Source organism: Fibrella aquatilis, assembly GCF_017353255.1.
In the GTDB taxonomy this organism is placed as follows: Bacteria; Bacteroidota; Bacteroidia; order Cytophagales; family Spirosomataceae; genus Fibrella; species Fibrella aquatilis.
The window spans coordinates 1-194,713 of record NZ_JAFMYU010000011.1 but is presented as its reverse complement, the minus strand read 5'-3'; the positions used below and the strand labels follow the sequence as shown (position 1 = coordinate 194,713).

Genomic DNA, 194,713 nt, shown 5'->3' with positions numbered 1-194,713 from the left:
GGCCCGTTGTCGTTGATTGGGAGTGCAAAAGTAGGCCTTTCCAATGCCCGTGTCAAGAGCCGGTTAAAAGAAAGCGGTTAACAAACCGACTGCCGATTCGTTAACCTCTTGACATCAGCTATTTAGCTTTTCAAATTCTTTCAAACTTTTTTCAGCAGGTGATTTTTCTTGCCTTTAGACACTAGCAAAAAGCGGTCTTGCAGCCACTCTACATCAACAGATGCAGCTGGATCGCTGACTTTAGCTTTGTTCAAACTGACCGCATTTTGGCTGATTGCCCGCCGCGCTTCCCCCTTTGACGGATAAATTTCTCCTTTTGAACCAACTGACAACAGATCGGTGATGTCTTTGCAAGCAGCTAACTCGTCGGCGCTGATGGTCGTCTGTGGTACGCCATCGAAAATCACATCAAATTCGTCAAGGGCTATTGAGCGAAGCGTTTCGATTGTAGCTTTTCCGAAAAGGACTTCTGAGGCCTTTACTGCCAAATCATAGCCAGCCCGACCGTGTACTCTGATGGTCACGTCCTCGGCAATGGCTTTTTGCAAAGCGCGCAAGTGAGGCACTTCGGCGTGCTTTGCCTCTAAACGCTCGATCGTCGCTCTGTCGAGTAACGTAAAAACGCGGATTAGCCGGGCGCAGTCGTTGTCGGCGGCATTGAGCCAGAACTGATAAAACTGGTAAGGTGACGTTAGCGCGGGGTCGAGCCAAACGTTGCCCGATTCGGATTTACCAAATTTGGTGCCGTCGGCTTTCGTAACGAGTGGCGTAGTGAGCGCGAAGGCACGGTCGTTTTCGGCCTCGGCTCCCTTCTCTTCCTTGCGGCGAATGAGTTCAGTGCCGGTGGTGATGTTGCCCCATTGGTCGGAGCCGCCCATCTGTAGCCGGACGCCACGCTGCTTGTAGAGGTGGTAAAAGTCGTACCCCTGCAAAAGCTGGTACGAAAACTCGGTGAAAGAGATGCCCGTTTCGAGGCGGTTTTTGACCGAGTCCTTCGCCATCATATAATTGACGGTTAGGTGCTTTCCGGCCTCGCGGAGAAATCCCAGGAACGAGATTTCCTTAAACCAGTCGTAGTTGTTCACCATCTCGGCTGAGTTCGGGCTTTCATCGAAAACCAGAAATTTTGCCAGTTGCGCCCGTATACCTTCCTGATTGTGCCGTAGCGTTTCTTCCGACAGAAAATCACGTTCAGCAGCCTTGCCCGATGGGTCACCGATCATGCCGGTGGCGCCACCCACGAGGGCGAACGGTTTATGGCCCGCCCGCTGAAAGTGAACCAGCAACATGATGGTAGCCAGGTTGCCAATATGCAGGGATGCCGCCGTAGGGTCGAAACCGATATACCCGGCGGTCATTTCTTTGGTTAGCTGCTCTTCGGTGCCGGGGGTCATGTCGTTGAGCATGCCCCGCCAGAGGAGTTCTTCAATAAAATTCATAGAGTGAAAGAGCGAAAGAGTGAAAGAGTGAGTAGGCTGACGCCAGCGTATACCTGCCGCACTAGACAACCTGTTCACTCAATCACTTAATCACTCATTAATTATGGTAGTAACAAAGACGAGTCGCCGTAGCTGAGGAAACGGTAGCCTCGCGCCAGGGCTTCTGTATATATAGTACGCCAGACGGGGCCAACCAGGGCCGAAATAAGTACGATGAGCGTAGAACCAGGTTGGTGGAAATTAGTGATGATACCCCGACACAGCTTCATTTGGTAGCCCGGAGTGATGTAAATGGCCGTGTGCGCTGTAAGCGTAGTTAGCTTGTTGGTATGCATATATAGCAGTACAGCTTTTACGGCTTCGGAAACGGGGGGGTGTTCGGCAATAAGAACAGCGTAAGCGTATTCCTGGCTTAGCCAAAACGGGTCGGCCTCCTGCCGCAACAGCCGGACGCCAAACCAATAGAGACTCTCCAAGGACCGCATGGACGTGGTGCCGACGGGCAAAATATGGTCGAGGTGGGCCAGGATGTTCTCCAGATTTTGTTGGGTGTAGATGACCTGTTCGGCGTGCATGGTGTGCGCCCGCACATCGTCGGTTTTGATGGGCTGGAACGTGCCCGCCCCTACATGGAGTGTGAGCGCGTCGTGGCCGATGTTGCGGCTGGCCAGTTCGGCGAATACCTCTTTTGCGAAATGCAGGCCGGCGGTAGGGGCGGCCACGGCTCCCTCCTGTTTGGCATAAACGGTCTGGTAGGTCTGGCGGTCGGCGGGGGTGGCGTCGCGTTTGAGGTAGGGCGGCAGGGGCATCTGGCCGGCCTGCTGCACGATTTCGGCAAAGCTATAGTCGGCGGGTTGCCAGTTGAAGCGCACTTCGTTTTGGTCAGGGTTGGCCCATTCGGCAATGAGAATGGCATCGTTGAGGGCTAAAACGAGGGTTTCGCCTTCCTTCCAGCGTTTGCGGTTGCCAATCATGCACTGCCAAACCGCGCTGTCTCTGTCCTCCATGGCCTCGGCAATAAGGCGTGGCTTTCCGTCGGCATCGGCGGGGTTCAGTAGAAACAGTTCGATGACGGCACCCGTGGCTCGGGTAAAAATCAACCGGGCCGGAATGACTTTGGTCTGGTTGAAAATCAGGAAGCTGTCGGCCGGAATCAGCGCAGGCAGTTCGTGAAAGGTGTGGTGGCTTATTTGCCCCTGTTTGTAGACCAGCAGTTTCGAGCCGTCGCGCTGAGGCAACGGAAACCGGGCAATCTGCTCGTCGGGCAGGTTATACTGAAACTGGTCGTTGGTCAGGGCGGGTAACTCAGGGGACATACTCGACCGGGGGTTTCATTAGTAATCGAATAGGCAACGACACCACAACGGCTGCCAGAATAAACGTGCTCATGGGCAGCAGCCAGGCATAATCTGCCGGGCCGACATTAGTGCGGTCGCTGCGATTCAGGAACGAAAGTACCATCAGGCCCAGGCCTAGGATCGTGTTGAACGCCGCCGCCAGGGCCAGAAACCAGTTTATATAAACAGCCACCAGTTCCTGACGGTAGCCCTGCCATTTCACGGGGTTCGGGTTGGGGATCCGTTCGGCGGGTAGCTTTGGAAAGAGCTTGATAACGGCGTTGGTGATAACGTAGACCAACAGGAAGATGCCAATGCTGAGGTAGAAGATAGTTTCCCGGCCTACGTATTGTACTGCCTGACCGATGCCATTGAACCGCACGGCTACGTCGACGGGAAACGATATATAATTACTGTACAGCGACCCGACGAAGCCCAAAATGGACAGAATTCGCCAGGTGCGGACAAAAAATGAACCAGCGCGCATAGCTACGGTTTACAAGTTGAATAAGAGGACAAAGGTAGCCCCATCACCATGAAAATATATACCCGTACCGGCGATGCCGGTCAAACGTCGCTCATTGGCGGCCGCCGCGTGAGCAAAGCCGACTTACGCATCGACACCTATGGCACCGTTGACGAACTGAACTCGTGGGTGGGTATGCTGCGCGACCAGCCCGTGAATGCCAACCGGCGCATACTGCTGAAAGAAATCCAGGACCGCCTCTTTACGGCTGGTGCCGAACTGGCCACCGACCCCGACAAAGCCCCCCGGCAGGCCATGCCCGCCATTATCGAGAACGATATTATTCGGCTGGAAAACGCGATGGATGAGATGGACGAAGCCCTACCCGAACTCCGCAAATTTGTGCTGCCCGGTGGTCATCAGTCGGTGTCGTTTGCGCATTTGGCCCGCACCGTTTGCCGCCGCGCCGAACGCCTGGCCATCAACCTCCACGACCATTCGCCCGTTGACCTACTGGTTATCAAGTACTTAAACCGCCTTTCTGACTACCTCTTCGTCCTCAGCCGCAAAATGGCGCAGGAGTTGGATGCTGAAGAAGTAAGCTGGGAACCGCGATTGTAGGGATTTACGATGTACGAATTACGAGCGGTCCGCCGCCGCGGTTACGATTTGTTGCTGACGCCTGGGTTTGCTCTGGCGTTAGCAACAATCGTACATCGTAAGTCGTAAATCACTATTCTCTCCCCAGCATGGTGCGGTCTACGGAGTAGAGATTGGCTTGTTGGGTCCAGACGAGGATAAAGAGAACAGTAGAGTAGATCAGTTGGGTAGACACTACATCCCATTTCTGCTGAAATGAACTGCCAATCATGAGCGAAATCATTAGCAATGAGGCGGCAACGAGCGCGTAGCGGGTGAAGAGGCCAATGGTCAGTAGCAGACCGATCAGGAGTTCTACATAACTCAGGGCAGTGCCATAGATATAAACCAGGGGGGCGGGCAGTGGCGTTTTGGCAAAATCGGCCACCATTTTATCGCGGAAACTACCGGTGCCAGCAAAAAACCGGGCAATGGCGTGGAAGCTGAAGTTGACGCCCACGGTAAGCCGCAAGAGCAGGTAGGCCAGGAATTGATCAGTCGTTTTCATTCGTGCAAGTATTTCCTGCTATGCCTGGAGGGCTGTTTGCTGATATACAATAGTCCGTCAGAGATGCTGGAAATGGATAAAGTCTGCTGTGCAGTAACCCTGCATCGGGTGTAGGGTAAAACGACAGGAGGCCCTTTTTAGCCACTCGGGCATAGAAATTGTTTAGTTTATGGCTAACGACCTGTTACAGAGCCACCTTTTTTTTACATTTGTTGTCAAAGCAACTAAATCTAGTGATGAGTGATGAACGCTAAGTGATAAGTGGCCTTGGGTGTTCTCCTGTTGCTGGTTAGCGAAGCCACTTATCTCTTAGCGTTCATCACTCATCACTACTCTACCTCCCATGACTACTGACTTGCTCCAGATCGAGATGCAGAAGGTTCCGCAGAGCCGCATCAAGGAAGTTGATTTCAATAACCTGCCGTTCGGTAAGCATTTTGCCGATCACATGTTTGTGGCCGACTACGTAGACGGTCAGTGGACAGACCTGCGCGTGGTGCCCTATGGTGATTTTGCGTTTAACCCCGCCCTGTCGTCGCTACACTACGGGCAGTCGATTTTTGAAGGGATGAAAGCCTACAAAAACGACGAAGGTGAGGTGCTCACGTTCCGCCCGCTCGACAACTGGGCGCGGATGAACGAGTCGGCCAAGCGGATGTGCATGGCCACGATTCCCGAAGAGGTGTTTATGGGTGGTCTGGAAGCACTGCTCCGCACCGACGCCGATTGGGTGCCGAATCAGCCCGGCAGTTCGCTTTACATCCGTCCGTATATGTTTGCCACCGACGTGTTTCTGGGAGTGGCTCCGTCGAAGACGTACCGGTTCTGCATTTTCACCTGTCCGGTGGGCGTTTATTACAGCAAGCCACTGAAAGTGAAGGTAGAAATGGAGTACATCCGGTCAGCACCGGGCGGAGTAGGTTATGCCAAATGTGCGGGTAACTACGCCGGATCAATGTACCCCACACTGCTGGCGCAACAGGCTGGCTATGACCAGCTTATCTGGACCGATGCCACTGAACATCAGTACATTGAAGAGTCGGGCACGATGAACGTGATGTTCGTGATCGATGGCAAGCTGGTTACGCCCGCCACGTCTGATTCGATCCTGCGCGGTGTTACCCGCGATAGCGTGGTGCAGGTAGCGCGTAGCTGGGGAATGTCCGTGGAAGAGCGGAACGTCTCGATCACCGAAGTCATTGACGGCATCCAAAACGGCCGACTGACCGAGGCGTTTGGTGCGGGTACGGCCGTGGTGGTGTCGCCGTTTCAGGTGATTGGCTATAATGGCAAAGACTACATGCTGCCCGAACGCTCGGCTACTGACTCGTTTGCGGTGCGCGTGAAAGACTACATGACCGACCTCCGCACTGGCAAAATCGCCGACGAATTCGGCTGGACTTATAAAGTCTAGTTTACTGTCTTCAGTTTGCTGACACGCCAGCATCTCTCGCGCAAGCCAACCGCAGCGGCGGACCGTTGAAAACAGTAAACTGAAAACTCCAAACTATAAATAGCCTCCATCTGGGGGCTATTTTTGTTTCATGCATATGCGATCAATTTATTTGGTAATCAGCCTGCTGGGGCTGTTGGCGTTTCGGGCTGACAAACCGGCGTACTTGTTTTATACGGAGACGGGTAAGACTACATCCTACGACAAGCTCTTGAAACAAGCCGCCGGGGCCGATGTGGTGTTGTTTGGTGAACTGCACAACAACCCCCTCTGCCACTGGCTGGAATTGCAACTGGCCAAAGACCTGGCACAACAACGGGGTAATACGCTGGTGTTCGGTGCCGAAATGTTTGAAGCCGACAACCAAAAAGCCCTTTCTGAGTACGTGATGGGCCAAATCACGGACAAAGAGTTTGCCAAGCAGGCACGTCTCTGGCCTAATTACGACACTGACTACAAGCCGGTAGTAGACCTGGCCCGCGATAAAAAACTGGCTTTTGTGGCCACCAATGTGCCCCGTAAATATGCCAGCCTGGTGGCCCGGCAGGGCTTGACAGCGCTGGACACGGTGTCGGCGACGGGCAAAACGCAAATGGCCAGACTACCCCTGACGGTGGATCTAACCCTGCCCGGCTACAAGGAAATGCTGGGCATGATGGACAGCCACGGCGGCAACACGGCGCATGGCGGAGCAAGCGACATGGCAGCCAATTTTGCGCGTGCACAGGCGTTGAAGGATGCCACCATGGCCCGGTTCATTCTCGACAACTGGAAACCCGGCCGGACCTTTCTGCACCTCAACGGCGATTTCCATTCTAAAAATTTCGATGGTATTGTGGGCTATCTTCGGCAGCAAAATCCAGGCCTTAAAATCGTCACGATTTCATCGGTCGAGGCCGAAGACATTACCAAAGCTTCCCAAGACTGGCGGGGCCTGGCTAACTACGTGCTGGCTATTCCCGGCGACATGACAAAGACGTACTAATCTTCCTTTCCCCATGACCCTTCAATTTATGGGTGCCGCCCGGACCGTAACGGGCAGTAAGCACCTGATCACCACCAACAGCGGTTTCCAGGTATTACTTGACTGCGGCCTGTTTCAGGGCATTAACACTGATGAGCTAAACCAGACGTTTCACTTCAACCCCGCCGACGTTGACGTGCTGGTAGTGTCACACGCGCACATTGATCACACGGGGCTTATTCCCAGGCTGGTACGACAAGGCTTCACGGGACCGATCTATTGCACCCCCGCCACGCTGGATCTGTGCCGGATCATGCTTATGGACAGCGCCCGGATTCAGGTAAAGGATCTGGAACGGGTGAACAAGCGCCGCCGCAACCGGAGCGAAGCGGAACTGGAAATTCTCTACGACGAGGCCGACGTACAAAAAGCACTGGACCAGATGCAGGCCGTAGACTACGGGAAAACCGCGTTTCTGAACAAGGAAGTCTCTTTCCTATATACCGACACGGGCCATTTGCTGGGCAGCGCAGCCATTAGCCTCACCATCAACGAAGCCGATACCAACGGCAAAGCCACGACCAAGCGCCTCACCTTCAGCGGGGATATTGGTCGCCCCGACGACAAGATTCTGCGCACGTTCGAGACCTTTCCACAGGCCGATTACATCCTCTGCGAATCGACTTACGGGGCTACGGTGCACGAGAATGAACCCGATATGAAAGCGCATTTGCTGCGTATTGTGGAAGAAACCTGTGTGCAACAAAAGGGCAAACTGCTCATTCCGGCCTTCGCCGTTGACCGTACGCAGGAACTGATCTACGCCCTCGATCAACTCTCAAGCGAAGGCAAGCTGCCTGTTATTCCGGTCTATATCGACTCACCAATGTCGGTGAGTGCCACCACGGTGATGCGCCACCACGAGGAAGATTTCAACCCCGATATTCTGGCCTACATTAAAAAAGACGGCGACGCGTTTGACTTCCCCAACCTGCACTACATCTCGGACGTGGAACAGTCGAAAGCAATTAATACCAAGGAAGGGCCTTGTATCATCATTGCGCCGTCGGGCATGGCAGAGGCGGGGCGGATTAAGCACCACATCAAAAACAACATCGAGAACCCCAGTACCACCATTCTGTTTGTGGGTTACGCCTCGCCCAACAGCCTGGGGGGCATCTTGAAACGGGGCGACAAGAAGGTGAACATTTTCGGTGAGCAGTTTGACGTAAATGCCCGCGTGGAGATCATGGACTCGTTTTCGGCCCACGGCGATTCGGTAGAGATGCTGCAATTTCTGAGCTGCCAAAACCCCGCCGCCGTAAAAGCCATGTACCTGGTACACGGTGACTACGACAAGCAGCAAATCTGGCGCGAAAAACTCATGGCCGCTGGTTTCCAGAACGTTGCCATCCCAGACATGTATGAGACGGTGACGCTGTAGCACATTTTCCAAAAAACACTTGCAAAACGGCTGCTGGCTCCCTTATCTTTGCAGTCCCAACACAGGGAAGTGTAGCTGCCGAAGTGGTGAAATTGGTAGACACGCACGTTTCAGGGGCGTGTGTCTTCACGGACATGCGAGTTCGAGTCTCGCCTTCGGCACTAGCCTGCAAATCGATGATTTGCAGGCTTTTTTTATACCCGTTCAGCCCAATAGTTTCATTCGGTATAGTTAGATTGGGTACACATATCGGTTGCTATCATCAGTATTACCTCATCCAGATCAGTTACCGATACTTACCAAATTGCCCCGATGAACAGACGGAATTTTATTAAGAATAGCTCGGCTATTAGCCTGACGGCCTCTGCACTTACGGTGGCGGCCTGCACTACTACCGACAATAAAACGCAGTCAGCAGCCAACACGACGACCTTTGCCGATGATTTTGCACTGAACGAAGTGAGCATTGGCGAGTTGCAGCAGCAGATGCAGTCGGGGAAGTACTCGTCGGCGGATATTACGAAGCTGTATCTGGATCGGATTCAGGCGGTTGACAAAAACGGGCCGGGGCTAAACTCGGTGATTGAGGTCAACCCCGACGCGATGGCAATGGCCGAGGCGATGGACAACGAGCGCAAAGCTGGTAAGATTCGTGGGCCACTACACGGCATTCCGATATTGATAAAAGACAACATCGACACCGCCGACAAGATGATGACCACCGCCGGTTCGCTGGCGCTGGAGGGACACAAGGCGGCCAATGACGCTTTCGTTATCAGGCAGTTACGCAACGCCGGGGCCGTGCTTCTGGGCAAAACAAACCTCAGCGAATGGGCCAATTTCCGGTCTACCCGGTCTAGCAGCGGGTGGAGTAGCCGGGGCGGGCAAACGCGGAATCCGTATGTGCTGGATCGCAGCCCGTGCGGGTCAAGCTCAGGGTCGGGGGCGGCGGTGGCGGCCAATTTGTGTGCCGTGGCGGTGGGCACCGAAACAGACGGGTCGGTGATTGCGCCGTCGTCGTTTTGTGGCATTGTGGGCATCAAACCCACGGTGGGCCTGGTGAGTCGCAGCGGCATTATTCCGATCTCGACAACGCAGGACACCGCCGGACCCATGGCCCGCACCGTGACCGACGCCGCCATTTTGCTGGGAGCCATGACCGGCGTTGACCCTGCCGATGCCGTTACCGCCGAAAGCAAAGGCAAAGCTGCCCCTGACTACACCAAGTTTCTAACCGACAAGGGCTTAACGGGTAAGCGTATCGGCGTAGAAAAGTCTTTTCTGAAAGGTCACGAAGGTGTGGTAGGGCTGTACAAACAGGCCATTGACGTGCTGAAAAAACAGGGTGCTACCGTTGTGGAGGTAGACTTGCTGAAAACACTGAACGACATAGGCGGGGCCGAGTTTACGGTGCTGCAATACGAGTTTAAAGACGGCCTGAACAAGTACCTCGCCACGGCCAAAGCGGGCGTGTCGTCGCTGGCCGATGTAATTACGTTTAACAAAAAGAACGCCGATAAAGCCATGCCGTTTTTCCAGCAGGAAACCCTGGAAAGCAGCCAGGCCAAAGGCGATTTGGCCAGTAAGGAATACACCGAAGCCGTAGCCAAAACGCGCAGCACCCGTCAGCGCATCGACCAGTTGATGGCGGCCAACAAGCTCGACGCTATTTGTGGTACCAGCATTGGTTTCGCGGGCAACATCGACCTCATCAACGGCGACTACGACACGGGTTTTTACTTCTGCCCACCCGCCGCCATGGCTGGTTATCCGCACATTACGGTCCCCATGGGCACAGTACATAGCCTGCCCGTGGGCTTCTCGTTTATGGCCGGTGCCTACCAGGAGGGGCCTCTGCTGACCATCGCGTACGGCTACGAACAGGCCTCGAAAAAACGGACAAAACCCACGTTCATCAAGTCACTGATTCCGGGGGTGATGTAAAGGTTATCCCGCCATTTGTACAAATCAATCAATTATGAGCCATTCACTACGCCGCACCCCCATTTTTGGCTTTACCACTGGCACAACCGAGAAATTAGATAAGCGGTGGGCAAACCGGCGGGTACGTCGTCGGAATCGGATACGTGTTCAGGCAGGCTACGAACCAATTCTGCTACGGGAGGTGAGCAACGTGTGGGCCTTCAAAAAAGACGGTAAGGTCTATCACCGTGACCCACCACATACAACCTGGATGCGAAAGTAGCAGACAGCCTATTTATCAGATGCAGCGCGTCACCCAAACGTTACCGTCTTTAAATATTCAGCCACCAGCAAGCCGCAATACGTACCGATGGCATTACCGAGTGCCCCGGCCAGGATACCCGGCAGGTGAAGGTCGGGGCGGTTGAAGCTTTTGCTTAGGGCCAGGCATGATGCCGACCCGCCAATGTTGGCCTGCGACGCAATGCTCAGCACGTCCCAATCTTGCTTCAGCAACCCGCCAATGCCGAACTGAAACAGCGCATGGATGGGCACCGAAATGCTCACGAACGTAAGCATGGTCAGGGCCAGCTGACCGTCTTTGGCCAGTACGCCCAGATCGCAAAAAGCCCCGATAACGGCCAAAAACAGATAGATGCAGAAAATACCGACCACCCGCACGCCCCGCAGTCGCTGTACCAGCGGCAGTTGCGCTAGGATCAGGGCCAGGGTAGTCAGCACCAGAATTTTGGGGATGGCAGGGAAATAACCAGCCACCAGTTGCGCCACATACAGGGCTACCACGCCCAGCCCAATCAGCACGGCCAGATCCTGCGGGTTCACGGTTTCGACGTCGCTGATCTGGTCATTGGCTTCCTGCTCATAGCGGCGCGTTTCGTCGGTGCTGATGGCGGTGGTGGGCCGCCGGGGAAAATACTTGTTTAGCAGCGGGGGCAACACCAGGGTCACGCCCATCCAGAGGGCCGTCACGATATTGTCGGTGGCGATGGTGGCGGCGTAGACGTTGCCCGCCTTGTTGACGCCGTAGTGCAGGGCAATGGCGTTGAGGTTGCTGCTGCCGCCTGTATGCGTCCCCGCAAACATGCCACCCACGGCATAGTACAGCGGCCCCAGCCCCCTGGGACCACCCACCACGTGCATGGCCACCACCACCCCGACCAGCGTACCCGCCGCCCCGATGAGGAAGTTAATAACCATGGGGGCGCCCGCCCGTTTCAGCCCCTTCAGGTTGACGGTGAGCAGCAGATAGAAAATGGAGATGGGGGCCAGGTAGGTAAAGATGCCGTCGTAGATAGGCGGGGCGTTGGTCGAGGCCGGTATCAGCCCCAGATTAGCCGTAATGGCCGTAACGATAATCACAATCAGCGACGTACCCATGGCCCGGAAATAAGGGAGTTTGGCCAGTTGCTCAGCGATGACAATGTTGAGCATCAAAACGGCCAAAATGGCCAGCGGGTCCTGTAGAAAGGGCATAGAGTGGGTGGGTCAGCAAGCAATATAGCCACTAATGTTGCTGTCGGTTCAGGAATTATGAAGGAGGCTACCTACCGAGAATTTGCTTAAATACCTCTAACCGGATAACATTGATCTTTGGATATTCGCAGGATTTTAGCACGTTGAAATCGCCATCATTATTGACCAAATAATCGGCACCGGCGGCAAAAGCAACGTCGGCAAATTTGTTGTCGTCAGGATCATTTTTTATCAGAAGCCATTTAAAACTGGCTTCAACATGAATAACATTTGGGGCAGCTGCTAGCAATTTCAGTACATTTTGAGCCAGCGATGGGCTGTAGAAGTCGCTTAATTTCTCCTCATATTCTGTCAAGATTTCTTGACTGACTACCCACTCAAAATCGCGATTTATAAATGCCGAATAAAGCCAGTAATGTACCCCTAAACGAGGAATGGCGGCAATTAGGCAGTTGGTATCAATGACTACCCGCATGGTTACTGCCGGGTCCGTTGTGACTAATTCAACACCTTGTCAAGGTCAGCTTGGGTATAGCCTTTTTCTGCCATGATTTCATCAGCTTCATTGCAATGAGTTCGCTGTAATACGCCATCAGAAGCTGATGTACTTTGTCTAATTCAGCTGGTTGCATGGGGCGATCGAAAAGCCGCATGAGCGATACCTATACGGAATTAGACACGTTGGCTTGTGGTGTCATGAGGCAGGTTCATAGTTTGTACGTAATGCCAATATCGGTCATTTATCGTAGTAACGATTACGGATAGGCGTCCGTTTATCAGTGTTGGGCAAGTTGACGGCCCCGTCACGCCGGGCGAAGGTATCCCCGTAACGTAGCGACCTGACGGAAACCAAGCCGTTCCCAGACGGGAAGCCCCTCTTCACTAGCCTGCAATGTTGCGGTTTTTAACCCTTCGCCACGAGCCTTCGCCAGTAGAGAAAGCACCAACTGGCTGGCTAAACCACGTCGGCGGTAATCCGCTTCAGTAGCTACGTAATGGATGCTCAAGTCGTCACCAACCGTCAATGTGAGTGCCACACAGACAAATGAACCATTGTCCTTCAGCCCATACGCCCGGATGCGTTCATCCTGCAAGGCGCTTACCAACGGCGTAAATCCTCCTGTTTCGCCATACGCTCGCTCGTTCAGGTCGCCCAGCAACCTAAGCGATGGGGTATCCACGGTCTGTGCGCCGTTGCCAAGTGCCAGCAGGGCAGGGTCGTCGAGCATCACGCCCATGCACGGCGTTGCAATGCTGGGTTCTTCCAGTCGGCCCGGCACTGCATCGGCCAGGGTCCAAAGGCAACCGGGCAACAGGATGTCATCAGCGGGGGGCAATTCGCCAACGGGTACGACGGCGGCATCGAACCAAGGATTATCAGCGGCCACGCCAATTCGGGCACCAAGTGCATTGGGCCATCGCACTTCGGCCTCCGGGCCTGTATACCCCCGTCCGAGAGCGGCAACCACCTCGCCAAAGCCAATAACAGACCGGCGGGCCAGTTCTGCGTCATCTATAGGGCCATCACCGGCCTGTTTCATGGTCGACTGCATTGCGTTAAATGACGTGTGTTAGTTTAATTCGGCACTGCCGAAGAGGACCGAAAAGGCTTTGCACCAGATCAGGACGGATCGCTGTTTGGCGGGGTCTACATTGGCGGGTAAATCGACCGAAAAGTTACCGGATTTGTCTAGTTTGGTCACCTCGACGAAGTTGCGCAGGGCGGTATTTTCGGCTACGTAAATGCGCAGGTCGGGGCCACCGTCGGTGCGGAAATCGGTAAAGACCAGCGTCCGTACGCCCGCCTTTTCGTATACGCTTACTGTGCCACTAACGCTGTGGATGCCATTCATGAACGCACCCCGCGACAGCCGCCGGTAGCCCGTGGTGTCGAAGGAGGTGGTGGTGCTGCCCGATGTGACGGTGCTGCTAATGGGCGTGCCAGCAACGGGTGCGCTGGGCAAAACGGTTGTTTCGGCCGACCGGCAACCGGCCAGGAAGCCACCCAAAACAAGCAGGGCAGCGAACGTGAACTGTTTCATGGTAGTAGCGAAAAACGGCCTATAGAGCCTTAGAAAGCTTGTTTTAACTGATGAAGGGCGGTGCGCAGCCGTGTTTTGACGGTACCAATTGGTATGGTCAGCTGGTCGGCGGCTTCGCGTTGCGTGTAGCCGTTGAAGTAAATCAGTTCGAGCAGTTCGACGTGAACCGGATGCAGCCGGTTTACCTGCTGGCGAAGGTCGATATGGTCAGGGTTGCGGGGCAATACCCAACGTAGCTGGTCAACCACATGGGTGGTGTCGTCATTGAGTGTAACGTGCTGGTAGTTACCCATCTGCTTTTGGGTGCTGCTGGTCCGCAGGGCGTCGATGGCCGTGCGCTGGGCCACGTTGAGCATCCAGGTGTAGAGCCGCCCCTTGCCCGCATCGTAGCGGTCAATATGCTGCCAGATTTTAACGAACACATCCTGCAACACGTCGCGGGCCTGCTCGTGGTGGGTTATTCGTTTAGAAACAGCCCGTAATAGTGCCGCCGCGTAATGCTGATACAGCCACCGGAAAGCGTACTCGTCGCGCTGCCGCAGGCGACTCACCAACTGCACTTCACCGTCAATGGGAGCAGATCGAAAATTCATAAATTATTGATTAATAACCTATTGCAGATTTACCATTTAATAAAAACACCCGCATTGTAGGACCGTGCAAAAGGCACGTTTTCGCCCGCCAACGCCCCAATCACGCTGGCCGTCAGTCCAACTTTATCAGGCACGATGTCGTAAGCTGCTTTGATACCCGCCCCCAGAAAACGCTGGTTGTTGAGGTAGGCTGCCGTGAACTGGTAGGCCTCGGTATTGAAAAACGGACCGTTCTTGGCGGGTAACCGGAAGTCGAGCGTACCAGCTACCCACAGGCGGGGGTGCAGTTTATAGCCGAACTCACCGTTCAGTTTCAGGTAGTTGCTGTAGTTCTGTGTCATGAAGCCATAGCCTACTTCGGCAAAATAATAGGTACGGCTCCCGCCTGCCCCCACCGAGACGTAAGGTAGTACGGTCCAGCCTTCGTAGCCCGTGCGTAGCCCCAGCCGGTCGTTGTTGGTAAACGTATTGGCCAGCACGTCGACGCCCACGCTCACGGCCCCAGCCAGCACAGCCCGTTTCAGCCCCAGCCCGATATTGCCCACCCCCGACAGCGTACCGGCGGGTGTCGGGTTGGCCAACGTGTTGGTACTGCTGCCGGTTTGCAGCAGTTTGTAGGGCAACACGCCCCGAATTTCCCAGCCTTTACCCAGGCCGTATTCGCCGTAGAGTTGCAGCGTTACGTCGCTGGTAGATCTAAAAACGGGCGTTTCCAGGCCGGTAGGGCCATAAACGCCGTCATAGTAAAGGCCAGAGTAGCCGATTTGGAGAAACCCCTTGCGAAACCCCCGAATCCAGGGACCACCCGCGAAGGTAAGCGAAGGCAACAGAACGAATAGTAGCAGAAAAGGCAGTGAATGGCGCATGGGCGAGGTGGGTTAAATGGGTTGGTTACTGGGTGTCTTTGTCTTTAATGGCAGGCCAGTTGGCATCGGCTTTCCGGATACGGTCGGCGCGGTCTTTGTTCCACATCGTGCGGACTTTCGTATTGTAGTTCAGGTACAGCTTGCCGTTGTCGATGGTGAAAGCGTCGGCTTCGGTGGGAGCTTTGTGGCCTTCAGACGTACCATAGGCGCAGTAGCCGCCATACTGCGGGGCGTACCGGGCGGGGTCGGCGATGAAGGTGTCGCGGTTTTTGGCGGAAGCAAACTGCCAGGTCGCGCCGTCGTAGGTGGCCGTCAGGGTCGGGTCGCCCTGTACGGGCTTACCGTCGGTGAAGTAGGCCACGGGGTCGTAGCCCTGAATGGCCTTCCCGCCCGTGGTAAATACGGGCGATTGCTGAGCGAATGCCGAGGGGATTGCCAGCAGGAAAAAGAAGCAGATACGCAGGATCATCGTTTTCATAAGCAATTGACTTTTAATTGTTTGTTTGATAGTTACTGGCTTGGTGATAACCATGTCAGGATGGCATCGTGGATTAGATCGGGCCGACGCCAGGGAATGAAATGGTTCATCTTCGGAATCATCTGCACGGTTACGGGCGCGTTAGTCAGCATCTGTTTGGCAAACGCAGCATTGCCCGGTGGCACCAGCGGATCATCTTCGCCCTGAATGATGATTACCGGCACCCTAATGCCGGGCCATAGTGGCCTCATCTGTTCCAGTTCGCCTTTAAGCGTGAGAATTTCCCGGTTGCTGACGGCCAGTTCGGTGGGTAGCCAGTAGCGGATAGGAAACGCATTGCCAACAGGGCGGTACCACTCCTGTTTTTCCAGGGCCGGATCAATAGAAGGAGCCACCAGAATCAGCCCACCCACCAGATTGGGGTAGTCCATTGCCAGTCGGGCCGCCACGGGACCACCCAGCGAATGCCCCACCAGAATAGGCTTCAGGCGGGCTTTGGCACGCTGTAGTACCGGAGCAATGCGAGCCGCCTGTACTTGTAGTGACGGCTCCGCTTTGCCCAACTCCGACTTGCCAAAACCCGGTCTGTCAACGGCCACCAACTGCGCCCGGCTGTAGAGCGTGGAGTCGGCGAAGAAGTCGATAAACGCATCCCATGACCCCGGCGACCCGTGAATGAACAGCACCATCGGCAATGTGTCGGCCCCAATCCGGGCAACGTGAAGGCTATGTTCACCCTGTTTGATGGTCTCGAAAACCGGCTTCACACGCTTGTTGGCAAAGTAGTCCGTAACCTTCCGGTCAGACATGCGTATAGACACACATTGCGGCAACAACGCCACCAGGGGCAGGAGCAGTAGCCAGATTCTTCGCCAGCGGAAGTGCATTAACTACTTAATTTATAGATTCTTACGAAGAAAAAACAACCAGCCGAAGCAGTTGCCAGACGGCCATGCCAATAAAGCACCAGCCCGTTGCACGGTTGATCCACCGGCTGTTGAGGTATCTGACAATGCGGTGCCGCTGCACGTCGGCGAGCCAGGCGTAGGCCAGTAGCAGCACAAATGCCCCCGCCGCCGTACCCACCGCAAACACCACCTGACTCAGGTGCGGGCTGTGGGCTAACAGCAGCCGGTTGCCCGCCGTGGCCCCGCTCAGATACAGCCACACCGCCGACCAGAAGGGCAGCAGCTGCGGGTTGGTACCGGCCAGGGCTACCCCCCGCCAGAACGGTAGAGCATGGCCCGTGGGCGCAACCTGCACCGCCACCCCGGCTTGCTGCCGAAGTGAGGCAATACCCACCAGCAGCAACACCGGAATAGGTACGTAGGCCAGCCACGACACCCAGTTGGCCTGCGTGGGCAGGAGCATCAGCCCGCCCGCCGCCAGACTGCTGTAGGCGATTTCGGGCAGGCTACCCCCCAGGGCCAGCCACAGCCCCGCCCGCCTGTTTTGGCTTAGTGTGGCCTGCACCACCGCCAGATTGACGGAGCCGGGATGAATAGACCCGACAAAACTGATGAGGCTAACGGTAGCGAAAAGCTGGAACATAAAAAGAAGCAAGAAGTGAGAGGCAAGAAGTGAGAAGCAAGAGGCAAGCGAGGAGAGTCAGGTGGGAAACAGTCGTGAGCCGACTTGGCTCTTGCTTCTTGCCTCTTGCTTCTCACCTCTTGCCTCTCACTTCTTGCTTCTCATTGCGTCTGGTGAGCTACCGTGGAATAGGCCACGCCGAAATGAGGGGGCAATTCTACCGCTGGGAAATCGCTAGTTACCGCCACCTGAATCAGGGCCATGTGGTGAATGGCGTGTTCGATGTTATACAGTAGCTCACGGGCAACCGACGAAGGCAACACAATGGTTTGTCCACCCCCCGCCGACAGGTCTGTTTCCAGGTCGAGCGGTTGCTCCAGGTTGAGTTTGTGCGTAGCCCGGTCGAGGCTCCCGATACGGCGCAGGGCCTCGTCGGTGTCTACTTCAAGGCGCAGGTCGCGCTGCCGCCGGTCGTAGTTGAGAATCCCGGTTTGGGCACCGCTCATAAGCAGGGCATAAAACTCCAGAATATGCCGCACGTGCTTGCCGATGGTGTTACCCGACAGCACGGGCAGGGGTTGTGCGTAGGCCTCGTTGGTAAGTTGACCAACCACTTCGGCAAGCTGCATAAGAATGTCGGTACTGGCAGATTTAAGCGTCATAATAAACTGATGTTCGGTTAATTGAAAGGTTGTGGGCAGGTTTACGCAGGAGCTACATCACCCGGCGGGCAGGTAGCTCGTTGGCAGGTTTGTTGCCCGACAGGCGCTGTAACAGGTGGTAGACGATTGCTCCCCATTCGTAGCGCGTCAGGCGGATGATGACCAGGCAACTTGCGGCCACCGCCACGGCCAGCCCGAACAGATACCCACCATCGCCCAGGATGTCGATACCCAGAATGGTGAGGTGCGACAGGATAGCCCCACCCATAACGCCCAGGCCAACAAACGCCCCAATCCAACTGGTACGGGGAATCAGAATGAGCGTAGAGGCAATTAATTCAACCACGCCCGACCCAATGCGCCCCCAGGGTTCAACGCCCAGTTTGGTGAAGATGTAGATCGACTCCGGCTGACCCAGAAACTTGAAATACAGGGTCTGAAGCATGATGATGGCGGCTACCAGACGAGCAGCCCAAAGCAGGTAAATGAATGACTTTTTCATGATTGATATCTGTGTTTTGAAAAGGGGTGAACAGATTAGGATTGGGTGAATTTGGCCCAGCTGGCGTCAGCTTTTTTGTGCAGGTTTGGTTCGTCTTTATTCCACTTCGTCAGGGTATTGTTGATGAAGCTGTGGTAGAACAAAAACAGCTTGCCATCACTGATTTTGAACGTTTCGGGGTCTACTTCCACCTTCTCGCCGTTGGCACCCATGGCGTAGGCGCACCAGCCGCCATACTGCGGTTCGTAGGTGTCGGGGTTTGCTTTGAAGGTTGCCAGATTAGCCGCCGAAGCAAACCGGTACGTGACGTTCTTGTATACGTACACATTAGCCGTCGAGCCTTTGACGGCTTTGTTCTGGGTGAAATAAGCTACGGCGTCGTAGCCCTGAAGGGCCAGTCCGTTATCGAGGTTAAACTGTTGTTTACGAACCGCCGGGGCTTGTTGGGCAGTTGCCGTGGCGACAGACAGGCCCAGCAGGGAAAAGAGAATGAGGGTTTTCATTGGTTTGGTTGGTTGTTGGTTCATTGTGCAGCAGGATAGCCTGCCGGTATGCCAACACCATTGCCAAATACCATTCCAGCCAATGGTAATTGCCCGGAAAAGCCGTTTCTGGGCTTGTAAAGCCAATAATCTGGTCAGAATACGCTGGGCCAGATGGTGTGCCAGCCGGATAAATTCCCGACATTTCGTAATAATTCCGAAATGACCGATACGGAATCCGAACGGATACGCGGCTGACAGCTAGGTGGTTGGGTTTAAAAGGCTCTTGTGGCCACCCAGCACCCGTTTTTGGGTTTCGGGCAATATCGGGACTCTAATTTGCACAGCGTCTGGTAGAGCCACCACGCGCCCGCTACCCCTGCTACTATGACCGCCATTCCTGAACGCGTACTCCGATTGTCGCATTTTACCGTCGAAAATGCGCTCGAACCCATCCTGCTCTTCCACCAGTCGGGGCAGTTGAACCGGGCCAACGCGGCGGCCTGTCAACAACTGGGCTACGAACCAACACAGCTGAACGGCCTGACATTCAGCACCATACATCCAGACTATACCCCCGACCGCTACGGCCAGTTGTGGCGTAACCTTCAGCAGTTCACCACCTTAACGGTCGACGTGAAGCAGCGGCGGCGGGATGGCTCCGTGCGGCAGGCCGAAGTGGGCATGAACTTCGTACGGCTCGACGAACAGGATTTTCTTTGCTGCTTCGTACGCGACGTAACCGAGCGGTCGCAGCTCGACGATACGCTGCGCCGGATCTCGGAAGGCACGGCCTCCGACGTGGGCATCGACTTTTTTCAGTCGCTGGTACAACAGCTAACGGCGGCGCTGCATGTGGAATACGCGATAGTGACCGAATGCACCAACGTCGAAAAAACGCGGGTGCGAACTCTGGCCTTTGGGCAACACGAAACCCTGCGGGAAAACATCGAGTATGATCTCACCGACACCCCCTGCAACCTTGTCATGCACGACCGGGAGTTCTACTGCCCTACCGACCTGGAACAGAATTTTAGCCGCGAGAAAGGCCTCGAATCGTACCTGGGCGTACCCATCCACGACAAGGCTGGTGAACTGATTGGGCACCTCGCCATCCTCGATTCGCGCCCCATGACCGACCACCACAAGTACATCGGCATTCTGCGAGTGCTGGCGGCGCGGTCGGGTGCCGAAATTGGGCGGAAGGTGGCCGAAGAGCGGCTGTTACAGATCCAGAATCAGCTGGAAGCCACTGTGGTGGCCCGCACCCGCGAGCTAGCCACCGCCACCGCCGAAGCCGAAGCCGCCAACCGCGCCAAAAGCGATTTTCTGGCCACCATGAGCCACGAACTGCGCACCCCCCTCAACGGCATTCTGGGCTATACCCAATTGTTCAAACGCGACGCACAACTCACTACTAGTCAGCAGAAAGGCGTAACCATCATGCACGATTGCGCCGAGAGCCTGCTCTCGCTGATCAACGACGTGCTGGACCTCTCGAAGATCGAAGCACGGAAGATGGAGGTGCTCGCCGAGGTCTATTCGCTGGCCGACCTGCTGCACCATGTTAGCCAGCAGACCCACGTCCGGGCGGAGCAAAAAGGCCTGCAATTCGACGTGCAACTGGCCGACAACCTGCCCGTTTGGGTCACCGGCGACGAGCGCAAACTGCGGCAGGTGCTGCTCAACCTGCTGGGAAACGCCGTGAAGTTCACACCATCGGGCACGATCACGTTCCAGGTCGAGCGGGCGCCCAATCAGTCGGCGGTTTCTGGCCAAAAAACCGCCGACCATACCATCCGGTTTCTGATCGAGGATACGGGCGTAGGTATTGAGCATGACCAACTGGCCAACATCTTTCTGCCCTTTCAGCAAATCCGCGAATCGTCTGATTTTGTGGAAGGTACGGGCCTGGGTCTATCCATCACCGACCAACTGGTGCGGCTCATGAACGGCGATCTCTACGTGGCCAGTCAGTCGGGGCGGGGCACACAGTTCAGGCTGTCGCTGGGCCTGCCCGAAGCCGTTATTCACCCCACCACCTACCCGGTAGCCCGGTCGGGGCAGTTTGTAATTGGGTACGAAGGCCCTCGAAAAACAGTGCTCGTGGCCGACGATGGCTGGGAAAACTGTTCGGTAGTAGTTAACCTGCTCACGCCGCTGGGCTTCCGGGTGATCGAGGCTAAAAATGGCCGGGAGGCCGTTGAGCAGGCCATGCTGCATACCCCCGACCTGATTTTGCTCGACCTGGTCATGCCCTATCTCAACGGTTTTGAGGCACTCCGCCAACTACGGGCCAGTGTCGCCCTGGCCACTACGCCCGTGTTTGCGTTTTCGGCCCGCGTGTTTGAGCAGGACCGGCAGCAAAGCCAACAGGCCGGTTTCGACGATTTTGTGCCCAAACCCGTAGACCTCGATCTGCTGCTGGCCAAAATAGGCAACAGCCTCCAGCTCACCTGGCAAACACAGTCGGGAAGCGATGCTCTGCTGCCACCCCCACTGGTCTCTGACGATGCCGACGGGGCCACCGGCCAACTACCCGACCGTGCCCAGCTGGAAGGCCTCTATGACCTGGCCCGAATGGGTGATATTCAGGGCATTATGGGTCAGGTAGATGAACTGGAACGTGGCCAGTTATATTACGGCCAATTTGCCAGAACCATCCGTCAGTCGGCGGGCGAGTTCGACACACGCGCCATTAAAAAATACCTCCAAGCCTGCCTCCGAACCGTATGACCACCCTCTCTGACGACGCGCCTGACCGGCCCGCTCGCACCATTCTGATCGTTGACGACATGCCCAACAACATCAGCGTGTTGTACGAAACGCTCATCCGGTTCAATTACAAAGTGCTGGTGGCCCGCGACGGGAAAAGCGCCATCGAGCAGGCTCAGTTTGCCCAACCCGACCTGATTTTGCTCGACGTGATGATGCCCGGCATGGATGGCTTTGAAACCTGCCGCCGCCTCAAACAACTCGACACCACGCGGGCCATTCCGGTGTTGTTTATGACCGCCCTTTCCGACACCATCGACAAAATCAATGGCTTCAACATGGGGGCCGTAGACTACATCACCAAGCCGTTTCAGTTGCCCGAAGTGCTGGCCCGGATAGACACACACCTGACCCTGCGCGGGCTGCAACGAGAACTTGAAACCCTCAACGCCGACCTGGAACAGCGCGTGGCCGAGCGGACCGAAGCCCTCACCAAAGCGCTGGCGGAGGTAGAAAAACTAAAAAACCAGCTACAGGCCGAGAATACGTACCTGCGCGAAGAAATTCAGCAGCTGGGTAGTTTCGACGACATCGTGAGCCAGAGCAAGGCCTTCGGGCGGGTGCTGCGGCAGGTAGAGCAGGTAGCGCCCACCAACACGTCGGTGTTGATTTTAGGTGAATCGGGCACGGGCAAGGAACTGCTGGCGCGGGCGGTGCATAACCGCAGTGGCCGCAAGACCCGTTCGCTGGTGAAAGTGAACTGCGCGGCCCTGCCCGCCACGCTCATCGAGAGTGAGCTGTTCGGGCACGAAAAGGGGGCGTTTACCGGTGCTACAAACCAAAAAACAGGTCGCTTCGAATTGGCCGATGGCGGCACGATTTTCCTGGACGAAATTGGCGAAATGCCCATCGACCTGCAACCAAAGCTACTGCGGGTGTTGCAGGAAGGGGAATTTGAGCGGGTGGGCGGCACCAAAACCCTGAAGGTGAACGTGCGGGTGATTGCCGCCACCAACCGCGATCTCGAAGCCGAGATTGAGCAGGGCCGTTTCCGCGAAGATTTGTATTACCGGCTCAACGTATTCCCCATCGCCAGCCTGCCCCTGCGCGAACGAAAAGAAGATATTCCCCTGTTGGTCAGGCACTTCTGCCAGAAACACGGCCCCGGCATGGGGCGGCAGATCGACGTGATCCCGGCCGACGTGCTGGCTACCATGGCGGCCTACGATTGGCCGGGCAACATCCGAGAACTGGAAAACGTTGTCGAGCGGTCGCTGATCATGTCGCCGGGCCGGAAGCTGGAACTGGGTGGCTGGATTGGGCGGAAAACCACCGGGCCAAAAAAGGGAGCCTCGCTCGGCCTCATCACCATGGAGGAATGCGAACGGGCGCACATCATCGCCGTGCTAGAACACACCCGCTGGAAAGTGAGCGGCGAAAACGGCGCGGCCAAAATCCTGAACATGATCCCCACCACGCTGGATTCGCGCATGAAAAAGCTGGGCATCCAGAAACCGTAAGCGGGAAGACAAGCTTTGAAAAGCGGTTCAGCCGTTAAGAGAGGTAGATCTGGGGTAGTATACTGCCTTTTTATTGCTAACAAAAGGCAGGTTATTTATCACTGATTAAACAACGAAAAAGGCTTGGCGTTTGTTGGGGAATTAGCACTCCATCAGCCCATAACTGAAGCCCAATGATTGCAATATTGCTGATGTTTTATTCATAAGCCAAATTTATAACGTCCAGCCCGAACTGAAGCTAAATCAAGAACAAATGTTGAGGCGATATTCGTCAAGCCCCAATAACGCCAAACCTAATGTTAGCTGCCGTTTTTATTCTAATGTTTTCAATTTTTTGGTAATTTCCATTTTTCAATTATAAATCTTATGCCGTCTGGTATTGCTTTAACTAATTGAGAATTGTGTGTTTCATTTTTGTAAGAGGTGTATTTATGCTTTAATCCCGATTGCTTGTTCTTTTGTAGCAAAGAATCAAACTTTTGTACGACTTTAAAATTTGGATCTTCTGTTCCATCACTTATAAAAATATTTTTGTTTGTATAATTTTTGATTTTAAATAGAGCCTCTGCTTCTTGTATTATATAGTCATTTTCCAACCATAAAGATGGGCTAACTGCTATGTAATCATTAAATAATTCAGGGTACGTTAATAAACAATAGACAGACATTAAACCTCCAAGCGAGTGTCCAAATAGTATTTTTTCATTTGTTGTTTTATACTCTTTATTCATAAAAGGTATTACTTCATCTTTTATGAATTTTAAAAAAAGCTTACCACCACCTGATTTTGTTGCACCTAAAGAATTGTTTGTAGCAAGGAGAATAGGTGTTAAGTCGTTGGTTCTTTCATCTTTATAATTTGCAATGCCTACAATAATCATTGGTGGGAAGTCGCCTTTACTAATTGAAGAGTCAACTATACTAGCAACCATTCCAATATTTTCACCATCCATCATATATAATACTGGAAGTGATGCCTCAGAAAAAATGTCTAACTGAGGTTTATATATAAAAAGTTTTCGCTTTTGGTTTAAAACTTTTGAATGGATAGTTTCTATCTTTCCACTCTTTAATATTTTACTATCAATTCTTTGTGCTCTTAAAGAATTTGGCGAAAAAGAAAGATTAGTGATTAGAAAAAGTATAAAAAGTTGATTTTTCATAGTAGTACACTTGTTTTAGACATTATGAAATGGATTTAAATATTTTATGGCAAAGCTGATCATTTTTGATTTTTAAAAAGGTCTCAAATAATACTTTTGAAGTGTCAAATTATGATTTGAGGCTTCTTTTTTATATTCTGGGTCAATTTGGGTGGTCGTCAAAAATGGCAGCTAACTCCTGAATATACGAAAGTTTTGTCGTGCTTCTTATACTTAATTATACTATTGTAAGTTTAATCAGTACCTTATCGTGATTGATCGTTGTTAGCCTCTTGCTGCTCTCTAACTATAACTGGCTACACTCAATTGGGTGAATCGCTCCCTGACGTACATGTGCGGCAACCGCTTGCCGTTTGAGCGGATTTGGCAACGATGGCACTTGTTCATTTAAGTTGGGGCACCTTGACAAAGCATAGTCGGGCGAAATGGTCATGTCATGGGGCAACGAGACCGGCAACCTTTGTGTCGTCAATGTAACAAAAAACAGACAACCAATCGGTAGGGTACAGTTCACAATCCCGACCTGCGACTAGGTGCCGCTCTTGGGTATTCAGAAGCCGTAATAGCATCAGCGTTGCAGATGCTGCACTCCTTTGGTACCGAATTGACGTAATGGCTGATAGAACTGTGTTGCTGACGCTGTTACGATTTATAGTGAGCCTTACGATATATCGTAAATTGACTGGCAGGTACTGGTCGTACGAGTTAGGGCTACACTGTTCACTTTCAGTGAGTTGAAGGGATAATACTGTTTGGTACGGGTCTTGACTATGCCCTGATACCCAAACGACTACAGCATGTGTACCGCTACCTACATACCCCTTAGCCCGGACCGCTTTATCCTGACCCACAGCCGCGACGAGCAGTCGGTTCGGCCCGCGGCGCTCCCCCCACGTACCCAGTATATCGGTGGTCGTGCCGTAACGTACCCGGTTGACCCTCAGGGTGGTGGCACCTGGATAGCCTCTACCAACAACACGGTAGTTTGCCTGCTCAACGGGGCCTTCACTGCCCACCAAAAGCAGCCTTTCTACAAACACAGCCGGGGGTTGGTGATCCCGCATTTTCTAGGCTATTCGTCGGCAGCGGCGTTTGTGCTTTCCTATCCCTTTGCCGGTATCGAGCCGTTTACGCTGCTGGTGGTCGAGGCAGGAAAACTGCTGGTCATCCGCTGGACTGGTGTGCAGCGGTTCGTGGAGAAACCCGATGCCAACCAGCCCCATATCTGGTCGTCGGTGACGCTCTATGACCCCCTCATGCAGCAAAAGCGGGAACGCTGGTTTGCTAACTGGTGCGCTACCCAAGCTACCCCCACTGTGGCCGACGTGCGCCGGTTTCACCAGACAGCCGGCGACGGCGACCCTGCTACCAGCCTGCTCATGAGCCGGGCGGGCACCCTACAAACCATCAGCCTCACGAGTATCGACTACAACGCCAACCGGGCCGTGCCGGGCCAGATGATCTACCAGGATTTTACGAAACACCTTAGCCAGCACCCAAACCCGTTGCTCACCCATGCAAACGCTTAGCCCCCCCGCAACGGCTCCTATGGCCCGTTTTGGCCTTAACTGGAACCTGTCACAAGTATATCAGCGGCTAAAGACCCGTCCGTTTTTCATCCGCCTCCGGCACTGGGAATACTGGCCGTTTGCGGTGGTGTATGCGCCCGTAGCCCTCTACTACCTGTGGCTATCGCTGAAGGCACGGTCATTCTTCTTTTTTTCGGCATCCAACCCCTCTATCGAAACGGGTGGTATGCTGGGCGAATCGAAACGGGCTATCCTGGATCTGATCAGTGATGAATGGAAACCAAAAACGCTGTTTGTGGCCGCGTCGACAGATACCAATACTATACGTAAGCAGCTGGCGATGAACAATATGACCTACCCACTTATTGCCAAACCTGACGCTGGTGAACGCGGCTGGCGCGTACAGCGGATTGACCGGTGGGAAGAACTGATTCAGTATGCCCACAGTGCGCCCATTGATTTTCTGCTTCAGGAATACGTCGATGAGCCGTTGGAACTGGGTGTGTTTTATTATCGGCTGCCTGGGCCGCGGTCGGTTGGGCAGGCGCAGGGCGTGGTGTCGTCGGTGGTGCAGAAAGAATTTCTCACGATCCGGGGCAATGGCCGCAATTGCGTGGAAGAACTGATTGGGCAAAACGAGCGGGCCATTCTGCAACTGCCCGTGCTGAAGCAGCAATATGGCCACCTGTTTCATCAGGTACTGGCACCGGGCGAAACCATGACCCTGGTAGGCATTGGCAACCACTGCAAAGGCACCAAATTTCTGAACGCCAACCACCTCATCACGCCCGAACTCACCCGCATCTTTGATCAGATCAGCGACACCATAGATGGCTTTTATTTTGGCCGCTATGACCTGCGCTGCCGGAGCGTGACCGATTTGTATGCCGGGCGGCACATACGCATCATGGAGCTAAACGGAGCCGGGGCCGAGCCAGCTCACATTTATCAGCCCGGTTTTTCGCTCCGCGAAGCCTACCGGGTGCTGTTTCACCACTGGGGGGTACTCTACGACATCAGCCGCGACAATCACCGGCGCGGCGTACCATACATGACCCTACAGGAGGCCAGACAGGTATGGAAACGAAATCAATCAACCAAAAAAGCGGCGGCCTAACCGGCGGCTGTTGCGCAACAATGCTGGCTATGAATTCCCTTTTTAGGCCCATCAATACCGATCTGACCCACCTGCGGGTGCTGCTCACGGCTGGCCCCACCCAAGAGGCTATTGATCCCGTCCGGTACATCAGCAACCATTCTACGGGCAAAATGGGCTATGCCCTGGCTGAGGTGCTGGCCGAACGCGGTGCCCACGTCACGCTCGTCAGCGGCCCTACGCAACTAACCGTTGGGCACCCTGGCATTGAGGTGGTGCAGGTGAAAACCGCCGCTCAGATGTACACGGCCTGCCTGCATTATTTTCCTACGGCCACCTTAACCATACTGGCCGCTGCCGTCGCCGATTATACGCCTGGCACGGTAGCCAATAAGAAGATCAAGAAGCAGGGCGACACCCTCACACTTGAACTCGTCCGAACGGTTGACATTGCCGCCCGCCTGGGACAGCAAAAACGCGATGATCAATACATGGTCGGCTTTGCGCTGGAAACCGACAATGAATTGGCCAATGCACAGGCCAAACTGATTGGTAAAAACCTGGACCTGATTGTACTGAATTCGCTGAATGACATAGGAGCGGCCTTTGGGCATGACACCAACCAGGTTACACTCATACACCGGCACGGGGCTATCCACCGCTTTGGGCTGAAAGACAAACGGGCCGTAGCTCACGACATCGTAGACCAGGTAAGTGCCCAACTCATACACCTACAACCGCATAGCTAACAACACAGTACTATGAACAGTACAGCAAAATATTGGTATCTCCACGACCATCATCTGTTCGATGAACTCGCGCGCGAGGCCATCGACGAACTGGCTTACCTAAGCCATTTTCAAACCAGTCGGAAAGGGGCACTTATTCACCTACCTGCCGACGAAAGCCGTATTTACACCATCAAAGTGGGTATTTTTAAGTTGGTCGAAACAGACCAGGAAGGGCAGGAGCAGCTGATCGAGATTCTCCGCCCCGGCGACCTGTTCGGGCAGTTTACCCTCAACCAGCATACCAGCAACCAGTACACCGTGGCCCTGTCTGATTACGTCACGTTCTGTAGTTTCGCCACTGCCGACATGGAGCAGGTGATGCAACAACACCCAACCCTGGGTATCCGGTACACCAAGCTGATTGGCCTGCGGTTTCGACGGTTGGAAAATCTGTATAAGAACCTAATGTTCAAGGATGTACGTACCCGGCTTCGGTTGTTTTTGAAAGAATGGGTGGCCAAAGAGGCGAAACCCGACCGCCCAGCAGTGGTGCCCAACTACCTGTCACATAAAGACATTTCGCGGCTGATTTGCAGTAACCGGCAGGCCGTCACCGAACTCTTCAATGAGTTTAGGGGTACAGGACAACTGGCCTACGACCGCAATGAGATCACGATTATCGACCCCATGCTGCTCAATGTGTAACCTTGCTAACACCCTGAATCGGGCCGACCAAACCCTCCACAGCCTGGCCCAACTCATTGCGCTGGCTGGCAAAACAACTCCTGCCACGGGGCATAACCACCATTCAACCACTCAATTATCACTTGGCGCACCCCCCAGTTGCCCTACATACGCCCTACGAGCGCCCCAAAGGCCTGACCGAATGGGCCCACTGGCGCACCATTGCCAACACGACACTAACCACGCTGAACGCCCAAACCGGCAGGACCAGCGATGTTAGAATTTGGCCACACCATTTCGATACAGGGGTGTATTACGCCGTTACAGATGCCGATGGGGCTGAGACATCAGCTATCTGGGCGGGCTACTCCATTGCCGACACTGTCTGCAACGAACCCTATTTCTACCTCTCTGGCTACCGGCGTGACGAACCAATCAACTTCGCGGTTGCTCCGGCCCTAACGGTTGGGGAATGGCGCAATGCGACCAACTGGCAGGGGGCTATGCTACCGGTGTCGCATGTGAGCGACACCAACGTTAACGTTATCGACACCTTTTACCTTGAAAGCAACAGGTGGCTCAGACAGGTGGGTGCGTAGTTTGTGTTCACCTAACTAACAAGTTGTGTAAACGGTCACGTAATTACCGATGAGTGTCGTGTTGACGACAAAAGGGCAGTAAGCAAAGCTGTTTGTTTGGCCATGTGAATTCACCGCCTTTTCCGGTGAGTTCACATGGCCAAACAAACAACGCTAACTATTCCCAACTGATGCAGCACGAGTCGTACGATGTCATACTAATTGGAACAGGTTCTGGCGGTGGAACCATCGCGCAAAAACTGGCTCCTTCCGGCGAAAAAATCCTGTTGATTGAGCGGGGCGACTTCATTCCCAAAGAAAAAGAAAACTGGGACGTTGACGAGGTTGTGGTGAAAGGCCGCTACCGTAGCCAGGAAACCTGGTACGATAAAGACGGACACCCATTTCTACCTTTCACGCACTATGTGGTAGGAGGCAACAGCAAGGTCTATGGGGCAGCTAGTTTTCGGCTCCGGGAGGCCGACTTTCTTGAAACCAGCCACCCTACCGGCACCTCCCCCGCCTGGCCAATTAGCTACGCCCAACTGGCCCCCTATTATACACAGGCCGAGCGGCTCTTCAGCGTCCACGGCATCAGGGGAAGTGATCTTTTTGAACCACCGGCAGCTGAGCCGTATCCGTTCGGTGCCATTCCGGTAGAACCGTTTGCCCAGGAGTTGTATGACCTTGTTGGCAAGACGGGCCTGGCCCCCTTCCCGATTCCAATGGCTGTGCGCCTGGCTCAGGACAACACCTACTGGCCCGATGCGCCCACCATTCTGGGTAATTTCGATGGCTTCCCCGACCCGACCGAAGCCAAAGCCGATGCCCACGTAACAGGTATCCGGGCTGCGTTGCAGTACCCCAACGTGCAGTTGCTAACCAATGCCTTCGTCAGCCGACTCATCACCAATGAGGCCGGCGACCGGGTGACCGGGGTGCGGGTAGAACAAAACGGGACGACTAAAACCTACCAGACGGGGGTGGTGATTGTGGCGGCGGGGGCCGTAAACTCGGCAGCCCTGCTGTTGCGGTCGGCTACCGAAAAGCACCCCAACGGGCTGGCTAACGGCAGCGGGCAGGTGGGCCGGAACTACATGTCGCACCTCAACGGCTGCCTCATCGCCTTCACCCCCGACAAGCTCAACACGGCTTCGTTCCAGAAGTATTTCTGCATCGGCGATTACTACCTGCCCTCGGCAAACAACCCCCACGCCCTGGGCGAAATTCAGTTGATGGGCAAAAATGACCCAGCCACGGTGCTGAGCCTGGGCACCCCGTTTTTCCCCGACAAAGATGCCGCCTGGCTCTCGGCCCACAGCATTGACTTCTGGCTTACGGCGGAAGATTTCCCCGACCCCGACAACCGGGTCACGCTCACGCCCGACGGCCATATTCGGCTCACCTACCACCGCGAACGCAACAACGTGTTTGCCTATGGGCAGTTGAAGCAAAAACTGAAAGACCTGTTCAAAAAACTGGGCACGCTCGATCCTGCTTTCGGAACGGTGTACTGGGGCGGCTATGACCTGGGTATCAGTGGGGTATCGCACCAATGCGGTACCCTGCGGTTTGGACTGGATCCGGCCACGTCGGTGCTGGACGTCAACTGCAAAGCTCACGAACTGGCCAACCTCTATGTAGTCGATGGCAGCTTTTTTCCGTCGTCGGGGGCTTACAACCCCTCATTGACTATTGCAGCCAACGCGTTGCGCGTGGGTGAACACCTGCTGAACCACGTACTCTAAACGGCAACCCCAATGTGGCGATACATACTCCTCTGGCTGGGCCTCCTGGGTAGCCCGGTGGGGCAGGCACAGGTGGTTTGCCGGGTGTTGCACCCCACCATTACGGTTTCGGACCTGAATCAGGCGCTGCCGTTCTACACCCAAACGCTACCCTTCGTGCTGGTGGGCACCCGCATGGTGGCGGCGGCACCCCTGGCCCGCCTGTTTGGTGGCCTCGATGCTGGTACTACCGCCCGAGTGGCTACGCTACGGCTGGGCACTGAAACGATAGAATTGCTTGATTTTTTGCCAGTTACACCCAAAACCCCCGAGACCGGACAGCTCATACCCGCCGATTCGCGCAGCAACGATGGCTGGTTTCAGCACATGGCCGTCGTGGTGAGCGATCTGGACAGTGCGTATCGGCAACTGCGGCGGGCAAAGGTGGCGCATGTGTCGTCGTCGCCGCAAACACTACCTGCCTACATCACGGCGGCGGCAGGGGTACGGGCATTTTATTTCCGAGACCCCGACGGGCACGTACTCGAACTGATCTGGTTTCCACCGGGTAAGGGGCATCTGCGCTGGCAACCTGCACCGGGCAACCCACCCAGCCGGCCCTTGTTTCTGGGCATCGACCATACCGCCATTGGCAACGCCGACACCGACCGGTCGCTGGGTTTTTACCGCGACCTGCTGGGGCTGACGCTGGGGGGCAGCAGCGAAAACTACGGCCCCGAACAGGAGCACTTAAATCAGGTGTTTGGTGCCCACCTGCTCATTTCGGGCCTCACCGCTGGCGCGGGTATGGGCATCGAACTGTTGCAGTACCTGGCCCCACCCGGTGGTCGGCCTTACCCGCCCAACTCACGGGCGAACGACCTCTGGCACTGGCACACTACCCTGCTGGTGAGCAACCTGCCCGCCCTGCATCAGCGGCTGATGTCCGGCCACTACCCACTACTGACACCAGGCATCGTGCCCCTCGACGGCCTGGGTCTACCTGCCCAGCGCGGGCTGCTTCTGCGCGACCCCGACGGTCATGTACTCCTGCTATGTGAATGAAAAATTAATAACTACCTGTAAACTAATTGACTATGAAAATTAAACTGATTGCTCTGCTGGCTATGTGTAGCCTGCTGACCGGTACCGCAATGGCCCAGGTGCCTCAACGGAGTGCCGACAAAAAATACCTGCTCAACCTCGATAAAAACGGCTGCGCCCTGCAAGGCTACGATTGCGTAGCGATGTTCACCCAGCCTGATTCAACGCTGAAAGGAAAGCCCGATTTTTCGTCTATGTTCGAGGGAGCCACCTACTGGTTTTCGTCTGCCGCCAACAAAACCCTGTTCGATGCCAGCCCGGCCAACTATGCACCGCTCTACGGTGGTTTCTGCGCCATCGCCGTGGCCGAAGGCAACCTGCGGCCCATTCAGGTGTGGACGCACCAGATCATCGACGGACATCTGACGGTAAATCACAACGCCAAAGCCTTGAAACTGTGGCTGAAAAAGCCGGAAAAGAACCTGCAAACCGCCCAGAAAATGTGGCCCACCGTGAGCCAGAAAGAGGCGAAATACGACATCCTCAAGAGCGGCGAAACCCAGGAATCGCTGGCGGCTACCTCATTTGAAGGTCCCAAGAAATGACGACCATGAACGCAATTAAACTATTGACAATCAGCACGTTGTTGATTACTCAGGCCGCCTGGGCGCAGGTGAAGCCAACGTATTTGCTGACCCAGGAAAGTTGCCGGAAAATTGCGGCCAGTGCCCGGGCTTTCGCCACTACCAACGCGGCTCCTGGTGGCAGCATCGCCATTGTGGATGCGGGTGGGCACCTGCTCTACCTCGAACGGATGGACAACACCTTTGCGCAGGCGGCAGAGGTTTCCTGGCAGAAGGCCCGCACGGCAGCACTATTCCGAAAGACCACCAAAACCTTTGAAGACAACATCAATACGGGGCGCGTGGCCCTTACCACGGTGGGGCCGGTAATGCTCCAGGGAGGCGTTCCTATCGTATATAGGGGTGAGGTGATTGGGGCCATCGGGGTCAGCGGGACGAAAAGTGCCGATCAGGACACCGACGTGGCCAATGCCGGGGCGGCAACTCAACTTGACTGATATGAAATACCAACTGGCCACACTTTTTTTAGCCCTTTCCTGTCCGTTGCTGGCGCAGGAAATTCGGGAGCTGGCGTGGGGCAATCCCGTGGCGGTGGTCGATCTGCGCACGGCGGCAGGCTGCGGGCTGGTGGGGGCGCAGTGGACCACCTGCAACGCCCAAATCACCCCGGCCCCTCTGCGTGCGCCCGGCCCGTCGCCCACTGACCCGTTGCCGATCTACCCAACCGGGAGGCTTATCGGCACATTTGCGCTCGAACCGCGCTACGGTACGCCTGCTTTTGAGCGGGCTTCCTGGCAGGCGGTGGCGGCTGCCGACCTCGAGACCCGGCGCGGCGCGGGTCTGCTGAGTCACGTTTGGTACCGGCTGCGGGTAACGCTGCCAACCACCCTCGGCACGGTTGGTATGGCCGGAGCACGGGTACTATTTGAAGTGGTGGCCGACGATTACAGCGAGGTGTGGGTGAATGGACAACTCCGTAAATCGTTTGGGGCGCGGGCCAACGGGGTCATTGGCGGCTATAACGCCCGGCAGCGCGTCTGGCTGACCGACTACGCCAAACCCGGCGACACGTTTGATCTGGCCATACTGGTCACAAATGGTCCACTGGCTGACCTACCCGACAACTACGTCTGGATTCGTAGTGCCACGCTGGACGTCTATGCCAAACCGCCCGTACCCGACGCCTGGGCCAATCTGGGGCAGGTAATACAGGTGCAGAACGAGTTGACATCGGTAGTTGAACCGACGGCCAGACTGCAAAAAGTGGCTGATGGATTTCAGTTTATTGAAGGCCCCGTCTGGCACCCCGACGGCTATCTGCTCTTCAGCGACCCGAACGCCAACGTCATCTACAGGTACGACCCCACGATGGGTAACGTCAGCGTGTACATGACCAAAACCGGCTACACCGGAATCGACATCGGCACTTATCATCAGCCCGGTTCCAATGGATTGGCCATCGACCTGTCGGGGCATCTGCTGGTATGTCAGCACGGTAATCGTCGGATCATTCGCGACGAAATCAAAGGCCCCATGACGGTGCTGTCGAACAATTATGCCGGGAAGAAGCTGAACAGCCCCAACGATTTGGTGGTGAAATCGAACGGGGCTATTTATTTCACCGACCCACCCTATGGCCTGCCAAACGCCTACGCCGACCCGCGCAAAGAGACCCCCTACGCGGGAGTGTACCGCATCTATAACGACCATACTGATCTGCTCACCACCGACCCCGGCGGTCCTAACGGCATTGCCTTTTCGCCCGACGAAAACTACCTCTACGTCTCCAATTGGGACATTCGTGATATCCACAACACCAAAACGCTGTGGCGCTACGCGGTGAAACCCGACGGTACGCTTACCGACGGCAAGGTCTTTTTCGACATGAACCAAACCGACGATGACGAAGCCCTCGATGGCATCAAAGTCGACGTGAAGGGATACCTGTTCGTGTCGGGGCCGGGCGGGGTCTGGGTTATTTCGCCGGAGGGCATGTACCTGGGCAAGATCATTGGCCCCGAACGCCCCGCCAACATGGCCTGGGGCGACGACGGGAAAACACTGTACCTCACCGCCCATACCGGGCTATACAAGATCAGGACCATAAACGGGGGCAAACTGGCTCAGCCCGCCCGCAACTGATTCCCCACGTAGCCATTTTCACCACGCTAAGACAAACTAAACGACCACCTGGTATATGCACCAAAAACCAAACAATCGACTCGCGGGGCAAACGGCCATCGTGACCGGCTCCAGTTCGGGTATTGGCCGGGCCTGCGCCCTGGCTCTGGCCAGCGAAGGGGCCAACGTAGTCATCAATTACATCGGCAACCCCACCGGTGCCGAGGAAGTTGCCAGCCTGATCGCCGCCGAAAATGGCCAAACCCTGCTCGTGAAAGCCGATATCAGTCAAGAAGAGCAGGTAGACCGACTCTTTGCCGATAGCATCAGCCGGTTTGGCACGGTCGATATTCTGATCAATAACGCTGGGCTGCAAAAAGACGCGCTCTTCATTGACATGACCCTCGACCAGTGGCGGTACGTACTCGACGTGAACCTGACGGGGCAATTTCTGTGCGCCCGCGCCGCCGCCCGCGAGTTTCTGCGCCGGGGGCCGCGCCCGGAGGTATCGCCTGCGCTGGGTAAGATCATCTGCATGAGTTCGGTGCATGAGTTTATCCCGTGGGCGGGCCACGCCAACTACGCCGCCTCGAAGGGGGGCGTTATGCTCTTGATGAAATCGATTGCCCAGGAGTTGGGCGAACACAAAATACGAGTCAACAGCGTCGCGCCTGGGGCCATCCGCACGCCCATCAACCGGGGGGCCTGGGAAACACCGAAGGCCCTGAGCAACCTCATGCGGCTGATTCCCTACAAACGCATCGGCGAAGCGTCCGACATCGGTGCTTCGGTGGCCTGGCTTGCTTCTGACGAGGCCGATTACATTCATGGTCACACGCTGGTGGTCGATGGCGGCATGGCCCTTTATCCAGGCTTTGAAGACAACGGGTAACGTACCTGAACCGGGTTAGTTGCCCCCTGACTCACGTACCTATCGTATATGTAGGTAACGCCCACTACGTCCCCCAACCAACGTACCTGACTGAGCCATCGCATGACAACAGAACAACAACGCATCGACGCGGGCGGCAACTGGCTGACCTGGGGTCCCTACCTGTCGGAACGGCAGTGGGGCACGGTGCGGGAAGACTACAGCCCCCACGGCACGGCCTGGGACTCGTTTCCGCACGACCACGCCCGCAGCCGGGTGTACCGCTGGGGCGAAGATGGCCTGGCGGGCATTTCCGACAACCGGCAGCGGCTCTGCTTCGCGCTGGCCCTCTGGAATGGCCGCGACCCTATTCTGAAAGAACGCCTGTTTGGGCTGGCCGGGCCGGAAGGTAACCACGGCGAGGATGTGAAGGAGCTGTACTATTACCTCGACAGCACGCCTACGCATTCCTACATGAAGCAGCTGTATAAATACCCGCAGGCCGAATTTCCGTACGCCGACCTACTGCGCACCAACCAGACACGCACCCGGCAAGAGCCTGAATATGAACTACTTGATACGGGCATTCTTAGCGAGAATAACTACTTCGACGTGGTAACGGAATACGCCAAAGCGGGCGAAGAAGATATCCTGATTCGGATAACGGTGCACAACCGGGCCAGCCAGTCCGCCAACCTGACGGTGCTGCCCACGCTCTGGTTCCGCAACCTGTGGTCGTTCGGGCTGCTGGACGAAATGCCTTCGCTGACGCTGATGAACCCCGGCCCGGCCAGCTACGTGGCGGTTCGCCACCCCGAACTGCCTGCCTACAACTTCTATTTTCAGCCCGCCCAACAGACGCTGTTTACCGATAACGAGACCAACACCGAGCGGCTCTACAACGTACCCAACGCCTCCCCTTTCGTGAAAGACGCCTTCCACCGGGCGGTTATCGACGCTGGTGTTGACGAGCTGGCCGGGCGCACAACGGGCACCAAATGCGCCCCACTGTATGCGCTCACGGTGGCGGGCGGGGGCCACGAAACCATCTGCCTGCGCCTGGCGAAAGGCCCGGTTGTCAGGAAACCATTTGGCGAGTTCGACACCGTGTTTGCCCAGCGGCAGCGCGAGGCCGACGATTTTTACCGCCCCCTGGTAGTGGCCAACCCGCAGTTGGCGGCCATTCAGCGGCAGGCATTTGCCGGGATGCTCTGGAGCAAGCAGTATTACAACATCGACATTCCGCGCTGGCTGGCGGGCGATCCGGGGCAGGCACCGCCCCCAGCCAGCCGCAAAACGGGCCGCAACCACCAGTGGGAGTCGCTCAACAACGAGGACATCATTTCCATGCCCGACAAATGGGAATACCCCTGGTATGCGGCCTGGGATCTGGCGTTTCATTGCATCCCGCTGGCCATGATCGATTCGGCCTTTGCCAAAGCGCAATTGCTGCTCTTTTTGCGCGAATGGTATATGCACCCCAACGGGCAGATACCCGCCTACGAATGGGCTTTCGGCGACGTGAACCCGCCTGTGCATGCCTGGGCCTGCTGGCAGGTCTATCAGCTCGAAAAAGGCCAAAAGGGCGCTGGTGACGTGGTTTTTCTCAAAAAAGCGTTCCACAAACTCAGCCTTAATTTCACCTGGTGGGTAAACCGCAAAGATGCCCACGGCAAGAACGTGTTCGAGGGCGGTTTTCTTGGTCTGGACAACATCGGCGTCTTTGACCGGAGCGCCCCCATGCCGGGTGGCGGGCGGCTGGAACAGGCCGACGGCACCGCCTGGATGGGCATGTACTGCCTGAACATGCTCGAAATTGCGCTGGAAATTACCCGCCATGACCCGGCTTTTGAGGATATGGCGACCAAATTTTTCGAGCATTTTGTCTACATCGCCGAGTCGCTCAACCGCATGAGCCACGATATGGCAGGGTCGTGGGATGAGGCCGAAGGATTTTTCTACGATGTGCTGACCCTGCCCGACGGTCGCCAGGTGCCGCTTAAGGTACGGTCGCTGGTGGGGCTGTCGACGCTGTTTGCCGTGCTGCCGCTCACCAAGAGCCAACTCGATGCCGCGCCCGATTTTGCGTACCGGCTCAACTGGTTTGCCCAGTACCGCGCCGGGCTGGCCAACTACCAGGTGGTGGAGGCTACCGACCCGGAGCACCTGCTCCTGTCGCTGATTCCACCGCGCCGCCTGCAACGGCTGTTGCAGGCCATGCTCGATGAGGCCGAGTTTCTGGCACCGGGCGGCATTCGCAGTATCTCGAAACGGCACCAGCATGGCTATCAGGTTGACATCAACGGCGACCAGTTTGGTCTCCGTTATGACCCCGCCGAATCGTCGACGGGAGCTTTTGGCGGTAATTCCAACTGGCGCGGTCCCATCTGGATGCCCATGAACTACCTGCTCATCCAAGCCCTGGGCCGCTATGACGCCTACTACGGCGACACGCTCCAGGTGGAATACCCCACGGGCAGCGGGCAGTGTATGCAGCTTGGTGCGGTGGCAGCGGCCCTCACCGACCGGCTGGTGAGCCTGTTTGTGCCCGACATCACCGGAAGCCGACCCCTGCACGGCGATGATGACCGCTACCGGACCGACCCCCATTTCCGCGACCTGGTGCTGTTCTACGAATACTTCCACGGCGACACAGGCCGGGGCGTGGGCGCCTCGCACCAAACCGGCTGGACTGGCGTGGTGGCCCATCTCATTGCTCAAACGTACCCGAAACCAGCCACCCCTCAGTCGTAACGCGTTATGTACTACTTCATCAACAGCAACTTTACCTACCTGGCCGAGCGGGAGTGGCTGGTCACCAACGGCCTGGGGGGCTACGCCGGCAGCACACTGGCGGGGTCCAATTCGCGGCGATATCACGGCTTGCTGGTGGCCGCCCACAACCCACCCACCGACCGGCAGGTGCTGGTGTCAAAACTGGAGGAGACGCTGTTTACCGGGCAGGCCTCGTTTGAATTGGGCAGTAATCAGTATGGCGACGTAGTGCATCCGCAGGGGTGGCAGTACATCGTGTCGTTCGAGCGGTTACCACTGCCGCACTGGGTTTACCAGGCGGGGGGCAACACGCTGACCAAAACCGTGTTTATGGTGCAAACGGCCAACACCACCATTGTGGCCTACAAAAACACGGGATATCAGGCCGTTACGCTCCGGCTGAACCCGCTCTTTGTCTGCCGCGATTACCACAGCCTATTCCACCAGAACGACTTTTTTACGTATAAAACCGAGCGTGGCGACCAGTGCCTGAAGCTCTGTGCCCATGCCGGGGCCGTGCCGGTCTACTGGGCGTTTACGGCGGGGGTGTTTATCGAAAATCGGGCGTGGTACCACCGGTTCAGCTACCGCGAAGAACAGCAGCGCGGTCTCGATTTCGTGGAAGATGCCTTCTCGGTGGGATTTGTGGAGGCGCGGCTGGAACCCGGCGAGGAGTGTTTTCTGACGTTTTCGACCGACGAACGATTTCGACAGCAGTCCCCTTCCGACAGCCGAGACTGGGAGATCAAACGCATTCAGGACCTGCGCGGTACACAACTGCCCGGCCCCAACGGCGACTCGTTTTTGCAGGACCTGGTGGTATCGGCCAACCAGTTTGTGGTGAAGCGGCAGTCCACGCAGAGCGAGACAATCCTGGCGGGCTACCACTGGTTTACCGACTGGGGCCGCGATACGATGATTGCCCTGCGTGGCCTCTGTATTTCGCTGGGGCAGCAGCAAACCGCCCAACGAATTCTGAGTACATTTTTCCGCTACCTCGACGACGGGATGCTGCCCAACCGTTTCCCCGACAACAGCCACGACCCCGTGGAATACAACACCATCGATGCCACGCTATGGCTGTTTGTGGCCCTCTACGAATATTACCTTCGGTTCGATGATATCGGGTTCATCGGTCAGCATTTTGAGCAACTGCTAATCATTCTGGATGCCCACAAAAACGGCACGCGCTATGGTATTCACGTCACCGACGAGGGGCTACTCTACGGCGGAAAAGGTACCGCCCAGCTTACCTGGATGGATGCCCGCGTAGGCGACTACGTGGTGACGCCCCGGCACGGTTGTCCGGTGGAAATCAATGCGTTGTGGTACAATGCCTTACAGATTACGATCTTTTTCGCCAAGCAACTGCACAAGAAACCAGACTTCTACGCCCTGTTGCTGCGGCGGTTTGAAGAAAGTTTTACGACCCATTTCTGGAACGAACAAGGCTACCTCAACGACGTGGTGATACCCGGCGGCGTACCCGATGCCAGTATCCGGCCCAACCAGATATATGCCCTCAGCCTGCCTTTTCCGCTGCTCAACCCCGACGCGCAGCGGCAGGTGCTGGACACTGTCGAGAGACACCTCTACACCCCCTACGGCCTCCGTACGCTGTCGCCCCATGATCCGGCTTTTGCCGCGGTGTATGGCGGCGATCAGTGGCTGCGCGATACGGCCTACCACCAGGGCACAGTATGGCCGTTTTTGTTGGGCGAATACTGGTCTGCCTACATCCGGCTGCACGGTCAGTCGGAAACGGCCAAGACCCGGATGTACGCTGAACTGGCTACGCTGAAGCAACATTTCTACGAACATAACTGCGTGTTTGGCATCTCGGAAATCTTCGACGGCCTGCACCCCAAGCAGGGACGCGGCACGGCGAATCAGGCGTGGTCGGTGGGGGCACTGATCAAATTACTGGCTGATTTTCCCGTTCGCTAACGCCTGCATGGAACCGATAAAGCGCAGCCACTGGCAAACGTACCTGATCGAAGCCTGGGCGTTGGGTACGTTTATGGTGGTGGCCTCGGCGGTGGTGATCGTGGTGCAGCACCCGGCCCTGCCCGTCCGTGCAGCCCTGCCCAGTACCTGGCTTCGGCGCGGGCTGATTGGGGTGGTGATGGGCCTGACAGCCGTTGGGTTGATCTATTCGCGGTGGGGAAAGCAGTCGGGAGCGCACCTAAACCCGGCGGTGACGCTGGCGCAGTGGCAGCTCAACCGCATCAGCACCCCCAACGCCCTGGCCTATGTGGCCGCACAATTTGTGGGCGGCTGGCTCGGCGTAGCCCTGATGCACGGGCTATTTCCGGCCTACATGACCCACCCCGACGTAAATTATGCCGTCACCATACCGGGGCCAACGGGGGTTTGGGTGGCGTTGGTTCTTGAATTCATGATGGCCTTCGTGCTGCTCACGATGGTGCTGACTCTGAGCAACTCCCGCCAATTGGCTCCCTACACCGGCTACTTCGTGGGGTTGGTCGTAGCCCTGTATATCACCGTCGAAGCCCCTTACTCGGGCATGAGCATCAACCCCGCCCGCACGGTTAGCTCAGCGGTTTGGGCCAATGACTGGTCGGGCTGGTGGCTTTATTTTCTGGGACCTACAGCCGGTATGTGGCTGGCTGGCTGGTTATTCCGTCGCCGCTATCGCCGCCTGCATGGCGAATGCCGGTCAATGACCATGCACCTGTCGGGCAGGCCCAACGGTTGCGCCACGTACCAAGTACTTTGGTGGAGCGAAGAAACGCCTGAAAATCAATAAATTGACCACTGAATTGCCAATCGACTTTATGAACACTGTTCTCGTCACCGGCGCATCGGGTAACCTCGGCCAAACGTTGGTAGAGCACCTTCACCAGGCAGGCTACGACATCCTGGCCACGTTTCAGACGGAGCGCGCCGCGCGGCTGTTCGATCACCTGCCCAACGTGCAAACGCGGCTCGTTGACCTGCTGCACGAAGAGGCGGTCGATACCTTCATGGCCAGTGAGCCACCGGCCAGGCTGAGGGCAGCGGTGCTCCTGGTGGGCGGTTTTACCACAGGTACCCTCGCCGACACGAACCTGGACCAGATTCAGAAGCTGATTCAACTCAACTTCGTGTCGGCCTTTACGGTGGTGAAAGCACTCCTGCCCATTTTTAAACAACAAGGCAGCGGGCAGTTTGTGCTGGTGGGTGCCCGCCCGTCGCTCAACGCCGACGAGGGTAAGAACGCGGTGGCCTATGCCCTGAGCAAAGCCCTGATTTTTCAACTGGCCGACCTCATAAACGCCGACGGTGCTGGTGACATCACGGCTTCGGTGGTCGTGCCAGGCATCCTGGATACCCCTGCCAACCGCACGGCCATGCCCGATGCCGACCCCACCCAGTGGGTCCCCACCGCCAACCTCGCCGAGCTGATCACGTTTTTGCTGAGCGACACGGGCCGCATGACCCGCCAAACTATTGTGAAACTCTACAACCAATCGTAGCCCGCGTATGGCATTGCACTACAGCCTCATTTCGTGGAACCGCCAAAAACGCCGTTATGACCGGGTAATGGTAGGCTTAATGATTACCTACTTACTCCTATTCAGTACATTACAACTCATTCTTTTCCCCGACGTGACCGCCGAAACGGTGCTGATTCGGGCCACGAGTACGCTGGCTTTTTTGATGCTGCACGTTGTGTTGGCCATTGGCCCGCTCTGTCGGCTCGACACCCGGTTTTTGCCACTGCTCTATAATCGGCGGCATTTGGGGGTGGCTACGTTTATGGTGGCAGCCGTGCATGGCGTGTTTAGCCTGGTGCAATTTCATTCGCGGGGCAACGTCAACCCGCTGGTTTCACTGTTTAGTTCTGAGCGGCAGTACGGCAGTTTCGCGCAGCTTCCGTTTCAACCGCTGGGCTTTTTTGCCCTGCTGATCCTGCTGCTGATGGCCACTACCAGTCACGATATCTGGCTCAAAACCCTCGGCCCCCGCGCCTGGAAAACCCTGCATAGATGCGTCTACCTGGCCTACGTCCTGCTGGTGATGCACGTGGTGCTGGGCATTCTGCAACAGGAAACCGCCCCCGCCTACGCCCTGCTGCTGGGGGTGGGCGTTCTGACCGTAACAGGCCTGCACCTAACCGCCGCGTTCAGTAATCGACGCGGCCGCTGGCTACGGCCCCACTCCGCCGAAGCCGACGGCTTTGTGCCGGTCTGTAAGGTGGCTGACCTGGCCGAGAATCGCGGTAAAACGGTGCTGGTCAACGGCGAAAGCATAGCCCTGTTCCGCTACGAAGGCAAATTGGCGGCGGTGAGCAACCGCTGTCGCCACCAGAACGGGCCACTGGGCGAAGGCAAACTCATTGACGGCTGCATCACCTGCCCCTGGCACGGCTACCAATATTTGCCCGAAAACGGGCAGTCGCCGCCGCCGTTTACGGAGACAATCGAGACCTACGCCGTGCGCTGCGTAGGGACCACGGTCTGGGTGAATCCACGACCCAACCCGCCTGGTACGCCACAGCCACCCGCTCTTATTCTGCCCGACAACCTATGAAAAACGACCCTGATTTTTACATCGGCTGGCAGGACACCGCCCCCCCTGCTTCGGCCCGCGTGGTGCGGTGGGTGGTAGTGGGGCTGTGTATGTTGGTGCCCTTGCTGGCGGGGGTGTTGGTGGGACAGCAGCGCGGCTTTTCGACGGCCGTTTTCGAGTACGGACAACCCACTACGCTGACAGGACAGTTGATTCGGTATCCCGTTCCATTTCTGCGAATTTCGGTAAAAAACAGCCCCGCCAGTGCCCCCCGCTTCGAGCGGGTGCTACTCATTGGCTACGGCAAACACGGGGCCGACTCAACGCTGGATTCCCTGGAACGTAAGTACGGATCATTGTCCGGTAAACAGCTGACTATCAGGGGTACGTCAATTCATTATGACAACCATGCCGCTCTCGAACTAACCGACGGAGTCGGGGCATTGCTCCGTGTTTTGACTCCAAAAAACCTGCCCGCTGCCCCGCCCGTCCAACTATTGGGGCCAGTAACGGCGCAAGGCGAAATCGTTGATCCTAAGTGCTTTTTGGGTGTGATGAAACCCGGTGACGGTCGCCCGCACCGATCGTGCGCCGTGCGCTGTATTGCGGGAGGTATTCCGCCGCTTTTCTGGGTACGTAACCCCATCGGACGGGAGACCGCCTACCTGCTCACCGGCCCAAGCGGCGAACCCATCAACGGGCAGGTGCTAAACAACGTAGGCCAACTCATCCGGCTGACCGGCCAGGTTGAACAAGCCGATAATTGGCTGATCATGAAACTAGAAACTGGGCAACTGGCAATAATCAGGCTGGACGTGAGATCACAGATTGCCCTGTGTCGCTGACCATCGTCAGAACAAGAGGAAGCGCAGGTTACCCACTAAAAAGGCCAAGCTTATGCCTGTTACGGTGAAAAACGCCTGGTCTACGCTAGTGTCCGCGATGTCGTGAGCGACATCATAAGTCAGCTTAGTGTGGGGTTATTGGCCACCAGCCCGGCTTAATCCACACTGACGCGGGCCAATTGAGTACTATTTTTATCCCATCCATTAGCGCTGTTGCTGCGGTGGCCCCTAGGCGGCTTCGTCCGTTTGTGCCTGTCATTTACCCCTTCCCTATGGCCCTGCTCGTTACCATCCTTGGCATTTTAACGCTGGTGCTGCTGATCTCGTACGTGCGGGTGCATGCGTTTCTGGCGTTTTTGTTGGTGTCGCTGGGGGTTGGGCTGGGGTTGGGTATGGCACCGCTGGCCCTTGTCGAGTCCATTCAAAAGGGCATTGGCAGTACGCTGGGGCCTATTTTGGGCATCATCGCGCTGGGGGCTATGCTGGGCAAACTCGTGGCGCAAAGTGGTGCGGCACAGCGCATTGCGGGTAGCCTGATCGGGCTGTCGGGTGCGGGGCGCATTCGCTGGGCGTTTATGGTCACGGGCTTTGTGGTGGGGCTACCTCTGTTCTATTCGGTGGGGTTTCTGCTGCTGGCTCCGCTGGTGATCACCGTGGCGCAACGCTACAAACTGTCGGCGGTGTATGTGGGCATTCCCATGCTGGCGTCGCTGTCGGTCACGCAGGGATACCTGCCGCCGCACCCCGCGCCGCTGGCCATTCTGAAACAGTTCAACGCCGACATGGGCCTGACCCTATTCTACGGCGTCCTGGTAGCTATTCCGGCCATTCTGGTGTCAGGCATTCTATTTGGCTCCACGCTGAAACGGTACACCACACCGCCGAATCAGGCCTTGATCGCGCCCACGCTTACCGACCACCAAATGCCCGGCACAGGCGTGAGCTTCTTCACGGTGCTACTGCCCATTCTGCTCATCAGCGCCAGCACGTTGCTCCAGCCCTTGCTGCCCACAGGCTCCGTGGCCCGTCAGGTCGTGTTGTTTCTGGGCGAACCGCTGGTAAGTATGCTGATAGCCGTGCTGGTAGCCATGTATACGCTCGGCATTCGGCGAGGAAAATCGTTCGTCGCCGTAACCGAACTCCTGGGCGAGTCAGTGAAGGAGGTGGCCCTGCTCTTCCTCATTTTCGGTGGGGCCGGTGCCCTGAAACAGGTGCTGACAGATGCGGGCGTGAGCCAGTCCATCGCCAACCTTATGCAGGGGTCATTGTTGCATCCCTACGTTGTGGGCTGGGGCATTGCGGCCATCATCCGGGTCTGCGTAGGGTCGTCAACGGTGTCTGGGATTACTACGGCGGGCATCATGTTGCCGCTGTTGCGGTCGTCGGGGGTAGAGCCGAACCTGATGGTGCTGGCCATTGGGGCGGGCAGCATGATGTTTTCGCACGTCAACGACACCGGTTTCTGGCTCTTCCGCGAGTATTTTCAGTTGTCCATGACCGATACCCTCAAGACCTGGTCGGTGATGGAAACGCTGGTATCGGTATGCGGACTAGCCGGGGTAATGGCGCTGAGTTTGCTGGTGGGGTAACTGGTGGGGAGTTTGCTGTCTTCTGTTGCTACGCGAGCTAGGTTGCTGTCGCGTGGCAACAGAAGACAGCAACCTAGCTCGCGTAGCAACAGTAAACTCTCACAATCCACTATAAATCAATATTACCCCTCCCCCAATTGGGCGCGGATGGCAGCGGCGGTGGCGGCTAGCTCTTCCTGCGTGGGGCTGATTTTGTGGTTGAAATTCATGTCGGCCAGAGTGTTGAGCGGAATCAGGTGGACGTGCGCGTGGGGCACTTCCAGGCCAATCACCGCCACCCCCACCCGCCGACAGGGCACCGCCTTTTCAATAGCCGGGGCAATGCGTTTGGCAAAGGCCATTAGCCCCAGGTACAGCGCATCGTCGAGGGCGAAGAGGTAGTCGATTTCCTGCTTGGGAATCACCAGTGTATGGCCCGTGGTGGTAGGCTGCACGTCGAGGAAAGCCAGAAACTGGTCTGTTTCGGCAATTTTATGCGCCGGAATTTCACCAGCCACAATTCGGGAGAAGATAGTCATTGGTTAAGGGTCATTTCTTAAAGGCCGCTTTACCTGCGTCCATGAAGGCGGTGAATTGGTCGATGTCCAGGTTGTAGTTGGTGGGGGTTATCAGCAGGTTACCCGAACCGTCTACCAGGCAGTAGTGGGGCTGGGCGTTATTGTTGTATTTGGTGATCTGAAGGTCGGCGTTTTGGGCGCCAATGGTTTTTTTCACCTTCTGGTCATAGCTCGACGTGTACCAGTCGGCTTCGGGCAGTTCGGTTTTGTCATCAACGTAGAGGGCCACCAGTACGTAGTCGTTTTGCAATCGCGACAGCACCCTGGGGTCGCTCCAGACGCGCTGCTCCATTTCGCGGCAGTTCACGCAACCGTGGCCGGTGAAGTCGATGAAGACAGGTTTATTCACCGTTTTGGCATAGGCGAGGGCCTCTTTGTAATCGAAGAAACCCTGCAAGCCCAGGGGCAGTTTGAACAGATCGGCGTGCTTTTTGCCCGACATCTGGCTGCCTACAATGCCCGCCTGCTGGGTACCGCCGCCAGCCTGTAAGCTAAAATCCTGCGACGTCAGCGGTGGCAGATACCCCGCCAGCGCGTTGAGTGGTGCGCCCCACATACCCGGCACCATATACACCACAAACGTGAACGTGATAATGGCCAGCAGCAGGCGCGGAATGCTCACCTTGGTGTCGCTGCCGCCGGTTAGTTGCACAGTACCGCTGGTGGGTGTGCCGGTAAGGGTAAGCTGCCCCGCCGCTTCAACCTCACCAGAAGCCATAACCGGCTGATTCATAACGCCCCTGATAGCAAACTCTTTCAGGTTTAGCTTCCCCGTCGACACCGGTGCGTTGTCGTGCGGGAGGCGTAGTTTACCCAGCAGGTAGAAGCCCAGCAGCGCGAAAATGACAATCCAGAACGCCAGGTACACCTCGCGGTCGAGCAGGTGCCAGTGATAAACCTGATCGGCAATGCTCAGGAATTTAAGGGCTAGTGCCAGTTCAATAAAGCCCAGCACCACCTTTACCGCGTTGAGCCACCCGCCCGACTTGGGCAGTTTTTGCAGCCACTGCGGAAACAGGGCAAACAAGGTAAACGGAATAGCGAAGGCCGACGAAAACGCCGCCATGCCAATGATGGGTTTGACCACCGCGCCCCCCGCCGACGCCACCAGCAAACTGCCTACAATGGGTCCTGTGCAGGAAAAAGACACCAGCACCAGCGTAAAGGCCATAAAAAAGATGCCCGCCAACCCACCCCGCTCCGAGGCCGAATCGGCTTTGTTCACCAGCGAGCTAGGCAGCGTGATCTCGAACAACCCCAAAAACGACAGACCAAAGATGAAGAAGACAGCAAAAAACAGCAGGTTAGGCAGCCAGTGGGTACTGACGAAATTGGCAAACCCCGGTCCGTTTATACGCGACACCACCGTGCCGATGAGTACGTAAATGCCGATGATAGATGCCCCGTAGACCAACGCTTTCCACTTGCCTCCTTTCTGGTTCGTGAAGAAGCTCACCGTCATGGGGATAATGGGAAACACGCAGGGGGTGAGCAGCGCTGCCAGCCCCGCCAGAAACGCCGCCAGCACAAACCGCCAGAGTGATTCGGGCGCGGCAGGTACCCCCACAACTGGCGCAGTCGCAGCAGTTTGTGTAGCAGCCGTTGCCGAGCCAACAACGGCCTCTGTAGCTGCCGTAAGGGCTGTTTCGGTACCAGTGGTTGTAGTAGTAGCCACATCCGTTTGCCTCGCGGCAGAGGCCGAGGCAACGGCTGTTGGCTTAGCCGTGGTAGTTGTTTTGGCTACAGGAGCCGTTGCGGTGGCGGCAGTGAGTACCGTTAATTTGGCAGACAGGTCGAAGTCGTCATTGAATAGAACGCAGTTTTCTTTACAAACCTGCCCTTCAATAGTGCCTTTTAGCACGGGCTTGGCCGACAACAGTTTTACCTTCTGTACGAATACCGCCGGGTTGGGCATTATATATTCATCGCCTTCCCAGATGTCGCTGTATTTTGTTTCATAATTGACAGAGACCAAGCTCCCAACAGCCTCAATCGTCTTGTTTTTTGCTAGTGTCAACACCGTTGGCTGGGGGCCACCGTCTATTTTGGGATTCGTTTTAGCGGCATACGCATGGAAGCCCTCTGGTGCACGAACCGTGATACGCAGTTCTACCACATCACCTACTTTGGCTTTGGTAGGTGAAACAGCATAAGAGAATGTCGTTTTTCGAATGCCGCCCCCCTGCCCAAACTGGGCGTTGGTAGTGGTGGGTAACAGAAAAAGCCCCAGCAGGGCTAACAGAAGCAGTCTATGTATCATGGAGCAACCTATTCGCTAAGGGAATAACGGTATTTACGCAAAAATAATCGTTGAGGGGTTGTAAGTGTGCAACACCCTGTATGGCTACGTCGTGCGCAACGTTGCACACGACGCTTGCTTTTGACAGTTTTGTATGAATTTTTGACTAAATTTCTGGCTGAATACGCCTGTAACGGTTAAAATGGGTTACTACGTTGAAAGCTCTTTATGAAAAAGTTACCATCGACGAGCAGCACTCGTTGCTGGTGAAACACATTCGCCTCACGGCCTTCGGCGCACTCTGGCATTACCATCCGGAGTATGAGCTTACCTATATCATACAGAGCAACGGCAAGCGGTTTGTCGGCGACCACATCACCAACTTCGACGCGGGCGACCTGGTGCTGATTGGCCCCAACTTACCCCATTTCTGGCGCAACGACGACGACCGCCTCAACGAACCACCCGCCGAGGCCATCGTAGTGCAGTTTCCGGCTTCGCTCGACGAAAACACACTGGGGTCGTTTCCCGAATCGGAACCGGTGCGGCACCTCTTGCAGCGGTCGCGCTACGGCCTTTGCTTTAGCCAAAAAATGGTCAACAGCATTGCTGACCGGCTTATTCGACTGCCCAAACAGGAGGGCATGAACCAGGTGCTCGAACTACTGAGCATCCTCAACGAACTGGCCACCGACCGCGATGCTATGCTACTGGCTTCCGACAGCTATCAGCTTACGGCTTCCGAAGCCGAAACCGAGCGTATGAAACGGGTGCTGGAATACGTATTGGCGCATTTCCGCGAAGAGATCCGCATCGATCAGATTGCCTCGGTGGCGGGTATGGCGGCGGCGGCATTTTGCCGGTACTTCCGCAAGCGTACCAACAAATCGTTTGTGGAATACCTCAACGAACTGCGCATCAACCACGCCCGTAAGCTGCTCTCCCACGCCGACCTGAGCGTGAGTCAGGTGGGTATGGAATGCGGCTTCAATAACATTTCGCACTTCCACCGGCAGTTTAAACAACAAACCGGCACCACGCCCCTCCGCTACCAGACCACCTACCGCGACAAACAGGCCCCCCTGCTAACGGCAATGGCAGAGTTGAGTCAATAAGAGACAAGAGGTGAGAGGCAAGAAGCAAGAAGGTTGATGCCAGAGATGCTGCTGCGCCGGGCATCTTGCCTCTTGTCTCTCACCTCTTATCTCTTTCTTCCCTTGACTTTGCCGCTGAAAGTCAGTAATTTTGCGACCTGATTTATGAAACGGCTACCGGCATGAGCTGGCAGATCGTTTTCACTGTCTCAGCATTACATAACTTTCTGTATAACAAGCTAATGGCTCGCGATTTATTATTGACGAGAAACATCGGTATCGCTGCCCACATCGACGCAGGCAAAACGACTACTACCGAACGTATTCTCTATTACGCCGGGGTAAGTCACAAGATCGGTGAGGTGCACGATGGCGCTGCCACCATGGACTGGATGGAGCAGGAGCAGGAGCGTGGTATCACGATCACCTCGGCTGCTACTACCGTCGACTGGACCTACCGTGACAAGAAATACCATATCAACATCATCGACACCCCTGGCCACGTTGACTTCACGGTTGAAGTGAACCGGTCACTGCGCGTGCTCGATGGTCTGGTGTTTCTGTTTAGTGCCGTTGACGGCGTTGAGCCACAGTCGGAAACCAACTGGCGTTTGGCCAACAATTACAACGTAGCCCGCCTTGGTTTCGTCAACAAGATGGACCGTTCGGGTGCCAACTTCCTCGAAGTCTGCAAGCAGGTAAAGGAAATGTTGGGTAGCTACGCGGTGCCCCTGCAATTGCCCATCGGCGAAGAAGAAAACTTCAAAGGGGTGGTTGACCTCGTTAACTTCCGCGGTGTTCAGTGGAACGAAGACGACAAAGGTATGACCTTCCAGGAGGTGCCCATTCCGGCCGACATGCTGGAAGAAGCCACCGAATGGCGCGAAAAACTACTTGAAGCTGTTGCCGAATTCGACGACTCGCTGATGGAGAAGTACTTCGATGATCCAGCCTCTATTTCGGAAGACGAAATCCTGGCCGCGCTTCGCAAGGCTACTATCGCCATGAAGATCGTGCCGATGCTGTGCGGTTCTTCGTTCAAAAACAAGGGTGTGCAAACCATGCTCGACTATGTGATGGCCCTGCTGCCGTCGCCGATGGACAAAGAGAGCATTAAAGGCACTAACCCCGACACGGGCGTTGAGATTTCGCGCAAGCCTTCTACGACCGAGCCATTCTCGGCGCTGGCGTTTAAGATTGCTACCGATCCCTACGTTGGTCGTCTGTGCTTTATCCGGTCGTACTCTGGGGTGCTGGAGTCTGGTTCGTATGTATTGAACAACCGGTCGGGCAACAAGGAACGTATCTCGCGGATTTTCCAGATGCACGCCAACAAGCAAAACCAGATCGACCGGCTTGAGGCGGGTGATATCGGGGCCGTAGTTGGTTTCAAAGACATCAAAACCGGCGATACGCTGTCGGACGAAAAGAATCCCATCGTGCTTGAGTCGATGGTGTTCCCGGAGCCGGTTATCGGCTACGCCATCGAGCCTAAGAAGACAGCCGACCAGGACAACTTCTCGAAAGCCATTGGTAAACTGCTGGAAGAAGACCCAACCCTGAAGGTCGAGTCGAACACCGAAACCGGCCAGACCATTATTCGTGGTATGGGTGAGCTTCACCTGGAGATTATCATTGACCGGATGCGTCGCGAATTCAAAGTAGAAGTGAACCAGGGTGCTCCCCAGGTGGCCTACAAAGAAACGCTGACCAAGAAGGTAGAACACCGCGAGGTATATAAGAAGCAAACGGGTGGTCGCGGTAAATTTGCCGACATCGTGTTTGAACTCATGCCCCGCGATGCCGAAGAAGACGGTTCAGTAAAAGCCGGCCTCCAGTTCGACAATGCCATTGTGGGTGGTGTGATTCCCCGCGAATTCATTCCTGCCATTGAAAAAGGCTTCCGCGAAGCCATGTCGATGGGTCCCCTGGCTGGCTACCCCATCGACTCGATGAAGGTGCGGTTGTTCCACGGCTCTTTCCACGACGTTGACTCAGACTCACTGTCGTTCGAATTAGCCGCTCGTTTAGGCTTCCGTGAGGCAGGTCGTCAGGCAGGTCCAAAACTGCTGGAACCAATCATGGCCGTTGAAGTGCTGACGCCAGAAGAATATACCGGTCCGATCACGGGTGACCTCAACCGTCGTCGGGGTATTATGAAAGGTATGGATTCACGTGCTGGTTCGCAGGTGTTGAAAGCAGACGTTCCGCTGTCGGAACTGTTCGGCTATATCACCGAGCTTCGCACCATGTCGTCGGGTCGTGCCACGGCCAACCTGACGTTCTCACATTACGAAGTCGTTCCGCAAAACATTGCCGACGGCGTAGTGAAGAAAGAGAAAGGAGTGTAAGAATTTACGACTTACGGTGTACGATTTACGATTTGTTGCTGTCGCATGGGTTTGCTCTACAGCAAAGGAGTGCGACAGCAACAAATCGTAAATCGTACATCGTAAGTCGTAAATAAAAGTCTTTCCTTCCCGGAGTAAATGGCTCTTTCGGTGGGGGCATAATGTAACAAAACGAGCCGCATTTTTATGAATCAGAAGATTCGCATCAAACTGAAGTCGTTCGACCACATGCTGGTTGATAAGTCGGCTGAAAAAATTGTCAAAGCCGTTAAGTCAACCGGCGCGGTAGTGAGTGGTCCTATTCCCCTCCCCACCGACAAAGAGATTTATACGGTGCTGCGGTCGCCGCACGTGAACAAAAAGGCGCGTGAGCAATTCCAGCTCTGCACCTACAAGCGTCTGGTAGATATCTACTCCACCAGCGCTAAGACAGTAGACGCTCTGATGAAACTAGAACTCCCCAGCGGAGTTGACGTTGAAATCAAAGTATAATGAAACAGAAAACCCGGCTCATGGCCGGGTTTTCTGTTTCATTATACTTTGATTTCAACGTCCAACGTCTAAGGTTGCTTCGCATATGGTCGTACTAAGCGCGATGCAACCTTAGACGTTGGACGTTAAACAGTGAACTCATTATAAGCTTGCCATCCGAATCAGGTCATCGATGTTGTTGATGACCGTTCCATTTTCGGGCATTTGAATATCCTGGCCAACGATCTGATAACCAGTTAGTAGCAGGTGCGATTCGGGAAACTGCTTGGCCAGTTTGTTGACGTACAACTGCGTTTCGTGATTCGACGGTACCGACGTGATCGCCGAGAAGATATAGTCTGGCTTGTGCACATTGTAGGCAAACACCAGTTCGTTGAACGGCATGCTTTGCCCTAGATAAATTACCTTGTTATAACGCGCCCGGATAATGTAGTTGGCAAAGAGCAGGCTGATTTCGTGCAGTTCACCTTCGGGCAAATACAGCATGTATTTCTTGCCGTTGGGCCGCTGCTTGTTCACCTGCCCGTCGATGGCTACGATAAGCTTCTGCCGAATCAGGTTGGTAATGAAATGTTCCTGCGCCGGGCCAATAGAACCCGTTACCCACAGCGTACCAATGCGGCTAAGGAACGGATAAATGATGTGGATCATCGAACTCTCGAACCCAAACTGCAAAATATTGGTGCTGATTATCTTCTCGAACCGCTCCTCATCCAGGTCAATCATCGAGATCGTGAGGGCATGGATCTGGTCGGGATAGCTCAGCTGTCGGTCTGAAATCTTGATAACCTCCTGATACATCTCTTCAACAGAGAGCCGGGATATTTCCGAGATCTTATAGCCGTGGTCTTTCAGTAACGAGATGTTCAGCACCAGTTTCAGGTCCTGATCGTCGTAAGTACGGATGTTGGTATCCGTCCGTTTTGGCGAGATAATGTTGTACCGATGTTCCCAGATACGCAACGTGTGGGCTTTGATGCCTGACAGCTGCTCTAAATCTTTAATCGAATAGTTGCTCATGGGACAGTTCAGATTACAAAATGGTGTAGGCGGATACGTATACTTAAGTAATGCAGTCGAGTTTCGTTTAACTTTTCTTCTACAAAAGCAACATCTAAGCTAAGCACCTCAAAATCGGATTGCAAGTTTTTAGTTGCACAACTGAAAATTTAGCATAGACACAATCTATATAACTGAAAATAAGGCCCACTGTTCACCTAACCAGCTAAATAAAAGATCACCAGATTACTAATGAAGAAAAGGGCTTGTAAGCTGATAATCAGGGTTACTACGCGATTTTCTTTCCGGAAAGGCAACCCATACCATACGCTTAATAAAACGAGCGCTACCAACCACCAGCCCAGGTAGTTCTGAAGGGGAACCGGCTGACCAAACCAGGTCCAGAAATCAAGCCGGATGGCAACAGGCTCAATGGCAAAGTCGAGCAGCACCATACCAGAGGCGGCCAGGATGGCTTTCATATACACGGGCAGGGGCAGTCTGTCGGCCAGTGAACCAAAGCAATAGGTCAATAGCAGCCAGTTGACACCAATGACGGGAGGCACACCCCACAGCCTGACGCCCAGACCCGCGCCGTAGGCGTAGGGGCCACCGAAGATAGACCCGGTATGTACGCCAACTACCTCGACGAAGAAGCCCGTGAGTATGGCAAGTAGGATATAGAAGTAAAATGACGGCCGCCAGTCGGTATGAAAGTAGAGCAGGGCAGCTAACGTAGCCAGCAGGTTGAGCGCTGTCAGCGATTTGAAGTAACCAGCCACCGCAGGCACCTGAAGGCCAATTAGCCCCGCTATATAGGCCAATACCAACACCGTGCAGATGGGCCTGGCGTAGCGGAACGAAGGAGCTTCAGACATGGATCAGACGTTGATAGGAAGTGATACTAAACCAGCCACCAAAAAAAAGCCCCCCGCACGTTGCGGGGGGCTTTGGGGTGCACGATGGGGCTCGAACCCACGACCCTCGGTACCACAAACCGATGCTCTAACCGACTGAGCTACGCGCACCATCTATTTTTGAGAGTGCAAAAGTAGGGAGGAATGTACAATGTACAATGAATAATGAACAATGATTTCGCTAAAAAAGCGGCTTCAAAATCAGACCCGCCACTACCATTGTACATTGTTCATTGTACATTATTCATTACCAGATACTTAGGCAGCCTTAGCCTGCTGGTACCGTTTTTCGGCGGCATTCCAGTCTACCACGTTCCAGAAAGCGCCGATATAATCGGGGCGGCGGTTTTGGTATTTGAGGTAATAGGCGTGCTCCCAAACGTCGAGACCAATAACGGGTGTACCTTTTTGGTCGGCCACGTCCATGAGTGGGTTATCCTGATTGGGTGTAGAGGTGATGGCCAATTCACCGTCAGCGTTAACGATCAGCCACGCCCAACCCGAACCGAAGCGGGTAGTGGCCGCTTTCGCAAATTCTTCTTTGAAGGCATCGTACGACCCGAACTTCTGGTTGATGGCCTCGGCTAGTTGCCCGGTTGGTTGCCCGCCACCAGTAGCTGACAGTATATTCCAAAACAACGTGTGGTTGAAGTGCCCGCCACCGTTGTTACGCACCGCCACGGGGTACTTGCTCACATTGGCCACTAGTTCGTCGATAGACAAGTTCTCCATCTCGGTACCAGCCACGGCGTTGTTAAGATTTGTCACGTAGGCGTTGTGGTGCTTACCGTGGTGAATCTCCATGGTCTGCTTGTCAATATTTGGCTCGAGTGCATCACTCGGATAGGGCAGCGGGTCTAGAACGAAGGCCATAATAAAAGATTAATGATGTTGACTTTTCACCGGGTTTAACAGTAGGTTGTGATTTTATGTTCTTAGGCGTCCGAAAAAGTTAGCCAGCAATTGGCGGCTTTCGTTGGCAAGAATACCCGTTTCCAGGCGGGTTTTCGGGTGCAGTGGCGAGGGCTGTAGCCGCGAATAGCCCCGTTTAGGATCGTCGGCACCAATGACCAGTCGGCCCAGTTGCGCCCAAAATATGGCCCCCGCGCACATGACGCAGGGTTCCAGCGTGACGTAGAGGGTACAGTCGGTGAGGTACTTGCCGCCGAGTTGTTGGGTAGCGGCGGTAATGGCCATCAGTTCGGCATGAGCCGTCACGTCGGTGAGTTGCTCGGTCTGGTTGCGACCCTTGCCAATAATCCGGTTTCGACAAACCACCACCGCCCCCACCGGAATTTCGCCCGCTGCATCAGCCTCTTCAGCCAGACTAAGGGCTATTTCCATGAAGTATTCGTCGGAAAACATAACGGATTTTAGATTGGGGATTTTGGATTGCGGATTGGCTGACGCAAACATAGCTTCGCATTACACTTAATCAGTATAAACCTACGCCAGAGCAAGCTCGTGCGTCAGCCAATCCAAAATCCGAAATCCCCAATCCCCAATCCAAAATCCCTTTACTGTTTCATCACTTTCCGCACCACGCGCTTGTCGCCGACGGCTACGTTGAGCAGGTACAGACCGGCGGGCTGCTGGCTGAGGTCGAGTTGCGTACGGTTGTCGGTTACGCGGCGGGTAAGTGCAGGGCGGCCAATCAGATCTGTCAGGGTAATCGTAGCAGGATTTTCGGCCGTCAGCCGGGCGTTGATGTCAACTGTTAGCATGGCCTGCGTGGGCGTAGGGTATATGCTCACTGCGTCGTTGAGGGGCTCTTCCACGGCCAGCAGGGGCAACACCGTCACTACCGCCGTACCCGACACCGGACCGGTACCACAGTTGTTGGTTACCGTTCCCAGGGTGTAGGTGGCGGTTTTAGCAGGTTGTACGCTCAGCAGGTGAGTGCTTGCAGCAGTATTGAATGAAATCGGGCTACCCCCATCCTGACTGTACGTAATGGCCCAGGGTGCATCGCCAGTAAGGACCACGGTTAGGGTGGCCGGGTAGGTTTCGTAGATATTCTGCGTACCCAGCAGGGTGGCGGTGGGTAATGCCTTCACCATCAACACCGTGGGGCTGTTGGCACCAGCCACTTCGGCACCGGGGTTGCTGGCGGTGACGCGCACAAAGTACGGTCCGCCTTTTAGGTTGGCCGGTAAGGCAGCCGTCAGCGGATTAGCCTGCGACGCCAGCGACACGTCGACGTAGTTTTTCGAGGTGGTGTCGGCAATCTGGACCCTAAATGTGTTGCCCGTGTTGAACGTACCGGCGGTGGTGTAGGCCACGCTGAAATTGTTACCCACGCAAAGGCCGCCCGTAACCGCCAGCGGGGCCGTGGTGATGGTCGGAATGTTGACCGTGACCGTAGCCGTGGCGGGGTTGCCTGGCAGGCCGCTACCACAGTTGTTGGTCACGTTGGCCACCTGATAGGTGGTGGTGCGCAGGGGTTTCACGCTCACCGTAACCAGCGAATCAACGGCCGTGCCCGACGTACCGTCCGACAGTGTGTAGGCATAGGGCGGTGTGCTGGTAAACTTTAGTTGCAGGCTGGTACTTAGTCCGTAGTTGATAGTCGATGATCCCAGCAGCGATAGCGTAGGGCTGGTATTGACCACGAGCTTCACCTTAGCCCGGGCACTGTAGCAGCCGTTGGCGGTGCCTCTGGCATAGACCTGATACGTGGCTCCGCTGACGGCATTGATGGTGGGTGGCGTGGGCGTGGTAGTGGTCAATACGTTATTGGGGTCTATCCAAGTCAGGTTCTCACCGGTGGCCTCAAACGGCTTGGCTACGTCGTTGCGGCAATAGGCCACCACGCTGCTCGACAGCACGGGCGTGGGCGTGGTCAGTACACTGGCCCGTAGGGTAGCACGGTCGCTCTGGCAGTTGTTGACCGTCTGGCTCACCTGAAAATCGAACACCGACGTAGACGAGGTAACGGGCGTGGGTGCCGCTGGGAACTCGGCTCCATCTACGAAAAACCACCGCAGGTTCTGGTTGTTGCCCGACACCTGCGCCGACAGGGGCTGTACGTTCTGTTTGGGCTGATCCTGCGTGTCGAGGCAGTACTGAACAGATTGGGTAATAGGCGCGCCCGGTTTTGGGTATACGATGACCACGTAATCTGTTTTGGGGCTTTCGCAGCCATCTAATGACTGCGTTACCTTGTAGCTCAGCGTCTGGGGCTGATCAACGGGGAGCGTGGGGGCACCAGCCAGCTTTGAACTGTTTCCATCGTAGTAATTCACCTGCTGCCCATTCACCTGGAGCGCCCGGGTAGGACCAAACTGACAAAGCTGAAACGGCGTGATGCCCGGTGCAGCAGGGGTGGGTTTCACCCGCACCGTAAAGGCGGCCTGGTCACTGGAACAGCCATTCAGGGTCTGGTAAACGGCATAGGAGTAGGTCTGTACTGAGTTGGTAGGAATGGCAGGTGGCGTTGGTGAGGTTGTTCCGCCCGCTACCCACGATAGTGAAGCACCCGTTTCTGCCGTAGCCGTTGGCACAGGAGCCGCATAATTTTGGCAGAACTCCAGGTTACTCACGGCCGTGGGCTGACCGGGTTTGCGTTTCACCGTAACGGGAACAACCTGCCTGTCACTTTCGCAGGAGGCCACCGTTTGGGTTACGTAATAGTTTGTCACCCCGGCTGTGGCAGTAGTTGGCACGGTTGCCTGCCCACTTCCTACTCCGCCTGTATCATTTATACCATACCAGAGCAGGTTGCTACCTGTAGCTGAAAGCGCCACCGCAGTTTCTCCGGCGCAGTACTCACGCGGTGTAATTGGCGTTGGCTTAACCGGAACGGCATTGACTGTAACGGCCAGTGTGGCTTTGCTGCTAACGCAGGAGTTACTGTTGGTCTGCGTAACGAAATAGTTGGTGGTTCCCGTGGCAGAAATGGCGGGCGAAGGAGCACCCGGCAGCACGTTACTGGCGGCGTCGTACCAGGTTAGATTAGTACCGGTGGCCGTCAATACCTGCGTGCTGCGGTTTTGGCAAAACGTGACATTGGATACCCCAGGTACGGCAGGGACTGCGTTGACCGTGACCGTAACGGCCTGTTGTGGACCCAGACAGCCATTGGCGCTTACCTGTTGCACCTGATAGATGCCCGACGTAGTTGGGGCGGCAATAGATAAGCTGTTGGTTACCACACCAGTTGGCGACGTCCACCGAATGGATGCACCGGTACCGTTTATGGCTGCAGCCAGGTTAGCGGGCAGGGCGTTGGCGCAATACGTAGGGTTGGTTGTTGCAATAGTTGGCGTTGTTGTTGGCGCGGCATTGACCGTCACGGTCAATACTACCTGCGGACCTTCGCAACCTGCGCCGCTTACCTGGCTGACGCTGTAAGAATACGTGCCGGCCGTTGTGGGGGCCGGAATGGTAGGCTGTACCAATGTACCCCCACCCGCGTTGGTGGGAGAATACCATTTCAGGCTATTACCGCCGCCAACCGTATTGGCCGATAAGGCTGCCGGAGCCGCGTTGTTGCAGTAGGTTTGCGTTGCCGCAGTCAGCGTTGGGGCTACTGGAACAGGATTGACCGTCACCGTCACCGCCTGCTGTGGGCCAGGACATCCGTTGGCACTGATCTGTTGCACCTGATACACACCCGATGCAGTGGGGGCTGAAATTGTCGACGCATTGGTAACAGCACCTCCGGGGGCCGTCCACCGGATAGAGGCACCTGTGCCATTGATGCCAGCACTTAAGCTAGTCGGGGCGTTGTTAGCGCAATAAGTCGGGCTGGTGTTAGCGATGGTCGGAACCGTGGTGGGCGCGGCGTTAACCGTTACGGTCAATACTACCTGTGGTCCTTCACAGCCCGCGCCGCTTACCTGACTTACGCTGAAGGAGTAAGTACCCGCCGTTGTGGGGGCCGGAATGGTAGACTGTACCAATGTACCCCCACCCGCGTTGGCGGGAGAATACCATTTCAGGCTATTACCGCTGCCAACCGTATTGGCCGACAGGTTGGCAGGTACGTTGCTGGTGCAGTAGGTAAGCGGGTTAGTGGTTAGCGTTGGGGCTACCGGAACAGGGTTGACGGTCACGGTGACGGGTTGCTGTGGGCCAGGGCAGCCGTTGGCGCTCAACTGTTGTACCTGATATACGCCCGAAGCTGTGGGCGTAGTAATGGTAAAGCTATTCGTAACGGCATTGCTGGGATCAGTCCAACGAATGGTTGACCCCGCACCATTGATAGAAGCCGACAGATTAGCGGGTGCATTGTTGGCGCAGTATGTCGGGCTGGTGTTGGCAATAGTCGGAACCGTAGTGGGGGCGGTGTAGACCGTCACGTTGACAAACTGCTTGGGGCTTTCGCAACCCTGGGCGCTTAGCTGGCTCACGGTGTAGGCGTAGGTACCCGTGGTTTGGGGAGCGGCCAGCGTAGTGCCACCTGTAGTTGCGCTGCTGGGCGGCGAATACCACCGAATGCTGGCTCCCGTTCCGTTGGTCGAAGCTGACAGTGGCGTGGGTGATGCCGTTGGGCAGTAGGCTGGACTGGTGTTACCTACCGTAGGCTGGGCGCTGGGCGGCGCATTGACGGTTACGTTGATAGCTGCTTTGGCACTTTTACAGCCGCCTACAGTTTGCGTAGCATAATAAGTAATCGTACCGGCATTGGTGGTGGGTACAGAGTATGTATTACCCGAAAACACCACTGGCGCGGCGGCATTAAAACCCGTGTACCACTCAACCGTTGATCCGGTTGCAGAAATGTTTTGATTACCAGTGCTTTGACAAAATGAAGCCGTCGCAGCCAGACCAGGCAGGGGTGTACCAATGGTAATGGCAGCCCCAGACTGACTGCCCGTAATTACAGGCGCACTTGACCGTACGCGGAATCGATAAGCCGTTCCGTAGTTGAGCGAAGCGGGCAGGGTAGCTGTGAAAATGATGGCCGTGGCACTTGCAGGAGAGGCCGTAACCGTCGTCACGGCAAGGGGAGCGGTAAACGTACCAAACTCGTCGGAGAGTTGCAGCGTGAATACGTTGCCAGCTGAAAAGGAGCCGGTAGTGGCTACCGTAGCCGAAATAGGTGAGCCTGGGCAAGGGTTAGCTGGCGAAACAGTGGGTGCTCCAATGGTCTGCGCAAAGCTACTGGCCAGCGTGGCTACGCTGAGGCAAGCCATGACCACCAGGGTCCGGTAGGTAATGATCAAATTCATACGATGGTACACTATGGGTTGTCAAAAAAACAGATGGCCTAAAATTAATACAATTCGCCGAAGGCCCCGGCTCACCGTCATCAGCTTTACCCAAACAGGCATTTAGTTGGCTGCTACGCAGTGTTTTATGGGTACCACAAAAAGCAAGCCGGAAAAGAAGAAAGGGGGAGGAAAGGGAGGAAAGGGAGGAAAGGGAGGAAAGGGAGGAAAGGGAGCTTCGCACTGTAGTTATAAGCTAGTGTGCGAAGCTCCCTTTCCTCCTTTCCTCCCCTCCTCCTTTCCTCCCTTTCCTCACCTCACATACCTCGTCAGTTCAGACAATGTCCTGATGCCGCGTTGGCGGGCGTCGGATTGGCGCATCATGAGGCAGTAGGCGTTGTTGAAGCCAAGAGGGGCGCCCCAGCTCAGGGCGTAGCGGCGGGCAAATTCAGCCTGGACATAGGCGTAGATGGCGGCGGGCTGCTGGGGACCGGGCAGCCGTTTCAGCGAGTCGAGGGTGGGTTGGGTGGGTTGCAGGATCACCAGCAGCCCCGTGCCGGTGTATTCGGGGTAGAAGTCGATGGCACCGGTGCGGAGGGCGTCGAAACAGAGTTGAGTGCCGCCAAAGCCTGTTTTCGACACCACCCGCAACGTGGTGAAACCCTCGATCAGCTGCCGGTAGATTTCGGCCAAAATATATTGTTCGGTAAACACCTTCGACCCCATCACCACCTGCCCCGTACGTTTTGCCGTGGCCGGTTTCAGCAGCCCCGCCTTCGCCAGAAACCCCCGCGCCACCCGCTCCGGCGACTCGTGCAGATAGTCGGCGCGGTAGTTCAGTTCGGTCATAATTGAGTCGGTGAGGCGGCCACTGAGTTTGTCCAGCACGGGTTGGAGTTCGGGGTAGCTGGCCAGCGTGGCTTCGCGCACCACGGGCGCGGCGGCATAGGGCGGAAAAGCATGTTTGTCGTCGTCGAGCACGGTCAGGCCAAAGGCTTTAATGCGCCCGTCGGTGGAATAGCCGCTGATGACGTCCACTTTATCCGTGTGAATAGCTTCGTACATCAGGCTCTGGTCGAGCAGGCGGTTCTCGATGGTTAGGCCATAGGTCTTTTGCAGGCCCGGATAACCATCGGCGCGGCCGCCAAATTCGTGCGCAAAGCCCGCCAGCAGCCGGCGGGGGTTGTTTTTGGGCCAGGCCACCGCCGCGACCACGGCCATCATTACCAGCAACCCCGCCCCCACGGCTACCCGTTTGGTCGTTACGCCAGCACCCACGCCCACGCCCGACCAGCGCACCCGTTGCAGCCGCGCCAGTCCCCAGTCGAACCCCACGGCCAGCAGAGCGGCGGGAATGGCCCCGGCCAGCATCATGTTGGTATTGTTGAGGGCAATTCCTCCGAAAATAAACTCACCCAGGCCACCCGCCGCCACGTAGGCCGCCAACGTAGCCACCCCCACGTTGATAACCGTGGCCGTGCGGATGCCCGCAAAAATAACCGGCATGGCCAGGGGCAATTCCACGCGCCAGAGTATCTGTCCGTTGGTCATGCCCATGCCCCGCGCGGCGTTAGTGAGGGTGGGGTTCACTTCCGAAATGCCCACGTAGGTGTTGCGAATAATGGGCAGCAGGGCGTACAGAAACAGGGCCGTCAGGGCCGGGCCAGCGCCAATGCCCAGCAGCGGAATCAGGAAGCCCAGCAGGGCAATACTCGGCACGGTTTGCAGCACCCCCGCCACGCCCAGCACCGCCGAAGCCACCCGCCGCCTACGGGCAATGTAGATGCCCAGGGGCAGACCAAGCAGCAACGCCAGCAGCAACGACCCAAACGTGAGGCCCAGGTGTGTGAGGGTTTGGTCGAGCAGTTTGGCCGCATTGTCGTGAAGAAACGTGAGCATAGCGTGGGGAATAGACCTCGTTGGAAACGACAAAGGTAGAAATAGGGAGGCGGCTGGTTTTCAGCCTTGAGCAACCTGATAAGTGCCGTACCCCGTTCCTATACCCACCGATGTTGCAACCCGATTTAACCATTACCCCGGCCCATTTGGCCACCAAACTTCAGCGATTCTGGGCGGTTTCGGCCCAAAAGATAACGCTTCTCGACCAGGCTTATGACCCCGCTAGTGGGTCGCCAGTGTTTACGGTGCAGGGGAAATACACCACCCGCGGCTGGACCGAATGGACGCAGGGGTTTCAGTTTGGATCGGCCATTCTCCAGTTCGATGCCACGGGCGAGACCGATTTTCTGGAACTGGGCAGACGCAAAACACTGAAACTGATGGCCCCGCACGTGAGCCACGTGGGTGTGCATGACCACGGGTTCAACAACGTGAGTACCTACGGCAACCTACTTCGCCTCATGCGCGAAGGCCGCATACCGCGTAACGACTGGGAAGCCAGTTTTTACGAAATGGCCCTCAAGGTGTCGGGCGCGGTGCAGGCCAACCGCTGGACGACCATCAACACCAGCACTGCCGCAGGAACACCTGCCGGATTTATTTATTCGTTCAATGGGCCACACTCGCTTTTTGTTGATACCATCCGGTCGTGCAGATCATTGATTGTCAGCCACTTGTTGGGCCACACGTTTCAGGGCGAGGGCGACAAACGAATTGACTTGCTGGGGCGAGCGCTGGGGCACATGCAGGCCACGGCTCAATTTTCGGTCTATTACGGCGAGGGGCGCGACACGTACGATGTCTGGGGACGAACGGCCCACGAAAGTATTTTCAACGTCAACGACGGGCAATACCGCTGCCCCAATTCGCAGCAGGGCTATACCGGGTTCAGCACCTGGACGCGCGGCCTGGCCTGGGCCATGTGCGGCTTCGCCGAAGAACTCGAAGCCCTCACCATCCTACCCGACGAGCAACTGACACCCTTTGGCGGGCGCGGCACGCTGGAAGCCATGCTGCTGAAAGCCGCTCGTGCCACCTGTGATTTCTACCTCGACAACACCCCCACCGACGGTATTCCGTATTGGGATACCGGCGCGCCAAATCTCTATAAACTAGGCGATTACCTGGGCCGACCCGCCAACCCGTTCAATGACCACGAACCCGTCGACAGCTCGGCGGCGGCCATTGCCGCGCAGGGATTGTTGCGGCTGGGGCATTATTTGATGAACGGGAAAATTTCGAGTGAAGGCATTGATAATGAAACATATAACAGAGGAAAAACGTACTGGCAGGCGGGTTTGACGGTGCTGAGCACATTGCTGGATGAACCGTATCTGAGCATGAATCCGCAGCATCAGGGACTGCTACTCCATTCCATTTACCACCGTCCCAACGGCTGGGACTACGTACCCGCAGGTAGCAACATCCCCTACGGCGAGTCGAGCATGTGGGGTGATTATCACCTCCGCGAAGCGGCTCTGTATGTGCAGCGCATCATCGATGGCGGGCCGTATTACACGTTTTTTGGGCGGGGTTACAAGGATTTGATTATCCTCGGCTGATGGTGAAGGATTGATAGGATTTAAGGGATTTATGGACTCGGTGTAAAGAAGGATGGGTAGGATTTCTTAGCCGCCTACGGCGACTGTTGGAGACCGCTTCAGCGGGCCAAAAATCCCTTCAAATCATTCTTTACGCCGAGGCTCTCAATCCTTTAAATCCTATCAATCCGCGTACCATCAGCCGAGGCCAATTAAATCCTATCCTGTCCAAAAACCTTACCCAAAACCCAAACCACATGAGCGGGAAATACAAACCGAAATACCCCCGGATGGCGCAGTTAAAAACGGCCCCGGATGTAATCAACTACCTGAAAACCAACCATATCGACTTACCTTTTGATGATGTCCTATTGCCACCGGATGCCAGCCCGTTTGCCAAAAAAATCACGCTGAAATCGGGGCGGACCATTGGCAACAGCCTGTGCATTTTGCCCATGGAAGGCTGGGACGGTACCCCCGACGGCAAGCCCTCGGCGTTTACGCGGAACCGCTGGGTGAAATTTGCCGAAAGTGGGGCCAAACTGCTCTTTGGCTGTGAGGCCGTGGCGGTCTGTCACGCGGGCAAAGCCAATCCAAATCAGCTGGTTATCAACGATGAAAACCTCGACGAGTTCGTCAGCCTCCGGCAGCTACTTCTCGACAAGCACACCGCCGTAGTTGGTCGTACCGACGATCTGCTCATTGGCCTGCAACTGACCCATTCGGGGCGGTTTTGTAAGCCCGACAGCCACAAAAAATTCGAGTCGCAGATACTCTACAGTCACCCCTACCTGAACGCACGATTCGGGATGGCCACCAATTATCCCGTCCTCACCGACGAGGCCATCGACGGTATCATTGCCCAGTATGTAGACGCAGCGGTGCTGGCGCAACGGGCGGGCTATGACTTCGTCGACATCAAACATTGCCACGGTTATCTGGGTCACGAGTTTCTGAGCGCCGTGAACCGGGAAGGGCGCTACGGCGGCAGCTTCGAGAACCGGACCCGGTTTTTGCGCAATATCGTTGCGGGCATCCGGCAGGCCGCGCCGGGGCTGGAGATGGGCATCCGGCTCAGCGCGTTCGACCTGTTACCTTTCAAAAAAGGCCCCGATGACGTGGGCGAACCCGAACAAACCGGCACGTATCCCTTCGCGTTTGGCGGTGCCGAGACGGGGCTTTCGCTGGATCTGGGTGAACCAAAAGCGTTTCTGGCATTAGCTCAATCGCTTGGTATTCAGCTCATTTGCATCACGGGTGGTAGCCCCTACTACAACCCCCACCTGATGCGCCCGGCCCTGTTTCCGCCGTCGGACGGATACCTCCCGCCCGAAGATCCGCTGCTGGGGGTGAAGCGTCAGATCGACGTGACGGCGGAACTGAAACGGGCATTTCCGGAGCTGATCATCATTGGGTCGGGGTATTCGTATTTGCAGGAATGGCTGCCCAACGTGGCCCAACACGTACTACGCACGGGCATGGCCGACAGCATCGGTTTTGGGCGGATGGTGCTCTCCTACCCCACCATGCCCGCCGACATGATTGCTGGCCGATCTCTGACGCGCAACCTCATCTGCCGCACTTTCTCCGACTGCACCACCGCCCCCCGAAACGGCCTGATATCGGGCTGTTACCCACTCGATCCGCTGTATAAAAAATCGCCCGAAGCCGAGGTGCTGAAAGCCATCAAAGAAACGCTATGAAGCCCATTGCGCTGATCACAGGCGGCAGCCGGGGCATTGGCCTGGGTATTGCCGAACATCTGGCCCGCGCCGGGTTCGACCTGGCCATCAACGGCCTGCGCCCCGAAACGGCCGTTGCCGACGTGCTAAATACGTTGCGTGCCTTAGGTACCGACGTACTTTATTGTCCCGGCAGCATTGCTGATGCGGCGGCAAGGACGGCTATATTGGACAAGGTTAAGGCCCATTTTGGTCGGTTAAACGTGCTGGTAAACAACGCTGGTATTGCCCCACCCGTCCGCGCCGACATCCTGGAAGCCACCGAAGAAAGCTTCGATCAGGTGCTGAATACCAACCTGAAAGGCACCTATTTTCTGACGCAGGCCGCAGCCAACTGGCTGCTTCAGCAGAAAACAGAAGACGCTGACTTTCAGGGCACTATCATCACCATTTCGTCGGTGTCGGCCACGGTGGCGTCGGTGAATCGGGGTGAATACTGTGTGGCTAAAGCGGGGCTGAGCATGGCTACACAGCTGTTTGCCGTGCGGCTGGGGGCGGCGGGTATTCCGGTGTATGAGGTTCGTCCGGGTATTATCAAAACCGACATGACCGCCGCCGTAACTGCCAAATACGACGCCCTCATTGCCGACGGCCTAACCCTACAACCCCGCTGGGGCCTCCCCGACGATGTAGGCCGCGCCGTAGCCGCCATCGCCTCAGGTAGTTTCCCCTATTCCACCGGACAGGTATTTATGATTGACGGCGGCCTTACGCTGGCAAAACTATAATGATTTCGGATTGGGGATTGCGGATTTCGGATTGGGCTGACGCCAGCGCAAACCCGCGCGTCAGCCCAATCCGAAATCCGCAATCCCCAATCCGAAATCTAAAATCCTCCTAACTCCCTCTATACCAATGGAAAACAATCCTTACTCCCGGCGGAAATTCATTCAGGCCGCCGCCGCTGGCACGGCCGTTTTGGGCCTGCCCACCATCATTCCGGCCCATGCATTTGGGGCCAACGACCGGCTGCGCGTGGCGGTTATCGGCATCAACGGACGCGGTAAAGACCATATCGCGGGTTTTTCGAAACTTGACAATGTAGAGGTGGCTACCCTCTGCGACGTAGATGATGTAGTACTGCAAAAAACGGCATCGGAATTCGAGGCGAAGTACAACCGCAGGGTGAAGCGTGAGCAGGACCTACGGAAGGTGTATGACGACAAAGACATCGACGCCGTCAGCATTGCCACGCCCAACCACTGGCACGCCCTGGCGGCGATCTGGGCCTGTCAGGCAGGAAAGGATGTGTATGTGGAAAAGCCCGCCTGCCACAACATCTACGAAGGACAAAAGCTGGTGGAGGCCGCCAAAAAGTACAATCGCATTGTGCAGCATGGCGTGCAGTTGCGGAGTTCGGTGGCCAATCAGGAGGCCATTCAGCACCTCCGCGACGGACTTATTGGCAAGGTCTACATGGCCCGCGGCACGGTCTATAAGTGGCGCGCCGACATTGGCAATCAGGGCAACTCGGCAGTGCCGCAGGGGCTGAACTGGGACCTGTGGCAAGGCCCGGCGCAGGCGCGTGAGTTCAGCAAAAACTACGTTCACTACAACTGGCACTGGTTTTGGGACTACGGCAACGGCGACATTGGCAATCAGGGTATCCACGAAACCGACCTCTGTATGTGGGGGCTCGACGTGGGTCTGCCCGAAAAAATCACCTCGGCGGGGGGCAAATTTTTGTGGAACGACTGCAAAGAAACCCCCGAAGTGCTTACCTCGACCTACCACTACCCCAAGCAGGGTAAGATCATCGAGTTTGAGGTCCGTCCCTGGATGACCAACAAGGAAGACGGCGTGGAAGTAGGCAACATTTTTTACGGCGACAAAGGCTACATGGTCATCAACGGCTACACCGACTACAAGACCTACCTGGGTCGCAACCGCGAACCCGGCCCCGCCCGCAACGCCGGTGGCGACCACTATAAAAACTTCGTAGACGCGGCGCGGGCCAAAGACAAGAAGCTGCTGAACGGCCCCGTCGAAACGGCCTATAAAGCCGCCGCCCTGGCCCACCTCGGCAACATCGCCTACCGCCTGGGTCGTACCCTCGACTTCGACCCGCAGAAGGAAGTTTTCGTTGGCGACAAAGAGGCCAATGCCATGCTAACCCGCAAATACAGAGCACCTTATCTTATTCCAGCAACAGTGTAAGGATTTACGAATTACGATGTACGAATTACGATTTAGGCTGACGCTCCTTTTTGCTCTACAGCAACCCCATGCGACAGCAACAAATCGTAATTCGTAAATCGTACATCGTAAATCCAACCTTCCCTTCATGCCCACCCAATCTCCTCTCCGTCAACTCCTTCAGCTGCCCGTTCTGGTGGCGGCGCTGGGGTATTTTGTCGATATGTATGACCTGTTTCTGTTTAGCGTGGTGCGGGTGCCGAGCCTGAAAGCACTGGGCGTCACCGGCGACAGGCTCCTGCCCGAAGGCGTTTTCCTGCTCAACCTGCAACTGGTGGGCCTGCTGCTGGGCGGCATCCTGTGGGGTATCCTGGGCGACAAACGGGGGCGGCTGTCGGTGCTGTTTGGGTCGATACTGCTCTATTCACTGGCCAACATCGCCAATGGCATGGTGACCAATACCACTCAATATGCCGTGTTGCGGTTTGTGGCAGGCATCGGGCTGGCGGGTGAACTAGGCGCGGGCATCACGCTCGTGGCCGAGATTCTGCCTCAGCAACTGCGCGGTTATGGCTCGGTTTTGGTAGCCACCATGGGTGTGCTGGGGGGCATTCTGGCCTATTTCGTGGCCGATCTGTTTGCCTGGCGCATGTCGTATTACGTGGGTGGCGGACTGGGATTACTGCTGCTGGTGTTGCGCGTGAACGTTTTTGAATCAGGTCTTTACGAGCACCTGAAAGCACGAAATATCGAGCGGGGCAACTTCGTAAGCCTCCTCACCCACCCCGACCGCCTCCGCAAATACGCCCTGGCTATTGTGGTGGGCATTCCGCTCTGGTTTGTGGTGGGCATCCTGATCACGTTCTCCCCCGAATTCGGCATCCACGCCGGTTTATCTACTCCTATCATAGCGGGCAAAGCCGTGATGCTGGCCTTCGCGGGGCAATCCCTCGGCGACGTGGTGAGTGGCCTACTGAGCCAGCGACTTCAAAGCCGCAAAAAGGCCATCCGGGTGTTTATGGGGCTGTCGTTTACCACCATGGCGATCTACCTGCTCATGCCCATCCACCAGACAACAACCTTCTATTTCCTCTGCGCCTGCCTGGGCTTCTGCAATGGCTACTGGACGCTCTTCATCGTGATGGCCGCCGAACTTTTCGGTACTAACCTCCGCGCCACGGTGGCCACGTCAGTGCCCAATTTTGTGCGGGGAGCCACGGTGCCGCTCACAGCACTGTTTGTGGTGCTCAAACCCGTCATGGGCCTCACCCACGGTGCCCTACTCATCGGCACCGTCATCGTGGCCTGCTCCCTGCTGGCCCTGCATTTCCAGGAGGAAACCTTCAACAAAGACATGGATTATGTGGAGGTCTGATAATTTTACCCCATGAACTTGTACAACGACGACGAACGGTTTATCTCTAGTCTCTCTGATTATGGCTGGTTCACCAATCCGGTTCAAAGCGACTTTTGTAGATGATAACGACACACAGTTTCACCATATACATTATTAGTCTGTTCTATTTTTGAGCATGGGCAAAAAGGGGAAGAAAAAAACCGACGATGAGCCGAAACAGGTCAATCAGTACGACAAAATCATCAAAGAAAACATTGAGGATGTCATTCCTAACCTCATGCGAGACGTATTGAAAATTACGGCCGTTGAATCCGAAGAAATACCCGACGACGTTCAGCATACCAAAGAGCGTAAGCCCGATGTACTCAAGAAGGTGACAGACGAGACAGGAGACACATTCATCTTGCAGATCGAATTCCAGGTAGCCAATGAAGAAGAAATGATCTATCGTATGGCTGAGTATTACGTCATGTTAGCCCGTAAATACAAGCTACCTGTTCGGCAATTTGTCATTTATCTAGGTCGCGGTTTTCCTACGATGACCACTTTTCTCAACAGCCCGCCATTTCAGTTTAGCTTCAAGCTAATCCCGTTCAAACAGCTTGATTACAAGGCTTTTTTAACGTCTGACAAGCCCCAGGAGATTGTTTTGAGCGTACTGGCCGATTTCAAAGGCACCAAGAAGGAAGCTGTACTTCAGCAGATCTGGCTCGCCTAGAAGAAACCTCTGACACGGCACTCACGTTACAACGTTACGTTCAGCAGTTGCGCGTATTAGTGCAGTTGCGTAACTTGGAGAACAAACTAGAAAAGGTCATGGATAGCATTGCTCCCTACATCAGCGAAGAACGTGATGCCCTCTATATGCGTGGAGTAAGCAAAACCAAAGAAAGGGTTGTGACCAATCTGCTTAGCAAAAATGGTGTGTCGCTCACGATAGAACAAGTAGCCGAAATTGCAGAAGTATCTATCAGTTTCGTTAGGAAAGTGCAACAGAAAATTGCATCGGCTAGCTAACAACTGACTCTGCTTTTATACTATTTGCTGAAGATAAGGGTAACCTGTAGCTCACTAAACTTATCAGGGCTTTCTCTGACAGGACGTATATGAGCATATGAAATTAAAATTGAGGTGATAAAGCACAATCATTACTGTAAAAGCCAAAAGTTACAATGTTCTTTCCCGGCAACATGAACATCAAGACAAACGAGTTGACAACATGCTAGTTGCTCGTGGTTTGACAGATAGTGATATTTACTACAGTCCAATTGCCATTTGGCCTGTATTGCTCGTTATGTTTTTGGTACAGTCGGGTGGCATTATATGGCTATTTTGTTTTCCTAAGTATTATCACTGGTCGCAGTTTTGTTCGTATGTGGTTATCTAATTTATGCTTATTTAAACAACAGTTTTGCTTTAACTCAAGATAAGCTAATAGTAGCAAATCCAAATTTTCCATTCCGGCGTCTTACATCGTATAATTTAAGCGATATTGAGTATATAGTGATTGATAAGACAAACCACAAATGGCATTACCTCTTTGGTATATTTGATAGCAACTATGTTAGAATAAAGACTAAACAAAAAAGCGAGATATATTTTTGTGTAGGACTTGAGCTTGATGCATACGATGAAAACTGGACGGATAAAACTATTGACACGTTTCATCATACATTGACGGAACGGAACGTACAGACAATTTTCAATCTGGATCAAGTCATTTAGCTCTGCGGCCGTTTCCTTCAACAGGTATCATTTGAGCAGATCACTATCCTGCACAGTTATCGGCTAAAGCGAGTTTAAGAGCCGAGCCATGCACATCGCTCGTTACCAGCCAGTTAATAAATGTTAATGCGTTAGTCTGTAGTTACTTATGTAATGATCTTTGGTTTAGCATCTTGCTAACAAACTAAACGTCGGCTGTATGAAACTCCTTTTTGCCCTTCCGTGGCTGTTGACCACCGCTGCCTTGGCGCAGACAACCATCACCATACCCCTCGATATTGTCAATGCCGCACCGCCAAAACGGTATCATCAGGTCGGGACGGGGCAATCCAACGACTTGTCCGGCTTCCGGGGCGTACCTACCAACCTGACCGAGAAGGTCCTGCGGTTGGCCAACACCGTGGCGGGACAGGCGGCCTACGAATCGTTTTTGCGCGGCGAACTGAGCGAGGCCGAATGGACGCTGAAAAAGCGGCAGGTGGGTTCCGACACCATCTACCTCAGCCGCAAACCCCTCCGCCAACAGATCAATACGCTGGTGGGCACCAACGCAGCGGGGCAGCGGGTGCTGATCGTCGATGCCAACAACAACCACGACTTCGGCGACGACAAGGTATTCACCTACCCCATGACCCTAACCCAGATTCCGAAACGGGCCGACGGTTTCTACGACAACACTATCCACGCCGTGTTCGACACCCTGCCCGCCGTTTCAGTACAGGTAGAAGCGTTTGACGGTCAACGGATTATACAGCGAACGGTTTCTGTTAAGCCCATTCCTTACAACACTGGCTGGACATACCCCGACCCCGACAAAACACGGTTTCACCTGAGCTTGCTGGCCAACGAATACCGGCAAACCACCACGTCGGTGCTGGGTAGTCCCGTTCAGGTGCTGGTGACAACCGTTCCCGGCTTGCCCTACAACACGCGGGCGGCCAGGGTTGAACTGCTTGAGGCGGGTAAGCCCGTCAACAAACTGCTGGCCGAGGGCAATCTGGAGCAGGGCTACACGTTCATCCTAGCCAACCACGTGCTGGAAATAAAGGGTCTGTCGCTACAGGGCGATCAGCTGTCGGTGATCGACAAAGGTGTGATTACCCCCACGCGGTAGTGCAGGAAGTGCCGGGAACGCCTATTTTTACCATACGATCAATCTGCTTCTCAACTTCCGTATGGTATACTGTGTCTGTCGGCTTCGGCCATTTCGTAGCCTTGGTTTTGTGCTGCTGTTTAACCTGTTGTTTCTGGTGCCTACGCTGGCGCAAGTTGCTGCGAAAACTGCTGTAGCACAGGCGTTCAGCCAAAAAGACGTTGCCCGGTGGCAACAGCGGGCCAGGCAGGTGACTATTACTCGCGATACGTGGGGGGTGCCGCACATCTACGGAAAAACCGATGCCGATGTGGTGTTCGGGCTGCTGTTTACGCAGTGCGAGGATGACTTTGGGCGGGTGGAAGAAAACTACATTACGGCCATTGGGCGGCTGGCCGAAATCGAAGGCGAATCGGCGCTATATCACGACCTGCGGGCGCGGCTGTTTCTGGACTCGGCGCAGGCGGTGGCCATCTACCGCAAAAGCCCCGTCTGGATGAAAAGCCTGCTCGACGCCTTCGCCGACGGCACCAACTATTACCTCTACACCCACCCGGAGGTGAAGCCCAAACTGCTCAACCGCTTTGAACCCTGGATGCCGCTGCTCTTTAGCGAAGGCAGCATCGGCGGTAATATCAGCGCTGTATCTATTGACCGGATTAAAGCATTTTATGAAGGCCAGAAATTCACATCGGCGAAGGCAGACGAAAACCCCTACGAGCGCGAATCGCTTGGCTCGAACGGCTTTGCCATTGCCCCGGCCAAGAGCGCAACCGGCCATGCGCTGCTGCTGATTAACCCCCACACGTCGTTCTATTTCCGGTCGGAAGTACACATGGTGAGTCGGGCGGGGTTGAATGCGTACGGGGCCGTTACCTGGGGTCAATTCTTTGTTTATCAAGGCTTTAACGAACATTGCGGCTGGATGCACACCACCAGCTACGCCGATTCGATGGACGAATACCTGGAGACAGTCAAGAAAAAAGGCGATGGGTATGTCTACAAACACGGCACCGAACAGCGGGCCGTGCGGGCGAAGACGGTGCGGCTGCCCTATAAGTCGGGGAAGGGGATGGCGTATAAGGATTTCACGATGTACTTCACACAGCACGGCCCCATTGCGGGCGAGGCAGCCGGCAAATGGATAGCCATCGACATGATGAATACGCCGCTCAATGCCCTCTCGCAGTCGTACTTGCGCACCAAAGCCACCGACTATGCCAGCTATAAGCAGGTGATGACGCTGAACGGCAACGCCTCCAACAACACCATCTTCGCCGATAATTCGGGCAACATCGCCTACTGGCACGGCAACTTCATGCCCCGCCGCAACCCCAAATTCGACTGGGAGCAGCCCGTAGATGGCAGCAACCCCGCCACTGACTGGAAAGGCCTGCACCCCGTAGACGACATTGTGCAGGTGCGCAACCCGGCTACCGGCTGGATTCAGAATTGCAACGCCACGCCCTTCACGGTGTCGGGCACGAGCAGCCCCAACCCGAAAAACTACCCCGCCTACATGGCCCCTGACGCCCAGAATTATCGGGGCATCAACGCCGACCGGGTGCTGAGCCACAAAAAAATCTTCACCATCGACACGCTCATTGCCGCCGCCAACGACCCCCACCTCGCCGCCTTCGACGACCTGCTACCCACCCTGATGAACGCCTGGCAAACGGCTGGTGGTGAAGCCGTTAACAGAAAACCAGAATTGATTGAAGCCATTCAGATGCTGGAAGTCTGGGACCGCAACTATGGCACCGAATCTATTGGCCAGACGCTGGCCATTTTGTGGGCCGAAAAGCTGCAACGCCTGGCCCGCCCCCGCGCCACCGCCGACCAACGTTTCGATAACCTGGGTATGGTGGCCCTAACGATTCAGAACACGTCGGTGCAGGAAAAGATAACCGCCCTGGCCGATGTCCTCGCTGACCTGACCCGCGATTTTGGCACCTGGAAAATGCCCTGGGGCGAGGTAAACCGGTATCAGCGCCTCACCGGCAAAACCCAGGAAACCTACGACGATAATCAGCCGAGCATCCCGGTTGGCTTTACTTCATCGGCGTGGGGGTCGTTGGCGGCGTTTGCGGCGAAGACTTACCCCGGCACCAAAAAGCGCTACGGCAGCGTGGGCAACAGCTTCGTGGCCGTGGTTGAATTTGGTAAGCGCGTTAAGGCCCGGTCGGTGGTTACGGGCGGCCAAAGCAGCCAACCGGGTACGGTCCACTTCGCCGACCAAGCCCCGCTCTACTGCACCGGGCGGTTCAAAGACGTGCTCTTCTACCCTGAAGACATCAAAAAACACGTAGAACGGACGTACCGGCCGGGGAAAAAGTGAACGAGCGAGTGGTGAAAGAGTGTGGTCGCTTACCGTGTAACCGCCTGCACCCTGGCCTGTGTCTCCACAGGCCTACGCCTGCGTAAGCCATCCGGGCGCGTAAGCTAGCGCCAGCGTAGGCCTGTGGAGACACAGGCCAGGGTGCAATAGGGGGACGCTGGCGACAGCCGGTGTGCCGGACCACACTCTTTCGCTCGTTCACTCCTTCACTCACCGTGTAACCGCCACTCCTTTCGTCCGCCGAAGGGTGAATGGAACGCAGATGTTGGGTGGGCAAACGCAGGTGGTGGGTAGCAGGCTCACGGTGATGTCGGTGTAGCACCCGTTGGCGTTAATGACCCGAACCGTGTAGAGCTGCGCCGCCAGCGGATTCGGCAATGAACTGGCAATCAAACCATTGGCTGGAATACCCTGCGGTGGGCCGGAGAGCGAATTTAGGGGGTCGAAGCTACTGCCCAGCGAATACTGGTAGGTATGCGTAGGGTCGAAACCAGTCAGCACAAGCTGCCCATTCTGTTGTACTGTGGTGCCTGTGCAGGTGGCCGCAATGGTAGCAGCCTGGTATACAGGCAACACATCGGCTTCGACAATAAACGGGCAGCACGAGAAATCGGGACAGCCGCTACCGATGTTGTCGATGCCCAGACTGTAGGAGCCGGGACTATTGACAACCAGCGAGTTACTGGTCTGACCCGTAACCAGTACGCCATCCTTATACCAACGGTACCCGCCACGGCCCGCCGCTACCGAGATCACATATTCGTCGCCGGGGCAGAGCTTAATGGGCACCGTGGTACATACCCGCACCTCGTCGGCACCCAGCAGGACGGTGTTGTAGAAAATGCCCGAACCACCCACCGTAACCTGAAACGTCAGGCTCAGGCTTTGCCCGGCTCCCAGCGAGGTAACAGACAAACTGCTGATGGGTGTACCCTGGGTGAAGGTAGTACCTGGGGGAGCGGTAGCCGAGCCTGCCACATAAACCAGCCCCGCCGATAGTGAGTCGCGCACCACCACGTTGGTGGCAGGTGCATTGCCCGTGTTGGTGAGTACCAGCGTATAGGTGAGCACGTCGCCGGGCCGGGCCAACGACTTATTGACGCGTAGGTCTACAGACAAGGCGGGTGCCAGAACATAGAAACCCGCATCCACACCGGGGTTGTTGGCACCGGCGGTCAGGGTTACGGGGCCGGTTACGCCCGGACTACTGGCCGAATAGCCTGCTGGTGGGGTGAAACTGACCGAATAGGGCTTGCCCGACGTCAGGCCGGTGAAGCTATAAAGGCCTGCTCCGCTGGTGACCGCCGTGGCCAGGGTCAGGCTCGTGGTGGCATCAATCAGCGTGGCCGTTATGCCGCCAAGTGGCGTATCGCCCCCGTCGCGGGTGTTGTTTTTGTTGAGGTCGGTGTAGGTAGTCCCGCTTAGGCTGACCGCCCCCGTGGTAGTGGTGCAGGAGGCCGATGGCAGCGTTACGGTGTTGGTATTCAATGATATAGCACTGCCTACCGATAGCCCCCTGCCTTCGAGCGTGGCACCCGCGCCTAGACTAATGGCTCCGTCGGCTACGATGGTGCCTTTGAAAACAGCCCCCGCCCCTACGTCGACGGCCCCATTCACGCGGAAGAATACATTATCGGCACAGGCGCCGTTGGTCAAGGTAATGACGGCACCGGCGGCCACGGTGAAGGCGCTGTTGAGCCGAATGATGAAGACCCCCGCTCCGCTTAGCACCAGTGTGCCCGTCAGCGAAGAAGCCGCAGCGGTATTTTGGCAGTACACGCCCGGCGTAAACACTTGCCCATTGCCCAGCGTGGGCGAGATAGACACGTCGCAAAGAGGCGAGTTCAGGGCCGTATAGGCGGCTGTAACGTCGGTGGCGGCCTGACTAGCCTGGGTGCTGCCCGGTAGGCGTATTTGCCCCGTCACGGTACCCGGTGGAAAGCCCGTAAATGCTCCTACGTTGGTGCCCACGTCGCCGGTAATTGTGGTGGCACCGGTGTTGCTGAACGCCCCATTGCCTGTGAAAAGGGCGAACGTGGCAGCGGTGCCCAGATTGGGTGCCTGGGCTAAACTGGCCATTGGCAAGGCCAGTACAAGGGCGCAGAGCAGCCGGGAAAGTAATACTTTTTTCATGGTAGCAAGACGTTAATGCATGGCAATGCCAGCATAGGCCGCATGTGGGCCTGTGATAGAAAGTGTCAGAAAAGAGCGATTGGAATGTGCTGCCAGAGTAGCCTGTTTTTTCTAGATCTGGTAGTACTTGCGGGTAAAGAACGGACAGCTGTTGCGCGTTGAGTAGTAGGTAGTCGCGCCGTCGTTGCCGAAGCTGAATGCCACTGATAAGGTAGTAAAGTCACTAAATAGCCTTTAAATTCAATAGATTCTATCGAATAGGCCTATCTAGTGTACTATGACGAACAAAAGTCACGCCAGACTTACCCTTGTGCCACCACCGGTAACAAATAGCATGTTTTCTTAGCCATCACGTTTCGTATGACCCATTTAGGCTACTTAACTGAGTCTTCAGCTCGTACTTAATATCGTGCCAATCATCAATCGGCCCGTACGATACGAATTCGGGCGTAGCTCAAGGTAAGTACCTACATTAGTAGGACTACTGTTTAAGAAGCTGTTTGAACCAGGTTTTGGCCCAGGCTGCAGCGTCTACTTTCTTTTTATGGCTACGGAAACTAATCCGGCAAACAAACGCAAAGGACTTACCGCCCGCCTCGATGTCGAGTTTGCCTTAAAATCGGCCCGTCTTGGGGTATGGGAAATGGATCCCGTCACCAATGAAATCGTCTGGGATGAACGCTGCCGCCAACTGTATGGCTTGAAGCAGGACAGCCCGATAACCTACAGCCAGGCCCTTCAGTTTATTCATCCCAGCGACGTTGGGCGAGTGGACGAGGCCGTAAAGCGGGCCATGATGCCCCAATTTGGTGGTGATTATGATACCACTTACCGCACCATTGGGGCCGACGATGGTGTGCTGCGTTGGGTGCGGTTTACGGGGCAGGTCAGTTTCGATGAGCACCAGGACGTGTCGCGGTTTGCAGGAGTGGCTCAGGACGTTACTAAAGATGAGCTGGCCCGGCAGCTGACCGAAAGCGAAGAGCGCTACCGCACCATGGTTGAAAATGCCCCCGTGGCTATTGGTGTTCTTCGCGGCGACGACCTCATCATCGAGTCGGCCAATAGTAAGGTGCTGGAAATATTGCACAAGCCCGCCTCCATCATTGGCAAACCGTGGCTGGAGGCCTTGCCCGAACTGGAAGGCACCCCGGCCATAGACATCATCCAGAGCGTGTACCGCACCGGCGTTCCGTTCACTGCGTCGGAGTTTCCGGCCCAGTTGGAAAAAGACGGGGCATTGCGGCAGGGCTATTACTCATTCAGCTACCTGCCCCTTGCCGAAAACGGGTCTACCTCTGGCGTGCTACAGGTGGCCATAGAGATCACCGATCAGGTGTTGGCCCGCCAGAAAATAACGGAAAGCGAGGCCCGGTTCCGAGCCTTAATTGAAGAAGCACCTATACCTACCTGCCTGTTTGTGGGGCGCGAGCTACGCATCGACGTGGCCAACGAAGCTATGATCAAGGTGTTCGGTAAGGGACGGTCGGTGATCGGAAAACCCCTGGCCGACGCCCTGCCCGAACTACAAGGTCAGCATTTTCTGCAAACGCTGGACGAAGTCTTTACCACAGGCATCACCTACGAAACCAAAGCTGACCGGGCTGATCTGGTTGTTGATGGCGTACTGAAAACGTTCTATTTTGACTACACCTATAAGCCTCTGCGCAATGCCAGCGGTGAGGTCTACGCCATTATGGAAATGGCCACCGACGTAACGGCAGAGGTGCTGATGAAGCAAAAACTTCAGGAAAGTGAGGCTCATTTCCGTAACCTCACCGATACAGTGCCTGCTATGATTTGGGAAACCGAACCCGATGGCTATTGTAGTTACCTCAACAGACGGTGGTATGAGCTGACGGGCCAAACGAAAGAAGAAGCATTGGGCTTTGGCTGGCTGAATGCCACACACCCAGATGACAGAGACGAAACCAGCCGCCTCTTTCTCGAAGCCAACGCCCAACAGGCTCCGTTCAACGCACTTTACCGTCTGCGCCAGGCCGATGGTACCTACCGCTGGTCTGTTGACAAAGCCAGCCCCCGGGTTGCCGCCGACGGTACCTACGAAGGCATGATTGGCACCGTTGTAGACATCCACGAGCAGGTCATAACCAGCCAGCAGCTTGCCGACCAGCAGGCTCAGTTCAAAAACGTGACCAACAGTTCGCCCACCGGCCTTTGGTTAGCTGACGGAGCAGGCGTGGTGACGTACCTGAATAAAACACTACTTGACTGGACGGGCGTCCCCTTATCAGATTTAATAGGATCAGGGTGGGCCAACGCCATCATAGACGAGGACCGGGAACGTAGTGTCGCCACGTTTATGGCCGCCGTGGCAACCCGTTCGCACTACGAGGCGCGGTTCAGGCTGCAAAAAGCCGATGGTAGCGTTATCTGGTGTCAGGCGGCGGGTGATCCCTACTACGATGCCAACGGCAATTGCGCGGGCTATGCCGGCTTCTGCATGGACATTGACGAACTATTGCGAAGCCGTGAGGCTATTCAGCATAGCGAAACCCGGTTTCGGAGTTTGCTGGCCCAGGCGCCCGTAGCTCTGGCCCTTATGCGCGGCCCCGACTTTATAATTGACCTAGCCAATGAGCGGGCTTTGGCCATTTGGGACAAACAGGGCGAAGACGTGCTGGATAAGCCCTTTGCCCAAGCCTTACCAGCTATTTATAAACAGGGCTTTGATGAAATCGTGTCCACTGTTTTTCAGACCGGCAAACCCTTTATCGCCAATCAGATGCCAGTGATACTATCTAAGAACGGTACACCGCAACCCGCCTTCGTCAACGTCACTATCGAGCCAATCAGAGATGTAAATGGCCGTATCGAGGCTGTGCTGGAAGTAGGCTACGAGGTAACCGATCAGGTGATAGCGCAGCAGGAACTGGCACAACAGAAAATTTACCTTCAAAACGCTATCGACATTGCCAACCTGGGTACGTTCAGCATCAACCTTCTGACCAACGTTGGCACCTACAGTGAGGCCATCCGGGACTGGTTTGGGCTTGACTCACTCAGTCAGCCGATGGACGTTATCCTGAACAAAGTTCATTCCGACGACCAGGCGCTGGTAGAGCAGGCCTTGGTAAGCGAGGAGGAAAGTAGACATGACATTGTATACCGGGTTGAGCAATCCCAGACAGAAGGGATGCGCCACCTCCGAAGCATTGGTAAGCGGCTCATTAGCAACGGCGTAGCTACAACCATGACCGGCATTATTCAGGACGTGACCCCACAGGTGCTGGCCCGCCAGCGCATTGAAGAGCAGGTGCAACAACGCACGCAGGAACTACAGGCTACCGTGCGCGAGCTGGAGCGCAGCAACCAGAACCTTCAGCAATTTGCCTACGTAGCCAGCCACGATCTACAGGAACCTCTGCGCAAGATCGAATCTTTCGGAAACATACTTAGTGTTCAGTATGCCAGCCAGTTAGGCGACGGCATAGACTACCTCCGGCGCATGCAGTCGGCGGCAACCCGCATGTCGGGGCTGATCAAAGACCTGCTCACCTATTCGCGCATTGCCACCCAGCAGGAAATCAACGACCCCGTGCCGTTGGGCAAGGTGATCAAAGCCGCCCTAACCGATCTGGACCTGGTCATTGCCGAAACAGGGGCCGTGGTAACAGTTACGCCCCTGCCAACTGTCCGGGGCGACAAATCACAACTAGGCCAGCTGTTTCAAAACCTGCTGAATAACGCCCTGAAATTCAGGCGTATCGGCGTAGTACCCAACGTACGTATCACGGCTGCTGCCGTACCAGCCAATGAGTTGCCCGCCACCGTCAGACCCGCCCGGCCAGCCACTTACTACTACCGGATTGACGTGGCCGACAATGGCATTGGTTTCGACGAAAAATACCTCGACCGCATCTTCCAGGTCTTCCAGCGGCTGCATGGCCGCAATGAGTTTGCAGGCACGGGCATTGGCCTGGCCATCTGCGAAAAAGTAGCCGCCAACCACGGAGGGGCCATTTCTGCCAGCAGCCAACCCGGTCAGGGCGCCACCTTTAATATCTACTTGCCAGTAACGGAAGCCAATGGGCAACCGGCAGGCGGCTGAGGCTTATTGGCGGCGCAGGTCCAGGTTGACAACTGTATTGAGGATGAAGCCATTGTTATACTGGAACACATTGCGGCCATTTATTTCGCGGGGCAACTGCACTAGCTGCTGAAGAAAACCGCCTTCCACCCGAAACGTGGGGCTAGCCCTATACCCCACCAGCAGGCCCAGTCGGTTTTGGTCGAACACGTTTTCGTTTACGTTTTCACCAAACCCTATGAATACCTCGTTATAAGCGGCCACGTAGGCCGTTTTTCCTCCTGCTGACGAACTGACCTTACTCAGCGGCAGTTGCCCACGCACCATATACCGCAGCCGGTTCACGTAGACCGTTTCGTCGGGGCGGGGGCTTTCGGGGGTCAGAAACCGGCCAATCCAGCGCTGTTCCAACATAAACCGGTGGCTGATATCAACCCGTCCCACGGGGTTAGTCAATGTGGCCATCTGGTAGAGTCGGTGTTCGGGAAACGTGCGCCCGGCGGCCTGAATAGGGTAATTCCCGTAGGCAAACGTCTCGACCCAGGCGTAGCCGACACGCAGCGTGAGCCGGTCACTGACCCGGTAATTAACCCCCGTCCGAAACAGGTTTTGCTGCGGACTTTGCAGAAAATTATCGCGCCGAAACTGGTATTCCAGGTGCCCGCTCCAACGGTCGGCAAACTGAAGCGTGGTGGTGTTTGTCAACCAGCCAATGGTGTTGCGGTCGGTCAGGCGGGTGTTTTGGGCCACCAGTGGCCCCCCGCTGAGCAGGGCCAGTAGCAGCAGCCAGCATTGGGCCACCAGACACCAATGCCGACTGGTTTTGTAAGCAGCGTACGTCATTTCGATGAGGCGCGGAAATCGGGCAGATTGCTAAGGGTTTCGGGCAAAAACTCTACCTTGCCCGTGCTCAGCTGATATACGGCACCCACAATCAGAATGTCGCCTTTCTGGTATTTTTTGCTCAAAATAGGGTCTAGGTCGCGCAATTCCATAACCTGATCGATCACGTTTTGCCGAATGGCGTTTTCGAGCAGGTTACCGCCCATGGCTTTGGCTTTCTGGGCGGCGGGCTTGATGCTGTTGACCAGCGTAACGATATGGCCCGGCACGTCGGGGCGCTTAATGGCGGCGTCGACGGCTCCGCAGGCCTGATGCCCCATCACTACCACTAGCTTGGAACCCAGCACTGCCAAAGCATATTCAATACTGCCGTAGGATGCGGCGGCCATTACCTGCCCGGCCGTGCGCACAATAAAGAGGTCGCCCACGCCCTGGTCGAACACAATCTCGTTGGGCACGCGGCTGTCCGAGCAACCCACAATGATGGCAAACGGCTTTTGGCCTTTTTCCGACCCGATCAGCGTGGAGCGGCCCTGGCGGGGGCGGATGCTTTTGTCTTCCACAAACCGCCGGTTGCCTCCCATCAATTTCCGAAGCGCGATCTGGGGGTTAGCGTAAGCTGAATCGCGGTTGACAACATAATGATCAGCCCGCCATTTGGTCGAGTCGAACGGAGTCTCGGTAGCGGTAGCAGCCCGGGATTTAGCCCGTTTCGACTGCGCCATGGCGTGGGTGTGGACAAGTAATGGTACTAAACAGGCGACAATCAGGTGTCGGAGCATCATGGCAACTGTGTGTTTGGGTGTTAAAAAATGCAACTGTACTGCCTCGTTATAGACACCCGCAAAAGTCTATCCGGCTTGTTAGCGTGTTATTAGGACAAGGTTAGAACCTCATTAGAAGACCGAAGCAACTATCTATGATAGTAATACTATCTTTTATTTTTGCCGCATCATGAACAGCAAGAAACCGTCTATCCTGGTTGTCGAAGATGAGACCAAGGTGGCCCATTTTCTCAAAAAGGGCTTAGAAACGCAGGCTTTCTCCGTGACCGTTGCCGCCGATGGGCGGGAAGGCAAGCGGCTTTTTGGGTCAGCACATTACGACCTGGCCATTCTCGACGTTAACCTGCCCTTTGTCAACGGCTTGGAACTGGCGCAATACATCCGCCGGAAAGACACTTACGTACCCATCCTGATGCTCACCGCGCTCGATACCACCGCCGACAAGCTGATGGGGTTTGAGGCGGGCGTAGATGACTACCTGGCCAAACCGTTCGACTTTCTGGAACTGCTGGCGCGGGTGCGGGTGCTGCTGCGGCGGGGTGCCCCCCCCGACGACACCGAGCGCATCCTGACCCTGGCCGACCTGGAACTGGACTGTTATGAAAAGGTGGCCCGGCGGGGGGGGAAGACCATTATCCTGACCGCCCGCGAATACACGCTGCTCCACTACCTCATGCGCCATCAGGGCCGGGTGGTGTCGCGGGTCGACATTGCCGAGCAGGTTTGGGACATTAGCTTCGACACGGGCACCAACGTTATTGATGTGTATATCAATTACTTACGCAACAAGATCGACAAGGAGTTTTCCACGAAACTGATTCACACGGTGATTGGGCTAGGGTACGTACTGCGGGCTAACTAAACATGGGCATGACCATACGTACCCGGCTCACGCTCTTCTTCACGGCAGTGGTGGCAGTACTGCTGTTGCTGTTTTGCCTTGTCATTTACGTGGTAGCCGAGCAGCACCGGCAGCGCGAATACCGGGAACGGCTGCACGAAGAAGCCCAGACGTCTGCCGAACTGATGCTGGGCAACAATCCAATTGGTCCCGATCTGTTTAAGTTGCTGGATCAGCACCAGATAACAGTACTCAACCAGGAGGAGATCATCATTTATAACGACCATAACCAGATCGTATATGAAAGTGGCACCGACTACCTGGCCGTTGACCCGGCCATGCTGGCGCAGATACGACAGGCAGACAACACTTACTGGCAGGTAGGTGAGCGAGAGGTGGCGGGTAGCCGTTTTTTGCTAAATGGGCGTCAGTACGTAGCTGTGGCTTCGGCAGTAGATAAATACGGCTACAGTAAACAACGCAACTTAGCCCTGATGCTGGGCATTGGCTGGCTGCTGAGCATGGGCCTTGTCTTTGCCACGGGCTGGGTCTTCGCGGGTCAATTGCTCCGGCCCCTCCAGGGAGTCATCCGCCAGATCGACGCCGTGACGGCTGCGCAACTGAATCAGCGCCTGCCGGAAGGACCACACGACGACGAATTAACCCAACTGGCCCGGCAGTTCAACCAGATGCTCGACCGGCTGGAAGAGGCCTTCCAGTCTCAGCGAACCTTTGTATCCAACGCCTCGCACGAGTTGCGCACACCCCTCACGGCCATTACTGGTCAGCTCGACGTTGCCCTGCTCGCCAACGACGACGACCCGCAGGAACTCCGCGCCGTCATTGCTTCGGTGCTCGATGATGTGCGGGGGCTCAACCGAATGACCAATGGCCTGCTCAGCCTCGCCAAGCTGGACCTTAACGAAGTAACAACCCCCGTTGTCGATCTACCCATAGATAAGCTGCTGGGACAACTCAAACTAGACTACCAGCGGCTTCAACCAAGCTATAGCGTTGACATAGCCCTGGAGACCACTGCTGCTGACGCTGACGCCAACTGGCAGGTGCCCGCTAATGAATCGTTGCTCCGAACGGCGCTGTATAACCTGATGGAAAACGGCGGCAAATTTTCGCCCGACCACCGGGTTAGCGTCCGGTTAACAGCAGATGACCGGTCAGTGCGGATTGACTTTACCAATGGTGGTCCCTGCATTCCGGCTGATGAGCTACCCACAGTTTTTAAGCCGTTTCGGCGGGGTACCAACGCCCGGCAAGTGGCGGGACACGGTATTGGCCTATCGCTGGCAGCCCGCATTGTCCGGCTGCACGAGGGGCAACTTTCGGTGGTATCGACCGCCGAAACGGGCACCACCTTTACTGTAACACTCCCACGCCGGGAGAGGCCTCAGTCCGTTCTAATGCACATCTAAGACGGCACTAATTTCACTCCAATCTGGGTAATAGACCTTTGTTACGTAGGCCACGGCACACAGTGCATTTACTCAGCCTACGGTAAACAAATAAAGTCATGAAAACGAACCTGTTGGTAATCAGCGGCCTGTGCCTTGGGCTACTCAGTAGCTGCACGGTGGTACGGCAAGGCGAAGTGGGCGTGAAGCGAAGCCTGGGCCGCATCAACGCGGTCCCCCTGCGCGAAGGCGCCAGGGTGTTTAACCCCTTGGTAACGACAATTATCAAAGTGCCGGCCCGTACAATGAACATTGAAGTGCGGGCACCGCTGCCGTCGAAGGAAGGTCTCACGGTACAGTCTGATATCTCGATTCTGTATCGGGTAGAGGGCAATTACGCGCCTAAAATTGTAGAGTCCATTGGCCTGGCCTACGAAGAAGTAGTGATTTTGCCCGTCTTCCGGTCGGCGGTGACCGACGTGTCGTCGCGCTATTTTGCTAAAGACATGCACTCCGGGCAGCGGGCCGATATTGAGCGGTCTATTCGGGAACTGATGATGACGCAGTTAAAAGACCGGGGTTTTGTGGTCGAGTCGGTGCTGCTGAAAAGCATTACGCTACCGCCCGGACTGACCAAGGCTATCGAAGACAAGCTCGAAGCCGAACAGGACGCGCAACGAATGCAGTTTGTGTTGGAAAAAGAACGGCAGGAAGCCCTGCGGCAGACCATTGCCGCCGAGGGCACCCGCGACGCACAAAAGATTATCAATGAGGGGCTTACGCCCATGCTCATTCGGTTTAAGGCCATCGAAGCCTTTAATAAACTGGCCAGTTCACCCAACAGCAAAGTCATCATTACCAACGGCGATACGCCCCTGATGATGAACCCTAACGCCCTTAACTAACCATGACCATGCCTCCATCGCCCGATCTGTACATGGGTTTAGGCAGTATCGTCTACGCCCTTACCAAACTCGACGGTCGGCTCCAGCTCGAAGAGCAACAGACCGTGAAAGAACTGCTGGCCGACGTACCCCACGGCGACGTAGCGCTTTACACGTTTTTCCTCCGCGAAAACACCAACGAGACCGTTGACGAAGCTTATGCGTTTGGTATGCGCCGCCTCACCGACAAACGGGCCGAATTTGACGAAGCGACCAAAAAACACTTCGTCAATATCCTCATCCGGGTGGCCGATGCCCACGACGACATATCACGTAAGGAGCAGCTGTTTATCCGGCAGTTCCGGCGCGCGATTCGCAGGCTCTGACCAATCTCAATGAACAACTCAATAAACTGATTATCAAGATGAAATCCATGAAATTTTGGCTCTTCGTGGGCTTGCTGTCCGCCCCCATTTTCATTTATTCGCAGTTCCGGGCCGACACCGATTGGCCAATGGAGCAGCGCGTCAGGGCCGCCAACGACGCCTCGTGGGTGCAACTCATCCTCGACAAACCCGCCCGGCGTCCGGCACTGGTCCGGCTGGTTGACCAAAGCGGCGCGGTAATGGCCTACCGGCTCGTTAGCCCAACCACCACCGAGGCGACCATCCGGTTTGGCCTCGCGGCCTTACCCCCCGGAACCTACCGGCTGGAGCTTCATGACCGGCACCTCATCAGGGCCAATGAGTTGGTGCTGACCGGTAAACAGTCCGCTCGCAGTGGTCGCCAATTACTCATCCGCAACGTAGATCCGCAATGACAACCCAGCATCATTCACCGTGCCAGCCGCTGATCAAAGGGCGACTGGCACAAAAAATAATACCACTTATATTACTGATTATCAGTTCAATAGCGGCGGTAGCCCAGCAAAACCTGTTCAATATTCCCTCTGGCGACATCACGCCCAAAAACAAGGTGTTCTATCAGCACCAGATCAACCTCTACACCAGCCGGTTCGAGTCGAAAGGGCACTTTGTCTATGGGTTGGGCAAAGGGTGGGACGCTGGGGTGAACGTGGTGGGCAAGGGGCTAAACTTCCGGCCCAACTGGCAGCTTATGCACAACGACCAGCGTACGCAGGGGCCGCTTTACCCAGTGGTAATGGGCACGTTGCAGAAGCAGTTTGTGCTAAACGAACGCATGAACCTCAACGTAGGTACGCAGGTGGGCACCAACCTCAGCAGCCTGGTAGACCGGCGGGCATTGCACCAGTTCACCTATGCGCTGGCGGGCTACTCATTTCAGCCAGGCAAACGGGTGCTGGTAGGCCCCTACGTGACCAACTCAGCCTATGTGGGGCCAGGCAATAACGTAGGGCTAATGCTGGGCTACGAATGGAAACTCGACGACCATTGGTACCTAATGGGCGACTGGATTTCGGGGCGGCACGACCAGGCGTCGGGGGTGGTGGGGGCCATGTACTGGCCTGCCAGACGGGTGCAGTTTTGTGCGGGGGTGTTGCTGGCCAACCCCAATGTGCCCAAACCCGCCGGGCTGGTGCTGGAGATCAACATTCTTGGCTGGGATTTGGTACACTAAGGCCCCTAAAACGTGGTCTGCGCCTGCTTGTTTCTCCCCGTCGGCTTACTACCTTGCGCCCATTCCATCGCTTGTTTTAACCACTTATCAACATGGTTTTTGGGCCTACCCTTTTTGTGCTGGCGGCGTTTGTCGTCTACCTATCCGTCGTCATCGTCCAGCAGGGCACGGTGGCTGTTATTACTGTTTTCGGCAAGTATGCCCGCGTAATGGGGCCTGGGCTGAATTTCAAAATCCCGTTTATCGAGCTGATCTACCGCCGTATCTCCATCCAGAACCGCTCGGTCGAACTGGCGTTTCAGGCCATCACCGCCGACCAGGCCAACGTCAATTTCAAGGCCATGCTGGTATATTCGGTGCTGAACCAGGACGAAGAGACGATCAAAAACGTGGCCTTCAAATTCATCGACGAAACCTCGTTCATGCAAGCGCTGATTCGCACCATCGAAGGGTCGATCCGTAGTTTTGTAGCTACCAAACGGCAGTCGGAGATTCTGTCGCTGCGTTCCGAGATTATCGAACACGTGAAGTCTCAGATCGATACGCTGCTTGAATCGTGGGGCTACCACCTCACCGACCTGCAACTGAACGACATCGCCTTCGATGAGGTCATCATGCGCTCGATGGCGCAGGTGGTGGCGTCGTCGAACCTGAAAGCCGCCGCCGAAAACGAAGGGCAGGCCCTGCTGATTACCAAAACCAAAGCCGCCGAAGCCGAAGGCAATGCCATTAAGATCTCGGCCGAAGCCGAAAAAACAGCCTCGCAACTGCGCGGTCAGGGCGTGGCCTTGTTCCGCGAAGAGGTGGCCAAGGGTATGGCCGAATCGGCCAAGGTGATGAACGCCGCCAAGCTCGACGCTTCACTAATTCTGTTCTCCATCTGGACGGAAGCCATTAAGCACTTCGCCGAAAACAGCAAAGGCAATGTAATCTTCCTCGACGGCTCGACAGAAGGCATGGACAAAACCATGAAACAACTCCTGGCCGTTGAAAAAATGAACACCATCCCCGAAGTAGCGGCTATTGTGAAGCCAGAATAACTAGGTGTGTTTTAACAAAATAAGCAGCGCCAGTTATTGCAAATAAATTTGCGATAACTGGCGCTGCTTATTTCTCTCGAAAAATCAAAACAAGCCAATCACTCAATTGCCAATTTTCTTGCTATTAAGTTTTTGACCTAGTTTATCTAATTCATTACCGGCAAAGGTCTGATTTGTTTCAATGGGTGGTTTTCCCGTTGCATTATACGTGTCGGTAACGTCGTATGTATTTACGCTAAAATTAGCCGTAACAGCCGACGTTAACTGTCCATTCATCCGAATTAAACCCTGGGTTGGGTTGGCCGGGTCGCGCATATACATCGACGATTCGTCACCGGCCGAACCATACTTGTTGATCCATTCGCAGAGCGTACCGGCATCAATAGCCCAGGTCTTTTGGCCGTTCACCGGTGAGGCGAAATTAGCCGTAGCCTTACCCGTTATGATGATGTCGGCGTGGTAGGGCGCCTTGAGGTCGGTCTTATCGCAGGTGAGCACCACCTGATACACCTTGCCCGCTGGCACGTCGGTTGGCACTGACTGCGAAAACTGCTTTGTCTCGGCCTTCGACTCGGTTTTTGTATCGCTCCAACTGTACGAATACTCGGTACTCACCTGCGTAGACACCTCAAGACCAACCCCCATAAATTTGCCGGAAGCCTTAATGGTCACGCTGAGGCCCTGTTTCAGGGCGTTAGTGGTGGTGTGCGAGGTGGTGGCCGTGTCGGTGGTAGAGTAGGTCAGCGTCACGGTCTGCTTGGGTGTTAGCCCGTTACGGTTATCGACGGTGGCCGTAGCGGCGGCCAGTTTACGCGGGGTCAGCACCACTTCGTTGGGCAAAAATACCAATGCAGAGGCCAGCGCATCGGCCAGATTGCCATACAGGCCGCCATTGTTGCTTGGTCCGTTAGTGAACCATTGGCCATCGGCGGGGTCTTTTTCGGTGTTCAGCTCCTGTTGAAACGCATCGACAATAATGGCCCCTACAATATGCTTGTCCAGAAATTTTAAGCTCATGGGAGTATGTGGTTAGCGGGTTGCCTAAATGCCTCACAGGCAGCCTATTGAGCAGCCCGTGAGCTATTTAGGCAACAGCGTCGGTCAGCGAATATCAATCAGCCCCAGGTCGTTGTTGAGGGTAGTGCCGCTGATGTTGTAGCTAGCCACCGACACGTTTCCTTTCTCGAAAAGAAAGGCGCGTTTTGCCTCGTTGTCGGTGCCCCACACCACAAACACGTGCATGTATACCATAGAGCCGTCGGGCACACCCATATCGCCGGGGTCATAGGTCCGCTCGAACCCCAGCGTGAGGTCTCCGCTCTGATTGGTGAGTTTTTTCTCGCCGTTGTCATCCAGGTAGCTAAACTGTACACGAGCTACAAAACCGCCTGAATTTTTCAGGCTCATTTTTCCAATTTTTTGCAGTGGCATAATCGTGAATGATTAATTGGTTGAAAATAATTTATACCAGTACAGAGTAAGTTTTTAACTTCTCTGACACCAGTTTAATTGGTTTGACGGCTGCAAGCTGGAAAAGATAATTTACTATTAATTAAAGAGTTACCAGACGGTAACAGTAATCTGTCAGTTATATATTTAAATAATAGCATGTTATTATTTTTAAGATTTACCAGCCGGTATGTTTAATTTATTGGTGGGTATCATGTTCGCAAAATGAACTTTATTTTGTAACTCTTATCAATCTTTCAAATTAGTTATATCGGCTACTATTAATTTTTCGCGTCAGCCGGTTGTGAACGAGAAATCGTTGACCGTAGCCGCTTCAGAAGCCGTGGCCGTCCCGCCAACAAGCACCGGACGAATGGCACGATACCCCCCTCAAGTTGCCACGTATGCCCCCCTTCTGGCCCGGCAAAAGGCCGTATTTTTAATTCGTTAACCAACCACTAAACAACAAAGACTATGACACAGATCAGCGCGTACCTGCACTTCAACGGCAACTGCCGCGAGGCCATGACCTTCTACCAGCAATGCCTCGGCGGCGAGTTGACGTTACTAGCCGTTGGCGAATCGCCCATGGCCGAGCACTTCCCGGCCTACATGAGCGAGCATATCATGCACGCCGACCTGAAGCTTGACGGGGCCGTGCTGATGGCGTCTGATTTAGCGCTTGACGAGGCCATTGGTCACGCCGTTTCCATGATGATCGAATGCGATAGCGAGGCCGACGTCCACGAAAAATTTGCCCGCCTGGCCGAAGGGGGCGAGGTACTGCACCCACTGGAACATACTTTTTGGGGTAGCACTTTCGGCGACCTCACCGATCAGTTCGGTTTCCACTGGTACCTGAATTTTAGCCATCCGAAGTCAGCACAACCAACTGATTATCAAACCAATAACCAATTCGTCTTATCATGAAAAAGACCAACATCATCTACTGGATTGCCACCGGCTTGTTTGCCTTCTTTATGTTTGGCTCGGCCATCCCCGACATCCTGGTTATGCCCGACGCCGTGCAGGGATTCAAAGACATTGGCATGCCAGCCTACCTCATACCGCTGGTGGGCTGGGCCAAGCTGTTTGGGGTCATCGGCATTCTGCTACCTGGCTACCCCCGCCTCCGCGAATGGGCCTACGCCGGCCTCATCATCGACGTGCTAGGGGCGATCTATTCCATTGCCATGAGTGGGAAGCCGCCCGTTATGTGGGCACCCATTTTCATAATCCCGCTGGTTGGGTTTATCTCCTACGCCTATGCCCACAAACGGGCGCAAGCACAGTCTACAAACCGCAGCGTCGTTCGCCCAGAAACAGCCGTAGCTGGTCGCTAGTGCTAATCTGAAAGGCCTCAAACGCGCAATGCCCGGCTTCGGAAGAAGCCGGGCATTGCGCGTTTGGTATGGGTGGTGGAATGGTGGGTTTAGTCTCTTTACTGTATTTTTGAGGTAGTCCAATAGCCTGCGTCTGGGTCGTGAGCACGACTAACTTGTAACAACCTGTCAATGAGTATCAATATTCTTCAGTACGAATCCAAAGTGTGGGCTACAGCCGATCTGCTGATCGGGGCCGGTATCAAGCAGAGTGATTTCCCGAAATACATGATGCCGTTTTTCGCGCTCATCATGGTTGAGAGCCGACTAATTCGGGAGGCAACCGAATTAAAAAAAGACTTCGAGGATGATGTTGACTCCTTCATCGAAGAATTCATTGAATCAGGTATTGGCTACAATGACTACGTAATCCGGCAGGGGAAGACGCTGGCAGACATTTGCAAGAACGACAAGTCATTCGACACGGATTTTCACGCCTACTTAAAATCGTTTGATCTGCAAACACGAAGTTTGTTTGGTGTTGACAGAGGCACCGAAGAAGAGAAATTTCTTGACATCTCCGGCGTGAGCGGGCAACTAAAGAAAAAGCGAGTCCTATTTGATACAGTCAAAAAATGGAGCGAGATAGACCTGACGCCCTTCAACAACTCCGAGATCACCACCCTCGAAGAACACATTAAGCGGAAGTGGGCCGATATCTCTGCTGAAACGGCTGGAGAACAATACACGCCCGACGACATTATTGCGCTGATTGCCGAACTCATTGCCGATAAACTACCGCCCGACAACGACCGCTTCCTAACTATTTACGACCCTACCTGCGGCGGGGGCAACCTGCTGTTTGGCGTTGAAGATCAAATTAAAACCCGTACCGACCGACCCACCAAAACCTACGGCGAAGACTGGAGCGATTCGCTCTATGCCCTCGCCAAGATTGAAAGCCGGTTTCGGACTGATTCAGATATCCGGTATGGCAACACGCTGACCAACCTCTCGTTTAGCGACAAACAGTTTGACGTAGTGGTGGCGAACCCACCCTACGGCGTAGACTGGAAGGGCTACAAGGCTGACATTGAGAACGATCAGACGCAACGATTTCACGATTACCCCTCTATTTCTGACGGGCAGTTTCTGTTTACCCAGCATATCCTCTCACAACTGGACGGCGACGGGCTGGGTGTGGTGGTGCATAACGGCTCTACGCTCTTTAGCGGCGACGCGGGCAGCGGCGAAAGCAATATTCGCAAGTGGATGCTGGACAATGACTGGGTAGAGGCCATCATCCAGTTGCCGACCGACGAGTTTTTCAACACCGGCATCTATACGTACCTGTGGGTGTTTAATAAACGAAAACCCGCCGACCGGACCGACCACCTGATGCTCATCAACGCCAGCGAACTGTTTCGGCCATTGAAGAAAAGCAAAGGAAAAAAGCGTAGGGAGATGGACCCGCCAAATCGGGCCATCATTGTGCAAACCCTGGCCGATTTCAAGGACACAGACATAGCACGGGTGTTTCCGAAATGGCATTTCTACTACAACCGGCAGGCGATTATCCTGACCAACGTAGACGATGAGGGCCGCTCGTTTGAGGCGCAGTTGCCCGTTAAGAAAGACTTGCTGGGCCACGAAACCCGCGCCAAATCACGCCGATTAACACCAACCTGGATTCGTCAAACCGACGAGTCGGGCAACGAAACGAGTATTATCGACACGTTCCGCATCACAACGGTTGATAAGAGCCAATATGATTCGCTCAACGACTACTTTCTGGAGGTTATCAGCCCGATGGTTGGCAAACTCGACTACCGGGAGGGAAACCTGCACGTTGGCACCGCCACGGGTACGTATTGGTACGATACCGACCGCGAAACGCTGATGGAGGAAAGCCCCGATGGACAGCAAAAGGCCCTCGGTTGTGGGCGAATCGTGATTAAAAGCGCGTATAAAAAGCTTGGTAAGAAAAGCCCGGCCACTATAGAGATCACGGTTGAGCTGACGCCCGACTACCAGAAAGACTATGAGGTGGTAGCCTATGACCCCCACCCGGTGCAAAATCAGCAACTCATCGACGCCTTCATGGCTCGCTATGTAACGCGGCCCTTCCGGTATGTAGAAAACATGGTGGGCGTAGAGCTTAATTTCAACAAGGTATTTTACCAGCCCGAAACCCTGCGCCCCATCGGCGAGATTCTGAACGACCTGGCCACCCTCAACGCCGAACTGAGCGCCCTGGAAAACGATCTCATCTAATCAAATTTCGATGCAATCGACTGATTCTATAGCGTTGGCGGCTCTTTTTGAGCAGATAAAAAAACTGATCGACCAATCGCGCAGGCAAGTAGCCGTTTCTGTCAATACAGAACTGACCCTGCTCTACTGGCAGGTTGGGCAAATCATTAACCTGAATTTGCTGGAGAACAAGCGGGCAGCGTATGGCCAACAAGTAATTAGTGGACTGGCCGACCAACTAACCCAGGCTATCGGAAAGGGATGGGGAGCCAGGCATCTGAGAACCTGTATGCAACTGGCCGGCGTGTTTCCTGACCGCTCAATTGTGCATACGCTGTGTGCACAATTGAGCTGGAGCCATTTCAGGCTATTGCTCCCGGTTAACGAACCACTCAAACGCGAGTTCTACAGTCAGTTGGCACGTACCCACCGCTGGAGTGTGCGGGAGTTGCAACAACAAATGGATGGGATGCTCTATGAGCGAACGGCCATTAGCCGTCAGCCAGATCTGATTATCAGTCAGGCCTTGACCCAACTTGAACAAACCGACCTCTTAAGCCCCGACCTGGTGTTTAAAGACACCTATGTACTCGATTTTTTAGGTCTCGCCTCAGGTACGTATACCGAGGCCTCGCTGGAACAGGCCATTGTGGGGCGGGTACAGGAATTTATTATGGAGATGGGCAACGGGTTCGCCTTTCTGGAACGCCAAAAACGCATCTCGGTCGATGATACCGATTACTACGTAGACCTGTTGTTCTACCACCGCAAGCTACGCCGGTTGGTGGCCATAGACCTTAAACTGGGTAAGTTTCGGCCCGAATACAAGGGACAAATGGACCTCTACCTGCGGTGGTTGCAACGCCATGAAATGCAGCCCGGCGAGTTGCCCCCGGTGGGCCTCTTACTGTGTAGTGAAGGCAACACCGAACATATTGAGCTGCTGATGCTCGACCAGCCCGACATACGGGTGGCGCAGTACCTTACCGAGCTACCCCCCAAAGAGTGGTTTATCGATAAACTGCACCGGGCCATTGCCATTGCCCGCCAGCAAACACAACCCAATAACCAGCCATGACCTTTACCCCTTACGATAACTATAAAGACTCCGGCATGGACTGGCTGGGCAACGTACCTGCCCACTGGAAGATGAATAGAGTAAAAAATGTGGGCAATGTTAATGCTAGGGTAGGTTGGAAAGCTCTCAAAGCTTCTGAGTATGTAGACTCCGGTTATTTTTTCTTGGCAACCCCAAACATTAAGGGCAGAAAAATAGACTATGATAATGTGAATTATATTACGCATGATCGATTTATAGAATCTCCTGAAATTATACTTCAAGAAAATGATATTTTATTGGCGAAAGACGGCTCCACACTTGGGATAGTTAACATAGTCAAGCATATGCCAGGACCTGGGACCGTAAACAGTTCTATAGCTGTGATGAGGTTTAACAAGACGTTGGATAATAATTATATTTATTATCAGATAGCTTCGGAATACATTCAGAACATCATAAAACTCAAAAAAGACGGTCAGGGAGTTCCTCATTTGTTTCAGCGAGATATTAATAACTTCCTGTTGGTAGTGCCCCCTCTCGCCGAACAAGCCGCCATTGCCAATTACCTCGACTGGCAAACGGCGGCAATTGACAAGAAAACGGCTTTGCTTCAACATAAAATAGCAACCTATCTAGCTCTACGTAAAGCGGTTATCAACGAAACCGTTTGCCGAGGACTGGACAAATCCGCTCCGTTGAAAGATTCTGGTATCGAGTGGATTGGGCAGATTCCGACGCATTGGGATGTGAAGCGAATTAAAGATGTATGTGCTATTAACCCAAGTACTTCCAAGGTATGGCCAACTGATAGCAGTAATAAGGTTGAATTCTTACCAATGACTAATATTGATGAAAAATTTGGCACAATAAAATCGTATGGCTTTGAAGATTACAACAATGTAAATCAAGGTTATACTGCCTTTAGAAACGGAGATATACTTTTTGCTAAAATTACACCCTGTATGGAAAATGGAAACTGCGTTATTGTGGAAGGTCTTAAGAATGATTTAGGATTTGGAAGTACCGAGTTTATAGTTTTCAGGGTTTTGAAGAAATATCTCAATACAAGGTATTTACACCTCTTCTTAAGGAATGAGCGATTTCTTAGGAAAGCAGAGAATTTTATGGTTGGCACAGCAGGTCAAAAAAGAATATCCACTTCATTTTTACAGGTTCATCCTGTTGCATTTCCACCCCTTGAAGAGCAAATCGCCATTGCCACGTACCTGGACCAGAAAACGCAGGCGATTGATGCGGCAGTAGCCAACCTCAACGCGCAACTCAGCACGCTGGCCGAATTGCGCAAAACGCTCATCAACGAGGTCGTGACGGGACAGATTCGGGTGGCTATGCAGGGAAGTTAGGGCCAGGTTTGTTTAGCCCTCTATCTTGACGCTTATTTGACAGTTACTTGATGGATTGGTAGTTCTAACCTGTAACTGATTGACAGTCACCAAACTCTTATTTGATGGTTATTTGATAGTATGAACGAACTCGACCTTCAGGAAAAGTACCTTATCCAATTCTTGTGTCAGCGGCCCGACGGGTTGGGCTACCACGAGGTAAAAGCCAACACGGTATCGGCCAGTTTCTTTGTGGTGGAAGACCTCGCCAATTTCCTGCGCGACACTACCATCAACCGTGACAATTACCGCAAGCTGTTACCCAAGTTTGGGAGCGAAAAGGCCCTGCTCGCGGCCTTTATGACCTTTCTGAGCACCCGTATTGCCGAGTCGGCCAACATGGCCGTGTTTTTCAATAACAACAGGTCGGTCACGTTCGAGGGCATCAAATTCCATCTGTTTTATACCAGTGGCACCGAAACCCACGAAGACAGCCTATTTGATGAAAACCTGTTTGCCGTGGTGCAGGAACTGCCCTACAGCCAGAAGCACGAGGGAAAGATGCGGTTCTCGTTCCGCCCCGATCTCACGTTTTTCCTGAACGGTATTTATTTGGGATACAGCGAGTTAAAAAGTAATTATTCCAATCAGAATGCCCGTGACCACGGTCGGCGGAAAGTGGCCCGCGACTACGGGCAGGCCGTGCAGTCGTACCTGGAACTGGCCCACGGGAACGACGCCGCACAAAGCCTGCGCCGCGATTTTCTGAAGGTGTTTGAGAAAGCCATTCACATCACGGCCACCGACGTGCAGGACACCTATGTGACGCGTAGTCTGGCCGGTCAGTTCGATGAACTCCGGGCTACTCTCGCCAACGGAACGTATGATATTGACACCTACCAGAAGCGGGTAATGGCCGACTTCAAGCCTTACCCACTTCGGCGACCGGACTCCAGCCGTACCGAGCGTTTTGAAGAGGTATTTCGTGCGCTGTACGACAAGCGCATGATCGAGAAGGAGATCTTGTATTACAACTTCATCGAGCGCGAGTTGGTGAAGCCGGAAGGCAGTAATCAGAAAGAGTACAAGCATTCGGACGGGCGGTTGATTAGCCCCCGGCCCAAGCAAAAGTTTGGGGCCGACAAAATTCTAAGTCGGATCGATGAGTTACTCACGCACGAAGCCGAGCCAGATTATCTGATCAACAAGCTCCGGCAGGAACTCGTCAATCTGGGTGTTGGCGACGTACAGATTCAGGAGTTGATAGCCCGGCGACAGAAATTCCAGAACAACAGAACCGTGTATTCCCTACTGTTACAATACGCGGCGGGCTTTGGCAAGAGCAATATAATTGGTTGGACGGCCCTGCAACTCAAAGACTTACGCCGCGACCGTGAATACGTCTATGATAAGGTAATGTTGGTAGTAGACCGGCTACAACTGCGCGATCAGCTCGATACCAAGATGCACAATATGAACATCCAGAAGAGCATGTTTGTGGAAGCAACGAACAAGGCCACTTTTCTGGACGCACTGAGCGGAGCCAAACGCATTGTGGTAGTCAACCTGCAAAAGTTTGGCGGAGTGGCCGATGCGCTCACGCCCGACGTGGTAGCCAGATTGGCCACGCTAAGAGTAGCCTTTCTGATCGACGAGATTCACCGGAGCAACGCGGGCGAGATGCACGAACGAATGATGAACATCTTTGATGAGTTGCAGACCGTGTTCGATGGGAACGATACCTACTTGAAACAGCACACCAAAAAGAACCTGATCATTGGCTTCACAGCCACCCCCAGCGACCACACGTTAGCCCGCTTCGGCGAATTTGCCAAGTATGCCGAAAACCAGCCAATATGGGTACCGTTTGACAGCTATACCATGCGGGAAGCCATTGAAGACGGCTACATTCTGAACCCGCTAAAGGGCTTGGTGCCAGTATCGGCCAAGATGTATTTCGAGCTACCCGACAACGTTTTGGCAGGTTTTGAAGGAGACACTGGCTACGCCGCCCAGGAAATTCCCGACAACACCGACACGGGCGTTGGCGCAGACGGAAAGAAATACTCGATCCGTAAAAAGCTGATTTACGAAAATGAAGACCGGATAAAGGCAATTGCACATTTCGTAACTGAGCGACTGGTTACCAGCGTTTATCACAGTATTCGCGGCACGGGGAAAGCCATGTTGGCAGTTTCATCCATCCGGGCCGCTATTCGGTACAAGCAGTTGATCGATAAGTTTTATGCAGAAGCAGTCCAGCAGAAAAAGTACGAACGTTTCAAAGATGCTCCGATATATATTGTTTACAGTTCAAGCGGGCAAACGCACCCGGCATCGAATTCACTAAATGATGGTTTGCCAGAGGAGATCGTATTGCAGAACTTTGCAATTAAAAAGAATGGATTGCTAATCGTTGTTGATAAATTACAGACAGGGTTTGATGAACCTAAATTGCAGACGTTATTTCTAGATAAAGAAATAGAAGGGATCAACGCTATTCAGACAATATCGCGCGTTAATCGAACTACGAAATATAAAAACGACTGCAAGATTGTTGATTTCTCGTATAAGAATGTCAACGTGCGTAATATTCAAAACGCATTCGCTCATTTTAGTAATGTTGTCGTCAGTGATTTTGATCCATTAGGAAACGAAGAAAAACTGGCAGTCTATTATGCAGATCTTCAGCAGCATGTGCTTTTTGTGAACCACTTCGATGCTTTTGTTCGGTATGAATGTGGAGACAAAGACATCAGCATTATTTTGGCATTGGAAGACGCCATCGCCGATTATATCAGACAACAGCCCAAAGAAGCGGCTGACCTAAAAGGCCGCCTAAATCATTATTTCCGCATCCTTAACCTCATTGAAACCATCATTCTGGTAGAGCCTAAATTTGTTGAAGAACATTTTTTGGCCTTCTGGAGACGTTACAATAACGAATACAACAACATCCATCCACGTAAGGAACTGGTTGATGACGTGGATATTTACTTTGATAACAAGATTGGTATTGTTGTACCAAAAGATTATGAAGAAAAGCTCAGGCAGAAGCCGCCAGTAGTAGGAGAGCCAAAGAGTGGATATAGTTCTGGGAAATATACCTTCAGTATCTCAGATGTGATTGCTAAACGGAATCAGGAAGAAGAGGCTATTGAGGAGTTGATTCATGACTTTGAAGCCAAAGTTGAGCTATTTTTCTCTTACGTACGTTCTGACGAGGCCGGACGGCGAGTAATGGCTAAAATGCGAGATAGTGGAACTGCTTTTGATGTTGAAGAAATCTACGATGATTTTTCCAAACTGTATCGTAAATTCATTCGTCGTAATAAAGAGTTAGGAGAATTTTTTATCCGTGAAACACAGGATATTGTCAATCAACTTTGCGACGATTTCGAGCGTACACTGAGCTTACCTACTATCTAAAAAATACTACAAATTAAAGAAGGTAATTCTGAAGAAAAAGTACTTTTTCTTCAGAATTACCTTCTTTAATTTGTGTTTTCTCGACGAAAATCTACTCCACTCCCTAATTCTCTTCTGATACGCCCCGACCGTAGGAGCCAATCTGATTACCGAAAAATAACGCGTTGAGAAACAGCTTGTTGGTGCCGTACCAGAATGCGCGGAAGTTGGGGTTGTCGGCCATGGCAATCACCTTGCCCGCGCCGAAATTGTTGACAATGATGGCGGGCGTGTCGCGGATGAAGCGTTCGTTGGGGGCCGCCACGTAGCCGCTGATGAGGGGCTTGGGCGTGTACCAGAGTGGCGCGCCGAAGGGGTCTTTACCCTTTTCCAGAAACACGTTATTGTCTTTAAACACCGACAGCATCTCGTCTTTATAGCCGTAGAGCAGCGGGTGCGTCAGGTCGGCTCTGGTCTGGAAAATGGTGCCGCTGATAGCCTTCGCGCCTGTGTAGCGTTCATAGTCGGCGTAGGGGCGGGTGCCCACGGTGTCGGCGGGAACGCGGCGGAGTTTGGCCGTCGAAAGGCGGTTGTCGCTGGCCCATTTCACGGCGTCGGTCATGGTAACGAGAGTGCCGCCGTTTTGCACCCACTGCCTGATTTTGTCGGTGGGCAGGTTGCCGTAGTCGCCGCTAACCAGGATCAGCACATTGTATTTATCCAGATTCACACGCCCCATCTGCGCCATATCCACGGTCGATAACGGAATATTCACCCGCGTATCGAGCAGGTGCCAGATCTCGCCCGCGTCGGTGCTGTTTACGCCGGTGCCCACCACCAGCAGCGGCTTTGGTTGGCGCATATTCTTGAAATTGTCGCTGCCCAGGTCAATACCCTCCGGCGTCATGCCCGACCCGGCGGCGTAAAAATCGACCCCGTCGCGCTCAGCCAGGGTAGTCAGCAGGGTGCGTAGCTGCGCTGGGTCCTGCCCGTTGGCAATAACCTGCACGGTGCCATAATCGAATTTCGTGGGGTTATTTTGGCCCGGCAACTGCGCTGCAAATTGCTGGCTGGCCGATTTTAGGCGGTAGCCTTTGCGCATGAGTTCACCCGCAGCGCGGGGGGCAAAGTAGCTATCCCAAGTGAATAGGTAGGCGTAGTTGCTGCTGCCCGTCACCTGTCCCTTCGGAAACGCGTTGGCATCTACTCTTGCGCCCAAGGCCACGGGTGCCTTCACTTCGGCATAGGGCATGTTGAAACAGTGCGGCATAGACCAGGCCGAAATGTCGTAGAAGAGGCTGTCCTGAAACGTGGTCCTCTTCTCGAACATTCCCCGGATGAGGCGGTGCTGCGGCTGACTCAGCGGCACGACGTAAGCGTTGCCTCTTGTGTAGGTTTTACCATCAACTGCCTCATCCTTAGCTAATTCATACACCGTTACCTGATTCCGGCGCAGGATATTCACCATCTCCCAGGTCCGTACCCGGTCGTTCGAGCCGCCAAAAACGTATGCTTTTACGGCATCCTGATTGACCTCTTTGAAATGGTCGCGCTGGAAATTGAGCAGGTCTGTGCGCATGGCTCGCGCCGCCCGCAGGGTTGAGAGCGTGGCCGTAAACTGGTTGCGAATCGTGAACGGAAACGTAAGCAGGCCGTTGCTGCTTTCCTGGGCGTGCCCCCGCGAACTAGCCTGCTCGAACAGAATGCCCACCGCGCCGTTCACGTCGGGGTAGGTAGAGCCTTTGCCGTAATAAAAATCGTCGTAGCTCTCCTGCGTGTAATAAGCCGACCCGATGGCCTGCAACCCCTCGGCCTGAAACTGCCCAAAGCGCGTGGTGAGGTCGATGTTGCGTTTGGGCGTGAGCGGATGCACGCGGGTGGGTACGCCGGGCTGGAAAAAGAATGTACCGTTGGTGCCCATCTCGTGGTGGTCGGTGAGTAGGTTAGGCTTCCATTCGTGGAATTTCACCATTCGGCCCTGACTCTCGGGGTGTTGTTGGTAGAGGTAGTCGCGGTTCAGGTCGAACCAGTAGTGGTTGGTACGTCCACCCGGCCACGCCTCGCTAAACTCGCGGCTGCTGGGATCGGTCACCAGGTTCTGGCTCCGGTGCGTATTGACCCAACTGGCAAAGCGGTTGCCGCCGTCGGGGTTGATGCACGGGTCGAACAGGATAATGCTTTCGTTCAGCAGCGAGTCGATAGCCGGTCCTTGTGCAGCGGCCAGGTAATATGCCGCCAGCAAGGCCGCATTGGTGCCGCTGGCTTCGTTGCCGTGTACCGAATAGCTCATCCAGACCACGGCGGGCATTTTCGTCACGTCCATCGAACCCGACCGCGTTGGGTCAGTCAGGGCCACATGTTCGGCCTTTAGACGGTCAATGTTCTGCTGGTTTTGCGGCGACGATATGGTGAGCAGCAACAGGGGCCGTTTCTCGTGCGTACGGCCATATTCCACCAGCGTAATCCGGTCCGAGAGTTCGTCAAGCCGCCGCATGTAGCCCACAAGCTGGTCGTGCGAGACGTGCCATTCGCCCACTTGGTAGCCCAGATGCTGCCGGGGTGTGGGAATGGCGGCATTGAATTGGACTGTCTGAGGCAGGTAATAACTATCGGCCACCTGCGCCGAGGCCGTAAACGAAGCGAACAAGGTAAGCAGCCGTAGTAACGAGCAGAATCTCATAGCGTATTGGTTTGTGCGCTACGAAGATGCAGAAAAAGGGGCTTGCTGGCAGAATTGAGGCCTACTTACAGCACTAATGTCGCCGGATTCATATACCCATCCTGTTCGGCATAATCACCCACATAGCCCAGCATATTACTGAGCAGCTGCGTCTTGCCTATCTGGAAGGGCGGGCGATTGCCGTGACTATGACCGTAAAGCCAATAATCGGGTTGAGCGTCCCAGATCAGATCGTCGAGGTCATTGGCGAAGCCCTGTTGCAGCGAACTGCCTTTGTGTCGTGGATGGACACACTGCAACGAGGGCAGGTGGTGCGTGGCCACCACGGTGGGGCCGTCGTGAGGTTTAGCCAGTTCAGTGCGTAGAAAAGCCAGCGACGGGCGGTGCAGTTCGCGGGTATACACGGCAGGTGTAATGCGCTTTCCTCGGTAGGTAATCACTTGAAAATCAAGCATTCCAAAACCAACGGCGCGTTCGTTCAGTTGGTCTATTTCGGTCCAGAGGGTGCTCAACAGCAACCGGGCCGGGCCGTGGGTAATGGCTACGTTGTTGACCAGCCAGACATTTTTGTGCAGTTCCTCGCGCAGGGGTGCGTCGAGGAGGCTGGCGTCGCGGCTGTTGTAAAACTCATGGTTGCCGGGAAACCAATACACCTGCGCAAACTGCGTGGACAGTTTTTTGAAGAAATCCTTCTCCAGTTTCCGCGTCGTGGCGTAGCTCAGGCTGGTAATGTCACCACCCAAAATCAACACGTCCCCGGCGGGTATGATCGGGTTGTCCTGAATGTATAGGGCATTGCTCTTCATCTCCAGATGAAGATCGGAAACGTATTGAATGGTCAAATTGGGTTCAACGTTTAGACCTCATCTAAGCCCTTTTCAGCTTGGCTTCGATGGTTTGCTGCGTGTGGGGCACGGCGCGGAGGCGTTCTTTGGGGATCAGCTTACCTGAGTCGATGCAGATGCCGTAGGTACCGTTTTTGATGCGTACCAGAGCCAGCTCTAATTGGTTAGTAAACTTTTGCAGGCGGGCGGCCAACTGACTCAGGTTCTCGCGTTCGCTGGTGTCGGCACCATCTTCCAGCAGTTTCGAATTGCCCGATGTGTTATCGGTGCCGCTGTCGTTGCGCTTGCTTAGGGCCTCTTTAATGTAGTTCAGTTCGCTACGGGTGGCTTCAAGCTTCTGCGAGATCAGCACCTCAAATTCTTTTAAGTCGTCTTCCGAATAACGCTTTTTCTCTTCCTGAAGCATGGTCTGGTATTGATTGAGGTTGGTTAGCCTGTTACAGTATGGTACAACAAAAATACAAACCGAATCGCTATCGCCCAATACAGCTCAGCCACAGGCTCTTTTTGGACAAAATTTATTTAACCGCCTATATGCTTATTAACGAACCAAAATTTTGACATAAGCGCCCTTACCTACGTTCTATATGGCCTATCCACTAAAATAGCGTAGAATCTATGTCGCTATTTTTTTACACGATTCTCAGATAAAATAGGCTTTTATCTTTATCCGTTAGATGTGTGTTATGTTTGCGCACTTCAGCAGCAAACTCTCCTGCATCTGACACTTTATTATGGCAATGGCATACATTGAACCAGCTCCTATAAAAGACAAAGAGAACCCGCTCCAATCGATGATGTCGCGCTTCGACGCCGCCGCCAAACTGGTAGGCATCACCGATGAGATGTACGATATTTTGAAAGTACCCGCCCGGCAAGTGATTGTAGGCCTGCCTGTCACGATGGACAACGGCTCGATCCGGGTCTTTGAAGGGTATCGCGTAATCCATTCCAACATCCTGGGTCCATCTAAAGGCGGCATCCGCCTCGACCCCGCCGTACACCTCGATGAGGTGCGCGCGCTAGCGGCCTGGATGACCTGGAAATGCGCCGTCGTTGATATTCCCTATGGCGGTGCCAAGGGCGGTATTGCCTGCAACCCCCGCGAGATGTCGGCGGGCGAAATTGAACGGCTCATTCGCGCCTACACCGTGCAGATGCTCGACGTGTTTGGCCCCGACCGCGACATTCCGGCCCCCGACATGGGCACTGGCCCGCGCGAAATGGCCTGGATCGTTGATGAATATTCAAAAGCGAAAGGCATGACTGTCAACGGCGTAGTAACCGGCAAACCCCTGGTACTGGGTGGTTCACTAGGTCGTACAGAGGCTACGGGCCGGGGCGTGACCGTGGCCGCCTTGAGCGCCATGGACAAACTCCGCATGAACCCCTACCGGACCTCTGCCGCCGTGCAGGGCTTTGGCAACGTAGGCTCGTTTGCCGCCGAACTCCTCCACGAGCGGGGCGTTACGGTCAACGCCGTCAGCGATATTTCGGGGGGATATTATAACGACCGGGGTATCGATATTACGGCGGCGCTCAACTACCGTAATGCTAACAAAGGCACGCTGGAGGGCTTTACGGGTGCCGAAAAGATCACCAATGAAGAACTACTGGCCCTGGCCGTGGACGTGTTGGTGCCTGCCGCTAAAGAAGACGTTATCACCGACGAAAACGCCCACACAATCCAGGCCAAGATGATTGTGGAGGGTGCCAATGGCCCCACCTCGGCTTCTGCCGACGAAGTCATCAACAGCAAGGGTATCATGGTCGTCCCCGACATTCTGGCCAACGCCGGGGGAGTAACGGTATCGTATTTCGAGTGGGTACAAAACCGTATCGGCTACAAATGGACGCTGGACCGGGTAAACCGCCGCGCTGACCGCGTGATGAAAGACGCCTTCGACCGGGTGTTCGAGACATCGCAGAAACACAAAGTGCCCATGCGCCTGGCGGCCTACATTGTGGCCATCGAAAAAGTAGCCAGCACGTATAAATTCCGGGGTGGGTATTAAGGACAACGTTTTGGACAGGATTACGGGATTAGCAGGATTTCTTCTCTCTATTTAGAGAAAACAAGAAAATCCTGCTAATCCCGTAATCCTGTCCAAAATTTGTCTTGTTTGCTTGTTCTGCACCCGCTTACCGACGAAGACATGTTAGTGTCGCGGGTATTTCCTGATTTCACCGTCGATCTGGCCGCCGTGTTTCAGGATTAACCTTTACGGGCCACAACGCGTTTTGTGTGAGAGCCGACGCTGTCGGCGAAGCTGGCACGGCTGAATTTGGCCGCAGGCAGGGTTGTTCCTCCTCTATTCTGCCTTAGTTTTGTCGTTTCAATCCCTTACTAACTATGCGCCTACACCGCGAAGGAACTACAATAATGCTGGGTACAGGACTGGCTTTGCTGGCCCTGAATGGACTTGCCTATTACTTTCTGTTCCGTGAAAACAGCACCGCCATGTGGTTACTGGCTATCGTTAGTATAGCCCTGTTCATCCTGGTCGTGCAGTTTTTCCGCATTCCGGCCCGGGCGCTAACCCTGCATGAAAAGCAGGTCATTGCCCCCGCCGACGGCACTGTGGTGGTGATTGAAGAGACCGAAGAAGGCGAATATTTTAAAGACAAGCGTCGGCAGGTGTCCATCTTCATGTCGCCGCTGAACGTGCACGTCAACCGAAACCCACTGTCGGGTGTGGTGAGTTACTTCCGGTATTACCCGGGCAAATACCTGGTAGCCTGGCACCCAAAATCGAGTACCGACAATGAGCGGACTACGGTGGTGATCCAGCAACCTAACGGCGTGGAAGTGCTGATGCGGCAGATTGCCGGCGCGCTGGCCCGCCGCATTGTGTGGTACGTGAAAGAGGGCGAAAGCGTGAAGCAAACCGACGAGATGGGCTTCATCAAATTCGGCTCACGCGTAGACCTATACCTCCCCCTTGATGCCAAGATAAATGTGAAAATGGGTGAGAAAACCAAGGGTGGCGTAACCGTGGTGGCCGAGTTGGCCTAATACTGAAACCCAAATCATTTCCTGAACGACTGGTCGAAAGCCAGTCGTTTTTTTATGCAATTTTGTGTTCAAATTAACCTATACTGACCTTGATACGTCGTTTACTACTCTTCGTTACTACCCTTATTCTCAGCGCCTCTACTCTTCGGGCGCAGCAGGTTATGCTTCAGGGGTTCTACTGGGATTTTCCCAAACCACCGCAAGGTCGAATCTGGGCCGACACGCTCCGACTGAAAGCCGCTGCTCTGGCGCAGGCCGGTTTTACGCACATATGGTATCCGCCCTTTGCCGGCAACGGTGCCCGCTCTGGTGGCTACGACCCGCGTGACCTATACATCGGCCCCGACAATACCGTAACCTCGGCCGGTACTAAGCTGCAACTGAAGGCGATGGTCGATGAGATGGCTACGCGGGGCATTACGCCCGTGGCTGATATGGTCTACAACCACCGCGACGGGGGTGCCCCCGAAAGCAACCCGGCGGTGAAAGACTACATGACCACCTTCGCCAGCGGCAATAACCCTTCCTGTGGCTTCAAACGGCCATTTCCGTCTGACCGGGTGCAACTGGTGATGCCTATTGGTGGTAGCACGGGCCTGGGAGTGGGTACGTACACAATCCGAATGCGGTCGAAGGGAAGCATCTTCAACGGAGCGCAATACATGTTCTACGTCACGACCAATGTAGTTGGCGGGTCGCGGTGGAGTCCGGTAAATCCCGCCGTGGTTGATTTGACGACTGATCCGGCTAACCCCTATAGCGTTGAACTGGGCCGGAATTACCTGACCAAGATCAACAGCGACGGCGACGTTGACGACTACACCTTTACGCTCAGCGCCAGTCAGTTTACGGTGGGTGGCGACCGGCTTTTTATCCAGGCCATCAACTACAACTCGGAATACTCCGACCACCTGCCCATCAGCATCACCTACGACGCCGACGGGGCCGGACCTATTGCACCCGTTGAAACCGCCAACTACCTAGACCCATTCGGCACAGGCTACAAGCTTGACTTTCAGACTTATACCGATTTTTCGGCTATGCCCAGCGGACAGGGATCATTGCACTGGGATGGCTTCCGACCCAATTTCGATGGTAGCAGTCAGGCGGGCTGGTCGCAGACAACGTGTCTGGGGCCGGAGTATTCCATGCAGAGCCTGGACTATTTCTATGACTACGACCACAACCGCCCCAACACCCGCAGCACGCTGGTAGACTGGACCGAGTGGACCTATGATTACCTGCAATCGCACGGCCTGCGCTGCGACGCGGTGAAGCATTTCGAGCCGGAGTTTATGGCTCATATGATTCAGCAGATGATTGCGCGGGGCAAAACGCCGAACCTGGTGGTAGGCGAATGGTACGGCGAAAACCTCGACGAGCTAAAGGGCTGGGTCGATGCCGTGCAGAGCAGCCTGAGCAGCAAGGGCGTGAGCGGGTTCAACGTGAAAGTGTTCGATTTCTCCCTGCGGGCGGCCCTCAAAGGTGCACTAGACCGGAGTGAATCGCCCCGGCAGGTGATTTTTACGGGCCTGAAAAATGGCAAAGGCGTGAGTGGGTTCAACATCGTCACATTTTTGAACAACCACGATTTCCGCGAAGAAACCAACCGCGCGCAGAACAACGCCCTGGCCAACAAAAACCGGAACCTGGCCTATGCTTACTTACTGACAAACAATCAGTTAGGCATTCCACTGGTGTTTTATCCCGATTATTACGGCTACCCGGCCCAAAACACGGTCTATAATGGTGAGACGGTGGGCTTTGGCTGGCACCCCGACAATGCCACCGACCGGGCGGGTCATCAGGCCGAAATAGACCGGCTCATAAAAGTGCTGAAAACGTACATCAACGGGTCGCAGAGTGTGGCGTACCTGAACCACTATGGCGGGCTAAATAACGGCCCTGGCGCACCCAACAACTTCATCAACGGATCGGACTATACGAAACTGCTGCTCTACCAACTCAACGCCACAGGCAGCGCGGGGGGCAAAGACGTGATTGTGGCCATCAATTTCGGCACCACCCGGATGCAGGTAGACCACGCCATTGCTATTCAGAACGGCATCACCACCGGCACCACGTTCACCGATATTCTGGGCAACTCGGCTTTCCCCACGGCAGTGGTCGATGGGCAGAGCCGCATCTATATCGACCTGCCAGCCAAAAGCTATTCGGTATGGGTGCGCGGCACCAATCCGCTGATTGCGCTGCCCGTAACGCTGGTGAGTTTCCGGGCCAAAGGCGGGCCTGACCGGGTGCAGCTAAGCTGGCGGGCTGCTGCTGAAAAAGACCTCAGCAGCTATACCGTGCAACGCGCTGCCGACGGTCGCAATTTCAACGACCGGGCCGTTATCCAGCCCACCGGCACCACCACCGGCCCCGCCGACTACGCCGTGAACGATACCGAGCTACCCTCCGCCGGTACACTCTATTACCGCCTGAAAATGACCGACCGCGATGGCAGCGTGGCCTTTTCCAAAACCGAAGCCGTCACGATAGACCCCCGCGGCCTGTACATAAGTGTGTCGCCCAACCCCACCCACGGCACCATCCACGCCGAACTCACCAGCCCCGACGATGACCTGCCTGTCTTGCTTACGCTGACCGACGCCAGCGGCCGGGCCGTACGCACCATCAGTCGCAGCCTGCGCAAGGGTGTCAACGCTATTGAGCTAGACGTACCCCACCTACCTATCGGCAGCTACACATTGCAGGCTACCGACGGGGCGCGGAAGGCAACGGAGCGGGTGCTGGTGGAATAAATGGCGAAAGAGTGAATGGTGACGGTCCGGCACTCCGGCTGACCGGTCCGCCGGTGCGGCAAGGATTTGCGATACAGCAAACACTCTTTCGCTTTCCGGGACGCCGGACCGTCACCATTCACTCTTTCACTAGTCGAATCGCGCAGCCGCCGCCTTTGGCGAGGTGAATTTTTAGTACGTCTTTGGCCGTAACGGTCTTTTTTTCAATCACATACGATTCGGGGTTGGTGTCCCAGTCGGCGGTGGGGGCGTCGCGGTAGATCGTGGCTTCGTAAGTGGCGTTTTGGTCAAGAAACGCAAGCGGTAAAGTCAGGTCGCGGGCGTTCTCGTCGGTGATGGCCCCGGCAAACCAATTGTTGGTGCCTTTGCCTTTGCGGGCCATCAGGATATAGTCGCCGGGTTCGGCGGCGATGACTTTTGTGTCGTCCCAGTCAACGGGCACGTCGCGGATGAACTGGAAGGCGTCGAGGTGCTGCTCATAGTTTTCGGGCAGGTCGGCGGCCATTTGCAGGGGGCTGTAGATGGTGACGTAGAGCGCCAGCTGCTTCGCCAGCGTAGTCCGTACCCGCGTAGTCCGGCTGTTGTCGAACTGATTAAGGCGCATGTGAAACAGGCCGGGCGTGAAGTCCATGGGGCCACCCAGCATCCGGGTGAAGGGCAAAATTGTGGTGTGTTCGGGCGTGATACCCAGCGTGGGGGCGTTGTTGAATTCGCTGCCTCGCGCCGCCTCACTCGCCATCCAGTTGGGGTAGGTCCGGTGCCTGCCCGTGGGTCGCGACGACTCGTGCGAATCGACCATGAGTTTGTACTGCGCCGCTTTTTGGGCCACCCGCTCAAAGTGATTCACCATCCACTGCCCGTCGTGGTGTTCGCCGCGCGGAATAATCCGGCCTACATAGCCCGTTTTCACGGTGTTGATTTTCTCCTTCACCATAAAGCTAAAGGCGGCGTCCATCCGGCGTTCGTAGTTCGTGACTGACCCCGACGTTTCGTGGTGCATAATGAGCCGCACTCCTTTTTTCTGGGCGTAGTCCGTCAGCGCGTCAATGTCATAGTCGGGGTAGGGCGTTACAAAGTCGAACACCTCTTCTTTCCAGTTGCCGAACCAGTCTTCCCAACCCACGTTCCAGCCTTCTACCAGCACCCCGTCGAAGCCGTATTTGGCGGCGAAGTCGATGTATTTTTTCACGTTCTGGGTGTTGGCCCCGTGTTTGCCGCCCGTGAGTTGCCAGGTGGCCTTGTTCACGTGCATTTCCCACCACATACCCACAAATTTCTGCGGCTTTATCCACGACGGGTCCGCAATGGCCAGCGGTTCGTTGAGGTTCAGGATCATTTTCGAAGTCAGCAAATCTATTGCTTTGTCGCTCACCAACATCGTGCGCCAAGGCGTATTGGCCGGCGTTTGCAGGTAGGCTTTGTTGCCCACGGCATCGGGCACGAGCTGACTGGTGAGCGTCAGGGTTTTCTTGTCGAGTTGCAGATGCATGACCGGATAATTGACCACAGCAGCCTCGAACAAGCTGATATACAAGCCACTGCCCGTTTTCATCAATAGCGGCGACTGCACCGCATTGGGGCCAATCACTGTTTTCAGGGCAATGTCTTTTTCTTTGACTGCTGCCGCTACGGCGTTTACGGCGGTTAGTTTGGTAGCGTTATACAGGTACTCATTGGAATCATAATCGCCGGGAATCCAGAACGTCTGGTGGTCGGCGGTGAGCCTGAATTGGGTGCGCTCGTCGGCCACAACAACGTGGTTGAGAGCGCCCTGTTTTGGAAATTCATAACGGAAACCCAGGCCGTCGTCATACACCCGAAAACGCACCCGCATCACGATGCCCGACTTGCCCTTATCCCGCAATGTCAGTATCAGTTCGGTGTACTGGTTTCGGATCTGACTCACCTCGCCCCAAACCGGTTTCCAAGTCTCGTCGGTGCGCGACGAATCAACAGCCGTAACGGTAAACTGGGTAAGCAAAACAGCGGGCTTACTCAACACAAACCCCAACCCCGACGGCGCAATCACGGGCTTGCCTTTGTAGCTAACGGCATACTGCATACCACCACCGGGCAGATGCTGAACCGTGAGGCCAATGGCGTTATTGGGCGACTGAATACGCAGAAGCCGTTGAGTAAACGCACTCAGTGAAGAAAAATTGAGCAATAGAAAGAGTAAGAACAAACGAATCATAAATGCGCTGATTACTAGACGATTAACAGATATTATAGACTTATTCTGTTACGAAAGATAAGGTGCAGTTGTTTTTATGCAACAACTATTTGTTACTGTTCTCGTCATTTTTTTGAATCGTGAACAAAAGGGTAATCCTGTCGAGTTGTAAGATGGTAAACACTGTTGACTATATGTCGACTGTGTGCTGTTACCAACGCCACGTTATGAAAAATGTATGGTTATTAATCTGCTGGCTCCTCTGCGGGCTGGTGGGCAGGTCATTTGCACAAAAAGCGCCCGAAGTAATAACGAAACAGGCTTATCTGGCCGACTGCATCCAGTATGCGCTGGGCAACCAGCCCGTGGTGCGGCAGTCGGCTATTGATCAGGAAATTGCCGACCGCAACATCCGGGCGGCGTTGGCAGGCTGGTTACCGCAACTCAACGCGGGCTACAACCTGATCCACTTCCTGAAGCTGCCCGTCACCCTTATTCCCGATGCCACCACGGGCGAGCGCCGGGCGGTGCCGCTTGGGGCATCCAACACGTCGACGGCCTCACTGTCGGTAACGCAGAGCATTTTCAGCCGCGACCTGCTGCTTGCCAACCGTACGGCAGATGCCTACCGCACCCAGGCTAGCCAGGTAACGAGCAGTAATAAGATTGAAGTAGTTGTCAACGTCAGCAAGGCATTTTATGATGTCATCCTTACCCAGCGACAGGTCGACGTGCTGGCCGAAGATATTGTGCGGCAGGAGCGTAGCTTTCAGGATGCCACCAACCAATATCAGAGTGGCATTGTGGACAGGACCGACCCACAACGGGCTAAAATTGCCTTGAATAACACCCGCGCCCAGCGCAAGCAATATCAGGATTTGGTAGGTGCTAAATACCAGACACTCAAACAGTTGATGGGTTACCCGCCCAATGCATCGCTCAACCTGACCTACGACACCCTGCAACTGACCAACGAAGCCCGGCTGGATACCACGCTGCTGGTTGATCCCCGTAACCGTATTGAATACCAGTTGTTGCAAACTCAGGGACGGCTGCTTGACGCGAACTTACGCTACGCCCGCTGGGCCTACCTGCCCACCGTAAACGCCTACGGCAACTACAATATCCTGTATCAGAACAACATATTCCCGCAATTGTATGGGCAGAGCTATCCCAACTCGCTGGTGGGGCTGGCTGTTGCCTTGCCCATTTTTCAGGGTGGTCGCCGGATTCAGCAAACGCGCATTGCCGAGCTACAGGTGAAGCGATTGCAGTGGGATATTTCCGCTCTGAACAGTGCCGTCGACGCGGAGTATGCACAGGCGCTGGCGGCTTATAAAGGCAATCTGGCCAACTATCAGGCCCTTCAGGAAAACCTGACGCTGGCGCAGGACGTATACCGCATTATCAATCTCCAATACCGGTCGGGCATAAAAACATACCTCGACGTGACCATTGCCGAGTCTGACCTGCGCACGGCCCGGTTCAACCTGTTTGCATCACTCAACCAGTTGCTTGTCAGCAAGTTGGACGTGGAGCGTGCCCTGGGTGTTATTCGATTCTAATACGTTATGAAACCATATACACTTCTCGTCGGCCTGGTGCTGCTCTCGGCCTGTGGCGGCAAAAAAGACGAGCAAAAGCAGCAGGCTCCCCCGCCTACCCCCGTAACGGCCGTGAAGGTAACAAAGGGCAATGCCACGTATTACGATGCCTTCCCGGCCACGGTAACGGCCCTGCTCGACGTGGAGATTCAGCCGCAGGTAGCGGGCAACATCACCGGCATTTTCTTTCAGGATGGGCAGCGCGTGAAAAAAGGGCAAAAGCTCTATACCATTGATGCTCAGCAATATAAGGCCGGGGTCGATCAGGCTATTGCGAACCTGAACGTGCAGAAAGCTAACCTCAACCGCGCCCAGAAAGACGCCGACCGCTACAATACCCTGGCTAAGCAGGACGCCATTGCCCGGCAGGTGGTCGACAACGCCACGGCCACGCTGGAGTCGGCGCAGATGCAGGTACAGGCGGCGCAGGCCAACATCCGGGCGGTGAGCACCAATCTGAAATACACCACCATCTACGCCCCCCTCGACGGCACCATCGGCATCTCGCAGGTACGGTTGGGGGCGGCGGTAGCACCGGGCTCTCCCCCGCTCAATACCGTCTCGGCCGACAACCCCATTGCGGTTGATATCCAGGTCGATGAGTCGGGCGTTGCGCGGTTTGTGACCCTGCAAAACAAGAAGAACGCGGCGCAAGATTCTACGTTCACGCTGATGATGGCCGACGGCACCCGCTACAAATACCCCGGTACACTCCGCATCATAGACCGGGCGGTTGACCCCCAAACGGGCACCCTTCGCGTCAGGATCGCTTTCCCCAACCCCGACCGGCTATTGAAAGTAGGCCAAAACGGTAACCTCCGCGTGAAAGCCAGCACCAACGCCCCGCAACTCATGATCCCCTACCAGGCCGTGACCGAGCAGATGAGCGAATACTTCGTGTTTGTGGTGGGCGACAGCAGCAAAGTGACGCAGAAGAAAGTAGTGCTCGGCCAGCGCATTAACGCCAATGTGGTTGTCAAAAGCGGCCTCAACGAAGGCGAGGTCGTCGTTACCGAAGGCACACAGAAAATCAAAGAAGGAGGCCGGGTGAAGGCAACTATTAAATGAAGGAGGAAGGGAGGAAAGGGAGAAAGGAGGAAAGGATCTGCTAACGTAGCCCTTTCCTCCTTTCTCCCTTTCCTCCCTTCCTCCCCCCAAATCATGTTCGCAGAGATATTCATAAATCGCCCCGTAACGGCCATTGTGGCCTCCATTGTCATTGTGGCCTTGGGGGTGCTGGCCTTGCTCACGCTACCCGTTAGTCAGTATCCCGACATTACGCCGCCGGTGGTGCAGGTGTCGAGCAGCTATACCGGGGCCGATGCCCAGACGGTAGAGCAAACCGTGGCTACGCCCATTGAAACGCAGGTGAACGGTACGCCGGGCATGAGCTACGTGCAGACCAACGCCACCAACGATGGCCGGATGAGCATGAACGTGACCTTCGACGTGGGTACCGACGTGAACATTGCCGCCCTCGACGTGCAAAACCGGGTGGGTATTGCCACGCCCCAACTGCCTGAAGAAGTGACCCGGCTGGGTGTGACGGTGCGGAAGCGAAACCCCTCGCTGTTTATGCTGGTGGCCATTTTTTCACCCAAAGGCACCCACAACGTCTCGTTTCTGGACAACTACGCCAACATCTACATCCGCGATGCCCTGCTGCGGGTGAAAGGCGTAGGCGATATTTTCAGCCGCGCCGACGATTTCAGTATGCGGATCTGGCTCAAGCCCGACCGCCTTGCTCAGCTCGGCATGACCGCCGACGAGGTAACGGCAGCGTTGCAGGAGCAGAATTTGCAGGTGGCCGGTGGGTCAGTGGGGGGGCCGCCGCAGCCTTCGTCGCAGGCATTTGAGTACACCGTTTTCACCAACAGCCGCCTGAGCAAAGAAGCTGAATTTGAGAAAATTGTGGTCCGCAGCGACCCGGCGCGGGGGTCATTGGTATACCTGAAAGACGTAGCACGGGTGCAGCTGGGCAAATTCTCCTACGCCAGCAACTCCTTCGTCGACGGCAAACGGGCCTCCTACCTGCTGGTGTATCAGCTACCCGGCAGCAACGCCCTTGCCACCGCCAAAGGGGTATATGCAGCAATGGACAACCTGAAAAAGACGTTTCCCAAAGACGTAGACTACGTGGTGCCGTTCGAGTCAGTATCTGTCATTCAGGTCTCTATCTCGGAGGTGATACAAACGCTGCTGGAGGCCCTGGGTCTGGTGATCTTGGTGGTGTTTTTGTTCCTTCAAAGCTGGCGCGCCACGCTCATTACGCTGCTAGCCATTCCGGTGTCTATCGTAGGCACGTTTGCCTTCTTTATCCCGCTTGGTTTCACTATTAACACGCTGACACTCTTTGCCTTCGTGTTGGCCATTGGTATTGTGGTCGATGATGCCATTGTGGTGGTCGAAGCCGTGCAGGCCAACATCGACAAGGGCATGAATCCAAAGGAAGCGACCGTAGAAGCCATGCGCGAAATCTCGGCACCTGTTATTGCCATTGCGCTGATTCTGGCGGCGGTATTCGTGCCGGTGGGCTTCATTCCGGGCATCGTGGGGCGGCTCTATCAACAGTTCGCCATTACCATTGCGGTGTCGGTGCTGATCTCGGCGTTTGTGGCCCTGTCGCTCACGCCCGCCCTGTGTACGCTGCTGTTGAAACCGCAGCACATCGACGAAAACGCCAAGGGGCTGAACAAGTTTTTCTACAAGTTCAACCAGTGGTTCGAGCGCGTTACCAATAGCTATTCCAATGCTGTTGGGCGACTTATCAAAGCTACACCGCTGGTGATCGTAGGATTAATTGTCATCTACGTCGGCACTGGTCTGATGTTCCGCGCCAAACCCACGGGCTTTATCCCAACGGAAGACGAAGGCCGGCTGATTGTGACCTACGAAATTCCCGAAGCCGCCTCGACCGCCCGCAGCCTGGTGGTACTGAACCGGATCATGGATACCCTGAAACGTCAGCCTTATGTGAACCACTATGCGGCACTGGGTGGTCTGAACGCCATTACGTTTGCCTCCAAATCGAACAGCGGTACGGTGTTTATGCAGCTTAAACCCTGGGACGAACGCACCGGCAAAGGCATGCAGGCCGACTCGCTGGTGGGTAAACTGCAACGGGCGTTTGCCTCGTTCAACGACGCCCGGATACAGGTAGTGCAGCCCCCGGCCATTCCTGGTTTGGGACAGAGTTCGGGCTTTACGTTCGAGATTCAGCAACGCGAAACGAATGATGACGTGCGGGCCTTCGACGGGGTAGTGCAAAACTTCATCGCCGAAGCAACCAAGCGCCCCGAAATTGGCCGGGTGTTCTCCTACTTCACCGCCAAAGCCCCCGCCTACCGCGTCGATGTGGACCGCGACAAATGCAAAAAGCTGGGCATTTCGGTCAGCAACGTCTACCGCACGGTGCAGACGTACCTGGGTAGTCAGTACGTAAACGACTTCATTATCTACGGCCGCAAGTTCCGCGTGGTGGAGCAGGCCGACACCATGTACCGCGCCGACCTGACCGCGCTGAACCAGTTCTATGTGCGTAATACAAGCGGCCAGTTGATCCCGATCAGCAACGTGATCAAGACTAGCGTAATTGAAAACGCACCGCTCATTTCGCACTTCAACCTGTTTCGGTCGGTGGAATTGAATGGCGGTGCCAAGCCTGGTTACAGCAGCAGTCAGGCCAACGACGCCCTGCGCGAGGTGGCGGCAAAAGTGCTCCCGGCGGGCTACAGCTACGATTTCTCCGGTCTAAGCCGCGAAGAGATCAACGCGGGCAGCAGTTCGGTATATATTTTCATGCTGAGCATTGGCTTCGTTTTTCTGTTCCTGGCGGCGCTCTACGAAAGCTGGTCGGTGCCGTTTTCGGTGCTGCTATCGGTGCCGTTGGGAGCTATGGGTGCCATTATTGCGCTGCTGCTTTTCCCATACCTGAGCAACAACGTCTACGCCCAGATTGGGCTGATTACGTTGATTGGCCTAGCCGCTAAAAATGCCATCCTGATTGTGGAGTTTGCCAAAGAGCGCGTAGACCGGGGCGAGGACCTGCTCGAATCGACCATCGAAGCCGTCCGGTTGCGGCTACGACCCATTCTGATGACGTCACTGGCGTTTATTCTGGGCGTTATTCCGCTGGCGCTGGCCACCGGGGCAGGCGGCGTGGCGCGGTCTACTATTGGCCGTACGGTGCTGGGTGGTATGCTGGCCGCCACCTCGCTGGCTATTTTTGTGGTGCCCGTCCTCTACATCGGCATCACGCGGCTAGCCTACGGCAAGAAGGGGCTGGAAGAACTGAAAAAGCGGGCCAAGCCGAAAGAAGAACCCCAGCCGCAACTAGCTGATAAGTAGAGGGGGTCTGCTGCGCGAAAACTCCATCAGATTACCATCCGGGTCTTTTGAATAGAACGTGCGCTCACCCCAAGGCTTATCTTCGGGCGGGCCATCCGTAGGAAATGACTGCGCCTGGAAATCGGTGTAGAGCTGATCAACTTCCTCTACCTCAAACTCCAGGTGAAACGGCGGCATGACGTCGAGCCGGACCAGGTTTAGCTCGTTTTTACCCAATTGAAAAATGGCAATGTGGCCGGGCTGATGCATGATTAACTTAGCACCCGGAATGCGCTTATAATAAGCCATTGACTGCTCTACGTCCTTGACGTGGATGGCGAACTTGTCTAAACTAACGGCAACCAGTCCCATAACTGTATCATTTATGATGTTTGTTTGTCAAAACTACAACACGAATGATATTAAATCAAGGTTGTTCTAAAATTTAATAGATTGCACCATTTATGATATATAATGGATAAGACGGTCGAACTCGTGACGCGATGGGCAGCGTTTGCTGCCCGCAACCCCCAGGCTAACCTCGATGATTTTTATCGGTATGAACTACTCGAACAGCAGCACAATAAGCCACAGGGCGACATTGCCGACGGCATAGTACCATCAGAAACGAACCTGCTGCTGATCAAGCTCTTAAGCCGCATCGACCGGATATACACCACTTATGCCGAAGCCGCCTTCGAGGGTACGGGCATCAAACAAGTCGACGAGTTTCTGTTTCTGAATGCCATTGCGCACTTGCAGGAACCTCGCAAAACAGACGTGATCACGCATACCATCACCCGGCTGTCGTCGGGCCTGCTCATTATTGACCGGTTGAAACATGCGGGCTACGTGGCCGAATACGAAAACACAGCCGATAAGCGCTCCAAACGCCTGATGCTTACACCCGCCGGGTCGGCGGTGCTGCAACGGTGCTACGACCGGGCAGATGAACTGGGACGGCTGTTTTTCAGCGACTTATCGGATGACGACATGCGGTTGTGCATCCACATGCTGAAGGGCGTGGAGATCAAATTTGCCCAGTTGTGGCCTTCGCACAAGGGCAAGTCGTTTGACGTGATCAAGCAGGAATTACTGGCGGCGGCGCCAGCCTGACCACATTCATAAGCAGCTGTCAAGGTGTAGTTCACTACCACTACAATCCCGTTATCTTCTTCAAATTGTCGGCGGGGATGCGGTCGGCCAGGAAGCTGAGGGGGTCAACGCCTGCTTCGTGAGGTTGTTCTTTTACTACGAAAGCGTAAGTACCCGTGTTGGCTTTCATGCGTAAGCGCCGTATGGCCAGCAACTTGCCAATCTTCTTGCCCGCTGCCGGTTTGCCATACACGCCCACATCGATGAGGTCATTGAGCGGCAGGGGTGTTTCGCGGCCCAGTGAGTCGGCGCGGAGCTTGGCGGTCTGCACAGTTACGATTACGTCATACTGCCCGTCGTTGCGCTTTTTGGCCGAAACAGCGGTGGCGCGGTTATCGTAGATCGTGATCTGCTCGAACAGGTCCGAAATAGTCGATTGCAGGCTGTCGGGGGTGTTTTTGCGAAGACGATCTACCAGTTCGTACGACGTTGGGTAGGGCGGCTGCCGGTAGGCAAATGCGCCCGTGAGGTCGTGAAGGGCATTGTTTACGGCTTTTTCGCCAATGAACTCCTTCATGTTGAACATCACCAGACTACCCTTGTTATAGTGCACGTAGCCCTGGTTTTCCACTTTCTCCAGCGGTACTTCCTTCTCAGCTTCGCTGCCCCGCGCACCCAGATACCGGTCCGATTCGTAGCCCAGGAAACGTTTCATACGGTCGCGTCCGTAAGCTTTCTGCATTACCATCAGGGCCGAATACTGCGCCATCGTCTCCGACAGCAGCGTGGCCCCCTGCATTTCGGCTCCCACCACCTGATGCGCCCACCATTGGTGCCCCATCTCGTGAGCTACCACATACTTCACCATATCGACGTCCGTTTCGGGGTCTATCTTGGCAATGAAGCCAATACTCTCCGAATAAGGCATGGTGCCCGGAAACGCCTGCGCAAACGATGCATACCGCGGAAACTCGATAATGCGGGCCTGCTTGTGCCGATAGGGTCCGTAATTCTGGGTATAGTAAGCCAACGACTGCTTAATAGACTCGCTCATGTTGCGCACATTGTAGGGGTGCTGCTTATCGTAATACACCTCTACGTCGATGCCGTTCCACTTGCTGCGGTTTACCTGATACCGGGCCGACAGAAACGAATAGAAATTCAGCGACTGGTGATCCAATGAATAGCTGAAGTACTTCCGGGCTCGTCCCTGCGCATCCTTGCCTGTCCACTCTTTTTGCAACGAACCAGGAGCCACTGCTATCTGATCAGGCGCAGTGCTGATAGTGGTGCGCACGTTGACCCAGTCTGAATGGCCGCCAATGTAGCTGTCCATGCAGTCGTCGGTGCAGGGACCTCCATCCCGGTTTCGTTCCAATTTGGGCATTCGGGCGCGTTCGGGAAGGCCGTATTTTTTGCGGTCGTTTCTACTAGTCATCTCCCCATTTTTCTGGTAGCCAATCAGCGGCGAAATGTCAATGTTATTGAAAAATGAGCCATTCTGGTTAATCTGCTGCACCATAGACACTTCATTTTCAATGCCTTGCGTTTTGTGGTGTGCCGTCCAGCTCAGCATGATCGAATCGCCGGGAGCCATGGGTCGAGCCAGTTTATAGATGCCATACTGCAACAGCGAATCATGAAGTACGCGTTTGGCTCCGGCAACCGTGATCGTATAGTCCATCCGGTTGGGCACCCCAATGTGCAGCGAGTCGATGGCTACGCTGGTCTTGTTGTTAAGCTGCATCGTTCCCCGCACCAGCAGCTCACGCTCATCTGGGTAGAGGTCAATGTCGTAGCTGACGTCGGTAATGCGAGGCTGTGGCCGATGTTCATACTTCTTGTATGTTTTCTCATAGGCCACCTCCCGTTTCTTCTGCACATTTGGGGTTACGTACGAATTCAGGATATGGGTGTTGTAGAACAAAAACGCTCCCAGCAGCACCCAAACGGCTAAAACACCAACTGCCACGCGCCGCAGCGGCTGGTTGTTCGGGCTTACAAAATTTCGCTTCGCTTCATGCCAACGTGAGGCCCAGGCGGTATCTTTTCCCCGTACCCAAAAGAGCACACCTATCACGCACAGCAGGGCCGTAAACAGGAGCCAGTAGGCACGAAACCACGCCAGCGCGGCTATGTAAGGCCCCCAGCCGTTCATATCGGAGTAGGTAGAATCGGGCGACGCATTGAACTGGGCAAGGTTACTCTGCACGTCTAGCGGACCCCAGATGTAGCCATTGGCAATCAGGATGACCACTACTACAAAAAATGCCACGTACTTCTGGTTCACCAGCGTATGCACGAGCATCGACAGTACAATGATGGGAATAAGCCGCAACAAGCCAATTGCGAAAAAGGATACTAGGTACTGCTTCAGGTCATAAACGGTGTAGCCCATCAGCGTTTGGGCCACAATACCCGCCAGCACGCACAGCGCCTGAATCACCATCACCACGCCAATCATGGCTACCAGCTTGCCCAGAAACACGCTCCAGTTGCGGTGGGGTGTGGCATCGTATATCTGATCGAGGTTGGCGTCGCGCTCCTTCCAGATCAGATCGCCGGAGTAAAAAATAATGATGGCAAAAAGGAAAATGCCCATCGTACCCTGAATAATTTGGATTACGTTGTAAGTGATCGGAAACGAGTACAGGCCGTAGAAGTTGTCAGAAAATTTGAGCGAAAAACCCATGTTCAGCAGCCCCAGCAGCAAAATCACCAGGAACGCTACCCCACGAATGGTGCCATTGAAGTCGGTTTTTGCTACGCGCCAAAGCTGCGCCAGCTGTGCATTAGTGCCCGTTGCTATTGCTACACGGGGCAGGGCCTGCACCTGACCATAAACGGCCAATCCGACAGCATCGGTAGGCAGGCTGTCTGCCTTTTTCCGGCGCTTAAACCAACCACCGCTGCTCGCCCGCTCGCTAAATGAGAACCGGACGTAAGTGATGACCAGCAGCAGCAGCCCCACACCGACCCAAATGAGCCGGTTGATGCCCATGTAGCCATCCAGCAGGCCAACGGAGCGTGTGTTCTTGTCGGCCACGGTCCAGTATTTCGTCACCAGCCCGAATGGTCCAAAGCCCAGCACGTCGAAATAAGCTACCAGTTGCTCATTATCGAGGTCGCCGGTGAGGTTAGAGGCCGTTACCTGCGCCACCAGCAGCACCACCGCCCCCACAAACGCCACCACCGTTGAGCGACTCAAGGCGGCGAGCATGAAAATGAATGCTCCCGAAATAAAGGTGTTGCCCACCGCAAACGTCAGGAAGCTGTTGACGTGCGCCGACCACACCACCGGCCCGTACCGCTCGGCCTCTACCGAGCCAGTCAGCTGCCCGATGAGTGTACCCAGCAGCACGCCGATAGAGATGCCCAAAAACGGGATCAACGCCACGCAAAACGCACCCAGAAACCGCCCCGCGAGGTAATCGAGTTTGCGGATAGGCGACGAGAAAACGAGTTGGTGGCTGTTGTAGGTGAAGTCGCGGAGGGCGGCGTTTTGCACAAACGCGGTGGTCATCAGCAGCGCAAAGATGGTCCAGACACCATACTGATTCTGAATGACAAAGGGTGCATTCTTGTACACATTGCCAAACGACCCGCCAATGGTGAGGTCATCAGATGCGGCTGCCCAGGCAAACATGATAATGTTGACGAGCATGAATATCCAGACCATCGGCTGACGCAGCCAATACCGGATTTCGAAGTTGAAGAGGTGGAGGAACATCTAATTAAGAATTAAGAATTAAGAATTAGTCCACCAGTGTAGCAGCATTAGGGGTTGGACTTTAATAAATGCGATCTCACTTTTTGTCTGTTTCCATTCTGATTTTATGTTGTGTTGTTTTCTTGATTGAGCCAAGGATGCGGATTAGTTCTTCGCAATCAGACAGCATTGAGTCAAACATCGGTTTTTCGATATACCCGGAGCCATACAGTAATCGAAGCCAATAGCGGGTTTCTCTTGCCTCTTTGTATGAATTACCAATTTTTGCAGCAAAATTTCTGATGCTGTAACCTCCAATAGCCTCTTCTGAATTGGCCCCGATTGACGTACCACTTCGCAAAATTTGATCGGCTAACGAATAAATTCGATGCTTTTCGATCAACCATTGATACATTTTTATAATGCGAAGCGCGAAGTCAAATGACTTTTGAAGAAGAATATTCTCATCTTTTAACAAGCTTGGAATAGGTGATACGTCAGCCATTTCATTCTTAATTCTTAATTCTTAATTCACTGAAGAACACATCCTCCAGGTCCGGCTCGGCAGCGCGGAACCCATCGCCGGGGTCAATGTCGCTCAGGACGTGGATTTGCGGTTTTCCCGCCACCAGCTTGCTCGAGATCACCGTGTGCGTTTGCTGGTAGGTGGGCAAGTCGGATTTATTGATAGACTTGGCCCAAATCTTACCCGACAGGCCATTGACAGCGGCCTGCGGCGTGCCGCCAAACAGCACCCGGCCCTGGTGAATGATGGCCATGTTGTTGCATAGCTCCATCACATCCTGCACAATGTGGGTAGACAGGATCACCACTACATTCTCGCCAATCTCCGACAACAGGTTATAAAATCGATTCCGTTCGCCGGGGTCAAGGCCAGCCGTGGGTTCGTCTACGATAATCAGTTTGGGTTCGCCAATGAGCGCCTGCGCAATGCCAAATCGTTGTTTCATACCCCCTGAATAGCTGCTGACGGCCTTTTTGCGCACGTCCCAGAGGTTTACCCGGTGCAGCAGCGCCTCTACCAACTGCGCCCGTTGCTTGCCGTTAATCACGCCTTTCAGCATGGCAAAATGATCGAGCAGTTCACTCGCCGACACGCGGGGATATACGCCAAACTCCTGCGGTAGATAGCCCAGGGTACGCCGCACGGTCTCTTTCTGGTTTAGCACGTCGAGATCATCCAGCATAGCCGTGCCGCTGTCGGCATCTTGCAGCGTAGCCAGCGTGCGCATTAACGTCGATTTGCCCGCGCCGTTCTGGCCCAGCAGACCGTACATCCCCGTCGGAATAGTAAGCGACACGTTGTCGAGGGCGCGGACCCCGTTGGCATATGTTTTTGAGAGATTTTGGATGACGAGTTCCATAGAAAAGGGTTGGTTGACGGATGATCTTGGTTCAATGCTAGGCATCTACTCGCAACCCTGATGCATTTTCGGTGCTATCGGTTGTAATCGGGGATGTGCGGTTGTAGTTAACAATGCTTAATCATCTCGTTTGCCAGTGTATTATTTGTCAACCGAATAGATTATAAAAAAAGCGCTGACACCCGTCAGCGCTCCCACAACCTCATTCTCTATCTATTGCCTCTGCCCATAGCAGTAACAGAGGCCATCAGGCGCCACCACAAAAAAGACCTTCCACCGCACGTCGCCATGCTGTTGAAACGTGTAGTTGGGCTGCTCAACTGGCAGGCCGTTGGCGGTCAATTCGGCAAACGCGTTGGCCACATCATCTACGTCAAAGAAACAACCATTCTGGCCGGGGTCACCCCCATTTTCGGCTAAACCGATTTGAACCTGATCCCTGGCTATAATGGCAGATTTACGTGGTTGATCGGTGCGCGATACAAGCTGGAACCCCATCGTTTTCTCGTAAAAAGGCAACGCTGCTTCGAGGTCATTGACAGGCAGGTTCAGACTATCCTGCTGATAAGGCCAGGCTTTGTTGATGGTCGCTTTTAGCTGTTCCATTTGTTTGTCGTTTAGTAAGCACAAAAAGCCACTCGGCTAAGTGCTTGTCAGATACAAAGGTGAGCCGCCATCAACGTAATCTTTTTACGTCGAGCCAATTCTAACCAATATGTTTCCACAAAAAAAGCGCTGACCGGAGCCAGCGCTGTTCAAATCAAATGCGTCAGTTAACAGACCGTTAGGCGTAGGTATTCAGCATCACGGGCATTACAAGCATCAGGATCTCTTCGTCTTCCTCCTTGTCGGCAGGAATAATGAGGCCGGCGCGGTTGGGTGCCGACATTTCCAGCGAGATCATCTTGGCGCTCAGGTTGCTCAGCATCTCGGCCATCAGTTTGGCGTTGAAACCAATCTCCATATCATCGCCGTCGTAGTCGCACATGAGCTTCTCGTTGGCTTCGTTCGCGTAGTCAAGGTCTTCAGCAGAGATCGTCAATGTAGGCGATGGGCCGTTCTTACCTTTCAGCGACAACCGAATCTGATGCGTAGTACGGTTGGCGTAGATCATAATCCGCTTCAGCGAGTTGAGCAGATCGGCGCGGCCAATGGTCATTACGTTGGTGTTGTTGGCCGGAATGGCGTTCTCATAATCCGGAAAACGCTCATCGATCAGGCGGCAAATCAACTGCGTCGACGGGGCACCACCCGCGCCAAATGTGAACGACGCATTAGCCTGACTTAAGTCGACCTGCACGGGAACGCCCTCGGGTAAGGCCGCTTTCAACAGCGACAGCGCCTTGCGCGGAATAATCAGCGACCGTTCGGCGGCGGGGGTAGTTGATGTTGAAATGTTGTTACGCCGGTACCGAATCAGGCGGTGGCCGTCGGTAGCCACAAACGTGGCCGTGCCTGCTCCGGCTGCGTCGGCACTCAATTGCAGATACACACCCGTCATAGCGGGGCGCAGGTCGTCGGTGCTGGTAGCAAAAACAGTATTGTTGATGGCGCTCAGCAGCCCGTCAGACGAGAGTTCGACCGACAGATTTTTGTTGACCGACGGAATCTTGGGGAAATCAATCGGATTTTCGCCCGAAATCTTGTACCGGCCATTATCGGTCAGGATTTCGGTGCCAAACGTTTCGGTGTTGATATTGATCGTAATTGGCTGATCGGGCAGGCTGCGCAGGGTGTCGAGCAGCAGTTTGGCCGGAATGGCGATGGACCCTCCCTCCGACGCGTCCACCGGAATCTGGGTGGTCATCGTCGTTTGCAGATCCGAAGCAGTCACGGTTAGCATACCCGCAGCACTGTCTCCGCTATGGTCTGCTGCGGCGTCGATACGCAGGAGAAAATTTTCCAGAATCGGGACAATCGGGTTGGTCGCCACTACCCCGTTGATAGTCAGCAGGTTTTTGAGCAGAACGGACGAAGAAACGAGGAATTTCATGCGATTAGGGCTTTAGCCAGTAAATAGAGTATAAAACAAAAGTAGCAAAAAACGCGCCCTTTCCGAAGGGGTTTTGGCTATTTGTGGGCAGGTATTTTCTACGCGTTTTGCCCATACTTACGCCGCCTTATAACCGTCCAGCAAAGGCCGGCAAAGGCAACCAGGGCCAGAGGTCCCAGCACGTTAAGCCCCTGCCAGTAAGTTCGTTCGGCCTTCACCCGAATACCATCCAGCGGCCGAAGCGGCACCACCCGCGCCCGCGCCGCAATCACGCCATTGGGGTCGGTGAGGTAGTCAATCGCATTGAGCACAAAGTCTTTGTTGGCAAACTGGGTACGCGTAAACCGGTCATAGCCGAGCGGTAGGGGCGTTTTTCGTTTGTAGTCTACATCATTTACCACCAGATCACCGTCGGCACAAATCAGCACACCGCCAGGCTTGCCAGTGGCCCGGAAAGTCTTCATCAGTGAATCGGGCAGGAGTTGGTTGGCAAAAACGGACGTGAACGATCCTTCAAACAGGGCGCTCACCAGTCGTGTGCCGCTGGTATAAGTCTTAGGGTCGGGCTGTTGCCGGGCTTCATTATACGCAATCAAGGCGGGCACTTTCAGCACGCTCGTATAGGGCGACGTTTGTACCAGCATCGTTTTCTGAATACCCGGTGCCTGTACCGTATCCAGCGTGCTGATAAACCGGCCATAGAGCCTGTCGAGGTTGCGGGTAATGGGACTATTGCCAAACGAATTCAGCACCGGATAAAACCGCCACGGCACCAGTTGAATGTTAGGTTTGTCGCCCAGATTGCCCACATCCATCGGAATTACGGCGCATGACAAATCCTTTATCACGTTCTGATTCACGCGGGCACCCCACCGAAAAAACAGGTCATTCAGGCCCAGATTCAGCGGTTGCGCAAACGTGCCATCCCGGCTGACGCTGTCTACTCGTTGCCCATCCACAAAAAACAGGGCATGGCCGCCGTTCACTACGTACTGATCCAGCTTATACACCTCCTGCTCCGAAAAAGGTCGGTCGGGTTTCAGCACCAGCAGGGCGTCGAGGTCGGTAAGTGGGCCAGGTTTACCTAAATCGGCAAAAAACAGGTCGTAGGTTTCCTGCACGGTAGCCAGCAGATCTGAGAACCGTTCGGGAGATACCTGCGTATGGCCAAACAGTAACCCTACCCTCCGCCGACTGCCCACCGGCTGGGTGATGCGCCGTATGGCCGACGCCAACTGATACTCTACACCCTCGTAAGACTGATTCAGTTGCTCAGCGGGCGTGGCGTCTTTGTTGCCTTTCAGCAGCAATACCCCCACCTGCTTGCCTGCGTAGCTGACCACCGCCCCCGGTACAATCAGTTGCTCGGTACGGGTACCGCCTTCGTTGGCAAACAAATTAGTGGGTTGCAGCCCCAGTTCAGCCAACCTGATCAGCCGCTTCTCCTGCTCTGCTTTTGTGCCCAGCAATGGGTCTACGAAGCGGTAGCTTAAGTTGGCACCGGCAATGGCCTCGCTTTCTTCCAGGTTTTCGCGAATAGCCGTTTCCAGCCGCTTAAAACCTGGTGGCAGATTGCCCGTTAAAAACACGTCGATGTGTACCGGTTGGGGCAAATTTTCCAGCAACGTCCGCGTCCCATCAGAGAGCGTATAGCGCGCATCGGCCGTGAGGTCAATACGCGAATACACAAACGCTGATAGTACGTTCAGTAAAAGCAGGCCGAATAAAAATAAGACAAATAATCTAGCACTACTTAACATATTGTTAGTTTGAACACTGCATTTTGTACAATGGAGAATTTACATATTTATGCCTTTATAGTGCTCCTTAACCACATCTTCAAATGATAATCCCATGTCCTCTACTATAACTGCCACAAGCTTCATAACAGACTGATCTTTGATAATATTAGCTAACTCTATAAATGTTCCTGCAAAAAATTTTTTGTTTTCAAGCTCAAGTGAGTATACTACTTTAGTATAATCAAAATTTTCACCTTTCAAGTTAGAGATAATCTGATTATTTAAACCAAGTATTTCATTACTTACAATGGTAACGAATTTCTTTTCTTCACTATGAGCAACTCTTTGGCCTAAATGCGTTACGATAAATACCATCATCAAATTAATTGATACTTTTTCTACGTCTGTTAGCCTTTCAGAGTAAAAAGTTAAAACTTGCTTTTTCTTTTTAGGTTTTAAAAAATCAAATAATCCCATGTCAATTTCATTTTTAATATGCTCAATGGTTATTATCAGAAACCAAGTTTCATCATTCAAACGTACATGAGATTAACTCACAAGTCTTGCTGATCAACTATGATGAGTGATTCTGCCGAAAAAGTGCCTGTTTTTAGCTTACCGTCTTCAAACCACTTGCATATAACAAGTGATTCATCATCAACCCGTTTTGCTTTCATTAGACTAGGGCCTTCGAGTTTCTTTTCAAATGAGTCAACTGTCATTTTAGGACCTCCACTTAAAAGCTGCACAATGCTTCCCCTTCTTACATCTCTCATTGGTACAAGGTGTTATATATAGACATTCAGGCAGGTTTTTACACCAATCAGAATTGGTTTCAATAAAAGTATATAAAGAATCTATTGCAAGCAATGCATGTAGCATGGAAATTTTAAAACTTCTATGCTACATACATTGCTTTTCATCCTACTCCATCAGCTGCACAAAATCATCGAACAGATAGCGCGAGTCGTGCGGACCGGGTGAGGCTTCGGGATGGTATTGCACCGAAAAAGCTGGTTTGTCTGTCCGCCGGATTCCCTCAATAGTCTTGTCATTCAGGTTAACGTGCGTCACGGCCACATTCGCGTGGTCCTGCACCTCGTCGGCCTTTACAGCAAAGCCATGATTCTGCGACGTTATTTCACACAAGCCCGTGATCAGGTTCTTCACGGGGTGGTTCAGTCCCCGGTGGCCGTTGTGCATTTTGTAGGTCGAAATACCGCTAGCTAACGACAGTATTTGGTGGCCTAGGCAAATGCCAAAAAGAGGCTTGTTGGTATCCAAAGCCTGCTTCACAGTCTCCACAGCATAAGGCATGGCAGCCGGATCGCCGGGGCCGTTCGAGATAAAATAGCCGTCGGGGTTCCAGGCTTGCAGCTCGGCAAACGGCGTTTTTGCGGGGAATACTTTACAATAGGCACCCCGGTTAGCCAGGTTCTGCACAATGCTTTTCTTCACGCCCAGATCCAGTACTGCCACCTTAAACCGCTCAGCCACGTCGGTGCTACCCAACTCGTAGGTCTCTTGCGTACATACTTCCGACGATAGTTCCAGACCGTTCATGTCAGGCACCTTCGCCAGCTCGGCCAGCAGCACAGCCGGGTCCAAAATGGCTGACGAAATGATGCAGTTCATCACACCCTTGTCGCGAATGTGCCGCACCAACTGCCGGGTGTCAATGCCGTGAATACCCACAATGTTGGCCTGCTCGAAATACTGCTGCAACGACTCGTCGGCCAGGTGCCGCGAATAGGTCTGCGAGAAGAAGTTGCACACCATACCCCGGATCTTCACCCCCGCCGACTCTTCTTCCAGCCCCAGCTGCACACCGTAATTGCCAATGTGTGAAGTAGTATTGATGATTATCTGGCCAAAATAGGACGGGTCGGTATAGATCTCCTGATAGCCGGTCATGCCTGTATTAAAGCAGATTTCACCACCGGCGGTGCCAATTTTTCCGAGCGCGTGGCCGTGCAATACGGTACCATCCTGCAAAACCAGCAATGCCTCAGCATGTTGTGGCCGTGTCATGGGCAAGTTTGTTTGTGGGTTGTTGAAATGACTAAAAAAAAGGGTTAACCGATAAACGGCTAACCCAGTTTCTGTATAACGATTGGTTCGTTCACTACTCAGCCGATTCCGATTGGTCTTTACCGCCCTTAAGCCGGTCTGTCAACGCCTTGAATTCGTCCATTTTGCCATCGCGCAACAACGCCGCCTGTTCGTTCCAGGTTGATACGTCGTGAACATTGTAACGTGGGCCAGCTTCTGTCAGAACAGCCTGTACAGTTTCGTCACTGGCATCGGCCAGTTGAGCAAACGTGGTGACGCCAGCGTTATTCATCAATTCGGCAATTTTAGGACCGATGCCTTCCACAATGGTTAGGTCATCAGCACCAGCCGCAGAAGCATCAGCTACAGGTGCGGTTTCGGCAACCGTTGCAGCGTCAACAGCAGGAGCTTCGTCAGCTACTACCTCAGCCGAAGAAGCCTCTTCAGCAGCCACAGGAGCGGCCGTAGTACCATCGGCCTTGCGACCTGAACCACCCCGACGGCTACGGCGCGTCTTGGCAGTAGCCTGTTCAGTAGCAGCCGTCAGCAGCGCTTCGTTGAAATCAACCAGTTCGATCAGGCAGGTATCAGCACCGTCACCTTTACGGGTGCCCAGCTTGATGATCCGCGTATAACCACCGGGACGTGTCGCAATTTTGTCAGACACCTCACCAAACAGTTCTTTCATACCCTCTTTATGGTTGAGGGTTTTAAAGACAATTTTCCGGTTCTGGTTGTTGTCTTCTTTGGCACGCGTCAGAATAGGCTCAACGAATTTGCGAAGTTCTTTCGCCTTCGCCACCGTGGTCTCAATCCGCTTGTGCATAATCAGCGAAACTGCCATATTCGACAACATAGCTTCGCGGTGCGAATGGGTCCGGCCGAGGTGATTATCTTTTTTACCGTGTCTCATTGTGAAATGAGTTCAAGATTTAAGGTCTAACGTTTAATGTAGCTCGTTACCGAACATTGAACAGTAGACATTGAACGTTGAACTTCCTTTTAGTCTTCGTCTAAACGATATTTAGCCACGTCCATGCCGAACGTCAGGCCTTTATCAGCCACTAGTTGCTCCAATTCCGTCAGTGACTTCTTACCGAAGTTGCGGAACTTCATCATATCTGAGATCTCCAGACGAACCAGATCACCCAGCGTACGCACCTCAGCTGATTTCAGGCAGTTGTAAGCCCGAACCGACAGGTCCAGATCAGACAGCGACGTTTTCAACAGTTTGCGCATGTGCAGCATCTCTTCGTCAACCACATTATCTTCTTCCGGCTTCACCGTATCGAAGGTCATGGTTTGATCTGAGAACAGCATGAAGTGCTGAATCAGGATGTGAGCAGCACCTTTTAGGGCTTCCTCCGGGTGAATAGACCCGTCGGTTTCAATATCAAGTACCAACTTTTCATAGTCGGTCTTTTGCTCCACACGAGTGTTTTCAACGCCAAATTTGACGTTCTTGACCGGCGTGTAAACAGCATCCATAGGAATGTGGCCGAATGGAAGTTCGTTGGCCCGTGGTTCGTCAGACGGCACATAGCCTCGTCCTTTTTCCACGAAAATCTCCATTTCCAGGTCACGGGTATTATCGATGTGGCAGATAACCAGTTCTGGATTGAGCACATCAAACGAGGCCGTAGCCTTTGTGATGTCGCCTGCCTTCAGCACCGACTGCCCTTTGATATTGACCGTGATCTTGTTATCGACCATATCAGAGACTTTCTTAAAGCGAACCATTTTCAGGTTCAGAATGATCTCTGTAACATCTTCAACCACACCTTCTATCGAAGAGAACTCGTGCAACACGCCGGGGAACTTGACACTGGTGATGGCATAGCCTTCCAGTGACGAGAGCAAAATGCGCCGTAACGCATTGCCAATCGTGACGCCGTATCCCTTTTCGAGAGGCTTAAACTCAAACACACCGTGAAAATCGTCGGATTTTTCCATGACGACTTTATCGGGCATTTGGAAAGCTAATATTGACATACGTTTTCGTGGTTAACAACCTAAAAAATAAGTGTACAGTGGGTAGCAGCCAGACGAATCAGAGCCTACTGCTGACTATTACTTCGAATACAATTCAACGATCAACTGCTCGTTGACATTCTCAGGAATCTGGTCACGCTCAGGGAAACTGATGAACGTACCTGCCAACTGCTGCTGATCCCACTCCAGCCAGTTGTACCGTTTGGCATTACGGGCCGACAAGCTAGTCGTCACAGCTTCCAGCGACTTCGATTTCTCACGTACACCAATGATCTGGCCGGGTTTCAACGAATAAGAAGCAATGTTAACTACTTCACCATCAACAATGATGTGCTTGTGAGCTACCAACTGACGGGCCGCACGGCGCGTAGGCGCAATGCCCAAGCGGTATACCGTGTTATCCAGACGGGCTTCGCACAACTTCAGCAGGTTTTCACCCGTGATGCCCTCCTTAACGGCGGCACGATGGAACAGGCCCCGGAACTGACGCTCCAGAATACCGTAGATATATTTTACTTTTTGTTTCGCCTGGAGCTGCTCAGCATACTCCGACGTTTTGCGCTTCCGGCCACGGCCGTGCATACCGGGCGCATAATTCTTCTTCTGTAAGGCTTTACTGGGTCCGAGGATCGGCTCACCAAACTTACGGGCAATTTTGGCCTTGGGGCCAGTGTAACGTGCCATTATGTGAAATGAATAATGTGAAACAAGGAACGGACACAACTCAATGTCGCCCGCTCGTATTCATCGCTGCGGCAACTACCTGACTGTTATAGATACTACGACAACCAAATACTTGCAAATCAACTGATTGTACTTAAACGCGCCGACGCTTTGGAGGGCGGCAACCATTGTGTGGCAGGGGCGTAATGTCCCGAATTGTAGTCACCTCGATGCCCGTGTTCTGAATCGTCCGGATGGCTGATTCACGACCGGCACCTGGTCCTTTCACAAATACTTCTGCCTTGCGCATACCCAATTCGTGAGCTACCTGAGCGCAGTTTTGTGCCGCAGTTTGCGCGGCATAAGGGGTGTTCTTCTTAGAACCCCGGAAACCCATCTTACCAGCCGATGCCCATGAGATCACCTGACCGTTCATGTTCGTTACCGAGATGATTATATTGTTGAACGTAGCCCGGATGTGTACCTGACCAACTGATTCAACTACGACAATGCGTTTCTTCGCTTTATCCTTACGTTTTGCTTGTGCCATTTGCTTAGATAATCGTCATTCGGTTGTCATTCATTGTCATTAGTGGTCATTCATTGCTAAAACACAACCAATGACAACAAATGACGATCAATGACTATGAATGACCATTTACTTATTTCGTTGCCTTCTTCTTGTTTGCAACCGTCTTACGCTTGCCTTTCCGGGTGCGTGAGTTGTTCTTGGTTTTCTGACCACGAACGGGCAGCCCTTTGCGGTGACGCAGACCACGGTAGCAGCCAATGTCCATCAAACGCTTGATGTTTAGTTGCACCTCTGACTTGAGGGCACCTTCCACCTTGAATTCGTTACTGATCGCGTTACGAACGGCACTCGACTCATCGTCGTTCCACTCGCTTACTTTCTTGTTTTCGTCGACGCCTGCTTTCGTCAGGATCGTTTTCGCTGCGCTCCGACCGATACCGTAGATGTACGTCAGCGAAATAGCGCCGCGCTTCTTATCGGGGATGTCAACACCTGCAATACGTGCCATGTGTGCTTAACCTTGTCTTTGTTTGTAACGGGGATTCTTTTTGTTGATCACGTAGAGTTTTCCTTTCCGACGGATCACGATGCAGTCTTCACTGCGCTTTTTAATCGACGCTTTGACTTTCATGGTTGCTAGTCATTTTACTTGTACCGGTACACAATCCGCGCCTTACTCAAATCATAAGGCGACATCTCCAACTTCACACGGTCACCGGGCAGGATCTTGATGTAGTTCATCCGCATCTTACCCGATATGTGTGCAATCACTTCATGCTTGTTGGCCAACTCAACCCGAAACATTGCGTTTGACAATGCTTCGAGAATGATACCATCCTGTTCAATCGAATTTTGCTTCGCCATAGTTGCCTTAAACCGCAGCAGTCTCGTTCAACTCGATGGCTAAACTCGTGTTGGCCGTCACTGCTTCAATGTATTCAAACGTGGTAAGTACATCAGCTTTCCCTTTATGCACTGCCACGGTATGCTCAAAGTGAGCCGAAGGCTTACGGTCGGCCGTACGTATTGTCCACCCATCCCGCTCTTGCACAACTCCTTTCTTACCAAAGTTTATCATTGGTTCGATAGCCAGTACCATGCCGTCTTTCAACTTCACTCCCTGTCCACGCTTTCCGTAGTTTGGTACCTGCGGCTCTTCATGCAAGTTTGACCCTACGCCATGCCCAACCAGTTCGCGCACTATACTATACCCGTGGTGCTCAGCGTAGGCTTGAATGGCATAGCCAATGTCACCAATCCGATTGCCATCAATAGCTTTTGCAATGCCTACGTACAATGATTCTTTGGTACGCATTAACAGCTTTCGCACACTCAGGCTTACTTCCCCAACTGGATATGTATAAGCACTATCGGCATGATAACCATGCTTATGTACACCGCAGTCTACCGAAATAATGTCACCATCTTTCAGTTCGTAATGGCTGGGAAAACCATGTACTACTACTTCATTGACGGAGATGCACAAAGCACCCGGAAACCGGGTGGCAGTGCCATTATTGAAGTTCAAAAACGAGGGAATGCCCCCATTATCCTTAATGAACGTCTGAGCAACGGCGTCAAGTTCCTTCGTAGTGACCCCTGGCCGAATCAGCTTAGCCACTTCAGCATGAGCCTTTCCAAGCACTTGTCCATTCTGCCGAATGATCTCAACCTCCTCGTCGCTCCGCAAATAGATCATACTACCAGCACAGATTAAACCGTCACTGCATCAGTTGTACGCCCCTTTACTCGACCTGACTTCATCAGCCCTTCGTAACGACGCATCAACAGATAACTCTCAATTTGTTGCAGCGTATCCAACACAACCCCCACCATGATCAGTAGCGACGTGCCACCAAAGAAGGCAGCAAAGGCTGTTGTCATGCCAAGTTTGCTGGCAAACGAAGGCAGAATAGCTACCATCGCCAGCATGATTGCACCTGGCAGGGTGATGTGGTCAAGTACAGTACCAATGTATTCGGAGGTAGCAATACCTGGCTTAACACCTGGAATGAAACCACCGCTCCGCTTCATATCATCCGATATCTGCGTCGGATTGACGGAGATAGCCGTATAGAAGAACGTGAACACAATGATTAAGAACGCAAAGAGCAAATTGTACTGCCATGAAGTGTAATCGCCGAACACGTTGGCAATGTTGGCAACCGTCTCGCTCTTCTCAGCACCCAAACCGAACATAAAGCCTGGAATGAACATCAGTGCCTGCGCAAAGATGATGGGCATCACACCAGCAGCGTTCAACTTCAGTGGCAGATATTGCCGCTGACCGCCTACTACTTTATTGCCTACCACCTGCTTGGCGTACTGAATTGGAATGCGACGTACAGCCTGCGTTAACAACACAGCGCCCATGATCACGAAGTACAGGGCTACCATCTCAATAAAGAAGATGAAGATCTGCGAAGTACCACGGGTTTGGGCTTCACCAATGATAGCACCGGGAAAACGGGAAACGATACCGATCATGATGATCATCGAAATACCATTGCCAATGCCTTTATCAGTTATCCGCTCGCCTAGCCACATACAGAAGATAGTGCCGGCGGTGAGCAGGAAAACCGATGCGATAGTAAACAACGTACGGTCAATCATCATCGCCTCAACCGGAATGGTTGTCTGAATATAAGTCACGGCCTGAACGGCAGTAACCAGGATAGTCAGCACCCGGGTGATCTGATTTAACTTCTTCCGGCCCGACTCACCTTCCTTCTGCATTTTCTGGAAGTAAGGCAACGCCAGCGTCAGCAGTTGAATAGCGATCGATGCCGAGATATAGGGCATAATACCCAATGCGAAAATAGAGGCCTTACTAAAGGCTCCACCCACAAATGCATCAAGTAGTCCCAGCAACCCTTGCGGACGCAGGTTCAAACGGTCTGGGTTAACGCCAGGCAGCACAATGTGCGTCCCTAACCGGAAGACCGTTATAAACAACAAAGTGTTGAGAATACGGGTCCTCAACTCCTCTATTGAAAAAATATTCTTAATGGTCTCGATGAATCGGTTCATACAACGGGTCAGTTGCTACCGGTGGGTTTATTCGATGAGAAATTTAGACAGCTTCCGGTGTCGCAGCTTTAGCAATTTGACTAATAATAGTCACTTTACCACCTGCTTTCTCGATAGCTTCTTTAGCCGCTGCTGAGAAGCCATGAGCCGACACTTCTACAGCTGATGTGATTTCACCACGGCTAAGCACCTTAATAAGGTCTCTTTTACCTGCGAAACCATGCTCCTGCAGGAAAGCAAGGTCGACAACTGTGACGTTGGCATTTGTTACCAACTCCTGGAGCGTATCCAGATTGATAGGCTTGTACTCAACGCGGGTAGGGTTAGTGAACCCAAATTTTGGTAAGCGACGCTGAAGGGGCATTTGACCACCTTCAAAGTTCAGCTTGCGGCTGTAGCCAGAGCGCGACTGTGCACCTTTGTGGCCACGGGTAGATGTTCCGCCCATACCGGAACCCTGACCGCGACCGACTCGCTTGCGCTGCTGAACTGACCCTTTTGCCGGCTTAATGTTATTAAGATTCATGTCAGTTAGTGATTAAATATGTTCAATCGTAACAAGGTGTTGCACCTTGTTAATCACACCGGCAATGGATGGATTGTAATCCAGCACAATGCTCCGGTTGATCTTACCCAAACCCAACGACTGGATAGCCAGCTTTTGTGTTTTAGGACGCTTAATGGTGCTACGCACCTGTGTGATTCGTACCTGTGCCATGCCTGTTTTGGGTTAACCGTTAAATACTTTCTTCAACGACACCTGGCGCTGGAATGCTACCTGATGCGGCAACCGCATCTTGATGAGGGCATCAATCGTAGCTTTCACTACGTTGTGCGGGTTCGACGAGCCTTTCGACTTGGCCAATACGTCATGAATGCCTGCACTTTCCAGTACAGCACGCATGGCACCGCCTGCAATAACACCCGTACCCGGAGCAGCTGGCTTTACCAACACAAAACCGCCGCCAAAACGGCCTTCCATTTCGTGGGGAACTGTACGCTTCAGCAAAGGAATCTGAAACAGGTTTTTCTTGGCGTCTTCAACACCTTTGGTAATAGCGTCGGTTACTTCGTTGGCTTTGCCCAGGCCATAACCAACTACACCATTGCCATCGCCAACTACTACGATGGCCGCAAAGCTGAAGCGACGACCACCTTTCACTACCTTGGCAACCCGGTTGATGGCTACTACGCGCTCTTTCAGGTCAGCCTCGTTTACTTTTGAAGGTCTTACGTTCGATACCATTCGTTTAGAAATTGAGGCCACCCTCGCGGGCACCGTCGGCCAGGGCTTTCACCTTGCCGTGATACAAATAGCCGTTGCGGTCGAAAACCACCGACTGAATACTTTGAGTAGCAGCTTTTTCGGCCAAACGCTGACCTACTTTCTTCGCGGTTTCAACCGTAAAGCCTTCTACTTCACTCTTCAACTCTACTGATGAGGCCGATGCCAGCGTTTTGCCAGCTATATCGTCAATCAGTTGAGCATAGATCGCTTTGTTTGAGCGATATACTGACAAACGGGGACGGGTTGTCGTGCCAGATACTTTTGCACGAATCCCGAACTTAATCCGTTGCCGTCTTTCTTGCTTCTTTGCCATGTTATTTGATACCAACCAAATGGGCAGTAATTACTTCTTACTGGCTGACTTGCCCGCCTTCCGACGTACAACTTCACCCACAAAACGAATGCCTTTGCCTTTATACGGCTCAACCTTACGTAGTGAACGGATCTTAGCCGCTACATCACCAACGAGTTGCTTGTCTGAGCTTTCCAGGTAAACCTTTGGGTTCTGACCTTTTTCGGTAACGGCTGTCGCTTTTACTTCGGCTGGAATAGCCAGGAAGATATTGTGCGAATACCCCAGGTTCAATTCAAGGATATTGTTCGTTACCGTTGCTTTGTAACCCACGCCTATGATCTCCAGGTCGAGCTTAAAGCCAGTGCTCACGCCAACGACCATGTTGTTGATGAGGGCACGGTATAACCCGTGCATAGCTTTATGCCGCTTCTGCTCTGTTGGGCGGGTTACTTTCACCTGCGTACCATCTATAGATACGGTGATGTCCCGATCAACTGCCTGAGACAGGGTGCCTTTAGGGCCTTTAACAGTTACCACGTTCTCTGCATCAACAGAGACGCTTACCGCTGAAGGCAGTTCAATTATCTTATTCCCTACGCGTGACATAGTGTTGGTTCTGAATTAATAGACGTAACACAGCACTTCGCCACCCACATTGAGGGTCCGTGCTTCTTTATCCGTCATAACGCCTTTCGACGTTGACACGATTGCCACACCTAACCCGTTCAGGATGCGCGGCAATGTCGTAGCCCCACTGTACTGACGCAGGCCAGGACGGCTCACCCGCTGCAGATCAACAATAGCCGACTGCTTGGTGGTGGGGTTATACTTCAATGCAATCTTGATTGTTCCCTGAGGACCAGTTTCGTCGAACTTGTAGTTCTGGATAAAGCCTTTGTCGAACAATACTTTGGTAATCTCTTTTTTGATGTTTGATGCAGGGATCTCCACCACCCGGTGCTTGGCACGGATGGCGTTTCTGACGCGGGTCAAAAAGTCTGCTATCGGATCTGTATTCATTTCTGCAAGGAGTTACTTGCTGGCCTATTTTAGAAAAAGGCTTGCAAAAGTACGGAAACTGTTTGAGAAATAAAACCTTACCAGCTTGCCTTGGTTACACCCGGAATCTTGCCTGCGCTAGCCATCTCACGGAACGTTACCCGTGAAATACCAAACTTACGCATGTATCCGCGAGGGCGACCGGTCAGTTTGCAACGATTGTGCAACCGAACTGGTGAGGCATTCTTCGGCAGTTTATCTAAGCCAGCGTAGTCACCAGCTTCCTTGAGTGCCGTGCGCTTGGCTGCGTATTTAGCCACCATGGCTTCCCGCTTGCGCTGTCTTGCTTTGAGTGATTCTTTAGCCATTTGATTGGTTTCGCTTATTTTTTGCTAGCACCGGCAAAGGGCATACCCAAACCGCGCAACAGTTCAATGCTTTCAGCGTCTGACTCAGCCGTGGTCACAAACGTGATGTCCATACCTGAAATACGAGACACTTTGTCAATGCTAATCTCAGGGAAAATGATCTGCTCTTTCACCCCAAACGTGTAGTTACCGCGTCCATCGAATCCTTTATCGCTAATGCCTTTGAAGTCACGTACCCGAGGTAGTGCTACTGAGGTCAACCGATCAAGAAACTCATACATACGATCGCCACGCAACGTAACCTTAGCACCGATAGGCATACCCTCGCGCAGCTTAAAGTTCGATACTGCTTTTTTGGCGATCGTGGCTACTGCCCGCTGACCGGCTATCGTTGTTAATTCTTCAACGCCTACGTCGACCAATTTTTTGTCGGCAACGGCAGCGCCGATCCCTTTATTGATCACGATCTTGCTAAGCCGGGGCACCTGCATCGCCGATTTATAGGCGAACTTCTGCTTTAGTTGCTCAGCAATTTCGTTTACATACTTCTCTTTCAATCGTGGCATACTGGCCATTGTCTTCGTGTGTTTAATGTGTTGGAGACACAAAAACTGATTATATCAGGTTGCCCGTCTTTTTCGAGAAGCGCTGCAACTTGCCTTTGTCGTTCAACCGACGCCCGGTGCGCGTTGGCTCACCAGTGGTAGGGTCTACCAGCATCAGATTACTAATGTGGATAGTGCCCTCTTCTTTCTTCAGTTCACCCTGTGGATTTTGAGCCGTTGGCTTGATGTGTTTCGTGATCATGTTCACGCCTTCCACCTTTGCCCGGTCTTTTTCCCGGATTACTTCTTTGATGACGCCCCGCTGACCTTTATGGTTGCCTCCAATCACCACTACAGTGTCACCTGTTTTGATGTGAAATTTGTGCGGAACGACTGTCTTTTTCTTTTCCATGTCAATAACCTGGGGTTTAGATAACCTCGGGAGCTAACGAAACGATCTTCATGAATTGCTTCTCACGCAATTCGCGGGCTACCGGCCCGAAGATGCGCGTGCCACGTGGCTCGTCGTTGTTGTTCAATAACACAGCCGCATTGTCTTCAAAGCGGATGTATGAACCGTCTTTCCGACGAACTTCTTTCTTGGTCCGAACGACAACGGCTTTCGACACCGTGCCCTTCTTCATATTGCTGGATGGGATAGCGGCTTTTACCGTTACCACAATCTTGTCACCGAGAGAAGCATACCGCTTGCCCGTACCGCCCAGCACACGGATCACCAGCACTTCTTTTGCGCCGCTGTTGTCCGCTACACCTAATCTTGATTCTTGCTGTACCATGGTGGCTTACTTCGCTTTCTCGATGATTTCAACTAAACGCCAACGCTTATTCTTGCTCAACGGGCGGGTCTCCATGATCCGAACCGTGTCGCCAATACCGCACTCGTTGTTCTCGTCATGTGCCGTGAACTTGGTAGTGCTGGTCATGAACTTACCATATTTGGTGTGCTTCTCTTTCCGGTCAACAGCTACGGTAATGGTCTTCATCATTTTATTGCTGGTGACCTTACCAACCCTCTCTTTCCGGGCACTCCGCTGAACACCGCTCGGTTGAGTGGCACTCGGCACAACAGCCGCCGGGGTTTCTGAAACCTGTGGCTGAGTTTGCTCTTGTTGTGATTCCATTGCGTTAATGAGCTTTATGCCTGATTAGACTTTGCCGTAAGCGCTGTATACAACCGGGCAATGAGTTTGCGGCTTTCACGAATACGCATCGGATTTTCGATGGGCGAAACGGCGTGGGCAAACGTCAATTTCTGCAATTGTTGTTTTTCGGCTTTAAGCTGCTCCTGGAGCTGCTCGGCCGACAAGGCTCTGATTTCCTGATTTTTCATCGCTACTAGATGCCTGTGGCTTATGCTTCCTGTTCCTGATAATCCCGACGAACAATAAACTTCGTGCGAACAGGAAGTTTCTGAGCGGCTAAGCGCAGGGCTTCCTGAGCGGTTTCGAGCGGAACGCCGGTTGCCTCGAACATAATCGTGCCGGGCTTCACAACGGCCACCCAATACTCAGGGGCACCTTTACCTTTACCCATCCGTACTTCGGCGGGTTTCTTGGTGATAGGCTTGTCGGGAAAAATACGGATCCAGACCTGACCTTCCCGTTTCATTGCCCGCGTTACTGAAATACGGGCCGCTTCGATCTGACGGGCTGTAATCCGACCAGGCTCAAGCGATTTAATACCGAATGTGCCAAAGGCGATCTCGTGTCCGCGTGTTGCGAGACCCCGAATACGACCTTTATGCATTTTGCGAAACTTGGTTCTTCTTGGCTGTAACATCTTATGTAAGAAGTTTACAGTCTTCAGTTTTCAGTTTTCAGTTGGTCATCTATGAGCGGACAAACTGTAAACGCTAAACTGAAAACTCATTTTTATCGTCTTCCGCCGCCACCGCCGCGATTTGGTCCACCGCCACGATTACCGCCAGCACCACCACCACCGCGGTTATTGCCACCGGCTGCACCGCCACGGTCATTGCCACCACGGTCGTTACGACCCCGGCCACCCCGGTCACCACCGCGATCATCGCCGCGGTCACGACCACGACGGTCGCCACGGTCGTTGCCGCCACCTGCCCGATCACCGGCCGAGGCCTGGGTCATCAACGCTGCTGGCGAGAGGTCACGCTTGCCGTATAGTTCACCTTTGAAAACCCATACTTTGATACCGATCTTGCCGTATACCGTTTGGGCTTCTGAGAGGGCGTAGTCGATGTCAGCACGCAGGGTGTGGAGGGGAACACGACCTTCCTTGTACTGCTCTGAGCGGGCAATTTCTGCACCACCCAAGCGGCCTGATACCTTCACTTTGATACCTTGTGCACCAACCCGGATGGCCGACTGAATGGCCTGCTTCATAGCGCGACGGAATGAAATCCGGGCCTCCAGTTGCTGGGCAATAGCTTCGCCAACAAGTTTGGCATCAATTTCAGGGCGTTTGATCTCGAAAATGTTGATCTGGACATCTTTGCCCGTGATCTTTTTCAGTTCTTCTTTGATCTTATCTACTTCGCCGCCGCCTTTACCAATCACAATACCCGGACGAGCCGTGTGAATGGTGAGGGTGATCCGCTTCAGGGTGCGCTCAATAACCACGCGGGCAATGGCACCTTTGGGAATACGGGCCGCGATGTATTTACGGATTTTTTGGTCTTCGACAAGTTTATCCGAAAACTCTTTGCCGCCGTACCAACTCGAATCCCATCCTTTGACGATACCGAGCCGGAAACCTACTGGATTAATCTTCTGTCCCATTCGAGTTATGCGTTTTCAGATGATTCGACAGTAGATGTTACTTCCGGCAGAGCAGGAGCTTTGCTGTCGATCACGATGGTGATGTGGTTCGACCGTTTGCGAATCCGGTGGCCACGACCTTGTGGAGCAGGACGCAGACGCTTCAGCATCGTTCCGCCATCAACGAAGATAGTTTTGATGAACAGGTCGGCATCTTCAATCCGCTCCCCTTCATATTTCTGTTGCCAGTTGGCCACTGCCGAAAGAAGGACTTTTTGCAGTACGGCAGCACCGGCCTGCGGTTGAAACCGCAGCACACCCAACGCCTTGCTCACGCGCTGACCGCGGATCAGATCGGCGATCAACCGCATCTTACGCGGCGACGAGGGTACATTCTTAAGCTTAGCTATTGCTTCCATGTTTTAGGAATTAAGAATTAAGAATTAAGAATTAAGAATTTGTGCCACTTTGGTGATACTCTTAATTGTTCATTCTTAATTCTTAATTGTTTTTACCGTTTGCCTTTGTCTTTCTTAGCCGTGTGACCACGGAAGTTTCGTGTGGGTGAGAATTCGCCCAGTTTGTGACCAACCATGTTCTCCGTCACGTAGACCGGGATGAACTTGTTGCCGTTGTGCACAGCAAAGGTGTGGCCAACAAAATCAGGCGAGATCATAGACCGGCGTGACCAAGTCTTAACCACCGACTTTTTGCCCGAATCGTTCAGCGCTTCAACTTTCTTGTCGAGGCGGTAGTCGATATAGGGGCCTTTTTTGAGTGAACGTGCCATTTACTGATTACTTTTTACGACGGCTAATGATCAACTTATTGGACGCATTCTTTGGCTTGCGGGTCTTCTGACCTTTGGCAAACTGACCGTTGCGTGAGCGCGGGTGACCACCCGATGCCCGACCTTCACCACCACCCATTGGGTGATCGACAGGGTTCATGGCTACGGCACGAGTGCGGGGACGACGACCCAACCAACGGTTACGACCGGCTTTACCAATCGTGACGTTCATGTGGTCAGCGTTACCTACCGTACCTACAGTAGCGTAACATACGTTTAGCACCCGGCGGGTTTCGCCCGAAGGCAAACGCAGCACGGCGTAGCGATCTTCACGAGCTACCAGCTGCGCATAGGTACCAGCCGAACGGGCCATTGAAGCACCCTTGCCAGGCTGCAATTCAACGCAGTGAACAATGGTACCAATAGGCATTTTGGCCAACGGAAGCGCATTGCCAACATCAGGTGTTACGCCTTCGCCCGACTGGATGGTCTGGCCTACGGTGATACCCTGTGGCGCAATGATGTAGCGCTTTTCGCCGTCTTCATACTGCACCAGCGAGATGCGCGACGAGCGGTTTGGATCATATTCTACCGAAACAACGGTAGCTGGCATATCGAATTTATCGCGTTTGAAATCGATAATACGATACATGCGCTTGTGGCCTCCGCCAATGTAGCGCATCGTCCGGCGGCCTGTGTTGTTGCGACCCCCTGATTTTTTCAGAGGCTCTAACAGGCTTTTTTCGGGCTTGCTGGTGGTTAGCTCCTTAAAGTCGGGAGCCACACGGAAGCGCGAGCTGGGGGTTACTGGTCTTAGTTTTCTTACGCCCATGATTACTGGTTCGGTTTGTCAGCCTATGGGATGAGGCTATAATTCTCCGTAGATGTCGATCACTTCGCCTTCAGCGACGGTCACGATGGCTTTCTTGACGAGTGGGGTACGGCCCGTTACTACCCGTCCGTTGATATTCTTCGAGCGTTTCCGGCCCAGCTTACGCATTGTGTTTACGCTTACCACGTTTACACCATACAGTTGCTCAACGGCTTTGGCAATCTCGATCTTGTTGGCTTTCGGATCTACCGCGAAGGCATACTTACCCAGTTTGTTCTGGGCAGAAATCTTCTCGGTCACGATTGGTCTTTTCAGCACGTCCATGACTTAGTTGGCTAAAATGGTTTGTAATACGTCAAGGGCATCAGCGCTGATAAGCAGTTGATCGGCGTGAACCAAATCATACGTGTTCACCTGCGCAGCCGTCATCACACGCGTTTTCTGAATGTTCCGGCTCGACTTCACCACGTTGGTATCAACGTTAGGCAGAATGAGGAGCGTCTTTTTGTCACTCAGTTGCAAAGCATTCAGGAAAGCAACGTAGTCTTTAGTACGGGGAGCATCGAAGGTGAAGTTCTCCAGTACCGATACGTTGTTGGCCTGCGCTTTAGCCGACAGGGCCGACCGACGGGCCAGCGCCTTTACTTTCTTGTTCAGTTTGAACGAATAATCGCGGGGGCGGGGACCGAAGATGGTACCACCACCAACAAACACCGGCGACTTCAAGCTACCGGCACGAGCGCCGCCCGTTCCTTTTTGCTTCTTCAGTTTACGCGTTGAGTGTGCGCTTTCGGCACGCTCTTTCGTCTTGTGCGTTCCCTGCCGACGGTTGGCCAGGTGCTGCTTAACGTCCAGGTAGATCGCGTGGGTATTTGGTTCAATACCGAAAATGGCTTCCGACAGATCGACTTTCTTGCCGGTGTCTTCGCCTTTGCTGTTATAAACGATAGCTTCCATGGCGGCTTATTTTTCGATAATGACGAATGAATTTTTAGCACCGGGAATAGACCCGCTGATGACCAGCAGATTTTGCTCGGGCAATACACGCAGCACTTTCAGGTTCTGCACCGTTACCCGGTTGCCACCCATCCGGCCCGCCATGCGAAGCCCTTTGAACACCCGCGAAGGGAATGAACACGCACCGATAGAACCTGGGTGCCGACCGCGGTTGTGCTGACCGTGGGTTTGACCACCCACACCACCAAAACCATGGCGTTTCACAACGCCTTGAAAACCACGACCTTTGGCTGTACCAACCACATCAACGAAGTCACCTTCGCCGAAAACGTCAGCTACCTGCAAGGTGTCGCCGAGGTTAAAGCTCTGCTCGAATTCTTTGAATTCAACCAGTTTGCGTTTGGGGGTAGTGTTGGCCGCTTTAAAGTGACCCAGCATCGGCTTGTTAGCGTGCTTTTCTTTCTTTTCGCCGAAACCCAGTTGAACAGCTTCATAGCCATCCTTGTCCTTTGTACGGACCTGGGTAACGACACAGGGACCAGTTTCGATAACTGTACATGCCAGAGCCTGCCCGTCCGCATTGTACACACTGGTCATCCCGATCTTTTTACCAATTAAACCAGACATTTTCTGTTTGTTAAAAAGCAGGTGAACGATTGATTGAACTCTTGCGGAACGCCGCACCGCCGGTAGGCCGGACCCCGGGTTGCCGGACCACCCAAAATGGGACCGCAAAAGTAGAAAAAACGCCTCGCTTATACAACGGCTTGTTTTTCAGGCAACAAAAAAGGCCGGGCGCATGGCACCTGACCTCCTCAAAGCAGCCCAACACCCCACGTGGGATTGACTACCGTAAAAAAATCAGGTGTGGTTTCTTTTCAGACCTTCACCCGCTGCTATGTTGCCCCTCTCGCTTACGCATTTGGGACTGCAAAAGTAGGAAATTATCCCGACACTTGATGAGTACAACCAAAAATAGTTTTATCCCAGTTGCCCCAGCGCAAAAGCCAGTGCCCGCCGCTCGGCGTAGGTGTGTGTATCGCCGCGCACCATAAAGCCTACATGGCCGCCCTGCGTGGGTGTTTCCAGGAATAGATTAGGCAGTTGACTTGCCAGTTCGTGCGGGTAGCACTCCGGCGAAAGCAACGGATCGTTCTGGGCGTTGAGCAGTAACGTTGGAACGGCCAGACCAGGCATGAAATGGATAGCTGAGGCCTGATGGTAGAAATCGTCGGCGTCCAGATAGCCGTTGACGGGAGCCGAAAAATGATCGTCGAAGTCTTTCCAGCGGCGTACCTGTGTTAATTGGCCAAGGTCAATGCGGCCCGGAAACTGCTGTGCTTTCAACACCATTTTCCGGGCCAGCTTTTTCATAAACCGATTCCGATAAAACCGATTTGAAGGCCAATCGAGCAGGCCTGCGCTGGTTTCCAGATTGACCGGGGCCGAAATAGCGATGGTCCGCTTGATAGCCTGTGGCAGGTTTGCTCCATGTACGCCTGCATATTTAAGCGTGATGTTGCCGCCCATACTATAGCCAATCAGCACAACCTCGGTATACGATTTCTGGGAGAGCGCATGATGAATCACCTCACCGATATCACCAATTTCGCCGTGATTATATAACCGGAACGCCCGGTTCATTTCGCCACTGCACGAACGGCAGTTCCAGGCCAGTACGTCGAAGTTATTGGTATGAAAGAGGATGGCCGTTCCTTTTATATACTGGCGGTGGCTATCGCCCTCCAGGCCATGGGTGAGTATAATCAACTTTTGGTACTGCGGCTGCCGAAGCCAGTCGAGGTCAATAAAGTCGCCATCGGTCAGGAACAGACGTTCCCGTTCGTACATGATGCCCGGCACCTTGCGCGTGAGGCTGGGCACAATGGTTTGCAGGTGGCCGTTATACTGGTAACGGGGCGGGCCAGGATAGGCAGTGGAGACCGTGGGCATTAACTTTGAGCGACGCAACTATGGAATACGCCAAATATATATCGGTGATGCTGGCCAGCATGCTCAAATTCATTGGGGGGCCACTGGCGGGGCTGGCGTTGCAACTAACCTGGCTGGAGACGGCAATCTGCACCCTAGCCGGTATGATGACGAGCGTGTTGCTGGTGGTCTTTGCTCATTCGGCCCTCGACAAGTTGCGGCAACGTTATCGCAAAACACCCCCCAAACTGTTTTCTAAACGCACCAGATTTGCCGTGAAAGTGTGGCGACGGTCGGGCATTACGGGTATTGCCCTGCTCACGCCCGTGTTGCTAACACCCCTTGGCGGTACGGCTCTGGCGGTATCCTTTCGGGTAGCCCCCCTCCGCATCGTCATAGCCATGCTACTCAGCGGCGCTTTCTGGGGACTAGTGTTTACTGTGCTAATCTACCAACTCCCAGCACTGCTTTGACAGTTACCGGCTTACCACGGCGGCTGGTTTGGCGGTCTTCTTTTTGAAATCACCGCGCGAGAAATGCTTCTCGATCCAGCAGTAGCATAGAATGAAAAAGTAGCGGCTGCCCATCTCTTTGATCTTCAATTTCGACTCGCCGTACTTGCGGTTTGTCCAACTGTTGGGCACCACCTCATAGCTGTATCCGCGTACCATCGCCTTCAAGGGCAACTCAACGGTAAGGTTGAAGTGGGGCGACAGGAAGGGTTTGATGCCCTCCATCGTTTCGCGGCGGTATAGCTTGAAGGCATTAGTGGTGTCGTCGTAGCGGATGCCCATCATGAGCCGGATGATTAGGTTAGCCACGCGGTTGATCACTTTTTTCACCGCCGGGTAATCGATCACACGTCCGCCTTTTTGCCAGCGCGAACCAAAAACGGCATCGGTACCCGTTTCCTGCATTTTGTGGTAATACTTCACCAGATCTTCCGGGTCGTCAGACATGTCGGCCATGAAAACGGCCACGCAATCGCCCGAAAAGCGTTCGAGACCGTAGCGAACGGCATAACCGAACCCGTTTGGCCCTAGGTTGGTGAACACCACGAGCGAGGGAATCTCCTGCTGCAATTGTTGCAACACAGCCAGGGTGTTGTCTTTCGAGTTGTCGTTGGTGACGCAGATCTCATGGTCAATACCGTGCTTGGCTAATGTCTGGTAAAGCGAACGCAAGGTTTGCGAGATGGATTCTTCCTCGTTGTAGGCCGGAATGACAACGCTGAGTTTCATAGGCTAGTGAATTAATTGGCAGGTTTCCAATGAGCAGGTACGTCGGGTACGGCCTGCGCTATCTGATGAATAATTTCGGTATGCAAAGGCCCTAACTGAGCTGCCAGGGCATGTTGTTGCACTTGAGCGGCGTTGCGAGCACCCGGAATAACTACCGAAACCGCCGGATTTGACAAGCAAAACCGAAGCGCCGACACCGACATGCCACCTTCCAGCTTATCTAAAAACTGGAGTTGGCGCGAACTGTTTACCAACCAGTCGCGGTCACGGTCGGGCAGGTAGTGCCGGTATTGGTCGATAGGGAATGCGGGATCTTCGTGCAGGTACCGACTGTTCAAAAAACCAGATGCCAGCGGCACGCGGGCAATAAACTGGTAGCCGTGAGCGCGGGGGTCAGACCAGAGGACATCTTCGGCGCGGCGGTCCAGGGCGTTGTAAATTACTTCCAGCACCGAGCCAAACCCAGCTTCCATAACTCGCTTTGCCCCATACACCGACCGCGAACTTACCCCGTAGGTCCGGATTTTTCCGGCCTGAATGAGTGCCTCAAATGGCTGCGGGTCATACGTGGCCCAATCAAATCCGTCAGGTGGGCTGTGGAGCAGGAGTATGTCGAGCGTGGGACGCTGAAGGCGGCGGAGGCTGGCATCAACGGCTTCGGCGAGGTAATCGGGACTATAATCCTGACTATTATTCCCGTCCGCATCGCGGCGGTTGCCAAACTTGGTGCAAACGGTAATGCCCTGCGCCGATGACTGCCGCAGGGCATTACCCACCCATGTTTCGGCTTGCCCGGCACCATACGAATCGGCGGTGTCGATGAATCGCACGCCGCCATCAATAGCCGTTTGTAGGGTTTGGATGGCCGTTTTTTCGTCGATTTCGCCCCAACCCGTGGGTTTGTCGCCCTGATAGTTGGGGCCACCCAGTTGCCAGGTGCCGATGCCTAACTGTCCTACAGCCTTCGCGCCGTGCGGCCAATTCATGCCGCAACGGTAGACGGAGCAGCCCGTTCGTTGGCCGATTCGAGAATGATCTTGCCTTTGATGAGGCTACGCTGACCAGGGTATTCGGCGAAGAACGCATTGCGGCCGTGCATGACGCGGTCGTCGTGGAAGAATACGCATTCGCCTTCCTGAAGTTGCAGGGGCATCACGATACCGGCTTCCATGATGCGGGTTTCGAGGAATTTGTGCCAGCGTTCGCAAAGGTCAATTACCTCGGCGGAGTTCTCTTCGCGGTCGATGCAGAAGTAATTCCAGTTGGCCAGATAACCTTCGGCATCCTGGTCGAGGCACTTGCGCACTTTGCGGCTCCCCCCTTTCGAGAATACCACGTCGGTGCTCATCAGTTCGTTGAGCAGGTCGGTTTCTTCGTCCATCTTCAGACAGTCGACCACCATCTGCAAATCAATGTAGGTGGTAGCACCACCGAGTTTGGCTCTTGAGGCACAGTAGAAGAAATTCACGGCCACCTCGTCATATAGCTCCACATAGGAGTCGTCGGTGTGGAGAGGCTGACGGGTGTTGCTCGACCGGTAGCGGTCAGGAATTTCGGGGTTGTACGTGATGTCAATCCAACGGTTTTCGGTCTGTTTCCCTGTTGACATATCTTCGCCGGCAGCGTGGATTTTGCCAATGGTTTCAGACAATCGGCTATAGAATTCATGGACGGGCAGATCGGGCTTAAAGTTGGCCAGATGTACCACCCGGTTCGACAACACAGCCTGCTTTACCTGCTGAATCGTGTCGTCCAGCGTGGTATACTCAACTTTAGCGAAGAAATTCATAGTGTCTGTGACGTTATTCCGTCAGTTAAAGTAGCAAATAATGTTATTCTTGGTGGTCATGAAGCCTCACCATTTAGCACCCGGTGCGATTTGATGGCCACTTTGCTATAACGGCCCACCCATTTGCGGGGCAACACTTCGTCGCGCAGCAAAATTTTCAATTCCTCCAGCGACGGCCGGGCCATACGCACGTATTTGGCCAGAAACCGCAGCCGCCCGGCAAACTTATTTCGGTATTGGCGGCTCTTAATCATCAACCGCACAATACTGGCCAGCTTTTTCCGGTACGATTTGTCAAACGCGTAGTCTAATTCGCGGTTGATGTTGCTGTACATGGCAAACCGATTTTTCAGGAAAACAATGTCGTCCCACTTGTCGGTGAAGCTCGTGCCATTGTTATTCTTTCGGTAGACCGACATCACCTCGGGCAGGTAGCCAATGTTGCCCTGTTTGGCATACAACAGCAGCCGGGGAATGTCGCCGCTGACCGAGTCGCTAAACCAGGCGGGGTACTCTTTGATGGTGTTGCGGTACATGGTGCTCGACGTGGCCATGAACCAGATATCGTGATCTTCCTCGCCAATAAGGTCGGCAGCGGTGTAGACGGGCTTCATGTCGGGGCCGTTGAGTGCATGTGGCGGCGACCCATCTTCGTAGGTAATCAGCGCGTTGTGAAACACCATCGAACACTCCGGGTGGGCATCCAGAAACTCAACCTGCCGCTGCAGCTTCTGGCTATCGGTCCAGTAATCGTCGCCATCCATGAGGGCATAATAGCGTCCTTTGGCGTGTTTCAGGGTCTCAAGGAAGTTGATTCCTCCGTTTTTGCCCATATTATGCGGGTGCAATACCCCAATAACCCGACCCGGATAGTCGCGCTCATACTGCTGAATAATGGCGCGGGTGCTGTCGGTCGAGAAGTCATCACCCACCAGAATTTCAACCGGAAACGTAGTCTCCTGCATAAGCACCGAGTCGATGGCCTGCCGGATAAACCGCTCCTGATTATAGGTGATGATGAGGACGCTGATTACATTCATGTAAGGAAGATCATTTATAGCCAGCTAACAAACGGCCAATGATCTGATTAAGCCACCACCTTGTCGGGGTTAGCTACTTTGATTTGTTCTTTCCAGCCTTGCGGCTCTTTATTATCAGCAGGGGCACCCCAGGGGTCGTAGAAGGGCAAAATAGATACCCAACGGCCACGCGGGTCATCCCAGCTAAAACGGTCGGCAAAGCTTGACGGACTCACCCAGTGTGGCAGATCATAGCGAAACAGAATCATATCACCCTGATCCTGAAAGCCTTCTGTTTCCACAATGTGGTCATTAATAACGTAACCCGTGCCCCCCGAATGGTAATCTTCGCCATACTGATTCAACGCAAGAATCGTACCTACTTTCTGCGGGTTCAGCGGGTGCCAGTGACGGCCAAAAAAGCTGCCTCCCAGGGGGTAATGCGTTACCTGAGGGTGGAAATAAGGCTCTCCTTTTCTAATGCCAAACTCGGCATTGTTGCTCGTCAGGCTGTTCCAAAACTGGCGTACGGGGTCAAAAACGGCCAGTAGCGTCTGGCGATGGGCCTCGTCGAGATCCATGATGGCATCAAACGTATGGTCGTGGAAGAGTTGCGGGGCCTGCTGGATTTTAGCAATGTGCAGCCGCTTCTTGTGCTGATTATTATCAAACGTGTCGGCTTCTTCGCTGGGGGGCACCGTAGCGGCCCAGGCCCGCGTGGCCTCAATCACGTTGTGTAGCAGTTGGCCTGGTATACCCGTGCGCACAACAACGATGTTGGGTTCATTCACCAACCGCATCACCTCGCTGGGGGCTATTTCGGGCACTATTTGTCCATCAATAAACTGGGCATCAACGCGAATTAAATACTTGGCAAGCTCTTTCATAGCAGTGCATGGCTCATTGTCACAACGGGAGCATAGACAAAGTACCGGCCCACTCCCTGAAAAACCAAAACTAAGTTCGTGAAGGGACTGTTCCGAAAAGAGTTTTCTGTTTTCTGTTTGCAGTCTTCAGTTGGCTGGCGCTGGAGCAGCTACGCGCTGTGGTGTATTGCTGACGCGCGGCCCCTCGACTGCGCTCGGGGTGACAGGATAATAAGCAACTAGACTGGCTTGTTTCAAGTTCGTTGTCACCCCGAGCGCAGTCGAGGGGCCGCGCGTCAGCAGTACACCACAGCACGTAGCTACTCCAGCGCTAGCTAACTCAAAACAGCAAACAGAAAACTCCCTTTTACCCTCTCATAAACCGAATTAGCCCAATCTCAAGCAGGACAAACCCTAGCGCAGCGATGAGGAAATACGGCCAGAGGTTGGTGCCGAGGTTATCTTTCTCCAGTTCGCGGACAAAATCGCCGTCTTTCAAATCATCGAACACCTGCACGTTGGGCTGATTGGCAAAGGCCTGCCGGAGTTCGGCGGGGGTGTAGAAGGCCATCTGCGATTCGGCGCGGCCGCTGTTGATAGCCAGGAGCCGTTCGGTTTGGGCGTTGCCGTTGGCCGTAGTGCGCTGCAATTCGTAATACCCCGCGTCGAGCGACTGCCCGGCGTTGAGTTGGTTGTTTTTGGGCAGTTCCAGAATGAGCTGGCTCCCCACCACGCGCTGTACGGGTATGATTCCCAGCTTGTTATGCTTCAACCGGTATACCGCTTTGTCGGCCGCCTGCCCCGCCTCAACCCGGATTGGAAACGTCAGCACGCTTTCGTCGAAGGTGTAGGCCGTGCGCTGGGGGCGTACGCTGAGGGCGGCAATTTTGTACATCACCGGCACAAAGAGGGCGTGCTGTGCCAGGTTGCCATAATTTTCTAACAACGGGCTACCCAGAACATATAACTGCCCAATGCCATTGCCCACACTGGCACCACTTCGCACTGACAACTGGGTCAGAAACGGCTGTCCACTACGCAGACTCAGCAGCCGGTCGCCGCCGGTCCATTGCCAAACGGGGGCCGCTGAGGGCATGTTTAGGGCTTCCTGCTGAAAATTTTGCTGGAACACGTCGGCGAAAAACGGATTGCGGCGGTCAGGGTCGGCCACGGGTAGCGGGGTGGCGTTGGGTTGGTTTTGTACCGAACCAAGGCCAAGGCTGCTGAGAAACGGGCCATAACTAGCCGCATCGGGTTGCGCCGACGGAATCACCAACAGGCTTCCCCCCTGCCGGGCATATTGTTCCAGTTCGGTGCGGAGCGTGCCCCCTACGGTGCTCACGCCTTCCAATACCACCAGATCGGTGCCTTTGAGCTGTCCGATGTCGAAGTTCTGGGCCGAAAACTGGCGAAAGTTAAACAGGCTATCATTGTCAAAAACAGCCTGTACATAGTCGGTGGGGCTTTTTTGACCATACAAGTGCACAATCCGAATGGGTGGCGAGGCTTCGATCACGAAGTAATATTCGTTGTCGAACGTGATCGGAAAATCGTCAAACACCACCCGCCCCCGGTGGAAACCGCTTTTGGTTACGTTAATGGTCATCAGTACGTCGCCGGTGCCATTGGCCGGAATGCTCACCGAAGCCGTAGAGGCTTGAATATCGTCGAGATAGAGCTTGATGGGCAGGTTGCGAACGCCTTCGCGGCCACTGTTGCGCAGCCGCACGTGCAGGCTGTTGTTCTGCATTTCGCGTACAAACGGCGTACTGAGCCACACCGAATCGACGGCCACGTTGCGCAGGGCCGAGGCATTGAGCGGGGCCAGAAAGAGCTGATCGGTGGTGTCTATTTTCAGGCGCGAAAGGTCGCCGACGGTGCTTTTCTGGAAGTCGGAAAACCAGAACAGCTGGTGTTTACCCGCCCGCCCGTCGCCCGCCAGCAGGTTACGCTGCCGCCGGTACACGCTCTCCAGCGACCGGGGCGTTTGGGCCAGCCGGATGGACCGGACGCGGTCACGGATGGCTTCGGCAGTGCCGGGTTGTTGTTCGTCGGCTGAAAAATCGTTGGTGAGCAGGTGCAGGTCGGTGGCGTTGCGGAAGAGCGTAAGCAGTTCATCGAGCTTGCCCGTGGCCATATCGATATAGCGCCGGTTGGCCACCGACTCGTTTTGCATACTGTACGAATTATCGACGTAGAAGCTGACCATACCCTGCGGCGAGAGGCCCAACCGGCTTTTGGAGGGCAGAAAGGGTTGTGCAAAGGCCAGCACCAGACACGCCAGAAACAGACACCGCGCCGCCAGAATAAGCCAATGCCGCAGCCGCCGAAACGACCGGGTGGTGGTTTGTACCGTCTGCAACAGGGCAACGTTGGTGAAGAAGACCCGACGCGTACGCCGAAAGTTGAATAAGTGGATGGCTACCGGCACCGAAAGGGCGAGCAGTCCCCACAAAAAAGACGGATACAGAAAACTCATGAACGAGTAACGCTTGATAGCCCGAATTTAGGCGAATTACGACGAATGGTCGCTGATGATGACCCACTGGCCCGCTATTTTGCGCCAAAGCAGGGTAAAGTGCCCACCCACGTCGCCCACCTGCGGACGGGTGAGGTGCCATTTGCCAATGACATAGGCAACATTCGGGCCGGGAAACTCAGTTTTTAGGATCGTGAACGCCAGTGTACCCATGGCAGCGCGGTCGGGGTAGCGCTTTTTGTAGTTGGCCAGCGTAGGTGCATAGCCGTAGGTAATACCGCCTTTACCCACGAATGTGAGCGAGTCAGACGGCCAATAGCCTACCATAAACTGCTCTACACGCCCGGCGTTCCAGTCATCGTTCTGGCGTTTCAGGATACCCAAAATGGCCTTGCGGTCGGCGGGGGTTTGTGCGCTGGCAGTGGCGGCTATGGCCAGGCAGGTAAGTAGCAACAGGATATGTCTCATTTTTGGGCGAACTTCGTAGGATGAAACGGTTACGTGATTTTTACCGGGAATATAAGCCTTACATCTTCTCCGACGGCTGGTATTATATTTTCATCGTGGTGTTTATTGCCCTTCTTTTTCTCTTTTTCGCTTAATGTCGATGCCAAAAACCGACCTTTTGGTCATCATCAACCCGCTGTCGGGTACGATGCCACTAGCGCAAAAAGAGGCCTTACGCACCTTCATTGCCACCGAAGCCGCCCGGCAGGGCTTCCAGCCCGAGCTTATCATGACTACCCACGCGGGCCACGCCACAGACCTTGCTGCCCAGGCAGCCCAAACGGGCATTCGGCGGGTGCTAGTCATGGGCGGCGATGGCACGATCAACGAAGTGGCGCGGGCGTTGCGCAAAACAGCCACGGCGCTGGGCATTGTGCCGATGGGGTCGGGCAATGGGCTGGCGCGACACCTGGGCCTACCCATGAACCCAAAAAAGGCCATTCAGCGGGCACTGGCGGGCAAACCCGTGCTGATTGACAGCGGAGAGATCAACGATCTGCCTTTTTTCTGCACCGCCGGACTGGGGTTTGAAGCCTACGTGGCTCACGAATTTGCCAACCAGCCCACGCGGGGACTACAGACCTATGTGAAAACGGCCTACCGGGCGTTTTGGAGCTACAAACCAACCCAGTATATAATAGACGACCGGGAGACCGGGCCGCTGTTTTCGCTAACGGTGGCCAACGCAGCGCAGTTTGGCAACAACGCCTGGATTGCTCCCCTCGCCAACATCGCCGACGGGCAGTTGGATCTTTGTCAAATTAAACCGTTCCCAGCCCGGATGGCGGGGCTGATTGGCTGGCGGCTCTTCAACAAATCGCTGAACACGTCGGCCTACTGGCGAAGCGACCGGGTGCAGCAGGCCACCATCCAGAGCAGTGCCCCCCTCCTTGCCCACGCCGACGGCGAACCCATTGTATTGACTGGTCATACCTGCATTGTGCGGGTACTGCCGGGCAGCTTGTTGGTACTACTTTGAAAACTCTCTCTTGAAATGAGCAAGAAAAACTACACGGGGATTGTTTATTCGACGAATCCTGATCATGAATACCAAAGTGACAATGAGCCGGAGGCCGATACACTAGCGCCTCAGCAACAGCAACTTAAGGTATGGCTCGACCGGCGGGGCGGCGGCAAAGTAATGACGGCCGTGCGCGGGTTTGTGGGCACCGAAGCCGACCTGGCCGAGTTGGGCAAAGCCCTCAAAAACACCTGCGGCACGGGTGGCACGGTAAAAGACGGCGAGATCCAAATCCAGGGCGACCACCGCGACAAAATCCTGACTTACCTGACGGGCAAGAAATACGGAGCAAAAAAGGCGGGAGGATAGAAGGGAGTGGTGAGTGCTGAGTGGTAAGTGATGAGTTTGCTGCCGCCAGCGTAGTGCTCTGGCGGCAGCAAACTCATCACTTACCACTCAGCACTCACCACTCAGCACTCACCACTCCCTTTTATTTTAACGTCTGCTTCCAGCGTGGAGTTAGCCCGGCCGGTGAAGGTGCCGCTAACGGGAGCGGTGAGTTCGGCGTGGGCCGAGGAGGCCAGAAATATGTGCTTGTTTACGACCACGGTGTTTTCGGTGGGATCGAAACCGCGCCAGCCGGCACCGGGCAGGTAAACCTCGGCCCAGGCGTGGAGTTGATGTTGCTGCTGTGCCGACCCGAAGAGGTAGCCACTCACAAACCGGGCGGCAAGGCCCAAACTGCGGCAGGCAGCCATGTAGAGCGTGGTATAATCGCGGCACGACCCGCAACGGTCGCGCAGGGTTTGTTCGGGCGGCAGCGGGGCACCTTCTTCGCGAACTACGTAGACGAACTGCCGAATAGTGTCGCTAAGGGCTAGGAGGAATGGCACCGTTTGCCACGATACGTCACCGGCAATTTGCCGCGCCCAAACTTCGACCGCCTGTGTTATACTATCGCGTACCAGATATTGAGCAAGCAAAGGTTGTAGGTCAGACGCGTACTCAAACGGAACATGCTGTGTATCGAAGGGAAAAAGGACAAAATCGAGTGAGTTGAATGGCTCGGAATCAACCGTAGTTTCGGTGGTGATGGTTAGGTGATCGGTGGGTCCGGCAAAGTAAATAATCTGCTGTACGTTGCCCTCTACGTCTACATTCCGCACCACCTTCGAAGGCACCGGGTCGATCTGCAAATCATAGTGTTGCAGGCGTTGGTAAGGGTACGTGCGCGGATAGAGGTACACCGTGTGCGGGTTGAGCACAACCGGCTGGTCGTATCGATACCGCAACTGATGCCAAACGGAAAGGTGCATGAGAAGGGAATGAACAATGTATAATGTACACTGAACAATGGCTTCGCGCATTAAGTGTAGTGCGCGAAGCCATTGTTCAGTGTACATTATACATTGTTCATTTTTAGGACTTTATCAAAAATGGGGTCCATCCAGTAGGTGGGCAGACGGCGGACAGAGTTGTTGAGCAGGGCGCTCCACTGGTGCGAGATTTCGTCCATGTCCTCTTTCTCCAGCCGGTGTTCGGTCATGTGGAATGAGTCTTTGTTGTATATTACTACGTCGAGGGGATAGTCTACGTCATTGGCACTCACGCGGGTGGCGTCGAAGGCCAGAAAGCCAATTTTCAGCGCCTCCTGAAGGGTCGATTCGTACGTTAAGTTTCTGAACAACAGTGGCTTTCCGTAATTGGCGTTGCCAATAATCTTGAACAGCGACCCCGAATCGACCTCCACCCAGTTGCCTTCGGGATAGAGCAGAAAGAGCTTGTGTTCGTCGTCGTCCTGAAGTTGGCCTCCCACAATGGCGTGCAGGTTGAAGCTCATGCCCGATGCCAGAATAGATGCTTTGTCTTCGGCTGCCACCCGTTTCACCTGTTCGCCAAAGGCGTTAACTGCTTTGTAGAGCTTGTTGAACCCCTTATCCTGCTCGGCCAGCACTTCACGGAAATAAATGATGGCCTTGTCGCGTACCGAGCGTAAACCTGACGTCATAATAAACAGCGAGTGGTTCTCCACTTCATGGACGGTAATCTTCCGGTTGGTCGACACTTCGGTGCCCGACGTTAGGCGCGTATCGGCAATGGCAACCAGCCCGGATTTTACTTTGATACCTAGGCAATAGGTCATTAGCGGCAGAAATTGGTAAAACGTACAGTGAACAAAGATAAACGGGTAGGGGCCATGTTAGCCTTCGTCTGACCCACCCAGCCGCGAACGGAGGGCAAACAGATCGAACCGGCGGTGGCCCAGTTCCTTTTCCATGTCGCTCAGTTCAATGCCGAGCGCTTTGATGGAAATGGATATTTCCCAAACCGAAATCAGCAGGGCCGAAATTTGCAGCAGCAGGGCAAAACCAAATAGATAGCTGGCAATGAGCTGATTGCCTTGAAAAATAGCAAACATACAGATAGCACTGAGCAGCAGACTAAGTACGGCCATGATCTGAATATTGCGGATGAGATACAGCCGCTGATGCAGGTTTTTGATCTGGTTTACGTACACATCTTCGGGATTGGTCCGAAACTTATCGTGCAAATCGCGGATGAGGCTGGAAATGGCCAGAAACCGGTTGGTAAAGGCAATCATCAACAGCGAAACCGTTGAGAACAGCAGCGCCGGGGTACTAATGGTGAGTTCCATATTTTTATTGTTCGGTGTCTTCTGTTCACTATGAACACTAAACAGAAGACACTACACAGTAAACCCCCCGCTCTGTTGTGTGGTTCGGAAAAGGTATCCTTCCGTAAGGTCGTAACTTGCAGCCAACTTCGCCCCGCAACTTCCTTCTTCATGGCTGAAAAACGTAACCCCGCCCTTGTTTTCATCTTCATCACCATCCTCGTCGACTGCATTGGCATTGGTCTTATTGTGCCGGTAGTGCCCAAACTCATCGAAGAACTCACCGGCGAGGGCCTGAGTGCGGCAGCGCAGTATGGCGGTTGGCTCACGTTTGCCTACGCGGCCATGCAGTTTTTGTTTGCCCCCGTCATGGGTGGCCTCAGCGATCAGTTTGGCCGCCGACCCGTGCTGCTACTGTCGCTGTTTGGTCTGGGCGTCGACTTTTTGGTGTGTGCTTTCACGCCCACTATTGCGTGGTTGTTTGTGGTGCGGGTGTTTGCAGGTATCTGCGGGGCTAGTTTCACCACCGCTAGCGCCTACATTGCCGACATCAGTACGCCCGATAAGCGGGCACAGAACTTTGGGCTGGTAGGCGCAGCGTTTGGGCTGGGGTTCATCATCGGGCCAAGCGTGGGTGGTCTACTGAGCAGCTACGGTACGCGGGCACCATTTCTGGCAGCGGCGGCATTGTCGCTAATCAATTGTCTTTACGGATTTTTTGTCCTGCCCGAATCGCTCTCACTCGAAAACCGCCGTCCATTCAACTGGCGGCGAGCCAATGCTATTGGATCGTTCAAAGCGCTGCAACGCTATAAGTCGCTAGTAGGGCTGATTCTTGCGCTGGCTTTTTTGTATATCGCCGGGCAGGTCATGCAGTCGGTTTGGGGCTATTTCACTATGCTCCGCTATGGCTGGGACACCAAGCTGGTAGGCATATCGCTGGCCGTGGTGGGCTTGGCTGTGGCCATTGTACAGGGTGGGCTTATCCGGCTCATCATTCCGAAGATTGGGCAGAAACGGGCCGTTTTTCTGGGTATGATCGTCTATGTCTTTGCGTTCATTGGCTTCACGTTCGCCAACGAAGGCTGGATGGCCCTGGCGCTTATTGCACCCTACGCTTTTGCGGGCATTACGGGTCCGGCCATTCAGGGCATTATTTCGGGGCAAGTGCCACCCAACGAACAGGGCGAATTGCAAGGAGCGCTTACCAGTCTTATGAGCCTGACGGCCATTTTCAGCCCCGTACTGATGACCAACCTCTTTGCCTATTTCACCAGGCCCACGGCTCCCGTTTATTTCCCCGGTGCGCCCTATCTGGCTGGTGCGGTGTTTACCATTATCAGTATCATTATCACGGCTTCTGCTCTGAGAACCTACGTACAGCCCGCCAACGCGCAGGTACCTGTGACTAGTGAACGAGACTAGTCTTCGCTCAATCATACAGTCGTATTACAAACAAAAGTCCTGAAAACAATTGACGCGGTTTTAAGTGTTTTTACTCTAATTTTTTACTCATATAATGACGAACTGTCAGTAGTTAATAAAAATTAGTTTGCTTGTTTTAAACTGGACCTTACTAAGTATTGATACTGGGAAGGTATCAGATAAATACTCAATCGGTTTACCTTTTGTTGTACATATTAAAGTCTGATAGTATACCCTACGATTTAGGCCTAAAGACAGGCATAAGTGCAGCGTTTGTTTCCAAAAATGGCCCACCAATCAGGTCAACACAATACGGAATAGCCGGAAACACCACCGAAAGGCACTGGCCAATGGCTTTGGGCTTACCCGGTAAGTTCAGGATGAGCGTTTTGTGACGTATTCCGGCCGTTTGCCGCGATAAAATGGCTGTGGGCACGTATTTAAGGCTTTCCTGGCGCATTAGCTCGCCAAAACCGGGCATCATTTTATGGCAAACGGCCTCAGTAGCTTCGGGCGTAACGTCGCGCAGGGCCGGGCCGGTGCCACCGGTAGTCACAATCAGGCAGCAGTTTTCCCGGTCAGCCATCTCAATCAACGTTGCTTCAAGCTGGTCCTGCTCGTCGGGAATGACGCGATAAACAGGCTCCCAGGGGCTGGAGAGCCATTCGGAGAGCAATGCTACGACCGCTTTGCCCGGAATATCTTCGTAAACACCCGCGCTGGCCCGGTCTGACACGTTGATAATGCCAATACGGGCCGGAGTTGAATGAGATGGATTCATACTACAAAACTAACGGCATTCGTCAGAGTAGCATGGAAAGGTTCATTACTATAGCGTAAACAGACATGTTAGTCGGTACACTAACCCTAAAAATAAGATGCAGAATTGTTTAGTATTAAAAATGCTTAATTTGTGCCTTCAATTTGGCTTTTGAAGTGAAAAACCAAATTGAATAAAGGTCTTTTTTATAAATGTACCTTTTAGCCCATCAGCCGTCAGGCATAACTACACTCTATCGACTATACCAATACACGCTAGCACATGCTAACAAACCGATTTACGTTCTGGTATCGACTGGCACTGACGCTGGTGGCTTGCCTGAGTTTGGCCGGTTGTCTTTTTGTACAACGCCAGATTAAAGCGCAGGAAAATGACTCATGGCTCATCAACAATGCGGGTCGGCAACGTTTTCAGAGTCAGTTGATCGTGAAAGACGTGCTTCTGCTAACCATGGCCCCAAATCGAGCCAACACCCAGGCCATTCGGTCTGAATTAAGTGTTGTACTCGCTCGCTGGGAAACTTACCAGGAGAATCTGCGCACTGGCATGGTGTCCACCAGCAGCGCCCGCATTGTCAACAGCGACACTGTCCGGTCTTTGTTTGCTGCCGTTCAGCCTTACATGGCAGTTATCAGTCAGAAAACACAATTTATACTGAATCAGCCGTCTTTTGCCGCTACCTCGAAAAACCCTGTAGTGACCGCTGCCGTCAACCAGATTCTGGCCAACGAAAAACCGTATCTGCAAACTATGGACCGACTGGTGCAACAGTATGAGGAAGAGTCGCGGCAAAAAATCAGCCAACTGTCGGTTACCGAATGGCTGCTGCTGGGGCTGACCTTGCTGGTGCTGACCCTGGAAGCTTACCTCATTTTCAGACCCGCCGTACGGGCGCTCGACCAGTCAGTAGCGCAACTGAGTTTGGCTAACGGCGAAACAAAGGCGGTTAACCAAACCTTACAGGAAACCAACCAGACGTTACAGGAAACTCAGGATAAACTATTACGCGAGTCGGCGTTGCGGCATCAGCAGCAGTTGAACGAGCAGATTGTGCGCATGGCGGCACTGATGCAGGGGCAGGAAGACGAACGCCGCCGCCTTTCATATGACCTCCATGATGGCATTGGCCAAATGCTGACTGGCCAGAAATTGCTGGTGGAACATCTGCGCTCTATCCACCTGCTTCCTGAAAAGGAACAGGGCACATACAAAAGCCTTAAAGAACTGATTCTGAAGACTATACAAGAGGTTCGTAACGTATCAAATAACCTGATGCCGCCCGTCTTGAGTGATTTTGGTCTGGAACCCGCCCTACGCCAACTGGCTGAACAACAGGCCCGTCAAACTGGCCTTGCCATGCAGGTACACGCTAAACAAGCCGACGCACGGCTCGACAAAGCCATTGAGATCGGGGTGTATCGCATTGCGCAGGAGGCCCTTAGCAACGCTATTAAACACGCTCAGGCCGACGAGATCGATATTGATCTCCGGCTCAGCGATAACCGCCTGCTGCTGGTGGTCAGCGACAACGGGCAGGGCCTTACCAACGCCGCTACCAAGGGCATCCTGAACGGCCACGGCCTACACAATATGCGCGAACGCGCCCGGCTGCTCAACGGCGTATTTCGGCTGGCCTCTGAACCTAACGAAGGCACCCGCGTTACGGTGACCATTCCCCTCAACATAGCCGAAGCCCCCACGCTGGAAACGGTGAAAAAGGAGGCGGTGTGAAAACAAAAGACAGCAAACAGAAAACCGTTTTCACCGGTCCACTTCCCCCATCACCAGGTCGAGTGAGCCGATGATGGCTACCAGGTCGGCGAGCATGGCACCGCGGCTGATGTCGGCAATGACAGAGAGGTTGTGGAAAGAGCAGGAGCGGGCGTGGCAGCGTACAGGTACGTCTGAACGGCCATCGGTACGGAAAAAGAAGCCCAGCTCACCCTTGGCACTTTCACCCCGGAAGTAGAAATCACCTGCTTTAGGCCTGATTTTCTTGGGCACAAACTCGTGCGGGTCGTAGTCGCGAGTGCGGGCCAGGTCGGTGGTGAGGCGGGCAAGGCACTGTTCAATAATGCGTACCGACTGCCAGCACTCCTGCACCCGCACGTTGGTCCGGTCCCAGCAATCGCCCAAGGTACCCATTTCGCCGGAGCCAATCGGAATGTCGAAATCAAGTTCGGGATAGACCGAATAAGCATCTACGCGGCGGAGATCATACCGCAGGCCCGACCCGCGCAGTACCGGCCCCGTACAGCCAAAGTCGATGGCCACGGGCAGGGGCAAGACGCCCACATTGGCGGTACGCTTGATGAATATTTCGTTGTTGATCAGCACCTCCTGTAGCTCCATCAGCTTGGGTTTCAGGTAGGTGATAAACTCCTGGCAGCGGGCCTCGAAGCCCACAGGCAGGTCGTAGAAGACGCCGCCGATCCAGATGTAGTTGTAGAGCATCCGGGCACCACTCACCCACTCCAGCATCCGCTGAATGTGTTCGCGGTCACGCATGACCCAGAGAAAGGGCGTAAACGCGCCGATGTCGATGCCATAGGTGCCAATGGCCACAAAGTGCGAGGCAATCCTGTTCAGTTCAGCCACCAGCACACGGATGTATTCGGTGCGCCGCCCACCGGGGCTGTTTTTCATGTCGGCGTCAATTCCCAGCATCTTCTCTACGGCCATGGCCCAGATGTGTTCGCCGTTCATTGCCGCTAGGTAATCGAGCCGATCAACAAATGGAATACCCTGATTGAACGGCACTTGCTGCGTGTGGGCCTCGAAGCAGCGGTGCAAATAGCCCAGGTGCGGCACCACATCACGGATTACCTCGCCGTCGGTGATGATCTCCAGCCGGAGTACGCCGTGGGTGCTGGGGTGCTGCGGACCCATGTTCAGCAGCATTTCGCCCTCGGCCAGTTGCGTAGGGTCATACACGGTTGGCTCCGACGCTTGAAAATGGCCGGGGCTATACTCGTATTGGATGGTGCTGGTCATGAGTGAGAAGCAAGAGATAAGAGGCAAGAAACAAGAGGCTTGCGCAAAGGTACAGCCGTTGTCCTTCGCGCAAGCCTCTTGTTTCTTGCCTCTTATCTCTTGCTTCTTATTCCCTTACTTCGCGGGCTTTTTGAAGATACTCTCGTCGACTTTGGCGTTAACCTGGGTCTTGGTAGTGGTCATCGTCAGCGTGCCCATCTGTGGGTTAGCTATTTCCATGGTGTTGGCAAACTTGATGCCGTCAACGTCCTTGTAGTCCGAAAACGCGATTTCGCCTTCCTGACCGCCCATGACTGACTTGACCTTGCTCACTAGGTACGTGTTGGCGTCGAGAAACTCATCGATGGTGTTGCCTTCCTTGGTAGTCACCTTCATATGGTAGGCGTCTTTGCCATCTACTTTCTCTTTGCCAACCAGTTCTACCTTGTTGCCTTTGTCTTTGTAGTTGTGCAGTGGGCCAAACGGGTCAAGCTGACCCACCTGCTGCTTGATCTGGTCGGCGGGCATGTCTTCGGGTTCACCCGTGCCCTGCATCATGGCGGGCTTGATGCTCCAGCCCGTGCTGCCGCCGCCATCAACTACCTGCACCATGGCGTTGCCCATAATCGTTGATTCGCTCCGCAGTGATTTGCCCACCACGATGGTCATCACGGTTGGGATTTCCATGCCCTGCACCGACAGTGAGCGTTCGGTTATAAGCGAGGTGACGGTTTTGAGTTTGTCTTCACCACCCATGGCGGCAATGTGTTTGTCTACAATTTCGTCTACGGTCTGGGCTGAAGCACTCACCGAGATCAGAAGGGCCGCCGCAGCAGCCAGCATGTTAGTCGTTTTCATTTGGCAGGTTTTTACGCGTTAAAGGTAAGAATTGGATGTTGGATAATGGACGTTGGATACTGGACGTTGGATACTGGATGTTGTCTGAAATGTAATGTCTTCAATCCAACGTCCAGTATCCAACATCCAATATCTAGTAGCTACTACCTCGGTCTGCCACCGCCCGGCGCGCCACCGGCTGGCGCGTCGCCGCCACCGCCCGTACCATCTGACTTCACGTCGTCGTTGTTGACCGAACGGGCTTTTTTGCGGGGTGCTTCGGTGGTGACTTTACCCAGCTTCAGGGTGAACGTCAGCCGGATGCCGCGGTTGTAAAGATATACATCGTTGACCTGGTTGAACAGGGGCGAATTCAGCACAGTATGGATGTTAAACCGCTCCTGGAAGAAGTTCTCTGCCGCCAGACCCAGGCTTGCTTTCTTGTTGGCAAACTCCTTTTTCACCCCCACTGTGTAGAACGCAAAACCACCCTGGGTACCCTGCAACTGAATGGTGTTGCCCTGCATGAACCCGAAAGCCTGCGCCCCCCAGCCGTGCTTGAACTGCGCCTGCAAAAACGACCCGCCGCTGATATTAAAGCCGGTGTTGGTCAGTTCAGTGCTAAGCCCATCGCGCCCCGTCACCTGCCCGCTCAGGCTGGTATAAAAGGCATTCAGAAACACACCCACGTTGATTTTCGAGGTGGCCGCCACGTTGATGAAGGCGTTGGTACCGTAAGCATATTGGCGGCCAATGTTCTGGTATTGGCTCACAATAGCGCCCCGTAGGGTGTCTGACGGGCGGCTCACCTGCACAATGGCGTTGTTGGTCACGCGCCCGAAGAAGGTGGCGTTGACAAACGTTTTTTTAATAGTCCGGCTCAAGCCCAGTTCGAAGTTGTTGGTCAGTTCGGGGCGTAATGACGGGTTACCGATGGTGATGTTCTGCGGGTTGGCAGCGTTGAAGTTGGGGTTCAGCTGCTGCAAACCGGGCCGCTGAATCCGGCGGTTGAAACCAAGCTTAAACGTGGTGCCGCTGAACGTTTTTGAGGCGTTGACGCTGGGTACCAGCACCCCGTAGTCGCCCACGCCGAGGTTGCCTTTCTCAGCCGTACTGGCGTCGATGAAGGTGTGTTCGTAGCGAAGACCACCCTTAAACGTGTAGCGTTTTTTGGTGGTGTAGGTGTAGGACGTGTAGGTGGCGGCAATGTTCTGGTGGTATAACAGCGATCCGTTTGTGCCGTTTTGCACCGTCGCCAACTCGCCCGATGCCCCGCCAACGAGGTAGCGGTAATTGCTGTTTACTTCCCGAAAAATGGCTTTTGCACCAAACTCAATTTGCTGATTCTTCTTAATAGGTGTCTGATAATCAGTTTGTAACGTAAACTCTTGGTTTACGTTGCCGTTCAGGTTCTGCTGCCGACCCGTAATAGTATTTGCACTATTGAATAGATTGGCGCTGAAGTCGTTGGTCAGGTCGGTGCGGCTATAGAGGGTCGATATGCTCCACTCCTGCTGCGGCTTGAACGTGTGCAGGTAATCGACGTTGGCGTCTACCGTGCCCGACAGGTTTTTGGTGTCTACGTATCGGTTCTGCGAAAACGTCTCTGTACCGTTGCTGAACAGCCGGGTTAGCAGGTCCTGCTGGTTGACGAAGTTGCGCACACCATAACGCACCCCCGCCGTGAGGCTCTGGTTCTTAGCCAGGTCATAATCGAACCCTACGTTATACTGACCAAACAAACCCTTGGTACGGCCCTCGCCACTCTGGCGGGTCAGCGTCGTTACGTCGCTGACCACGCTGCTCTGGTCGAGGTTGGTGCGGGTGATGGTGTTATAAATGCCCCGGCCAAAGCCCCCGATGGTGAACCCGGCTTTACCCTTGCGGTAGCTGCCGTTGAGGGCCAGGCTAGACCCCCGGTTGCCTACCCCTGAGTCGATGTTGAGGTTCAGGCCCTGTAAGCTGTTTTTCTTCGTAATGATGTTGATAATTCCACCCGACCCCTCGGCATCGTACTTAGCCGACGGGCTGGTGATGACCTCCACGGTCTTGATCTGGTCGGCGGGAATCTGCTTGAGGGCGTCGGATACGCTGCTGGCCACAATGGTGCTGGGCTTGTTGTTAATCAACACCCGCACGTTCTGATTACCGCGCAGGCTCACATTACCGTCCAGGTCAACAGTGAGCAGGGGCACTTTACGGAGAATGTCGGTGGCGTCGCCGCCTTTGGCCAGGATGTCTTTATCGGCGTTGTAGACCAGGCGGTCCACTTTCTCTTCAATAAGCGCGGCCTGCCCGGTCACGGTTACTTCGGCCAGGGTTTTCACGCTCGTGGGCAGCTTGATCACGCCTAAATCCAGCGTCTGCCCGTTGCTAAGCGTCAGACTATCAACAGTTTTACTGCGGAATCCAACAAACGATATCAGAATTCTATAATCGCCGGCTACCAGTTTGTTCAAGGTAAACTTGCCTTTTTCATCGGCCACGGTACCGTCAACGGCTTTGCCGGTAGTGCGGTTGTAGAGGGCAATGCTGGCGAATTCCACGGCCTTAGTAATGGCCGAGTCGACCACATATCCTGTGATTTTGGCGTTCCCTTTGGGGCTATTGTCGCCAGCGGTGCCAGGTAATGCTTTCGGTTGTGCCGCGCCACCTCCCATGCCAAACTGAGCCTGAGCCGACGTGCCCAGCAGCGTGAGAAACAGTAATAAAATGGCACTGATGTGTAAACGTTGTGATTCCATGATGGTTGCTATTGAACAATACAAAGATGGAACCTTGCTTTTAGGCCTAAAACGAAAACAGGACAGACCCGGATATTAACCGGATGGACAGCAGTTTCGCACCGACGAACGGGAGTGCCTATGCCCGCGGCTGGTGTCAGGGTTTTGTGAAACAAGCCCTTCGCCTACCACGTTATGCAATACAAGCCAAGCCCAACGCCTATGACTGCTCATTCCTTCTTACTTGCCTCGCTACTGTTACTGTCGGGCTGTGGCCGGGGGCAAAACACCCGCCAAACCGACAATACCAACACAACGGGGCCTGACTCGGCCACGGCCTACACAACCAAAAGCCCGGCCTACGACGGCACCGGGCGGGTATATATGGGCCGCGAAATTGCGCAGGTAATGGGCCACCTGGGGGCCGACTGGCTGGAACGCCCCGAACGCCAGCAGGAAGAACGCACCGACCTGTTACTCACCGCCCTGGCCCTGAAACCCACCGACGTAGTGGCCGACATTGGCGCAGGAACAGGCTTTTTTAGCTTCCCCATGGCGCGGGTAGTGCCACAGGGCAAGGTACTGGCCGTTGATATTCAGCCCGAAATGATTGAGTACCTCAACGCCAACAAAGCCAAAAACAAAGCCCCCAACGTGACGCCCATCCTGGGCACCATCACCGACCCCAAACTGCCTGCCAACACCGTCGACCTGGCCCTGATGATCGACGCTTACCACGAGTTCTCGAACCCCCGCGAAATGGGTGAGGCGCTAGTGCGGTCGTTGAAACCCGGCGGGCGCATTGTGCTGGTGGAGTACCGCGCCGAAGACCCCAACGTGCCCATTAAAGAGCACCACAAAATGACCGAGGCGCAGGCCGTGAAAGAGATGAAGGCACTAGGCCTGAAACTGCTCAAAAACGATCCCCGCCTCCCCCAACAGCATATTTTGATTTTTGGGAAGTAGGGGCGGGGCATACCCGAATCGGTCGTGGCCGCCTCTACAGCTGCGAAAACCGCTTTTTTCCCCGCAGGAAATATTGCCAGATGATGCTCTTCGGATAGAGCGACACAGAAGTTTTGGCGGTGGCCAGCAGGGCTTTGCGTTTGGGCGAAAACTTGTTCAACAGCCTGTAGAAGGCAAAATGTGCCCGGATGATGGCCCAGATAGCCGCCCATTCGCCTCGCAACAACAGCGGCCCCGCCGAGATGCCATCGACAACCAGCCGGATTAATAGCAGCGGCCACAGGCTGGAGCCGGGCAGGTTTTTATAGAGCATCAACAGGCTGTTGCGGTAGTTCAGGAAAGTTTTGTGGGGATTAGTTTTGGCCAGCGTACCCGCACCTACGTGGTGTACCACAGACTGCCCGCAGGTCCACACCTCATGACCCAGCCGCTGCACCCGCCAGCACCAGTCTATCTCTTCCATGTGGGCAAAGAAGTCTGCGTCGAAGCCCCCTGTTTGGTGGAACATATACGACCGCACAAACAGGCACGCGCCGGACGCCCAGAACACCCGTCGGTCGTCATCATACTGGCCGTGGTCGGTTTCGGTGGTGTCGAACAGGCGGCCCCGGCAGAACGCAAAGCCCAGCCAGTCGAGGTAGCCCCCGGCGGCACCGGCATATTCAAACTGAGTGGGGTTGTGGTAGGCCAGAATTTTAGGCTGGCAAGCCACAGCAGCAGGGTGCGCCTCAAACAGGTCTATCACGGGCCTGATCCAGCCGGGCGTAACGGCCACGTCTGAATTCAGGAGGCAATAATATTCAGCATCAATCTGCTGCAGGGCGGCATTGTAGCCTCCGGCATAGCCTTCGTTGGTGGGCAGTTCCAGAATCCAAACGCTCGGAAAATCACTGCGCAGCATCGACACCGACCCGTCGGTACTTGCGTTATCGGCTACCCAAACGGTGGCCCCTTCGGCGTTGGCCAGCACCGACGGCAGAAACCGCGACAAAAAGTCCTGTCCGTTATAGTTCAGAATAACAATAGCCAGATCGGGAAGGGAAGTCATCAGCTTACGGTGTCAGTAGCCATTAAGACACAAAACATCAGCCATTGGTCATCTGTTCTGGTCAACCCTTTCCCCTATTAACGCATATGACTAACCAGCTACCCCATCAGGTTGCCCAGGTCCATGCCGGGTATGTTCGGCAGCAGGCCCTCAGTAGCCTTGCGGATGTGGTCTTTAATAAGCGGCTCCACGTTGTCCATAGCCTTGTTGGTGGCGGCCACAATCAGGTCCTGCAACATCTCGCGGTCATCGGCGGGGTTGTCTCCGGCCTTCATCAGATCGGGGTCGATCTGGATTTTTACGAGTTGTTTTGTGCCGTTGACGGTGGCCCGTACCAGCCCCGCCCCCGACTCGCCGGTAGCTGTGAGGGTGTTCAACGTTTCCTGGGCCTCTTTCATGCGGGACTGAACTTCCTTCATCTTCCCCATCATGCCCATCATATCTCCTAGGTTACCAAACATAGTAGTGCTATTTTAACAGACAACAAGCCGAGAACCAGGCATGTTTCTTACCGAATCAAAAGTACGCGACCTGTGCGTACGTAGGTTTGGCCTTTCAGATCTTTGATTTCCACCCGGAATGTATAATAGCCCGTGGGCGCAGCCGAAGCATCGGTTAATAAGCCATTCCAGCCCGTCGATTTAGGGTCAGTGGTGTTGAACAGCACCTCACCCCATCGGCTGTAGATAGTCATCGAAAACGTGTCCCAGAAGGCCCCTTTGGCCATAAAATCGTCATTGGTACCATCGCCGTTGGGCGAAAACGCGTTGGGCAAAAACAGCTTGGGAGCCAGCAGAACCAGTATGGGGTTGGAATAGCTCTCTACACCGTTCTTGTCGTAGGCCACAATCTGGTAGGTATACGTCTGGGTATCTGTCTGGTTGGGGTTTGGCTCCCAGCGGGTGTTGCCGCCCACGTCTATCTTGTCGGAAAGACCGGTGGTGGGGTCAATCTTGATGACCTGATACCCGGCTACGCTGGAGGCCGAAAAGGGCGACAACGCCGTCCAGGTCAGGGCATTGTTATCAGGCGTAGTCAGGTGTACTGTGCAGGATGGGGCCGTATAGTCGGATGTGACACCGCAATTATTCTGGATGGCCGTCCGGTAGCAGTAGCTCTGCGCGGCGGAGTTGGCCGTCTTGTCGGTATAGTTACGGTCGGTGCTTACCTGGCCAATGGGTGTGAACGGCCCGCCGGGGCCATCGGCGCGGGTCACGAGCAGCGTGTAGGCCGTGGGCACGGTGGCGGGCAGCGAGGCCTGTAATTTCACTCCGTCGCCTTCTACTGACACAAACGCTTTGGTGGGCGGCTTGGGTGGTTCGTTGTTCTTCCCCACTACGCAAACCGGGGCCGACCGCACAATGGTCGAGGCCGTGTTGAAGCTGAGTTCGGCTGAGTAACAGTAATTTACCCCACATTGAATGCCGTTGGCGTCGGTAAAGGGCGAACCCGTGGCGCTACCCAGTGGGGCACTATTCCGGGTCATGCGGTAGAAACGGGGTTTGTCGGTGCCAGAGTAGGCGGGCCAGGTTACGATGTTTTGCTTATCGCCTGCCGAGACACTCAGGGGAACGCTGCACACCCCCGCCGACTTCAGCTCGGCACCGCCGCAGGCATCCTGCACGCCCAGTTGAAAGCAATTCATGTTGGCAGCAGGTACACCATTTATCGTAAACGTGCCCCCGCCGGTGGCGGCCGTCTGCCCCGTCGGCACGTAATTACCCGACCCATCGCGCTGATACAGCGTCACCGTGGCCCCCGCCGAAGCTTGGTATTTCAGTTCCACGCTGGTGGCCGACGAGTTCAACTCCTGAACAGATACACTGGAAGCCGCCGTATTCTGCACCGATACTGACTGAATACTGGCTGAACCCGTGCAGGCACCGATGTAGGAACCCACTACGTTGATGACCGGGTTACTCGCGCTGGGGTAGGTGTGTACCGGGGCAATGAAACTGCCCGTATTGCCCGACAGTGGCACCTCGGTAGGGGGCAGGCCATCGCCCCAGTTGATCGTGAGCTTATCGTAACGGGCCGTTTCGGCATCCAGGGTATAGCTCAGCGTGGCTTTTCGGCCGGGGCAGATGACTACGCTGTAGGCCACAGGCTTAACGGGGAGCACCTCGATCACTTTGCAGGCTACGGCGTTAGTGCCAGCACTGCTACCCACCTGCAAAATGGTGTATGAACCAGGCTTGCCGTACGTGTACTTTGTAACCTGCGAAAAGGTCTGGCCGCTAACGAGCGGCTTACCGTCGTAGTCGAAGACGTAACCTACATTGGTTAGTGTGGCTACTGTATTGACCACCGTAACCGGCGCGGTAAGGCAAGTACGGGCCGGGGCCGTAAACCCACCGCCCTGCGCGGCCCTATCGCAAACACTCTGCGCATGGCCAGATAAGGAATTGATTACCAGACACAACCAGCAGAGTAAAACGGGTAGTGGCCGGTTCCAGAAAAGTAGCACGGAATGTATCAGTGTTTCGTATGAAAAGAATCGAATGGCCTGCATGACTAACGCAAAATCCGCCGTTTTCGCGTCCGACGAAACGTATCTTCGCCAGACGTAGTTTTACCCAAAACGTCGCTTCCCGGTATTCAACGACTAAAGACCGGCAAAAAAAGGGCCAAGCTTGGCGCTATCCGACGTGACTATGCTATGAACAAAGATACTGCCATAATCCGCTTGGACCGGGTTGAAGACGCCATTACCGATATACGCGACGGAAAAATTGTACTGGTAGTTGACGACGAAGACCGAGAAAACGAAGGCGACATGATCTGCGCCGCCGAGTTGGTCACCCCCGAAATGGTCAATTTTATGACCAAAGAAGGTCGCGGTCTTATGTGCGCGCCCCTCACCAACGAACGTTGCCACGAACTGGGCCTGGAAATGATGGTGGGCAACAACACCTCCGTACACACTACGCCCTTTACCGTCTCGGTCGATCTGCTGGGCAACGGTTGTACCACAGGCATTTCGGCTTCTGACCGCGCCAAAACCATCCGCGCCCTCGCCGACTCGGCCACTACGCCCGAGGATCTGGGCCGTCCGGGGCATATTTTCCCACTGCGGGCCGTAGATGGTGGCGTGATCCGTCGGGCGGGGCATACCGAAGCTACCGTAGACCTGGCGCGGCTGGCGGGACTGAAACCGGCGGGCGTGCTGATTGAGGTGCTCAACGAAGATGGCACTATGGCGCGGCTCCCCCAACTACGCGAGATTGCCGATAAGTTTGGCATGAAACTCATTAGCATTCAGGACCTTATCAGCTATCGCCTCCAGAAAGAAAGCCTGATCCGCCGCGAAATTGGGGTAGACATGCCCACCGACTACGGCCATTTCGACCTGATCGCCTACCGGCAAAAAGACACCGAAGACACCCACCTTGCCCTGGTAAAAGGCTCCTGGGCGCCCGATGAGCCGGTGCTGGTGCGCGTCCACTCGTCGTGCGTGACGGGCGATATTTTCGGCTCGTGCCGCTGCGACTGCGGCGGACAGCTGCACGCCTCTATGGAGATGGTAGAGAAAGAAGGCAAAGGGGTAGTGCTTTACATGTTTCAGGAAGGGCGCGGCATTGGGTTGATCAACAAGCTAAAGGCCTACAAACTTCAGGAAATGGGCCGCGACACCGTGGAAGCCAACCTGGAACTGGGCCTGCCTATGGATGCTCGCGACTATGGTGTAGGCGCACAAATTCTCCGCGACCTGGGCATCCGCAAACTCCGGCTGATCTCCAACAACCCCAAAAAACGCGCGGGCCTCATGGGCTACGGCCTCGAAATAGTAGACACGGTGCCAATGGAAATAACCTCCAACCCACACAACATCAAATACTTACGAACCAAGCGCGACAAAATGGGCCACACCATTCTGAACGAAGAACAAGGCGTGTAGGGAAGTTCAAGGTTCAAGGTCTAATGTCTAAAGTTGCTTCGCGCTCGTAATGGTTGAGCGCGAAGCAACTTTAGACATTAAACCTTGAACTTGTTTTCTTGAAAGCGCAAAAAGCCTGATTCACAGTGTGAATCAGGCTTTTTGCGCTTTCAAGAAAACGTTAGTATTCGTCTTCGTTGAAGAAAAAATCGTCTTTGGTAGGGTAATCGGGCCAGATCTCTTCGATACTTTCGTAGGGCTGACCGTCGTCTTCCAGTTCGTGGAGGTTTTCGACCACTTCCAGCGGGGCACCCGACCGGACCGAGAAGTCAATCAATTCATCTTTGGTGGCGGGCCAGGGGGCATCTTCAAGGTAAGATGCTAATTCAAGTGTCCAGTACATAGTAGACTCAGATCTGATTAAATGTCTTTTTTTCGAGGCTGCAAAAGTATAAAAATTTGCTTTCGCAATACGTTGCTCCGATTCTTTTTGGGAGGCTGTCTTTTAGCAGGTTAAGCCATAAACGGTTGCCTAGTGGCAATGTTATAAAAACTAACCATATTTTGTACAGTTAACCGATAAACAGGTATCTCAACCTGGCTCAGCCCTTTCGTTATGAAACAAGTTCTCAAGAACGAACACATCCGTTTAGTCATCAACCACCAGGGTGCCGAGATGACTTCGCTCATTAACCTGGCTACCCAAACCGAACACCTCTGGCAGGGCGATCCGGCCATTTGGCCCTGGCACGCGCCCAACCTGTTTCCCGTAGTAGGCGGTCAAACCAATGACCAAATCATAGTCGACGGGCAGGCGTACCCCATGAAGCGCCACGGTTTTGCCCGCAATTCAGAATTTATCAATACCGAATGCACCCCCACCTACGCCTCGTTTGAACTCCGGTCGTCGCCCGAAACGAAGGCCATGTACCCCTATGATTTCATCTTTGACATCATCTACGAACTCGACGGGCCGGACGTGATTATCGAATACAAAATCCGTAACACGTCAGATACGAACATGTACCTGTCGCTGGGAGCGCATCCGGCGTTTAATGTCCCCTTTGCTCCTGGCGAAGACTATACCGACTACTATATTGAATTTGAGCGTGACGGCTCATTAGAAACAAGCCTGCTGGGTTCTGACGGGCTGCTTTCGGGCGAAAAGGGGCGCATTCATCTGGAAGAACGCCAACTGAACCTGACCCCCGATCTGTTCAACAATGACGCGCTGGTACTGCTGAGCCTGAAATCGCGGAAAGTAAGCTTGTGCAGCCGCAAAAACGACCACCGTGTCACCCTCGAATTTGGCATGTTTCCTTACCTGGGCATCTGGGCCAAGCCCGGTGCGCCGTTCGTCTGCATTGAACCCTGGCTCGGCGTGGCCGACACCGCCAACCGCCCCGTACCCATCGACGGTAAACAGGGTATCCACCGCGTTACCCCCAAAACCAGCTTCATCGCGCACTATTATTTGGGCGTGGTGTAAAAATGTTTACCGTCTTCTGTTGCTTCGCGCCCTAGGCCCCTCGACTGCGCTCGGGGTGACAGGCAAGTAGAGCAATTATCTTAAGTTGATTCAAAGTTGTGTCACCCCGAGCGCAGTCGAGGGGCCTAGGACGCGAAGCAACAGAAGACGGTAAACATCATTTCGTCAATTCCTTAAACAACGCTTCCAACGAGGCTTCCTGCTGGCGTAAGCCAATGAGGGTCAACCCTTTGTCGGCGGCGAGACGGAAGAGGGCGGCGCGGACGTCGGTGCCGGGCTGAGCCGTGAGGCGGTATTGGCCCTTGCCCACGGGCGCTACGGAAGTAATGCCAGGTACGTTGCTGAGTAGTGTAGCATCGGGCAGGTCGGTTTCAAATTCGGCCAGGAGGGTAAGCGCACCTGCTTGTTGCGAACGGAGTTCGGCCAGGGAGTTATTAGCTACCAATTGGCCTTTGTTGATGATCACGACCCGGTCGCAGAGGGCTTCTACTTCCTGCATGATGTGGGTGGAAAAGAGCACCGTTTTGTCCCGACCCACCTCCCGAATCACAGCCCGAATATCGGCTAGCTGATTGGGGTCCAGGCCCGTAGTAGGCTCGTCAAGGATAAGTACGGGCGGGTTGTGCAGGAACGCCTGCGCCAGCCCTACCCGCTGCCGGTAGCCTTTGGAAAGCTGCCCGATAAGTTTGCTCCGTTCGGCACCAAGGCCCACCAGATCAACTACGTCGGCTACGCGCTGCGTGAGCGTGCGTCCGCCCATGCCGTGCAGCGACCCTGCAAACCGCAGGAACTCGGTCACGTACATATCCAGGTAGAGCGGGTTATGTTCGGGTAGGTAGCCTACACTCCGGCGCACGGCCATGGGGTCGGTCAGGATGTCGTGGCCGGCCACGGTGGCGGTGCCGCTGCTGGGAGTCAGGTAGCCCGTCAGCATTTTCATCGTGGTCGATTTACCGGCTCCGTTTGGCCCCAGAAAGCCCACAATTTCGCCTGGCTGCACCGAAAAAGAAACGGCATCGACGGCCCGCTGGGCGGCATAGGTTTTACTCAACGCGTGTACCTGAATAGACATAGATTAGCTAGGCGGAGGCGGCCCTGTTGTTGGCCCGACTGTGGAGAAGAGCGAGTGGCCGAGGGGCAAAAAACCGCAAACTCTACCTATTTTTAACGATTCATTGGCAAAAAAAGTCAGCCGCCACCCACCTTCTCTGTTCATGAGCGATTCTCTCTTCCGTAAAAAGACCGTAGCCCAAATTCTCGACGACGCCGCCACGGGCGAATCCAGCAAGCTCGTGAAAACGCTGGGTGTGCGCGACTTAACCTCGTTTGGCATTGCGGCCATCATTGGCGCGGGCATCTTCAGCACCATCGGTCTGGCGAGTTATAACGGCGGGCCGGCGGTGTCGCTGCTGTTTGTGTTCACGGCCATTGCCTGTGTGTTTACGGCTCTCAGCTACGCGCAGTTTGCCAGCACGGTACCCGTCAGCGGCAGTGCCTACACCTACGCCTACGTGGCTTTCGGCGAACTATTTGCCTGGGTCATCGGCTGGGCACTCATCCTCGAATATGCCGTTTCCAACATGGTGGTGGCCATATCGTGGTCCGAATACTTCACCTCGATGCTCAGCGGATTTGGCATCACGTTCCCCAAATACTTCGCCACCGACTACGGCTCGGCCCACCGTGCCTGGGAGCTGATGCAACAGACAAAACAAGCCGGCACCGCCCTCAGCACCCTCCCCGAAAACACACAGCTGCTGGCCAAAGCCTGGACCGATGCCCCCACGCTAGGCGGGTTGCACATCATTGCCAACCTGCCCGCCGGGGCCATCACCGTGCTGATTACAGCGCTGGTGTATGTGGGCATTAAAGAATCACGGACGGCCAGCAACATTCTGGTGGTGCTAAAACTGGCCGTAATTGGCTTGGTCATTGGGGTGGGGGCGTTCTACGTGAAGCCCGCCAACTGGAGTCCGTTTGCCCCCAACGGCATGGCGGGCGTACTCAGCGGCGTGGCGTCGGTGTTCTTCGCCTTCATTGGTTTCGACTCTATCTCGACTACCGCCGAAGAGTGCAAAAACCCCCAGCGCGACCTGCCCCGTGCTATGCTCTATTGCCTGGCCATCTGTACCGTTTTATACGTGCTAATCACTTTGGTATTAACAGGCATGGTGAATTACAAGGAGTTAGGCGTGAGCGACCCGCTGGCCTACGTATTCCAGAAAGTGAATTTGGATTTTGTGGCAGGTGTGATTTCGGTCAGTGCAGTGGTGGCGATCACGAGTGCGCTGCTGGTGTACCAGCTTGGGCAGCCCCGCATCTGGATGACCATGAGCCGCGACGGCCTGCTCTGGAAACGGTTCTCTACCATTCATCCCAAGTACAAAACGCCTTCCTTCGCCACTATCGTGACGGGCTTTCTGGTGGCACTCCCGTCGCTGTTCATGGACCTCAAATTCTTCGTCGATCTTACCAGCGTGGGTACGTTTTTCGCCTTTATTATGGTCTGCGGCGGCATCCTGTTTCTGGACGCGAAAGGCCTTACGGCCCAGTCTAAATTTAAGGTGCCGTATATCAACGGCAAGTACATTATCGGCATCGCTTTTGTGGCGGCGTTTGCCTACGCGCATGGGCTGCACATAGCCGGAATGGCCAACGAAAAGCCCCTGCTGATCGTTTTTTGGGCTATCTGGCTGGTGTTGGCTGTGCAGGGGTTTCGCTATAACTTCTCGCTGTTGCCTGTCATTGGCGTGCTTACCAACCTCTACCTGATGACCGAACTGGGTGCCAGCAACTGGCAGATTTTCGGCATCTGGCTCATCATCGGCCTAGCCATTTACTTCTCCTATGGCTACCGCAAAAGCAAGCTGGCGAAGGCCTGAACAAGATGCCTGTTAGCAAACGTTATTGTTAAAAAAGCAGCACCATGAAAATTACGATAGAGACTGATAATCAAGCCGAGCTGGACCAGCTCATGAGGTGGTTAGAGGAGCATAATTTTCTGGAAAAAATCCAGATTGCCAAGCCTGAAAAGCCCCAATTGCCAAACATTCAGAGAGGCGACAAAAGTGTAGATCCGAGGGGGCTTGAAGGGATGTGGAAAGACAACCCACGTACCCTTGAAGGCATTCGGAAAGCAGCCTGGGGGGATCGATTATGATTCTCTGCGATACAAACATCTTCATCAACTACTTGAATAATGATGAGGCAACGATAAATGCATTCGATAGCATTGGCCGGGAAAATATAGCTATTCCTTCTATTGCTGTCATGGAATTGTATCGAGGTATGCTCAATAAGCAGGAACTAGTGCGTATGAAACGATACGTACTTTTTTATGAGACAGTACATGTGAATCAAGCGGCTTCTGCCCAGGCGATCTTTCTTTTAGAGCAATTTAGGCTAAGCCACAACTTACAGATTCCCGATGCCCTTATCGGCGCGACTGCTATTACGAACAATTTGCCCTTGTTTACCTATAATGTCAAGGATTTCAGCTTTATGCCTGGTCTGACTTTATACAACCCCGCCACCCCATGAACTACCTTTTCCTAGCCCTCTCCTTCTTCATCACTATGCCCACTTTTGCGCAAGACACTACCTACGCTGAGCGGCTGGGGTTTCCGCGGGGCAAAAAAGTGATTGTGTTGCACGTGGATGATGCGGGCATGAGCTACGAATCAAACCGGGGGGTTATACGGGCCACGGAAGAAGGCATTGCCAACTCCACCAGCGTGATGATGCCCTGCGCGTGGGTGCCGCAGTTTATGGCCTACGCAAAAGCCCACCCCAAGCTCGACGTGGGTATTCACCTGACCATGACCAGTGAATGGGCCAACTACCGCTGGGCGCCGCTAATTGGCCAACCCGCCGGAAAAGGCCTTATCGATGCACAGGGGGCGTTTTGGCCGTCCGTAGCCGAGGTCGTTACCCACGCCAGCCCCGACGAAGTGGAAGCCGAAATGCGGGCGCAGATTGCGCGGTTCCGGGCGTTTGGCCTGGAACCCACCCACCTGGATTCGCACATGGGCACGCTGTTTCAGGTTAAGTTTTTGATGCGCTACGTGAAAGTGGCTAGCGAGGAAAAGATCCCAGCCCTGTTTCCCGGCGGTCATGCGGCGCTGGTGTCGGCCGACATGAAACTGCCCGAAAGCCAGCGGCAACTGGCCCGGCAAGTGGGAAAACAGCTCTGGAAGGCCGGGCTGCCCGTTTTTGATGACCTCGACGGTAGTAGCTACGGCTGGACGTTACCCAACAACAACGCCGACCCCGCCGCCCTGCGCAAGCTGAAAACCGAAAAATTCATTGATCTGCTGAACCGCGCCCAGCCCGGCCTGACCTACGTGATCATGCACTGCACGGAGCCATCGGCCAACTTTATCCAGATTAGCAACTCCGGCCCCACGCGCCACGGCGACCTACTCGCCATGCTCGACCCGGCCCTGAAAGCGTACATCCAAAAAGAAGGTATCATCGTCACCACCTGCCGCGAACTGATGGAGCGGCGGAAAGGAAAATAAAGGACGTTGGCTATTGGATGCTGGACGTTGGATTTGTGCCCCTTCCTTTGTCTAACATCCGGTGTCCAACATCCAATATCCAGCTTATGAAAATCAGTCTAATAGCCGCTATGGCGCAGAATCGGGTGATCGGGAAAGACAACGATCTGCCCTGGCATTTACCCGACGACTTTGCTTATTTCAAGCAGAAAACGGGTGGCCATGTGATCATTATGGGTCGGAAGTCGTTTGAGGCGTTGGGAAAACCGCTACCCAAACGCACTAATATTGTCGTTACCCGGCAGGCAGATTTTCAGGCCGAAGGTATCACTGTAGTGCCCTCACTGGAGGCGGCGCTCGACGTGGCCCGGCCTGTTGAGGCGCGGGCCGAACACCCGGAAGGCGGTGTTGCCGAGATTTTTGTGATTGGCGGAGCCGAAATCTACGCCCTCGCCCTGCCCGTGGCTGACCGGATCTACCTGACCGAAGTACAGAAAGCCTATGATGGCGATACCCGTTTCCCGGAATTTGACTGCACCGTCTGGCACGAAAGCTCCCGCCAGCACCACCCCGCCGACGACCGCCACGAAACCGCGTTCGATTTTGTGGTGTATGAGAAATAGTCGTAAGTCGATAGTCGTAAGTCTGGAAAGCCGTTCTAGTGTTGCTGACGCCTGAGCATAAATGGGCCGCACCGGCGGACCGGTCAGCAACACTAGAACGGCTTTCCAGACTTACGACTATCGACTTATGACTCCCTACCGACTGATTTCCAGTACTTCAAATTCGATTTTGCCGGCGGGGATCGTGATTTCGGCGGAGTCGCCTACTTTCTTGCCCAGCAGGCCTTTGCCAATGGGTGAGCCTACCGAAATACGACCCATTTTCAGGTCGGCTTCTTCTTCCGATACCAGCGTGTAGGTGACCACCATACCGGTCTTCTTATTCTTGATCTTCACGTTCGACAGCACCGATACCTGCGACGTATCGATAGACGACTCGTCGAGCAGGCGGGCGTTGGCAACCACCTCTTCCAGTTTCGAGATTTTTAGTTCGTGCAGCCCCTGCGCATCTTTGGCGGCATCATATTCGGCGTTTTCGCTTAAGTCGCCTTTATCGCGGGCTTCGGCAATCTGGTGGGCAATGGCAGTACGACCTTTGGTTTTAAGCTCGTTCAGTTCAGCCTTGAGGCGCGCGAGGCCCTCTTCGGTGTAATAATTAATCTTTGACATAATGAGTTGGTGTCAGGAATTTGATGCGCGGCTGGGGCATAAAAAAAGAACGGCACACCAGCCGTTCTGCAAGCAATTTAGTTTGTTTTGCAGCCCAGTCAGGATGACCGACGAATCGTGGTGTTAACAGTCCGTTTTCGCATGTGATCGGATGGTGTATAGACAAATGTACAACTTTCGACGGGCTTTTGTCAACCCCTCTACGCCCCTCTGAGTGAATGGTCGGCTTAAATAGTCACGCCAAAACAACGACCCTATATATGAACAACCGACTACGAATTGTGTTTATGGGCACCCCCGATTTTGCGGTGGCTTCGCTCCAGAAATTGCTACAGGCCGGGGGCAACGTAGTGGCCGTTATTACCGCGCCAGACCGGCCTTCGGGGCGGGGGCTGACCCTGACGGCGTCGCCCGTGAAGCAAGCTGCCGTGGCGGCCAATATCCCCGTGTTGCAACCCGAAAAACTCCGCGACCCCGCCTTTTTGGCTGAATTAGCCAGTTTTGAGGCCGATTTGCAGGTGGTAGTGGCCTTCCGCATGTTGCCCGAAGTGGTTTGGGCCATGCCGCGTATTGGCACGTTTAACCTGCACGGGTCGAAGCTGCCGCAGTACCGTGGGGCTGCGCCAATCAACTGGGCTATTATCAACGGCGAGGCCGAGACAGGCGTGACTACTTTTTTCATCGAAAAGGAAATCGATACCGGGCAGATGATCTTCCAGGAAACAGAGTTTATTCACCCCGACGACACCGCTGGCACCCTGCACGACCGGCTAATGGAACTGGGGGCTGGACTGGTGCTGAAAACGGTGGAGGCCATCGAAGCCGGACAGTACCCGCGCACGCTCCAGCCCGAAAGCACCGAGCTAAAACCCGCGCCCAAACTACACCGCGAAACCACCGAGATCAACTGGAATCAACCTGCGCACGCCATCCGCAATTTCGTCCGGGGCCTCTCGCCCTACCCCACAGCCTGGACGATGATCAACGGCAGAACTTACAAAGTCTACGCAGCCAGTATTGCCAACGAAAGCCCCATACCCGCCGAGCCGGGACAGGCATTCACCGACCACAAGACCAAACTCCTTGTCCGGGCCGAAGACGGCTGGCTCTCCATCACCGAACTACAAGCCGAAGGCAAACGCCGCATGGCCATTGGTGATTACCTACGGGGAAACACAATTTAAACCATGCCAACCACCATACTCCTCACCGGTGCCAACGGGTTTTTGGGTAGCCACATTGTCCGCGAATTGTTGGCGCGGCGGTATAACGTGCGAGCGTTGGTGCGGCCCGGCAGTAACCGAAAAACCCTGCCCGAACTGCCCATCGAGATCGTAGAGGGCGATTTATTGAACCCCGCCGACGTACTACGGGCCGCAAAAGGATGCAAGGCGGTCATTCACGCCGCTGCCCTCGCGCAGGTGAACCCCGCCCGCGACCCGCAGGTGTGGGCCGTGAACAAGACCGGTACCGAGAACGTGCTGGCAGCCGTGAAACAGGCCGGTCTGAAACGGCTGGTCTATGTGGGCACGGCCAACGTGTTCGGCTTTGGCACTAAAGAGCAACCCGGCACCGAACGGTCGCCGTATACGGGGCAGACCTATGGCGTAGACTATATGGACAGTAAAGTGGCCGCTACGGAGCTGGTGCGTCAGGCCGCGCACCGCGACGACGTGGCCGCCATTATGGTACACCCCACATTTTTGTTGGGGCCGCTGGATAGTAAACCTACGTCGGGGGCCATGCTGCTGGCGATAGCCAAAAAGCAATTGCCCGGCTACCCGGCAGGGGGTAAAAACTACGTCCATGTGCGCGACGCAGCCATTGCCACGGTCAATGCGCTTACCATGGGGCGGTTGGGTGAGTCGTATATTCTGGGCAACGAAAACCTGACGTACCACGAAGCCTTCGCCCTTATGGCTAGCGTGGCGGGGGTTACGCCGCCCCATTTTGCACTGCCCCCGACGGTGGCCCGGTTCTACGCGCAGGCTAGCCAGTGGCTAGCCAACATCCGAGGGCGTGTTCCCGCCGTAAATGTGCCAATGGCCATGATTGCCAACGACGGTCATTATTTTTCGTCGGAAAAGGCAGTGCGTGAGCTTAACTTACCCCAAACACCCATTCGAGAGGCCGTTCAGGAGGCTTACGACTGGTTTTCGGCCAATGGATACCTACGTTAGAAAGACCACACACCCACCCACCCGCCAGTCTGTTCAACTTGCCGAACCAACCGCAGCGCAGCCATTTTCCGGAAAAGTGTTTTTGATAACCGGCTCAGAATCAGGCATTGGTCGCGAAACCGCCCGTGAGCTGGCCCGGCAGGGTGCTGCAGTCATGCTCAACGGCCTACGCCCCGACCGGCTCCTGGAAACGCACCGCCTGTTTGCCGAAGAAGGGCTACTGGCCGATACCTGCGTGGCCGACGTAACCAACTGGGATGACTGCCAGCGCCTGGTCGATGCCACCATTCTTGCGTTTGGGCAGCTCGACGGGCTAATTACCAACGCCAGCGTGTCGATGCGGGCCTATTTTAACGACCTTGACATCGACGTGTTTCGCACCGTTTGCGACAGTAACATCTACGGCACGGTGTATCCGCTGAAGGCGGCCCTGCCCCATTTGCAGGCGGCGCGGGGGTCGGTCACGTTTATTTCGTCGGTATCGGCGCTGAACGGATTACCCAGTGGATCAGCCTATTGCGCGGGGAAAGCGGCGGTGAGCAACCTGGCCCACACCCTGCGGCTGGAGTGGCACAACACGGGCCTGCACATTGGCGTGGTACATGTTGGCTTCACCCGCAACGACCCCGACAAACGCGTATTTGATGCCAGTGGCATACCCGTGCCCATTGCCCACCGCCCGCCCCGGTTGCAGATGACCCAACCCAAGGTGGCCGGGCACATTGCGCGCCATATTTTACGGCGTAGGCAGACTACCATCCTCACAGGCACGGGTCGACTCAACGCATTCATGAGCCGCTTCTTCCCCCGTCTGGCCGACAGCATCCTGCTCTGGAGCATGCAACGCTGGCCGAAACTGTACGAATAATGTAGCGCAGGCTGGGCGCCCCAAGCAACGCTGCAACCTGCTGTTCCGTCATTTTGCTGTACATTTGTTCAGGCTGCATCTGGCCCGATTTTGGCAATACGGGGCCATAGCAGGGCGTTGTTAGTGTATTTACTCATTATGCCAGTACTCTCCACCCATATTCCTGGTTCTGAACGCACTGCGGCAAAGCAGTCGGGTTGGTTGCTGACCCTACTGGGCATTACGTGTTTGCTAGTGCCGCAAGCCAGTTTCGCCCAAAAAAAGCCCCGGATCGCGCCCGATAGGCCCGTTTCAACCACCGTTATTGATAACGGGGCCATCGCTCAGCCTACCCAGAAGTCGGACAAGGTGGTGGCGGAAGAAACTGAGTTTACCGATGCCTACCGGTTTTTGCTGGTCGACGAACCCACCAAAGCCGTTACGGCGCTGGAGAAAATGCTCCAGAAAAACCCGGCCAACGCCGCCGTTAACTACGCCCTGGCCACGGCCCTGATCAAGGCCGGGAAAGCTACCGATGCGTTTGCCTACGCCCAGAAAGCCTACCAGCTTAACCCCACCAACGCGTATTACCTGCTGCAAGTAGCCGAACTATACGTGAAGCAAAAACGCTACGCCGACGCCGAAGTCCTATATGAAGAATTGCTGACACGGGGGGTGGAAAGCATGGAATACGGCGTGGAACTGGCCGCCATTTACCTCTTCGACGATAAGCCCGACAAAGCCCTGGCCACCTACGACCGCGTGGAAAAAGCGATGGGCCTGAACGAAGAGATCACCCGTCAAAAACAACGTATCTACCTTAAACAGAACAAGATAGACAAGGCCATTGAAGAGGCCGAACGCCTGATTGCTTCGGAACCCGCCGATCCCGATTTTCTAATTGAAGGCGCCGAGTTACTCATTGCCAATGAACGCGTACCCCTGGCTGTTACCTGGCTCGAACGCGCCCTGAAACTCAACCCCGACGACCCGCAAGCGCACATGCTCCTGGCCGACGTGTACCGCAAGCAGGGCAATATGGACAAGTCGGGGCAGGAGTTGCAGAAGGTGTTTGCCAACCCCAACCTGGAGGCGGGCATGAAAGCACGGATTCTGTCGAGCTACGTGGGCGTAGCGGGCGATACCCCTACGGCCAAGCAGGATGCGCTGAAAATGGCGCAGTCGCTGGTGGCGCAAAGCCCCGGCGATGCCAAAGCGCAGGTCATGCTGGCTGACTTGCTTATGCAACAGGGCCAGAAAGCCGAAGCCCGCGATGCCTATGTGAAAGCCGCCAAAGCCGACCCCTCGGTCTATGAAGTATGGGGTGCTATTATTGAAATAGACAGCGACCTGGCGCAGATTGATAGCGTATTGTCGCACAGCGAAAAAGCCCTTGAAGTGTTTCCATCGCAGGGTAAGCTCTGGTACGTAAACGGCTCGGCCCATTTGTATAAACGTCATTACCAGCAAGCCGTAGATGCCCTCGACGAAGCCCGCAAGCTGCTGACGACCAACCCACAGTTTAAATCGTCAGAGTTGCAGGGGCAACTGGGCGATGCCTACAATGGCCTGGGCGATTACGCCCGGTCGAATGAGGCGTTTGAAGCGGCTCTGAAAGCCGACCCGCAGAACGACCGGGTGCTGAATAACTACAGCTATTTTTTATCCCTGCGGAAAGAGAACCTTCCCAAAGCCCGTGCCATGTCGACGTTGCTGGCCGAACGGCACCCCACCAATGCTACGTACCTCGACACCCACGCCTGGGTGCTGTATGTGATGAAAGACTATGCCGCCGCCAGACAGTTTCTCGAGAAAGCTGTGCAGAGTGACCCTGCTAACGTAAGTGGCACCATCCTGGAACATTACGGCGACGTGCTTTTTCAACTTGGCGAGAAAGACAAGGCATTGATACAGTGGAAAGTAGCAAAACAAAAAGGCGAAACCAGCGAGCGACTCGAGCGTAAGATTGCTGCCGGCAAATTATATGAATAGCGTACCCGTATACAGCCTTTTGTTTATCCTCATGCTAGGGCAAGTCAGTTGTCGCCGCAAGCCAGCCACCTCCCCCACTCCACCTAGTTCGTCGGTAGGCACGGTCGGTACCCGAACCGACACCCTAGCCACCAGTCAGCCCGCTTCGGTAAGTCAGCCAACAGCCACGACAGCCACTACCGGCACCGCCACATCGGGCACCGCTACGGCCCCGCCTCGCCCCCGCCCCGGTATTGATGAGGCCCGCGCCAACGTGGCTGAGGTCGATTTCCGGTACCTGACAGCCAAGTCGAAACTGTCGTTTAAAAGCAAGGACCAGGACATCAGCAACGCCAGCCTCCACCTGCGGGTACGCAAAGACAGCCTGATCTGGATGAGCATTTCAAAGCTGGGCATCGAAGCCGCCCGCGTGCTCATCACCCGCGACTCGGTCACGATCATGGACAAGATCGAGAAGCAATATATGGTCTATGACTTCCCTACGCTGAGCCGCCAGTTCAATTTTGATCTCAGCTTCGACCTGCTCCAGGCGCTGATCGTGGGTAACCTGCCCTTGCCCAAACGCCCCGCGCAGAAAGTAAAAAACGAGCGCGATTACCTGCTGTTGCGGCAAAGCGAAGGCAAAGTGATGGTCGATAATTATATTGGCGAAAACGACCGGAAACTCAAACGCCTGATGGTGACCGAACAACCCACCAAAAACGCTCTTCGCCTTGACTATGAAGACTTTACGGCGTTAAACACATTCCTGTTCCCCTACTCCAGCCTCGTCACCGTCGATTATAAATCGCAGGCCGACGGGCAGTTTTACCAGACCCTGATTCGCATAAAACACAACAAAGTAGAGCTGGTCGACAAAGACCCCGGCTTCCCGTTTTCCATTCCCAGTAAGTACCAACGGAAATGAGTGAATGAGTGACGGACCGTCACTCATTCACTCATTAATTACTCCCATGCGCCACCTCCTACTACTTCTTGCCTTACTTTTATCGTTACCGCTGTTGGCTCAGAAGCGGGACCGGCAGGCGCTGGAGCGCGAAAAACGGCAGAACCTGGAACGGATGAAGGAGATCAGGGCGGTGTTGCAACGTACGGCCAATGAGAAAGAAGTGTCGATTACGCAACTCAAAGCCCTGAACGAACAGATCGAGGCGCAGACCAAACAGATCAACCTGCTGTCGGACGATATTCGGATGAGCGAAACGGAGATCACCGAGTTGCGGCAGGCGAGTCAGGCGCTGAACCGTGACCTCGACAAGCTCCGGGCCGAATACGCCGCCATGATCTACGCCGCCGACAAACGCCGTCAGCAACTCAACCCGCTGGGTTTTTTGTTTTCGTCAGAAAACTACAATCAACTGGTAGCGCGGTATCGGTATTTGAAGCAATACGCCAACGCCCGGCAGACCCAAAAACGGCAAATGGAGGGCGTACAGCAGGAATTGACCGGCAAGCGCACCGCCACCGAACAAAAGCGGCAGCAACAGAAAGTGGTGCTCACCACCAAAGTGCGCGAATCGACCAAGCTGGAGGGACTGCAACAGGAGCAAAATAAAACGGTAAAGCAGCTGAGCCAAAAAGAGGGTCAACTCCGCGCCGAACTGGCCGAAAGTCGCCGGTCTATTGGGCGGTTGGAGAACATGATTACGGCCATCATTGCCCGCGAGGCCCGCGAACGGGCCGCCCGCGCCGCCCGCGAACGCGCCGAGCGGATTCGCATAGCCAAAGCCGACGCCGCCCGACGCCGCGAGGCCGAACGCGAACGGGCTATTGCGGCCAAAAAGGCCGAAGAAGAGGGCAAGCCCGCCCCCCCGCCCGTGGTCATTCCCGAACCAGAAGAAGCCCTGGCCAAGTCAGACAACACGCGTACGGCCAGTAACCTTAACCGCGAAGAGTTGGCGCTGGGGTCATCCTTCGCGGCCTCGCGGGCGCGGCTGCCCTGGCCGGTGCAGCATGGTTTTGTGTCGGAGCGGTTTGGCGTACATCCCCACCCCGTGCTGAAGGGCCTGAAAGTATCAAACCCCGGCATCGACATTCAGACCAACGCCGGTGAGGCCGTCCGCGCCATTTATGACGGCGTGGTCATGAACGTGGAGTTTGTAATGGGCAGCCAAAACGTGGTGGCCATTCAGCACGGCGACTACTACACGATCTACGCCAAGCTGAAAAGCGTAAACGTGAAGGTGGGCGAAAAAGTAAAAGCCCGCGAAACCATCGGTGCCGTTGGCACGGACGGACGTGGCAACTCGGAACTACAATTCCAGATCTGGAAAGAATTCGCCAAAATGAACCCCGAAGCCTGGCTGGCACCGAGGTAAATAGATTTACGAATTACGATTTACGACTTACGATTTATTGCTGACGCGTTCATTTACGCTACAGCTAGTCGACGCGTCAGCAATAAATCGTAAGTCGTAAATCGTAATTCGTAAATCACCATGTCTGTACACAACCCTGATATCAAGCGCGTTACGACGCACACGCTTCAAGAGCTGAAAGGCCGGGGCGAGAAAATTTCGGCCCTCACGGCCTACGATTACTCCATGGCCCGCGTGGTTGATGCCGCCGGAGTAGAGGTAATCCTGGTGGGCGATTCGGCCTCGAACGTGATGGCCGGACACGAAACCACGCTGCCCATCACCCTCGATCAGATGATCTACCATGCCGGGTCGGTGGTGCGGGCGGTGAAACGGGCGCTGGTGGTGGTCGATCTGCCGTTTGGGTCATACCAAGGCAACTCGTCGGAGGCGCTGCGGTCGGCCATTCGGATCATGAAAGAATCGGGTGCGCACGCCGTGAAGATGGAAGGCGGTCAGGAAATCCGCGAGTCGGTGGTGAGGGTGCTGAGCGCGGGGGTGCCCGTAATGGGGCATCTGGGCCTCACGCCGCAGTCAATCTATAAGTTTGGTACCTATGCCGTGCGAGCCAAAGAAGACGCCGAAGCCCAGAAGCTCATCAGCGATGCCCTGCTGCTTCAGGAGATCGGCTGCTTTGGCATGGTGCTCGAAAAGATCCCCGCCACGCTCACCAAACAGGTGTCGGAACAGCTTCAGATTCCTACCATCGGCATTGGTGCCGGCCCCGACGCCGACGGGCAGATTCTGGTGATTCACGATATGCTGGGCATCAACAAGGAGTTTAAACCCCGTTTTTTGCGCCGCTACGCCGACCTTCACAACATAATGCTGGAGGCCATTGCCCACTACGTAGACGACGTGAAGACCAACGACTTCCCGAACGAAACGGAGGCGTACTAGGTTGGTTTCTTGAATGTACAATGTATAATGCACAATGTACAATGAGCTTTGTCCGAAGGCAGAAGCTTGTTGTTAGTATCCATTGTGCATTATACATTGTACATTGAAAGATGAAGAAGCGCCTGCCATATTCCGTTGTCTATGAAGACAACCACCTCCTGATTGTCAATAAGGAGCCGGGTGTGCTGGTTCAGAGCGACCGCACCGGAGACCCGTCGCTGACGGAGATATTGAAAGACTATATCAAAGAAAAATACAACAAGCCCGGCGACGTTTTCCTCAATCCCGTGCATCGCCTGGACCGGCCCGTGAGTGGGCTGGTGGTGTTTGGCCGCACCTCGAAAGCGACCGAGCGCATGGCCGAAATTTTCCGCAAACGCCTGGTACAGAAGACCTATTGGGCTGTGGTACGCAAACATCCCACCGAAAAAAAGGGTCGGCTGGTGCATTACCTGATCAAGGACGAAGCCAAAAATCAGGTGACCACCTACGATGAAGAGGTGCCCGGTTCGCAACGCGCCGAGCTGACGTACCGGCTGTTGGGCAAGATCAATGAACACTATTTGTTGGAAGTAGAACCCATTACGGGTCGTCCGCATCAGATTCGGGCGCAGCTGGCCGCTATGGGGTGTCCCATCCGGGGCGATGCCAAATACGGCTACGACCGCGAAGTGCCCGACAAGAAAATCTACCTTCACGCCCGGCGATTGTACTTTGTTCATCCCGTGAAAAAGGAACCACTCATTCTCCGCGCCGGCCTCCCCGCCGACCCGTTCTGGGAAGAGTTTCTGGAGCTTGACAACGAAGAGTTCAAAGACAAAAACCTCGATTTTATTTATTGAAAGGGGGAGGTGTGGGGGCTACGCGCTGTAGGCCCCTCGACTGCGCTCGGGGTGACAGGGTACTAGAGCAATCCTCTTGAGTTGATTCGAGGTTGTTGTCACCCCGAGCGCAGTCGAGGGGCTATGCGTCAGCAATGCGCTGTCGTATCTAACTACAAACCACAGAAACGCTGACCATCAACCATTTACCCTACTCGATCTCGTTATGAAATACATCCTTCTCATCTCCATAGTCCTGTCCTCTGCCAGCCTGTTTGCGCAATCGAAGAAGCCGAAGCAGGCTACGCGGGCTATTGTAGCGAGGGCAAAAAGTGGGTCGTCGGTGGTGCAAGCGGAGCCTGGCTTAGCTGTTTACAAGCAATATTGCCTTACATGCCATCAGGTCAACGGCAGCGGCGTACCGGGCCTGAACCCACCCCTGCGTGGCACCGAGTGGGTGAATGGCGACAAAGCCCGGCTCATTGGGGTGCTGCTCAACGGACTTCAGAACGCCGAAGTGGAAGGTGAAACTTACGACAACGTGATGCCCGCCCACGACTTCCTGACCGATGCCCAGATTGCCGACGTGCTCACCTACGTACGTAGCAATTTCGGCAATAAGGCCAGCGCCATTACAGCCGACGAGGTGACGGCCCAACGAGCGGCGAAAAAGTAGATTCGGGCTGAAACCCGTTTTTCAGTTAGCAAGATCGAATCCCCTGCTTCCATGAAAAAACACCTACTGTCTGCGTTTCTTTTGGCCGCACTATTCATCCCATCACTGGCGCAACAAACGGCCCCAGTGGGCCTTGAATTATACAGCTTCCGCGATCAATTCAAGGCCGACGTACCCGGCACGATGGCTAAGGTGAGGCAGATGGGTTTTCGCGAAGTGGAGGTAGCGGGCACATATGGTATGACCCTCGAAGCGTTTCGTAAAGAGCTGGATAAGAACGGGTTAAAGGCCATCAGTACTGGCGCTAGTTTTGAAGACCTGGAAAATAACGTCCCGAAAGTCATCAACGAGGCCAAAATATTGGGGGCCAAATACGTGGTCTGCGCCTGGATTCCGCACACCGCCGACCTGTTTACGCAAGGAGATGCCGACCGCGCCATCGACGTATTCAACACCGCCGGCAAGCTACTGGCCGACGAGAAAATCACGCTCTGCTACCACACGCACGGCTACGAGTTTCAGAAAATCCCCGACATGCAGGCCACCTATTTCGACTACATGGTGCCTCAGTTGGACCCGAAATATGTTAATCTGGAAATGGACGTGTATTGGGTGAAAGCCCCCGGCGAAGACCCCGTGGCGATCCTTAAGAAATTCCCGAAACGGTTTTTGCTGGCCCACCTCAAAGACCGCAAACCCGGCACCCCCAACACCATGTCGGGCCACGATGACGTAGAATCGAACGTGGTGCTCGGCGCGGGCGATGTGGGCATTGCCGCCTTTATGGCCGCCGCAAAAAAAGCGGGCATCAAGCACTTTTTCATTGAAGACGAATCTTCACGCGCCATGGAGCAAATGCCTAAAAGCATTGCTTTTCTACAGGGGTTGAAGTAACCCAGTTGTAGGCCGCCCCCTTTATTTTTTCTTCGACTCGATGATGATGTGGGCGTCGTTATTAGTGAAGTCGAGGTTAAGCACTCTGCCGTCGGCCACACCCACTTTAGTAGTATCCTGATAAGCAAAGTTGTTGCGAAGGCTGGGGGTACCTACCACATTGACGGCGTTTTTCCGGCCCGTTTCGCGCAGCACAAGGCTGATTCTTACTGAGTTAGCGTTAACCCGTTCTACTTCTAAACCAGCCGAATAAATTATTTTGGCAATGGTTTGTGGGTAAATCTCGTCCGAATCATCATCCACGCCGGGTGCATCGTAGAGGATTCGACTGATTTCGTAGCTGCCTGCTACTTTCTCGCCATCGTCGGCGGGCTGAGGATCTACGGCGGGTTTGGCGCAGGCCGTTAGTAGTGCCAGCAGGGCTAGCCCATAAACAGTTTTCTTCATCGATCATACGTCACGCGAAACCGACTCAGGTCGGGTTGGCGGGGCTTTTTGCGGGTGGCTTCGTAGTCGTAAATCAGGCGACCGAGGTTGCCCATGAAGGGGTAGCCCACGCTGTCGTAATCGTACTGGTCGTCGTTGAAAATCCCATCGCTGTTGCACGAAATCATGGCCGTGAGCATGAACTCGATACCCTTGTCGAAATCAACCACGTAGGCATTGTCGAGGAGGTAGCCGTAGGCGTCTCCCACTTTGTTAAATATGCGAATGGCGCTTGGGATGGGCGTTTTTTGATCGCCGAAGAGCAGGAATTTACAGTAGCTGTCGTACAGGCTGGTGTCGGCTTTGTAGTTCGGCCAGCGCGTTTCGCGGGGCAGTTGCGACATGTATTGGTACACAAACCGGTAGTCGTCGGGGGTGAGGTTGAACCGCTGTTTAGGCGCTACCGACTCCGGGAACAGCAGCGCCCGCAGAATGGCCTGTTGGTCTTCGAGCGGAAACGCGTTTTTGGCCGTAAAATCGAACGGTTTTTTCACCAGCGAATCGCCCACATAATAGTTGCGCCCCACCATGTAGCCTGTGCCACGCAAAATGGGACCGGGTGCCTGCGGCGTGTGATCGCAAACCTGGGCAGGGACTGATTTCACCCTGATGTTTAAACCAGCTGTATCAGCAGCAAAATTTACCTTTATCGGCCCGGTAATCTGTTCCAGCGTTGGCCCATTCTGCCTATCGGGCAGTAAGAAAACCGGATTCGTGTGCGCGTTTTGGTCAGCGTTTAGCGGCACCGACAGGCGATGCACAATGCGGGTGTTTTCGTAACCTTTGGCTTTCAAGCCATCGTTGAATGGGCACTGACCCACCAGTTCATACAAGCGATTAAACGCATCGTTATCGCTGGTAATCAAAATCTTACGCGCATACTGAGCAACAGATGGCAGGCCGGTTTTTGCCGTGGTATCGCGCCGCACCCGTGTCTGTTTGGCATAGGCCGAATCGGTAATCATAGTGGCATCGCGCGGCACACCCAGAGCGTTTAGCTTCTCCAGCGCCAGCAGCACGGCGGGCAGTTTAACGGTACTGGCGGGATAGAAATACCGGTCTTTATCGACCTGGTAGCGGTATGTTTTAAACGAAGGCCGGTTCTGCGCGTCGCGGTTGATTTGGGTGTAGACAACCTGCACGTCGTAGGCCGAGGGGTTGGCCAGAACTTTGCCAAATAGCTCCGGACGGCTCCTGATTAAATCGGCGAGGAACTTGTCTGTTTTACCCAGGTTAGTGGCCGGGTCAGGCGTGGGCTGGGCTATAGCGAGTGTGCTGTTGAGCAAACCGGCGCACAGCAACGGCCAAATTATGGATGTCTTGTGGTTCATGAAAGGCGCTGATGACAATACGGGTATTGGCCTTGTCGGCGGGGGTGGGATAGGCAAACGAATACACGAAAATACCGTTTTCAAGCAGGAATGGATACAGATCGTCGTGGTCGGTGTAGAAAACGGGGTAACCCGGCGCGTGGCTAAACAAGCCCGTAGGCAGCAAGGCAGCCTCGGCCAGCGCCACGTTGCGCATGAGCCGCTCGTACCCCTCCGCGTACAAGGCATCGGCGTGGACATAGGCGTAGGCATAGGCGGGCGGCATGGGTGAACAGGCACCGAAGTAGGCCGTCTGGCGAATGGCAACCAGCGTGTCGAGATCGCCGAAAATAACCCCGCCCGGCAAACTCATGGCCTTCGCGAGCGAGCCCGTGACGAGCAGCCGGACGTTAGGTTTAGCGGCCAGTTTTAAGGCCAACTGTGGCCAAATGCCCCGCCCCCCATTCAGCACACCTAACCCGTGTGAATCATCCACAATCAACCAAATCATTTGGTTGTCAGACAGTTGATTGATCCAATCGAACGAGTACAGTCCTGACCGAATGGCATCAACCGAATTGGTAAGGATGTAAGCCGGGGCTAAATTCATTGGTAGGCTCTGGTGGCCGTGTAAGTCAACGGTTTGCGGTTTTATCAGCGGATGCCAAAGGGCGGGGTGTGTACCGGGGGCCTGAATACCTACCGCGTTTGGCTCTACCTGATGAGCCAGCCAGTCGGCCACTACCTGCCCCGCCAACATCCCCGACGACACCGTCAGCGCTGCGGGAGCGCCTACCTGCCCGGCCAGTTTGGTTTCAGCGGCCTCGAAAATAGCCAGTTGCAGGTTCCCATTCCGCGACGCGCCAAAGTGCAGCCCATACTGCCCCACGCCCTCAGCCAGCAACGCCTGCATGGCGGGGCGCCGCGCCAAACCCAGATACGCCGTCCCCGAAAAAAACAGGTAATCGCGCCCTTCGTAGGTAATTGTTCGGTTAGGTAGTTGATTGATTATCATACGCGTAATACTGCCCCCGTGCCATTTGCATTTACATACTGCACCGTGCCGAAATTGAAAGTAACGCCGGTAGCGGGGTCGTTGGTGATTAATAAGGAGCCGTCCATATCCACAAAATCGAGCAGGGGCAGCAGGTGCGCAATGGCCGAAATACCCACGCTCGACTCGGTCATGCAGCCTACCATCACGCGCAGGCCACGTTGCCGGGCGTCGGCGATCATGCGTCGGGCGGGGGTAAGGCCGCCGCACTTGGTGAGCTTGATGTTGATCCCATCGAAATAGTCAGCGCAGCGGGCCACGTCGGTTTCGGTAATGCAGCTTTCGTCGGCCATAAGGGGCAACGTAGCTCCGGCGGGCAATTGTTGGGGCAGTTCGCGGCGAAGGCGGGCCATGCCATCCCAATCGTCGGCAGGCAGGGGTTGCTCGATGAGTTCTACGCCCAGGGCCACGAGTTCAGGCGCGAAGGCCAGCGTTTGGTCAACCGTCCAACCGCAGTTGGCATCAACCCGAAATTTTGCTGGGCTGCGCTCAGCCGCCGTATGTTTCCGCAGCAGACGCAGCGTGTCCAGATCGGTGTCTGGTCTACCCAATTTTATCTTGTACAGCGGCCAGGGCAGTTCCTGCATTTTGGCCAGCATTACGTCGGGGGTATCGAGGCCGATGGTGAAGTTAGTGAGCGGGCGGGGCATGTCCAGATTCAGCCCCCAGTGCGCGTAGAGGGGTTTTCTGGCCCGTTTGGCTACCAGATCGTGCGCAGCTTCGTCAATGGCGCACTGCGCAAAAGGGTTGGTTGCCAGGGCCTCGTGCAGCCGGTCCCAGAGGGTTTCGGCGGTGGCCCAGTCGGGGGTTTCGATCAGGTCACGCACACGGCCCAGGTCGGTCATCATCCGGTCTATAGTGATGCCGTAATAGGGGTTGGCCGTGGCCTCGCCAAAGCCCGATAGCGGCCCGTCCTGTAGCTCGACAATCAGCGTTTCCTGCACGTCGCGGCTGTCGTGGGCTATGGTAAAGGTGTGACGCAGGCGCAGGCTGGCACGGTGTAAAAGCAGTTTCATGCCCTCAAATTACAGATTTGGCCCAACTTGGGGTTATGTTTACTGTCTTCTGTTACTGGCTTCCTCGTGACTACCTCGTACCTGATTCTTGTTCTCAGCCTCGCCGTACTGATCTCGTATGGTTTCGATCTGCTAAGCAGCCGGTTTAAAACGCCGCCGGTGCTACTGTTGCTGCTGCTGGGCGTATTACTGCGGCTGTTAACCAACTCACTGTCTATACAGGTGCCGCTGGTGGTGCCCACACTCTCTACGCTAGGTACGCTGTCGCTGATTCTGGTAGTACTGGAAGGGGGCCTCGACCTCGACATTGAACCCGAACGGCTTAGCCTGGTGCGGCGCACAGGACTAATGGCCCTGCTGTCTATCGTGCTCACCACGCTGCTGCTGGCCACCATGCTTTACCTCCTCCTCGACGAGTCGTATTACAAGTGTCTGCTCAATGCCCTGCCGTTCAGCGTCGTCAGCAGTTCCATTGCCGGACAGGCCGTACGTCCCCTGGCTGCCGCCAAACGCGAGTTTAGTACCTACGAGACGTCTTTTGCGGCCATTATCAGCATCATGCTCTACAACTTCCTCATTGTCAGCGACCAATCGGTATGGGGAGCAGCCTTCGGGTTTGTACGCGATACGATGCTGATGGGCGTAATCTCCATTATTTGTTGCCTGGCGCTGCTCTACCTCATTGGCCGCATCAACCATCCAGTCAAGTTTCTGCCCATTATTTCGGTGCTGTTTCTGGTCTACGCCATCGCCGATATCTACGACCTGTCATCGCTGGTGCTGGTGCTTATTTTCGGACTGTTTCTCAACAACACCGATCTGTTTATCCGGGGTAATCTGGCACGGCTGTTCAAGAGCGACCTGTTTGAAAAAGAGTTGGACCAACTCAAAAACCTGACCGCCGAAGGGGCCTTCATTGTCCGCACGTTCTTTTTCCTGCTCTACGGCTTCTCTATTGACCTGAAAGCCCTGATCGACACCGACGCCCTGATTGTCAGCGCCTTATTTGTCTTAGTCATCTTCGCCGTGCGGTGGCCGCTGCTCCGCGCCCTCTTCCGTGGCGACGCCCGCCCCCTCGACTGGATTGCCCCCCGCGGCCTCATCACGATCCTACTTTACACCAATATTCCGCAAGCCCTGAAGCTCACCGGCTTCCGCGAGGGCATCCTCACCCTCGTGGTCATCCTCACCGCCATCACCACCGCCATCGGCACCATCCGGTATAAGGGCGAAACGAGTAACGGGTGAGGCTACAACTCTGTACTAAAAAGTCCTACTAACTACCCTTTCTTCTCGCGTTCTCTTTTTCGGGCTTCTCGTTTGGCTTGGCGGGCGGCTTTGCGCTCGGCGCGCTTTTCTTGGCGGGCAGCTTTTCGTTCGGCGCGTTTCTCTTTGAAGTCTTCCTTGAAACTTTGGAGGGCGTCCTGGAAGGTGATATCGTTGTCGAATTTTTTCTCGAACGCCGACACGTAGGCATTGCGCAGTACGCCAAAAATGGTAGGCCAAATGGGTGTGTTGATGTTGTTGATATCGCCGGTGAGGGGCACGCGCGTGGCCACCTGATCGCGCTTCTTATTCTCCAGTACTTCGGTGGCTCCCTGCGCCAGCAACTCGGTGAAAAACCGGCCAATGGTACGGTGTTCGCCGGGTTCTTTGAGCCTGAAAACCGTCATGTCTTTCGTCAGCGGCTTCAGGTAGCCGTTCAGCTTCCCGTTGTTCATGGCCATCTCCGAAAACACGCTCATACTACCCTTATCGAAGTCGACATTGGCGTATTCGCGGGCAATGGGATTGAGTTTAACCAGCTGTAAGTCAGTGAATTTCAGGTTATAATTAAAATCGGGAATATCTTTTAGCAAGTACATATTGGCGTCGAAACGCATGGTGCCGCCATAGCCGGGCACGTCACCGGTAAGCCAAACGGGCGAGGGTAAACTGCCCGATTTTTCTTCTACGTTGCGGATATTCCGTAGTTCGCCGTTCATTTTCTGGAGCGACAAATCGGCGCGGGCCTGCGTAAAGAGGCTGATGAGGTCCACACGCCCGTTGATGACAGCAAATCGGTTGATTTGAATAGGCAGCAGTTCTTTCACGACCTGGGTCCAGTCGGCACCTTCGCCGGTTTGGCGGGTGCTCTCGTTGTTGGTGAACGAGAAATTTAGTCGTGGCTCGTAGCATTCAATCTCCCCAACCAGCCGCCCTTTAAACAGCAGCCTCCATTCTACTGACAGATCGGACCGGGGGATACTGACAAACGGCTCTTTTACTTTACCATTTATCTTTCTGATTGTCAGATCATTAATCTGATAGGCACCCCGCAGCAAGGCAATGTCAATATCGGCCACATGCCCTGTATAGTCGCCCATGTCGGCCAGGGTTTTGTTTACATACCGTAGCACGAAGTAAGGCAGCAACAGCCGCGCCACCACAAGCAGGACCACAAGCGCGATAAGGATCTTGGCAGTGCGTTTCATCTTTTAATGTACAATGAACCGCAGCGGCGGACCG

Annotated in this window: 182 protein-coding genes and 2 tRNA genes; 84 read left to right on the top strand and 100 right to left on the bottom strand. The window is 54.4% G+C overall.

Features of this window, described 5'->3' with window-relative positions:
• Window positions 1–140: 140 nt before the first annotated feature.
• The 3 genes from tyrS to J2I48_RS15200 form a co-directional block, all read right to left on the bottom strand.
• Window positions 141–1,439 carry a tyrosine--tRNA ligase gene (gene tyrS, locus J2I48_RS15210; protein ID WP_207336321.1) on the bottom strand — a complete coding sequence of 433 codons (1,299 nt, stop codon included), beginning with the start codon at window positions 1,437–1,439 and terminating at the stop codon, window positions 141–143.
• 101 nt (window positions 1,440–1,540) lie between these two features.
• Window positions 1,541–2,755 (bottom strand): S-adenosylmethionine:tRNA ribosyltransferase-isomerase, encoded by a 1,215-nt coding sequence (locus J2I48_RS15205; protein ID WP_207336320.1) that lies wholly within the window; start codon window positions 2,753–2,755, stop codon window positions 1,541–1,543.
• Window positions 2,745–3,263, bottom strand: coding sequence for a hypothetical protein (locus J2I48_RS15200; RefSeq protein ID WP_207336319.1), 519 nt, complete (start codon window positions 3,261–3,263; stop codon window positions 2,745–2,747). Before J2I48_RS15200 ends, J2I48_RS15205 begins: the two co-directional genes overlap by 11 nt.
• A 48-nt stretch (window positions 3,264–3,311) precedes the next feature.
• Between J2I48_RS15200 and J2I48_RS15195 the strand changes: the two genes are divergently transcribed.
• On the top strand, window positions 3,312–3,863 hold the full coding sequence (locus J2I48_RS15195; protein WP_207336318.1) for a cob(I)yrinic acid a,c-diamide adenosyltransferase: 552 nt from the start codon (window positions 3,312–3,314) through the stop codon (window positions 3,861–3,863).
• Between the two features lie 112 nt (window positions 3,864–3,975).
• Here the strand turns inward: J2I48_RS15195 and J2I48_RS15190 are convergent, their stop codons facing one another.
• The gene (locus J2I48_RS15190) at window positions 3,976–4,389 is read right to left on the bottom strand and encodes a DoxX family membrane protein (protein ID WP_207336317.1); all 414 of its coding nucleotides are present in this window, start codon (window positions 4,387–4,389) and stop codon (window positions 3,976–3,978) included.
• A 343-nt stretch (window positions 4,390–4,732) separates the two neighbouring features.
• Here J2I48_RS15190 and J2I48_RS15185 point away from each other — a divergent pair, with 343 nt between their 5' ends.
• The 6 genes from J2I48_RS15185 (at window position 4,733) to J2I48_RS15160 (ending at window position 10,456) form a co-directional block, all read left to right on the top strand.
• Complete coding sequence (locus J2I48_RS15185; RefSeq protein WP_207336316.1) at window positions 4,733–5,803, top strand: branched-chain amino acid aminotransferase; 1,071 nt, start codon at window positions 4,733–4,735, stop codon at window positions 5,801–5,803.
• Window positions 5,804–5,939: 136 nt separating this feature from the next.
• Window positions 5,940–6,827, top strand: a complete 888-nt coding sequence (locus J2I48_RS15180) for a ChaN family lipoprotein (protein WP_207336315.1) — start codon at window positions 5,940–5,942, stop codon at window positions 6,825–6,827.
• Window positions 6,828–6,840: 13 nt separating this feature from the next.
• Window positions 6,841–8,250: an MBL fold metallo-hydrolase RNA specificity domain-containing protein gene (locus J2I48_RS15175; protein ID WP_207336314.1), complete on the top strand. Its 1,410-nt coding sequence runs from the start codon at window positions 6,841–6,843 to the stop codon at window positions 8,248–8,250.
• Window positions 8,251–8,327: 77 nt separating this feature from the next.
• Window positions 8,328–8,411, top strand: a tRNA-Leu gene (locus J2I48_RS15170).
• A 151-nt stretch (window positions 8,412–8,562) separates the two neighbouring features.
• The gene (locus J2I48_RS15165; RefSeq protein ID WP_207336313.1) at window positions 8,563–10,194 is read left to right on the top strand and encodes an amidase; all 1,632 of its coding nucleotides are present in this window, start codon (window positions 8,563–8,565) and stop codon (window positions 10,192–10,194) included.
• A 34-nt stretch (window positions 10,195–10,228) separates the two neighbouring features.
• Window positions 10,229–10,456, top strand: coding sequence for a hypothetical protein (locus J2I48_RS15160; RefSeq protein ID WP_207336312.1), 228 nt, complete (start codon window positions 10,229–10,231; stop codon window positions 10,454–10,456).
• Window positions 10,457–10,485: 29 nt separating this feature from the next.
• Here J2I48_RS15160 and J2I48_RS15155 read toward each other — a convergent pair whose 3' ends face one another.
• The 12 genes from J2I48_RS15155 to J2I48_RS15100 form a co-directional block, all read right to left on the bottom strand.
• Window positions 10,486–11,667 (bottom strand): DUF819 family protein, encoded by a 1,182-nt coding sequence (locus J2I48_RS15155; RefSeq protein ID WP_207336311.1) that lies wholly within the window; start codon window positions 11,665–11,667, stop codon window positions 10,486–10,488.
• A 67-nt stretch (window positions 11,668–11,734) separates the two neighbouring features.
• On the bottom strand, window positions 11,735–12,142 hold the full coding sequence (locus J2I48_RS15150; RefSeq protein WP_207336310.1) for a putative toxin-antitoxin system toxin component, PIN family: 408 nt from the start codon (window positions 12,140–12,142) through the stop codon (window positions 11,735–11,737).
• Between the two features lie 328 nt (window positions 12,143–12,470).
• Window positions 12,471–13,220, bottom strand: a complete 750-nt coding sequence (locus tag J2I48_RS15145) for a GNAT family N-acetyltransferase (protein WP_207336309.1) — start codon at window positions 13,218–13,220, stop codon at window positions 12,471–12,473.
• 18 nt (window positions 13,221–13,238) lie between these two features.
• Window positions 13,239–13,709: a DM13 domain-containing protein gene (locus J2I48_RS15140; RefSeq protein ID WP_207336308.1), complete on the bottom strand. Its 471-nt coding sequence runs from the start codon at window positions 13,707–13,709 to the stop codon at window positions 13,239–13,241.
• A gap of 29 nt (window positions 13,710–13,738) precedes the next feature.
• The gene (locus J2I48_RS15135) at window positions 13,739–14,302 is read right to left on the bottom strand and encodes an RNA polymerase sigma factor (protein ID WP_207336307.1); all 564 of its coding nucleotides are present in this window, start codon (window positions 14,300–14,302) and stop codon (window positions 13,739–13,741) included.
• 29 nt (window positions 14,303–14,331) lie between these two features.
• Window positions 14,332–15,168, bottom strand: a complete 837-nt coding sequence (locus J2I48_RS15130; protein ID WP_207336306.1) for a hypothetical protein — start codon at window positions 15,166–15,168, stop codon at window positions 14,332–14,334.
• Between the two features lie 25 nt (window positions 15,169–15,193).
• Window positions 15,194–15,646: a YHS domain-containing (seleno)protein gene (locus tag J2I48_RS15125; RefSeq protein WP_207336305.1), complete on the bottom strand. Its 453-nt coding sequence runs from the start codon at window positions 15,644–15,646 to the stop codon at window positions 15,194–15,196.
• Between the two features lie 32 nt (window positions 15,647–15,678).
• A complete protein-coding gene (locus J2I48_RS15120) occupies window positions 15,679–16,533 on the bottom strand; it encodes an alpha/beta fold hydrolase (protein ID WP_207336304.1) in 855 nt (284 codons plus the stop codon).
• 22 nt (window positions 16,534–16,555) lie between these two features.
• Window positions 16,556–17,197 carry a LysE family translocator gene (locus J2I48_RS15115; RefSeq protein WP_207336303.1) on the bottom strand — a complete coding sequence of 214 codons (642 nt, stop codon included), beginning with the start codon at window positions 17,195–17,197 and terminating at the stop codon, window positions 16,556–16,558.
• A 140-nt stretch (window positions 17,198–17,337) separates the two neighbouring features.
• Complete coding sequence (locus J2I48_RS15110; protein WP_207336302.1) at window positions 17,338–17,838, bottom strand: DinB family protein; 501 nt, start codon at window positions 17,836–17,838, stop codon at window positions 17,338–17,340.
• 52 nt (window positions 17,839–17,890) lie between these two features.
• Window positions 17,891–18,340 carry a DoxX family protein gene (locus tag J2I48_RS15105; RefSeq protein WP_207336301.1) on the bottom strand — a complete coding sequence of 150 codons (450 nt, stop codon included), beginning with the start codon at window positions 18,338–18,340 and terminating at the stop codon, window positions 17,891–17,893.
• Between the two features lie 35 nt (window positions 18,341–18,375).
• Window positions 18,376–18,843: a YHS domain-containing (seleno)protein gene (locus J2I48_RS15100; protein WP_207336300.1), complete on the bottom strand. Its 468-nt coding sequence runs from the start codon at window positions 18,841–18,843 to the stop codon at window positions 18,376–18,378.
• A gap of 366 nt (window positions 18,844–19,209) precedes the next feature.
• Here J2I48_RS15100 and J2I48_RS15095 point away from each other — a divergent pair, with 366 nt between their 5' ends.
• Window positions 19,210–21,558 carry an ATP-binding protein gene (locus J2I48_RS15095; RefSeq protein WP_207336299.1) on the top strand — a complete coding sequence of 783 codons (2,349 nt, stop codon included), beginning with the start codon at window positions 19,210–19,212 and terminating at the stop codon, window positions 21,556–21,558.
• Window positions 21,555–23,057, top strand: coding sequence for a sigma-54-dependent transcriptional regulator (locus J2I48_RS15090; RefSeq protein ID WP_207336298.1), 1,503 nt, complete (start codon window positions 21,555–21,557; stop codon window positions 23,055–23,057). Before J2I48_RS15095 ends, J2I48_RS15090 begins: the two co-directional genes overlap by 4 nt.
• 326 nt (window positions 23,058–23,383) lie before the next feature.
• Here J2I48_RS15090 and J2I48_RS15085 read toward each other — a convergent pair whose 3' ends face one another.
• Window positions 23,384–24,220 carry an alpha/beta hydrolase gene (locus tag J2I48_RS15085; protein WP_207336297.1) on the bottom strand — a complete coding sequence of 279 codons (837 nt, stop codon included), beginning with the start codon at window positions 24,218–24,220 and terminating at the stop codon, window positions 23,384–23,386.
• Window positions 24,221–25,017: 797 nt separating this feature from the next.
• Here J2I48_RS15085 and J2I48_RS15080 point away from each other — a divergent pair.
• From J2I48_RS15080 to J2I48_RS14995, 18 genes are all read left to right on the top strand, one after another.
• Complete coding sequence (locus J2I48_RS15080) at window positions 25,018–25,749, top strand: NRDE family protein (RefSeq protein WP_207336296.1); 732 nt, start codon at window positions 25,018–25,020, stop codon at window positions 25,747–25,749.
• The gene (locus J2I48_RS15075; RefSeq protein WP_207336295.1) at window positions 25,736–26,866 is read left to right on the top strand and encodes an ATP-grasp domain-containing protein; all 1,131 of its coding nucleotides are present in this window, start codon (window positions 25,736–25,738) and stop codon (window positions 26,864–26,866) included. Before J2I48_RS15080 ends, J2I48_RS15075 begins: the two co-directional genes overlap by 14 nt.
• A gap of 29 nt (window positions 26,867–26,895) precedes the next feature.
• Window positions 26,896–27,594, top strand: coding sequence for a phosphopantothenoylcysteine decarboxylase domain-containing protein (locus tag J2I48_RS15070; protein ID WP_229376268.1), 699 nt, complete (start codon window positions 26,896–26,898; stop codon window positions 27,592–27,594).
• Window positions 27,595–27,606: 12 nt separating this feature from the next.
• Entirely contained in the window at window positions 27,607–28,281 is a 675-nt protein-coding gene (locus J2I48_RS15065) for a Crp/Fnr family transcriptional regulator (protein ID WP_207336294.1), read from the top strand.
• A 122-nt stretch (window positions 28,282–28,403) separates the two neighbouring features.
• The gene (locus J2I48_RS15060) at window positions 28,404–28,859 is read left to right on the top strand and encodes a hypothetical protein (RefSeq protein ID WP_207336293.1); all 456 of its coding nucleotides are present in this window, start codon (window positions 28,404–28,406) and stop codon (window positions 28,857–28,859) included.
• Between the two features lie 170 nt (window positions 28,860–29,029).
• Entirely contained in the window at window positions 29,030–30,586 is a 1,557-nt protein-coding gene (locus tag J2I48_RS15055; RefSeq protein ID WP_207336292.1) for a GMC oxidoreductase, read from the top strand.
• 12 nt (window positions 30,587–30,598) lie between these two features.
• Window positions 30,599–31,630, top strand: coding sequence for a VOC family protein (locus J2I48_RS15050; protein ID WP_207336291.1), 1,032 nt, complete (start codon window positions 30,599–30,601; stop codon window positions 31,628–31,630).
• Between the two features lie 32 nt (window positions 31,631–31,662).
• A complete protein-coding gene (locus J2I48_RS15045) occupies window positions 31,663–32,214 on the top strand; it encodes a YHS domain-containing (seleno)protein (protein WP_207336290.1) in 552 nt (183 codons plus the stop codon).
• Between the two features lie 5 nt (window positions 32,215–32,219).
• A complete protein-coding gene (locus J2I48_RS15040; RefSeq protein WP_229376266.1) occupies window positions 32,220–32,690 on the top strand; it encodes a GlcG/HbpS family heme-binding protein in 471 nt (156 codons plus the stop codon).
• Between the two features lies 1 nt (window position 32,691).
• Window positions 32,692–34,335: an SMP-30/gluconolactonase/LRE family protein gene (locus tag J2I48_RS15035; protein WP_207336288.1), complete on the top strand. Its 1,644-nt coding sequence runs from the start codon at window positions 32,692–32,694 to the stop codon at window positions 34,333–34,335.
• A 55-nt stretch (window positions 34,336–34,390) separates the two neighbouring features.
• A complete protein-coding gene (locus J2I48_RS15030; RefSeq protein ID WP_207336287.1) occupies window positions 34,391–35,206 on the top strand; it encodes an SDR family oxidoreductase in 816 nt (271 codons plus the stop codon).
• A gap of 102 nt (window positions 35,207–35,308) precedes the next feature.
• Window positions 35,309–37,939, top strand: a complete 2,631-nt coding sequence (locus J2I48_RS15025; protein ID WP_207336286.1) for an MGH1-like glycoside hydrolase domain-containing protein — start codon at window positions 35,309–35,311, stop codon at window positions 37,937–37,939.
• 6 nt (window positions 37,940–37,945) lie between these two features.
• Window positions 37,946–39,907, top strand: coding sequence for an amylo-alpha-1,6-glucosidase (locus J2I48_RS15020; RefSeq protein ID WP_207336285.1), 1,962 nt, complete (start codon window positions 37,946–37,948; stop codon window positions 39,905–39,907).
• Between the two features lie 7 nt (window positions 39,908–39,914).
• Window positions 39,915–40,730, top strand: a complete 816-nt coding sequence (locus tag J2I48_RS15015; protein ID WP_207336284.1) for an MIP/aquaporin family protein — start codon at window positions 39,915–39,917, stop codon at window positions 40,728–40,730.
• Window positions 40,731–40,758: 28 nt separating this feature from the next.
• On the top strand, window positions 40,759–41,439 hold the full coding sequence (locus J2I48_RS15010) for an SDR family NAD(P)-dependent oxidoreductase (protein WP_207336283.1): 681 nt from the start codon (window positions 40,759–40,761) through the stop codon (window positions 41,437–41,439).
• A 7-nt stretch (window positions 41,440–41,446) separates the two neighbouring features.
• Window positions 41,447–42,496 (top strand): Rieske 2Fe-2S domain-containing protein, encoded by a 1,050-nt coding sequence (locus tag J2I48_RS15005; RefSeq protein WP_207336282.1) that lies wholly within the window; start codon window positions 41,447–41,449, stop codon window positions 42,494–42,496.
• Window positions 42,493–43,320, top strand: coding sequence for a hypothetical protein (locus tag J2I48_RS15000; RefSeq protein WP_207336281.1), 828 nt, complete (start codon window positions 42,493–42,495; stop codon window positions 43,318–43,320). The genes J2I48_RS15005 and J2I48_RS15000 overlap by 4 nt, the downstream gene beginning before the upstream one ends.
• 272 nt (window positions 43,321–43,592) lie before the next feature.
• Complete coding sequence (locus tag J2I48_RS14995) at window positions 43,593–44,909, top strand: gluconate:H+ symporter (protein WP_207336280.1); 1,317 nt, start codon at window positions 43,593–43,595, stop codon at window positions 44,907–44,909.
• Between the two features lie 122 nt (window positions 44,910–45,031).
• Here J2I48_RS14995 and J2I48_RS14990 read toward each other — a convergent pair whose 3' ends face one another.
• Together J2I48_RS14990 and J2I48_RS14985 are read right to left on the bottom strand one after the other, a co-directional pair.
• Window positions 45,032–45,427, bottom strand: a complete 396-nt coding sequence (locus tag J2I48_RS14990) for an HIT family protein (RefSeq protein WP_207336279.1) — start codon at window positions 45,425–45,427, stop codon at window positions 45,032–45,034.
• Between the two features lie 10 nt (window positions 45,428–45,437).
• Window positions 45,438–47,726, bottom strand: a complete 2,289-nt coding sequence (locus J2I48_RS14985; RefSeq protein ID WP_207336278.1) for a protein-disulfide reductase DsbD family protein — start codon at window positions 47,724–47,726, stop codon at window positions 45,438–45,440.
• 194 nt (window positions 47,727–47,920) lie between these two features.
• On the opposite strand from J2I48_RS14985, the gene J2I48_RS14980 reads away from it, so the two are divergent.
• The 3 genes from J2I48_RS14980 (at window position 47,921) to rpsJ (ending at window position 51,642) form a co-directional block, all read left to right on the top strand.
• Window positions 47,921–48,820, top strand: coding sequence for a helix-turn-helix domain-containing protein (locus J2I48_RS14980; RefSeq protein ID WP_207336277.1), 900 nt, complete (start codon window positions 47,921–47,923; stop codon window positions 48,818–48,820).
• A 221-nt stretch (window positions 48,821–49,041) separates the two neighbouring features.
• Window positions 49,042–51,150, top strand: a complete 2,109-nt coding sequence (gene fusA, locus J2I48_RS14975) for an elongation factor G (RefSeq protein ID WP_207336276.1) — start codon at window positions 49,042–49,044, stop codon at window positions 51,148–51,150.
• Between the two features lie 186 nt (window positions 51,151–51,336).
• Window positions 51,337–51,642, top strand: coding sequence for a 30S ribosomal protein S10 (gene rpsJ / locus J2I48_RS14970; RefSeq protein ID WP_015329401.1), 306 nt, complete (start codon window positions 51,337–51,339; stop codon window positions 51,640–51,642).
• A 141-nt stretch (window positions 51,643–51,783) separates the two neighbouring features.
• Here the strand turns inward: rpsJ and J2I48_RS14965 are convergent, their stop codons facing one another.
• The 7 genes from J2I48_RS14965 to J2I48_RS14935 all read right to left on the bottom strand — a co-directional run bounded on the left by J2I48_RS14965 (window position 51,784) and on the right by J2I48_RS14935 (window position 61,612).
• Complete coding sequence (locus J2I48_RS14965; RefSeq protein WP_207336275.1) at window positions 51,784–52,662, bottom strand: MerR family transcriptional regulator; 879 nt, start codon at window positions 52,660–52,662, stop codon at window positions 51,784–51,786.
• 197 nt (window positions 52,663–52,859) lie between these two features.
• Complete coding sequence (locus J2I48_RS14960) at window positions 52,860–53,519, bottom strand: carotenoid biosynthesis protein (RefSeq protein ID WP_207336274.1); 660 nt, start codon at window positions 53,517–53,519, stop codon at window positions 52,860–52,862.
• A gap of 73 nt (window positions 53,520–53,592) precedes the next feature.
• A tRNA-His gene (locus J2I48_RS14955) sits at window positions 53,593–53,669 on the bottom strand.
• 147 nt (window positions 53,670–53,816) lie between these two features.
• On the bottom strand, window positions 53,817–54,431 hold the full coding sequence (locus J2I48_RS14950) for a superoxide dismutase (RefSeq protein WP_207336273.1): 615 nt from the start codon (window positions 54,429–54,431) through the stop codon (window positions 53,817–53,819).
• A 54-nt stretch (window positions 54,432–54,485) separates the two neighbouring features.
• Complete coding sequence (locus J2I48_RS14945) at window positions 54,486–54,923, bottom strand: nucleoside deaminase (RefSeq protein WP_207336272.1); 438 nt, start codon at window positions 54,921–54,923, stop codon at window positions 54,486–54,488.
• A gap of 152 nt (window positions 54,924–55,075) precedes the next feature.
• Entirely contained in the window at window positions 55,076–59,734 is a 4,659-nt protein-coding gene (locus J2I48_RS14940) for a T9SS type A sorting domain-containing protein (RefSeq protein ID WP_207336271.1), read from the bottom strand.
• Between the two features lie 291 nt (window positions 59,735–60,025).
• Window positions 60,026–61,612, bottom strand: a complete 1,587-nt coding sequence (locus J2I48_RS14935; protein WP_207336270.1) for an ABC transporter permease/substrate-binding protein — start codon at window positions 61,610–61,612, stop codon at window positions 60,026–60,028.
• 110 nt (window positions 61,613–61,722) lie between these two features.
• Here J2I48_RS14935 and J2I48_RS14930 point away from each other — a divergent pair, with 110 nt between their 5' ends.
• The 9 genes from J2I48_RS14930 (at window position 61,723) to J2I48_RS14895 (ending at window position 73,544) form a co-directional block, all read left to right on the top strand.
• Complete coding sequence (locus J2I48_RS14930; protein WP_207336269.1) at window positions 61,723–63,174, top strand: glycosyl hydrolase; 1,452 nt, start codon at window positions 61,723–61,725, stop codon at window positions 63,172–63,174.
• A gap of 236 nt (window positions 63,175–63,410) precedes the next feature.
• A complete protein-coding gene (locus J2I48_RS14925) occupies window positions 63,411–64,856 on the top strand; it encodes an oxidoreductase (RefSeq protein WP_207336268.1) in 1,446 nt (481 codons plus the stop codon).
• Entirely contained in the window at window positions 64,853–65,623 is a 771-nt protein-coding gene (locus J2I48_RS14920; RefSeq protein ID WP_207336267.1) for a 3-ketoacyl-ACP reductase, read from the top strand. Before J2I48_RS14925 ends, J2I48_RS14920 begins: the two co-directional genes overlap by 4 nt.
• Before the next feature lie 127 nt (window positions 65,624–65,750).
• Window positions 65,751–67,052 carry a Gfo/Idh/MocA family protein gene (locus J2I48_RS14915; protein ID WP_207336266.1) on the top strand — a complete coding sequence of 434 codons (1,302 nt, stop codon included), beginning with the start codon at window positions 65,751–65,753 and terminating at the stop codon, window positions 67,050–67,052.
• A gap of 127 nt (window positions 67,053–67,179) precedes the next feature.
• Complete coding sequence (locus tag J2I48_RS14910) at window positions 67,180–68,406, top strand: MFS transporter (protein WP_207336265.1); 1,227 nt, start codon at window positions 67,180–67,182, stop codon at window positions 68,404–68,406.
• Window positions 68,407–68,557: 151 nt separating this feature from the next.
• Complete coding sequence (locus J2I48_RS28300; protein WP_229376264.1) at window positions 68,558–69,106, top strand: RpnC/YadD family protein; 549 nt, start codon at window positions 68,558–68,560, stop codon at window positions 69,104–69,106.
• A 98-nt stretch (window positions 69,107–69,204) separates the two neighbouring features.
• On the top strand, window positions 69,205–69,405 hold the full coding sequence (locus tag J2I48_RS28295; protein WP_229376262.1) for a hypothetical protein: 201 nt from the start codon (window positions 69,205–69,207) through the stop codon (window positions 69,403–69,405).
• Between the two features lie 907 nt (window positions 69,406–70,312).
• On the top strand, window positions 70,313–71,227 hold the full coding sequence (locus J2I48_RS14900) for a hypothetical protein (protein ID WP_207336264.1): 915 nt from the start codon (window positions 70,313–70,315) through the stop codon (window positions 71,225–71,227).
• A 61-nt stretch (window positions 71,228–71,288) separates the two neighbouring features.
• Entirely contained in the window at window positions 71,289–73,544 is a 2,256-nt protein-coding gene (locus J2I48_RS14895) for a penicillin acylase family protein (protein WP_207336263.1), read from the top strand.
• 210 nt (window positions 73,545–73,754) lie between these two features.
• On the opposite strand, the gene J2I48_RS28675 is transcribed toward J2I48_RS14895, so the two are convergent.
• The gene (locus tag J2I48_RS28675; RefSeq protein WP_207336262.1) at window positions 73,755–75,677 is read right to left on the bottom strand and encodes an ice-binding family protein; all 1,923 of its coding nucleotides are present in this window, start codon (window positions 75,675–75,677) and stop codon (window positions 73,755–73,757) included.
• Window positions 75,678–76,221: 544 nt separating this feature from the next.
• On the opposite strand from J2I48_RS28675, the gene J2I48_RS14885 reads away from it, so the two are divergent.
• Window positions 76,222–79,749, top strand: coding sequence for a PAS domain-containing sensor histidine kinase (locus J2I48_RS14885; RefSeq protein ID WP_207336261.1), 3,528 nt, complete (start codon window positions 76,222–76,224; stop codon window positions 79,747–79,749).
• A gap of 3 nt (window positions 79,750–79,752) precedes the next feature.
• Here J2I48_RS14885 and J2I48_RS14880 read toward each other — a convergent pair whose 3' ends face one another.
• Entirely contained in the window at window positions 79,753–80,571 is an 819-nt protein-coding gene (locus J2I48_RS14880) for a DUF2490 domain-containing protein (protein WP_207336260.1), read from the bottom strand.
• Window positions 80,568–81,356: a carbonic anhydrase gene (locus J2I48_RS14875; RefSeq protein WP_229376260.1), complete on the bottom strand. Its 789-nt coding sequence runs from the start codon at window positions 81,354–81,356 to the stop codon at window positions 80,568–80,570. Before J2I48_RS14875 ends, J2I48_RS14880 begins: the two co-directional genes overlap by 4 nt.
• 169 nt (window positions 81,357–81,525) lie before the next feature.
• Between J2I48_RS14875 and J2I48_RS14870 the strand changes: the two genes are divergently transcribed.
• The 7 genes from J2I48_RS14870 to J2I48_RS14840 all read left to right on the top strand — a co-directional run bounded on the left by J2I48_RS14870 (window position 81,526) and on the right by J2I48_RS14840 (window position 87,129).
• The gene (locus tag J2I48_RS14870; protein ID WP_207336259.1) at window positions 81,526–82,218 is read left to right on the top strand and encodes a response regulator; all 693 of its coding nucleotides are present in this window, start codon (window positions 81,526–81,528) and stop codon (window positions 82,216–82,218) included.
• An 8-nt stretch (window positions 82,219–82,226) separates the two neighbouring features.
• Window positions 82,227–83,627 carry a HAMP domain-containing sensor histidine kinase gene (locus J2I48_RS14865; protein ID WP_207336258.1) on the top strand — a complete coding sequence of 467 codons (1,401 nt, stop codon included), beginning with the start codon at window positions 82,227–82,229 and terminating at the stop codon, window positions 83,625–83,627.
• 98 nt (window positions 83,628–83,725) lie between these two features.
• Window positions 83,726–84,511 carry a prohibitin family protein gene (locus J2I48_RS14860; protein WP_207336257.1) on the top strand — a complete coding sequence of 262 codons (786 nt, stop codon included), beginning with the start codon at window positions 83,726–83,728 and terminating at the stop codon, window positions 84,509–84,511.
• A 2-nt stretch (window positions 84,512–84,513) separates the two neighbouring features.
• On the top strand, window positions 84,514–84,876 hold the full coding sequence (locus J2I48_RS14855; protein WP_207336256.1) for a tellurite resistance TerB family protein: 363 nt from the start codon (window positions 84,514–84,516) through the stop codon (window positions 84,874–84,876).
• A gap of 38 nt (window positions 84,877–84,914) precedes the next feature.
• Complete coding sequence (locus J2I48_RS14850) at window positions 84,915–85,310, top strand: peptidase associated/transthyretin-like domain-containing protein (RefSeq protein ID WP_207336255.1); 396 nt, start codon at window positions 84,915–84,917, stop codon at window positions 85,308–85,310.
• A complete protein-coding gene (locus tag J2I48_RS14845; protein ID WP_207336254.1) occupies window positions 85,307–86,089 on the top strand; it encodes a hypothetical protein in 783 nt (260 codons plus the stop codon). Before J2I48_RS14850 ends, J2I48_RS14845 begins: the two co-directional genes overlap by 4 nt.
• Before the next feature lie 92 nt (window positions 86,090–86,181).
• Window positions 86,182–87,129: an SPFH domain-containing protein gene (locus J2I48_RS14840; RefSeq protein ID WP_207336253.1), complete on the top strand. Its 948-nt coding sequence runs from the start codon at window positions 86,182–86,184 to the stop codon at window positions 87,127–87,129.
• Between the two features lie 102 nt (window positions 87,130–87,231).
• On the opposite strand, the gene J2I48_RS14835 is transcribed toward J2I48_RS14840, so the two are convergent.
• Window positions 87,232–88,146: an ETX/MTX2 family pore-forming toxin gene (locus J2I48_RS14835; RefSeq protein ID WP_207336252.1), complete on the bottom strand. Its 915-nt coding sequence runs from the start codon at window positions 88,144–88,146 to the stop codon at window positions 87,232–87,234.
• 84 nt (window positions 88,147–88,230) lie between these two features.
• The gene (locus tag J2I48_RS14830) at window positions 88,231–88,560 is read right to left on the bottom strand and encodes a hypothetical protein (RefSeq protein ID WP_207336251.1); all 330 of its coding nucleotides are present in this window, start codon (window positions 88,558–88,560) and stop codon (window positions 88,231–88,233) included.
• A gap of 492 nt (window positions 88,561–89,052) precedes the next feature.
• Between J2I48_RS14830 and J2I48_RS14825 the strand changes: the two genes are divergently transcribed.
• The 6 genes from J2I48_RS14825 to J2I48_RS14800 all read left to right on the top strand — a co-directional run bounded on the left by J2I48_RS14825 (window position 89,053) and on the right by J2I48_RS14800 (window position 97,985).
• Complete coding sequence (locus J2I48_RS14825; protein WP_207336250.1) at window positions 89,053–89,508, top strand: VOC family protein; 456 nt, start codon at window positions 89,053–89,055, stop codon at window positions 89,506–89,508.
• Complete coding sequence (locus J2I48_RS14820) at window positions 89,505–89,921, top strand: DoxX family protein (protein ID WP_207336249.1); 417 nt, start codon at window positions 89,505–89,507, stop codon at window positions 89,919–89,921. Before J2I48_RS14825 ends, J2I48_RS14820 begins: the two co-directional genes overlap by 4 nt.
• 171 nt (window positions 89,922–90,092) lie before the next feature.
• Window positions 90,093–92,174 (top strand): HsdM family class I SAM-dependent methyltransferase, encoded by a 2,082-nt coding sequence (locus tag J2I48_RS14815; protein WP_207336248.1) that lies wholly within the window; start codon window positions 90,093–90,095, stop codon window positions 92,172–92,174.
• A 10-nt stretch (window positions 92,175–92,184) separates the two neighbouring features.
• Window positions 92,185–93,231 (top strand): PDDEXK nuclease domain-containing protein, encoded by a 1,047-nt coding sequence (locus J2I48_RS14810; protein WP_207336247.1) that lies wholly within the window; start codon window positions 92,185–92,187, stop codon window positions 93,229–93,231.
• Window positions 93,228–94,577 (top strand): restriction endonuclease subunit S, encoded by a 1,350-nt coding sequence (locus J2I48_RS14805; protein WP_207336246.1) that lies wholly within the window; start codon window positions 93,228–93,230, stop codon window positions 94,575–94,577. The genes J2I48_RS14810 and J2I48_RS14805 overlap by 4 nt, the downstream gene beginning before the upstream one ends.
• A 120-nt stretch (window positions 94,578–94,697) precedes the next feature.
• The gene (locus J2I48_RS14800) at window positions 94,698–97,985 is read left to right on the top strand and encodes a type I restriction enzyme subunit R domain-containing protein (protein ID WP_207336245.1); all 3,288 of its coding nucleotides are present in this window, start codon (window positions 94,698–94,700) and stop codon (window positions 97,983–97,985) included.
• A 103-nt stretch (window positions 97,986–98,088) separates the two neighbouring features.
• Here J2I48_RS14800 and J2I48_RS14795 read toward each other — a convergent pair whose 3' ends face one another.
• The 3 genes from J2I48_RS14795 to J2I48_RS14785 all read right to left on the bottom strand — a co-directional run bounded on the left by J2I48_RS14795 (window position 98,089) and on the right by J2I48_RS14785 (window position 101,895).
• Complete coding sequence (locus J2I48_RS14795) at window positions 98,089–100,644, bottom strand: M14 family zinc carboxypeptidase (protein WP_207336244.1); 2,556 nt, start codon at window positions 100,642–100,644, stop codon at window positions 98,089–98,091.
• 65 nt (window positions 100,645–100,709) lie between these two features.
• Window positions 100,710–101,486 (bottom strand): metallophosphoesterase, encoded by a 777-nt coding sequence (locus J2I48_RS14790; protein ID WP_207336243.1) that lies wholly within the window; start codon window positions 101,484–101,486, stop codon window positions 100,710–100,712.
• 25 nt (window positions 101,487–101,511) lie between these two features.
• Window positions 101,512–101,895 (bottom strand): TraR/DksA family transcriptional regulator, encoded by a 384-nt coding sequence (locus J2I48_RS14785; RefSeq protein ID WP_207336242.1) that lies wholly within the window; start codon window positions 101,893–101,895, stop codon window positions 101,512–101,514.
• A 334-nt stretch (window positions 101,896–102,229) separates the two neighbouring features.
• On the opposite strand from J2I48_RS14785, the gene J2I48_RS14780 reads away from it, so the two are divergent.
• The 3 genes from J2I48_RS14780 to J2I48_RS14770 all read left to right on the top strand — a co-directional run bounded on the left by J2I48_RS14780 (window position 102,230) and on the right by J2I48_RS14770 (window position 107,270).
• The gene (locus tag J2I48_RS14780) at window positions 102,230–103,504 is read left to right on the top strand and encodes a Glu/Leu/Phe/Val family dehydrogenase (RefSeq protein WP_207336324.1); all 1,275 of its coding nucleotides are present in this window, start codon (window positions 102,230–102,232) and stop codon (window positions 103,502–103,504) included.
• 338 nt (window positions 103,505–103,842) lie between these two features.
• Window positions 103,843–104,505, top strand: a complete 663-nt coding sequence (locus J2I48_RS14775; protein ID WP_207336241.1) for a phosphatidylserine decarboxylase family protein — start codon at window positions 103,843–103,845, stop codon at window positions 104,503–104,505.
• Window positions 104,506–104,594: 89 nt separating this feature from the next.
• The gene (locus J2I48_RS14770; protein WP_207336240.1) at window positions 104,595–107,270 is read left to right on the top strand and encodes a T9SS type A sorting domain-containing protein; all 2,676 of its coding nucleotides are present in this window, start codon (window positions 104,595–104,597) and stop codon (window positions 107,268–107,270) included.
• Window positions 107,271–107,388: 118 nt separating this feature from the next.
• Here J2I48_RS14770 and J2I48_RS14765 read toward each other — a convergent pair whose 3' ends face one another.
• The gene (locus tag J2I48_RS14765) at window positions 107,389–109,464 is read right to left on the bottom strand and encodes a glycoside hydrolase family 97 protein (RefSeq protein ID WP_207336239.1); all 2,076 of its coding nucleotides are present in this window, start codon (window positions 109,462–109,464) and stop codon (window positions 107,389–107,391) included.
• Window positions 109,465–109,670: 206 nt separating this feature from the next.
• Between J2I48_RS14765 and J2I48_RS14760 the strand changes: the two genes are divergently transcribed.
• From J2I48_RS14760 to J2I48_RS14750, 3 genes are all read left to right on the top strand, one after another.
• On the top strand, window positions 109,671–111,008 hold the full coding sequence (locus J2I48_RS14760; RefSeq protein ID WP_207336238.1) for a TolC family protein: 1,338 nt from the start codon (window positions 109,671–109,673) through the stop codon (window positions 111,006–111,008).
• Between the two features lie 6 nt (window positions 111,009–111,014).
• On the top strand, window positions 111,015–112,115 hold the full coding sequence (locus J2I48_RS14755) for an efflux RND transporter periplasmic adaptor subunit (protein WP_207336237.1): 1,101 nt from the start codon (window positions 111,015–111,017) through the stop codon (window positions 112,113–112,115).
• A gap of 93 nt (window positions 112,116–112,208) precedes the next feature.
• Window positions 112,209–115,394 (top strand): efflux RND transporter permease subunit, encoded by a 3,186-nt coding sequence (locus J2I48_RS14750; protein WP_207336236.1) that lies wholly within the window; start codon window positions 112,209–112,211, stop codon window positions 115,392–115,394.
• On the opposite strand, the gene J2I48_RS14745 is transcribed toward J2I48_RS14750, so the two are convergent.
• Window positions 115,380–115,745, bottom strand: coding sequence for a VOC family protein (locus J2I48_RS14745; RefSeq protein ID WP_207336235.1), 366 nt, complete (start codon window positions 115,743–115,745; stop codon window positions 115,380–115,382). The two genes, J2I48_RS14750 and J2I48_RS14745, sit on opposite strands and share 15 nt — an antisense overlap.
• A gap of 102 nt (window positions 115,746–115,847) precedes the next feature.
• Here J2I48_RS14745 and J2I48_RS14740 point away from each other — a divergent pair, with 102 nt between their 5' ends.
• On the top strand, window positions 115,848–116,489 hold the full coding sequence (locus J2I48_RS14740; RefSeq protein WP_207336234.1) for a MarR family winged helix-turn-helix transcriptional regulator: 642 nt from the start codon (window positions 115,848–115,850) through the stop codon (window positions 116,487–116,489).
• 40 nt (window positions 116,490–116,529) lie between these two features.
• Here J2I48_RS14740 and J2I48_RS14735 read toward each other — a convergent pair whose 3' ends face one another.
• The 39 genes from J2I48_RS14735 to J2I48_RS14545 all read right to left on the bottom strand — a co-directional run bounded on the left by J2I48_RS14735 (window position 116,530) and on the right by J2I48_RS14545 (window position 144,346).
• Entirely contained in the window at window positions 116,530–120,198 is a 3,669-nt protein-coding gene (locus J2I48_RS14735; protein WP_207336233.1) for a M1 family aminopeptidase, read from the bottom strand.
• A 76-nt stretch (window positions 120,199–120,274) separates the two neighbouring features.
• Window positions 120,275–120,682 carry a four helix bundle protein gene (locus J2I48_RS14730; protein ID WP_207336232.1) on the bottom strand — a complete coding sequence of 136 codons (408 nt, stop codon included), beginning with the start codon at window positions 120,680–120,682 and terminating at the stop codon, window positions 120,275–120,277.
• Window positions 120,683–120,689: 7 nt separating this feature from the next.
• Window positions 120,690–121,562: an ABC transporter ATP-binding protein gene (locus tag J2I48_RS14725; protein WP_207336231.1), complete on the bottom strand. Its 873-nt coding sequence runs from the start codon at window positions 121,560–121,562 to the stop codon at window positions 120,690–120,692.
• Between the two features lie 213 nt (window positions 121,563–121,775).
• The gene (locus J2I48_RS14720; RefSeq protein ID WP_207336230.1) at window positions 121,776–122,168 is read right to left on the bottom strand and encodes a VOC family protein; all 393 of its coding nucleotides are present in this window, start codon (window positions 122,166–122,168) and stop codon (window positions 121,776–121,778) included.
• Between the two features lie 178 nt (window positions 122,169–122,346).
• Window positions 122,347–123,555 (bottom strand): DNA polymerase III subunit beta, encoded by a 1,209-nt coding sequence (gene dnaN, locus J2I48_RS14715; RefSeq protein ID WP_207336229.1) that lies wholly within the window; start codon window positions 123,553–123,555, stop codon window positions 122,347–122,349.
• 98 nt (window positions 123,556–123,653) lie between these two features.
• Window positions 123,654–125,315 carry a gliding motility-associated ABC transporter substrate-binding protein GldG gene (gene gldG, locus J2I48_RS14710; protein WP_207336228.1) on the bottom strand — a complete coding sequence of 554 codons (1,662 nt, stop codon included), beginning with the start codon at window positions 125,313–125,315 and terminating at the stop codon, window positions 123,654–123,656.
• Between the two features lie 39 nt (window positions 125,316–125,354).
• Window positions 125,355–125,834: a hypothetical protein gene (locus J2I48_RS14705; RefSeq protein ID WP_207336227.1), complete on the bottom strand. Its 480-nt coding sequence runs from the start codon at window positions 125,832–125,834 to the stop codon at window positions 125,355–125,357.
• A 17-nt stretch (window positions 125,835–125,851) separates the two neighbouring features.
• Window positions 125,852–126,073, bottom strand: a complete 222-nt coding sequence (locus J2I48_RS14700) for a DUF2158 domain-containing protein (protein WP_207336226.1) — start codon at window positions 126,071–126,073, stop codon at window positions 125,852–125,854.
• A gap of 148 nt (window positions 126,074–126,221) precedes the next feature.
• Window positions 126,222–127,328 (bottom strand): glutamine-hydrolyzing carbamoyl-phosphate synthase small subunit, encoded by a 1,107-nt coding sequence (gene carA / locus J2I48_RS14695; RefSeq protein ID WP_207336225.1) that lies wholly within the window; start codon window positions 127,326–127,328, stop codon window positions 126,222–126,224.
• Window positions 127,329–127,422: 94 nt separating this feature from the next.
• A complete protein-coding gene (gene rplQ, locus J2I48_RS14690; protein ID WP_207336224.1) occupies window positions 127,423–128,262 on the bottom strand; it encodes a 50S ribosomal protein L17 in 840 nt (279 codons plus the stop codon).
• 89 nt (window positions 128,263–128,351) lie between these two features.
• Window positions 128,352–129,341: a DNA-directed RNA polymerase subunit alpha gene (locus J2I48_RS14685; RefSeq protein ID WP_207336223.1), complete on the bottom strand. Its 990-nt coding sequence runs from the start codon at window positions 129,339–129,341 to the stop codon at window positions 128,352–128,354.
• 78 nt (window positions 129,342–129,419) lie between these two features.
• Complete coding sequence (rpsD, locus tag J2I48_RS14680; RefSeq protein ID WP_207336222.1) at window positions 129,420–130,025, bottom strand: 30S ribosomal protein S4; 606 nt, start codon at window positions 130,023–130,025, stop codon at window positions 129,420–129,422.
• A gap of 133 nt (window positions 130,026–130,158) precedes the next feature.
• Window positions 130,159–130,554, bottom strand: coding sequence for a 30S ribosomal protein S11 (rpsK, locus tag J2I48_RS14675; RefSeq protein ID WP_207336221.1), 396 nt, complete (start codon window positions 130,552–130,554; stop codon window positions 130,159–130,161).
• A gap of 112 nt (window positions 130,555–130,666) precedes the next feature.
• Complete coding sequence (rpsM, locus tag J2I48_RS14670; protein ID WP_207336220.1) at window positions 130,667–131,044, bottom strand: 30S ribosomal protein S13; 378 nt, start codon at window positions 131,042–131,044, stop codon at window positions 130,667–130,669.
• A 6-nt stretch (window positions 131,045–131,050) separates the two neighbouring features.
• Complete coding sequence (gene ykgO / locus J2I48_RS14665; RefSeq protein WP_009284800.1) at window positions 131,051–131,167, bottom strand: type B 50S ribosomal protein L36; 117 nt, start codon at window positions 131,165–131,167, stop codon at window positions 131,051–131,053.
• Between the two features lie 14 nt (window positions 131,168–131,181).
• A complete protein-coding gene (gene infA / locus J2I48_RS14660; RefSeq protein ID WP_018618718.1) occupies window positions 131,182–131,400 on the bottom strand; it encodes a translation initiation factor IF-1 in 219 nt (72 codons plus the stop codon).
• Between the two features lie 7 nt (window positions 131,401–131,407).
• The gene (gene map, locus J2I48_RS14655) at window positions 131,408–132,235 is read right to left on the bottom strand and encodes a type I methionyl aminopeptidase (RefSeq protein ID WP_207336219.1); all 828 of its coding nucleotides are present in this window, start codon (window positions 132,233–132,235) and stop codon (window positions 131,408–131,410) included.
• Window positions 132,236–132,249: 14 nt separating this feature from the next.
• Complete coding sequence (gene secY, locus J2I48_RS14650; protein WP_207336218.1) at window positions 132,250–133,566, bottom strand: preprotein translocase subunit SecY; 1,317 nt, start codon at window positions 133,564–133,566, stop codon at window positions 132,250–132,252.
• A 43-nt stretch (window positions 133,567–133,609) separates the two neighbouring features.
• Window positions 133,610–134,092 (bottom strand): 50S ribosomal protein L15, encoded by a 483-nt coding sequence (gene rplO / locus J2I48_RS14645; RefSeq protein WP_207336217.1) that lies wholly within the window; start codon window positions 134,090–134,092, stop codon window positions 133,610–133,612.
• A gap of 12 nt (window positions 134,093–134,104) precedes the next feature.
• Window positions 134,105–134,284, bottom strand: coding sequence for a 50S ribosomal protein L30 (rpmD, locus tag J2I48_RS14640; RefSeq protein ID WP_207336216.1), 180 nt, complete (start codon window positions 134,282–134,284; stop codon window positions 134,105–134,107).
• 12 nt (window positions 134,285–134,296) lie between these two features.
• Complete coding sequence (gene rpsE, locus J2I48_RS14635) at window positions 134,297–134,812, bottom strand: 30S ribosomal protein S5 (RefSeq protein ID WP_207336215.1); 516 nt, start codon at window positions 134,810–134,812, stop codon at window positions 134,297–134,299.
• Window positions 134,813–134,816: 4 nt separating this feature from the next.
• Window positions 134,817–135,167: a 50S ribosomal protein L18 gene (gene rplR / locus J2I48_RS14630; protein WP_207336214.1), complete on the bottom strand. Its 351-nt coding sequence runs from the start codon at window positions 135,165–135,167 to the stop codon at window positions 134,817–134,819.
• Between the two features lie 30 nt (window positions 135,168–135,197).
• Complete coding sequence (gene rplF / locus J2I48_RS14625; RefSeq protein WP_207336213.1) at window positions 135,198–135,755, bottom strand: 50S ribosomal protein L6; 558 nt, start codon at window positions 135,753–135,755, stop codon at window positions 135,198–135,200.
• Between the two features lie 15 nt (window positions 135,756–135,770).
• Window positions 135,771–136,169: a 30S ribosomal protein S8 gene (gene rpsH / locus J2I48_RS14620; RefSeq protein WP_207336212.1), complete on the bottom strand. Its 399-nt coding sequence runs from the start codon at window positions 136,167–136,169 to the stop codon at window positions 135,771–135,773.
• Window positions 136,170–136,246: 77 nt separating this feature from the next.
• Window positions 136,247–136,516, bottom strand: coding sequence for a 30S ribosomal protein S14 (rpsN, locus tag J2I48_RS14615; protein ID WP_207336211.1), 270 nt, complete (start codon window positions 136,514–136,516; stop codon window positions 136,247–136,249).
• A 14-nt stretch (window positions 136,517–136,530) separates the two neighbouring features.
• Window positions 136,531–137,091 carry a 50S ribosomal protein L5 gene (rplE, locus tag J2I48_RS14610; protein ID WP_310587276.1) on the bottom strand — a complete coding sequence of 187 codons (561 nt, stop codon included), beginning with the start codon at window positions 137,089–137,091 and terminating at the stop codon, window positions 136,531–136,533.
• Window positions 137,092–137,131: 40 nt separating this feature from the next.
• Window positions 137,132–137,473, bottom strand: a complete 342-nt coding sequence (gene rplX / locus J2I48_RS14605; RefSeq protein ID WP_207336210.1) for a 50S ribosomal protein L24 — start codon at window positions 137,471–137,473, stop codon at window positions 137,132–137,134.
• Window positions 137,474–137,489: 16 nt separating this feature from the next.
• Complete coding sequence (gene rplN / locus J2I48_RS14600; protein ID WP_015334425.1) at window positions 137,490–137,858, bottom strand: 50S ribosomal protein L14; 369 nt, start codon at window positions 137,856–137,858, stop codon at window positions 137,490–137,492.
• Between the two features lie 6 nt (window positions 137,859–137,864).
• On the bottom strand, window positions 137,865–138,146 hold the full coding sequence (rpsQ, locus tag J2I48_RS28285) for a 30S ribosomal protein S17 (RefSeq protein ID WP_310587277.1): 282 nt from the start codon (window positions 138,144–138,146) through the stop codon (window positions 137,865–137,867).
• Window positions 138,147–138,217: 71 nt separating this feature from the next.
• Window positions 138,218–138,412, bottom strand: coding sequence for a 50S ribosomal protein L29 (rpmC, locus tag J2I48_RS14590; protein WP_207336208.1), 195 nt, complete (start codon window positions 138,410–138,412; stop codon window positions 138,218–138,220).
• Window positions 138,413–138,432: 20 nt separating this feature from the next.
• The gene (gene rplP / locus J2I48_RS14585) at window positions 138,433–138,861 is read right to left on the bottom strand and encodes a 50S ribosomal protein L16 (protein WP_207336207.1); all 429 of its coding nucleotides are present in this window, start codon (window positions 138,859–138,861) and stop codon (window positions 138,433–138,435) included.
• Window positions 138,862–138,953: 92 nt separating this feature from the next.
• Complete coding sequence (rpsC, locus tag J2I48_RS14580) at window positions 138,954–139,835, bottom strand: 30S ribosomal protein S3 (protein WP_207336206.1); 882 nt, start codon at window positions 139,833–139,835, stop codon at window positions 138,954–138,956.
• A gap of 5 nt (window positions 139,836–139,840) precedes the next feature.
• Window positions 139,841–140,233, bottom strand: a complete 393-nt coding sequence (gene rplV, locus J2I48_RS14575) for a 50S ribosomal protein L22 (RefSeq protein WP_207336205.1) — start codon at window positions 140,231–140,233, stop codon at window positions 139,841–139,843.
• Window positions 140,234–140,325: 92 nt separating this feature from the next.
• Entirely contained in the window at window positions 140,326–140,604 is a 279-nt protein-coding gene (gene rpsS, locus J2I48_RS14570) for a 30S ribosomal protein S19 (protein WP_207336204.1), read from the bottom strand.
• Between the two features lie 7 nt (window positions 140,605–140,611).
• Window positions 140,612–141,436 (bottom strand): 50S ribosomal protein L2, encoded by an 825-nt coding sequence (gene rplB, locus J2I48_RS14565; RefSeq protein WP_207336203.1) that lies wholly within the window; start codon window positions 141,434–141,436, stop codon window positions 140,612–140,614.
• A 36-nt stretch (window positions 141,437–141,472) separates the two neighbouring features.
• Complete coding sequence (gene rplW / locus J2I48_RS14560) at window positions 141,473–141,760, bottom strand: 50S ribosomal protein L23 (RefSeq protein WP_207336202.1); 288 nt, start codon at window positions 141,758–141,760, stop codon at window positions 141,473–141,475.
• Between the two features lie 3 nt (window positions 141,761–141,763).
• Window positions 141,764–142,393 carry a 50S ribosomal protein L4 gene (gene rplD, locus J2I48_RS14555; RefSeq protein WP_207336201.1) on the bottom strand — a complete coding sequence of 210 codons (630 nt, stop codon included), beginning with the start codon at window positions 142,391–142,393 and terminating at the stop codon, window positions 141,764–141,766.
• Between the two features lie 6 nt (window positions 142,394–142,399).
• Window positions 142,400–143,020 carry a 50S ribosomal protein L3 gene (rplC, locus tag J2I48_RS14550; RefSeq protein ID WP_207336200.1) on the bottom strand — a complete coding sequence of 207 codons (621 nt, stop codon included), beginning with the start codon at window positions 143,018–143,020 and terminating at the stop codon, window positions 142,400–142,402.
• A gap of 354 nt (window positions 143,021–143,374) precedes the next feature.
• A complete protein-coding gene (locus tag J2I48_RS14545) occupies window positions 143,375–144,346 on the bottom strand; it encodes a YheT family hydrolase (RefSeq protein WP_207336199.1) in 972 nt (323 codons plus the stop codon).
• Between the two features lie 20 nt (window positions 144,347–144,366).
• On the opposite strand from J2I48_RS14545, the gene J2I48_RS14540 reads away from it, so the two are divergent.
• Window positions 144,367–144,798, top strand: coding sequence for a hypothetical protein (locus tag J2I48_RS14540; protein WP_207336198.1), 432 nt, complete (start codon window positions 144,367–144,369; stop codon window positions 144,796–144,798).
• 3 nt (window positions 144,799–144,801) lie between these two features.
• Here the strand turns inward: J2I48_RS14540 and J2I48_RS14535 are convergent, their stop codons facing one another.
• The 7 genes from J2I48_RS14535 to J2I48_RS14505 form a co-directional block, all read right to left on the bottom strand.
• A complete protein-coding gene (locus tag J2I48_RS14535) occupies window positions 144,802–145,566 on the bottom strand; it encodes a glycosyltransferase family 2 protein (protein ID WP_207336197.1) in 765 nt (254 codons plus the stop codon).
• Between the two features lie 11 nt (window positions 145,567–145,577).
• Window positions 145,578–146,552 (bottom strand): aldo/keto reductase, encoded by a 975-nt coding sequence (locus J2I48_RS14530; protein WP_207336196.1) that lies wholly within the window; start codon window positions 146,550–146,552, stop codon window positions 145,578–145,580.
• The gene (locus J2I48_RS14525) at window positions 146,549–147,355 is read right to left on the bottom strand and encodes a TauD/TfdA family dioxygenase (RefSeq protein ID WP_207336195.1); all 807 of its coding nucleotides are present in this window, start codon (window positions 147,353–147,355) and stop codon (window positions 146,549–146,551) included. Before J2I48_RS14525 ends, J2I48_RS14530 begins: the two co-directional genes overlap by 4 nt.
• 56 nt (window positions 147,356–147,411) lie before the next feature.
• Complete coding sequence (locus tag J2I48_RS14520; protein ID WP_207336194.1) at window positions 147,412–148,395, bottom strand: glycosyltransferase family 2 protein; 984 nt, start codon at window positions 148,393–148,395, stop codon at window positions 147,412–147,414.
• Window positions 148,396–148,442: 47 nt separating this feature from the next.
• A complete protein-coding gene (locus tag J2I48_RS14515) occupies window positions 148,443–149,261 on the bottom strand; it encodes a hypothetical protein (protein ID WP_207336193.1) in 819 nt (272 codons plus the stop codon).
• A 346-nt stretch (window positions 149,262–149,607) separates the two neighbouring features.
• Window positions 149,608–151,719 (bottom strand): BatA domain-containing protein, encoded by a 2,112-nt coding sequence (locus J2I48_RS14510; RefSeq protein WP_207336192.1) that lies wholly within the window; start codon window positions 151,717–151,719, stop codon window positions 149,608–149,610.
• Window positions 151,720–151,755: 36 nt separating this feature from the next.
• A complete protein-coding gene (locus tag J2I48_RS14505) occupies window positions 151,756–152,187 on the bottom strand; it encodes a YybH family protein (RefSeq protein WP_207336191.1) in 432 nt (143 codons plus the stop codon).
• A 139-nt stretch (window positions 152,188–152,326) separates the two neighbouring features.
• Between J2I48_RS14505 and J2I48_RS14500 the strand changes: the two genes are divergently transcribed.
• Both J2I48_RS14500 and J2I48_RS14495 read left to right on the top strand, forming a co-directional pair.
• A complete protein-coding gene (locus J2I48_RS14500; protein ID WP_207336190.1) occupies window positions 152,327–153,205 on the top strand; it encodes a diacylglycerol/lipid kinase family protein in 879 nt (292 codons plus the stop codon).
• Between the two features lie 15 nt (window positions 153,206–153,220).
• Entirely contained in the window at window positions 153,221–153,556 is a 336-nt protein-coding gene (locus J2I48_RS14495; RefSeq protein WP_207336189.1) for a translation initiation factor, read from the top strand.
• Window positions 153,557–153,657: 101 nt separating this feature from the next.
• Here the strand turns inward: J2I48_RS14495 and J2I48_RS14490 are convergent, their stop codons facing one another.
• The 3 genes from J2I48_RS14490 to J2I48_RS14480 form a co-directional block, all read right to left on the bottom strand.
• Window positions 153,658–154,503 carry a transglutaminase family protein gene (locus J2I48_RS14490; protein ID WP_207336188.1) on the bottom strand — a complete coding sequence of 282 codons (846 nt, stop codon included), beginning with the start codon at window positions 154,501–154,503 and terminating at the stop codon, window positions 153,658–153,660.
• Window positions 154,504–154,589: 86 nt separating this feature from the next.
• Window positions 154,590–155,330, bottom strand: a complete 741-nt coding sequence (locus J2I48_RS14485; protein WP_207336187.1) for a proteasome-type protease — start codon at window positions 155,328–155,330, stop codon at window positions 154,590–154,592.
• 57 nt (window positions 155,331–155,387) lie between these two features.
• A complete protein-coding gene (locus J2I48_RS14480; RefSeq protein WP_207336186.1) occupies window positions 155,388–155,843 on the bottom strand; it encodes a DUF2721 domain-containing protein in 456 nt (151 codons plus the stop codon).
• Window positions 155,844–155,993: 150 nt separating this feature from the next.
• Here J2I48_RS14480 and J2I48_RS14475 point away from each other — a divergent pair, with 150 nt between their 5' ends.
• Complete coding sequence (locus J2I48_RS14475) at window positions 155,994–157,247, top strand: TCR/Tet family MFS transporter (protein WP_207336185.1); 1,254 nt, start codon at window positions 155,994–155,996, stop codon at window positions 157,245–157,247.
• A gap of 235 nt (window positions 157,248–157,482) precedes the next feature.
• Here J2I48_RS14475 and mog read toward each other — a convergent pair whose 3' ends face one another.
• Entirely contained in the window at window positions 157,483–158,028 is a 546-nt protein-coding gene (mog, locus tag J2I48_RS14470; RefSeq protein WP_207336184.1) for a molybdopterin adenylyltransferase, read from the bottom strand.
• 261 nt (window positions 158,029–158,289) lie between these two features.
• On the opposite strand from mog, the gene J2I48_RS14465 reads away from it, so the two are divergent.
• Window positions 158,290–159,759 carry an ATP-binding protein gene (locus J2I48_RS14465; RefSeq protein WP_207336183.1) on the top strand — a complete coding sequence of 490 codons (1,470 nt, stop codon included), beginning with the start codon at window positions 158,290–158,292 and terminating at the stop codon, window positions 159,757–159,759.
• 30 nt (window positions 159,760–159,789) lie between these two features.
• On the opposite strand, the gene J2I48_RS14460 is transcribed toward J2I48_RS14465, so the two are convergent.
• The 3 genes from J2I48_RS14460 to J2I48_RS14450 form a co-directional block, all read right to left on the bottom strand.
• Window positions 159,790–161,022 carry an NADH-quinone oxidoreductase subunit D gene (locus J2I48_RS14460; RefSeq protein ID WP_207336182.1) on the bottom strand — a complete coding sequence of 411 codons (1,233 nt, stop codon included), beginning with the start codon at window positions 161,020–161,022 and terminating at the stop codon, window positions 159,790–159,792.
• A gap of 114 nt (window positions 161,023–161,136) precedes the next feature.
• The gene (locus J2I48_RS14455; RefSeq protein WP_207336181.1) at window positions 161,137–161,859 is read right to left on the bottom strand and encodes a LolA-like protein; all 723 of its coding nucleotides are present in this window, start codon (window positions 161,857–161,859) and stop codon (window positions 161,137–161,139) included.
• A 143-nt stretch (window positions 161,860–162,002) separates the two neighbouring features.
• Window positions 162,003–164,582, bottom strand: coding sequence for a TonB-dependent receptor (locus tag J2I48_RS14450; protein ID WP_207336180.1), 2,580 nt, complete (start codon window positions 164,580–164,582; stop codon window positions 162,003–162,005).
• 201 nt (window positions 164,583–164,783) lie between these two features.
• Here J2I48_RS14450 and J2I48_RS14445 point away from each other — a divergent pair, with 201 nt between their 5' ends.
• On the top strand, window positions 164,784–165,527 hold the full coding sequence (locus J2I48_RS14445) for a class I SAM-dependent methyltransferase (RefSeq protein ID WP_207336179.1): 744 nt from the start codon (window positions 164,784–164,786) through the stop codon (window positions 165,525–165,527).
• Between the two features lie 34 nt (window positions 165,528–165,561).
• Here J2I48_RS14445 and J2I48_RS14440 read toward each other — a convergent pair whose 3' ends face one another.
• The 3 genes from J2I48_RS14440 to J2I48_RS28560 form a co-directional block, all read right to left on the bottom strand.
• A complete protein-coding gene (locus tag J2I48_RS14440) occupies window positions 165,562–166,575 on the bottom strand; it encodes a glycosyltransferase family 2 protein (protein WP_207336178.1) in 1,014 nt (337 codons plus the stop codon).
• 98 nt (window positions 166,576–166,673) lie between these two features.
• Window positions 166,674–167,036 (bottom strand): YbaB/EbfC family nucleoid-associated protein, encoded by a 363-nt coding sequence (locus J2I48_RS14435; protein ID WP_207336177.1) that lies wholly within the window; start codon window positions 167,034–167,036, stop codon window positions 166,674–166,676.
• A gap of 47 nt (window positions 167,037–167,083) precedes the next feature.
• Window positions 167,084–169,042 carry a T9SS type B sorting domain-containing protein gene (locus J2I48_RS28560; RefSeq protein WP_207336176.1) on the bottom strand — a complete coding sequence of 653 codons (1,959 nt, stop codon included), beginning with the start codon at window positions 169,040–169,042 and terminating at the stop codon, window positions 167,084–167,086.
• A gap of 192 nt (window positions 169,043–169,234) precedes the next feature.
• Here J2I48_RS28560 and J2I48_RS14425 point away from each other — a divergent pair, with 192 nt between their 5' ends.
• Window positions 169,235–170,473, top strand: coding sequence for a bifunctional 3,4-dihydroxy-2-butanone-4-phosphate synthase/GTP cyclohydrolase II (locus J2I48_RS14425; RefSeq protein ID WP_207336175.1), 1,239 nt, complete (start codon window positions 169,235–169,237; stop codon window positions 170,471–170,473).
• A gap of 160 nt (window positions 170,474–170,633) precedes the next feature.
• On the opposite strand, the gene J2I48_RS14420 is transcribed toward J2I48_RS14425, so the two are convergent.
• Window positions 170,634–170,855, bottom strand: coding sequence for a DUF2795 domain-containing protein (locus J2I48_RS14420; protein ID WP_207336174.1), 222 nt, complete (start codon window positions 170,853–170,855; stop codon window positions 170,634–170,636).
• A gap of 213 nt (window positions 170,856–171,068) precedes the next feature.
• Between J2I48_RS14420 and J2I48_RS14415 the strand changes: the two genes are divergently transcribed.
• A complete protein-coding gene (locus tag J2I48_RS14415) occupies window positions 171,069–171,941 on the top strand; it encodes an aldose 1-epimerase family protein (protein WP_207336173.1) in 873 nt (290 codons plus the stop codon).
• A gap of 157 nt (window positions 171,942–172,098) precedes the next feature.
• On the opposite strand, the gene gldA is transcribed toward J2I48_RS14415, so the two are convergent.
• Window positions 172,099–173,013: a gliding motility-associated ABC transporter ATP-binding subunit GldA gene (gene gldA / locus J2I48_RS14410; protein ID WP_207336172.1), complete on the bottom strand. Its 915-nt coding sequence runs from the start codon at window positions 173,011–173,013 to the stop codon at window positions 172,099–172,101.
• A 142-nt stretch (window positions 173,014–173,155) separates the two neighbouring features.
• Between gldA and J2I48_RS14405 the strand changes: the two genes are divergently transcribed.
• The 5 genes from J2I48_RS14405 (at window position 173,156) to J2I48_RS14385 (ending at window position 177,063) form a co-directional block, all read left to right on the top strand.
• The gene (locus tag J2I48_RS14405) at window positions 173,156–174,823 is read left to right on the top strand and encodes an amino acid permease (RefSeq protein WP_207336171.1); all 1,668 of its coding nucleotides are present in this window, start codon (window positions 173,156–173,158) and stop codon (window positions 174,821–174,823) included.
• A 44-nt stretch (window positions 174,824–174,867) separates the two neighbouring features.
• The gene (locus J2I48_RS14400; protein ID WP_207336170.1) at window positions 174,868–175,101 is read left to right on the top strand and encodes a hypothetical protein; all 234 of its coding nucleotides are present in this window, start codon (window positions 174,868–174,870) and stop codon (window positions 175,099–175,101) included.
• Window positions 175,098–175,481: a type II toxin-antitoxin system VapC family toxin gene (locus tag J2I48_RS14395; RefSeq protein WP_207336169.1), complete on the top strand. Its 384-nt coding sequence runs from the start codon at window positions 175,098–175,100 to the stop codon at window positions 175,479–175,481. Before J2I48_RS14400 ends, J2I48_RS14395 begins: the two co-directional genes overlap by 4 nt.
• Window positions 175,478–176,461: a polysaccharide deacetylase family protein gene (locus J2I48_RS14390; RefSeq protein ID WP_207336168.1), complete on the top strand. Its 984-nt coding sequence runs from the start codon at window positions 175,478–175,480 to the stop codon at window positions 176,459–176,461. Before J2I48_RS14395 ends, J2I48_RS14390 begins: the two co-directional genes overlap by 4 nt.
• 86 nt (window positions 176,462–176,547) lie before the next feature.
• The gene (locus tag J2I48_RS14385; RefSeq protein ID WP_207336167.1) at window positions 176,548–177,063 is read left to right on the top strand and encodes a dihydrofolate reductase; all 516 of its coding nucleotides are present in this window, start codon (window positions 176,548–176,550) and stop codon (window positions 177,061–177,063) included.
• 135 nt (window positions 177,064–177,198) lie between these two features.
• On the opposite strand, the gene greA is transcribed toward J2I48_RS14385, so the two are convergent.
• A complete protein-coding gene (greA, locus tag J2I48_RS14380; RefSeq protein WP_207336166.1) occupies window positions 177,199–177,672 on the bottom strand; it encodes a transcription elongation factor GreA in 474 nt (157 codons plus the stop codon).
• Between the two features lie 260 nt (window positions 177,673–177,932).
• On the opposite strand from greA, the gene fmt reads away from it, so the two are divergent.
• From fmt to J2I48_RS14330, 10 genes are all read left to right on the top strand, one after another.
• Window positions 177,933–178,856: a methionyl-tRNA formyltransferase gene (gene fmt / locus J2I48_RS14375; protein ID WP_229376258.1), complete on the top strand. Its 924-nt coding sequence runs from the start codon at window positions 177,933–177,935 to the stop codon at window positions 178,854–178,856.
• Window positions 178,857–178,859: 3 nt separating this feature from the next.
• Window positions 178,860–179,852 carry an NAD-dependent epimerase/dehydratase family protein gene (locus J2I48_RS14370; RefSeq protein ID WP_207336165.1) on the top strand — a complete coding sequence of 331 codons (993 nt, stop codon included), beginning with the start codon at window positions 178,860–178,862 and terminating at the stop codon, window positions 179,850–179,852.
• Window positions 179,836–180,720, top strand: coding sequence for an SDR family NAD(P)-dependent oxidoreductase (locus tag J2I48_RS14365; protein ID WP_207336164.1), 885 nt, complete (start codon window positions 179,836–179,838; stop codon window positions 180,718–180,720). The genes J2I48_RS14370 and J2I48_RS14365 overlap by 17 nt, the downstream gene beginning before the upstream one ends.
• Window positions 180,721–180,858: 138 nt before the next feature.
• Window positions 180,859–182,691, top strand: a complete 1,833-nt coding sequence (locus J2I48_RS14360; protein WP_207336163.1) for a tetratricopeptide repeat protein — start codon at window positions 180,859–180,861, stop codon at window positions 182,689–182,691.
• Window positions 182,684–183,598 (top strand): lipoprotein insertase outer membrane protein LolB1, encoded by a 915-nt coding sequence (gene lolB1, locus J2I48_RS14355; RefSeq protein WP_207336162.1) that lies wholly within the window; start codon window positions 182,684–182,686, stop codon window positions 183,596–183,598. Before J2I48_RS14360 ends, lolB1 begins: the two co-directional genes overlap by 8 nt.
• Window positions 183,599–183,644: 46 nt before the next feature.
• Window positions 183,645–185,009, top strand: a complete 1,365-nt coding sequence (locus tag J2I48_RS14350; protein ID WP_207336161.1) for a murein hydrolase activator EnvC family protein — start codon at window positions 183,645–183,647, stop codon at window positions 185,007–185,009.
• A gap of 120 nt (window positions 185,010–185,129) precedes the next feature.
• The gene (gene panB, locus J2I48_RS14345) at window positions 185,130–185,948 is read left to right on the top strand and encodes a 3-methyl-2-oxobutanoate hydroxymethyltransferase (protein WP_207336160.1); all 819 of its coding nucleotides are present in this window, start codon (window positions 185,130–185,132) and stop codon (window positions 185,946–185,948) included.
• 110 nt (window positions 185,949–186,058) lie between these two features.
• The gene (locus J2I48_RS14340; protein ID WP_207336159.1) at window positions 186,059–186,790 is read left to right on the top strand and encodes an RluA family pseudouridine synthase; all 732 of its coding nucleotides are present in this window, start codon (window positions 186,059–186,061) and stop codon (window positions 186,788–186,790) included.
• A gap of 205 nt (window positions 186,791–186,995) precedes the next feature.
• A complete protein-coding gene (locus tag J2I48_RS14335; protein WP_207336158.1) occupies window positions 186,996–187,445 on the top strand; it encodes a c-type cytochrome in 450 nt (149 codons plus the stop codon).
• A 51-nt stretch (window positions 187,446–187,496) separates the two neighbouring features.
• Complete coding sequence (locus tag J2I48_RS14330; protein ID WP_207336157.1) at window positions 187,497–188,339, top strand: sugar phosphate isomerase/epimerase family protein; 843 nt, start codon at window positions 187,497–187,499, stop codon at window positions 188,337–188,339.
• Between the two features lie 21 nt (window positions 188,340–188,360).
• On the opposite strand, the gene J2I48_RS14325 is transcribed toward J2I48_RS14330, so the two are convergent.
• The 4 genes from J2I48_RS14325 to J2I48_RS14310 are packed head-to-tail and all read right to left on the bottom strand — an operon-like array spanning window position 188,361 to window position 192,205.
• Window positions 188,361–188,786, bottom strand: a complete 426-nt coding sequence (locus tag J2I48_RS14325; protein ID WP_207336156.1) for a hypothetical protein — start codon at window positions 188,784–188,786, stop codon at window positions 188,361–188,363.
• The gene (locus J2I48_RS14320; RefSeq protein WP_207336155.1) at window positions 188,783–190,156 is read right to left on the bottom strand and encodes a serine hydrolase; all 1,374 of its coding nucleotides are present in this window, start codon (window positions 190,154–190,156) and stop codon (window positions 188,783–188,785) included. Before J2I48_RS14320 ends, J2I48_RS14325 begins: the two co-directional genes overlap by 4 nt.
• Window positions 190,071–191,150, bottom strand: coding sequence for an aminotransferase class I/II-fold pyridoxal phosphate-dependent enzyme (locus J2I48_RS14315; protein ID WP_207336154.1), 1,080 nt, complete (start codon window positions 191,148–191,150; stop codon window positions 190,071–190,073). Before J2I48_RS14315 ends, J2I48_RS14320 begins: the two co-directional genes overlap by 86 nt.
• Window positions 191,147–192,205 (bottom strand): dipeptide epimerase, encoded by a 1,059-nt coding sequence (locus tag J2I48_RS14310; RefSeq protein ID WP_207336153.1) that lies wholly within the window; start codon window positions 192,203–192,205, stop codon window positions 191,147–191,149. The genes J2I48_RS14315 and J2I48_RS14310 overlap by 4 nt, the downstream gene beginning before the upstream one ends.
• Before the next feature lie 66 nt (window positions 192,206–192,271).
• Here J2I48_RS14310 and J2I48_RS14305 point away from each other — a divergent pair, with 66 nt between their 5' ends.
• On the top strand, window positions 192,272–193,453 hold the full coding sequence (locus J2I48_RS14305) for a cation:proton antiporter (protein ID WP_207336152.1): 1,182 nt from the start codon (window positions 192,272–192,274) through the stop codon (window positions 193,451–193,453).
• A gap of 32 nt (window positions 193,454–193,485) precedes the next feature.
• On the opposite strand, the gene J2I48_RS14300 is transcribed toward J2I48_RS14305, so the two are convergent.
• A complete protein-coding gene (locus tag J2I48_RS14300; protein ID WP_207336151.1) occupies window positions 193,486–194,679 on the bottom strand; it encodes a DUF748 domain-containing protein in 1,194 nt (397 codons plus the stop codon).
• Window positions 194,680–194,713 lie beyond the last annotated feature (34 nt).

What these genes read in the sequence shown, in the direction of transcription:
- tyrS (WP_207336321.1), bottom strand. Translation starts at nt 1,439, where the DNA reads ATGAATTTTATTGAAGAACTCCTCTGGCGGGGCATGCTCAACGACATG.
- J2I48_RS15205 (WP_207336320.1), bottom strand. Translation starts at nt 2,755, where the DNA reads ATGTCCCCTGAGTTACCCGCCCTGACCAACGACCAGTTTCAGTATAAC.
- J2I48_RS15200 (WP_207336319.1), bottom strand. Translation starts at nt 3,263, where the DNA reads ATGCGCGCTGGTTCATTTTTTGTCCGCACCTGGCGAATTCTGTCCATT.
- J2I48_RS15195 (WP_207336318.1), top strand. Translation starts at nt 3,312, where the DNA reads ATGAAAATATATACCCGTACCGGCGATGCCGGTCAAACGTCGCTCATT.
- J2I48_RS15190 (WP_207336317.1), bottom strand. Translation starts at nt 4,389, where the DNA reads ATGAAAACGACTGATCAATTCCTGGCCTACCTGCTCTTGCGGCTTACC.
- J2I48_RS15185 (WP_207336316.1), top strand. Translation starts at nt 4,733, where the DNA reads ATGACTACTGACTTGCTCCAGATCGAGATGCAGAAGGTTCCGCAGAGC.
- J2I48_RS15180 (WP_207336315.1), top strand. Translation starts at nt 5,940, where the DNA reads ATGCGATCAATTTATTTGGTAATCAGCCTGCTGGGGCTGTTGGCGTTT.
- J2I48_RS15175 (WP_207336314.1), top strand. Translation starts at nt 6,841, where the DNA reads ATGACCCTTCAATTTATGGGTGCCGCCCGGACCGTAACGGGCAGTAAG.
- J2I48_RS15165 (WP_207336313.1), top strand. Translation starts at nt 8,563, where the DNA reads ATGAACAGACGGAATTTTATTAAGAATAGCTCGGCTATTAGCCTGACG.
- J2I48_RS15160 (WP_207336312.1), top strand. Translation starts at nt 10,229, where the DNA reads ATGAGCCATTCACTACGCCGCACCCCCATTTTTGGCTTTACCACTGGC.
- J2I48_RS15155 (WP_207336311.1), bottom strand. Translation starts at nt 11,667, where the DNA reads ATGCCCTTTCTACAGGACCCGCTGGCCATTTTGGCCGTTTTGATGCTC.
- J2I48_RS15150 (WP_207336310.1), bottom strand. Translation starts at nt 12,142, where the DNA reads ATGCGGGTAGTCATTGATACCAACTGCCTAATTGCCGCCATTCCTCGT.
- J2I48_RS15145 (WP_207336309.1), bottom strand. Translation starts at nt 13,220, where the DNA reads ATGCAGTCGACCATGAAACAGGCCGGTGATGGCCCTATAGATGACGCA.
- J2I48_RS15140 (WP_207336308.1), bottom strand. Translation starts at nt 13,709, where the DNA reads ATGAAACAGTTCACGTTCGCTGCCCTGCTTGTTTTGGGTGGCTTCCTG.
- J2I48_RS15135 (WP_207336307.1), bottom strand. Translation starts at nt 14,302, where the DNA reads ATGAATTTTCGATCTGCTCCCATTGACGGTGAAGTGCAGTTGGTGAGT.
- J2I48_RS15130 (WP_207336306.1), bottom strand. Translation starts at nt 15,168, where the DNA reads ATGCGCCATTCACTGCCTTTTCTGCTACTATTCGTTCTGTTGCCTTCG.
- J2I48_RS15125 (WP_207336305.1), bottom strand. Translation starts at nt 15,646, where the DNA reads ATGAAAACGATGATCCTGCGTATCTGCTTCTTTTTCCTGCTGGCAATC.
- J2I48_RS15120 (WP_207336304.1), bottom strand. Translation starts at nt 16,533, where the DNA reads ATGCACTTCCGCTGGCGAAGAATCTGGCTACTGCTCCTGCCCCTGGTG.
- J2I48_RS15115 (WP_207336303.1), bottom strand. Translation starts at nt 17,197, where the DNA reads ATGTTCCAGCTTTTCGCTACCGTTAGCCTCATCAGTTTTGTCGGGTCT.
- J2I48_RS15110 (WP_207336302.1), bottom strand. Translation starts at nt 17,838, where the DNA reads ATGACGCTTAAATCTGCCAGTACCGACATTCTTATGCAGCTTGCCGAA.
- J2I48_RS15105 (WP_207336301.1), bottom strand. Translation starts at nt 18,340, where the DNA reads ATGAAAAAGTCATTCATTTACCTGCTTTGGGCTGCTCGTCTGGTAGCC.
- J2I48_RS15100 (WP_207336300.1), bottom strand. Translation starts at nt 18,843, where the DNA reads ATGAAAACCCTCATTCTCTTTTCCCTGCTGGGCCTGTCTGTCGCCACG.
- J2I48_RS15095 (WP_207336299.1), top strand. Translation starts at nt 19,210, where the DNA reads ATGACCGCCATTCCTGAACGCGTACTCCGATTGTCGCATTTTACCGTC.
- J2I48_RS15090 (WP_207336298.1), top strand. Translation starts at nt 21,555, where the DNA reads ATGACCACCCTCTCTGACGACGCGCCTGACCGGCCCGCTCGCACCATT.
- J2I48_RS15085 (WP_207336297.1), bottom strand. Translation starts at nt 24,220, where the DNA reads ATGAAAAATCAACTTTTTATACTTTTTCTAATCACTAATCTTTCTTTT.
- J2I48_RS15080 (WP_207336296.1), top strand. Translation starts at nt 25,018, where the DNA reads ATGTGTACCGCTACCTACATACCCCTTAGCCCGGACCGCTTTATCCTG.
- J2I48_RS15075 (WP_207336295.1), top strand. Translation starts at nt 25,736, where the DNA reads ATGCAAACGCTTAGCCCCCCCGCAACGGCTCCTATGGCCCGTTTTGGC.
- J2I48_RS15070 (WP_229376268.1), top strand. Translation starts at nt 26,896, where the DNA reads ATGAATTCCCTTTTTAGGCCCATCAATACCGATCTGACCCACCTGCGG.
- J2I48_RS15065 (WP_207336294.1), top strand. Translation starts at nt 27,607, where the DNA reads ATGAACAGTACAGCAAAATATTGGTATCTCCACGACCATCATCTGTTC.
- J2I48_RS15055 (WP_207336292.1), top strand. Translation starts at nt 29,030, where the DNA reads ATGCAGCACGAGTCGTACGATGTCATACTAATTGGAACAGGTTCTGGC.
- J2I48_RS15050 (WP_207336291.1), top strand. Translation starts at nt 30,599, where the DNA reads ATGTGGCGATACATACTCCTCTGGCTGGGCCTCCTGGGTAGCCCGGTG.
- J2I48_RS15045 (WP_207336290.1), top strand. Translation starts at nt 31,663, where the DNA reads ATGAAAATTAAACTGATTGCTCTGCTGGCTATGTGTAGCCTGCTGACC.
- J2I48_RS15040 (WP_229376266.1), top strand. Translation starts at nt 32,220, where the DNA reads ATGAACGCAATTAAACTATTGACAATCAGCACGTTGTTGATTACTCAG.
- J2I48_RS15035 (WP_207336288.1), top strand. Translation starts at nt 32,692, where the DNA reads ATGAAATACCAACTGGCCACACTTTTTTTAGCCCTTTCCTGTCCGTTG.
- J2I48_RS15030 (WP_207336287.1), top strand. Translation starts at nt 34,391, where the DNA reads ATGCACCAAAAACCAAACAATCGACTCGCGGGGCAAACGGCCATCGTG.
- J2I48_RS15025 (WP_207336286.1), top strand. Translation starts at nt 35,309, where the DNA reads ATGACAACAGAACAACAACGCATCGACGCGGGCGGCAACTGGCTGACC.
- J2I48_RS15020 (WP_207336285.1), top strand. Translation starts at nt 37,946, where the DNA reads ATGTACTACTTCATCAACAGCAACTTTACCTACCTGGCCGAGCGGGAG.
- J2I48_RS15015 (WP_207336284.1), top strand. Translation starts at nt 39,915, where the DNA reads ATGGAACCGATAAAGCGCAGCCACTGGCAAACGTACCTGATCGAAGCC.
- J2I48_RS15010 (WP_207336283.1), top strand. Translation starts at nt 40,759, where the DNA reads ATGAACACTGTTCTCGTCACCGGCGCATCGGGTAACCTCGGCCAAACG.
- J2I48_RS15005 (WP_207336282.1), top strand. Translation starts at nt 41,447, where the DNA reads ATGGCATTGCACTACAGCCTCATTTCGTGGAACCGCCAAAAACGCCGT.
- J2I48_RS15000 (WP_207336281.1), top strand. Translation starts at nt 42,493, where the DNA reads ATGAAAAACGACCCTGATTTTTACATCGGCTGGCAGGACACCGCCCCC.
- J2I48_RS14995 (WP_207336280.1), top strand. Translation starts at nt 43,593, where the DNA reads ATGGCCCTGCTCGTTACCATCCTTGGCATTTTAACGCTGGTGCTGCTG.
- J2I48_RS14990 (WP_207336279.1), bottom strand. Translation starts at nt 45,427, where the DNA reads ATGACTATCTTCTCCCGAATTGTGGCTGGTGAAATTCCGGCGCATAAA.
- J2I48_RS14985 (WP_207336278.1), bottom strand. Translation starts at nt 47,726, where the DNA reads ATGATACATAGACTGCTTCTGTTAGCCCTGCTGGGGCTTTTTCTGTTA.
- fusA (WP_207336276.1), top strand. Translation starts at nt 49,042, where the DNA reads ATGGCTCGCGATTTATTATTGACGAGAAACATCGGTATCGCTGCCCAC.
- rpsJ (WP_015329401.1), top strand. Translation starts at nt 51,337, where the DNA reads ATGAATCAGAAGATTCGCATCAAACTGAAGTCGTTCGACCACATGCTG.
- J2I48_RS14965 (WP_207336275.1), bottom strand. Translation starts at nt 52,662, where the DNA reads ATGAGCAACTATTCGATTAAAGATTTAGAGCAGCTGTCAGGCATCAAA.
- J2I48_RS14960 (WP_207336274.1), bottom strand. Translation starts at nt 53,519, where the DNA reads ATGTCTGAAGCTCCTTCGTTCCGCTACGCCAGGCCCATCTGCACGGTG.
- J2I48_RS14950 (WP_207336273.1), bottom strand. Translation starts at nt 54,431, where the DNA reads ATGGCCTTCGTTCTAGACCCGCTGCCCTATCCGAGTGATGCACTCGAG.
- J2I48_RS14945 (WP_207336272.1), bottom strand. Translation starts at nt 54,923, where the DNA reads ATGTTTTCCGACGAATACTTCATGGAAATAGCCCTTAGTCTGGCTGAA.
- J2I48_RS14940 (WP_207336271.1), bottom strand. Translation starts at nt 59,734, where the DNA reads ATGAATTTGATCATTACCTACCGGACCCTGGTGGTCATGGCTTGCCTC.
- J2I48_RS14935 (WP_207336270.1), bottom strand. Translation starts at nt 61,612, where the DNA reads ATGCTCACGTTTCTTCACGACAATGCGGCCAAACTGCTCGACCAAACC.
- J2I48_RS14930 (WP_207336269.1), top strand. Translation starts at nt 61,723, where the DNA reads ATGTTGCAACCCGATTTAACCATTACCCCGGCCCATTTGGCCACCAAA.
- J2I48_RS14925 (WP_207336268.1), top strand. Translation starts at nt 63,411, where the DNA reads ATGAGCGGGAAATACAAACCGAAATACCCCCGGATGGCGCAGTTAAAA.
- J2I48_RS14920 (WP_207336267.1), top strand. Translation starts at nt 64,853, where the DNA reads ATGAAGCCCATTGCGCTGATCACAGGCGGCAGCCGGGGCATTGGCCTG.
- J2I48_RS14915 (WP_207336266.1), top strand. Translation starts at nt 65,751, where the DNA reads ATGGAAAACAATCCTTACTCCCGGCGGAAATTCATTCAGGCCGCCGCC.
- J2I48_RS14910 (WP_207336265.1), top strand. Translation starts at nt 67,180, where the DNA reads ATGCCCACCCAATCTCCTCTCCGTCAACTCCTTCAGCTGCCCGTTCTG.
- J2I48_RS28295 (WP_229376262.1), top strand. Translation starts at nt 69,205, where the DNA reads ATGGATAGCATTGCTCCCTACATCAGCGAAGAACGTGATGCCCTCTAT.
- J2I48_RS14900 (WP_207336264.1), top strand. Translation starts at nt 70,313, where the DNA reads ATGAAACTCCTTTTTGCCCTTCCGTGGCTGTTGACCACCGCTGCCTTG.
- J2I48_RS14895 (WP_207336263.1), top strand. Translation starts at nt 71,289, where the DNA reads ATGGTATACTGTGTCTGTCGGCTTCGGCCATTTCGTAGCCTTGGTTTT.
- J2I48_RS28675 (WP_207336262.1), bottom strand. Translation starts at nt 75,677, where the DNA reads ATGAAAAAAGTATTACTTTCCCGGCTGCTCTGCGCCCTTGTACTGGCC.
- J2I48_RS14885 (WP_207336261.1), top strand. Translation starts at nt 76,222, where the DNA reads ATGGCTACGGAAACTAATCCGGCAAACAAACGCAAAGGACTTACCGCC.
- J2I48_RS14880 (WP_207336260.1), bottom strand. Translation starts at nt 80,571, where the DNA reads ATGACGTACGCTGCTTACAAAACCAGTCGGCATTGGTGTCTGGTGGCC.
- J2I48_RS14875 (WP_229376260.1), bottom strand. Translation starts at nt 81,356, where the DNA reads ATGATGCTCCGACACCTGATTGTCGCCTGTTTAGTACCATTACTTGTC.
- J2I48_RS14870 (WP_207336259.1), top strand. Translation starts at nt 81,526, where the DNA reads ATGAACAGCAAGAAACCGTCTATCCTGGTTGTCGAAGATGAGACCAAG.
- J2I48_RS14865 (WP_207336258.1), top strand. Translation starts at nt 82,227, where the DNA reads ATGACCATACGTACCCGGCTCACGCTCTTCTTCACGGCAGTGGTGGCA.
- J2I48_RS14860 (WP_207336257.1), top strand. Translation starts at nt 83,726, where the DNA reads ATGAAAACGAACCTGTTGGTAATCAGCGGCCTGTGCCTTGGGCTACTC.
- J2I48_RS14855 (WP_207336256.1), top strand. Translation starts at nt 84,514, where the DNA reads ATGACCATGCCTCCATCGCCCGATCTGTACATGGGTTTAGGCAGTATC.
- J2I48_RS14850 (WP_207336255.1), top strand. Translation starts at nt 84,915, where the DNA reads ATGAAATCCATGAAATTTTGGCTCTTCGTGGGCTTGCTGTCCGCCCCC.
- J2I48_RS14845 (WP_207336254.1), top strand. Translation starts at nt 85,307, where the DNA reads ATGACAACCCAGCATCATTCACCGTGCCAGCCGCTGATCAAAGGGCGA.
- J2I48_RS14840 (WP_207336253.1), top strand. Translation starts at nt 86,182, where the DNA reads ATGGTTTTTGGGCCTACCCTTTTTGTGCTGGCGGCGTTTGTCGTCTAC.
- J2I48_RS14835 (WP_207336252.1), bottom strand. Translation starts at nt 88,146, where the DNA reads ATGAGCTTAAAATTTCTGGACAAGCATATTGTAGGGGCCATTATTGTC.
- J2I48_RS14830 (WP_207336251.1), bottom strand. Translation starts at nt 88,560, where the DNA reads ATGCCACTGCAAAAAATTGGAAAAATGAGCCTGAAAAATTCAGGCGGT.
- J2I48_RS14825 (WP_207336250.1), top strand. Translation starts at nt 89,053, where the DNA reads ATGACACAGATCAGCGCGTACCTGCACTTCAACGGCAACTGCCGCGAG.
- J2I48_RS14820 (WP_207336249.1), top strand. Translation starts at nt 89,505, where the DNA reads ATGAAAAAGACCAACATCATCTACTGGATTGCCACCGGCTTGTTTGCC.
- J2I48_RS14815 (WP_207336248.1), top strand. Translation starts at nt 90,093, where the DNA reads ATGAGTATCAATATTCTTCAGTACGAATCCAAAGTGTGGGCTACAGCC.
- J2I48_RS14810 (WP_207336247.1), top strand. Translation starts at nt 92,185, where the DNA reads ATGCAATCGACTGATTCTATAGCGTTGGCGGCTCTTTTTGAGCAGATA.
- J2I48_RS14805 (WP_207336246.1), top strand. Translation starts at nt 93,228, where the DNA reads ATGACCTTTACCCCTTACGATAACTATAAAGACTCCGGCATGGACTGG.
- J2I48_RS14800 (WP_207336245.1), top strand. Translation starts at nt 94,698, where the DNA reads ATGAACGAACTCGACCTTCAGGAAAAGTACCTTATCCAATTCTTGTGT.
- J2I48_RS14795 (WP_207336244.1), bottom strand. Translation starts at nt 100,644, where the DNA reads ATGAGATTCTGCTCGTTACTACGGCTGCTTACCTTGTTCGCTTCGTTT.
- J2I48_RS14785 (WP_207336242.1), bottom strand. Translation starts at nt 101,895, where the DNA reads ATGCTTCAGGAAGAGAAAAAGCGTTATTCGGAAGACGACTTAAAAGAA.
- J2I48_RS14780 (WP_207336324.1), top strand. Translation starts at nt 102,230, where the DNA reads ATGGCATACATTGAACCAGCTCCTATAAAAGACAAAGAGAACCCGCTC.
- J2I48_RS14775 (WP_207336241.1), top strand. Translation starts at nt 103,843, where the DNA reads ATGCGCCTACACCGCGAAGGAACTACAATAATGCTGGGTACAGGACTG.
- J2I48_RS14765 (WP_207336239.1), bottom strand. Translation starts at nt 109,464, where the DNA reads ATGATTCGTTTGTTCTTACTCTTTCTATTGCTCAATTTTTCTTCACTG.
- J2I48_RS14760 (WP_207336238.1), top strand. Translation starts at nt 109,671, where the DNA reads ATGAAAAATGTATGGTTATTAATCTGCTGGCTCCTCTGCGGGCTGGTG.
- J2I48_RS14755 (WP_207336237.1), top strand. Translation starts at nt 111,015, where the DNA reads ATGAAACCATATACACTTCTCGTCGGCCTGGTGCTGCTCTCGGCCTGT.
- J2I48_RS14750 (WP_207336236.1), top strand. Translation starts at nt 112,209, where the DNA reads ATGTTCGCAGAGATATTCATAAATCGCCCCGTAACGGCCATTGTGGCC.
- J2I48_RS14745 (WP_207336235.1), bottom strand. Translation starts at nt 115,745, where the DNA reads ATGGGACTGGTTGCCGTTAGTTTAGACAAGTTCGCCATCCACGTCAAG.
- J2I48_RS14740 (WP_207336234.1), top strand. Translation starts at nt 115,848, where the DNA reads ATGGATAAGACGGTCGAACTCGTGACGCGATGGGCAGCGTTTGCTGCC.
- J2I48_RS14735 (WP_207336233.1), bottom strand. Translation starts at nt 120,198, where the DNA reads ATGTTCCTCCACCTCTTCAACTTCGAAATCCGGTATTGGCTGCGTCAG.
- J2I48_RS14730 (WP_207336232.1), bottom strand. Translation starts at nt 120,682, where the DNA reads ATGGCTGACGTATCACCTATTCCAAGCTTGTTAAAAGATGAGAATATT.
- J2I48_RS14725 (WP_207336231.1), bottom strand. Translation starts at nt 121,562, where the DNA reads ATGGAACTCGTCATCCAAAATCTCTCAAAAACATATGCCAACGGGGTC.
- J2I48_RS14720 (WP_207336230.1), bottom strand. Translation starts at nt 122,168, where the DNA reads ATGGAACAGCTAAAAGCGACCATCAACAAAGCCTGGCCTTATCAGCAG.
- dnaN (WP_207336229.1), bottom strand. Translation starts at nt 123,555, where the DNA reads ATGAAATTCCTCGTTTCTTCGTCCGTTCTGCTCAAAAACCTGCTGACT.
- gldG (WP_207336228.1), bottom strand. Translation starts at nt 125,315, where the DNA reads ATGTTAAGTAGTGCTAGATTATTTGTCTTATTTTTATTCGGCCTGCTT.
- J2I48_RS14700 (WP_207336226.1), bottom strand. Translation starts at nt 126,073, where the DNA reads ATGAGAGATGTAAGAAGGGGAAGCATTGTGCAGCTTTTAAGTGGAGGT.
- carA (WP_207336225.1), bottom strand. Translation starts at nt 127,328, where the DNA reads ATGACACGGCCACAACATGCTGAGGCATTGCTGGTTTTGCAGGATGGT.
- rplQ (WP_207336224.1), bottom strand. Translation starts at nt 128,262, where the DNA reads ATGAGACACGGTAAAAAAGATAATCACCTCGGCCGGACCCATTCGCAC.
- J2I48_RS14685 (WP_207336223.1), bottom strand. Translation starts at nt 129,341, where the DNA reads ATGTCAATATTAGCTTTCCAAATGCCCGATAAAGTCGTCATGGAAAAA.
- rpsD (WP_207336222.1), bottom strand. Translation starts at nt 130,025, where the DNA reads ATGGCACGTTACACTGGCCCCAAGGCCAAAATTGCCCGTAAGTTTGGT.
- rpsK (WP_207336221.1), bottom strand. Translation starts at nt 130,554, where the DNA reads ATGGCACAAGCAAAACGTAAGGATAAAGCGAAGAAACGCATTGTCGTA.
- rpsM (WP_207336220.1), bottom strand. Translation starts at nt 131,044, where the DNA reads ATGGCACGTATTGCAGGTGTTGACATCCCCGATAAGAAGCGCGGCGCT.
- ykgO (WP_009284800.1), bottom strand. Translation starts at nt 131,167, where the DNA reads ATGAAAGTCAAAGCGTCGATTAAAAAGCGCAGTGAAGACTGCATCGTG.
- infA (WP_018618718.1), bottom strand. Translation starts at nt 131,400, where the DNA reads ATGGCGAAGCAAAATTCGATTGAACAGGATGGTATCATTCTCGAAGCA.
- map (WP_207336219.1), bottom strand. Translation starts at nt 132,235, where the DNA reads ATGATCTATTTGCGGAGCGACGAGGAGGTTGAGATCATTCGGCAGAAT.
- secY (WP_207336218.1), bottom strand. Translation starts at nt 133,566, where the DNA reads ATGAACCGATTCATCGAGACCATTAAGAATATTTTTTCAATAGAGGAG.
- rplO (WP_207336217.1), bottom strand. Translation starts at nt 134,092, where the DNA reads ATGAATCTTAATAACATTAAGCCGGCAAAAGGGTCAGTTCAGCAGCGC.
- rpmD (WP_207336216.1), bottom strand. Translation starts at nt 134,284, where the DNA reads ATGGCACAGGTACGAATCACACAGGTGCGTAGCACCATTAAGCGTCCT.
- rpsE (WP_207336215.1), bottom strand. Translation starts at nt 134,812, where the DNA reads ATGGTATCGAACGTAAGACCTTCAAAAGTAAACGAGGCTGACCTGAAA.
- rplR (WP_207336214.1), bottom strand. Translation starts at nt 135,167, where the DNA reads ATGGCAAAGAAGCAAGAAAGACGGCAACGGATTAAGTTCGGGATTCGT.
- rplF (WP_207336213.1), bottom strand. Translation starts at nt 135,755, where the DNA reads ATGTCACGCGTAGGGAATAAGATAATTGAACTGCCTTCAGCGGTAAGC.
- rpsH (WP_207336212.1), bottom strand. Translation starts at nt 136,169, where the DNA reads ATGAATACAGATCCGATAGCAGACTTTTTGACCCGCGTCAGAAACGCC.
- rpsN (WP_207336211.1), bottom strand. Translation starts at nt 136,516, where the DNA reads ATGGCTAAAGAATCACTCAAAGCAAGACAGCGCAAGCGGGAAGCCATG.
- rplE (WP_310587276.1), bottom strand. Translation starts at nt 137,091, where the DNA reads ATGGCCAGTATGCCACGATTGAAAGAGAAGTATGTAAACGAAATTGCT.
- rplX (WP_207336210.1), bottom strand. Translation starts at nt 137,473, where the DNA reads ATGGAAAAGAAAAAGACAGTCGTTCCGCACAAATTTCACATCAAAACA.
- rplN (WP_015334425.1), bottom strand. Translation starts at nt 137,858, where the DNA reads ATGGTACAGCAAGAATCAAGATTAGGTGTAGCGGACAACAGCGGCGCA.
- rpmC (WP_207336208.1), bottom strand. Translation starts at nt 138,412, where the DNA reads ATGAAAAATCAGGAAATCAGAGCCTTGTCGGCCGAGCAGCTCCAGGAG.
- rplP (WP_207336207.1), bottom strand. Translation starts at nt 138,861, where the DNA reads ATGTTACAGCCAAGAAGAACCAAGTTTCGCAAAATGCATAAAGGTCGT.
- rpsC (WP_207336206.1), bottom strand. Translation starts at nt 139,835, where the DNA reads ATGGGACAGAAGATTAATCCAGTAGGTTTCCGGCTCGGTATCGTCAAA.
- rplV (WP_207336205.1), bottom strand. Translation starts at nt 140,233, where the DNA reads ATGGAAGCAATAGCTAAGCTTAAGAATGTACCCTCGTCGCCGCGTAAG.
- rpsS (WP_207336204.1), bottom strand. Translation starts at nt 140,604, where the DNA reads ATGGCACGTTCACTCAAAAAAGGCCCCTATATCGACTACCGCCTCGAC.
- rplB (WP_207336203.1), bottom strand. Translation starts at nt 141,436, where the DNA reads ATGGGCGTAAGAAAACTAAGACCAGTAACCCCCAGCTCGCGCTTCCGT.
- rplW (WP_207336202.1), bottom strand. Translation starts at nt 141,760, where the DNA reads ATGGACGTGCTGAAAAGACCAATCGTGACCGAGAAGATTTCTGCCCAG.
- rplD (WP_207336201.1), bottom strand. Translation starts at nt 142,393, where the DNA reads ATGGAAGCTATCGTTTATAACAGCAAAGGCGAAGACACCGGCAAGAAA.
- rplC (WP_207336200.1), bottom strand. Translation starts at nt 143,020, where the DNA reads ATGTCTGGTTTAATTGGTAAAAAGATCGGGATGACCAGTGTGTACAAT.
- J2I48_RS14545 (WP_207336199.1), bottom strand. Translation starts at nt 144,346, where the DNA reads ATGCCCACGGTCTCCACTGCCTATCCTGGCCCGCCCCGTTACCAGTAT.
- J2I48_RS14540 (WP_207336198.1), top strand. Translation starts at nt 144,367, where the DNA reads ATGGAATACGCCAAATATATATCGGTGATGCTGGCCAGCATGCTCAAA.
- J2I48_RS14535 (WP_207336197.1), bottom strand. Translation starts at nt 145,566, where the DNA reads ATGAAACTCAGCGTTGTCATTCCGGCCTACAACGAGGAAGAATCCATC.
- J2I48_RS14530 (WP_207336196.1), bottom strand. Translation starts at nt 146,552, where the DNA reads ATGAATTGGCCGCACGGCGCGAAGGCTGTAGGACAGTTAGGCATCGGC.
- J2I48_RS14525 (WP_207336195.1), bottom strand. Translation starts at nt 147,355, where the DNA reads ATGAATTTCTTCGCTAAAGTTGAGTATACCACGCTGGACGACACGATT.
- J2I48_RS14520 (WP_207336194.1), bottom strand. Translation starts at nt 148,395, where the DNA reads ATGAATGTAATCAGCGTCCTCATCATCACCTATAATCAGGAGCGGTTT.
- J2I48_RS14515 (WP_207336193.1), bottom strand. Translation starts at nt 149,261, where the DNA reads ATGAAAGAGCTTGCCAAGTATTTAATTCGCGTTGATGCCCAGTTTATT.
- J2I48_RS14510 (WP_207336192.1), bottom strand. Translation starts at nt 151,719, where the DNA reads ATGAGTTTTCTGTATCCGTCTTTTTTGTGGGGACTGCTCGCCCTTTCG.
- J2I48_RS14505 (WP_207336191.1), bottom strand. Translation starts at nt 152,187, where the DNA reads ATGAGACATATCCTGTTGCTACTTACCTGCCTGGCCATAGCCGCCACT.
- J2I48_RS14500 (WP_207336190.1), top strand. Translation starts at nt 152,327, where the DNA reads ATGCCAAAAACCGACCTTTTGGTCATCATCAACCCGCTGTCGGGTACG.
- J2I48_RS14495 (WP_207336189.1), top strand. Translation starts at nt 153,221, where the DNA reads ATGAGCAAGAAAAACTACACGGGGATTGTTTATTCGACGAATCCTGAT.
- J2I48_RS14490 (WP_207336188.1), bottom strand. Translation starts at nt 154,503, where the DNA reads ATGCACCTTTCCGTTTGGCATCAGTTGCGGTATCGATACGACCAGCCG.
- J2I48_RS14485 (WP_207336187.1), bottom strand. Translation starts at nt 155,330, where the DNA reads ATGACCTATTGCCTAGGTATCAAAGTAAAATCCGGGCTGGTTGCCATT.
- J2I48_RS14480 (WP_207336186.1), bottom strand. Translation starts at nt 155,843, where the DNA reads ATGGAACTCACCATTAGTACCCCGGCGCTGCTGTTCTCAACGGTTTCG.
- J2I48_RS14475 (WP_207336185.1), top strand. Translation starts at nt 155,994, where the DNA reads ATGGCTGAAAAACGTAACCCCGCCCTTGTTTTCATCTTCATCACCATC.
- mog (WP_207336184.1), bottom strand. Translation starts at nt 158,028, where the DNA reads ATGAATCCATCTCATTCAACTCCGGCCCGTATTGGCATTATCAACGTG.
- J2I48_RS14465 (WP_207336183.1), top strand. Translation starts at nt 158,290, where the DNA reads ATGCTAACAAACCGATTTACGTTCTGGTATCGACTGGCACTGACGCTG.
- J2I48_RS14460 (WP_207336182.1), bottom strand. Translation starts at nt 161,022, where the DNA reads ATGACCAGCACCATCCAATACGAGTATAGCCCCGGCCATTTTCAAGCG.
- J2I48_RS14455 (WP_207336181.1), bottom strand. Translation starts at nt 161,859, where the DNA reads ATGAAAACGACTAACATGCTGGCTGCTGCGGCGGCCCTTCTGATCTCG.
- J2I48_RS14450 (WP_207336180.1), bottom strand. Translation starts at nt 164,582, where the DNA reads ATGGAATCACAACGTTTACACATCAGTGCCATTTTATTACTGTTTCTC.
- J2I48_RS14445 (WP_207336179.1), top strand. Translation starts at nt 164,784, where the DNA reads ATGACTGCTCATTCCTTCTTACTTGCCTCGCTACTGTTACTGTCGGGC.
- J2I48_RS14440 (WP_207336178.1), bottom strand. Translation starts at nt 166,575, where the DNA reads ATGACTTCCCTTCCCGATCTGGCTATTGTTATTCTGAACTATAACGGA.
- J2I48_RS14435 (WP_207336177.1), bottom strand. Translation starts at nt 167,036, where the DNA reads ATGTTTGGTAACCTAGGAGATATGATGGGCATGATGGGGAAGATGAAG.
- J2I48_RS14425 (WP_207336175.1), top strand. Translation starts at nt 169,235, where the DNA reads ATGAACAAAGATACTGCCATAATCCGCTTGGACCGGGTTGAAGACGCC.
- J2I48_RS14420 (WP_207336174.1), bottom strand. Translation starts at nt 170,855, where the DNA reads ATGTACTGGACACTTGAATTAGCATCTTACCTTGAAGATGCCCCCTGG.
- J2I48_RS14415 (WP_207336173.1), top strand. Translation starts at nt 171,069, where the DNA reads ATGAAACAAGTTCTCAAGAACGAACACATCCGTTTAGTCATCAACCAC.
- gldA (WP_207336172.1), bottom strand. Translation starts at nt 173,013, where the DNA reads ATGTCTATTCAGGTACACGCGTTGAGTAAAACCTATGCCGCCCAGCGG.
- J2I48_RS14405 (WP_207336171.1), top strand. Translation starts at nt 173,156, where the DNA reads ATGAGCGATTCTCTCTTCCGTAAAAAGACCGTAGCCCAAATTCTCGAC.
- J2I48_RS14400 (WP_207336170.1), top strand. Translation starts at nt 174,868, where the DNA reads ATGAAAATTACGATAGAGACTGATAATCAAGCCGAGCTGGACCAGCTC.
- J2I48_RS14395 (WP_207336169.1), top strand. Translation starts at nt 175,098, where the DNA reads ATGATTCTCTGCGATACAAACATCTTCATCAACTACTTGAATAATGAT.
- J2I48_RS14390 (WP_207336168.1), top strand. Translation starts at nt 175,478, where the DNA reads ATGAACTACCTTTTCCTAGCCCTCTCCTTCTTCATCACTATGCCCACT.
- J2I48_RS14385 (WP_207336167.1), top strand. Translation starts at nt 176,548, where the DNA reads ATGAAAATCAGTCTAATAGCCGCTATGGCGCAGAATCGGGTGATCGGG.
- greA (WP_207336166.1), bottom strand. Translation starts at nt 177,672, where the DNA reads ATGTCAAAGATTAATTATTACACCGAAGAGGGCCTCGCGCGCCTCAAG.
- fmt (WP_229376258.1), top strand. Translation starts at nt 177,933, where the DNA reads ATGAACAACCGACTACGAATTGTGTTTATGGGCACCCCCGATTTTGCG.
- J2I48_RS14370 (WP_207336165.1), top strand. Translation starts at nt 178,860, where the DNA reads ATGCCAACCACCATACTCCTCACCGGTGCCAACGGGTTTTTGGGTAGC.
- J2I48_RS14365 (WP_207336164.1), top strand. Translation starts at nt 179,836, where the DNA reads ATGGATACCTACGTTAGAAAGACCACACACCCACCCACCCGCCAGTCT.
- J2I48_RS14360 (WP_207336163.1), top strand. Translation starts at nt 180,859, where the DNA reads ATGCCAGTACTCTCCACCCATATTCCTGGTTCTGAACGCACTGCGGCA.
- lolB1 (WP_207336162.1), top strand. Translation starts at nt 182,684, where the DNA reads ATGAATAGCGTACCCGTATACAGCCTTTTGTTTATCCTCATGCTAGGG.
- J2I48_RS14350 (WP_207336161.1), top strand. Translation starts at nt 183,645, where the DNA reads ATGCGCCACCTCCTACTACTTCTTGCCTTACTTTTATCGTTACCGCTG.
- panB (WP_207336160.1), top strand. Translation starts at nt 185,130, where the DNA reads ATGTCTGTACACAACCCTGATATCAAGCGCGTTACGACGCACACGCTT.
- J2I48_RS14340 (WP_207336159.1), top strand. Translation starts at nt 186,059, where the DNA reads ATGAAGAAGCGCCTGCCATATTCCGTTGTCTATGAAGACAACCACCTC.
- J2I48_RS14335 (WP_207336158.1), top strand. Translation starts at nt 186,996, where the DNA reads ATGAAATACATCCTTCTCATCTCCATAGTCCTGTCCTCTGCCAGCCTG.
- J2I48_RS14330 (WP_207336157.1), top strand. Translation starts at nt 187,497, where the DNA reads ATGAAAAAACACCTACTGTCTGCGTTTCTTTTGGCCGCACTATTCATC.
- J2I48_RS14325 (WP_207336156.1), bottom strand. Translation starts at nt 188,786, where the DNA reads ATGAAGAAAACTGTTTATGGGCTAGCCCTGCTGGCACTACTAACGGCC.
- J2I48_RS14320 (WP_207336155.1), bottom strand. Translation starts at nt 190,156, where the DNA reads ATGAACCACAAGACATCCATAATTTGGCCGTTGCTGTGCGCCGGTTTG.
- J2I48_RS14315 (WP_207336154.1), bottom strand. Translation starts at nt 191,150, where the DNA reads ATGATAATCAATCAACTACCTAACCGAACAATTACCTACGAAGGGCGC.
- J2I48_RS14310 (WP_207336153.1), bottom strand. Translation starts at nt 192,205, where the DNA reads ATGAAACTGCTTTTACACCGTGCCAGCCTGCGCCTGCGTCACACCTTT.
- J2I48_RS14300 (WP_207336151.1), bottom strand. Translation starts at nt 194,679, where the DNA reads ATGAAACGCACTGCCAAGATCCTTATCGCGCTTGTGGTCCTGCTTGTG.